The following is a 230,686-nucleotide window of genomic DNA, read 5'->3' as shown; positions in this document are numbered from 1 at the left end:
AGATGCCTATATTCATCAATATTTCTTTGAAAATCGTTTAGACGCTCAAGGACCTTTATTAGTGCTGAAATATATTTTCGGGAAAGAAAATGAAATTAATAATTTAAGACTCGTATTAACTGGTCATGCCAATGGCATAGCCAAAGAAAAGATTCAAGAAAGGATGGGTGCGATTTATGGCGAAACAATATAAAGTAGCGGTCGTTGGAAATCGTGATGCCATTCTACCATTTAAAATGATTGGATTTGAAACTTTTCCAGTCAATACTGCTGATGAAACGAAAAAGACTTTGCGCCAATTAGAAAATGACGAATACGGAATTGTCTATTTAACGGAAGATTTCGCTCAAGAAATTCCGGATATAATTCAATATTATGATACAGTCGTGACACCCGCTGTCATTTTAATTCCAACCCATCGTGGTAACTTTGGCATTGGTGCACAAAAAATTCAAGATAATGTCGAAAAAGCAGTCGGAATGAATATTCTATAAGCGGCTACTTAACAATTTACAATTTATAAAGGAGGAAACAGATTGAGTCAAGGTAAAATTATTAAAGTATCTGGACCATTAGTTGTCGCTTCTGGAATGTCTGAAGCCAATATCCAAGATATTTGTCATGTAGGACATCTTGGATTAATTGGTGAAATCATTGAAATGCGACAAGATAAAGCCTCTATTCAAGTATATGAAGAAACAAGTGGACTTGCACCAGGTGAACCTGTAGTGACAACCGGGGAAGCTTTATCCGTCGAATTAGGCCCAGGTATTATGTCACAAATGTTTGATGGTATTCAACGTCCATTGGATACTTTTATGGAAGAGACTAACAGTGATTATTTAATTCGGGGGTTCAAGTACCCATCTTAAATCGTAATAAAAAATGGGCTTTTGAACCTAAAAAATCCGTTGGCGATTTTGTTACGGCTGGTGATGTGATTGGCGTTGTCCAAGAAACCAAAGCAGTAGAACATCGTATTATGGTACCAGTCGGCGTAGAAGGAACATTAACGTCAGTAGAATCAGGCGAGTTTACGGTAGAAGAGGTTATTTATAAAGTTGACAAAGCAAATGGTGGCGAGTTTGAAGGTACGATGATTCAACGTTGGCCAGTGCGTAAAGGACGTCCATTTGCCCAAAAATTAATTCCAGAAGAACCCATGATTACAGGACAACGTGTGGTCGATACATTCTTCCCGGTAACGAAAGGGGGAGCCGCGGCGGTTCCAGGACCTTTCGGAGCAGGTAAGACAGTTGTACAACACCAAATCGCGAAATATGCGAACGTAGATATTGTTGTTTACGTGGGATGTGGTGAACGTGGTAACGAAATGACGGATGTATTAAACGAATTTCCAGAATTGATTGACCCTAATACAGGCGAATCGATTATGGAAAGAACCATCCTAATTGCGAATACTTCTAATATGCCGGTAGCAGCGCGTGAAGCATCAATTTATACTGGGATTACGATTGCAGAATATTTCCGTGATATGGGTTACTCAGTGGCAATCATGGCGGACTCTACTTCTCGTTGGGCGGAAGCTTTACGTGAAATGTCAGGTCGTTTAGAAGAAATGCCAGGGGACGAAGGATATCCAGCTTATTTAGGTTCACGTATTGCCGAATATTATGAGCGTGCAGGACGTGTTCGTGTATTAGGAAGCGAAGGCATTGAAGGAACGATTACAGCCATCGGTGCAGTATCACCTCCAGGTGGGGATACTTCTGAGCCTGTAACCCAAAATACTTTACGTATCGTGAAGGTTTTCTGGGGATTAGATGCAACCTTAGCGCGTAAACGTCACTTCCCATCTATTAACTGGTTAAGCTCTTATTCATTATATTTATCTGAAATTGGACAATATTTCGAAGAACACGGTCAAGAAGGCTGGTCTAAGAAGGTCACTAAAGCAATGAATTTATTGCAAAAGGAAAGTGAATTAGAAGAAATCGTTCGTTTAGTTGGGTTAGAGTCATTATCTGAACGTGACCGTATTACCATGAATACTGCACGAATGATTCGTGAAGACTACTTACAACAAAATGCGTTTGATGATGTGGATACTTATACTTCATTTGAGAAGCAAGATACCATGTTAACAAATATTTTACACTTTGATGAAAAAGCACATGAGACTTTAAGTTTAGGAGCTTATTTCACCGATATAATGTCCAATACTGTCCAATTACGTGACCGTATCGCTAGAAGTAAATTTATTTCTGAGGAAGATATTGACAAAATTAAAGCTTTATATGACGAAATTGATAAGACAATGCGTCATATTTTAGAACATGGAGGTGAGGCATAATGGCAGTAATTAAAGAGTACCGTTCGGTTGAAGAAGTCGTTGGCCCACTGATGATTGTCGATGGTGTCGATGGCGTTAAATACAATGAATTAGTAGAAGTTGAAATGCAAAACGGTGAAGTTCGCCGTGGACAAGTACTAGAAGTCCAAGAAAGTCGTGCCGTTGTGCAATTGTTTGAAGGATCTTCAGGTATCAACTTAAAGAATACTAAAGTACGTTTTAGTGGTAAACCACTCCATTTACCTGTTTCTGAAGATATGATTGGTCGTATTTTCAATGGGATGGGTGAACCGATTGATGGTGGACCGGCAATTATTCCAGAAAAATCATTAGATATTGATGGACAAGCCATTAATCCAGTGGCTCGTGATTATCCGGATGAGTTTATTCAAACAGGAATTTCAGCGATTGACCACTTAAATACTTTAGTCCGTGGACAAAAATTACCCGTATTCTCTGGTTCTGGTTTACCACATAAAGAATTAGCGGCCCAAATTGCTCGTCAAGCAACCGTATTGAATTCTGATGATAAGTTTGCCGTTGTATTTGCAGCAATGGGGATTACGTTCGAAGAAGCTGAATTCTTTATGAATGACTTGCGCGAAACAGGTGCGATTGATCGTTCCGTATTATTCGTTAACTTAGCGAATGACCCCGCGATTGAACGTATTGCGACGCCAAAAATTGCCTTAACAACAGCTGAGTATTTAGCTTATGAAAAAGGGATGCATGTATTAGTAATTATGACGGACATGACGAACTATTGTGAGGCATTACGTGAAGTTTCGGCAGCTCGTCGTGAAGTTCCGGGTCGTCGTGGTTATCCAGGTTACTTATATACGAACTTATCAACATTATATGAACGCGCAGGACGTTTAGTTGGTAAACCTGGTTCGGTCACCCAAATTCCAATTTTATCGATGCCAGAAGATGATATTACCCATCCAATTCCTGACTTAACAGGTTATATTACCGAAGGACAAATTATTCTTTCGCGTGAATTGGATAACATGGGCTATAAACCACCGATTAACGTATTACCATCATTATCCCGATTGAAAGATAAAGGTTCAGGTGAAGGTAAAACACGTAAAGACCATGCCCCAACCATGAACCAATTATTTGCGGCTTATGCTGAAGGTAAGCAAGCGAAAGAATTAGCAGCTATCCTAGGTGAGTCTGCGTTATCGGAAATAGATAAATTATATGTTGAGTTTACGACACGCTTTGAGCAAGAATATATTAATCAAGGATTTACGACTAACCGTTCTATTCAAGAAACCTTGGATTTAGGTTGGGACTTATTATCTATCTTGCCACGTGAAGAGTTAAAACGTATTAAAGATGATATGATTGATGAATTCTTACCTAAAAAGGGGGAATAATTCATGGCTAGATTGAATGTCAATCCCACTCGGATGGAGTTAAGCATTCTAAAAGAGCGTTTAAAGACGGCCACCCGTGGTCATAAATTATTGAAAGATAAGCAAGACGAATTGATGCGTCAGTTCATTATGAAAATTAAAGAAAATAATGAATTACGAAAAAAGTTGAAGGACAACTGACTTCAGCGATGCAAGATTTTGTTTTAGCGAAATCAATGAAGAGTGATCAAATGGTGCAAGAAATCTTTTCTCTACCAGCCAAAGAAGTTAGTTTACAGGTGCGCTATGACTCTGTAATGAGTGTGAAGGTACCAAAATTTAACTACGAGATAGAAGACCAATCTTTAGATAGTGAATTCCCATATAGTTATGTGGCTACAACTTCTGATATGGACCAAGCGATTGAGTCCGTTAACGAAAGCTTAACTGATATGTTAAGATTGGCCGAGATTGAAAAAGGCTGTCAGTTGATGGCGGATGAGATTGAAAAGACTCGTCGTCGTGTAAATGCATTAGAATTCCGTACCATTCCTCAATTAGAAGAGACGATCTATTTCATTGAAATGAAATTAGAAGAGGCTGAGCGTGCGCAAGTAACGCGTATGATGAAGATTAAGGATATGGGACAAAAATAAAAGTGAAAAGGTCTGGTTAGAAAGAAAGAATTTCTAGCTAGGCTTTTTTGTTTGACAGGCATGTCATACATCTAAGGTGACAGTCCTTTGAGTTCGCCTGCTATCGGTGAATCCAATCATGATTCTTAAGCTTGACCATCGTAAGGTGGTGAGGAGTAGAAGAGATATTGAAATCATACTTGTATTTGTTAATTTAAAAGCAAGCCACTATATTCATTGAAAAGTAAGCCACTTTTGATAGAAAATACCAACCTTTCTATATTTTGTCCTAATTTAACTATATTTAGTCAATAGCTGAATTTAAGCGTTTTCGTTACAATATACTTGTAAGCGGTTAAAAATGGAGGGGTAAAAATGGAACTAACGGAAAAACAAAAAATGCGGAAACAAAAAATGAAACGCTTGAAGAGTAGTTGGCCATTATTGTTTTTTGCTTTACCTGGTTTTATCTGGTTAATTATTTTTTATTACATTCCTGTATTCGGTAATGTGGTAGCTTTTAAAAAGTTTCAATTCTCAGATGATGGAGGCTTTTTTTCCAGTATTTTTAATAGTGAGTGGGTAGGATTCAAAAACTTTGAGTTTTTATTCAGTTCACGTAATGCTTATATTATTACTAGAAACACCGTTTTATATAATTTGTTCTTTATTTTTGTAGGACTGATTATTGCGGTAAGTTTTGCCATTATTTTAAGTCAGATGCGTAATCGTTTTTTAGTTAAAACAATTCAGACATCGATGCTTTTACCTTATTTCTTATCATGGGTGATTGTGAGTTTCTTTGTATCATCTTTTATCAGTGTGGACAAAGGACTAATTCCTAATCTTATTCGAGAAGCAGGTGGCGTTGCCAAAAACTGGTATGTAACGCCTGGTATTTGGCCACCTTTATTAATCTTCCTAGGTATTTGGAAAGGTATCGGTTATAGTTCGATAATTTATTTTGCAGCAATCGTTGGTATTGATAAGACATATTATGAAGCGGCCGAAGTGGATGGGGCTACTAAGTGGCAACAAATTCGTCATGTGATGATACCTCAGATTGTTCCAATGATGGTTGTTTTAACAATCTTAGCTTTAGGTGGTATCTTTAGAGCTGACTTCGGTTTATTTTACCAAATACCACGAAATTCTGGTCTGCTATACAATGTAACAGCCGTATTAGATACACATATCTATAATGCTTTAACAGCGTCCGGAGATATTTCGATGGCCACAGCAGCAGGTCTTTATCAATCATTTGTAGGATTTATTTTACTGTCAGTAGCGAATATGATTGTTAGAAAAATAGATCCAGAATCAGCAGTTATTTAATGAAGGAGTGACACACATGGTGAAGAAAAAATCGAAAGAGTCCAAGTGGATCGCTTCGGTAAAAAAACCAATTTTATCTTTAGTATTTTAATGAGTATCGTAGGATTTTTAGGAGTTTTTCCATTCATCTTTATTATCATTGTATCGTTAACGAGCGAAAATTCCATTATTCAAAATGGTTATAAACTATTCCCATCTGAATGGAGTATAGAAGGTTATCGTTATTTATCCACAATGTCAGGTCAAATTCTTAATGCCTTAATGGTTTCTGTTTTGGTGACTGTCTTAGGAACCATTATTAATGTCACCTTTACGAGTACCTATGCGTATGCTCTATCTCGGCCCAATTTACCTTTTAAGAAATTTTTCTTAGTATTAATTATTATCCCAATGTTGATCGGGGCTGGGTTAGTACCGGGCTATATTGTAGTAACCAATTTATTAAATTTAAAAAATACGATTTGGGCCTTAATATTACCGGCAGCTTTTAGCCCGTTTAATATTATTATTATGCGTACCTTTTTTAAGAAGAGTGTTCCGAATTCAATTATTGAATCAGCTCGTATTGACGGTGCAAGTGAATTGAGAGTCTTTTTACAAATTGTCTTGCCATTATCAGTACCAGGATTAGCGACGATTGGATTATTTGCAGCGATTGGTTATTGGAATGACTGGTTTAATGCGTTACTTTATATTACTAAAACTAATTTATATCCACTCCAATATGTATTGATGAATATTCAAAGTAATATTGACTATATGTTAGATAATGCTGGTTTAGGTATTAATATATCGCAACTCAATATCCCTAAGGAAGCAACTCGAATGGCCCTCGTTGTAATTGCGACATTACCAATTGCAGTGAGTTATCCATTCTTCCAAAAATACTTTATTAGTGGTTTAACGATTGGAGGGGTGAAGGAGTAGGGAAATGAAGTTGGTAGGCGTTGGATAATCAAGAGAGATTTAAAGGAGAGAAGAATATGTTTAAAAAAATTGTAAAATCAGCGGCTGTCGGTGCCTTAGCTTTATCAAGTGTTTTAGCAACATCACCTGTATCTAATGTATTTGCTGAAGAACCTACAACGGTAAAATGGTATCAAATTGGAACGGCTCCAGATAATTTAGATAAGTTATTAGAAATCGTTAATGAGAAATTAGTTGAAAAAGTCAATGCTAAAATTGACATGGAATACATCGGTTGGGGTGAGTACGATCAAAAAATGACCGTTATGACCAATGCAGGTGAAAAGTATGATATTGCCTTTGCGGTTAACTTTTTAGACAATGCTCAAAAAGGTGCTTATGCAGATCTAACAGAATTAATGGAAGAATATGCTCCAGAATCGTTAGAAATGTTAGATGATGCCTATATTAAAGGGAGTACAGTAAATGGAAAATTATATGCATTCCCTGTTAATGGTAACGTGTATGCTGAACAATATTGGGCATTTAACCCAACATTTTTAGAAAAATATGACTTTGACTATACTTCGGTAAAAAGTATGTCCGATTTGGAACCATTATTAAAAGCTGTTAAAGAAGGCGAAAGTGGTGTTGCGGGATTATCAGCAGGTCAAGGATGGCGTGTCGGTCATGACTTCGACTTTGTATTAGGTGATACAGTTCCTCTAGGGATTGATATGTTAGGCGATAAGACTAAAATTATTAACCCTTATGAAGAAGGCGATTCTTTAATTCCTGATTTAAAAGTAATGCATGATTTTTATAATAAAGGTTATTTACCTGCAGATGCTGCAACAAGTGATCAAGGTTATCCATTAGAAGCAGACACATGGGCAGTTCGTCGTGAGACTGTGGGACCGCGTGACTATGGTAATTACTTATTACAAACAGTTTCAGGCAAAGAATTACAAATTCAAGCTTATACACAAGTTCCATTGAAATCAGTCGCCCAAGCGCGTATGGCTAACTTTGTTGTGTCACAAAATTCAGATAATAAAGAAGCAGCAGTCAAAGTATTAAACGAAGTCAATACGAATCCTGAAATTTTAAATACTTTAGTTTATGGACCAGAAGGCGAAAACTGGGAAATGAATGAAGATGGTACGATTAAATTATTACCAGCCTACAATGAAGGTGCAAGCCATATGTCAGCTTGGAATACAGGTAATGCAGATATCTTATATAAAGATGAAAAAATTACTGATGAACAAATCGCAGCATCAGAAGAAGGATTACAAAATGCTGAAGAATCACCATTATTAGGATTTAACTTTGTAACAGATAATGTCAAAACAGAAATTGCGAACGTACAAACAGTAGTCGCTCAATACATTTCAAGCCTACATACAGGTACCGTTAACCCAGATGATGTTTTACCAACATTTAATGAAGAATTAAAAGCAGCAGGATTAGATAAAATCCAAGAAGAAATGCAAAAACAATTCGACGAATACCTAAAAACAAAAGAGTAAAACAAAGTGCGAAAAGTTGCGTTCAGAAATGGAGTCTGGGCATCAATTTTATAAACTCTATAGAGTCATTGCTAAATTTAACTAATTTTGAACCCCCTAAGAGGCAGGTACGATGGTGCCGCCTCTTCTTTTAAATTTTTTGAGTGCGCTTTAGTAATAGCGTATAATAGTTTACGAGGTGATTAGATGAATCATTTACAATTTATTGATACGAGAATGGGTACTCGTAATCAACATTCTATCGGGCATGGTAATACATTGCCATATACTGGTGTCCCTTTTGGGATGAACCATTTTGTAATGCAAACGCGTTTAAATGAAAGTCGTTTTTTCCATCCTGATGATTATACTCAATATGGTGTCAGATTAACTCATCAGCCGAGTCCATGGATGGGGGATTTTTGCCAGGTATTATTTAATCAATTACGATTAACAGAGGAAGAGTATCGACATTTAATGGCTAATCCGACTGAAAACATGGCACTGAATATTTCAATGAGTAGTTATCGTCCTGATGAGGCAATTTTTCAACCTCATTATTTATCTTATAAAAGATTGAGAGATGGATTAAAACAAAGTTGGACGGTTGGTGAGCGGGGTGCTAGATGGCAAGTGCAAGCCACGCGTACTTTTCCCTATCATCTATTAACCATTACTCTTGATGCGGATAGTACGGTTAATTTACAATCGGATTGTCATTCCATCCACCTAGAAACTGCCCAATTGGCGGGTTCAAAATATAACCAATTTCAACAATATTCCATTCTAAAGTCGCAGTGTCGCTTGACGCCTCTAATCCAAATTCCATTGAATTTGAATCAACATGATCATGTAATGTATCTGTTTCAGCTAGAGGTTGAACAAGAAACAATTGAGATGTCGTTAACCACGTCCTACATTTCTTATGAGCAGGCAAAATTCAATCGACTACAAGATGATTTTTTTAAAGGGACATTTTTAGATGGCATACAACATTCAGCCAATAAATGGCTCAATTATTTAGAGCGTATTGATGTTAAACATCGTGATTTTGACCAAGTAAAATTATTTTATCATTGCTTATGGCGTACAGCCACTTTTCCCCAAATGGGACATGAAGTGGATTCGACTAATAAAACGGTTCATTTTTCGCCTTATACCGGTAAAGTAGAAGTGGGTCATTTCTTCACTAATAATGGATACTGGGATACGTTTAGAACGAATTATCCATTGTATACATTAATCATACCGTCTAAAATACCGGAATTTATTGATGGTATTTTATCAGTTGTGAGAGCAGATCGTTATTTACCTAAATGGTTATCGCCTGATGAGCGCGGATTAATGCCGGGTACTTTAGTAGATGGGGTAATTGCTGATGCTGTAACGAAGGGGTTAATTGATAAGGGGACGGCAACCCTATTATTAGAGGCGATGATTGATTCAGCTAATCATGCCGGTGAGCATGCTACAGAAGGTCGTGAAGGAGTAGCAGAATATTTATCATTAGGCTATTTGTCGACAAATTACCATGAATCGATCAATAAGACTTTGGATTTTGCTTATAGTGATTTTTGTATTAGTCAAGTGGCAGCTTATTTAGGAAAAAATGAATTAGCTGAAGAATATCGAGTACGCGCCCGCTCCTATCGTCATTTATTCAATGTGAAAGCTAAGCAAATGGTACCACGTACCGATAGTGGCGAGTGGTTGGAGACAATAGAGGCGCATCGTTGGGGCGAACATTACACTGAAGGAAGTGCTTGGCAAAATAGTTTGGCCGTCTATCATAATATTGCTGATTTGATTGCTTTACATGGTGGCGACGAGGAGTTTTTTAATCATCTCAATCATTTAATCAATCAGGAACCTATTTATGATGTCAATGGTTATGGATACGAAATTCATGAAATGACAGAAATGGCTCGTGTGCAATTCGGTCAATTAGCTTTGTCGAACCAACCTAGCTTTCATATGCCTTACTTATTCATTTATGCGGGGTATCCTCAATTTTCTCATTTACTGATTAAACAATTAATCACTCAATTATTTAGTGACGCATTTGATGGGTATATTGGTGATGAAGATAATGGTAGTTTATCCAGTTGGTATGTGTTGAGTAGTCTCGGTCTGTATCCAATGACACCTGGTGCAAGTCAATGGACCTTAGGGATGATGATTTGGGATGAAGCCACTATTCACTTAGAAAGTGGACAAAAGATTGAGTTGATTTCACGAAATTATCAGACACCGTATTTACAAGTGGTTACCAAGCGTTGGCTAAATGGGAAACCGTATTTACCGCAATATTTAAGTCATCAAGAGTTAATGAGGGGAATTCAATTAGAACAATCACTAGGAGCCGTCCCAAGCATTGAAAAAGTAGCACCCGCTTTACGGCCATTCTCAATGGATGCTAATCAGTAAACTTTAGTGCTCTAAAGAAGAGCGTCTTAAACATTTATCACCTTTATCCAAATGTCTATTTAAAAGGCAACCATATCCAATTAATCGTAACAAAATATAAAGTCAGGAGTCATGAATAATGGAGTCACGTTTTAATGAGGCGATTCATCGCATATACTATTTTTTAAAATTAAATTTAATGCTAGTCTTAGGGTTTCTATTGGGCGGGTGTCTATTGTCATCTTTAACCGTAGGCATTAGTCTGCATTTAGAAGCAAAAAATAATGCTGCTTTATTGACTTTTAAACAATGGTGGAACAAGGTTAAAATCGAATATAAGCAGACGGCTCTTATTTCATGGCTCTATAATCTGTGCATCATTTTGTTATTGTGGGCATTATTTGTGACCAGTCAATTAAAAGGGATTGTCTTTTTAATGTCATGGTTTGTGCAAGTGGCTCTGTTAATTGGAAGTGTCTTAACGATGTTGGCCGAAGCTCAACTTCGACAATATTACGAGGGTGCCAGTTGGCAAATTACTAAATTATCGTTGATGCAGTTGTTTATGTCTCCCAAAGCGAATATTGGTACCTTGTTATTAGGCTTTATTTTAGGGTTAGTGAGTATGCAATTTCCCGCAATTGTCTTTTTAACAGGATGGGCGATTTGGATTAGTTTTATGACGTCAATTTATTATAAAGAATGGACAAGGTTGAAGATAATATGAAGGTAAAAGAGAATCAACTGAATCTGATTTTAAAATATTATACTTTAACGACATTAATCTTAATGTTAGCCCTACCTACCTTGGTCACAGGGGTCATTTATATTCAAAGACGTGATGCCATGGTGATGGAGATGGATCGTATTGCTAAAACAATGGCTTTCACATTAAATAATGCTACCAATGGTATGAATCGTTTCGCTCAAGTTTTGACCTCGTCTAATCGTTGGGAAAAAGAATTGAATCGTTATTTCAATGAGAGTTATTCTGACCACCATACGTATTATTTATTAAATGGCGCTCGTGGCGAGTTTTTACCGAACGAAACATTGCGTCAATATGATTACAATCGACATTTAACGGCAATTCAAATGAGTCTAGTTAATAGTGAGTATTTTTATGAGTCACTAGCGGAAAATCCTAAAGGGCGTAAAGTAGAACAATTAAATTTTAAAGCGGGCGTTCATTTATCGATGCCGTTAAGAAGCCGATTTACTCTGCAGGATTTGGGCCAATTATATTTTACTTATTCTTATGATGATTTATCTAAGGAAATTTTTTCAGAAAAAGAAGGGGAACTGTTAATTTTTGATCCCGTTGTCAACCAATTAGTAGGACGGGGAAACTTCGCTTCAAAACCTGGAGAGACGCTAACTTTAACGGATATCACAGCTAAGATTGATCAATGGCAACAAGATCATTTCGTTAGTCAAGAGATGACGACTACGGGTCATAATGTCATTTATTTAATGCCGAAAAGAATCTTATGGCAACGGATTATCGGGATTATTCTTGGCATCTTTCTATTTGTGATGTTTACTGCTGGTATCATTTTAATTTTTATTTTCAAGCAAATTAGACGTTATGCTGATCAGGTAAATGATATTCTCGTTACAACCCGTAAGATTGAAAAAGGACAAGTTTATTATCGGATTAATGAAAATAATAAAGTCGCAGAACTTGAACAGATTACTAAAGCAATCAATGCGATGTTAGATGGTCAACAAGCCAGTATGCGCGAAGTATTTCATTTACAATTACAAAATAATGAAGCCGTCTTAAAGGCTTTGCAAGCACAAATAAACCCGCATTTTTTATATAATACATTAGAATATATTCGCATGAGTGCCTATGTTGAAGGCGCAGATTCTTTAGCTGAATTTGTCTATGATTTCTCATCTTTACTCCGTAATAATATCAATAATGAGAAAGAAGCGACTATTTATCAAGAAGTTTATTTCATCAAAAAATATGTCGGCCTCTACCAGGCACGTTATCCGGAAAAATTATCTTTTGATATTGAACTGGATGAAAGTTTGAACCGTATTATTTTGCCGAAGTTTACTTTACAACCCTTAATCGAAAATTATTTGGTCCATGGTGTGGATTTTAGTCGACAGGATAATTATTTAAGCTTAACTATTCAACGAGTAGCGAATACTATCGAGATAAAATTAATTGATAATGGTAAGGGAATGACCCGTGAACAAATGGATTTACTGAATACACAGATTAAGCAATATATTAAAAATCCCTATCAAATACAACCAGCGCAGACCAGCATTGGGATAGGGTTGGTGGCGCAAAGGCTGGCTCAAGTATTTGGTAAGGAAATAACAATGGAATATCTGCTTAATACAAAAGGAGGTGTATCGGTTTGGTTGAAACTACCCATCAAAGAAACTATCGAGTTTTAATGGTTGATGATGAATTTATGATTTTAAAGGGCTTGGAACGGATGATTGATTGGGAAGGACTTGGCCTTCAATTAGCCGCAACGGCTAGTCATGGTGAAGAAGCATTGGCGGTGATTAATCAACAGTCTATTGATATTATCATTACCGATATCAACATGCCGCGTTTATCCGGAATCGAATTTATTGAACAAGTAAAAAATCAAGAACATCGGATTGAATTTATTTTTATCTCGGGATATGAAAAATTTGAATATGTCAAAAGTGGTATATCCTTAGGCGCCTCCGATTATTTATTAAAACCAATTGATCGTGATGAATTGCACCAAGCATTGAAAAAAGTAATGCACCGCTTGGATATTCATTATCAATTACAAACACAAAAAGTAAATTTAAAGAAACAAAAATTATTTGAATGGTTAAGAAATCCGCTTCAAGAGAATGTGGAATTAGAAGCCATTAATGAAGCGCCCCAAGTCCTTTTTATTACACCAAATGACGACCAGCTATTTGCGGAATGGCTAAAACACTATCAACAGTCATCAAATTGGTTAATCATTCAAAAATTTGACCAAGCTATCATTGTCATTAAAATCCAAGATGAGGCATTATTAAAAGGTAGAGTGATAGAACAACTTGAACCGTTAAATTTAACAGATTTACATCATTGGTATCAGGTGTTTAGACGTCGCATCGACAATTTAGACTTTTATATCCAAAAAGATTCAGAACAATCATTCGTCAACTATTTATTTGAAGTGCCAACAAAGACTAATGAAGAAACAATTGCCTCTTTAATTGCTTCGATTTATCAGCATTTAGATAAAAACCAATTAGTACAAGTAGGGGAATTATTAACCCAATTGGAAAGAGAATTGACTTATCAAGCAGTCAATCGTGATGAAGTATTACAAATTATGCAAGCATTTATCAATTATCAAACGGTGGAAAAACCATTATTGACTGAAATTGAAACGGTTCATCAAGTGATTCAACAAACGGCTGAACTATTAAGAGTAAATCAAGCGCAAGTAGAATTTGATCGCCTTCATCCGATTGTTCAAGAAGCGATTATCTATATCAATGAAAATTTAGCATCAGAATTGACTTTGAAACATTTAGCTGACCATTTGCATATGAATGTCATGTACTTGGGACAATTAATTAAAAAAGAGTTGAATCAGTCTTTTTCTAAATATTTGAATGAATTACGGATTGAAAAATCCAAGCAGTTGCTAATTAAGACGCAATTGACGATTGCTGAAGTTGGCAATGAAGTCGGTTATCAAAATCAAGGCTATTTTTATCGGATGTTCAAACAGGTCGAGGGGTTAAGTCCCAAAGAATACCGTCAGCATTACTGGGATAATGAGCAAGAACTACTGTAGAGACGGTCTTCTAAAGCTGTGGTGCTTGGCACCCGCTTAATTAGGTCCAGAATTCGTGACCGGACTTTAAAGGCTAACAAGGGGATTAAATGAATAAGAGAGGATTGGCAAAAACTTTAAAAATCTTGTTTCAATCAGGTTATTTTATAAACACAGCGGTGGCATAGTATCAAACTGCTATTTTATAAACGCCGCAGTTGCATAACATCCGACCGCGTCTTAAAGACAAAACTGAAAGCTACTTAATTGGGAGTGGGCAGAAGCAGCAAAATTCATCTAGTTTGCGACTTTTGGCCCATTCCTTTTTGTTCATTTTTCTACCAACTCCTTTAAAGGATATGTTTAACCGAATATGAGGGATGATTGGTAAATTTTCAGTCTATAAATTAGTGGTGTTTTATAATAAAGTATGTATATTCTATTTAACTATTATAATGATAGCGTTTTTATCTTATAATATAATTGACTAAATATATTTAGGAGGTTTAATATGTCATTTCAAATAACACCAACGATTCAATCTTTTATGGATAAGATTATTCAAAAAACACAAAGTGAAAACCCAAAATGGGGTAAAGTGTTTGAGGAATGTTTTTTAAATACTTTAGAAACAACGATTCAACGTAATCCAGACGGTACCTCATTTGTTTTAACAGGTGATATCCCAGCGATGTGGTTACGCGATTCAAGCGCACAATTAAGACCTTATATGTTATTAGCCAAAATGGATGAAGAAGTGTATCAATTAATTAAAGGTTTGGTCACTTTACAATTTAGGAATATTCATCATGATCCCTATGCTAACGCATTTAACCGCGAAGCAAACGGTAAAGGACATCAAGATGATCAGACAGAGATGACCGATTTAATTTGGGAGCGCAAATATGAAATCGACAGCTTATGTTATCCGATTCAGTTAGCATATCTACTTTATTTAAATACCGGTCGTACAGAACATCTTGATGATGAGTTTATCAAAGGATTAAAAGATATCTTACAAGTTTGGCGCACTGAGCAAAACCATGAAAATTCACCATACCATTTTATTCGTGATACGGATCGTGAAGAAGATACTTTAGTCAACGGTGTGGGGACACCCGTTGGATATACCGGGATGACTTGGAGTGGGTTTAGACCAAGTGATGACCGTTGTGAATATCATTATTTAGTGCCATCTAATATGTTTGCGGTCGTGGTATTAGGTTATGTCGAAAAATTATCGTCTGTCATTGACCTACCAGCTGAGATAGTGGCTGAAGCTATTTCATTAAAAGAAGAAATTCAAGCGGGTATTGAAAAATATGCCAAAGTCAAAAATAAAGCGGGCGAAGAAATTTATGCTTATGAAGTTGATGGGTTAGGCAATTATAAAATTATGGATGATGGGAATATTCCAAGTTTATTGTCGATTCCTTATTTAGGTTATGTAAAAAATGATGATGCTATTTATCTCAATACACGCAAAACCATTTTAAGTCCAGAAAATCCGTACTTTTATAAAGGAAAATATGCGGAAGGTATCGGAAGTTCACATACTTGGGAGCATTACATTTGGCCAATGGCTTTAGCAATTCAAGGATTGACCGCACAAACTAAGTCAGAAAAGAAAGAAATATTGGATATTTTGGTCAACACGGATGGCGGCACTAATCGTATGCACGAATCCTTCGATGTTGATAATCCAGAAGCTTTTACGCGTGAATGGTTCTCTTGGTCAAATATGATGTTTTGCGAATTATTATTAGATTACTACGATTATCAAGTAAAAATTTAGGAGGGTACCATGTCGAAGAAAACAGTTCATATTATTTCACATAGTCATTTAGACCGTGAATGGTATTTACCTTTTGAAGCACATCGAATGCGCGTGGTAGAATTATTGGATACCGTTTTGGATTTATTTGATACAGATCCCCAGTTTAAATATTTTCATGTCGATGGTCATACGCTACCTTTAGATGACTATTTAGAGGTGCGCCCAAATCAAAAGCAACGCTTGCAACAGGCGATTGATGACGGTAAATTAAGAATCGGACCGTATTACATTTTACAAGATGCTTTTTTAATTAGTGAAGAAGCCAATGTTCGCAATGCGCTAATTGGGAGTCAAGAACTAGAAAAATGGGGCGTGGAAGGCGAAAAAGTAGGTTATTTTCCTGATACATTTGGCTTATCGGGTCAAATACCACAAATTGTGAAGGAAACGGGAATGGAATTTGCCACCTTTGGTCGTGGGGTTAAACCAACTGGCTTTAATAATGTTGTCATTAATGAAGGCGATTTTCAATCGACTTTTTCAGAAATGTATTGGCAAAGTCCAAATCAAGACGAGATCTTAGGTATTTTGTTTGCTAATTGGTATAGTAATGGCAATGAAATTCCGACAACACCCGAGGCAGCCCAAAAATTTTGGACACAAAAATTAGCGGATGCAGAGTTGTATGCGGCGACTGACCACTTATTGATGATGAATGGATGTGATCATCAACCGGTGCAAACGGATGTTAGCCAAGCAATCGAGCTGGCGAATGAATTATTCCCAGATTATCATTTTATTCATTCTAATTTTACTCAATATTATCAAGCAATTAAGGCGGAGGGCTTACCCGCATTATCAACGGTAAAAGGTGAATTGCGTTCACAAGAAACGGATGGTTGGTATACCTTAGCCAATACAGCCTCCAATCGCATTCACTTAAAACAACGGAGTCATGAGTTATCACAACGATTAGAACAAGTAATTGAACCATTAGCGGTCATGGGTCAAAAATATGGTTATGCTTATCCATACGATAAGATTGATTTTGCTTGGAAACTTTTATTACAAAATTATCCTCATGATAGTATCTGTGCTTGTAGTGTGGACGAAGTCATCCATGGGATGGAAACACGTTTTGATCAATGTGAAGCGGTACTAGATTATTTACAAGCAGAATTGTTAAATCAGTTATCTGGCTATCATTTTTCGTCAAAACCTGAAGGCTCTGCTTATGCTTTTCAAATTTGGAATACGACGACCGTTAAAAAATCAGATATAGCGACGGTTAAGGTGGAAATGGCACGATGTCAATTTAGCGAAACGTCTCCAAGTAATGCTTTTGAAAAGATGGAACAATGGGATTTTGGACAATGGCAAGTGATGGATGCTGAGGGGAATGAATACGAGGCTGAAATCATTGATTTGGGTGTTGAGTATCATTATGATTTACCAAAAGACCGCTTTAGAGTACCTTATATGGCGCGATACGCACAGGTGAAAATTTTGATGAAAGACTTAGCACCAATGTCAGTTAAACAATTATTTTTAGTGCCTACTAAGGAAATGAAGCAACCAACACCATCTCAGCAAGCAAATCAGGATCGAACGATTGAAAATGAGTATTTAGCGGTAACGGTTGAGTCGAATGGTACCGTAACATTACGCGATAAACGTCAACAAAGAACCTATGCGGGTCAATGTATTTTAGAAGACACGGGTGATAGTGGAAATGAATATATTTTCAAAGAATCAGTAGGAGAGCGAATTTTTAGTAAGGATCATCTCACTTCAGTTGAAAAAGAATCCACATTATTCGAAGAACGTTTAATCGTGACTTATCAATGGTCATTGCCCATCTCAGCTGATGAAAAGTTGTTTGAAGAGCAAAGACGGGTAATCGATATTACGAATCGTACGAGTGGCCGTTCAAGTGAAATGAAGCAACAAACCATTCAAGTGATTTATACCTTAAAACCGACAGATAAAAGTATTCTAGTTAAGATTGTAGGTCAAAATGATGTCAAAGATCATCGGATTCGAATGGTTTGGCATTTACCTCAATCTAGTACTCATCATTTAGCAGACAGTCACTATGAAATCGTGACTCGTGCTAATCAAGTAAGTGCAGAATGGCGTAATCCAAGTAATCCTCAAGTTTCAAGACATGCGGTTAGTATTCATAATGAGGATAGTAATCAACGTTTTGGCTTGACGGTTGCTTCCAAGGGTAACTATGAATATGAAGTCAATGCCGATGATTCCGGAACCACTTTAGCCATTACGATCTTACGCTGTACCGGTGAAATGGGCGATTGGGGCTATTTCCCAACACCAGAAGCACAATGTTTACACGATTATCAATCAGATTTAAGCATCACGTTATGGGATTCTGAAGCAGCAGAAACAGATAGTTTAATTGCGGGACGCAATCGATTTGTTCCATTGTTAACTAATGCCCCTTTAAGTCGAGTTCAAGATGAAACGACATTTGAAAAGGAATTTTCGTTTTTAGATAGTATTTTTACCCAACCATTACCAAAACACTTGGTCATCACAGCAGTGAAAATGAGCCGTGACCAACAGCACTTAGCGATACGCTTAGTTAATTTGGGTGAGGAATTAGCAGATATTCGTCAGTTGACGCTAGACAATATCGAACTACAACCAGTAAACTTATTAGAACAACTTTATGAAACCACCGAGGAAGCAAAGCGCTATCGTATTAAAAATCATCAGATTCAAACGTATTTAATTAACTGGGAGTTGATATCATGATAGAATTAAACATTCAAGATCCAGCATTACAAGCAGCCGTCAAATTATTAGCAGATGATTTAAAGGTAAAACAGGATCCTCAAGGACAAGTTTTAAAAATTAATTGGATTAATGAGTTATCCGTAAAAATGTATCAAGAACAAGCAGCGTTGGTGATTGAAGCCAAAGATATTCCTCATGCAGTACAAGCGATTTGGCAATGGCGTCATGGTAAAGCATTACCATTAACAATTGATTATCATTTTGAGCGAAACGGGTTAATGTTAGATAATTCGCGTAATGCGGTTGCGAACGTACAGACGGTTAAACGTTTGTTACGTAAAATGGCTTTAATGGGCCACACTTGGTATATGCTTTATATGGAAGATACTTATGAAATACCTGAACACCCTTATTTTGGTGCTTTTCGTGGACGCTATAGTCAAGCCGATTTAAAAGAATTAAATCTATATGCGGACACATTAGGGATCGAGTTGGTGCCATGTATTCAAACGCTGGCACATTTAAACCAGTTTTTTGAATGGGAGCATGAAAACAGTCAATATGTTGACATTGACGATATTTTAAATGTTGGACGAGACTCTACTAAAAACTTAATTCGTCAAATGTTAACGTCATTAAGATCCTGCTTTACGACGCAAACGATTCATTTAGGAATGGATGAAGCCTATAACTTAGGTCGGGGCAGTTATTTAACAGAATTTGGCTTAAAATCCAAAACACAAATTATGCAAGAACATTTAGAGTTCATGATTGAATTATGTCAAGAAATCGGTTGGAAACCGATGGTTTGGGATGATATGTTTTTTTCTTGGTATAACCAATTAGAAGATGTGACTGAGTTTAAGGTTCCTGATGGAATCGAGTTAATGTATTGGGATTATTATAATGAATCAAAAGAACATTATATTGATCGTATTGAAACGCGTAGTCAAATTACCGAGCAATTGCACTTTGCAGGAGGAATTTGGCGGTGGTGTGGTTATGTGCCACATCATAAGAAGACCCTTTATACATCCATCGCTGCTTTATCTGCGTGTAAAGAAAAACAAGTAGCGAAAGTGATGGCGACAGCATGGGGCGATGATGGGAGTGAGGCACCATTTCAAGTAGTAGAATTTGGATTAGTGTTATATGCTTTATTAGATAGTCAAGAGTATGACGAAGAGGTATTCAACCAATGGCTAATTGATTATACCGGTTTAACTTTAAGTCAATGGTTATGGCAAGGTGAAATTGATTTATTACCTGAGTTTGATGAAATGAAAGCTTTGGATGTGACACCGTCTAAATATTTCCTCTATCAAGATTTACTAATGCCAATGTTTATGGAACAAATTGAGACGATGGAAGTGGATTATAGGGCAAGAATGACAGAATTAGCGAGTCAATTTAGTTCTTTATTAAGAGGCGATGTCTTAATTAATCATTTCTATTCTCAATTAGCCGAAACTTTAGCGGTTAAATGGGATTTACCGTTAAAAATTTGGCAAGCTTATCATCAAGATAATAAAGAGGCTTTGGCTCTTATTGCCCAAAAAGATCTTCCAGCTTTAGAGAGTGCCCTAGATGCTTTATGTGAGGCTCGTAGAAGAGTTTGGTTAGCAGAAGCAAATCCTCAAGGCTTCGAAATTATTGAACACCGCTTTGGTGGGATGATGATGCGTGCTAAGTCCACAGCTAGTCGTTTGATGGATTATGTGAATGGAAACATTGAGGTGATACCAGAACTTGAAGAACCACGCTTAGATGGTGCGCCACAAGCGAGTCGCAATGAAAAACAAGCGATAACCTATAATCGTGCTCTAAAAATTATGTCAAGAAGTCGTTCGACTTGGTAAAAGAAAATATTAGATAGATGATGATCATCAAATCGTCATATCAAAAGTGTTATTGTCTATGAGTCAATATTAAAAAGTAACGGTCCATTTTCTTTTTGTTAGTTTACTACCATTAAAGAGTAATGAGACCGTCTTTTTGTTGTATTTCGCAAGTTAAAATTAAGCCACTGTCAGAACTAAAGTTAAATTGCTATTGTCAGTGGCTGATTAAATATTACGCCGACTTCAAACTTCAGACGAATCTAATTAGGCTACACGCGGGGTGGGTAGACGAAGCGAGCATCACTCTATTTTCTACTTCTGATCACTCTCAACTTTGCGGGGGTGAATAAACGAAACGAATTTTTTTCGATTTTCAACTTCTTGCCCTCTCCTGGTAGTTCGTTTTTAAGTTTAATTTTCTGAAAAACGACAGAGTTTTAAAATTCTAGGTCTTAGGTATGAAATCGAGTTAACTTGTTGATTTCGTATAGTAAAGTGCTGAGGTATTTTGTATAATGGAAAGGCAAGCATCAATAGGGGGTTATCAAATGATTAGAATGTTTATTAGTGATTTAGATGGGACTTTATTAAATAAATATCATATTGCTGATAAAACCATTAATCAAGCGATTGAAGAAGCGGATCGACGTGGCTATCGCTTTGCGGTTGCGACTGGTCGTCATATGCGTAACCACCAACGTTTTGGCTTAGGATTTTTAAAGCATACGCAGTATATTATTGCTATGAATGGAGCACTAGTAATCGATAATAAAGGTAAAATAATTGATACTAGCGCTATCGAACCAAATAAAGTAATTGAAATTCAAGATATGTTTCCTGAAATTAGTTTTGAATTTTTAACAGCGCAACATGCTTATGTAAAGCATAATCGTTTTAAGCATTTTTTAAAGGGGTTTAAAAATACCCCAACCTTTAAAAATTTTGGACGTGCTTTATTAAATCTTTTAGTAGGACAGTTCCACTATGGTGTGGATGATGAATTTTTAAAAACAAAAAGTGTTTTAAAATTAGAATGTATTACGAATTCAGCTGAGGAACATGAACGATTGGTAGAATATTTAGAAGCCAATCAAAATTATTTTAGTTTTGCCTATAATGATGAAGTCCACTTTGAGATTACGGCTCAAAATGTGAATAAACGTCAAGGTATTTTAGCCTTATTGAAAAAAATTAATGTGCATCCTGATCGAGTAGCAGTTTATGGTAATGATTCTAATGACGTGGAGATGCTGGAATATTTTATTCATTCTTATGCACCGTCTTCAGCGAAGGAAATAGCAAAAAAGTAGCTAAAAATCAAATAGGAGATGCTAATGATCATGCGGTGGTCAACCATATGTTAGCAACGATGAAAAAGCAAGATTTATATAAAAAATAGTGCTTTTTAATTAGTCTTTATGTTATACTATTAGTAATAATTTAAGGAGTTGATCGACACAATGATGATTCAATAGTAACTAAGTAAGCTAATAGACTGTGATTGTAATAATGACAGGGGTTAGTATGCACTTAGGCACTATTGGATGGATCATTGTGTCTTTTTGCGTACAAATTTTTCTTACTTAGTCTTTCAGTTGGTAATTGACAGTTAATTGAGAGGAGAATTTGTATGTTACAACTAAATAAATTTACCATTACGCATCGCTATGATTTTAGAGTATTAATTGACAATTTAACGGTGACAATCAATCCGGGAGATAAGTTGGCATTGATTGGTGAAGAAGGCAATGGCAAGTCAACATTGTTAAAGGCTATTTACGATATGAGACTGATTGAAGATTATACAGAAGTGACAGGTCAGTTGATAAATAAAACCATTTTAATGGGCTATTTACCACAAACAATGCCTGAATCTTTAAATGATGTCAGTATTAATAATTATTTGTTTGATATGAGTACCTTAGAGCAAATTGATTTTAATTTACTTTATCAATATGCTTCTCAATTAGGTATAGATAGCGATCGCTTTGATTCTCATCAGTTGTTAGGTAGTTTATCCGGTGGAGAAAAAATAAAACTGCAATTAATTAAAATTTTAGCACGTGATCCACAACTTATTTTGCTCGATGAACCGTCTAATGATTTGGATTTTGAAACGCTTGAATGGTTGACCTATTTTATCAAAAATACAGAAAAAACAATTATTTTCATTTCACATGATGAAACTTTATTAAAACAAACCGCTAATCGCTTGATATTATTTGAGACACAACATCATAAGAAAGTGACCAAAACGACTTTGGTTAATCTTGATTATGATACCTTTATTCAAAATAGAGATAGACAATTTGATAAGGATTTGCAAATCGCTACTAAGCAACGAGAAGAGCATAAGAAGCAAATGCAACGACAACATCAAATTCATCAAGCGGTGGAGCATCAAGTTCGCAATACCCATGATGCAACAGCAGGTAGGTTGATTGCTAAAAAGATGAAAAATGTTTTAGCCACACAAGAACGACTACACAAGTCGACCGAATTATTTAAAGAAATACCTGTAAAAGAAGAAGCTATTTTAGTTAAACTTCGTTGCCACCAACCGTTATCAGCTTCGAAAATAGTCCTTAATTATCAGGATCAATCCTTTAATAATCAGCAGTGTAACATTTCGCAATTAGGATTAGTGATTCAAGGACAAGATAAAATTGGTATTATCGGGGCTAATGGCATTGGGAAAACAACTTTGTTGAAAAAATCTATCAAGATTTAATAAAGCGAACCGATTTAAGAGTCGGTTATATGCCACAAGATTATAGTCAAGTATTACCTTATGATAAGACGCCAATTGAATTTTTAAAACGGAGTGACGAGAAAGATGAAATCACTTTAGTGACCACATTTTTAGGTAGTATTCGGTTTACTTATGATGAAATGCATCATACGATTGGTGAATTATCAGGTGGTCAAAAAGCTAAGTTATTATTATTGAAGATGGATTTGGATCAAGTGAATGTATTGATTGTGGATGAGCCGACGCGTAATTTTTCACCTTTGTCACAAAGAGAGGTTCGGCAAATCTTTCAGAATTTTGAGGGGTGTTTGATAGTTGTGTCGCATGATCGTCTTTTCAATCAAGAGGTCTGTCATCGACGATATCGTTTAACTCATACTTCATTGGAACGATTATCCAATCAAAAACAATAGTCAATTTATTGTTTCCAATAACTAAAGTGTAAAAATAACGAAAATATTACAAGTAGGCAAAAAAGCTTTATAGATAAGGGTTAGAATGCTATAATAAAGTAAACAGACAAAATAGGAGGCGCATAAAGATGACTCATCATGCAAATGATCATCATAGCTATTTATCAAGAACACATAGTGATGATGCGCGTAAGACCGTTGAACGAATTTTAGCAGAATTAAAAGAAAAACATGTTCGGATTACGGAGCCTCGACGCGCGATACTAACTTATATGGTTGAAAGTCATTCTCATCCAACAGTGGAAGAGATTTATGATGATTTATTACCGAACTATCCAGGCATGTCTTTAGCTACGGTGTATAATAATTTAAGTACCTTAGTTGAGCATGGCTATGTTAAAGAAATGAAATTTGCTGGAATTACTAGCCGTTATGATTTTATTGGCAATCAACATTTTCATATCATTTGTGAAAGATGTGGTCGTGTGGAAGATTTTCCATACCGCGATTTAACACCATTTATCGGTGATGCCGAAAAAGCAACAGGCTATCAAGTAAGTAGTGTCAGTATGGAAATGTTTGGCATATGTCCGGAATGTCAAAATGAAAGAGATTAAAGGATAAAAGTTAACTAGGTTTTTACTTGGTTAACTTTTATTTTTTATAGAAAATGGGAGTGGACCAGAAGTTGAAAATTGAATAATTTTCGCTTCGTCGGCCCCCCGCGCACAGTTGAGACCACTCAACCACTGCGTTATTAATTAAGGAACAATAAACTTAACTAAATTTATCAAGTTTATGCCCAGCCGTGCAATTTAATAATGCGCTACAATTTTATCAGTAAGATTAAAAACAAATAAATAACTTTGTGAAAAGATATTGTCTAAGAAAAATATTATGCTATAATTCATTTTGAATGCTGAAATAAAGGAGTGTTGAAATGCAAACAAATCATACAGTCATACTTGAAAATGTCACAAAATCCTATGGTGATACACAGGTTTTGAAGCAAATTGATATGGAACTAGAAAAAGGAAAGTTCTATACACTATTAGGTCCTTCGGGTTGTGGAAAGACCACGATTTTACGAATCATTGCTGGTTTTGCGGAAGCGACTACTGGTAAGGTTTATTTGGAGGGAAAGGAAGTCACTGAGATTCCAGCTAATAAACGCAAAGTAAATACCGTTTTCCAAGATTACGCACTGTTCCCTCATATGAATGTATTTGATAATATTGCATTCGGCCTCACGATGAAAAAAATGGATAAAGCTACCATTGAAACGAAAGTAAAAGAAGCGTTAAAAATGGTACGATTAGAAGGATATGAAAATCGTGACATTCAAGAAATGTCGGGAGGACAAAGACAAAGGGTAGCGATTGCTCGTGCCTTAGTCAATGAACCAGAGGTATTATTATTAGATGAACCTCTTTCTGCTTTAGACTTAAAATTACGTACCGATATGCAGTATGAATTACGTGAATTACAACAACGTTTAAATATTACGTTTGTTTTTGTTACTCATGATCAAGAAGAAGCTTTAGCTATGTCTGATTGGATTTTTGTAATGGATAAAGGTGAAATCGTACAATCAGGCACACCTTCAGATATTTATGATGAGCCAATTAACCGTTATGTAGCGGATTTTATTGGTGAAAGTAATATTATTAATGCTCGAATGATTGAAGACTATCGTGTTGCGTTTGTTGGCAAAGAATTTGACTGTGAAGATGCCGGAATCCCAAGTGGTGAAGCAGTTGAAGTAGTGATTCGTCCTGAGGATATTGATGTGGTAGCTCCTGAAAAAGGAAAGTTAGTGGCCCATGTTGATACGATGTTATTTAGAGGAATGTTTAATGAAGTTATTGCCTATGATGACGCAGGGAATGAATGGATGATTCATACAACAAAGAAAGTAGAACCGGGAGCGGTAATTGGCTTGTTTTTCGAACCAGATCAAATCCATGTTATGCGTTTTAATGAAACAGAAGAAGAATTTGATGCCCGTTTAGAACAATATGAAGATTAGGAGGGAGTAAATGAATCAAAAGAAGAATCATTTATTGGCAATTCCATATTATCTATGGATACTACTCTTTGTCATCGCACCGATTATTTTGTTACTGTTCAAGTCATTTTTTGATATTAATGGCCATTTCACTTTTCAAAATTATATTAATTTCTTTACCTCAGGTAACTATATTCGCATGGCTTTGTCCTCTTTCTTCTATGCGTTTTTAGTGACCTTGGTAACCTTTTTAATGGCGTATCCAATGGCATATTTTTTAACCAAAACTAAAAACAAACAATTGTGGTTATTGTTAATTATTTTGCCGACTTGGATTAATTTATTACTTAAAACGTATGCTTTTATTGGTTTATTAGGTCAAACGGGACCGATTAATCATTGGTTACAGAATTTTGGTTTTGGTCGTCAACAATTACTATTCACTAATGTGGCCTTTTTAATTGTTGCTGCCTATATCGAATTACCGTTTATGATGTTACCGATTTTTAACTCGATTGATGAAATTCCTAATTCATTAATGGAAGCGAGTAATGACTTAGGAGCGACACCTTGGGAGACTTTAAAACGTGTGGTATTCCCTTTATCTATGCGTGGCGTTCGTAGTGGGGTACAAGCAGTCTTTATTCCATCGTTGTCGCTTTTCATGTTAACACGTTTAATTGGAGGCAATCGGGTTATTACATTAGGGACGGCGGTTGAACAACATTTCTTAGTGACTCAAAATTGGGGCATGGGTTCGGCTATTGGGGTTATCTTGTTAATTTCAATGGTCTTGGTAATGTATGTAACACGTGAGCGCCGTGATCAAGGAGGTGCTTTGGGTGAGTAATCGTCGTTTTAAATGGCAAAATTTATATATCGTCGTAATGTTTCTTATTTTATATGCGCCAATCTTTTATTTAATTATGTATTCTTTTAATGAAGGTGGCGATATGACGGGCTTTACCGGCTTTACCTTAGAGCACTATCAGACATTATTTCAAGATACAAGATTGATGACTTTTATTATTAATACCTTTATTGTGGCGATACTTTCTGCCTTAATTGCTACCATTATTGGGACTTTTGGTGCGATTGCTATCTACTTTAATCGTAGTAAAAAGCAACGTAATACGATTTTGAATTTGAATAATGTGTTAATGGTAACACCTGATGTTATGATGGGGGCTAGCTTTTTAATTTTATTCTCTATTTTAATTCCTGTGCAAATGGGCTTTGGAACAGTATTAATTGCACATATTGCATTTAATATTCCAATTGTGGTATTAATGGTGTTACCACGTTTATATGAGATGAATCCTTCAATGCTTACGGCTGCTCAAGACTTAGGTGCTACTCATGGTCAAACCGTGCGTCATATTATATTACCAAGTATTAGTAGTGGTATATTTGCCGGGTTCTTTATGGCTTTTACCTATTCACTAGATGATTTTGCCGTGACCTTCTTCTTAACGGGTAATGGCTTTAGTACCTTATCGGTTGAAGTGTATTCTAGAGCACGTACAGGTATTAGTTTAGAGATTAATGCTTTAAGTGCCTTGATGTTCTTATTAGCGTTGGCATTAGTGGTGGGTTATTATTTCATCCAAATGAGTGAACAAAAACGTCGTAAAGCGAAAGGGGCGAAGTAGATGAAAAAATTACTTAATGCAGTGATAGCCCTATTATTAGCAGTTGGCGTGTTATTTTTCCTTCGTCACCGTTTAGAAGCAAGTAGTGGTATGACGGGTGGTAATACCATTGTCTTTTATAACTGGGGAGATTATATTGATCCAGCATTGATTTCTGAATTTGAAGAGGAAACGGGTTATCGTATTATTTATGAGACTTTCGACTCTAATGAGGCGATGTTTTCTAAAGTTCAACAAGGTGGTACTACTTATGATATTCTGGTGCCAAGTGAATATATGATTGAACAGTTAATGGAAAATGATATGTTACAACCTTTAAATTATGATTTATTGCCTAATATTAAGAATATTGATAGTCGTTTTATGGATTTATCATTCGATCCGGATAATAAATATTCAGTGCCGTATTTCTGGGGTACTTTAGGAATAGTTTATGATCCTAATAAAGTGGGGCGCGAGATTCATCATTGGGATGATTTATGGGCTGATGATTTAAGAAATAAAATTTTATTAATTGATGGGGCTCGTGAAGTGCTAGGCATTGGGTTACAATCGCTTGGTTTTTCACTAAATGATACCGATGAGACGGCGTTAACTGTGGCGACTGCAAAGATGAAAGCTTTAATGCCGAATGTGATTGCTTTAGCGGCTGATGAAATTAAAATGCATTTAGTGCAAGATGAAGCGCCAATTGGTGTGACGTTCTCAGGTGAAGCGGCGATGGCGATGGAGGAAAATGAAGATCTTGTATATGTCGTTCCGGAAGAAGGTTCTAATATTTGGTTCGATAATATTGTGATTCCTAAAAATGCTAAAAATGTAGAAGGAGCACATGCTTTAATTGACTTTTTAAACCGTCCAGAGATTGCGGCTCGTAATGCAGAGTATATTGGTTATTCAACTCCGAATAAGGCTGCGTTTGATTTGTTAGATCCAGAAATCACATCGGATGAAGCTTTCTATCCAAGTGATGATACAATCAGCCATTTAGAAGTCTATGCTAATTTAGGACAAGAAAGTTTAATTCATTTTAATGATTTGTATTTAGAGATTAAAATGGAACCAAGATAGTTTTATTGCAAGAACTTCCTCACTTTATGAGTGGGGAGTTTTTTGATTGATGAGAAATGGCTAAGAATGATTTTTTGTTAGTTTATTATCATTGAAGAGTAATGTCTGAATTTCCTCCTTCGTTAGTGGATTGTTATTAAAGAGCAATGAAATATTTTTTGTTAGTTTATTATCATTGAAGAGTAATGGGACCGTCTTTCGGTTTTCTTCGAAGAACCTACAGACTTGATTTTCTGAGGCGCTGTAAGAACTAAAGTTCAACAGCGCTCATGCGAAAATACATCCTGACCATTACTAATGATAATAAACTAACATTTATCATTCATAAAAAAAGAGAAAGAGAGATTTTTAAGAGGTTGAAATTTTCCTCACGAAAAATTTCTGCTAATGCCTTTCACCTTCGGGAAAGGTATGACGGAGTGAGTAGAGATAGCTGATTTGAAGAGTTTCTATTTTGGTGATTAAATACTTGGCAGTAGCTGATTAGATTGTTGCATTGGTTTGAAACTGAGGAATGTTTCGTGCGATAAATTGGGTAATCTTATTATAATTTTATATAGACGAAATTTAAGCAAATAAAGGGCTTAACTTTTAGGCCTTTTATTCTATCTTGCAGTCAAATATGAAAATCATCATACAAACCTTGTGAATTAGGACGCGAGTTCTTGACATTTTCATAAAAATAAGGGTAAAATAAAAAAGCTTTTAGAAAATAACTTGTAGGAGGATAAAAATAATATTGGATAGCGCCAGGCCTGAAAAGGTGACGAGGATTGAACTTATCGAAAGATTCGGCGGATGGTTCAAGGCTGTGTAGTCTACAGTGTTTCTACAAAGAATAATCGAAAGGTTCTCACAAAAAGAAACACAACACCTAAAAGCAATATAAATTGATATAAAAAGGAGATATTTATATGTGTGGTGTAGTAGGTTTTGTTGGTAATGGTAAAGTACAAGAATTTTTGATTAATGGGTTAGAAAAATTAGAATACCGTGGTTATGATTCAGCTGGTATTTATGTAAAAGATGAAACTCATAATGGTTTATTTAAAGAGGTAGGTCGTATTGCAGATTTAAAAGCAACTGTTGATTTTGATTTGCCGGCTTCAATTGGGATTGGTCATACACGTTGGGCTACTCATGGTCCTGCAACAGTGGAAAATGCCCATCCTCATACTTCACCAAATGGACGTTTTGTTTTAGTTCATAACGGTGTAATTGAAAACTATACTCAAATCAAAGAACAATATTTAGCTGATGTTAATTTTTATTCAGATACTGATACAGAAGTAGCGGTAGCTTTAGTTGAACATTTCTCAAATGAAGGTATGAACACTAAAACAGCTCTCTTAAAAGCTTTATCAGTTATTGAAGGTTCTTATGCGTTCAGTTTAATTGATAATGAAGATCCTGATACTTTATATGCAGCAAAAAATAAAAGTCCATTATTAGTCGGATTAGGAGAAGGATTTAACTTAATCTGTTCTGACGCGATGGCTGCGATTCAAATGACTAACCAGTATTTAGAAATCCATGATAAAGAATTAGTGACTTTAACTGAAAATCATGTGCAAATCGAAAAATATTCTGGTGAAGTGGTTGATCGTCAACCATTTATTGCAGAATTAGATGCGGATGATTTAGAAAAAGGTACTTATCCTTTCTATATGATTAAAGAAATCGATGAGCAGCCAACTGTTATTCGTCGTTTAATTTCTGAGTATACAAATGTAGAAGAACAATTTGAAATTGACCCTGAATTAAAAGCCGATTTATTAAATGCGGACCGTATTCATATTGTGGCATGTGGTACAAGTTACAATGCGGGTTGGGTTGGTAAATCCTTAATTGAAAAATTAACGAAAACACCAGTTGAAGTTCATTTAGCAAGTGAATTTAGTTATGATATTCCATTATTAGGTGACAAACCATTCTTCATTTTCTTAACGCAAAGTGGTGAAACGGCTGATAGTCGTCAAGCCTTAGTTAAAGTCAATGAACTAGGTTATCATTCATTAACGATTACTAATGTTAAAGGTTCTACTCTATCACGTGAAGCAACTTATACCATGTTATTATACGCTGGACCAGAAATTGCGGTGGCTTCAACTAAAGCTTATACTGCCCAAATTGCGGTGATGTCTATTATTGCAGAAGCGATGCGTGTAGAACGTAATTTACCTGCTTTATTTGATATGCATCAAGAATTAAGTAAAATTGCAGCGATTATGGAAGGTGTCTTATCAGAAAAATCGATGTTAGAAGAGTGGGTTCAAAATAATTTAATTGAAAACCGCAATGCTTTCTATATCGGACGTTTATCCGATTTCTATGTTTCGATGGAAGCTGCATTGAAATTAAAAGAGATTTCATACATCCAAACAGAAGCTTTCGCTTCAGGAGAATTAAAACATGGTACCATCGCTTTAATTGAAGAAGGGGTACCTGTCATTGCTTTAATTAGTAATCCAGCTGTGGCGGCTCATACACGTGGTAACGTGGAAGAAGTTAAAGCGCGTGGAGCTAAAGCAATTGTCATTAGTACTGAAGAAGTAGCCAACGAAGATGACTTCTTTATTTTACCAAATATGCCAACATTATTAGCACCTTTAGGTGTTGTGGTAGTTACACAATTATTAGCTTACTATACAGCTTTGCATAGAGGCTTAGATGTTGACAAACCACGTAACTTAGCAAAATCAGTTACCGTTGAATAATCATCTTTTGAATAATTAGTATCAAATCCCATCTTGACTTAAAAAGTCGAGGTGGGATTTTTACGAAGAAACTATAAATCTAGTGAATGAGGATATTTAAATTAAAATACAAAACAATAAAACAATATTTACTTCGATAAATAAAAATAAAATTACCATTAATAAAGCGTTTGCAAAAAACAACTCGGTGGTATAATACTTCTAAGTTAACTGAACAGTAATATTTAATTAGTGATAATATGGGAGCAAGGATAAAAAATGGTAAAATTGGTAAAACGAATGGGAATTTATTTTTCCGTTTTATTGTTAGCCTCTCCGATGATAGTTTATGCTGCTACTCAGTACGTTGATGGTGGTACTTGGAATTATGGTGTCTGTCATACATTGAATTGTGGGTATTCTGATTATCTACATCCAACACGATATCATAGTTCTACTGTAACCCATCCAACTAAAGGTTCAAATTATGATGAAGCCTACGCCGGAAATTGGGCACAAGCCAAGGTGTTCAATATTCCGCCTACGGGTATGTCGTATTATTTTAATGTATATTAGTTGACAGTGATTTACTGTTCTGTGACTTTATTCCGGAGGTATTAAGATGAAACTAACTAAATATTTTATTTTACTATTATGAAAGCCTCCCTCATTCTCAAAAGAGAGTGAAGGAGGCTTTATTGGATTAACATTATACCTTGGAGTTTTTTTAGCTAGTGACAAGATTAGCGTGGCATTTGTTTGATTTCAGTTAATTTAATAATCGGTGCACCATTTTCAGTGTAAACGAAGTCGCGTACTTTTTGGGCATCAGCCATCGTGACAATCAGTCGATCACGATAGGGTTCAGCTAATTCATCGAATAAATATAAATCGTCTCGTAAGTTATTTTGTTTGCGAAGTGAATTGATTTCGCCATCAGTTTTTAGTTTATACTTAAGCGATGGCAGACTACCTGATATTTGGCGTTGTTCAATACGATAATAATAGTTATCATCACCATAATAAATTTCTAAAGCGCCAGTATTGGTACGGACATGTTTGACATCTTTGTACTTTTCTTTATGGATTTCCCACCAAGTTTCAATGCCTTTAATCGCTTGTTCTTCAGTTGGATAACTGCCGTGTTCTTTTTTAATTTATCACGGCGATTAACCCAATAATTTGTATAAACTGTCTGAGTCATAGAATCCTTCCTTCCAATAAGTTTTACTAAATCTATTATAACTTAAATTGCTTTATTTAGAAAACGTTTTACACATTAATTAGAATGAATAGTATGGTATACTGTGATAAGTGATAGAATAAACGAACTAAATTTTTACTTAATAGTGATAGGATGGGAACTAGATGAATTTGGAACAATTAAGGCAAAATCAGCATATGATTGAACGCGTCATTAATAGTCATAAAAATTTAGGTCAAGTGGCAACATTAGTGGCGGTTACAAAAACAGTAGGGACTGAAATGATAGAAGCTTTATATGAAAATGGGATTCGTCATTTTGGTGAGAATCGTCCGAATGTTTTTGTGGAAAAATATCGTCAATTAACACATTTAGATAAGGCGGTATGGCATTATATTGGTAATTTACAGACAAGACAGGTTAAGGATGTCATTAACGAGATCGATTATTTACATTCTTTAGACCGTCCTTCATTAGCCAAAGAAATTGAAAAACGTGCGCAATCTGTCGTCAATTGCTTCGTACAAGTAAACGTTAGTGGGGAAGCTTCTAAAAGTGGCTTTAAACCTGAAGAAGTAGTTGATTGGATTGAGAGCATTGCCGATTATCATCATATCCGTGTCGTAGGGTTAATGACGATGGCACCGATTAATGCCACTGAAGCGGCATTACGTCAGTATTTTAGTGAATTAAAACAATTACAAACTCAAGTCGAAAAAATGGGATGGTTACATGCACCGTGTACGGAATTAAGTATGGGAATGTCTCAAGATTATGAGATTGCAGTCGAAGAAGGCGCTACTTTTGTTAGGGTAGGCACAGCATTTTATGAAGGAGTGTATGATGAGTAAAATTTATTTAGCATATGGTAGTAATATGAGTGTGGAACAAATGGCTCATCGTTGTCCTGAGGCAAAATTGTTAGAGGTAACGATGTTACCTGGATTTCGCTTAGCTTTTACAGGGGCGTCTAATCGTTCCTATGCTACAATTCAAAAAGATGATACGCGCCAAGTTCCCGTTTTATTATGGGAAATTTCACAGTCTGATGAAGTGAGTTTAGACCGATACGAAGATTATCCAAATTTTTATGAAAAGGCTGAAATTGAATTAAATGGTCAAGTGGTCATGTATTATTACATGGTCGATCAATATGGCTTAGGGTTACCTTCTGAAGAATATTACAATATTATCGCAGCGGCCTATGATAAATTTGATTTCGATAAAACAACCTTGGAAATGGCGCTTAAAGAAAGTCAGAATGTTATAAAATCATAATTAATTAAACCTTTTGCCTAAAATAGAGTGAGGTGAAACGACAAAAGTTGGGTTTTAAGCTAACTTTTTAACTCACTACATCGGCGAAAGGTTTTTATTATGACTAGCTGAATATTTTTCTAGTAGACAAGATTTTAGTATATTTAATTTGCATTAATTATGGTACGATATATTTATCATACTTGAAGGAGCGTGCGCACAATGGTGGAGACAATTCAATTTGGTTACGGTAAAGAACCAGCTACACTTAACTTAAAATTATTAAATCGTCATGGTATTATTGCGGGTGCAACGGGTACTGGAAAAACGGTTACGTTAAAGGTTATTACTGAGCAATTAAGTGAAGCAGGTATACCAATCTTTTTAGCTGATATCAAAGGAGATTTAATGAGCCTTGCCCAAGCGGGTAATGGTGAGGTTGATCCTGAACGGTTAGCCGCTACTCATTACGATCATTATGAAACGGCTGAGTATCGTGTGGAATTATGGGATGCTCTATCAAAACAGGGGATACCATTACGGATGACTATCTCTGAAATAGGACCGGTTTTATTAGCGCGTATTTTAGGTTTGAATGAGATTCAAACAGGTATACTGAATATTGTTTTTGCCGTTTCGGATGCGCAAGGTTTATTATTAATTGACTTGATGGACTTACGGGCAATGTTAAACTATGTTTTGGAGAACGCGAGTGAATTAAGTAAACACTATGGTAATATCGCTTCTTCGTCAGTAGGGGCTATTTTACGTTCCATTGTGGTATTGGAACAACAAGGAGCAGGAGCTTTTTTGGTGAGCCAGCATTAGAATTGGAAGATTTAATGCGCGTAGATAGTCAAGGACACGGGATTATTAATGTGTTAAATGCTGTAGCATTGAGCCAACAGCCTACTTTATATGCGACGGTTTTATTAGCAGTTTTAGCAAATCTTTATGAATCATTACCAGAAGTTGGTGATGTAGATAAACCTAAATTAGTCTTTTTCTTTGATGAAGCGCATTTAATGTTTAATAAGACACCGGAAGTTTTATTAGAAAAAATAGAGTTAGTAGTTCGATTAATCCGTTCAAAAGGGGTAGCGGTCTTTTTTGTCACCCAAAATCCATTGGATATCCCAGATCGAGTGGCTGCTCAATTAGGCAATAGAATTCAACATGGGCTACGAGCATTTACGCCAAAAGAGTTAAAAACAGTATCAGCTGTTGCTGATAGTTTCCGTCAAACAGATACGGCCGATATGGCTCGTGCAATCCAAGAGCTAAAAGTGGGTCAAGCAGTTGTCTCAACTTTAGATCAAGATGGTACACCTAAAGTAGCGGATATCGTGACGATTTGGCCACCTAAAAGTCATTTAGGGACAATCGATAGTTCGACATTAAATAGGTTATTGAATAATTCAGAATTAATGTCTAAATATGAAACTCCGATTGATCGCGAAAGTGCCCATGAAATGATTAATGCTCAAATAGCAGCCAAAGAACAAGCTTTATTAGCTGAAGCAGAACGGGTAGCCAATGAAAAAGAAATGGAACGTTTGAAAAAAGAACAAGAACGTTTGATGAAAGAACAAGCTCAAGCTGCTAAAAAACAGGCTGCTAAACCTAATAGTAGTTATCGTCGTAGTGATTCACCAATGGATCGTTTAACCAAAAATTTAATGAGTTCAGTTGGTCGTGAATTAGGACGAGCAATATCACGTGGTTTAACGGGTATCTTAAAAAATAAATAATGCTGGTATGGGCAAGCAGTAGAATAACTCAGGAATTTTCGCTTTGTCTGTTGACTCCGCGCACAGTTGGGCATGGGCAAGCAATAGAAAATGAGAAGATTTTGATTTGCCTGTTCCCCAGCGCACAGTTGGTAGTAGACCAGAAGTAGAAAATTGAATGATTTTCGTTTCGTCTGCGCATGACCACACAGGTGATGGGTAATAAAATGGTTACAAAATGCAAAGGGTTATGACTCAACCACTGCGCTATTAATTAACGAACAATAATCTTAACTAAGTTTATCAAGTTTATGCCCGGCCTTAATGCCTTATTTCTTTGAGACGGAGTTTGATAGCACTTAACCACTGCGCTTATCGTTAATGAATAATACTTGATTGAATTTATAAAGTGTTTGGCCAGTCACAATATACAATTTATTGCGCCTTTTTAGGTCGTTTGTAACGGTCTAATAAGGCGCATTTTAAATGATAATAGTTAATGAAATGATAATCGCTTTAGCTTTAACTAGTTGAAAACACAAAATTTTCCTTGAAACAATTTGCAATATTCCATTGTAATTAAATTAAAACATCGGTATACTACACAGAGTTGAAAAGAGAAAGGGGTAAACAAATGAAAAATGATATGACCAGTGGCAATCCACTTTCAAAAGTTATTTTATTTTCTATTCCACTAATTATTGGGAATGTCTTTCAGTTATTATATAATATGGCCGATACTTTTATCGTTGGTCGAACTATGGGAGTTGAAGCACTGGCTGGAATAGGAGCAGCGGGTAGTGTGTCATTTCTTATTTTAGGATTTACCCAAGGGTTTGCAGCGGGGTTGTCCATTCCGGTTGCGCAAGCGTATGGTGCTAGAGACTATCATAAATTGCAACGCAGTGTGTTCTTGAATTGGGTGCTGTCGGTCTTGGTATCAGCAGTTTTAACGATCATCAGTTTAGTTGTTTTAAGACCCTTATTGGAATTTATGAATACACCAAGTAATATTATTGAACATACTTATGATTATTTAGTGATTGTCTTTGGCTTTATGATTATTACTGTCTTCTACAATATGCTAAATAATATGATGCGTTCCTTAGGAAATAGTCGCACGCCTTTGTACTTTTTAATTGTTGCTGCAATTATTAATATTATTCTGGACTATGTCTTTATCATTTACTTTGGTTTAGGGGTAGGAGGAACCGCGATTGCGACGGTAACCTCTCAATTCGTCTCGGTATTATTATGTTTATGGGCGATTCAACGTAGCATGCCCATTCTTCGTTTACGAGTCAATGTTGGGATTAAGAAGGAAGAATTATGGTATCATGTTCAAATTGCTTTACCAATGGCCTTTCAGTCATCAATTATCGCTTTAGGAACCATTGCTGTTTCAATGGCCTTAAATATATTAGGTGCTGAGGCAGTAGCAAGTTTTGCGGCAGCGGGTAAGATTGACCAAGTCGTGATTTTAATTTTAATGTCATTTGGCGTTTCGATGGCCACTTATGTAGGACAAAACTTTGGTGCGAAAAAATTTGACCGGATTCGTGATGGTGTGCGCTCAGTAGCGATATTATCTGTCATCGTGGCGATTATTTTAGGGGCAGTATTGTTTGTGTTCGGAAAAGATTTTGTTGCGTTCTTTGTTAAAGGTGATGATCTTTCACAAATAATCGCTTATGGTGATACTTACTTTAAAGTGAATGGTCCTTTATATTGGGTCTTAAGTTTACTGTTTATTTACCGCTATACTTTACAAGGATTGGGAGATAGTAGAATCCCGACATTTGCTGGCTTTATGGAGTTAATAATGCGGGTCGCTGCTGCCTTTATGTTAGGAGATTTAATAGGTTTTACAGGTTTAGCATTATCTAGCCCACTAGCTTGGATTGGTTCAGCTGTTCCTTTGATGTACACTTACTTAAAACGTAAAGATCATCTCGATTTAATGAAAGCCATCTAATGCTATCGTTTTGCCCAATTGTCCGACACAATTTTGTCAGTATATATAAAGAAATATAACCTCCGTCAGATTTTAGCCAATGATGGAGGTTTTCGTAATTATTTAACATATTTTCATAAAAATCAAAAAGTAATCATGAAAATTTGTTATACTATGATTATCTATTTTAGGGGAGTCGAAAATATGAAATTAGGGGAACGTACGTTAAAGATTGTCGTTGCAACGATTTTGGCCGTTATTCTTGCCCAATGGTTACAATTGGAAAATAGTTATGCTGCTGGCATTATTGCGATACTGAGTTTATTAGATACACGAACCGATACGTTAAAGATTGCGATTTCGCGACTTTCAGCGACAATGATTGCTTTCGCAATTGCATGGTTATTATTTAGTTTTATGGGCTATAGTATCTGGGTATTTGGTCTATATTTACTATTTTTTATTCCAATTTGTTACACCTTTGGTTTTCAAGCAGGGATTGCACCGGTATCGGTGTTAGTGACACATTTTATCGTTGCCAAAAGTGTGGGGATTGAATGGATGATTAATGGCGGGCTGTTAATGATCATTGGCACCGGGATGTCATTATTACTCAATGTATGGATGCCGTCACAGATGACGAAGTTAAATCAAATGAAACTGAATGTTGATCATGAAATGAAGGAGATTATTAAAGGGATGGCAGTCAGTTTAAAAATGGTTCAATGTGACGTTACAGCCATTCAAAGAAGAAGTAAAGAATTAGAAGGTTGTTTGGAACAAGCCCAACAATTAGCTTTACTTGAATATAATAATCAAATTTTCCAAAAAAATAGTTATCATATTGATTATTTAACAATGCGTAAAACGCAATTAGATATTTTACGCGGATTAATTGAGATGTTGCCAAATATTCCTTTAGCAGTTGACCAAGGGTTTAAATTATCACATTTACTTGCGATTACTGCAGAACATTATGATGAGCAAAATACAGTAATAGAGTTAATTGAAGGCGTGGCCGATTTATATCGTTATTCTCGTCAATCACAATTACCTCAATCAAGAGCGGAATTTGAGGCACGAGCGATGATCTATGCATTCTTAATTGAGTTTAGCCGTTTCTTAGAAGTAAAATATGAGTTTTATCAAATGAATCAAGATAATATCGCGATAGACTCAGCACGAGATTAAAATTTAATAAGTTTTTTGTTAAGAAGACTTAATATTAAATTGATTTTTTAGAGTCTGCTTGTTATAATTCTTTAGGTAAATAGAGAAGAGGTAGAAAGATGTTAAAGAAATTTAGAGCGATTTTATTGTTAATAATATCGATATTTTTAGTAGCTTGTAGTCAGGAAGAAACAATGACTTCCACCAAACCTCCTTTATTAGTAGGGATGGAAGCAGGGTATCCGCCATATAACTGGACCCAATCAAATAATAGTAATGATGCAGTTCGTATTCAAGATTCCCAAGATTATGCCAATGGTTATGATGTACAAATCGCTCGTAAAATTGGTGAAGCATTAGACCGGGAAATAATTATCGTTAAAACAGAATGGGAAGGTTTATTACCAGCAATTCAATCTGAAAAAATTGATTTGATTATTGCTGGGATGTCTCCTACACCTGATCGAAAAGAAGTGATTGATTTCTCAGACTCCTATTATGATGTGCAATTCGCAATGGTAACCAAGAAAGATTCACCTTATGCACAAGCTAAATCAATCGAGGATTTTGGTGGAGCTGTGGTGACAGGTCAATTAGGGACTTTGCATTATGATTTATTAAATCAAATTCCGAATGCAAAGGTTGATCAAGCGATGAAGAGTTTCTCTGCGATGCGAGTAGCTTTACAATCTGGAAAAATTGATGCCTATGTATCTGAAATACCTGAGGCTATTTCAGCCACGGATGCTATTTCCCAATTTACTTATGTAGTGCCAGAACCTTCATTTGAAGTTTCAGCAGAAGATGTGCAAATTGGCATTGGGGTTAAAAAGGGTCGGGAAGAATTATTAACACAAGTTAATGAAGTCTTAGCTGATATTTCCACAGAAGAACGTGCAGAAATTATGAACCAAGCGATTAAAGAACAACCATCCACTGGTGAATCTGACTTTTTTGGTAATGTTTGGAATATCTTTAAAGCGAACTGGCCAGCATATTTACGTGGTACCATTAATACGTTGGTTATTTCTTTAACAGGTACTATTATAGGTTTATTAATTGGATTGTTAGTCGGGATTGTGCGTACGATTCCTAAAGCTAAAACAAAATTACAAGATGGTCTATTAAAATTTGCTAATTGGTTCTTAAATGCTTATATTAGTATTTTCCGTGGAACGCCAATGATTGTTCAAGCGATGGTTGTCTACTACGGAACATCTATTTTATGGAATTGGAATTTAACACCATTGAGTGCTGCCTTCTTTATTGTCTCGATCAATACGGGGGCTTATATTTCTGAAGTCGTACGTGGTGGTATTTTATCGATTGATAAAGGACAATTTGAAGCCGCACGAGCGATTGGGATGAGCCATTGGCAAACAATGAAGGAAGTCGTCATGCCACAAGTAATTCGTAATATTTTACCGTCAGTAGGGAATGAATTTGTGATTAACGTTAAGGATACTTCAGTCTTGAACGTTATTTCAGTCAATGAATTGTATTTTACTTCAAGTACCATTGCTGGTAATAGTTTTCGGTATTTCGAAACATTCGTCATTACGGCCATCATTTATTTTGTCTTAACAGTCACCATCACGGCCATTTTGCGTGCGATTGAAAATAAAATGGATGGGCCAAAAGAGTTTGTCTTAGTTGGTGGTAACCAAGAGCAAGTCAAAACATTAAAAGGAGAATAGCAAATGACAGCAATTTTAAAAGTGAATCATTTAAGTAAATCCTTTGGTGAACGTGAAGTCTTAAAAGACATCCATTTTGAAGTTGAAAAAGGGGAAGTAGTGACCATCATTGGTTCATCTGGTTCTGGTAAGTCGACTTTATTACGCTGTTTAAATTTACTGGAAGAACCAAGTGGTGGCGAAATCATTTATCGTGATGAAAATGTTTTAGGACCGAAATATGATGTGAACGCGTACCGTACGCACTTCGGAATGGTTTTTCAATCATTTAACTTATTTAATAACTTAAATGTATTAGAAAACTGTACGGTAGGACCTTTAAAAGTATTGAAGGAGCATCCTGCTGAGGTAGAAAAACGTGCCAAAGAGTTTTTAAAACAAGTAGGGATGGATAGTTTTATCAATGCGCGTCCAAGTCAATTGTCTGGTGGTCAAAAACAAAGGGTAGCGATTGCTAGAGCATTAACGATGCAACCTGATGTCTTATTATTTGATGAACCGACATCGGCATTAGACCCCGAGATGGTAGGCGAAGTTTTGCGAGTGATGCAAGAATTAGCTCATACTGGCTTAACGATGATTATCGTTACCCATGAGATGGAATTCGCTCGTGAAGTGAGTGACCGAGTCGTCTTTATGGACTCTGGCGTGATTGCCGAAGTCGCTCATCCAGAAGAATTATTCACCAATCCAAAAGAAGAAAGAACTAAACAATTTTTAGAGAGATATTTACGTCATTAAGGGCGAAAGTTTTAACTACATTTTAAGTTGAGGGGCTATATTAATAATATCAAGTGACATCCTCATCTCTCTCCCATAACAATTAATTGTCACTTGAGATACACATAACATTTACCGACAGCTCTCTTCCCATGGGCTGTCGGTTTTTACATATGAGAGTTAAGATTTAGCTTAACTTAAATGTACATTGCTATTTGGTGAAATAAAAAATACTGGCCTATGATGATTCAATTAGCTCATTAAGCTGTTGAACGAATAGGGCAGTATTTTTTATTTTGTATTATAGTTCGTAATGAGGTAAATGTTCTTTTAATTGATCAATATCCTCTTGAGTCGTTGACCAACTAGTAGCAAATCGAATGACGATATGATTTTCATCAAGGGTTTCCCAAAAACCAGTCGTTACAATTTCAGCAATTTTTTGATAATGATCTTTAGTAACAACAACGAATTGTTGATTAGTTGGGGAAGCTAAGTAAAATGGATAATTTTTTTCCCGTAAAACAACTTTTAATTGCTCCGCCATATCGATCGCATGTTCTCCTAATTTGAAGTATAAATCATTCGTAAAGAGTGCATCAAACTGAACACTTAGCAAACGACCTTTAGCAAGCATAGCACCATATTGTTTAACGCGAGTGTTGAAACGTTTTGGCATATTGTTTTTTGTGAAAACAACGGCTTCACCGGCTAAAGCGCCGACTTTGGTACCACCGATATAAAAGACATCGACTAATTTTGCGAGAGTTGCCAAGTCAACGTCAGTATCATTTGAAGCTAAACCATAAGCCAAACGAGCTCCATCGACAAATAGAGGAATGTCAAATTCTTTACAGAGAGCAGATAGTTCTTCTAATTCTGCTTTTGAATATAAAGTACCGTATTCCGTTGGATGTGAAATATATAGCATTCCAGGGTAAACCATGTGTTCTTGATTACTATCAGCATAGAAAAATTCAATTAATTGGCGAACGTCTTGCGCGTTTAATTTTCCTTCATATTGAGGGACAGTTAAGACTTTATGTCCAGAATGTTCAATGGCTCCGGCTTCATGCACGGCAATATGACCGGTATCGGCGGCAATTACCCCTTCATAAGGCATTAACATCGTATCAATCACAATTTTATTAGTTTGAGTCCCGCCTGTTAATAAATAAACTTCCGCATCTTCTAATTGGCAGGCTTGTCTAATTTTATTGCTAGCTGATTCAGTGTAGGGATCTGTCCCATATCCAGCTAATGGTTCGAGATTAGTTTTGACTAATGCCTCTAATACTGTTGGATGTGCTCCTAATATATAATCACTTTGAAAATATAACAATTATATCCCTCATTCCTTAAATTTGGTGTTATTATATCAAGTATTTTTGGTAAATACTAGTTTTTCTCCTTATCATTTATTTCTATTTTTTTTACTTTCGTAATTGCAAATTTACAATTTCGTCATCGCCAAAATGTTATTTAATCTGAGTTTCCAGATAATTAATTGAGGCTGGGTGTAAACTTGATAAATTTAGTCAGGTTATTATTCGTTAATTAAAAGCGCAGTGGTTGAGTGGACTAGAAGTAGAAAATCATTCAATTTTCTACTTCTAGTCCACTCCCAATTTTGATCGACTCCCAATTTTGAAACCTTTACTTAGTCGCCTTATCGTTCGCTTCTTTAGTTTCAATCGCTTCGTTGACTGTAGCAGCTTCAATCGCTTCTTTGGTTTCAATCGTTTCGTTGACTTTAACAGCTTTATTGGCTTCATCTGGATTTAACGTTAAGACAATGCGTTCGGCTGTTTTACTAGGAATCCCTAATGAACGAATTTCTTCTACACTCGCTAGTTTAACTTTATCTAGTGATTTAAAATGTTTTAAAAGTTTAGTGCGGGTCGCAGGACCGACACCTTCAATTTGTTGTAGTTGAGAAGCGATTTGGCTTTTACTACGAACTTGTCGATGATAACTAATGGCGTAGCGGTGAACTTCTTCTTGAACGCGCTGAATAAAATGAAACACTTGACTTCTAGGATCAACATCCAATACTTCTTCCGTGTAGCCATCCATTATCGCTGCTGTCTTATGATGGTCATCTTTGACCATGCCGGCAACGGGAATCGCTAAGCCTAGTTCGTTTTCAATGACGTCACGGGCAGCTCTAATTTGAATTTTTCCTCCATCCATTAACACTAAATCGGGTAGGGGAGCATTTTCTTTTAAGAGTCTGGTGTAACGGCGGCGAATGACTTCTTGTGTCGAAGCAAATTCATTGCTGCCTTCAACGGTTTTAATTTTGTATTTACGATATTGTTTACGGTCGGGTTTACCATCGGTATAAACCACCATACCACTCACCGCATTGGTTCCTAAAATATTCGAATGGTCAAAGGCTTCAATTTTATAAGCTTGTGGAATCTTTAATAATTGAGCTAAATCTTCAACCGCTTTGGTGGTTTTTAATTCTCGCATTTCAATTAAACGGAATTTTTCATCTAAGGCAATTTTACTGTTTTTCTCACATAACTCTAACATACTGCGTTTTTTGCCTCGCAAAGGAGTCGAAACGGGCAGTTCTAATACTTCTTCCAGTAATTCTTTGTCAATGTCACTCGGAACTAATACTGCACGTGGTTTCATTTGCGATTGTTCTTTGTAGAAGCGGGCGATGAAGGTCGTCACTTCTTCTTCAGGTTCAGCGTAGCTTGGAAAAATTGCAGCTTCTCGTTTTAAAATAGAACCTTGTCTTAACATAAAAACTTGAACCGATAGCCATCCCTTATCTAAGGTATAGCCAAAGACATCCATATTATCATAGTCTTGACTCATCACTGTTTGACGTTCGATCGTGGTCTCAATATATTTTAATTGGTCACGGTAATCTGCTGCCACTTCAAATTCTAATTTTTCAGCTGCTTCAGCCATTTTAACTTTTAAGTCTTGTTTAATATCATTCACATTGCCATTAAAAAACTGTTTAATTTTACTAATTTGGGCTGCGTATTCTTCTCTGGACACTTCATGATCACAAGGGCCAATACATTGTCCTAAATGATAATAGAAGCAAGCGCGTTTTTCATTTTTACCGCAGCGACGTAAGGGATAAACCTTGTGTAAAAGTTGTTGAGTGCTTGTGGCCGCACCCACATTAGGAAACGGTCCAAAATAAGTAGCACCATCTTTACCTACAATATTGGTTAGAATTAATTGCGGATGACGCTCATTAGTAATTTTGAGATAGGGATACATCGTCCCTTCTTTCAATTTAATATTATAAATAGGCTGATACTTTTGAATCAGATTGATTTCAAGTAGTAGCGCTTCTTTATTACTATTAGTTACGATAGTCTCAAAGTGGTGAATATCGGCTACTAATTTAGTTGTTTTCGTATCATGAGCGCCTCTAAAATAAGAACGAACTCGATTTTTTAAATTTTTAGCTTTCCCGACATAGATGATTTGGTCATTTTTATCTTTCATTAGATAACAACCAGGCAGGTCAGGCAGTAAAGTTAATTTTTGTTCAATGCGATCACGAATTTCTTTCGCACTTAGTTCTTGTTCACTCAAGATCGTCAACTCCTTTCATTTACAAGCTGTCAGCTAAGGAAACCTAGGTATTGATACCTAGGAGGAATTAGCGAAATAGACAGCTCTTTTTGTTGATTTTACTAGGTTATCGTTTATGTGTTCACTACATAGATGGTATAATGTATTTAAGAGGAAAGAGGTGACAAGATGCTGTTAACGACAACGATTAAAGTGCAATTATACCCAAGTGCTAGTGATATTGAAAAATTCGAAGAAACCCAACAACAGTTTTTAAACGCTTGTAATTTTGTTTCGACATATATCTTTGACCATGACTTTGAATTAGGTCAAACGACTTTGCATAACGCCTTGTATCATCAGATACGTCAGGATTTTGGACTGCAATCGCAAATGGCCCAGTCCGTGATGCGTACGGTAATCGCGAGATATAAGACCGTGAAAACACAGTTTAAACAAAAACCTAAGCGTTATAAAGATATCCATACAGGTAACTATCATACGCTATATAAAGACCTTTACCATTTAACGAAACCCCTAGGGTTTAAGCGACCAGTCGCTGTGTTCGTACGTAATCGTAACTACGCTTATCATCAAGACGACACCTATTCACTGACGACTAATCAAGGACGAATTAAAGTGTCTTGTGATAAGCAACATATCGCTTATCTTCAACAATTTAGCCAGAATGCTTACAAGTTCGGTCAAGCTGAATTACTCTGTCGTAAGGGTAAGTGGTTCTTACACGTGTCCGCAAGTAAAGAGATAGACAACCCAGCTGAAGCTAATATTCAACGGATTGTAGGCATTGACCGTGGTTTAAGACAGATACTAACGATTGCGGATGATACAGCTCATACTACCTTCTATTCGGGTAAAAGCTTGAGGAAGAAAAGACGGCATTTTATGAAATTGCGCCAGTCCTTACAAGCGAAGAACACCAAATCAAGTCGTAGACGCCTTAAAACAATTGAAAGACGAGAGAACCGCTGGATGAATGATGTGAACCATCAATTATCAAAGACACTCGTTGACCGATATGGGGCCAATACCTTATTTGTGGTGGAAGATCTTACGAACGTTACTTTTAACACGACTCACCACCGTAAGCAAGATGCACGGTATGAACACCATTCTTGGCGATTCTTCGATTTTGAAGAAAAGTTAATGTATAAAGCTTTAGAAAGTGGTTCGCAAGTTTTAAAAGTATCCGCACAATTTACGTCCCAACGTTGTCCAAAATGCGAATCAATTGATAAAGCTAATAGACAACAAGATAAGCACTTGTTTACTTGTCAGAATTGTGGGTATCAATCAAATGATGACCGTGTGGCAGCTATCAATATTAAAGAATTAGGTCACCGATATCTGTCGAGTGAGAAAAACCTACGGTTTGAAAAAGTTGTGCCAATACAAAATTATTAAACATCAAACAATATTCAGTAAGTGTCTACAGACCGCTTATTGATGGGGTGCCAGTCAACCATCCCTTAGTGTCTTTAAACGGTTGGAGATATGACATCGTTTGTACAACCACCATGTTTAGGACAAACTCTCTGTTTTAACAGAGAGTAGTTGATGCACTTATTTATTATACTCTATCCCACTTTAAAGCGCTAATTGATTGTTTAATTCCTACCCGAATTTCACTAGAATATGCTATAATTGTTCTATTATCTTAAGAAGAGAGTGATACAATGAAATTTAATGACTATCCATATGAACGTCCTAATTTGGACGAAGTAAAAACAAAGTTTATGCAACTGGTTACTGCTTTAAAAGACAGTGAGACAGCCGAGGATGCATATGAGGCCGTGCGTGAGATTCAAAAAATTCAAAACACAATTGATACCCAATATAACTTAGCTCTTATTCGTAATTCCATTGATACACGTGATAAGTTTTATGAAACAGAAACTAGTTTTTGGGATGAAAATATGCCTGTTATTAGTGAATGGGTCAATGATTTTTATCGTGCGATTTTTGATTCGCAATTTTTAGCTGACTTAAAAAAGAAAGTACCAGCAACTTTTTTCCAATTAGCTGAAAATAGTTTAAAAACATTCGATGTGAAAGTAATTCCTTTATTACAACAAGAGAATAAATTATCAACAGAATATTCTAAATTAATTGCTTCAGCTGAGATTGAATATAAAGGTCAAACTTATAATTTATCGGGTATGAGTCCTTTTACCCAATCAACAAATCGCCAAGAACGTCGTGAAGCAACTGTTTTAGTGAGTGAATTCTTTGAGAAAAATCGTGATGAATTTGATCGCTTATATGATGAATTAGTGAAAACACGTGATGCGATTGCGAAGGCATTAGGATTTAATGATTTTGTTGAATTGGGCTATTTGCGTATGAATCGCTTAGACTACAATCGTAAAGATGTTGAAATCTATCGTCAAGAAGTTTTAAAACATGTCGTGCCATTAGTATCAAAATTATATCAACGTCAACAACAACGATTAGGGTTAGATGCGTTGAAATCCTATGACTTAAATTTTGAGTTTGAAGACGGCAATGCTAAACCTAAAGGAACACCGGAAGAAATTTTAGCCAATGGTGTCAAAATGTACCATGAATTGTCACCAGAAACCGGTGAATTCATTGACTTTATGGTGGAAAAAGAATTATTGGATTTAGTCACTAAACCTGGTAAACAAAGTGGTGGTTATTGTACTTATATTCCAGATTTTGAGTCACCGTTTATTTTTTCTAATTTTAATGGTACTTCAGGCGACGTGGATGTTTTAACGCACGAAGCGGGACATGCTTTTCAAGTCTATTCTTCTCGTTGGATTGAGACGCCAGAAGTGGTATGGCCGACTTATGAGTCGTGTGAGATTCATTCGATGAGTATGGAATTTTTGCCTATCCTTGGATGGAACTATTCTTTGAAGAACAAACCTTGAAATACAAATATAGTCATTTGTTTGGCACTTTATCATTTCTACCATATGGTGTATTAGTCGATCATTATCAACATGAAGTATATGAGCATCCAGAAATGACACCTGCACAAAGACGTGCCACTTGGAGAAAACTAGAAAAAATGTACAATCCTTGGAAAGACTATGATGGCATTGAACTATTAGAAGAAGGTGGCTTCTGGTTCCGTCAAGGCCATATCTTTAATTCGCCATTCTATTATATTGATTATACTCTGGCGCAAGTATGTGCTTTACAATTCTGGAAACGAAGTCAAGTGGATCAAGATCCTAAAGCGTGGGATGATTATTTAGCGATTTGTCGAATCGGTGGTACTCAAAGTTTCAAACAAATTGTGAATAGCGCCAACTTATTGTCACCATTTGAAGCGGGAAGCTTAAGTGGGATTGTTAAGGAAGCGGACCGTTATTTAGAAAATATTGCGGAAGCGGACTTAGTAACGCCATCAGATGATCAATAATTGTGCTTAGCACCTTATTGCTTTCCAGCTACTTACAAAATATTCTTATTATACAATAGTAGACCAGTTAAATGAATTCTTTGCAGAAGAAGTTGACAACAGTGGTTTAAATTTGTGGTTAACAGCTAAATTTTTACGCAAAATAATCCATTAAATAGACATAGGGTCGACGGATGTTAAGCTTATTATATGTTAATTTCACACTGATTATTAAGATTTTTTGGTAAAACACACCGATTTTATTCGAAATTTAAACCATATTATTTTTACCTTCGTCCTTTTTATGTTATATTAAGGATATATGAGGAGGAATTTAACTTATGATTATAGGATTACCAAGAGAATTGAAGGCAAGTGAAGACCGAGTTGGTTTAACGCCAGCGAACGTTAGTGAATTAGTGAATGCTGGACATCAAGTCTTAGTCGAAACCAATGCCGGAGAGGGATCTGGCTTTTCAGATGAGGAATATGCAAAAGCAGGAGCGGAAATTAAAGCGACTGCGGCAGAAGTGTGGAAAGCTGAAATGGTGATTAAGGTAAAAGAGCCTCTTAAAGAAGAATTTGATTATTTCTATGAAGGTTTAATTTTATTTGCTTATTTACATTTAGCACCAGAGCTAGAATTAACACAAGCTCTATTAGACAAAGGTGTTATTGCGGTTGCTTATGAAACAATGGCTCATGAAGGAACATTACCTTTATTAATGCCAATGTCAGAAGTTGCTGGACGTATGGCTGTACAAATTGGAGCTAATTTCCTTGAGAAAAATAATGGTGGACCTGGTATTTTACTAGGTGGTGTTCCAGGCGTTCGTCGTGCGAATGTAACGATTATTGGTGGGGGAGTTGTTGGTCTAAACAGTGCTCAGTTAGCTTATGGTTTAGGTGCAAATGTTACGATTTTAGATGTGAACCCACAGCGTTTGGCAGAATTAGAACAAATTTTAGGCCATGGTGTGCAAACATTAATGTCAAATGAAGCTAATATTCATCGAGCAGTTGTGGACTCAGATGTTGTAATTGGTTCTGTCTTAATTGCCGGTCGTCGTGCACCAGTGTTAGTAAAAGAAGAAACAATTAAACAAATGCGTGAAGGTTCTGTCTTAATTGATATCGCCGTTGACCAAGGTGGTAACTTTGAAACAACGAGCCATGCAACGACACATAAAGATCCAACCTATGTAAAACATGGTGTGATTCACTATGCTGTTGCGAATATCCCAGGTGCTGTTCCAAGAACATCGACCATCGCATTAACGAATGCAACCTTACGTTATGCGAAACAAATTGCTGGTAGTGGAATTGAAGAAGCATCTCTTAAAAATGAAACTATCATGACGGGTATCAATACTTACCGTGGTAAATTAACATCTAAAGCAGTCGCAGACTCACAAGATAAAGAATTTACGAGTATTTTAGACTTAATTAAATAGAGAGCTTTTATCTTAAAGCATGGGGCAAGAAGTATGAAACACTTATGTTTCGACTTCTTGCTCATTTTTTGCATACAAATTATTATAAAAATTATTTATCAACAGAACAGATTATGATAGAATAGAATGGTATTAGTATTTTTTATAAGAGGAGGCAGGGAAATGGTTGAACTGATTGCAACAGTTGAGTCACTCCAACAAGCTGAAAACCTATTAAATGCAGGGGTAGATATTCTCTATTTTGGTGAGGACCAATTTGGATTGAGGTTACCTTACTCCTTTAGTCGTGAAGAGCAACAAGAGTTAGTGGCTTTAGCTCATCTGAAAGGTAAAAAAGTGAGTATTGCGGTGAATGCAATCTTTCATAATGAAGGAATTGAAAAAGTTCCTGAATATTTACAATTTTTAAAATCAATCAATGTGGATACGATTACAGTGGGAGACCCAGGAGTCGTACAAATTATGAAAAATCCTGATTTATTTATACCTTATCGGTATGATGCGCAAGTAATAGTGACAAGTAGTAAATCCATCAATTTCTGGGCTAAAAGAGGAGCGGTCGGTGCAGTTGTAGCTCGTGAGGTACCACGTGATTCTTTAGAAATACTAGCGCGCGAATCGTTGGTTCCGGTGGAATTTTTAGTTTATGGTGCGACTTGTATTCATCAATCTAAACGTCCACTACTGCAAAATTATTATAATTATATCGGCAAAAATGAAGCTGTGACGCGTGATCGTGGCTTATTTTTATCAGAACCACGCAAACCAGACAGTCATTATTCTATCTATCAAGATAGCAATGGCACTCATATATTTGCCAATAATGATGTCTTGTTAGCGAAATATTTACAAGACTTAGTCAATATGGGCGTGTCTCAACTCAAATTAGAAGGTATTTTCTCGCCAGGAACTAATTTTGTCAAGATTGCGCAATTATTTGTTGATGCGCGCGATCAAATTGAAGCTGGAACATTTGATGCGGAAGCCGCACAAAAATTAGAAGAAGATGTACGAACTTTACATCCAGCTAATCGTGGTCTTGATACAGGATTCTTCTTATATGAACCTGGATTTGTGAAGTAGGAGGAATAAGATGCGAACTATTACTAAAAAACCTGAAGTGTTAGCACCAGCTGGTACTTTAGAAAAATTAAAAACAGCTATTCATTATGGAGCGGATGCAGTTTTTATTGGTGGAGAGCAATTTGGATTACGCAGTCGTGCGGGGAACTTTGATTTTGATGAGATGTCAGAAGCGGTGCAATTTGCTCATAAACGCGGAGCGAAAGTATACGTTACAGCCAATATGGTAACCCATGAGGGGGATGAGCAGGGAGCCGATGAATTTTTCCGTCATCTAAGAGATATTGGGATTGATGCAGTGATTGTGTCTGATACCGCTCTAATGCAAATTTGTGTGGATGCAGCGCCTGGTTTACCAATTCATTTATCCACTCAAGCCTCAGCCGCTAATTATCAAAATTTAAATTTTTGGAAAGACGAAGGCTTAGAACGAGTGGTCCTAGCGCGAGAAGTTTCCATGGAAGAAATTAATGAAATGAAAGAACGTGTCGATGTAGAAATTGAGGCCTTTATACATGGGGCAATGTGTATTTCTTATTCTGGTCGTTGTGTTCTTTCGAATCATATGGAAAACCGTGATGCCAACCGTGGTGGCTGTTGTCAGTCTTGTCGTTGGAAATATGGCTTATTTGATATCGCTGTTAATGGTGACCGTCAGATGGTGGGCGCTGGTGAAGAAGGTATTGAAGAAAAATTCTCGATGAGTTCGGTTGATTTAGCGATGATTGAGCATATTCCGGATTTATGTGAAGCAGGCGTTGATAGTTTAAAAATTGAAGGGCGCATGAAATCCATTCATTATGTATCGACTGTCGCAAATGTTTATCGTGCGGCGGTTGATGCTTATTGTGCAGATCCTAATCACTATGAATTAAAACAAGAATGGGTTGATGAATTGTGGAAAGCGGCTCAACGTGAGTTAGCCACTGGCTTTTACTACAGTACTCCTTCAGAAAATGAACAATTATTTGGTAAACGACGTAAAATCCCTCAATATGGTTTTATTGGTCAAGTTTTAGACTATGATCCAACCACTCAAATTGCAACAATTCAACAACGTAATAATTTTAAAGTTGGTGATGATATTGAGTTTTACGGACCGGGTATGCGTCATTTTGAACAACATTTAACGGAATTATGGGATGAAGAGGGAAATGCGATAGAAGTGGCTCCTCATGCCATGATGATTTGTAAAATGAAAGTTAACCAACCAGTTGAAAAATTTGATATGATTCGTAAACGAAAATAAGAGGTCGGGCATAATCTTGATAAATTTAGTTAAGATTATTGTTCCTTCATTAAAAGCGCAGTGGTTGAGTGGCCTCAAACTGGTAAATTCAATCAATTTAGTGCTCGATAATTAAAAGCGCAGTGGTTGAGTGGTCTCAATCTGCGTCTTAATGACTTGCTTGAGACCTACTCAACTTTGCGGGGGTGGACAGACGAAGCGAAAACTATTCAATTTTCTACTTCTGGTCCAATCCCCTAAAAAACTCCCCTAGTAGCAACTTAAAAGTAAACTACTTTAGGGGAGATTTTTTGCGTTCAAATAGAAAATACTCTGTAGTAGTATTAGCTAATCCTATGCAATTCGTTGGAGTCGGACCTCTTTATAGGACAATTTTTGTTGTTTGCTTTATAATCAGGCGTATCAACTCTATCATTCGCCTCTATCTGATAGGCTATGTAGTAAAGTCCCAATAGTACCAGCTGTTTCATTCTTTAATCTACTACACAAACCTAATTTATATGCTATTGTTATTTTTCTACTTATTATTATTTTGTTGGTCTTTAATTTTTAGCTGTAGTTTAGCAAATGTACGGTTAATGTAAGGCATTAAGAAGTTATTTTCTTTAATCTCTGCAATTAACTGTGCTTTATTACAAAATTCAGCTGCTTTAGTAAAATCATCTGCTATGATTGCATTATCAGCCAATAATAAATACAATGAATCGATGCGTTGTAAATCTTTTGTTTGAGCAGATAGATGAACCGCATTTTCTGCATAAAAATTAGATTCCATTATCTTTAATAGATAGGAGTTTGAACGTGCAAGTCCAAATAAAATTTTAATCTGATAGTGTAAAAAATTTGTTTTATTTTCAACTAATTTTAGTGCTTTTTCAAAATATTCAATCGCTTCATTATAGTTTTCAAGCGAAAAATAATAATCAGCAACGGAATTTAATAAAATAATATGAAGTTCAAGGTCACCTAGTTCGGGGCGATTTTTATTTTCTAAGATACTAATCGCCTGTTCACAGTTTGCAATTGCTTCCTCGATAAGATTATAATTATTCGCTAAGATGATGGATTCTATCCATAGTTTATAAGTTGAACTGATTGGAGAAAAGCTTGCATCATTCACCACTTCTTTAAAGTAATGTTCGAGAGCTAAATATCTTTCTTCTTCAATAAAAGTATTTATTTTTTGTTGAAATTTTGGAATAGCAGACGTAATATTTTGCCCGACATCATCTACTTCACCAATCAAATAACCAACCGTTACATTCAGTTTTTGCGCTATTTTATGTAAAATTTTAATATCAGAATCGACTTCGTTTTTTTCGATTTTGGAAATCAGTCCCTGACTACAGATGTCTTTCGCAAGGTCTTTTTGTGTCATGTTTTTTTGGAGACGTAGTTTTTTAATTTTTTCCGCATAATTAATATCCATTTTAATCTACCTCCATTTAGTAATTTCAAATGGATTATATCGAAAAAACGCTTTAAATAGCAAGAAATTAGGTTTTTAATTGGTCATAATGAGATGAAACGAAATACGAGAGGCTGGGCATAAACTTGATAAAGTTAGTTAAGATATTGTTCATTAATTAATAGCGCAGTGGTTGAGTGGCCTCAACCTGCGTCTTTAATGAGGTTAAAGATAAATTTGGTAAACTTAATCAAGTTATTGTTATTAAATTAAAAGCGCAGTGGTTGAGTGGTCTCAATCTGCGTCTTTAATGACTTGCTTGAGACCTACTCAACTTTGCGGGGGTGGACAGACAAAGCGAAAATCATTTGATTTTCTACTTTTGGTCCACTCCCAACTGTGCGGGGGTAGGCCGACGAAGCGAAAATTGTTCAATTTTCTACTTCTGGTCTACGCCCTCGTTTTGCCTGATACAAAATTCGTAGAAAGTACTAGCAACTAGCGTCTTTTGTACCTTATTAATGACTATTGGGAAGGTGAGTAGGCAAGTCAGAGAATATCGCCATAATAAACGGCTTAGATTGGTTTTATTTACCTAAAATCTTCTGGGTATTAGCAAAATGCAATTTAGCTGTTTTATCTAATATTCTAGGGCCAAATTGTTTAACTAAACGTCTTCCAATCTGATCAACATTTAAACCCGCACCGGATGGTAGGATGATGTTGTAAGGTTTACCTAATTCAGTTAGCGATTCTAGAAAGGCAGCCCGTGCAATAATAGAAGCACAAGCAACTGCTAGGTGATGACTCTCGCCTTTTTTTCAAAATAAATTTTACCTTTATATGGATTCGCTTCGTTTTTTAAATATTGATAATAATTTTTTTCGCTAGTGAATTCATCAATTAAAATACCTTGTAATTGATTTTTTCATTGTCTGATAGTTTGGCCATTAATTTTTGTAAAGTAAAATTATGTAATGATACTTTGATGGCATTGGCATTACGTGTTTGATTGGCTTTATTGTATTTTTCAGGAGAACATATGGTTAAATGATAAGGCACACATTCTTTAATTTGCCAAGCCAGCTCAATAATTTGTTTATCAGTCAATAATTTTGAATCTTTAACTCCTAGTTCTTTCATTAACGGCTGCTTTTCTTTCGGTAAATAGACGGCACAAACGGTTAAAGCACCAAAATAACTGCCATTTCCTACTTCATCACTCCCAATGATCGTCCAATCAGCAAAATCATGAGGTAAATGAGTAGTGGCAGCGGTTTTTGACGAGGGTGTTTTTTGACTGGCAGTTCCCCAAATAGCGGCTTCATTTTCGGCTCCATGACCTTGAAAAAGAACTTTACCAGTTTGATACGCGGTAATGACAATGCCGTTTTTTTGGCACGGAAAATACTATAAGGAACTGGAGACTGCATATAATGTTGATAATGTGTGGCCATTTCCTTAATTTTTTCAGGACTTAATACGAGTGTTTGACTAGACAATCGAATCCCTCCTTATTTATAAATGCTCTTTTATTATATCATAGGGTTAGTAAAGATTGAATTATATATGAAACTTCTTAGAAAACGTGCAATAAACGCTGTTTTCTGATAAAATGTAGTGTATATAAAATACTACTATAGCAGAAGGGAAGAAGATTGTGAGCGAGAAACGTCGTTTTAATGTGACGATTGCTGGGCGACCTTATACAATTGTTGGTGAACGTTCAAACGAACACATGGAGGCAGTAGTTGAATTAGTGAATACTCAATTAAGTCAATTATCTGAATTAGCCCCTCAGTTATCTATTATGGATCACAGTATTTTAATGGCAGTCAATGCTGTCAGTGATCAACTCGTAAAAGAAGCTAGAATTATGGAATTAGAAGCAGAGCTTGAACAGTTAAAAGTGGCTTCAACATCATCTAAATTAAATGCTAATATTCCATATCGAAAATAATTTTAAAGAGGAGGCTGTCTGATGTTAACTTTTATAATTTTAATTATCTTAGCTTATAGTTTTTATACCGGATTTAGACGTGGTTTAGTAATGCAATTGATGCAATTATTAGGTTATGTTATTACTTTTATCTTAGCGACCAAATATTTTGAACCCTTATCTCAATATGTTGAGATGATTATTCCATTTCCATCCGTTCAGCAAAATACTAATTTGATATTTTATGATGAAGCACAAAGCTTCCTAGTAGACCAAGCATTTTATCGCGCTGTTACTTTCGTTGTTATTGGATTAATCGGTTGGTTATTGACGAAGTTTTTAGCCGTGTTTTTCACTAGAATTACATATTATAATGTTTTAAGTATTGTTAATTCTATTGGTGGTGGCTTAATCAATCTACTGATTGCTTTTGTCATGATTTATATCTTTTTATTTATTTTATCGTTAATTCCAATTGAGTTTATTCAACAACAGTTTGTTGATAATCCACTCGCTTATCGCATTGTTGCTGATACGCCTTTTCTATCAAAATGGGCGGCAGAAACGTGGTTAACGGTTAATCCTTTTGGATAAACAAATGATAAAGCTGGACAAAACTTTAAAAATTCTATTTAGTTCATCTGTTTATTTTATAGCGCAGTGAAGATGGTCTCAAACTGTGTCTGAAAGAGGCTGGTCATCAACTTAAAAATTCTATTTGGTTCCAGCTGATTATTTTATAGCGTAGTGGTGAGTGGTCAGACGAAGCGAAAATCAATTGATTTTCAACTTCTTGCCCACTCCTTTATTGTCTTTTTGAAGGAGAGTGTCCGATGAGTTCCAATACAAAAATTTATGAAACATTAGAATTTGCTAAAGTACAAGCACAAGTACAACAATATATTCAAACAGAATTAGGAAAAGATAAAGTACAAGCCATGCGGATTAGTGCGGATTTAGATCAACTTGAAGAATGGCAACTAGAAACTGAACAGGCATTAGGCATTTTAACACAACGTAAAGTCATGCCGATACCTCGTTTAAATAATTTAGCACCGGCTTTAAGACGTTTAAAATTAGAAGCCAGTTTAAATGCACTGGAGATTGCACAAGTAGGTCGCCTGTTAAAAACTATCAAACAATTAATTACTTTTTTTGACGAGTTGGCTGAGGATGATAAAGTTTATCCGGCTTTATCAAAGTGGGTCGATCAATGTGTTCATTTGCCTCAAATTGAAAAATTAATTGAACAATCGATTACTGAAGAGGGTAATGTACTGTCGACTGCTTCCACTGAGTTAGCTTCAATTCGTCGTCAACAAACACAAACTGAAGAACAAATCCGTAATCAATTAAATCAATTAGTCAAATCAAAAGCGAGTCAACTATCCGATACATTAGTGACCATGCGTAATGATGTGTATGTTTTACCGGTTAAAGCAGAATACCGTAATCAATTTGGCGGCCGTATTCATGACCAAAGTAGTACGGGGCAAACGCTCTATATTGAACCACAAGCAGTGATGGTATTAAATCAAAAACGTTCTGAATTATTAGTGGCTGAACGTAAAGAGATTGAGCGTATTTTGATGGAAATTTCAGTCGAATTGATGCCGCATTATGAATCTTTAAAACACAATCAATTAATGGTTAGTGAATTAGATTTTATTCAAGCAAGAGCAGAACATGCTCGTGCGTTCGAGGCAGTAAAGCCGAAATTTTCAGTGGATAATCATGTAGCGTTGTGGCAAGCACGGCACCCCTTAATAGATGCTAAAGATATTGTAGCCAATGATATTATTATCGGAGAAGAGTATCGTGCTCTGATTATTACGGGGCCTAATACTGGTGGGAAAACCATTCTCTTAAAAACGCTAGGTTTACTACAAATGATGGCGCAAACGGGATTGCATATTCCAGCTGATCGTGGAAGTCAAGTGGGTGTCTTTGACGATATTTTTGCAGATATTGGAGATGAACAGTCGATCGAGCAAAGTTTATCGACGTTCTCGAGTCACATGACCAATACAGTCCGTATTTTAGAACAAGCGACTTATCAATCGCTAGTACTCTTTGACGAATTAGGTTCAGGTACCGATCCGCAGGAAGGGGCGGCTTTGGCGATGGCGATTTTGAATTATTTCCGTAAAGTCGACGCGACGGTCATGGCGACTACACACTATCCTGAACTCAAATTATATGCACACGATACGCCAAAAACCATCAATGCCAGTATGGAATTTGATGTCACGACATTATCGCCAACTTATCGTCTATTAATTGGTGTGCCAGGCCGTAGTAATGCTTTTGACATATCTCAACGTTTAGGACTACGAGCGGATATTTTAGAAGAAGCACGTGGAGGCATTGACACTGAAACTCAGTCCGTCAATGAAATGGTAGCGAATTTAGAGCGGGAGCGTCGCGAAGCTGAGTTAGCCCATGAAGAAGCTTTAGAACAGCTTGCTTTAGCTGAACAACTTCATAAGGACTTACGAACAGAGTATAATCGTTGGTTAGAACAAAAAAATCAAATCGTTGAAAAAGCTAAACAAGAAGCGAACGAAAAAGTAGAAGACGCTAAAAACCAAGCGGAAAAAATACTTCAAGAAATTCGTGAGTTACAATTAGAACAAGGTAGTCGTGATAATATTAAGGAACATGTCTTAATAGATAAGAAAAAAGCCTTTGATGATTTGAAAATGCCAGAAAACCTTAAGAAAAATAAAGTACTTCGTCGTGCGAAACGTCAACGCCAATTTCATGAAGGCGATGATGTCGAAGTCATTTCTTATGGACAACGAGGTACTATTGTTGAACAGACAGGTGCCGAAGAATATATTGTCCAAATGGGTATCTTGAAGATGAAAGTAAAAGCTGATGAATTAGAACCATTGGATAAAGTGGAATCGAAAGTAAAAGTGAACGTTCAGCGTAGCGCAGGTCCGAAAGTACAAACCACCTTGGACTTACGTGGCGAACGCTATGAAAATGCCTTACATCGCTTAAGTCAATATTTAGATAGTGCCTTATTATCGCATCACCCAATGGTGACCATCATTCATGGAAAAGGCACAGGAGCCCTCAGACAAGGGGTTCGTGAAGCTTTAAAACGCCATCCACAAGTCGATCATTTTGAATATTCAGCGCCGAATGCTGGCGGCAATGGTTCAACCGTGGTCTATTTTAAATAATTTAGCGAAGTCAAAATTATCACTCAATATTAATAAAATAGTTTATCGATCAATCTTGAGAGTCATTTCTCATTAGGTACTCTTTTTCGCTGACGTACATCAATTTTAGAATACAAAAACGAGCAAGCTCTCAGCAATAAAGAGTTTGCTCGTTTATTTTATTGGATTATTTACTTAGTTTAGTACGATTAAATTATGTTCTTTTCAATGACTAAGTTTAAAAGATTAGTATTCGAGTCATTAATAACACTGCAATAATTATATGGTATGCTGATTGAGATAGAACCTTGTTCGAATTCACGTCAAAGTACGAAAATTTGTGATGGAACTAGGTGATTATTCTAAGTACATAAGTTTAGGCTAGAAAAATAGGGTAACTAACTTGAGTAAGCTATTTATGTTAGACAAATAGGTGATTATCCTTCGTAAAACAAATAATCGCTAGCAAATTCAGATTCACTGGTCATCATAATTCCTAAGTTACGATAAGATTCTTCATCAGATTTTGCTGGAATGACCGTACTATGAGCTTGTAATGTTTTTAATTTATCGAGTTGCTTTAAAGCCAAGTCAGCAGTGGGGTTGGTAACGGCTGAAATACTTAATGCAATTAGAATTTCATGGGTATTTAAAACATGATTACGGCGTTTTAAATATGTACTATTTAAATCGTCAATCGCTTTTAAAATCATTGGTGTTAATAAATGTAAATCATCACTGATATTGGCTAAAGCTTTAATCGCATTAAGAACACACGCAGCCGAAGCCGTCATCATTTCACTGCTTTTACCGGTTATAATGGTCTGATTTGGTAACTCAATGGCTACAACCGGAACGCCTTCTTTTTCCGCTTTTTGCAGTGAGGCCGCAACTACTGGACGATCATCAGTTGTCAATGCCATTTCGTCCATAATTAATTTACTTCTTTGAGCAGTTGCGAGGGTAGCAGTCCCTTTTTTATAAGCGGTTTGAGATTCAAAATAGCGTCGAATAATTTCTTGTTTAGCGGCATCTTCCACGACATTTTGGTCAGTAATCGCAAACCCTACTCGGTTGACGCCCATGTCCGTAGGGGAGTGGTATTCAATTTCGGCACCGCCATTAATACGTGTTAAAATTCTTCTTAACAATGGGAAAGCCTCAATATCTCGGTTGTAATTGACCGTTGTTTCGCCATAATGCTGTAGGTGGAAGGTGTCGATCATATTGACATCTTCTAAGTCAACCGTAGCGGCTTCATAAGCGATATTTACTGGATGGTCGAGAGGTAAGTTCCACACAGGGAAAGTTTCGAACTTGGCATAGCCAGCTGAATGACCATGTTGTACTTCATGGTAAAGTTGATTTAAGCAAGTAGCTAATTTACCACTATTTGCTCCTGGTGCAGTTACAACAACTAAAGGTTTAGTGGTTTTGATATATTCATTTTGACCATAGCCTTCTTCTGAAACAATAGTATCAATATCCATCGGATAACCTTGAGTATGCCCATGTGTGTAAACTTTAATTCCGCGACGTTCTAACTTAGTTTTTAATTGTTGTGCAGGTGATTGGCCAGTAAAGCGAGTAATGACAACACTGTTGACACTTAAATCCCAATGACGTAAATCATCAATTAATTTTAATAAATCTTGGTCATAGGTAATTCCATAATCGCCACGAACTTTGTTACTTTCAATGTCTCCGGCATAAATACAAATGATAATTTCAGCTTGTTCACGTAAACGGTATAATAGCTTAATTTTACCGTCTGGATCGAAACCAGGTAAAACTCTAGATGCATGATAATCCCCGATTAATTTTCCACCAAACTCGAGGTATAATTTATCATAATGATTAACACGTTCCATAATGTATTGACTTTGTTCATCAAGATACTTTTCACTATCAAATCCAATTTTCATATTATCATTCCTCTCGCTATAACTCATTTAACCATTGTACCAAAATTAATCTAAAATAAAAGTCCTATAGTTGGGTAAAAACGAAAAAATATTTTTGGTTCCATCTATTTTATGTTAGCACTGTGGTTGAGGGGATCAAACAGATTCTAAAGTCGACTATCATAAACTTGATCAATTCAGCCAAGTTATAGTTCGTTTATTTGATAGCGCTGTGCTAGTGTAGTTATTCGCTATCCTAACACGATGTCAATTAACCTCAAATATTATTTTAAAAAATATAACATAAGGTTCCAATATGAATTTCAACTTTTTCAAAATCATTCGCTACTAATAGTTGAATCATTTACTGTTGGACGTACTTTTTATTTCATGATGGCATTAAGCGAGAATGATCGCTAATACTTGAAGATTGATGAGAGATCAAGCTTGATTAGTGCTTGAAACTATCCGGTTATTTTGTTAAAATGTAAAACATAATATGAATGCGATGAAGAGAAGAGTAGTCAACGCTTTTTCAGAGAGAAAACAGTCGGTGAAAGTTTTCATAGTTGATGAAGGTAGCTTGGAGCTTTAAAGTGTGAACTAATAGTAGTACTTTACGCAGAAGATACTGTGTTAACAACATGGAGAGATACTCGGATTAGTGTCTAAAATTAGGTGGTACCACGTTATTTAAACGTCCTTTGTTCAACAAGGGGCGCTTTTTTATTTTTAAATAATTAGCAACTAACTTAATCAATAAATCGCAATGAATGAAAGAAAGGAAGTTTCTTATGAAAAAAGAAATGTCAACCAAATATAATCCGCAAGCGGTAGAAGCGGGAAAATATCAACAATGGGTTGAATCAGGTGTCTTTAAACCTTCTGAAGACCCGAAGGCGGAACCCTATTCAATTGTCATCCCACCACCAAATGTCACTGGTAAATTACACTTAGGTCATGCTTGGGATGTAACGTTACAAGATATGATTATCCGACAAAAAAGAATGCAAGGCTATGATACTTTATGGTTACCAGGTATGGACCATGCTGGTATTGCGACTCAAGCTAAAGTGGAAGAAAAATTAGCTAAAGAGGGGATTAGTCGTCATGATTTAGGTCGTGAAAAGTTCATCCAACAAGTATGGGACTGGAAAGAAGAATATGCTCAAACTATTCGTCAACAATGGGGTAAAATGGGCGTTTCTTGTTGATTACTCTCGTGAACGTTTTACTTTAGATGAAGGTCTTAATAAGGCTGTCAATCGTGTCTTTGTTGAGTTATACAAAAAAGGCTTAATTTATCGTGGTGAGTATATTATTAACTGGGACCCGAAAGCGATGACTGCTTTGTCAGATATTGAAGTCATTCATAAAGACATTGAAGGAGCATTTTATCATATTAATTATCCGGTTGTGGGTAGTGATGAAGTATTAGAAATTGCGACAACACGTCCAGAAACCATGCTCGGTGATACGGCAGTCGTTGTTCATCCTGAAGATGAGCGTTATCAACATCTAATAGGTAAGACCGTGATGTTACCATTAATGAATCGTGAAATTCCAATTATCGCCGATGATTATGTCGATGTAGAATTTGGAACGGGAGCGATGAAAGTAACACCCGCTCATGATCCAAATGACTTTGAATTAGGCAATCGTCATAACTTGCAACGTCTAAATGTAATGAACTTAGATGGTTCAATGAATGAAAAAGCTGGTCAATATGCTGGAATGGACCGCTTTGTTGCACGTAAACAAATCATTAAAGACCTTGAAGAATTAGGATTAATGGTTAAAATTGTAAGCCATCCACATAGTGTCGGACACTCTGAACGTAGTGGAGCGGTTGTGGAACCAATATTATCGACGCAATGGTTTGTTAAAATGAAGCCATTAGCTGAAAGAACCATTCAAAATCAATCTGAAGAGGATGCGGTGTCATTCTTCCCACCACGCTTTAACCAAACATTCTTAACTTGGATGGAAAATGTTCACGACTGGGTTATCTCTCGTCAATTATGGTGGGGACATCAAATTCCTGCTTGGTATCATAAAGAAACCGGCGAAGTCTATGTAGGAGAAGTTGCTCCTGAGGATGAAGAGAATTGGGAACGTGATAAAGACGTCTTAGATACTTGGTTCTCTAGTGCTTTATGGCCATTTTCTACCATGGGATGGCCAGAAGAAACAGCCGATTTTGACCGTTATTTCCCAACTAGCACATTGGTAACCGGATATGACATTATCTTTTTCTGGGTGAGCCGGATGATTTTCCAATCATTAGAGTTTACTGGTCGCCGACCATTTAATAATGTCTTATTACACGGTTTGATTCGTGATAGCGAAGGGCGTAAAATGTCTAAATCACTTGGTAATGGGATTGATCCAATGGACGTCATTGATGAATTTGGAGTCGATGCTTTACGTTGGTTCTTAGCCAATGGTTCGGCTCCGGGACAAGATGTTCGTTATAGTGAAGAAAAATTAGCAGCGGCTTGGAACTTTATTAATAAGATTTGGAATGCGAGTCGTTTTGCTTTGATGAATGTTGGCGAGATGACCATTGAAGATATTAACATTGGTGAAGATTTAACATTGGCAGACCGTTGGATTATGGCACGTTTACAAAATGTGATTGAAGATGTGACGCGTCTTTTTGATAAATTTGAATTCGGAGAAGCAGGTCGAGTACTTTATCATTTTATTTGGGATGATTTTTGTGACTGGTATATTGAAATGACGAAAGAACAGTTACAAGATGATTCACGTGATAATACTACTACCAAATCGATTTTAGTCCATGTTTTAGATAATATTTTAAAATTATCTCACCCAATTATGCCATTCGTTACAGAGGAAATATGGCAACAAATCGCCCCAGCAGGTGAATCAATTGTGGTGGCTAAGTATCCAATAGTGGATGAAAACTATCGTGATGCTCAATCAGAAAAAGCAATGGAACAAGTTATGGAGATTATCCGCGCAGTGCGCATGATTCGCAATGAAATGAATACGCCATTATCTAAGAAAGTGGACCTATTCATCAAAGCGAATGATGAAGCGACAATGGATTTATTAACAGCCAATAAAGCTTATATTGAACGCTTCTGTAATCCTGAAGCATTAGAAATTGCCTTAGCTCCGAACGCACCAGAAGAAGTGGTGTCTCAAACATTACCATTTGCACAAATTTTAATGCCGCTAGCAGGCTTAATTAAAATCGAAGATGAAATCAAACGTTTAGAACAAGAAGTAGTGAAACTTGAAAAAGAAGTGGATCGCGTTGTTAAAAAATTAAGTAATCAAGGTTTCGTAGCCAAAGCCCCAGCAGCAGTAGTGGAAGCTGAACGTGCAAAACAAGTTGATTATGAACAACAATTAGCAGCAGTCCAAGAAAGAATCGCGCATCTTCGCCAATTATAGACTAGGCATCATTCAATCAAGTTGATAATCGATAATCAAAAGTACAATGGTTGAGTGCCCTCAAACCGCGTCTTAAGATAGCTGAGAATAATCTTGAAAAAATCAGACAAGTTATTGCGCGCTAATTATAAGCGCAGTGGTTGAGTGCCCTCAAACCGCGTCTTAAAGACTTGTTTGAGAGCCACTCTCAACTTCTACAAAGAAGAACAGATGAAGCGAAAATTTATGGATTTTCTAGTTCTGGTTCACTCCTAAAACCGTTTGTTAAACTGTATCAATACTTTTAATAGTATGTTGTATTTTTATGGATACGACATACTATTTTTTATGCCTTAATATAATGGTTTTTTCACAAAGTTTGATTAAATGTTAAATGGCATAAAACCTTGATATTAAAGCGTTATTCTGGTTATTATAGCGAAATATAAAATTATTTTATGCTATTTTGGAATTATTCTTATTTACCTTAAAACACACAAACTTGTGAAATAATGTGTTATAGTTAGAGAGTAAAAACTGATAAGGAGGTCAACATGAAAAAATCAATTCTATATAGTTTGTTTTTGGTAGTCGTGGTGGCCTCTTTAATGATGGGACCTGAAAATTTAAGATTTGAAAGTTTATTTCAAGGGGATGAGCGTTCACATTTAATCTTTTGGCAAGCGCGCGTGCCACGAACCATTAGCATTATTTTAGCGGGGAGTAGTATGAGTTTAGCCGGTTTATTAATGCAAGTCATTTCGCAAAATCGGTTTGCAGCACCTTCTACTGTGGGGACAGTTGAAGCTGCCAAATTAGGCTTGTTATTGAGTTTATGGTTATCGCCAGAGGTAACGATTGGTAGCAAAATGTTAGCTTCATTTACAAGTGCGATAGTGTTTACTTTATTCTTTTTTATGCTGATTGCTAGAATTAAAGTGAAAGAAGCTTGGACCATTCCTTTATTTGGAATGATCTTCGGTCAATTAATTAGTTCATTTGCATCCGCGATTGCTTATCATTTTGATCTAGTGCAAAGTATCAGTTCATGGCAACAAGGCAATTTTGCTTTAATTCAAAAAGGAAGCTATGAATGGTTGTGGTTAACATTGATTGTACTGATGTTCTTACCATTGATAGTTCGCCCTTTAACGATTATGCAATTAGGACGTTCCGCTTCACAAAACGTTGGCATTCATTATGATGCGATGCGTTATTTAGTCATTGCTATTGTCGCTTTAATATCAGCGGTTAATGTAATGACTGTTGGGACTTTACCATTTATTGGGGTCATCATTCCTAATTTAGTACGGCTATTTTATTCGGACAATTTACAAAAATCAGTTCCTATGGTAATGATTAGCGGCAGTCTATTTGTTCTTGTTTGTGATTTAATGGCACGGTCATTGATTCGTCCTTATGAAATCCCAGTTTCGGTTATTATCTCGGTATTGGGTGGTTGTCTCTTCTTATGGATTGTTTTAAGAAGAAGGGAATGGCAATCATGAAAAAGCGCGTAGTGACTTTATTAATTTTAGTATTAGGATTCAGTTTGCTTTATATTGGATTGGATTTCTTTCAATTAACCGCTTATGTTCAAAAAGCAAGATTAACCAAGTTACTGAGCTTTTTAATCGTTATCTTGTTGATTGTGCCTCCAACCATTGTCTTTCAAACAATTGTCAATAGTCGTTATTTATCACCAAGTATCATCGGTATGGATGCTGTGTATGTTTTAATCCAATCCCTTATTTATTTTATGGGGTATCATTATTTAAATCAGTTGATGAATCATTCGCTTATCTTATTTTTAATTCAAATAGGACTAATGCTTAGCATCTGCTACTTATCATTATATCTTGCCAAAATTAACTGGCTATCAACGGTTAATGAATCGATATGGTTAATGATTGGAATGATTTTTGGTACCGTTTTACGAAATTTGAGTACCTTTTTTCAAGTATTAATGGATCCTAATGAATATTTAGCTTTACAAAGCCGTTTGTTTGCTTCTTTCCAATCTGTTTCTAAAGAATTACTTGGGATTGCCTTTATAATTGCGATACTATCGAATGCTTACTTATTTTATAAACGTTATTTATTGGATGTCTATCATTTAGGCAAAACCACTGCTTTAACATTGGGTGTGGATATTCAAAAAGAAACTAAGCGCTTTTTGTTATTGATTGTTTTGATGTTAGGTACCGCTACTGCCTTTGTTGGGCCTCTGACATTTTTAGGTTTTATGGTAGCTAATATTACCTATTATTTAACACCTAAACACCATCATTTAGAACGATTAACGATTGGTATTTTGTTTGGGTTGGTGATGATATTAAGCGGACAGCTATTAATTGAACGTGTTTTAAATTTGCAATTTAATTTAAATATTATGATTGAAGGTATCGGTGGTTTGATGTTTTTCCTATTATTATTTAAGAAAGAGAGGGTTTTAAAATGATTATCACCAATATTACTAAAGGCTATCTTCATGGCGCCAAGAAGCAAGTGGTTTTAGATGATGTCGTCTTAGAAATCCCTAAAGGAAAATTATCTGCCATTATCGGACCCAACGGAGCAGGTAAGACCACCTTACTGAATATTATGAGTCGTTTGGAGCAAGCTGATGCAGGAACCATTACGTTGGATCAAAAAGGCTTAAGTGAATGGTCTCGAGATTCATTTGCTAAAAGAGTGTCAATCTTAAAGCAACAATCACATTTTGACGTTAAGCTGACAGTACGCGAATTTGTTGAATTTGGACGTTATCCCTATAGCAAAGGTAAACTAACAGCTGAAGATAGAACCAAGGTTACTGAATGTTTAAATTACTTGAATCTTTCCGAAATGTCTGAACGCTACATTGATGAATTATCAGGTGGTCAACGTCAACGGGTGTTATTGGCGATGATTATGGCACAAGATACGGAATTTGTATTATTGGATGAGCCACTAAACAATTTAGACATTAGTCAAACCATTAGCTTGATGAGTTTATTAAAAAAACTAGTCGTACAATATCAAAAACGGATTGTGATGATTGTGCATGATATTAACATTGCTGCCCAATTTGCTGACTATGTCATTGCGATGAAAGAGGGCAAAATTTATGCTCAAGGTTGTGTTAATGAGATCATGACTCCAACGATTTTAGAACCATTGTATGGGATAAAAGTTGAACGAATTGAACACTATCCGTATCCCATTATTAATTTTTATGATGATTCAGAACTATAAAGAAAAAGGAGAATATTATGAAAAAAATTGTCATTGTATTATTAGGAATAGTAAGTTTATTAGCAGGTATGGGAAAAGTTCAAGCAGCAGCAGTGAAGGTTACCGATAGTTTGGGAACTGAATTGGTTTTTGAGCAGACACCTGAACGGGTAGTCGTGTTAGGATATTCAGAATACGATACTTTGAAAGCTTTAGGTCTAGAGGAATTAGTCGTGGGTGCACCTAAAAAGAACGTTCCCGCATATTTAGGTGCATTACCCGAAAAAATCACCGATATCGGTTCTTTAAAAGAGCCAAATTTAGAAACTATTGCCGAATTAGCACCGGATTTAATTATTGCAACGGGGAGAACAGCAGCTTTAGCAGAAGAGTTGAAACAAATTGCGCCTGTATTTGTCAATCGTTTAGATAATGTTAATTTTTGGGAATCCTTTAAATCCACAAACTTAAATTTAGCAACCATTTTTAATCAAACTGAAAAAGCTGAAGCGGTGATAACGAGTCTTGAAGAAAAAGTAGAACAAGTTAAACAGACGGTTGCCGATCAAAATCAAACAACTTTAGTGTTAATGTTAAATGAAGGGAATCTCTCTGCCTTTTCAGCTAATTCTCGCTTTGCTTTAATTTACCAAATATTTGGTTTTAAAGCTGTAGATGATAATATTGAAGATGGGACTCATGGCCAAGAAGTGAGTTATGAAGGTATTTTAAGCTTAAATCCTGAACGTATTTTTTACTTGGATCGTACGGCAGCTATTGGCGGTGATAAAACTAAAAATGCTGACTTCCTTACAAATGAATTAATCGCGCAAACAACAGCCAGTCAAAATGATGCGATTAATGCTTTAACGAGTGATTTATGGTACTTAACTGGCGGAGGGTTAGAATCATTATCACTGCAAATAGATGAAATTGAAGCCTTCATTCAATAGTATCGTTTCAACTTTGACACGCAATTCAATATAAAGGAAAATATTTAAAGACAAATAGATTTTTTGAATTGAAAGATAGGTTAAGAAGTGAAAAGTTAAATTTTTGCTTCTTGCCTATTTTCTGTGTTTTGGGAGTGGGCAAGAAGTAGAAAATCAGTTGATTTTCGCTTCGTCTGTCCACCCCCGCACAGTTTGAGGCCACTCAACCACTGAGCTTTGAATTAAGTAGATATGCCTGAACAGAATTTAAAAAGTTTTTTGCCCAGCCTCGTTTATTTTAATGTTCATTTGGTAGTCTAATTTTAACTATAAAATTCTCGAAATATTGATTCGATTTCTGTTTGTAGATGTCGAATTGAATAAAGTAGCAAAACCTTTATCATTTATAACTATTTGGTCATTCGAAATCTACTTTATCGACTTTTTAAATCATTATTGAAGTAATCTTTATCAAGATATGGCATAATATGATTAGGATTTGATTATATCAGCCAGTTATGTAAAAAGTAGCTTAAATAACAGATGCTTCAGTAAAAACTAAATTGCTGATTGTTAATATAGCCTTATGATGGCGTAACTTAATGAATCAGTTCAACCACTTGATGAAATGGGTTAGTGAAAGTTAAGATGCATTTTAAACTTGGAATGTTAATTTGACTATCTAATAACATAACGGGTGGGTTCTTAAAACTAAATCAATAGCCTTAATTTGAAGCTAATGTGTAACTAAGTTTGCTAACGGAGTCAGCGATAGTCAGTATGATAAAACAAAAAGTGTTTAGGCAGATGGCAACGTTAATTAGCGGAGGACATTAGGCGGCATCATTGACATGGTTTTATGTGGCATTTTGATGATTTAGTCACAAGATAATGAGATAATCAACAATAATAGAATCAATAGATGGAGTGAAGTGAATGCAAGAAAGAAATAGACGTTTAGGAACGGCACCGATTGGACAATTGTTAGTACAATTTTCAATTCCAGCAATTATCGGGATGGTCGTGAATGCTTTGTATAATATTATCGATCGAATATTTATTGGTAATGCTCCTGACTTGGGAGCTAATGGGTTAGCAGGAATTACTATCGGTTTTCCTATTATGATTTTACAATTATCAATCGGCTTACTTTTTGGGGTCGGAGGCGCTACTTTATTTTCGATACGATTAGGTGAACGCAATGAAAAAGGGGCAACCCAAGCATTAAATACCGCTTTTGTATTGTTAATTACATCAGGAGCATTATTTATGATGATTGGTACGATGTTTTTAGAGCCATTATTAGTATTATTTGGTGCCAGTGAGACCGTTTTACCTTATTCAACAGCCTATATGCGCGTTATTTATTTTGGATCTATTTTTCAAATTTTAGGATTAGGGATGAATAATTTTTTACGTGCTGATGGACAGCCTAAATTAGCAATGATGACGATGTTTTTTGGAGCAGGTACAAATATTATCTTAGACCCTATTTTTATTTTTGGTTTGAAGATGGGCATGGCTGGTGCTGCTTGGGCAACGATTATTTCTCAGTTTATTTCCATGAGTTGGACCTTATTTTATTTTATGAATCCTAAAAATACTCATCATATTCGTTTAAACCAATTGAAGTGGAATTGGCAAGATGTCTTGAATATTATGGCATTAGGAATGCCAAACTTTTTAACTAATATTGGGAGTTCGATTCTTAATTTAACCCTTAATAAAACATTATTGATATATGGAGGAGATATTGCTGTTTCCGGAATGGGTATCGTCAACAGTATTACAACTTTCTTGGTGATGCCAGTGATTGGGATTAATCAAGGGGTGCAACCGATTGTTAGTTTTAACTTCGGTGCCAAACAATACTCGCGTATCATTACTGCTGAAAAATTAGCCATAATGGCAGCGACAGTGGTTACGACAGGCGGATGGATTCTGACTCGCTTATTCCCAGAGCTTATTATTGGTTTGTTTAATAAGAGTCCTGAATTAATGGCTTTTACTAAACCAGCATTACACGCGTGGTTATTATGTTTACCGGTAGTTGGATTTCAAATATTGGGAGCCAATTTCTTCCAAGCGATTGGTAGTTCAAAAAAGCGATGTTCTTAACATTGACCAGACAATTGATTTTCTTAATTCCTGCAATTATCATCTTTTCTCAATTATGGGGATTACAAGGGATTGTGTATGCTGCACCTTTTGCAGATGCGTTAGCTTTTATTATTACGGGTTATACTTTTTATAATGGTATTCAATATTTAAAGCATCGACCAAATAGTAAATTTGAGGAGGTTCTATAATGGAAATAATAGCGATTAATGCATTAACCGATAATTATATATGGGTGATCAAAGAAGCTAATGGAGCGATTGTCGTTGATCCTGGAGAGGCTCAACCGGTGCTTGATTTTTTAACAGAGCATCAATTACCTTTAACTGCGGTACTCATTACCCATCATCATGACGATCATACAGGTGGGGTGAAAGAGTTGTTATCAAACTATCCTGACGCACCTGTCTATGGGCCAGTTGAAGTAGAAGGAATGACTTATATAGTCGCTGATGGTCAGCAGTTTGAAATCAATCAACATCAATTTAAAGTTAAAAAAACAGCTGGTCACACGGCAGAACATATTAGCTTTTTAATGGATGATCAACACCTATTTTGTGGTGATGCTTTATTTTCGGCAGGTTGTGGACGAGTCTTCACTCAAGATTATCAAGCGCAATATGATGCACTAAAATATTTTGAATCATTAGCTGATGAAGTCAAAGTTTATGCTGGTCATGAATATACCTTGACTAATTTAAGATTTGCGAAAAGCATGGAACCCGATAATTTAGTTTTACAATCAGCTTTACAATTGGTTGAGCAATTGCGGTCGGATAACCTTAAGACCTTACCTTCTACCATTGGTTTAGAGCGAGACATCAATTTATTGATGATGGCGCCTAATTTAGAAAGTTTCATCGAATTAAGAAAGGCAAGAGATAACTTTTAAAGGCGATATTATTTTTTAGCAAAAATGAGGTGATAAATATGGATTTAAAAATGTTTAAGGGACTCGTTAAAGGGCCAGTGATACCGACGATTATTGAAATTGAAGGGCGATTATTTCCTAAAAATGCCATCCAGACCTTACCACTTTATTATCTGGCATTTGAACAAGATAATCTTGAATTGTATCAAATGAACTCGTTCTTTCAAAAAAGAATTCTGAGCCACTCCTTTGCTTGAGGTACGATCAAATCGAATCATTTGAACTCGGTATCTCCCAAAAAATGGAAATTGTCTATTCTTCACCTAGTGAAAATACGTATTTAACAGTTCAAATAGTGTTAAAAGATCAACAAAGCTTAATCTTTGAATGTGAAGATGTCAGTGTTGCAGCTCAACTTCCACCGTTCTTAGAGCAACAACATATCTCTTTAATAGACCCATTAGGCATAGTATTTTATTTTCAGCAAAATGAAAGTTATCATGAGACAGTAGGTAAATTACTTGATACACTCAATGAAAATAGGTAACAATTTTCAAAATTGCGTCTCATACATTTAAAATATTTCATCAACTCATTTATTGTAGTGAATCATTATTAAAACAGCTTTAGTTTGAAAATAATGATTCTTTTTTTACGCTTATATGAGAGAAAACAATGAAAATAGAAAAAGCCATAAACAGATTGTAAACGCTATCAGAAATGTGGTATAATAAGTTATCATCAAATTTTGTAAGTTGGTGAATCCATTATGTAAAAAACACGTAAAACATTATATTTTCATGAGAAAAAAATTAACTTTCGTTTACATGGTCATAATTTAATATTATAATGAAAATATAGTTTTATTTAAGGGGGATGATTTAAATCGACACTACATTAATGGCTAACATGACCAATCATGTTTATTTTTTTAATACCGGCGTTCATCGAGATGCTTATAAATTTCTAGGTAGCAAAAAAACAATGGTTAACGATCAATCAGGCTATTTATTTTCAGTTTGGGCACCTAATGCTTATAATGTTTTTCTCACTGGTGATTTTAACCACTGGGATCGAACGCAAATGGAGCGTTTAGAAGGCGGTGTTTGGAGTGTTTTCGTAGCGAATGCTACTCCAGGGCAGTGTTACAAATATGGTATTGATCACGGTAATGGCTATATTGAATATAAGATGGATCCTTTTGGCTATCGCTTTGAAATTGCACCGAAAGATGCCACTATTATTGAAGATTTGCCAGATTTTAATTGGACTGACGGTCAATGGATGTCTCGTCGGGAACGTGTGAATAAATTTGAACAACCCTTAAATATTTATGAAGTTCATGCAACGAGTTGGAAACAACATCCGGACGGTCGCTATTATACTTTAACTGAGTTAGCTGATAGTTTAATCCCTTATGTAAAAGAGATGGGATATACTCATATCGAATTAATGCCGATTATGGATCATCCACTGGAAGCTTCTTGGGGTTATCAAATTACAGGATATTATGGTCTTTCTGGACGGATGGGGCGTTTCAGTGAATTAAAATATTTTGTTAATTTAGCACATGAAAATGGGATTGGGGTATTTTTAGACTGGGTTCCGGGTCATTTCTGTCGCAATGCCTATGCTTTAGCTTATTTTGATGGGACGCCGACTTTTGAATACCAAGATGTTAATCGAGCAACCAATGTTGGCTGGGGGACTTTAAATTTTGATTTAGGCAAAACACAAGTTCATAGTTTTCTTATTTCGAATGCTATGTTTTGGCTAAAAGAATTTCATATTGATGGTATCAGAGTGGACGCCGTTTCGAATATGATATTTCTTGATTTTGACCAAGGTCCTTGGACACCAAATATTTATGGTGGTAATGAAAACCTTGAAGGGATTGGGTTTTTAAGAAAACTAAATCAAACAGTTCATGAAGAATTTCCAGGCGTTTATATGATGGCTGAGGAAAGTTCTAATCGTGAACATATTACAGGGTCATTGGAAATACCAGATAGTTTAGGTTTTGATTATAAATGGAATATGGGGTGGATGAACGATACCTTGCGTTTCTTCGAATTACCACCATACGAACGACCTAAAAATTTACAGTTAATTACTTTTGTTTTTATGTATCAATATAAAGAACGCTATATTTTGCCTTATTCACATGATGAAGTCGTTCATGGAAAACATTCACTATTAGGAAAAATTCATGGTACTCGTTACGAACAATTTTCAACCTTAAGATTAATGCAAGGCTATATGGCAGCTCAACCTGGGAAAGTCTTAAACTTCATGGGGAATGAATTAGGACAATATCTCGAATGGCGCTATTATTCTGAATTAGAATGGATTGATTTAACGAGAGAATATAATAGTGAGTATCAGCAATTCGTTAAAGATGTGAATCATTTTGTCGTTGAACATAAAGCAATGCATCAATTAGATCATGAAGAAGCCGGATTAAGAGTATTAGAAGCTGACACTTATGACGATGGGTATTTAACGCTCATCCGACAAGGAAAACAACCACGTGATTTTGTCATTGTTGCTTGTAATTTTGAAAATAAATGGCAAAATAACACGTCGATCGGGGTGCCTTATAAGGGACAATATCAAGTAGCATTAGATTCGGATGAAGCTAAATATGGCGGTCAAAGAACCGAAGAACATCCGATTTATAAAACTAAAGAGGGACCACAAAATGGTGAACCTTTCATGATTGAACTCGATTTACCACCGCTATCAGTCATTTATTTGCAACCGAAAAGAGTCTATGGCGTGAATAAATAAGGAAGGAGCAAGATTACAGAATATGTAAGGCGCCTTTACATAGTAATCAGTGATTTGAATGAAACAAGAAATGTTAGCGATGATCTTGGCAGGGGGCCAAGGAACTCGTTTAGGAGTGCTTACTAAGAATATAGCCAAACCTGCTGTGCCTTTTGGCGGTAAGTATCGTATTATTGATTATGCAATGAGTAACTGTATTAACTCTGGCATTAAACGAGTAGGGGTCGTCACTCAGTACCAACCCCTTGAACTAAATGAGCATATTGGCAATGGATCTGCGTGGGGCTTAACTGGGCGTAATGCTGGAGCGACTATTTTACAACCTTATTCTTCTTCCGATGGTGAAAAATGGTTTAAAGGAACAGCCAATGCTATTTATCAAAATATCTCTTATATTGATTCGATTAATCCAGAATATGTTTTGGTCCTTTCAGGCGACCATATTTATAAAATGGATTATTCTGAAATGCTAGAAAATCATAAAGCGAACAATGCAACTTTAACCGTAGGGGTTATCCCAGTACCTATTAAAGAAGCTTCACGTTTTGGAATTATGAATACGGACCATGCGAATCGTATTATTGAATTTGAAGAAAAACCAAAAGAACCAAAAAGCAATTTAGCGTCGATGGGGATTTATATCTTTAATTGGAAAACATTAAGAAGATATTTAGTGGAAGACCAAGCTAAAGCCCGTGAAATGGAAGATTTTGGTAAAAATGTGATTCCAGCTTATCTAGATAATGGGGAAAATTGTTTTGCTTATCCATTTGAAGGATATTGGAAAGATGTTGGAACAATTGAAAGTTTATGGGAAGCTAATATGGAAACATTATCTCCAGATCACCCGTTAAACCTTTCAAAAGATGACTGGCGTATCTATACTAATAATCCTGTGACACCACCACAATTCATTACAGCAGATGCCAAATTAAAGGACTCATTAGTTGTTGACGGTTGTTATGTTGCCGGAGATATCGAACATTCGATTCTTTCATTAAATGTTAAAGTTGGTAAAGGATCTAAAGTAAGTGACTCATTAGTGATGTCAGGTGTAACGATTGGTGAAAATTGTACGATTGAATATGCGATTATTGGTGAGAATGCGGTGATTGCGGATGGTGCTTCAGTGGTAGGTACTAAAGATAAAATTGCTGTTGTAGGGTATGAAGAAGTAATAGGAGGTCCGAAAAACGATGGTGAAGAATAAATTATGTGCGATTGTTAACTTAACAGAAAATGAAGATCAATTAAAACCGTTAACCCATCTTCGTCCGATTGCGGCTCTACCATTTGCCGGTCGTTATCGAGTAGTAGACTTCTCTTTATCAAGTATCGCCCATGCAGAAATTGATTCATGTGCCTTATTTATTTCAGAGTCTGGACGTGCGGTATATGACCATATTCGTTCAGGTGACTCTTGGAATCTTGACTCGCAAATTACCGGTGGAATTTTTACATTTTCTCAACAAAATTGGAAATTACGTCATTTACGCGAACATAGTGGAGATGATTTTTATGATAATCATCGCATTTTTATGAAACGTTCCCATGCAGAATATGTATTTGTTTCCGGTTCAAAAATGATTACCAATGTGGATATTCGAGCGGTTTACAAGCATCATATCGATAGCGAAGCCGATATCACAGCAGTTTATAAACCTGTTATTTTAGATAAAGTTCGGGACTATACGGTTGACATGAATCTTAAATTAGATGAATATGGGCAATTGATAGACGTAGTACCACTAAAAGAAGCGAGTGTGGATGAGAAAGTCAATGTGAACTTAAATATGTATATTTTAAGTGTTGATAAAATGAACGAGATTATTCAACGAGCAGAAGCGGAAGGCAATTATCAAGAAGTTGATAGTTTAATTGAAGAATACTTATTGGATTATACTGTCAATGTATATGAATATACTGGTTATTCAGCTAATGTCGAAACGATGGATCGTTTCTATCAAGCGAATATGGATATGTTAGACCGCTCTAAATTCAATTCATTATTCTATACGAGTCAACCAATATTAACCAAGACTAAAAATGGTGTACCAAGCTACTATGATAATGATTCAAAAGTAACGGAATCGATTATTGGTACAGGGGTTAGAATTGATGGTGAAGTGACGCGTTCAGTTATTAATCGTAAGGTATATGTCCACAAGGATGCTGTAGTGAAAGAAAGTGTGATTTTCCAAGGAACAACAATTGGGGAAGGTGCACAAGTGGAATATGCCATTGTTGATAAAGCATGTACGATTAAACCAGGTGCTAAAGTAATTGGGACGCCGGATAATATTAAAGTGATTGGCAAAAATACAGTAGTAGAAGCGTAGGTGTAGTTCATGACAATGAAAGTATTATTCGCTTCGGGAGAAGCAGCACCGTTTTTTAAAACGGGAGGATTAGGTGATGTTGCCTATGCTTTACCTAAAGAACTAGCTAAGCAAGGTGTCGATATTCGCGTTGTATTACCTAATTATGTGCAAATGCCACAAGAATATAAAGAACAATTAGAAGAAATCCGTCATTTTAGATTTCAATTAGGTGAGAAAAATGTTTATTGCGGAATTAAATCACTGAAATTAGAAGGCGTAACCTATTATTTTATTGATAATTTAAGTTATTTTGATCGTCGTTCATTGTATGGTGAATGGGATGATGGGGAGCGATTTGGCTATTTCTCTACTGCGATTATTGAAATGTTAGAAGTAATTGATTGGATTCCAGATATTGTTCATTGTAATGATTGGCATACAGCAATGGTACCAGTGTTATTAGTGGACCGTTATCATTGGAAAAATCGTTTGCGTCATATTCGTAAAGTTTTCACCATTCATAATTTACGCTTTCAAGGGATATTTGAACCAAGCATTTTACCGAATGTTTTTGGAACAGGTTATAATACCTATACTCATGATGGTTTACAATGGAAAGATCGCGTAAACTTTATGAAAGGAGCGATTAATTTTTCCGATATTGTGACAACGGTAAGTCCCACTTATGCCAAAGAAATTATGACACCAGAATTTGGTGAACAATTAGAAGGCGCCTTACTTTATAATCAATGGAAAGTTCGTGGGATTATTAACGGGATTGATTATGATATTAATAATCCTGAAACAGACCCATTAATTCCTTATCATTTTAATGTTGATGACTTATCAGGTAAAAAAGCAAATAAGCAAGCATTACAAGAAAGTGTTGGTTTACCAGTGCGTGATGATGTTCCGATTATTGGGATGGTTTCACGGTTAACGGATCAAAAAGGGTTCCAATTAATCGAAGAACGTTTAGAAGAATTACTGAGTCAAGCTGAAGTTCAAATCGTTTTATTGGGTACGGGTGAGGATCGCTTTGAACATTCGTTTAGATATTTCGAACAAAAATATCCTGATAAAATGAAAAGTTTAATCAAATTTGACTTAAAAACAGCACAATTAATTTATGCTGGTAGTGATATGTTCTTAATGCCAAGTGCCTTTGAGCCATGTGGTCTGTCACAAATGATGTCGATGCGTTATGGTACTTTGCCAATTGTTCATGAAACAGGCGGATTGAAAGATACGGTCCAGCCATATAATCAATATACAGGAGAAGGCACTGGATTTAGCTTTAATGGCTTTAATAGTTGGAACTTATTATCCACAATTTATCGTGCATTAACCGTGTATTATCAGCGACCTGATCATTGGGCTGGTTTAGTTCGTCAAGCGATGGAAAAAGACTTTAGTTGGCAACAACCAACTCAGCAGTATTTAGATATTTATCGTAGCTTATTGAACGAAGGATGATGAAACCGAAAAGGCTAAATCATCACTCAACTTAGAATGCTTTGTTATTCTTGTGCGAAAGTAAAAGATACAGACATGATGTAAAGATAACCCAGTCGAGTAGTAACGGTAGTTGCTATTCGGCTTTTTTGGCATGAAAATCCTAGTTGTATTGAAGATGGATAAAGTCTACTTGAAGAGATAGAAGGGAAGTGTTGCTAAGAAATCAGCTTTTCTGAAGATTATTTTGTACAAATACCGTACTAGCCTATGTAGATGGAGGTCATTAGATTATTGTGGGATGATAAAGTAAAAAGAGAGGATTAAATTTAATTAAATTTGATATGACAAATCCTACAAGGACTATTAATACTTTTAAAAAAATCGAAAAAGTGAGCAAGAAGTGAAATCCATACGCTTTTCTACTTCTTGCCCACTCAATTACTGAGTTTTTAATTAGCAATCAGTGACTTGACTGCATACCTAACTCATAAAAAAGCAGTAGATACAACTTTCCACTCGCGATATTTTTAGCAGATGCAACCTAACAAATTATGATTATTTTGCTGAGCAACCAGAGGTTAAAAACATTGAGGCTTAAACTAAAATAAAAGTCACAATAAGATTACCCAAGTTGTTGCATGTAATTTTTATACTAAAAGCTTAAATATTATAATATGGGGTTTCTTTTTTGCTTTAATATGATGTTTAGCATCATTGGCACGTTTAACCAAATCAGCAAAAATAGCTAAACTTTGTTCATTATTTTTGAGTGCATTCAATTCAGGATGCCATTGTAACCCTAAAATACTCTGATTGTTTTCAAATAATTCAATCGCTTCAACGACTTTGTCTTGACTCCAAGCCGATATGGTTAATCCGTCGGCGACATCTTTAATGACTTGGTGATGGAAAGAATTTACATAGTCGCCTGTTTGAAAGATTTTAGCAATATGTGATTTCTCTTTTACAGCAATAGAATGAGTTGGATGATGGGGCTTTGTTTTTTGCACATGTTGAATGGTAATGTCTTTGTTTTCAGATAAATCCTGATAAAGTGATCCGCCTAAAACAACGTTAATTAATTGTAAACCACGACAAATGCCTAAAATCGGTTTTTGTTGTTTCATTGCTTCTTTTAACAATAAGATTTCGCTACGATCACGTTCTGGGGACGTAGGGCCAATGACCATTCGCGGTTCTTCATTATATAATTTCGGTGATACGTCTTCACCACCGGTTAATAATAAGCCATCTACAATAGAAATTAACTCTTCAGCATTATCTGTGTCCATGATGGGTAAGATAATAGGTGAGCCACCTACTTTTTCGATAGCTTTGCTAAAACCCAAAGGCGAATAATTTACATTAAAAGGTTGTGCACTGGATAATAATGAAATATTTCCGGTGATACCGATTACTGGTTTCATGAAGTTCCTCCTTGTAATATATATATAAATATAAAATGCTAAAATTATTCTTTCATTATAACGTATTAAAGCTTTTACGCAACCTTTAAAAGATTGTAATGAAAATTTGTGAAATAACGGGCTCAGAATAGCTATTGTTAAATGAAAGTGATGGTTTCATTTCCTAAGTAATAATCGATAAACTTGTATAAATAATCATTATTAATTACAATGAAACTACATTGATAAATTTGAGAGGATGTTACAGATGAAATTAGTTGTTTCGGAAGCAGCTCAGGCATGGTATGCAGAGGAAATGGGGTTAACCCCCACGACTGGTATTCGATTTTTTGGGAAAGTCTATGGCAATTCACCAGTTCATGAGAATTTTTCTTTAGGGATGGAAGTAGCCGAACCAAGCCGACCTTTAGTCATGACTGAAGTAAAGGAAACTAAATTTTTTATTGAAGAAAGTGATGAATGGTATTTTGACGGTTATGATTTTTATGTAGACTATGATGAAAAATTACAAGAACCAACTTATCATTATGAGCCAGCTGCCGGTTCGCATGCACCGTATGCCGATTATATAGTCGATACGACCACTGGCCCTTCTAAAAAAGACTAAGATTAAATAAACCGTCAACTAGTAGTGAGCCAATAGAGGTTGGGGATAAACTTGATAAATTTAGTCAAAATTATTGTTCGTAATTAATAGCGCAGTGGTTGAGTGGCATCAAACTGCGTCTTAATGAGGTTAAAGATAAATTTGGTAAACTCAATCAAGTTATTGTTATTAAAGTAATAGCGCAGTGGTTGAGTGGCATCAAACTGCGTCTTAACGTAGCTGAGAACAAGCTTGGAAGATTCAATCAAGTTATTGTTATTAAGTTAAAAACGCAGTGGTTGAGTGGTCTCAATCTGCGTCTTAAAGAGGTTAAAAATAAATTTGGTAAACTCAATCAAGTATTGTTATTAAATTAAAAACGCAGTGGTTGAGTGGTCTCAATCTGCGTCTTAATGACTTGCTAGAGACCTACTCAACTGTGCGGGGGTGGACAGACAAAGCGAAAATCATTTGATTTTCTACTTTTGGTCCACTCCCAACTGTGCGGGGGTGGACAGACAAAGCGAAAATCATTCGATTTTCTACTTTTGGTCCACTCCCAACTGTGCGGGGGTGAACAGACGAAGCGAAAATCATATGATTTTCTACTTTTGGTCCACTCCCAATATGAACTCAGAAGTACTACCTAGTATTCGTAAAAAATAGGTATAATAATTAATAAAAAAGGAGGTTACTATGAAAGTACAAGAGGCAATTAAACAGATCAAGAAGGGAGAGTTTCAACCTAATTATTTATTATTAGGCTCTGAAAGTTATTTACAATCTACTTTTATGTCAAGTTTGACTGTGGCACTCTCAGCAGCGGATGAGTTAGACGTGATGCATATTGATTTGAATGTTGATACTATACAAGCTGTATTAGACGAAGCCGAGTTATATTCTTTTTTTACAGAATACCGTTTGATTATAGTAGAAAATGTGACCTTCTTAAATGCCCATCCTAATCAAAAATTAAGCGATTCTGAACAAAAACAATTAATCGCTTATCTTGATAATCCTAATCCCAATTCGATTGTAGTTTGGCGAGTAAGTGCTGATGAGTTAGATAAACGTAAAAAGATTACGAAAGCATTTAGTACCAAGTCCACGATTGTTGATGTTGCTGCTATTAAAGAACAGGATGTCAAACACTATTTAAATTCATATATTCAAGAAAATAACTTAAAGATTACCTCTGATGCTTTAAACGAATTATTGAATCGCGTTCAATCCAATTTAAGTACCGCTATGTTGGAAATTGTTAAATTAAAAAGTTATGCCATCAGTGGGAAAGAAGTATCTATCGATGTGGTTCAACAATTAGTACCACGCGTATTGGAATCGGATGTATTTGAACTAACCAATGCTTTATTAAGCCGAAAAGCAGCAAAGGCTAAGCAAATTTATGATGATTTAATATTGATGAAACATGAACCGATTGCGATTTTGGCCTTGTTAATCTCGCAGTTTCGTTTAATGCTTCAAGTAAAGTTATTATCAAGTACCGGACAATTAGAACAGAATATTGCCAGCCAACTAGGGGTTCATCCGTACCGTGTGAAATTAGCAAGTCAGCTAGCAGTTAAATATTCCCTAAAGGACATCCAAAGATTTTATCAACAATTAATTGAAACGGATTATCAAATGAAGACGGGCATCGGGGATAAAGAGATGTATTTTTATTTATTAATGACTCAATTTATGCAAATGAAATGAAAATATATATATAAAATAGCCGTTAATTTCATATTAAAACTTGCATTTAAATTAAAAAACGATTAGAATTTATTTATAAATTTAATAGAGGTGATTTGATGAACAAAATTAAAATAGGTATTATTGGATATGGCAATCTGGGTCGTGGAGTAGAATTAGCTGTCGCACAACAACCAGATATGGAATTAGTAGCGATTTTTACACGTCGTGATCCCCAAACAATTGAGCCGCAAGATCCAGTAGTTAAAGTTCATCAAATAAATGAGGTGCAAGATTTTCAAGATAAAATTGATGTAATGATTTTATGCGGGGGATCCGCAACGGATTTACCTGAACAAACTCCGGAATTTACCCAATGGTTTCATACCGTCGATAGTTTTGATAATCATGCGGAGATTTCACAACATTTAGCAAAGGTTAATCAAGTGGCAACAAACGCTGAAAAAGTAAGTGTTATTTCAACGGGCTGGGATCCGGGTTTATTTTCATTAAATCGGGTACTCTTTTCATCGATATTAAGCAATCCACATTTTGATACATTTTGGGGCAAGGGGGTATCGCAAGGTCATTCGGATGCGATTCGTAGAATCGAAGGTGTTCAAGATGCCAAACAATATACGATACCTGTCACAAGTGCCATTGAACAAGTACGTTCTGGTCAATCTCAGCCCCTTACAGCACGTCAAAAACATCGTCGAGAGTGTTATGTAGTATTAAAAGAAGGGGCGGATGAGCATCTTGTTAGAGAAGCCATCATCACGATGCCAAATTATTTTGAACCTTATGAGACGACCGTTCACTTTGTAACTCAAAGGGAATTAGATGAGAAACACTCTGGATTACCTCATGGTGGTTTTGTGATAGCCAGTGGTCAAACAGGTGTCGATAATCAACAAGTGATGGAGTTTAAATTAGATTTGGATTCTAACCCTGAATTTACAGCTAGTGTCTTAACTGCTTATGCAAGAGCGGCTTATCGATTAGCTAATGAGGGGCAATTTGGTGCTAAAACCGTTCTGGACATTCCAATCGCGTTATTATCGTTTGCCAGTCGTGAGGAATTAATTCAATCATTGTTATAATATGAAAAAAAGATTTCTGTGCTTATAGTCTTCATCAAGTGAATTTGATAGAATAGCACAGAAATCTATTTGTTTATGAATGGATTACCAAGCTTTATTAGTTAATCCTAGTGATTGGACAATAATAGAAGCTGATTCTTCGATACTACGTTCTGCAGTATTCACGACTAAACACCCTAATTTTTGATAGAGTTCACTTGAAAACTTTAACTCTTCATTGACTCGTTCCATAGAGGCATATTTAGTACCTGATGGTAATCCATATTCTTTCATACGATTTTCGCGATGTAAATTGACTACGGTATCTGAAGTTGTCAATCCAACTATTTTTTGGGATCAATTTCAAATAAGACTTTAGGAATAGTATTTTCAGGGATTAGCGGAAGATTGGCGACTTTATAGCCCATGTTGCCGAGATACATACTTAAAGGGGTTTTACTTGTTCTTGAAATGCCCAGTAAGACAATGTCGGCCTCAATTAAACCATTAGGGTCTTTTCCATCATCATAACGCATACAAAACTCCATTGCGCTCACACGTTCAAAATATTCTTCTGATAAATCGTGTTGAGCACCGACTATTTTACTGGGTCCTTTGGATGTTCGCTTAGTAATCTCATTAAGAACAGGTTTCATTATATTGAAGTATGTTAATTTATGTTGTTCGCAATAATTCTCAATATATTCTGCTAACTCGTTATTAACCAAGGTTAATAAGAGGATACCGTTACGCTTTGTCGCTTCTTTTAATATTTCATCTGCAGATTCTTTGTTTGAAATAAACATAAATTTATGCAATACTGTAGTAACAGTAGGAAATTGGGCAATGGCTGCTTTGGCTAATTTACTAGCAGTCTCACCAATCGAATCGGAGATAATATAAAAATCTATTTTGTTATTTGGGTTTTGTTTTTCCATTAGGAACCTCCTGAATGATTATTATTTTAACTATACCATAAATGTGAGGGATTTAAATGAAAAATCATCATCATTGTCGTGATCATGTGCATTATGATGCGCGTGAACAACAATCAGTTAAAGAAATCGTAGCAGATGGCTTAAAAAAATTCAAAGGGGCCGGTTACAAAAAGACCAAAAAACGTGAAGAAATTTTAACTTTTTTCGCAGAAGAAAACCGTTATATTAGTGCACAAGATGTCCATCAACATATGGTCAAAAAATACCCTACGATGAGTTACAATACGACTTATCGTAATCTTTATGATTTTGTTGAAACAGGCTTATTAGAAGGAACAGAATATAATCAAGAACAGATGTTCCGTATCAGTTGTGGAGCGGATCATCATCACCATCATTTTATCTGTACCAATTGTGGTGTTGCGATACCATTAGATGCCTGTCCAATGGATCAAGTAACGACCGATTTATCAGATGTTGAAATTGAATGGCATCGATTCGAAATCTTTGGAAAATGCGAAAAATGTAAACACCTAACCAACTAATATTTTCTTTCAATTAGAACAGTATTCTCACTTGATTTTACACAAAGGTTTCATTATTTTGGGAAATTGTGATATTTTTTCAGGAAATAGTTGTAAAGTTTATGAGATTTGATATAATTATTAAAGGACTTATTAGATAAATAATAATCTAAGAAAGGTTACTCAATGCTTGGAGGGAGGGGAATCATATGTCAAAAACAGTAGTTCGTGATAACGAATCATTGGATGACGCTCTTCGTCGCTTCAAACGTAACGTTTCTAAAACAGGTACTTTAAGAGAAGCTCGTAAACGTGAGTTTTACGAAAAACCATCAGTAAGACGTAAGAAAAAATCAGAAGCAGCTCGTAAACGTAAGTTCTAGAAAACGTCTTGAGCGATATAGACAATTTGATATATCAAAAAGATTTAAACACTACTCAGTAATGGGTGGTGTTTTTCTTTTATTGGGAGTGTTATTTTTATTACGATATTTTTTCTATCGATTAAATTGATACCGCTAACAAACATTATCATTTCACTGTTACCGGTATCATTATGAGATTTTAGCTAGTAAATAAAAGTTTAAATTGATATTATTTAAGTAAACGATTACATCTCATGAGAGGTAAATGGAGGTATTAAGAAATGACCGGTAAGAATAACCTTGAGGTAAGACGGGCGAAGTTATCGCAGAAAGTCGAAAAATTTGGAATTCGTCGTTTTAAAGTTGGGACTGCTTCGGTATTAATTGGTGCAGGCTTATTTTTTAATGCGAATTTTGTTTCTGCTCAGACAGTGACGGATGGCACATTAAGTGATTCAGCTGATAGCGCCTTAGTAGCGGATGCTAATGCCACAGAAGCTGAAGTGCCACTAGTGGATACAGCTGTATCATCAGAAGTTAATGCGGATGCTATAGAGGAAACACCAGTAGTAGAGGAATCGAGTACTGTATCAGTTGAAGAAGAAGCAGCAACAAAGCTAGCAGAGACATCAGATACAGAGGTTTCAGAGATACCAGAAACAGAGCTAGCAGAGACCACAGAAGCAGAAATTGCTGAAAGTATCGAAGAGTCTATTCAATTAGCTGAAACAACTGTAGTAGATACAAACACTGCCGTTGAGGATGAGACAACCAATGATGCAACGACAGTCAATGAACCTGTTACTTTATTAGCAGAATCAGCTGAAACATCCATTTCAGAAGAAGTGACGGAAGAATCAACATCAGTAACATCTAATTCAGATGAAGCAGTCAATACGATTGTTAGCAATGAAAAGCTAAGTGTAGCAGCTGCAACCAACAACACTGCAACGGATGTTGAACCAATTGAAGAAGGCATGATACGCCTACACTTTGAAAACTTACCTGAAGATAAAATAGGTACTTTAGGTATTTGGTATTGGGGTGGTGTAGAAAACGAATCAGGCAATCATCCTGATGGTTGGCCTAAGGGTGCAACGCTATTTGATCCTAATAAAAAAGATGAATACGGCTATTATATTGATATTGCTCAATCTACTAATCCGGCTGATATAGGTTTCTTATTATTAGATACAGCTGGTACTGATGATGCCACTATTAAAATTACGCCAACAGATCAAACCGTTAAATTATTAACCGGTGAAATGAATGAAGCGTGGATTGATGCGAACTTCCAAACGAATAGTTATCAACCACTTAAAGATGAAAATGTTCTTAGAATTAATTATCTTCGTTCAGATAATAATTATGAAAATTTAGGTGTTTGGTCTTGGTTTGACGTAGAAAACCCACCACAAAATTGGCCAACAGACGCTTTAAAATTTGAACAACAAGGTCAATATGGTCGCTACGTTGATTTACCATTATCCCAAGGTCTTGAGTCTAGTATTGGCTTTTTAATCGTAAATACGGCGGATGAATCAAAACCTTTAACAGATTTAGTTTTTTCTGATCGTAAAACGCATAGTCAAATATTCTTGCGTGATAATGATCAAACTGTTTATACCAATCCATACTTTGTTGCTGAAAATAAAGTAGACCCAAGTACAGCAACGCCTGGCGTCCATAATGTTACAGTCGAAGCAAGTGTTAATAGAGAAGTGGAATCCAATCACTTTGCATTATTAGATGTGACGATTACCAATCCAGATAATGCTGAAATTAAGCAAATTATTGCGGATACTTCTGCTTTGGGGACGAGCGCTGAAGTTAAAATTTCTCCTGAATTAAATCGGGTGACGATTACTGCAACACATGATACTAAACCTGGTGAATATCAAATACCGATTCGTGTCTATGATGCTGAAAATGGTTATTATGAAACAATAGCCTCAGTAGTCGTGAAAGAGCATGTCAAAGCTGAAGGTGAATTAGATTGGGATGAACAAGTCATTTATTTTATGTTGACTGACCGCTTTTTTGATGGTGATTCGACTAATAATAATCCGTATGATTTACCTTATGAGTCAGCGAAAAATCAAGGTGGGGTATATCGCGGTGGTGACTTTAAGGGAGTCACAGCTAAATTAGATTACTTGAAAGAATTGGGTGTGACCTCGATTTGGGTAACGCCAATTGTTGAAAATATTAAGTATAATGTAGGCGGCACCGATAATGTTGATGAGTTTTATGCTTACCATGGTTATTGGGCAAGTGATTTTGAAGAATTAAACCCACATTTAGGAAGTTTAGCAGATTTTCATGAATTAATTGATGAAGCAGCTGCTAGAGGCATTAACATCTTAGTCGATGTAGTGTTAAACCATCCGGGATATGGATTAAATAAAGGGGATTCATTACCAGTAGAAGGATTCCCCACAGCTGAAGATCAAGAGCGCTTTGCGGGCTTAATCCGTCAAGAAGAGGGAATGGATCCAGATACTCAACGTAGCTTAAGTGGCCTTCCAGATTTTGAAACGGAACGACATGAAGTAAGAGAACAATTGGTAGCTTGGCAATCGCAATGGTTAGAAAAAGCTACTACAAGTAAAGGTAATAGTATTTATGGTTTCCGAGTTGACACTGTGAAAAATGTGGATAATACAACTTGGCAACACTTCAAGAATGTATTAACAGAATTAGATTCAGATTTCCACTTAATTGGCGAATCATGGGGTGCAAATTATACCAATGATAATGACGATTTAGGTGAAGGAAAAATGGATAGTTTGTTAGACTTCGGTTTTAAAGAACTTGCTAAACAATTAGTCAATGGCGATTTAACTGGAGCTCAACAAGAATTAATTAATCGTAATGGGTTTATTACCAGTGCGGAGTCTCTTGCACAATTTTTAAGTAGCCATGATGAAGATGGTTTTACCTATTCGTTAGATGGTGATTTAAATAAACAAAAGATTGCTGCTACTATTCAATTAACTGCTAAAGGTTTACCTGTTATTTATTACGGGGAAGAGCTTGGTTTAAGTGGTGCTAATAATTGGCCTTATTATGACAATCGTTATCAATTCGATTGGGATAAGGTTGAAGGCAATGAGATGCATGAGCATTATACGAAACTATTAGACTTTAGAAATGAACATTCTGAATTAATGGCGCGAGGAGATCGTACAACTTTAGCCGGAAATAATTCTGAAAAATGGTTAATTGCTAAACGTTCTTATAATGATCAAAGTGCCTATATTGCGACTAACTTAAACGAAACAGCAACACCTTTAACCATTGAAGTGTCAGGAGAAGACGCTGTCTTATTTGATCACTATTCAGGCAACTCTTATAATGCAACACTATCTGAAACAGGTCAGTATGTCGTAAATATTGAAGCCCCAGCCATTACCGAAGGTGGAACTTTACTCTTAACGGTGACGAATGGTGACATTATTAACGCAAAATTAACCTCAGCAGAAGAGCCACCAGTTGAAGAAGGCATGCTACGAATCCACTTTAAACAATTACCGGAGCAAGCACATAATACTTTAGGTTTATGGACCTGGGGTGATGTTGCGACGCCATCTGAACAATTAGGATCATGGCCTACTGGTGCAACTAATTTTGGTGAAGCGAGACAAGATGATTATGGCTACTATCTTGATGTTCGTAAATCAAGTTTAGAAGCCAAGAAAATTAATTACTTAATTAATAACAATAAAGGGGATAACATTACCGGCGATCAAAGCATTGATATCATTTCACCAGCGATGGATGAGGTGTGGATCGATGCGGATTGGGGTGTGAATTATTATAAACCGATTGAAACTCCGAAAACGATACGTGTTAATTATTATCGTACGGATGGTAACTATGATAATTTAGGTCTTTGGACATGGGGATCTGTTGAAAAACCAGGAGAAAACTGGCCAGACGGTATTGATCTTGACCGTGAAGGAAAATATGGATATTATGCCGATGTCACATTAAGTGAATTGGCTGAATTAGGATTTTTAATTGTTGATGAATCAACTGGAGAGAAAGCCACAGAGCAAGATTTTATCTTTAAAGATTTAGAAAATCACACTCAACTATTCATCCGAGATAATGATCCAAAAATTTACACCAATCCATACTATGTAAGCCAAATTCAATTGAATAGCGCGGAACAATTATCAGAAAATACAATTGAACTCCAATTCTCAAATACTGAAGGTTTATCCAATGAGGATTTATTAAATGGCTTAACCATCACGAGTTCAACGCAACAACCCGTTACCCTTGACTCTGTTGCTATCCAAGAGGGTGGCACTACTGTCTTATTAACAGGTGATTTCGCTCTTAAAAATGCACCATTTAGCATTACCTTTGAGGAGAAGACGGTTAACACACGTACAGGATGGCGTTTAACTGACGAAATGTATGGTTATGACGGCGATTTAGGAATGACTTTAAATGAAACAGGTACTGTTGCAGAAATGAATCTTTGGTCGCCAAGTGCCCAAGAAGTGAATGTGGTTGTTTATGATAAAGAGGATAATAATGCTGTTGTTGGACGAGTTGCGATGACCGCTTCAGATAAAGGTGTCTGGAATGTTAAGTTAGACGCAGGTAAAGATTTAGGGTTAGAAACCTTGACAAATTATCTCTATCATTATGAAATTATTCGTGATGGTAAAAAATATTTAGTATTAGATCCATATGCAAAATCAATGGGAGCATGGGATAATACTAATCCAATGCCAGTACCAGAAGATGTGGTGAGCAAACCAGTTGGAAAAGCTGCTTTTGTAGCGCCAGATCAACTAGGACCAAAATTAGATTTTGCCAATATTGAAGGCTATAAAAAACGTGAAGATGCGATTATTTATGAAGCACATGTTCGTGATTTTACCTCTGATCCTAATATCGCAGATGAATTAACGGCGCAATTTGGAACCTTTGCTGCTTTTGTGGAACGTTTAGATTATTTACAAGATTTAGGCGTAACCCATATTCAATTACTACCTGTAATGAATTATTATAATGTCAATGAGTTAATCAATGACGAACGTTTATTAGAGTATGCGTCAAGCAATTCTAATTATAACTGGGGTTATGATCCACAAAACTATTTTGCATTAACAGGCATGTATTCTGAAGATCCAACTAATCCAAGTAAACGGATTGAAGAGTTTAAGAATTTAGTGAATGAAATTCATAAAAGAGGGATGGGTGTGATTTTAGACGTTGTTTATAATCATACAGCTCAAGTTCACATCTTTGAAGATTTAGAACCCAATTATTATCATTTTATGAAAGCTGACGGTACACCTAAAGAATCATTTGGTGGTGGACGTTTAGGAACCACTCATAAGATGGCTAGAAGAGTTTTAGTTGATTCTATTAAATATTTAGTTGATGAATATAAAGTGGATGGATTCCGTTTCGATATGATGGGGGATCATGATGCGGCCTCTATAGAAGAAGCTTATAATGCAGCTAAAGCGTTAAATCCTAATATTTTAATGTTGGGAGAAGGATGGGTCACATATGAAGGGGATGATGGTTTACCAGAACAACCTGCTGACCAAACGTGGATGCAATTGACTGATAGCGTTGCTTCATTCTCTGATGAAATTCGTAATGAATTAAAATCTGGTTTTGGTAGTGAAGGACAACCACGCTTCTTAACCAATGGTGCGCGTAATTTAGAGTTAATCTTTAACAATATTATTGGACGCCCAAGTAACTTTAAAGCGGATGATCCAGGTGACGTGATTCAATATATCGCTGCTCATGATAACTTAACCTTGTTTGATGTCATCGCACAGTCGATTAAGAAAGATCCAAAAGATCATTCTGACGAAATATTAAGACGCGTCCGCTTAGGAAATAGTATTATTTTAACGTCACAAGGAACACCATTTATCCATTCTGGACAAGAATATGGAAGAACAAAACAATACTTACATCCGGATTATCGTACAACCGTAAGTGATGATTTAATTCCGAATAAAGCAACTTATATGGTTGATGCTGATGGTAACCCATTTGAGTATCCATATTTTATTCATGACTCTTATGACTCAAGTGATGCGATTAACCGTTTCGATTGGGAAAAAGCGACCAATGTTGAAAAATATGCAGAAAATGTGTTAACGCATAACTATACAAGAGGTTTAATTGCAATTAGACGTTCTACCGATGCTTTCAGTCATGATTTAGCAAGTGAAATTGATGAATATGTATCGTTAATTACGGTTCCTAACACAGATCCCAACGCTAGAGTAGAAGCCAATGATTTAATTATTGGTTATCAAGCTAAGGCATCTAATGGAGATATTTATGCTGTATTCATTAATGCGGATGATAAAGAAAGAACGGTTAATTTTGGCGAAGCCTTCAAACATTTAGCTGATGCGAAAGTCATTGCGGACGCTAAGCAAGCTGGAACCAGTGTGATTGAAACACCAGAAGGGGTCGTATTAGATAAAGATTCTATCACCTTAGATGGTTTAACAACTGCTATCTTGTTGATCAAGAAAGCAGAAGAGATACCAGGCCAAGAAGAAGAAGCTCCAGGTCAAGAAGGAGAAGCACCAGGTCAAGATGGAGAAGCACCAGGCCAAGAAGAAGAAACACCAGGTCAAGAAGAAGAAACACCAGGTCAAGAAGAAGAAACACCAGGTCAAGAAGGAGAAGCACCAGGCCAAGAAGAAGAAGCACCAGGTCAAGAAGGAGAAGCACCAGGCCAAGAAGAAGCACCAGGCCAAGAAGAAGAAACACCTTCTAAAGAAAAAGAAACTGATGCTAAAGCCAAACCGATTGAAAAAGTGGAATATGCAGCTGTTTTACCAAATACTGGTGAAAAAGTAAACACATCCATTTTCACAGCAGCTGCTTTATCGGTACTAGTCGGACTTGGTTTAATTGTCAAAAAAACCGAAGAAGAACAAGAATAGGTAACGAAATGAGCTAGTCGTAAGCGCAGGAATAGGATTGCGAATCTATGTTTATAGTCACTGAATAAATGAATAAAAATAAAATTAAGTATTAATCGCAACGCAACTAGTAGGAAGTGAGCACTCGAAGGGAAAATCATATGATTTTCTTCTTCTAGTTCACTTCTTTTTTGTTAATAACAATAGTAAAAACATTTCTTCACAAATTATATCGAATTTTAATTATGTCTCACAAAATCCTCTTTGAAAATTTAATAAATCTATGAAAAATATAACAGTTTAAAAGTTGTTTTATAACAGAGCAAACAAAAGCCAATGCTTTATTTATGAAAAAGTAAGAGTTTTTATTTAACATATAATTAAAAAAATTAATATGTGGTTCATATCACAAAGTCGATTGAAAGCCTATTATAACAATGATGTAAGCTATATTATACTTGCATTTACGCAGCGTTAGTGATACATTAAATTATGGAAGTAGAGATAATAACAGAAATTCGGGCTGTTTTATTTCGCATTAAAAAAAGGAAGGAAAGTGTACAAGTATGGCAAATAAGAACACTACTGTTTCAATCGAAAAGTTATTAGATCCAAATAACTTCGATTTTAGCACTGTACAAATCATTGATGAAGAGGGTAACGTTGTAAACGAAAACTTATTACCTGATTTATCTGATGAGCAATTAGTTAAGTTAATGGAGGATATGGTTTGGTCACGTATTTTACATGAACGTTCAACAGCGTTAAACCGTCAAGGACGTTTAGGATTCTACGCTCCAACAGCAGGACAAGAAGCTTCTCAATTAGGTTCTATCAATGCCTTAGAACGTGAAGACTATATTATGCCTGGTTACCGTGATGTTCCTCAATTAATCAAACACGGTTTACCATTACACAAAGCATTCTTATGGTCTCGTGGACACGTTGCGGGATCTACTTTTGATCAAGATTTAAATGCTTATCCACCACAAATCATCATTGGTGCTCAATATATTCAAGCTATGGGTGTAGGATTTGGATTAAAACGCGATGGTAAAAATGCAGTCGTTGCGACTTGGACAGGTGACGGTGGTTCATCTCAAGGTGACTTCTACGAAGGAATTAACTTTGCTGGTTCTTATAAAGTTCCTGCTATCTTCTTCATTCAAAATAATGGTTGGGCAATCTCAACACCACGTTCATTACAAACAGCTGCTCCAACATTAGCTCAAAAAGCTGTTGCAGCAGGTATTCCTGGTATCGTTGTTGACGGTATGGATATTTTAGCTGTTTACGCAGTGACAAAAGCTGCTCGTGAATATGCCTTAGCAGGTAATGGACCAGTCTTAATCGAAACATTATGCTACCGTTTTGGACCTCATACCTTATCTGGAGACGATCCTACTCGTTACCAACCTGAAGGTGTTCAAGATGAATGGCAAGCAAAAGATCCATTAATTCGTTTCCGTAAATATTTAGAAAATAAAGGTTTATGGTCTAAAGAAAAAGAAGACGAAGTAATTGAACGTACTCAAGAAGAAATTAAAGAAGCTGTTAAATTAGCTGACCAAGAACCAAAACAAAAAGTTTCAGACTTCTTAAAAAATATGTTTGAAACTCCAGACGTGTTCTTACAAGAACAAATCGCAAAATACGAAGCAAAGGAGAATAAATAATGGCTCAATTAACAATGATCCAAGCAATTACTCAAGCATTAGCGACAGAATTGCGTAACGATGACCGTACATTAATTTTCGGTGAAGACGTTGGTAAAAACGGTGGGGTTTTCCGTGCCACTGAAGGTTTACAAGATGAATTCGGTGAGGACCGCGTATTCAACACTCCTTTAGCTGAATCAGGAATTGGTGGTTTAGCAGTTGGGTTAGCTTTAACTGGTTTCCGTCCAATCCCAGAAATCCAATTCTTTGGATTCGTATTTGAAGTTATGGACTCTGTTGTGGGTCAAGCAGCACGTACACGTTACCGTTTAGGTAATTCTCGTCAAATGCCAATCACTTTCCGTGCACCATTCGGTGGGGGTGTTCATACTCCAGAAATGCACGCGGATAACTTAGAAGGTTTATTAGCACAATCACCAGGTATTAAAGTGGTAATTCCTTCAAATCCATATGATGCAAAAGGTTTATTAATCTCTGCAATTCGTGATAATGACCCTGTGTTCTTCTTAGAACATATGAAATTATATCGTTCATTCCGTGAAGAAGTGCCTGAAAAAGAATATACCATTCCTTTAGGAAAAGCGAATATTGTTAAAGAAGGTAATGATGTTTCTGTCATTACTTACGGAGCAATGGTTCGTGAAGCAATCAAAGCTGCTGAAAACTTAGAAAAAGACGGAATTTCAGTTGAAGTTATGGACTTGCGTACGGTATCTCCATTAGACTTAGAAGCAATTTTAGCAACTGTACAAAAAACTAACCGCGTTGTTGTGGTTCAAGAAGCTCAACGTCAAGCGGGTGTTGGTGCACGTGTTATTGCTGAAATTTCTGAACGTGCTATCTTAGACTTAGAAGCACCAATCGGATTTGTTGCAGCACCAGATACAATCTTCCCATTTGGTCAAGCTGAAAAAGATTGGTTACCAAATGCAACAGATATCGAAGAACAAGTACGTAAAACTTACGAATTCTAATTGACATTATGCGAATCGATTGACCAGAGGTAAACCTGTTTTACCTCTTTGGTCAATCTCATTATGAAAAATAAAAGGAGACAAAAATCATGGCATTTTTATTCAAATTACCTGAACTTGGCGAAGGTATTGTCGAAGGTGAAGTAGCATCTTGGCCAGTAAAAGAAGGCGACGAGATTAAAGAAGATGACGTTTTAGTTGAAATCCAAAACGACAAATCAGTTGAATCTATTCCTTCTCCAGTATCTGGAAAAATCTTAAAAATTCATGTTCCTGAAGGAACAGTAGCAGTTGTAGGGGATGTATTAGTTGAAATTGATGCGCCAGGTCACGAAGATGAAGCACCAGCAACTTCCCCAGCAGCACCAGCAGCGGCTGAAGTAACCGTGGCAGATACGAAAGCACCAGCAGCAGGAACTTTCCAATTCAAATTACCTGAGTTAGGAGAAGGAATTGTCGAAGGTGAAGTAGCATCTTGGCCAGTAAAAGAAGGCGACCATATCAATGAAGACGATGTTTTAGTGGAAATCCAAAACGATAAGTCTGTTGAATCAATCCCATCTCCAGTATCTGGTACCATTACTAAGATTGTGGTTCCTGAAGGAACTGTAGCAGTAGTAGGTGATGTACTAGTTGAAATTGCAGCTGAAGGACATGTCCCAGAAGCATCAACAGCAACACCAGCAGCAACTCAAGCGACTGCATCAGCACCAGCTTCAACAACTGCAAGTGCTCCAGTTGCAGCAGCAGATCCTAATCGTCGTGTATTAGCAATGCCTTCTGTTCGTAAATTAGCACGTGACAAAGGAATTGACATCTCATTAGTACCTGGTACAGGTGCAAATGGTCGTGTAACAAAAGCAGACGTTGAAAACTTTGATGGTTCAGCAGCAGTGGCTACACCAACAGCTCAAGTTGCTTCAACACCATCAGCCCCGGCTCAAAGTACTGCTGCTCCTGCACAACAAGCAGCACCAGCGAAACCTTATACATCTAATTTATCAGATTTAGAAACTCGTGAACCAATGACACCAATGCGTAAAGCAATTGCTAAAGCAATGGTAACGTCTAAACATACTGCCCCACATGTTACTCATTTTGATGAAGTGGAAGTATCTGCATTATGGGATCACCGTAAGAAATTTAAAGCAGTGGCAGCTGAACGCGATACTAAATTAACATTCTTACCTTATGCTGTTAAAGCATTAGTGGCTGTTGTTAAGAAATATCCAGCTTTAAATGCTTCGATTGATGACGCAACGAATGAAGTTGTATACAAAAACTACTATAATATCGGTATTGCAACCGATACAGATCGTGGTCTATACGTGCCGGTTATTAAAGACGCTAATACTAAGTCAATGTTTGATATTGCGGATTCTATTACTGACTTAGCTGGAAAAGCTCATGAAGGTAAATTAACTGCCGGTGAAATGAACGGTGGCTCAATCACTATTTCTAACTTAGGTTCAGCAGGTGGTAAATGGTTTACACCAATTATCAACTATCCTGAAGTAGCTATTTTAGGATTTGGTGGTATCGTTCAAGAACCAATCGTTAATGCTGAAGGTGAATTAGCTGTCGGCCGTATGTTAAAATTATCATTAAGCTACGACCACCGTATTATCGATGGTGCAACTGCTCAAAAAGCAATGAATGAGTTCAAACGCTTAATTGCTAACCCAGAATTATTATTAATGGAAGGTTAAGGTGTAAATTATGGTAGTTGGAGATTTCGAAATTGAATTAGAAACAGTCGTAATTGGATCTGGCCCTGGTGGATATGTTGCTGCCATTCGTGCTTCTCAATTAGGACAAAAAGTAGCCATCATTGAAAAAGATTACATTGGTGGTACTTGTTTAAACGTAGGATGTATTCCTTCAAAAGCATTAATCAATGCAGGACACACTTATCATAACGCATTACACGGAGATTTCTTCGGAGTAATGGCGAAAGATATTACAGTGGACTTCAAACGTACTCAAGAATGGAAAGACAAAGAAGTTGTTGGTAAATTAACCGGCGGCGTTCGTATGTTATTAAAGAAAAATAAAGTTGAAATCATTGAAGGGGAAGCATTCTTCGTTGATGACCATACTTTACGTGTTATCAAAGGTGATTCAGCACAAACTTATTCATTCAAAAATGCGATTGTTGCAACAGGTAGCCGCCCAATCGAAATCAAAGGATTTAAATTCAGTGAACGTGTGATTGATTCAACAGGTGCGTTAGCATTAACTGAAATTCCTAAAGAAATGGTGGTTATCGGTGGTGGATACATCGGTTCTGAATTAGCAGGTGCCTTCGCAAACTTTGGTACGAAAATTACTATTTTAGAAGGATCAAACCAAATTATTCCGACATTTGAAAAAGACATGGTTCAATTAGTTGAATCAGAGTTCAAGAAAAAAGGTGTTGACGTTATTACCAACGCAATGGCTTTAAACTCTGAAGTTAATGGCGATCGTGTAACGGTTACTTATGAAGTGGGCGGTAAACAACATAAAGTGGAAGCTGACTACTGTTTAGTAACTGTAGGACGTCGTCCAAACACTGATAACTGTGGTTTAGAAGTTGCTGGTGTTGTGATTGGTGAACGTGGTTTAATTAACGTTGATAAACAAGGACGTACCAATAAAGATAATATCTTTGCAATTGGGGACGCTGTTCCTGGTGCGGCTTTAGCGCATAAAGCTTCTTACGAAGCAAAAGTAGCGGCGGAAGCTATTAGTGGACAACCAAGTGCCGTTGATTACGTTGCTATGCCAGCAGTATGTTTCACTGATCCTGAATTAGCTTCAGTGGGTTATACAGTGGAACAAGCTAAAGAAGCTGGTTTAGATGTGAAAGCTTCTAAATTCCCATTAGCAGGTAATGGACGTGCGTTATCATTAAACGCAACTAGCGGATTTGTTCGTTTAGTAACAACTAAAGAAGATAATGTTTTAGTTGGCGCACAAGTAGCAGGGGCTAACGCTTCTGATTTAATTGCTGAATTAACACTTGCGGTTGAAGGTGGATTAAATGCCGAAGATTTAGCATTAACCATTCACTCACATCCATCATTAGCAGAAACTGTTATGGATGCAGCTGAATTAGCTTTAGGTCACCCAATTCATATTTAATTATTTAAATAAGATTGCAAGCCGAGATTTATTCTCGGCTTTTTATATTGTGAATAACATTTGCGGAATAATATTAAACATATTTGTAAAAAATATCGAATAAGCGTTATAATATGAATATTGAGGTGAAAAAACATGAGTCTTAAGCAATATACCAAACCTTATAGTAACACGTATCAACTAACAGAAAAAGATGCCCAGTATCCTGGCTCAAAACAAGCGGATTTGACCAAAGTATTAACGTTAGTGTTAACGACATCGGATGCTCATGATCAAGCAGTCAAACAGACACTAAATGCTGATGATTATATCATTAATGATCAGCAAACATGGGTTATTACCCAAAATCGGATGGTGATTCATCAATGGCCAGAGATTAGTCAAGAAATTAAAATAAGTACGTATGTGATAGAGGCAAATCGCTTTTTCATCACACGAAAATTTGTGGTGGAAGCTGACGATATAGAATTAATGACTTTATTTTTTCAATTTGCAGCTATTGATTTTACCTCACGTAAGATGGTGAGACTAAATTATGAAACATTACCTGAATTGTTAGATTTAAACGCCGAAATTAAAGTGAATTTTAGCCGATTAAAAGTACCTAAAATTGCGCAAAAAGTAAGTGAAAAGGACTTGGATATTCTACCAAACGATATTGATGGCAATCAACACGTGAATAACTTAGTCTATTTACGATGGGCATATAATGCAATAAGAGAGCGTTTATCAGCATCAGGTCATGAATTAACCATTGTAGAGGTTAAATTTGGTAATGAAGTCTTATGGGGACATGAGCCGAAATTGTTAAATTACAAATCAAAACCAAATGAATTTGTACAAACGGATCAAATCATATATAATAAAACATTGGATAAAGAAGCGTGTCACATAAGAATGACATGGAAGAAGGAGAAATAAACATAAATGATTACATTAAAATCAGAACGTGAAATTGAAGCAATGAAAAAATCTGGAGAGTTACTAGCTTCCATTCATGTTGCACTAAGAGATTTCATTAAACCTGGTGTAACGACGGCTGAAATAGATAAGTTTGTTCAAGCAAAAATTGAAGGAGCCGGCGCAGTAGCAGCTCAAATTGGTTATGAAGGGTACGAATTTGCAACTTGTACAAGTGTAAATGATGAAATTTGTCATGGCTTCCCTTCAAATTATAAGTTAAAATCAGGAGATATTGTCAAAGTAGACTTTTGTGTCGATTTGGATGGTGCTATTTCAGATAGTTGTTGGTGTTATGCTGTAGGAGAAATTAGTGATGAACATCAACGCTTAATGGAAGTGACGAAAGAAGCGCTGTATCGTGGGATTGCCCAAGCTAAAGTTGGTAATCGCATTGGCGATATTGGGCATGCTATTCAATCGTATGCGGAAGGCGAAGGCTTTGGGGTCGTGCGTGATTTTATTGGACATGGTATTGGCCCAACGATTCATGAAGATCCACAAGTTCCACATTATGGCTTGCCTGGAAAAGGTCTTCGACTAAAAGAAGGGATGACCATTACCATTGAACCAATGATTACGACCGGTACTTGGAAAATGAAAATGGATAATAATGGTTGGACAGCCCGTACGCGCGATGGCGGTTATTGTGCGCAATATGAACATTCCTTAGTAATTACAGCGGACGGTCCCGTATTATTAACCGAACAACCTGAATAAGACTAAATCAAGTTCAAATAAAATAATATTCTTTAAAAAGAGGTTAGGCATCAACTTAATAATTTAAGTCAAGTTAAGATTGGTTAATTAAAAACACAGTGCTTAAGTGGCATCAATCTGCGTCTTAATGACTTGTTTGAGACCTACTCAACTTTGCGGGGGTAGGCCGACGAAGCGAAAATCATTCGATTTTCTACTTCTGGTCTACTCCCAGAACTAGATTAAAAATATCATTAATAAAATGAAATAATGATAAAATTAGAAAAAACATTGGTTTAATAATCTTTCACTAATAAAAAGATATTGAAAAATACATGTTTTCACATTTTTTTAATTTATTTTTAACTTTATGCTTGATTTTATCGTTTACATGAGTTAATATAACAATATAAAGTTTTATTTATAAATTTTTTGGAGGGAACATTATGAGAAATTCTTTAAGAAAACTTGCCGGTTTAACGTTATCGGCATTAACACTTGGCTCTGTTGTTGCTAATTCTTCACTTACCCTTGTTTCTGCGCAATCGAACGTTGAATTAGAAACAGCCGTAAAAAATGATGCTGAAGAAATTGAAGGTGGTACTTTACGTTATGCATTAGTAGGGGATCCATTTTCAGGTGTGTTAAATAACATGCTATATGAAGGTAACCCAGACGCAACGATTATTGGCCTATTTAACGAAGGCTTGTATGGTTATGATGAAAACTTCACAATTGATGATTCAGGTTTTGCTAAAGTTGATTTTGACGTAGAGAACAAACAAGTTACCATCACTATTCCAGAAGGTCAAAAATGGGACGATGGTGAAGACTTAACAATCGATGATGTTATTTGGCCATATTATGTAGTAGGTCACCCAGACTATCAAGGTATTCGTTATGGCGAAGATTTTGAAAACGTTGTGGGAATGAAAGAGTATCACGAAGGTTCAGCAGAAGAAATTAGTGGTTTGGAACGTGTCGATGATTACACATTAAAGGTAACTTATAACGAATTCCCTAACTCAATGTTACAAGCGGGTGGTGGGGTATCATCTTATATTGAACCAGAACATGTCTTTAAAGACATTCCGGTTGGTGAATTATTAGACTCAGAACCAGTACGTACTAAACCAGTTGGTTTCGGTCCTTTCCGAGTAACCTCAATTACACCAGGTGAAGCCGTTACCTATGAAGCGAACGAATATTATTGGAGAGGTCGCACAAAAATTGATGGTGTTCAATTAGAAGTGGTTAACCAATCAACAGCAATTGCGGAAATGCAAGCAGGTAATTACGATATTGCTTCTTTACCAGCTGACTCTTATGACTCATATAAAGATTCTGAAAACTTTACGGTCTTAGGGGACGTGCAAAATGCTTATACTTATATTGGATTTAAGTTAGGGAAATTAGAAGATGGCGAAAACGTTCCTGATGAATCATTAGTAGTAGCAGATAAAGCAATTCGTCAAGCAATGGCCTATGCAGTTGATAATGATGCTATCGGGGAAAGATTCTACCAAGGTTTACGTTGGAGAGCAAATGCGCCAATTACACCAAACTTTAAAGAGTACTATAATGCTGAATTACCTGGATATACTTATGACCCAGAAAAAGCAAAACAAATCTTAGCTGATGCAGGTTATACTGATGCAGATGGTGATGGATTCATTGAAGATAAAAATGGTGAACCATTCACTTTAGGATTTGCTTCAATGTCTGGTGGCGAAACCGCACAGCCATTAGCAGAATACTACATGCAAGCTTGGGCAGAAGTGGGAATCGATGTTCAATTAGTTGATGGACAATTAATGGAATTTAACTCATTCTATGATGCTCTTAAAGCAGATGATCCAAAAATTCAAGTTTACCAAGGTGCATGGGGAACAGGTGGTGATCCAAACCCAACTGGATTATACGGACGTACTGCAGCATTTAACTACACTCGTTGGGCTACGGAAGAGAATGATAAGTTATTAGCAGCTATCAACTCTGATGATTCATTTGATGATGAATTCCGTAAACAAGCTTTCAATGATTGGCAAGCTTACTTCATGGAAGAATTACCAGCGATCCCAACATTATTCAGATATAGTGTGGTAGGGGTTAACAACCGTGTTAAAAACTACGATATCAAAGTCGGATCAGATTTAACTTGGGTTGACGTAGCTCTTACAGCAGACGCACCATATTAACATAATGTTGCCTCCAACAGGGGACTCGTAAGAGTCCTCTATTTTTTATGAGTTATTTTCTTACTTTCTAAATGTATTGAGTAATTTTTTGAAAAAGGGTACTATTAAAAATAATAATACTATTAAAATGGTTGGAAACCTCTAATTGAGTTTCTTGATTTTATCATAAACTTACGCTATCATGTAACATGTAAGATTATTTTACTTATTTTGGAGGGATAGTATGAAAAAATCTTTAACAAAAACTTTTGCTGTAGGAGCTTCTGCTTTAGCAATTAGTTCAATCGCAGCTAATTCAATGGTTCCGTTTGTTTCTGCTCAAACGAATGTACAATTGAATACGACTTTTGAAAATAATGAGGAGTCAATTGAAGGTGGCGTATTACGTTATGCTTTAGTTTCTGAATCTCCTTTCGCCGGTGTATTAAACTCAATGTTTTATGATGGCGCACCAGATGGATCTATTATCGGATTCTTTGATGAAGGATTATATGGTTATGATGAAAACTTTACCATTGATGATTCTGGTTTTGCTAAAATTGATTTTGATGTTGAAAATAAACAAGTAACGATTACCATTCCTGAAGGACAAAAATGGGATGATGGTGAAGATTTAACGATTGATGATGTTATCTTCCCTTATTATGTAGTCGGTCACCCAGACTATCAAGGTATTCGTTATGGAGAAGATTTTGAAAATGTTGTAGGTATGAAGGATTACCATGAAGGTAAGTCAGAAGAAATCAGTGGTTTAGAACGCGTAGATGATCACACCTTAAAAGTTACTTATGAAAACTTCCCTAATTCAATGCTTCAAGCAGGTGGTGGGATTTCAAGCTACATTCAACCAAAACATGTCTTCGAAGGTATCGAAGTGAAAGATATGTTAGATTCAGAGCCAGTACGCCAAAAACCAGTAGGATATGGTCCATTTAAAGTAACATCAATCATTCCAGGTGAAGCTGTTACTTTAGAAGCGAATGAATATTATTGGAAAGGTCGTCCAAAATTAGACGGAGTTCAGGTTGAAGTGGTTAACTCATCAACTTCAGTCGCTGAAATGCAAGCTGGTAACTATGATATTGCTGAATTACCTGCTGACCAATATGAAACTTATAAAGATGCTGAAAACTTCCAAGTTTTAGGAACAATTGGTAATAGTTATACTTATATTGGCTTTAAATTAGGAACATTTGAAAACGATGAAGTAGTCCCTGATGATTCTGTCGTAGTAGCAGATAAAGCAATTCGTCAAGCAATGGCTTATGCAGTTGATAACGATGCTATCGGTGAAAGATTCTACCATGGTTTACGTTGGAGAGCAACTTCACCAGTAACTCCTAACTTTACTGCTTACTTCAATGATGAAATTGAAGGATACAACTATGACCCAGAAAAAGCAAAACAAATCTTAGCGGATGCAGGCTATGCTGATGCAGACGGTGATGGATTTATCGAAGATAAAAATGGAGAACCATTTACATTAGGATTTGCATCGATGGCAGGTGGCGAAACAGCTCAACCATTAGCTGAGTACTACATGCAAGCTTGGGCTGAAATTGGTATTAATGTCCAATTAGTTGACGGCCAATTAATGGAATTTAATTCATTCTACGATGCTATTAAAGCAGATGATCCAAAAATCCAAATCTTCCAAGGGGCATGGGGTACAGGTGGCGATCCAAACCCAACAGGACTATTTGGACGTAATGCTTCATTTAACTTCCCACGTTGGGCAACAGAAGAAAATGATAAGTTATTAGAAGCAATTAATTCTGATGAATCATTCGATGAAGAATTCCGTAAAAAAGCTTTCAATGATTGGCAAGCATACTTTATGGAGGAATTACCACTTATGCCAACATTATATCGTTATTCAGTAGTAGCAGTTAATAATCGTGTTAAAGGCTATGATATTCAAATTGGTGCAGATACACCATGGTATGATGTGACGTTAACATCAGAAAATCCATATTAAGAGTGAATCAATGAGTTTGAAGACTGGACAGAAAATAAAATTCTGTCTGGTCTTTTGTTTTTTTATCTTATTGCATTGTGATTGAATCGTATAAAATGGTGCCCTTTAGCTTTTATTTTAACCAGGTTATATTCTTACTCCCAAGCAACGACGAATATAGCGGAATTAAGATTATCGGTACTTAATCATAAGATTTATGAAGAAAGAAGTGAAGTTTTTATACGAAATCATGAATAATAATCAGCTTTTTTGTGTAATTTATCGAGTTTAGTTGCAACCAACGAAAAAATTAGTTAAAGTGAAACTAACGATAATGAATGGAGAATGTCTCATGCAATTTGATAAAAATAAAGTAAAAAGCTTGAATGATCCCCGATTAATTTCATCAGAACAAATTTTTGATGGACACATACTACAGCTTTATGTTAATCAATTAAAGTTAGAAAATGGCGCCATTGTTGAACGCGAAATTATTCACCATTTGCCAGCTGTGTGTATTTTGGCAACTGATGAAGATAAAGTGGTCTTAGTGAAACAATTCAGACCAGCGGTTGTAGCAGACATCTATGAAATTCCAGCAGGAATATTAGATTTCCAATCGGAATCTTTAGAACAAGCAATTGATGGAGCGAAAAGAGAATTAGAAGAAGAAACGGGCTATCAAGCAGAGCAGTGGCAAGAAGTTAATTCTTTTTATGTATCACCAGGATATTTAGATGAAAAGATTACTTTATTTCATGCAACAGGTTTAACCAAAGTTGAAAATCCACTGCCACAGGATGAAAATGAAAATGTGACAGTACACGAGTTTACTAAAGCTGAAATTCGTCAAATGATGTCACAAGGCAAAATAGTCGATGTTAAAACACTTTATGCTTTACAATATTGGTTAGTACAATAACAAATGGAAGTGATCAACATGTTTTTTAAACGCAAACAACAACAAAATAGTAACAACGAAGAACATTCATCACCCCGAACTAATGATTATTCTGAACAAAAATATCAACATCAGCATGATGATAACGATTGGATTTATTCTGAAAATAATCATCAAGTTAGGGAAGATGAAAATCAAATATTGTATGACGATTCTTTAAGACAGAACCATTATTATCCAGATAATAATGATGAGGATCGATACATGGGCAATCATTATATGGGACCAGATGATGGCGGAGATAATGAACAGTCTTATAATAATCCTTCGATGGCGCAAGATGATCAGTACCAAGTGTATTATCAGGAAGAAGGTTATGAACCGATTGCCTCATCAACTAACACACATTATTCTGATGAATTGGCGCAAGATAATCCAGAGGTTAGAGGAAAACGAGCGAAGTACCATGCGAAAATCGATCAGTTTTTAACCAATGGTATCATCATAGTTGGTGTATTATTGTTAGCTGTATTATTAATTGCCTTTTTAGGCTAAACTATTTTTGAGGAGTAAACAGATGAAAATTGGAATTATTGGCGCAATGGAAGAAGAAATTCGCCTTATTAAAGCAAATTTATCAAAATTAAAAGAAATTACCCATCATCAAGTAACCTTTTATCAAGGTTATTTGGAAAATCGAGAAGTGATTTTAGTTCAATCAGGTATTGGAAAAGTCAACGCTACCATTACGACAGTCCTCTTGGTTCAACAGTTTAATGTCGATTTAATTATTAATACCGGGACGGCTGGTGGCCTGCATAAAGGCTTGAAGGTTGGGGATATTGTGATAGCAGATAGTTTAACTTATCATGATGTCGATGTTACTGGTTTTGGTTATGAAAAAGGTCAAATGGCTGGTATGCCGGCATTGTATTATCCTGATTTACAATATAGCCAGTTAGCCAAAGGGGTTTGTCGTCAATTAGAAATTGAACCAATCTTTGGTCAAATTGTTTCAGGTGATCAATTTGTTAATAGCCATGAAAAAGTGGACCAAATTGCCATTGATTTTCCTAAAGCAAAAGCTTGTGAAATGGAATCAACTGCTATCGCCCAAACCGCTCATGTAATGAAAGTACCATTTGTCATTATCCGGGCAATTAGTGATGCTGGTGATGATGATGCAGCTGTTTCATTCGACGAATTTGTGGTAGTAGCAGGTAAAGCTTCCGCACAAATTGTAATGAATTTAGTCATTAATATTGAATAAAGTAATGGAAATCTTAATAAATTTAATCAAGTTAGTGAGCCTTAATGAAAAACGCAGGGGTTGAGTGGTCTCAACTTACGTCTTAAAGAGGTTAGGTATCAACTTTTGCCCACTCCCATCTCCACGGGGGAGGAAGATGATGTGAAAACCATTCAATTTTCTACTTCTGTTCCATTCCCAACTGTGCGAGGGTAGGTAGACGAAGCGAAAATCGTTAAATTATTTAAATCTTGCTTTCTCACTTGCAATTAAATTTAAAATAATTGCAGATCAAGCATTGCAATCTAGTCACTATTTATGATACAATAACACTTGTGTAAAATAATGCAGCGTGAAAAAAGAAAGCGCGTCAACAGTTCAACCCTTATTAGGTCAATGAGTAACCGCGGCTGCAAAGGCGAAAATTGAAGTTGAAATGCACGCATTCGATTTTTCAAAAGGATTATTTTACTCCAAAACAACATAATTGGAGGAATTTATAATGTCAAGATATACAGGTCCAACATGGAGATTATCACGTCGTTTAGGTATTTCTTTAACAGAAACTGGTAAAGAAATCGCAAAACGTAACTATGCACCAGGTCAACACGGTAACCAAAGAAAGAAAATTTCTGAATATGGTTTACAATTACAAGAAAAACAAAAATTACGTCATATGTACGGCATGTCTGAACGTCAATTCTACACTTTATTCAAAAAAGCAGGTAAAATTAAAGAAGGTAAACATGGTGAAAACTTCATGTCATTACTTGAAACTCGTTTAGACAACTTAGTTTACCGTTTAGGTTTTGCTAACACTCGTCGTCAAGCTCGTCAATTAGTTAACCATGGTCACGTGACTGTTGATGGCAAACGTGTTGATATTCCATCTTACTTAGTAACACCAGGTCAAGTAATTGGATTAAAAGAATCTTCACAAGATTTAGCTTTAGTTAAAGAAAACTTAGAAAATACTGTTAGCCGTTTAGAATTTGTTTCATTTGATGCAGACAAATTAGAAGGTACTTTAACACGTTTACCACAACGTGCTGAGTTATCGGCTGAAATCGACGAATCATTCGTTGTTGAATACTATAACAAATTAGGTTAATATTATATACCCCGAAAGTCTATTATATCAGGCTTTCAGGGTCTTTTTTTATGCCTTTGATAAAGAAATGATAAAGCAATTGCTAAAAGTTAACGTAATTAGCAAATTTTTGAGCCATATTTTCTTCTTGTTTTTTAGTAAAATGAGCGTATACTTTTGTAGTGATTTCAAGAGAGCTATGCCCAAGTCTATTTTGAATTTCTTGCATATTAAAACCAGCTTCAAACATAAGAGAGCATGCTGTATGACGGAATCCATGTAGTTTAATACATTTAAATTTATTAGCTTCACAAATGGATTTCAAACGATGGTTGATTGTCATTTTAGATAATAACTCATTATTGACTGGGTTAGTAAATAAAAACTGATCTTCATTATTTGAATTGTGACCAAATCTAAATAATTCTTTTCTTTGTTCTAATTGCCAGCGTTTTATAGCCTTGATAGTATTATCATCTAGGCTTATAACTCGCAGGCTTTTTTTAGTTTTAGGTTCTTGAATCAAAACACGCTGTTTAATACCATAAGCAACTGTTTTATTTACTGATAATGTTTTGTTTTTAAAATCAATATCCTTGTACTGTAAGGCCATTAATTCGCCTTTTCTGATGCCTGTGAAAGCCAAAATTCTAAAAATAGCATAATACATTATGTCATCTTCAACTAGCTTCAGGAATTCAATTAATTCCTCTTTTGTATAATACAAATCTTCTTCATTGGTAGTATCTGGTTTCGCTTTAGGCAATTTTACATGCTTGAACGGATTGTCTTTGATTGCACCACTAACCACAGCATAATCGAAAATTTGAGACATATAGCAATAGTATTTGCGATAGGTAGCATATTTATCATACCAATCATTAACTATCTTCTGAGCGCTTCTAATCGTGAATTTCGACAACTTCATTTTACCGTATTTTTCCAATATTCCTTTTTGAATGATTGAAGTAACAACATTCAATGAACTTTCCCTAACTGTAAGTCGATATTGTTCATACCAGCCTTCATAGGCATCCATTACAGTTAGATTGCTATCAGTATTTTTGCCATGTTGCTGATAATTAGCTATGGCTAAGCGTTGAGCTTTTATTGCTTCACGTTGTGTTTTAAAGCCTCTTTTTGTGGCAAATATTTGCTTACCAGTAATTGGATCAGTACCAAGATAACAGGTGTACATGTAGTATGTTTTGCCATCAGACTTTTTCTTATATTCTTTAATCATTTTATGATTCCTTTCTAAACCCACGACCAAGTGAAATTTTGAAAGGTCACCCATTTAGGATTGGCTACCTAGTAGGGTGTAGGTTAAAAATTAATTAAACTAATCTTTTTGAAATTTATCTTTTATTTTATCGATTTCACTTTCGAATTCTGATGGATCTATTGCAGTTAATTTCGTTCTAATTTCTTCAATATGCTTTTCTATCATTTCAACTAAATCAATAGATAATTCAGGATGAATTCTTCTTTGAGTGTAAAACAATTTGGGAAGATAAAATATTCCATCAGAAAAATCAGAATATTTAATATGATTATAGTTTGTAACTATATCATCTTTTTCAGAAATACTTGAATAATCCTCAATAAATTCTATTATTTTTTTTAATTGATCATGCACTAGATTTACAAGGTTTTCATTAGTAACTGGCAAGAAAGCTTTTTTTGTAGCATTTCTTTAGCTTTTCTATTGATAAAATCTTTAACGTTATACTCATTGAAATTTTCTTTTAAAGAGTTTTGTGCGCTTAGATTGGTAAACACATCAAAGCAGAGGTCATTAAAATTGTGAGGATTATAGAAAAATTTATACTCTTGGTCATAATTATTTTTTATATTGTTGTTTATAATTTCATGTGCTAAATTAGTTATTTTTTCTAAATCATCACCGTATAAAAGATAATCAACCGTGACATTACCGATATCAGCAATAGCTTTTAAAGTTAAATCATTAGGTATGTTTTCGCCACGTTCCCATCTAGATACATTACTTTTTCCAGGAGTGATAGATGGAGTATGCTTGTTTATCATATCCGCAAATTTTTGCATACTTATTTTATTTTCCACTCTAATTTTTTTAATCCTGTTCCCTAATCGTTCTTTATCTACATTCATATTAAAACTCCTTTCGAGTTTATTATAACACAATGTGCCTAAAGTTGAAATAATAGCTTGTAATTTTTAAAATAATGTGTTAAGATTAAAGTGTCGAAAGTTGAAAGTGGAGGTGATTATATGAGTGTGGTGAGTAGACTTAGAAAATATAAAGGAATGACACAAACTGATATGGCAAATCATTTAGGGATTTCTCTTCAAGCATATTGGAAAAAAGAGAAAGGCTTAACACCGTTTAGCGATAGGGAAAAAGTTGTTGTTAGAAATTTTTTTAATGATGAATTTCCAGGCATTACAATTGATGATATTTTTTTTAACGACAAAGTGCCTAAAGTTGAATATATTAACAGTGATTAGTTGAACTTTTTTGTATGTTAACCATAACGATTAATGAGGAAAGGGGTGATATTGAATGTTGGAAAGAGTAGAACAGCCACAATTACAGGTGATTTTACCTAAGGAAAATGAAGAACAGATTTATCAAATCTATTTAACTATAGCGAGAAAAGTTGTTGATGATGTTACGAAGAATATAACGGTCAATCGTCGTTATTTAAATAAAAAGCAATTAGCTAAGTATTTTCAATGCAGTCCATTGGTGATTGATGATTGGGTTAAGAATGGCCTTAAATCTTTCAATAAAGGGCGAGAAATTATGTTTGATATGCATGATGTAGAAGAATATTTGGAAACAATAAAAAATTAATTAAACCACGACCAAGTGAATTAAAACGAAGTGAAAAGAGGAAACTGGAATGAAGGATTTAAATATAGATGCTTATGTAATTAAGCAACTATTACTTACAGCAAGAGATTATTGTTCTGATATTGAAACGCAAATGGTAGCAGTTGAAAAGCAGAGAGATGCCGAAAAACGACTAAATGAACTGAATTTATTAATGTTTGAAGTTAGTCGTAGTATTGAAAAAATTAGTACGCTTATTGAAGTTTCGATTGATCATGCAGGGCATATTCAACAGAACTAAAAATAAGTTGCACAAATAAAAAAGCATTCGAAAGACGGCAATCTCTCAAATGCTAGGAATAGTTATTTTTCCACAGATAACTATTCTCATTTTAACACAAAAATATGAAATGAGGAAATATAGATGACAAACAATTATTTGAAATATGAAGAAGTTCATGAGAATACTTTATCAGATGAATTACAATTTAACATAATTAGATCAAAACATTTAACTGAAGCTATATTGGACTATGTAACTGAAATTCAGAATGTAAATGAAAAAGTTTTTTCAAGTGCATCAGATGACACTGAATCAGAAAAACTAATAGCACTTGCATATACAGTTAATCGTGAAATAGATAAAATCAGTACGTTTCTTTCTCTCTTGCGTGATGAGTTGGAACTAATGGAATAGATATTTTAATGGGATTAATTGAGGAAATTTTTCAACGAAATGAGGTGGTGGAGTGGGTAACAGAAGAATGATGAGTAAAACGGTTATTCATACCCAAAAGTTTCTTAAGTTACCGTTAGAAACTCAGGCACTATACTTTCATCTTTTATTAAATGCAGATGATGATGGAATTGTGGAAGCTTTTCCAGTCATGAGAATGATTGGAGCAAATGACGATAATTTAGGTTTATTAGTAGTCAAAGGGTTTGTTGTTCCTCTGAATGATGAAATGGTTTATTTCATAGTTGATTTCAGAGAACAAAACACTCTAAGAAAAGATAGGTATGTACCTAGTATATACAAAAATTTACTTGATGAAATGTACTTGGCAACCAATGTGAAACCAGATGGCAACCAAATGGCAACCACTGGTTGCCCCAATATAATTAAAGATAATATAAGTAAATTAAATACAAATAATAATATGTCGAGTAAACTCGACAAAGTATCTGAAGAAACGAAAAAAACAGATCATGTTGATGATGATTCAGAAATTGATTCAGGAAAAGTAAGTTCAAAACAGAAAAATGATTCAATTCCTTATGACGAAATTGTTGAGTACCTTAATCAAAAGGCTAGTACAAATTTTAGAAGTAGTACACCAGCAACGCAAAGATTAATTAAAGCTAGACTAAGTGAAGGCTTTACAGTTGAGAACTTTAAATCGGTTATAGATATCAAAACTAGTCAATGGCTTAATAATCAGAAAATGAATCAGTATCTTAGACCACAGACTTTATTTGGTACGAAGTTTGAAAGTTATCTTAACGAATGCAGCTTAAACACGGAACCGGAATATTTAACATATTTAGAGGAGGTTGAATATATTGGAGATGATATCGAATTACCTTTCTAATCAATTGACAGAAGAGAGAAAGCAAAGTGCTTATGAAGCACTAGATGAATGTATTAATGATTCTGACATTCAGTATTTTTTTCAACAATACAATTTGACAGATGATGAGGAGTTTATCAAAAGAAATTCTACAACGATTATGGAATATGTCACAAATCGTGATAAGAATCCTTATTATTATCCAACTATGCAATTAATTAATAATACACTACATCTAACTTATATTCCTAAGACAGAAGCACAAAGATTTAGAATGGCAAACGGGGAAAATTCAATACCAAAAGTTTACTATGATGAGATTACTAGAAATTTTAAAAATGCAGAATTAGATACCAAATTACTAACAACGAATGATCTTAGTGTTTTGAAGGAAATGAAAGCATTCTTAGATAATTATCAAAGAAACACTCTAAATAAAGGTATTTGGCTTTATGGCAGCTATGGTGTAGGTAAAACATTTTTAATGAGTTATTTTTCAAAAGAACTTGTTAAACAGGGGATAGAAGTTAGATTTATTAGTTTTAGCAATTTTATGGATAAACTAATGACTAAGATAAAAACTAATGGCGATAATTTAGAAAAAGAGGTAAGCAAACTATCAAAAGTTGAAGTGTTAATCCTAGATGATATGGGTGCTGAATACATTAAATTATTTGGTATTGGAATTTTATACAGAATTTTAGATTATCGGATGAATAACAAAAAAGCAACGTTCTTCACCAGCAACTATAATATTCATGATTATTTGGAATCTCTTAATAATGTTGATGGATTTAATCACCATGAAAAAGGGAGATTGAATGAGCGAATGACAGTTTTATCAAATCAAGTTCAGTTAGTAGGTAAAAACAGAAGAAATAAATAGACCAGATAATCCATCTTTTCGCCAACGCTATAAGGTTGATTGATGATATAGCTAATCATATAAAGATGGTCATCAGGTTTAGATGCACAGACACAATTACATTATGACACTTAAAATTTAAAGGAGTAGTTAAAAATGAGAAAAGAATACGAATTGAAGTTTAAGACGGTAGGAACATATTCAGAAGAAACAACCGAGTTAACGCATTATCAGGAAGTTTATACAGATAAAGATTTGACTGTATTAGAAACAGAAGTGGACTCAATTCATTTTGATGAAGTAATATCAGCAATCGCTCATGATTTTGAATATGATCCAATTTTTGAACATTATCTTTACATGGGTTGTTACGATTTCCCCGATATTTCGTTCGAATTATTGGAAGAAGATGGATTAACGAGAGTGACAATTAAATTTTACGCAATCTAGAATTGTAAATCACAGTAAAAAAGGGGTTCTAATAATGAAACAACCAATGGTGAATCAAGCAAAATTTTGTGTAGTAGCAGCAGATAATTCATTGTCACCAGAAATCAATCAAGGTGATGAAGTGTTTTTCATCGAGGCTACTGAATGGGCAGTTGGCGATATAGTGGCAGTTAGAGATTTAGATAACAATATAATGAAATTGAAGAAATTAGTATCTAAAGATTTATCTGACAACCAGTTATTTAAAGGCAAGGCGATTGGAGTTTACAGACATTTATGAAGTTTTACGCAATCTAGAATTATCAACCTAAATCCATAGTTTATAGGCGGTGTTGGTTTGGAAGAATGGCTAATTTATCAGTTGAAGTATTATCTGTCGCTAGATAAAGAAATTGCCCTTATCGATTCAAAGATAAGGGCGGTTAGTTCAAATTATTATGCGACACATTCGCTTATAGGTTCTTCTGTTTTACTACTTGATTCAGATGATTATATAAGGTCTAAATCAGTTTACTCTCACGTTGAGGAGATAGTTAGTGAAGAAAATGCTTTAATAATTCGAAAAAACAAGCTTATTAGACGAAAGAAAGTATTCAATGAGGAATTATCCCATTTAGAACAAAATCGCCTTAAAATCGATTTATTTGCTGATTTAGAACTGTTAGAAAAAGCTTGCAATTGGATTCAAGAACTAGAGTATTATTTTAATGCGAACGATGAAGAATCTGTTAATGATATTTTTAGACCTACTGATGAAATGTTAAAACAAATAGATCAGCAAGAAGAAGAATTATTTGAAATGTTTGGAGTGTAGTTATGCAGAATGCTTATTCAAAAGACAGAAATTTAGAAGTATGGGTTGGACCTTTAACTTTGAGAAATTTTGGTAACTTTATCAAGCATAAAAATGAGTTAACGGAAGATGATTTGAAAGAGTTCAACCGATTAGCTAAATGTATTAAGAAACTACCAAATGAAGTTGGAAAAATGGTGATGTTAAAGTACGTTAAATTAGCTAAGTTTAAGCCGTATAGAAGTAGAGACGTTAAACCTCATGATTCGGTTTATAAACGATATAGTAGCAGACCAGCACCGAATAAATTGGTTGCTGAAGAAATGCAATTAACCGTTAAAGAAATATCAGAATTAGATAAAAAAGCACGTCACCTATTGGCTGATTATATGCTAGAAGAATTGAAGAATGAACATGATTTGGTGAATGTAAAAAAATCGGATTACTTGTTCGTTGAATTAAATGAAGTTGAATCTATTTTAAATGATTATAGAAAAAAATACAACAAGGTATCCTATAAAATAATTCATAAGTACAAAACTCATTGTGAACTGAATGTTGAATATTCAATTTCTACTTGGAAAAGAAAGGAGTGAATGGTTAGTGGCAAATGAAAATCTCAATTTAAAAAGTGGTCATTCAATATTAACTGAATGGGCAAAGTTTACTAAATTTAATAACAAACTAGATGATGAAGAAGAAAAAGACTTATCTTATACAATCGCTGTTTATTGAAACTACCCGATAACGTAAGGAAAGTATTACAAGCTAAATATCTTCATCTATCAAGATTTTACATATCTCGAGATGCTAATATAAAGTGGTCTGATTCTGCAACTAAAAAATACAACATAACACGAGCAGACGATAAAAAAGTTTCTAATTACTTAGGTCTAGATAAGAATGAAATCAGAGAATTAGCTGAACAAGGTTTGGTACTGGTCGCAAAGCAATATCGAGAAGAAATGTTGAAAGAACATAAAATTGTAAAGGAATTAGTTGAAAAGGAACTTATTACTGATAAAAGCCGAATCGTTGATACAGTTAATAAATTTAAATTGAAGTATGATGATGTTACTTTTACAACAAGCTACATCACAAAAAGTAAGAGATTATTGAAAATTAGATATTATCAAACAGTATGGAAACCACGAGGAGTAGCAGAACATGAAAAAAGCGACAATGCTTTATAGCAATACTCTTTCTGGATTAAACAAGGAGATTGAAACCTTTAAGGTGGAAGAAGATATTAAACCGATAGAAGTTAAGAAAATACTTCAGAAGAACGGCAATTATACAGCAGTAATTATCTACCATGCAAAACCAAGAAGGCCAAATGTGACAACATTATCACATTTCGGATGATAGAAAGAGATATTCCAAAAACGAAAACGTTGTCGCATTTAGGATATGAAACTATTCATAAATTACTCAACGTTTAGTAAATTTCGAAACGTTGCGAAATATGACCACGTGGTCGTATTTATAAATGTATACTCGTATCTACATTTAAGATTAAAAGAACTTCTAAAATTGGGTACGTACACAAATGTTGCAACGTTGAGAGATTTAGGAAGCACAGCCCTGTACCTCATCGCCACACTTCCAGAACAAGCAAAGCAAGAACTTTTATTTTGTAACACTAGCGGTAGAAACAAAAAATAATAATTTAAAGGAGTAAATATTATGACAAACCCATATAAAAATTCAGTTGCAGCATTGAATAAAATTAGAGCTGCTGAAATAGAGATGTTACGTTTTCGAGATCCAAGAGAATCATCGCCAAAGAGCAACGGTATGCCACAAGGTGAATTTGATCAATTAAAAGAAAAAGCATTAGAGTTAGAAACGGATCCACGTAAAAAATTGAATTTAAGTGGTTATTTACAGTTGAATAATTACAAGAGTTACTTTTCTGAAATGTACGAGGAAAAGAAAGAAGAATTTGAAAAAGTAAAAGCAGAAGCTGATTTGGAAAATGTTTTAAATGAGGAAAGAGTAAATGCTGAATTTGAAATTAAACGGTTGAGAAGTATGCTTGAAACCGAGTTGCAAAGTGTAAGAGCAGACATTATGAATTTAATCAATAAACGTTTACAGAGAATAAATCCTATTGTTAAACAACTACAAGATATTGAAGAAGCAGAAGATTTGCTCTATGGTTCATCAAATCCATTTGTTAAATCAGCGTGGGGCGTTTCAGCTTATCTACCTGAAATTAAATCGAATTTACTTAAACCAAAAAAAGTTGGTTATCCAACTTTTAGTAGATTAGGAACAGGTACATACAGTGATTATAAAAATTATCTAATTGTAAAAGACATTTTAGGAGGTTTATACCATGAATAAATTTGATAAATTAGTCGCACAAGCAAATGGTCAATATCACAATATCCCACCAGTAATAGAATATGTTTTATTTTGGAAACCTATTGATACGGAAACTTCTAGAGTTGTAACCGAGAACGGGCAGATGTATGTCTATACAAAAACAAGTGATTACAACGGTGGGCCAGAAAAAGAGTATAAGAAAAAATTAATCCTAATTGGTTAACGTATACATATAACTTCTATTACTATGATCCGGAAGAAACTGAAGAAGAACGTATTGAGATGATGAAGAAACTCGTGATTGACATGCCGGAACTTAAACAACTACAAGGGTTCGTTTGGAACAGTCATAACGCTAGTCAAGGAACAAGAAACTATACTGATATAAAACAAAATCCAGAATACAGACGAGTATACATTAAAGACGACAGTGTATATGCAGAATTAAAATTTGAATTCACTATCACACGAAAGAAAGAATTAGTTGATTTATAATTTGAAAATTAATTAATGATAGTGAAAGGAGGTGAAACACGTATATGACAAATAAAGGAACACTGACTAAAAGCCAAGTGAAAAGCTTAGAGAATGGTATTGATAGAATCAATGAAAAAATTGAAAATTACTCCAAAAATAATATTAACTTAACACAAAGCCAAAGGGATGACTTAGAAAATGACCTTAGAAAACTTTACGGCCAGCTTAACAGTTTTATTGGCGCTGGAAATAACCGTAAGAGAATGAATAAGCCAGCACCAAAAAGAAAGGAAGGTAGTAATACTAATCTACTACTGGGATTCATTGTAAACGCAGATCGAATGGTCACCAGTTTAAATGATATTATCACAGCTAAAGTTGAATCTGATTTCAAGACAAAACAGGCAAAGAAAGCTGAAGCGGAAAGAACAATTAAAGCTATTGAAACTTGTTACGGTAAGCCACAAAGAAGTTGGGATTACTTTCAAAGCGTATAAAATCACTCCCCCTCCCGAAATCAAATGGGTTGATTTTGGGGGTCGCCTAAACGGCAAGGGGGTACTTGGTGTTTAAAAATCGAAAAAACTTATCACGCGCGAGAGTACTCCTTTCTGTTTCAGATAACGTTACACAAAAAAATATAATTAGAAAAGGAGGCAAATAATGGCAACAAACAATCATGAAATTAAAATTGATTACAAAGTCGTCAATTCCCAATTTAATAAAGGCATCAAAGAGATTAACAGTGAAGTCAGTACGTTGAATAAAGAGTTCAGATTGCAACAAGAACAGATGAAGCTAACAGCTAGTGAATCTGAAAAGCTTGAAGCGAAGTTGAATAAGTTAAACAAAGAACATGAGTTGGGTCAAAAGAAAACACGCGAGATTGAAACCGCATATAAGAATGTGGTTGAAATCATGGGCGAGAGTTCTAAAGAAGCTGAAACGTGGAAGAATAAATTACTTGATGCTAAGAAGAACGAAGAATACTTAAAGAACGCGATTCAACTTACGACTGAAGCATTAGACAAATCAAACGAATCTATGTCTGAAGCAGCGAAAGAGAGTGAAGCGAACAGAGAAAAGCTAAAATCATTAGAAGACCAACAAAAGAGTCTAGCGCTTGAAAGCCAAAAGCTAACCAGTGAATTTAAGTTAGAACAATCTGAAATGTCTGCTAATGCGACAGAAGCCGAAAAGCTAGAAAAAGCTAAAGACAGATTGACGAAACAATCTGAATTAGTTCAAAAGCAAATTAAAAACTTAGAAGAGCAATTAGCTGTGGCCAAAGATGAATACGGAGAGAATTCTGATGAAGTCTTAAAGTTAGAAGCGTCTTTAAATGATTCTAAGAAAGCATTCAACGATTTAAACAATGAAATGGGTAGTATTAGTGGGAATGCATCTACTGCAAATGATGGTTTGGTTAGTGTAACGGGCGCCCTTAATTACGAACTAATTATGCAGTTTAGTGAGAAATTAGGACAGCTAAGTGATAAGTTAATCGAATTAGGTAAAGCATCTTTAGAAGCCTTTAGAGAAGTAGATGAAGGTATGGATATTGTCGCTACTAAAACAGGGGCAAGAGGTGATGCTTTAAAGGAACTACAAGATATAGTAGGGGATGTCGCTACTTCTATCCCAACCACTTTCAAAACAGCTGGCGAAGCAGTTGGTGAAATCAATACGCAATTTGGATTGCAGAACGAAGAATTGGAACAAGCAACCGAATTAATGATTAAGTACGCAGAAATTAACGGTACTGATGTGACGAAAGCAACAATTCAATCTAAACGAGCGATTGAAGCTTTCAGGCTAGAAAATAAAGACTTAGGCCATGTGTTGGATGTTACTACACAAGTGGCACAAGATACTGGCCAAACGGTTGATGATCTGATGGATAAAGCTACTAAAGGCGCACCACAGATTAAAGCTTTAGGATTGTCTTTTGATGAGGGTGTAACCTTAATCGGTCAATTCGAACAAGCAGGGGCAGATTCATCTAAAGCATTGTCTTACTTATCTAAAGCAACTATCAAATATGCTAAAGACGGTAAAACACTTGAAGAAGGATTAAATGGCACGATTAAAGCTATTCAAAACGCTAGTTCAGAAACTGAAGCAATGAATATTGCAGCAGAAGTGTTTGGAGACCGTGGGGCAGTGTCAATGTTAGATGCTATTCAACGCGGAGTGCTTGGGTTCGATGAACTTTCTGATACTACTGCAAAAGCAAAAGATTCAGTCGCGTTAACATTTGCAGAAACGCAAGATCCTATTGATGAACTTATCATGGCACAAAATTCACTAACCAGAGTATTAGGGCAATTTGGTGATATGATTGCTAAAACAATTGCACCATTATTGACAATGTTTACTGAAGCAATGAGAGATGTTTTTACATGGATTAATCAACTACCCGAGCCAGTTCAACAAGTGATTATTATGTTTGGTGGTTTAGTAACTGTATTTGGTACTCTATTGCCGATAATAATAGCGATAAAAGGTGCGATAGCAACAGGAGTAATTCCTATTATAATCAGTTTAATCTCAGCATCTTTACCAATTGTAGGTGTTATTATGGCGATTATTGCAGCCGTCGGAGCATTAATATATGCTTATCAAAACTGGGGAGCAATCACCGAGTGGTTAAAAGAAGCTTGGCGATTATTCGTAGAAAATATTAGTGCTTATTGGGAAGGTTTGGAAACAGATGCCAGCACTATTTTTACCGCCATAAAAGATGGTGCAATAGAGAATTTCAATACTTTAAAAGACAGTGCGTATAAGATTTGGGATACTATCATGACTACTATTTCAGATAAAATTGGTGGAGCTCAAACAGCAGTCGGAAATGCGATTAAAAAAATTCAGGAGTTCTTTAACTTTGAATGGAAGTGGCCGAAGATACCATTACCACGTTTTACCTTTAGTGGCTCTCCTAACCCTTTAGATTGGGGCGATAGTAGTAAACGTCCTAATATCGGTGTGGAATGGTACGCAAAAGGCGGTATCATGACCAGTCCAACAATATTTGGTTTTAATGGCCGAAATATCATGGCCGGTGGAGAAGCAGGACCGGAAGCAATCTTACCGTTAAATAAAGAAGTCCTAGCCAATATCGGTGTCGGTATAAGTGCAACGATGAATAATGATGAGATTATCGCATTGTTATATCAAGCGAACGATAGGTTAGCTGATTTGGTAGATAAGAATACCACACTTGAATTAAACGGAAGAATATTAGCAGAAGAAATTAGAAATGATATAAATGATTTGAATGAAATATACACTTCACGAGAATTTAGAACAAGTGGTGGCGCTGCATTTGCATAAATGCATACTTAAATCCACGTTCTAAGGCCATTTCAGAATAGTCGATGTGTGACAACGTGTGAAACGTTTGTAAGAAAATTTTTCAAGGGATTTCCCGAATACCATCTAGTATAACTAGGTGGTTTTTGATATATTGATATATATAAATAATATTTTGGAGTTGATAAAGTGGGAAATGGAGAAAAATGGTATGCAGTAAAGATTGGTCGTGTTCCTGGAATATATAATCAATGGAATGAAGCTGAAAAACAAATAAAAGGATTTAAAGGTGCAATATTTAAGAGCTTTACAAAAGTAGAAGAAGCAGAAAAGTTTATGGATAAGGAAGTACAAATAGATAACCACACACTTTCGTCATCTGAAATAAATGAAAGATTGAATGAAGAATTAAAAAATATTGAAGAAAGAAAAGCAATAGCTTTTGTAGATGGAAGTTACACAAATAAACCAAAAGAAAAATACAGTTATGGAGTAATTATCTTTTATTTAGAAAATGGTGAAGTAGCCAAAAAGAGTTTTTATAAAGCTTTTGTTGGAAAAGAATTTATGCAGTCGAAAAACGTTTCTGGTGAGATTGAAGGCGTAATTGAATCTATCTCTTGGGCATTAGAAAATGGAATTAAAGATATAAAAATATATTATGATTATTCAGGTATTGAAAAATGGGCAAAAGGTGAATGGAAAGCAGAATCATTAATTGCAAAAAAATATACTGGATTCTTATCACAAGTGAAAGCTGAAATAGAAATTAAATTTGAACATCTATCTGCCCACAGTGGAATTAAGTTTAATGAAGAGGCGGATAGACTAGCAAAAAATGCTTTGGTTGAAAATAATTATAAAACATATAGAGATGGTAGTGTATATGTAAGTGGGCTTACAAAAGCCGATTTAGATCAAGTTATTGAAGAGTTTAAAAATGAAGCTTTAGAATTTGATGAAGAAAATGTTATTGAAGTTAGTTCTAATATAGTAAAAGACGGAAAAGAAAAATATCAAATAAACGATTTTAACAAAAATAGAATCTCGATTAATTTTTATGGCAATTCTAAACTATACATTCAAGGAAAAACAGATACTAGTTTTTATCAACGTTTTATTACTTTAGCTATTAACAAATTGCCTTCAAACGAAGCTGTAATTACAGTATTAAACAAGCTTAATGACACAGAAAGGGTAGATGATTTAGAAAAACAATTTAAAGAATTACTACCAAATGTAATAGAGCAAGGCTTAGACATGAAAATGAAAAATAACCTGTTAACTGCGATATTTAATTATGGATTCGAAGCAAATGTTCCAGATTATACATTTTTAGTTACCCCTATTTTTAGGGCATTTGACTATTATTTACATCTAATTTTAAACGGTACATGTGGATTAGATACCTCTAAAGGTTTTGGTTTTTTTAATAAAGATCATGATTCAAATGAATACCACTTTAATGTAACCGATAACCCATTAAATTCATTTCAATTAGAGTACCTAAATAAATTATATAACACATATAAGCAGGTCAGAGATCCATTCAGTCATTGGGCGTTGAATCCTTTGGATGTAAGAGTCATTCCAGATATTCAGACTTCAAAAGATTTTTTATTTGAGGGATTGCAATTAGTGGACGAATATTATAAAGTGTTTTAAGATAATGTTTAATAGTAAAATTATATAGGAGGTGATAAGATGGTGGAGTTTGTCATGAATAAAATTAGTAATGATGAAGTAGATATATTAATAACTATACTTGATTATGAAAAATTATTATCAGAAAATTTAAAAAAAATAGAAATAAAAAACGATAAATTGAAAACTGTGTTGGTGGATACTGCAATATATTCCGGCTTGAACCAATATAGATTTATTAAGTTTAGGATAATTGATAGTAAAATAGATTTCATGAATCCAACCTATCTTACTCCTTCAGATGTAGTATTAGAGTTTTCGAATAAAATACTTAAGTTATACCCAAAATGTATAAACAATTCAGTGATGACTAATAAACAAAAACAATTATTATTAATGTCGTAAGTGATAAATAAACCTCTGGTGAGATCATTAAAGTAATTCACTTGGTCGTGGATTAGTGATAAGCAATTGATAAAGCAATTGCTTATCATTTATTTTTTTATGTTATTTAAAAATTTTCCCATCCTTTATATATACGCTATTTTGCACCAATGTTAATTAGTGTTATTTATCATTACAAACAAATTAGGTTAATATTAATCTTAATATACCACATAGAAATGTTGATATATCAATGTTTCTATGTGGTTATTTTTTGTTTGAATACGTTTTGAATACGTTCTTACTAAAATTGAATGTATTTTTCAAGCTTTTCTGCTGCATTTTCTTGCTGATGTTTCGTGACATGAGCATAAATATCTAGTGTAGTTTTAACACTCGAGTGGCCTAGAATTTTTTGAACATCTTTTACTGAAAGTCCAGCATCAAACATGAGTGAACAAGCAGTATGTCTAAAACCGTGTAGCGTAATCTTTTTAAAATTATTAGATTCGCAAATATACCATAATTTATGAGTTATGGTCATTTTGGATAATAGTTCATTAGTAAATGGATTTGTAAATAAGAATTGTTCTTTATTATTTGAATTAATTCCATTCTTTAATAAAAGAGTTCTTTGTTCAATTCTCCACTTTTGTAATACTGATAAAGTGGTTTTATCTAATTTAATAATTCTATTACTTGCCTGTGTCTTTGTTGGGCCTATTATTTGGCGACTTTTTTCGCCATAGGTGACCGTTTTATTGATTGATAGGGTGTTTACCTTATTATCGATATCAGACCATTGTAGAGCCATTAATTCGCCTTTTCTGATGCCAGAAAAAGCTAGTAATCTGAAAATTGCGTAATACATTGTATCATCTTTAATAAACGCTAAAAATTTTTTTAGTTCATCTTTAGTGTAATATTTTTCAGTATCATCTTCGACAGACTCAATAGATCGTGGTGTTTTTACTTTACTAAATGGATTTGTTTTGATAACACCTTCTTCAAGTGCGTAGTCCATTATCTGAGTAGCGTATACCTTGTACTTTCTAAAAGTTTTATATTTTGAATGCCATTCTTTTACAAGTTGTTGAGCTTTTCTTCGTGAAATACTATTTACATTCAAGTTTCCTATCTCAGGCAAAATGCCACTTTCTATGATTGATTTTACAACATTTAATGAGCTTTCTCGGACGGTTAAAGAGTACTGTTCTAGCCATCCCTCGTATGCTTCTTTAAAGGTCATCTTTTTTGGTGCAACACCGAAACCATTTTCTTCCACTTCAGTTTGAAGTTTTGCTTCAGCGATAGAAGCTTCACGTTTGGTTTTAAACCCTCGTCTAGTTGTTCTTTTTTGTTTTCCAGTGATTGGGTCAACACCAAGGTATGCGACAAACATATATGCTGTTGATCCATCTTTCTTTGTGTATTTTTTTATCATTGTTTTTCTCCTTTCGCCTGCCAGCGTGAGAAAAATGATGGCATCACCTCCTAAAATTTGTTAAAATAGGTATAGAAAATAGGCCTTATAAAGGCTTGTTTTTTCTTCAATCCCACTCCTCAGACCGCCAAGTTAGAGGGAGTGGGATTTTTATTTGAATTGAACTTTATCGAAACTTGAGACTATAGTATTTTTACTGTGAAATAATAATTCAGTTTCTTTTCTAACTCTATTGGCAGAATATCTTATCTGATATCTTAAAGAAGGAAAATCGCTATAAATTTGTTCGATATTTTCTTCATTATCATAGGTTACGATCCACTTAAAATATCCCATTAATTCGATACATTGTTTTAACTCTAAATGATTTTCGTGATTAAAAAAATTAGTATATAAATTTTTACCTTGCTTATAATATGGAGGGTCAAAAAATGTAAATAATTTGTCTTTGTCAATTTTTAGTAAAACTTTTTGAATAAGCTCATTTGCTTCATAATTTAAGAGTATAATTTTAGATTTATGACTATTTATCCATTTTATTTTTTTGATTAAGTTTTCTTTATTATATCTACAATCTATTAAATATTTTGATTTTTGGTTTCTTCCACCAATAGGACCACCTTGAATAATTCCAGAAATGTTGGTTCTATTTAAAAAGAAAGTTGCGAAAGCTAACTCAATGGAGTAAAAGTTAGTATTTATTAACGCATTGTATATTTCTTTTTGGTGGTACCATTCTTCGATAGTTACCGGAACTGTTTTTACAAGATTAATAAATATTTCATAATCATTTAGTATTGCAAACCATACACTATATATACCTAGGTCAATATCATTAATAATTACTTTACTGGCGTGACCAGAGCTAAGTAAGTCAAGTCCAGCACCAAAACCACCAGAAAATGGTTCACAATAAATAACGTCAGTCATATAGTTTAATTCAATTAGATTGGTTAAAAATTTTGATAATTGTGTTTTTCCACCAGGATATCTAAGTGGAGATTTAGTAGTGGCCAAATTTCATCACCTCTATCATATGATATAAAAAAAACACGATTTTGGCCATAGTTAATTTTCTACTGTAAGTATTTCATATATTTTCTCAATTGCTGGTAATGAATTTTCAAATAAACTAATCAAAAATTCGCTAGATGGTATACCATTTTTATCATGTATGTAAGAATTTATAGTTTCCAAATCATCTTTTACGGTCTTAAGTTGTTTAAGTTGGTTTTTTTCAAAACAATTAAATTTTTGATTTAAATTATCTTTTACTGAGTTAAAAGCTCCAGGAAGGTTGTTTTGTAAAATAATGTTTAATTGATATTTTTCTATATATAGAGATATAGTATATTCAATAAAGTTTCTAATTATTGGTGAAGCAATAATTTTATCCTCTTCTAAAGATAAGTTTAGTCGTTCCAATATTGATAGCGATAATAGAATTTTTTTGGTGTCAAATTGAATTTTTTCGATACTTTTAACTAAGGAACTAAATATCTCATACTTCATTAAATTTATATTTTCCACTTGAATGGGGACATTAATTTTTATAGTAAAAGTACCATTTAGTTCTTTGTATTGGTAGTCAACAGAGTATGTACTATTTGGTGTTTGACTCTCTATAATTGAATTATTTAGGAATAGAGTAGAATTAGCTTTGCTTTTAAAAACTATATTTTTAGTTGGTACAATCTTGTCGTTTATATGTATAACAATATTTTCTTTTAAATCGTATGGAAGTTGATTGAGTTCTAAAATTTCATTTTTAGGGTATATTTTTACTATATCTGGTGTTAAAATCTCTTTTCCCTTTTTGGTAATCGGTTCATCAACATAAGTATTAGAAGTGTTTTTTTGAAGATTTGTATTATCAATATTATCCTTTGTGTTTTGTGATTCGTTATTTAGTTGATTTTCATTTAAAGTATAATTATCAGCTTTAGAATTATCCTCAGTATTTAATGATTTGTTAGACGTAATAGAGGTATATTGTTCAATTAATATACCCAATTCTTTTAATTCATTGTTCAATGCTTTTTCAAAATCTTTATTTTTGTTTAATAACCTACTATCCACAACACCATCTATCCACACATTCTTTCCTATAACATATAATATATCATTATAAATTTTTACTTTTTGAGCTGGTATATTGAACTTTAGTTTTTCATTCATCTTAATATTTAATAACGTCTGTAACCTGTTAAATATTCTCCCAGTAATTATATCTGTTCCAAGTTTTGAAAGTGGAGGTAAATTAGGATTATCTTGTTTTACTAAGTCATATATATCTTTAACGAAATAAAAAGAAGAAATATCCTTTTTAATTACACTTTTCTTTTCTTCAGAATTTTCTTCAATCTTATTAAGTGCTTCCTTGGAGTTGAAACCATTTTTTAAATACGTATCAAATTGTTTTTCATAAAAAATTTTTTTATCTATTGCAGACCAATTTTGTATTCCAGATATATGTTTTGCTGAAATTTTATATAATGCGTCATTTCTAGAATCAACAATATCACAACGAATGGTATCTGATAAGTGAATACCTTTGGATTTCAATAGCTTAAGAGCAGCTACTCTACGGTTTCCTTCTAAAACAACAAATTTATCAGATTTATTATTTTTTAAAACAATTAATGGTTCTCCAAGTGATATATAACCATGGTTCTGAATACTTTTCATTAAGGTGTTTAAATTTTCATATTCAGTTAAATAAGATATTATTTCATTTTCGTTTTCAAAGTGAAACATTGAAAATCTAGGGTTGTCTATGTCTAGTTCCAGTTCATTTAAATTTAGATATTTTGTTTCCAATTTAACATTCCTTTCCAAAATTTATCCTTTCATCCATTCAATAGTAATCCTCTAACAACCATTATAAAGTTCAATTTTAATTAATATTTAGCTTTATTGGCTACTAGATTTTGAGTTGGTAATTGCTTTAATCACTCACAGGAGCTTCCGTTCCTAGAGGAGGTAAAATTTCTAATTCAGCGGCGGTTCAGTTACGATAGGTTGCGGACCGCCAAGTTAGAGGGGGATTTTTTAAATTTCTTTCATTTTTTCATCGAACTCTTCTTGTGTTAATAAACCTACCGCTAGTAATCCTTCCAATTTTTTTATGCGAAGATCTTCTTCATCAACTTCTGGTTCTTCAATTTCTTCCACTAACTCATCAACTTTTGGATTTGGATAAAGCAATCCAATAATATAAGTGACTATCAATGCAATTGGAATGGTTGCTGGATAAACCCCTAGCCAATCACAAAAGAAATAAAAGAACGTTCCAAGCATTGCAAATAAAATAAATGATACGACATAATTATTAGCAATATATTGGATGAGTTGGACATATAAACCTACCATACCTGCTAAACTGATAATACCTAGAACAATCGGTATAATTTTCCACCAACCGTCTAAAAATAAATAAAGGATGATTGCAATTAATGCGAGATAGATCATTGCCACCACTGACGAGCCGCTAGCTGTTTTACCAATATCACGAGCGCTAACAGTCGTTTTATTATAGGCTTTATTATAAATAGCTTTTTTAGGGTTATTTATTAAACCCATTCCTTTCTTTCCATAAAGCGGATTAATCGCTTTCTTGGCACTTCGTTTAATTCTTCCAGTGGTTCTTGCTTTAATACTTCGATTTATACTAGGTTTTCTAACGCCATATTTCATTGTTTTACCTCCTATATAAGTGATTATTATTTAGTGCTAAGATAGATACAGATGCAAAAAAATGAGCAGACAAACATTTAGTTCATCTGCTCTAGCCCTTTAGGCAATACAATATGTTTTAGTCCTTAAGACTCTTAAACAATTATAGCAGAGATAATACTAAAAGTATCTAAAGTTTATAATATTATTTTTTCTAATAATTCAAATTAAATTAATAAATCATTCCATCCAACTTGGTAGATGCAAGTAATTAATGATTTGTCCAATTTTATAGTCATAAATCGATATTATTTCCTGCTTTATTAAGTTCTAAAGCCATCTGTATTACAATTTTAAGTTTATCCTTTAAAGGTTCATTCAATGGTTTGCCAAAAAACGAGACATCTTTTGTGCAATACATCATATCTAACAATTCATTAAGAGCTTGACCAATGTAAAATATTACTTTTTACTTTATTCTTTTTTACTAATATAAAAAATTAAAAAATTCCTTTTCTTTGATAATGCATAACTACTTCATTAACATAGTTAACTGGTAAATTAAATTCATCAGCGATGTCATATGTATATACGGTCTCTCTATTATTAATATATTCAAGTAGCTTTTCTCTAGGAACTAATTTTTTATATCCCCATTCACGACCCTTTAGTTCCATTTTTCGATTAAAAAGTATTGATTGATCGGTTATATCAATTCCATTAGCTAAAGTTTTATAGTGTCCAATTTCTTCTGATAAGTAAGTTATAGCCTCGTCATATGGTATTTTTGAATTAATATAAATTGTCTTATTTATAATAATTGCTGGTAGTCCATCAGGCATGTCACAACGAAATTTAAAAGTTAATTCATTTTCAAATTCTGCAATTAACTTTTCAAAATTGTTCATAGAATCACTCCTCTTGATGTTGTGATTTTAAAAATTCAATATATTTAATAATATCCTTCATTTGTTCCTCTGTTACATTATTGTCAATATGAGCAGCGATTCTTTTTGTATTTTCATCAATAGGCTCTTTATCTGTCCAACCCATTAAATATGCTGGAGAAACATCTAAGGCATCTGCAATCATTTCAATAACATCATTCTTGATGTTTTTTATATCTCCACTCTCATATCTTTGTACCGTAGCTTCAGTCTTACCGATTTTTTGACCTAATTCTTTTAATGTCATACCCCTTAATTCCCTAGAGTATTTCAATCGTTCCTCAAAAGACATTATAATAACCTCCTATATTTTATAAACCAATTATAAGGAAAACTTTCGGTATTTGCAATACATTTAGGTATTTTCGACCGATTAACTTACGTAAAATGCTTGACATGTTTGGTATACTATTGTATATTAAACTTACGCAATACGAAAGGTGGTGAAATAATGTCAGTAGTTAATAGTAAATTGTTAAAAGCTAAAATTGCTGAAAATGGATATAATATTGGGACATTAGCACATGAAATTGGTGTTGATAGGGACACTATTAGCAATATTTTGAATGGTAAAACAAAACCATCTTATCCCGTAATGAATGGAATATTTTTTACTCTGAAACTCACATCGGATGAAGCAACTAATATTTTTTTTGCAAAAAACTATCGTAATACGTAAGTTTTTTATTGGATATAATTTTTATGTATAAAATGGGGATTTCAAATGGAAGAAAAATTAGAAACAAGTTTTATTGAAGTATATGTCAAATTAATCGAATGGGCCATTGAGAATGGATTCGACCTAGATGATGTTGAAATGGCTTGCAAGGTTTTCTTGATGCAGCGAGGAGAGAATTGGAAAGGGTAGAGGTGAATGGAAGCAATTTATATTGAAAATCAAATTATTCTACTAACAACAATTATTTTTATTTTCATGATATTAATTTATATTTTGGAATTTGAAAAGCCATTAAAAATCATTTGTTACATTCAATGTATTTTAATCTATCTTTTTCTATTAATTGGACTATTAATGAAATAAAAAATATTGCTGATCTATAAGAACAGCAATAAATATCAAGAGGTGAAAAATGAATTTCTTTGTTTTCTTATTGTTATACATAATGTACTTCGGTGCCCCTATTTTACTAACCCTTTTTATTATTAAACGTCACAAGAAACCTGATGATACTAGGAATGAAAACAACAAAAGGGAATCCGAAGATAGTTGATAATAGCTCAAATTGTTCAGTCGTTAAAATATTTAGCCATGAATAGGTAGTCAAATAAAAAAAGACAATAATCATTATAATTGTTGAAATTTTTATAATTATTGAGTTGTTTATTTTAAAAAGTTTGAGTGCTTCTTCAGTAAATGCACCAAAAAAAGCTGAAAAGAAAAATACAAAAAGAAACGACACCAATAATTTATTAAAATCTACAGAATTAATTACTTTTATTGCTGAAAAATCATTCGGAGTTATTATCCATTCGTTTAATTTAAAAAACATTATCATTACTAAAATTGAGAGCGCGATTGTTATGGTTTTTTCTCAAATTTTTTCAAGGCAATCCTACTTTCATTATTTTTACAATGTTTTGTCAAGATTTAAAGCGAGGTGAAATTTATGTCAAATTTTATAGCCACATATTTGATGCTCGTTAAATGGGCAGAAGAAAATAAGATTAAAGAAGAAGATCTTGCACTGGCATGCAAAATCTTCTTGTTAGGTCAGGTCAATCTGGATACAGATATGCAGGAAGTAGAACCATCAAAAGGTGAAACATTAAAAAATTTAGATGGAATTTACCTAACGTCTGAATTAATTCCTACTAGAATTCGAATTAAAGGCGATAATGTTGAAGTAATCAAGACTACTTCGGATAAAGAGATTTTTCTAAAAGCCTTTAAATCTCATTAAAAACAACGGATAAAGGGGTATATTCGTTTTCAAATGATTTTACAAACTTCAAGTTAATTTCTTTATTTATTAATGATTGATAATTATAAAAGATCTCTGGCATTTCAAATTCGTGATTAATTTCCATTTGCTGGATAAACTCAATCATTTCATTGAAATATATTTCAGGAAAATGAATTACACGATCATTGTTTTGACCATAATTTTTTAAAATTACATTGTAAATATAACGTCTTATTTCATAGAAAGGATTTCCGTCTTCAAAATTTGTATATTTCTCAATATAAGTACTATGGGAATTGGGACTGTATATTTTCCACTCAATGGTGCCATAGTCGTTTTTCGTAAATGTTTTTGCCTCAAATACATCGTCGCTAGATTTTATAACTAATTTATAATCAAATTTTGAGTTTTGTGTGATGGTAAAGAATGCATAATCAAGCAATTGTAATTGTAAATAGTTCATTTAGTCACCTCGCTTTCTTAAGTTATTATTAAAAACTGAACGAGAATAATATTCACACCATAATATTATTCAGAATTTCGTGAGATCAATTCTTAACAATATTATTATACATGAGATTACTTAAAATCACAATATATAGTTGTGCATAACTTTATTTAGCGCTATATATTGTGTATAGAACGGAGATGATCAAAATAAATATTAACAAATTGAAAGAATATGTTGACAATTCTGAAATGACTGTACACGAGATTCAAGTTAAAGCTGATCTCAAGTCTGGTCAACTCTACAGAATCCTGTCAGGAATCACTAAGGACATTACATTAACGACAGCTTTTAAACTATCTGATGCTTTAAATTTTGACATTAATGAATTAAGGGGTGAGTAAGAAATGGAATTAACAAGCTTATTATCAGAATCAGCAAGTTTAGAACTTGTTAATCACATTGTAGACATTATTGAACAAGAGGTTGAGAAACGTATGTTAGCAAAAGAAAAACAATGGTTAATGCAGAAGGAAGTTTATGAGGAATATAACTGCCATGCAAAGATTTTAAGAGAATGGGAAAGATTAGGTTTAAAAAAACGTAGACAGGGAACCAAGTGGTACTACGATCGATATGAAATTGATGAATTACTTCAAACATTAAAAAAATAAAAATATGCCTGCCAGCATGAGGGGAAATTATGAAAGTACATATTCAATGTTTAGTTAAAAGTATTAAAGTTGTGTTTTGCCTATTGACAATATTTTCAATGTTTTACGTTCCTTATAAATGCTTAATTAATCTAAATGAAGAGAGTAATCGGATAAGAGAAGAGCTTAAAGAAGCAATCAAGATAACTGAAAAACAAGTGAGAGAGAGTGAAGAATTGATTGAAAGAATGGAAAAAATCAGAAATCAATAGATCTGTTTCAAATTATCTTGCCACAGGCGATATATCTAATTTAATGGATATACCAAACATTTTAGCCTACACAAGATTTGAAGCATATCGAATAGAGTTTACAACTGTAATCAATAATTTTATTAAAAAGTTAGGAGAGATAGTTATGAAGTTTTGTCAATTAGATTTTGATGTACAGAAAAAAGTGATTGAGAATTGTTATTCGGATTTATGGGAATCTGATTTGCCTGTTACTGAGGAATATGTCCAATTTAGAGTTAGACAATTGAATTATGACGTCAATGGTAACCTAATTGAAGAACATTATGGGACACTAACTTTTGAAGATTGGTTGGCTTCAAATTACGAATTGAGTGCTGATCAATTTGATGTGGAAGATTATGATTTTCAACAGAAAGTATTATCTGAGTATAAGCAGTATTTAAAAAAATATGCATAAAAATAGTCCGTATAGCAGTACGGACTTACAAAATCAAGATACTTTAATTTTACATGTAATTAGGAAGGAAATCAATATGGAACATAAAGGATATTACGCAATACTGCCTGCAAACGTAAGATACGATACTAACTTATCATCAACAGCTAAACTTCTGTATGCAGAGATTACAGCATTATCAAATCTTAATGGCTATTGTTGGGCGACTAATTCATATTTTGCGAAATTATACAATGTGACTTCGGTTACTATTAGTCGAATTATTACTCAGTTGAGCGATAGGGGATATATTCGAACAGAAATCATTTATAAAGAGAACTCAAAAGAGATTGACAAAAGAGTAATTTATATAGCAGAACCTATTAACAATATTGATAATACCTATAATCAAAAAGTTAGTGAGCCTATTAACGAAAATGTTAAGGGGTATCAACAAAAATGTTCAACCCCTATTAACAAAAATGATAAAGAGAATACTAATAATATTAATATTAAAAAGAATAATAATATATATAGATCAAATGAGCAAAAATCACTTAGAAATGACTTTGAAAAGTTATGGAAGTTGTATCCAAATAAAAAAGGAAAAGAAGCAGCTTTTAAGGCATATTGTAAAGCAATTGAAAGTGGTACGTCAAATAAAGAAATACAAAATGGTATTATAGCTTACCAAAAAGAAATTGCATTTAAAAATACAAATCCTAAATATATTAAACATGGAAGCACCTGGTTTAACAACCAATGTTGGAACGATGAATACGAACAGCCACCGTTAGAGAGACAAGCAATTGAAAATAAGGTGATAAAAGAAGAATTATTGTCTGAAGAGCAAATAAAAGAACTGATGGGAGGATTATCCGATGGAATCGATAGGACAGTTGATGAGTAAAATGGCTTTACCTGGTCAACCACCAACCTTAGAACAAATGTTAAGTCATAAGGACGTACGAAAGTTCTTACAAGAGCATCCAGGTATTCCTAACTCTGTAATACAAAATAGTAAGTCGAGATTAAACGAGTATATTAATGCTTTGAATAAAGTACATGAAACTGGGATGGAACCAGTGTTGGTTATGAATTATGGTTTTATTGATTGTGCTTATCGTCCAAGCAGTACTCGATTAAGACTTATTGAAGAGCGTAAAAAGGCATCGCTGTTAATAAACCATTCAATGTCAGAAGCAATTAAAGCAGCAAGCTTTGAAAAAATGCAAATGACCAAAGAACGTTATGAGTTGATTAAGTACATTCGTGAATTTGCCACGGAGTACATAGCGGATTCTGAAGGACTATACCAAGGTGCATTTGTCAGTGGCGGTTATGGTATTGGGAAAACGTATATCCTTAGTGCATTGGCTAATCATTTAGCAAAACACGGAAAGAATGTCAGAATTGAGCATTTTCCAACTTTTGTTAATGAACTTAAACAAAAGATTGCAACAAACGAAGTAATGACAGAAGTTAAAAAATTGATGAAGTCAGAATTTTTAATCATTGATGATTTTGGTGCCGAAAAACTGACCGAGTGGCTAAGAGATGATGTTATTCTTGTGATTTTGGAATATCGTATGAATAATATTTTGCCAACTTTTATCACATCTAATTTAACGATGCAAGAAACGAGAGAATATCTATCTCGAACAAAAGAAGGTGTTGATTACCGCAAGGCTGATCGAATCATGGAACGGATAAAATATTTAACTAAAGAAATTAAATTAGTCGGAACGAATAAAAGAAATCCAGATTAAAGAAAGAAATCAAAGAGATATGTGTGCTAAATATGTTTATCAATACAAAACTTTAATGAAAAACGGAAAAGTCGATACAGATCGTGATGGCCTTGTCAAAGAAACCGAATATATTAACGAATCTCCAGAATGGTGGATTAATTTAATAAAAAAAGCAGAAAAAATTATTCGACATAGATACGCACTATGTATTGTTTACCAAGGTTATGAATATAGCTTGAGAATAAACAACATTAAGTTGACAGAACATGATGATTTAAAACTTTGGATTGAACGACATTGGCTTGGTCATGGACAAATAGAATTATTTTAAAGTGGGTGAATAAATGATTAATCAATTCGAATATGATGTCTTGTGTAATTGGAGAAGAGCAGGCTATCGTTGGATTGCTAGAGATAAAATAAACGGACTATCACTACATCGGGAAAAACCAAAAAATGTTAATGGCTATTGGCAATCGGATAAATTTGGAAATTTTTATATCGGCAAATTTGAAGAATTTGTAATGATTAAAAAGTCTGAATCACCGACTAAAATTTTAGATTTAATCCATGATTACGAGAAACATTTAATCGTAAAAGGAGAGTAAATAATGTTTTTGATTTTAATATTATCTGTGTTAGTTGTCATTATCATACTAGAATCCGATGATAAATATAGCATGTAAAGTCAAAGAGATGGATCAAAATGAACAAGGAGGAAATCAATGCTAATCAGAGTATTTGGAAAGCCAGGATGTCAACAATGTAAGATGACCGTTCAGGTCTTAAAAGAATTAGAAGCTGATTTTGAATACTTGGATATTACAAAGGACCAAGAAGCTAGAGAAGAATTTGATACATATGGCTACAAAAGTTTACCAATAGTTGTTGCACCAGGGCATGAAATATTTTATGGTTTTCGTCCAGATGAATTAAAAGCAATAGTAGCGAGTGGTTCAAAATGGTAGAAATACTGGAAAAATATACGGTAAATGGAATATCAGGTCAACTAATGGGATTCAAGAAAAATAATACCATCGCTGTTATTTATGACGGCAAACAAAATCATGAAGTGGATCTTACAAAAATTAAAAATGGGGAAACTCATAAGAGATGTTCTGATTGCGATAAAATTTTATCGTTAGAAAGTTTTAGCCGTTTAAAAGGTAAAATATTAAGAAATCAATGCAAACAATGTATGGGCCGCAGGATTAGACATGGTCGCAAAAAGAGTCAACTTAGAAAACGAAAAGTTGAAGAAACAGGTCAAACAATACAGGAATATGTTGAAAAACGCTGGGGAATAAAATGTTAGAGGAGAATTTAAAATAAAACCATTAGTTAAAAAAGAAGAACTTCTCAATAATCGTATGTTTCCACTTACGAGAACGTCTAAATATATAATAAAAGATATTTATGAAAATGAAGTCGGAACTTTTGACACAAGAGCTATGGCCAATCAATGGCTAATTGCTAAGTACCCAAACACCAAAGAAGGAAACAGAAAAAATTCATTAGTGACTAGAGTTTTACCAAGACTAATGGTCATTCAAAAGTATAGATAATATCAAGGAGTGGTCTAATGTCGTTTAGTGAAGAATCAACTGAAGTTAAAAAAATTAACTATCGAAAATCAAAAAAGAATGTATCTAAAGTGATTACGAATTACGAGCGCAAATTGATGAGAGTGAAAGCTGGTAGACAACCAAAGATAACCCAATCTTTTAAGCTTGAATTGATTTCAACTAGCAATACAAGCCACTCCTCTACTGAAGATGCTGCAATATATAATCTTGAAGGTTTTAGAGAAGATTTAAATTTTATTGATCATGTCAATGATTGTTTGAATCGATTAGATCTAGAAGATAGACAAATTATTTGGTACTCAATGTTTCAAAATTTACCTAACATACAAGTGGCCGAAATGGTTAATACATCCTATAGCAATTTGTTAATCAAAAAAAGAAATGCTATAGAGCTTTTCGCAATTGCTTTGCAATGCGAAGTATATTTTTCATAGTAGAAACATTTTAGAAACATTTTAGAAAGTTAGTAGAAAATTTTTAGAAAAATAAAAAAACTGAATGTGCTATTATGATATTGTGAGGTAATGAAGGTAGTACCAATTATTCAGAGAAAAGGTATTGAGTTTGGTCGCTCAACTGGTTCGATTCCAGACTCTGAAGTAATTCCATGTAGAACAACTCCTCCTAATTTTCCACCTAGTAAATCTAGGTGGTTTTTATTTTGGTTTGAAAGAGGGCGGTGAAGATTGAATTATGTAGAACCAATTCGTAGTAAAGATGATATTGATATGATGTCCGAGTATTTGAAGGAATGGGATGAGCGAAACTATATACTTTTTTTAATTGGTATTAATACAGGATTAAGAATAGCAGATATTCTACGACTTAGAGTTTGTGATGTCAGAGGTTGGTATATTGTTCTGAAAGAAAAGAAAACTAAAAAAGTAATCAAGCGAAAACTTAATAACAAGCTGAAAAAAGTTTTAGATGCATATTGTTATGGCAAGCGGTCGAATGAGCCACTCATAAAAAGTCGAAACGGGTATAACAAACCGATTACTCGAGAGATGGCTTATTTAATTATTAAAACTGCAGCCACAGATTGTGGCATAGAAAATATTGGTACTCACTCTATGCGAAAAACATTTGGATATCATCACTATCAAAAACATAAAGATATTGGATTACTCATGGAAATGTTTAATCATTCAAGTCCAGCAATAACGAAACGATATATTGGAATTAATCAAGATTCTCAAGATCGTTCGCTTGCTGGATTTAGTTTAGGTCTTTAGTTCAAAATGAACTTAACATAATGAGAATAGGTTAAATTGGTTTTTGCCATGATGGATAAAGATAGATGTATCAAGCGTTTAGATAAAACAGTGAGTTTAACACAATATGTGTTGAAGTAAATTAGGCACCTTTTATTTGGCGAAAATTCATAGATTTTAGAGCGATAAATAATAAATGGGTAATTAATCGATTAATATTTTAAAAGCAAAATGGTGGTGATTTTTATTCGTTCTGAAAAGGCAACAGATCCATTCTATACATCAAAGAGATGGCGAAGAAAAAGGATGGCGATTTTAAAAAGAGATTCATTCATGTGTCGTGAAAGTAAACGATTTGGAAATACAACACCGGCAAATACAGTTCATCATATTTATCCAATTGAACTTTATCCAGAATTAGCATTTCAAAACTGGAATCTAATTTCAATGGCAGGTAACGTTCATAATACTTTCCATGACCGTACTACAAACGAAATTATTAACGGGGGAAAATATTGGCAAAAGAAATTTTCAAAAGAGTTTGAAAAATTTTATGGAACCCCCCGACTTTGTGAAATTATAGCCCTTAGGGGTCACCGAGGTCAGGGGAAACATTTCCCTCTCAACCAGTTTGTGAAATTGAAAGTTGAAAAACTAAGCACTAATGAAAGAAAGGTGGTTTTATATGTGGCAAGGTCTAAAAAGCAACCAACAACTCAGAAGTCCTACTACAATTTGACAAAAAAATCGATGGAAACATTAGGCTTTTATCGAGTAGAGTATGAGCCATTAATCTCAATCTATGGAGGTATGTTACATCAGTACGATCAATATTCTAAGCAATTAGAGAACGAAGGGTTTGACCCTACCGAAGTATTGGTTAATACAAAAGGTGTTGTTTCAGAGAAGAAATCACCACTAGTCAGCACCATGGAAACATTGAGAAAAGATATTTTAGCCTATTCTGATAGATTGTGTTTAAATCCTAAGGCTTTATCTGATGAGAAAAATCGTCAAGATAAAAATCAACCTCAAGGTCTTGAAAATATTTTAGACAGTATTTGGAATGATGATGCATGAGATTAGATCATATTGATTCACCAAATTTTTATCGTGCTGTTAAATATGCGACTTCAATCGTTTCAGGAAAAATCATTGCTGCTAAGAGACGTAGATTAGCATGCGAGAGGTTTTTAAAGGATTTAGAAAGTAGCAAATGGGATTTTAGACAACAAGAATTCGATTTTGTCATTAAATTAATTCAGACAACAATTGTCCATAAGAAAGGTGAGAGCCTAGACGGAGTGCCATTAAGTGGGACTCCTTTTATTTTGCAAGAATGGCAAGTGTTTTTAATCGTGAATCTTTTTGGATTTTACAATAAGGACAGTAGAATTAGACGATTTAATGAGCTACTACTGATGTTACCTCGTAAAAATGGTAAAACACCGTTTGCTACTGCATTAGCGTGGGCCATTTCATTACTAGAAAACAAGTCAGGTGCCACATGTTACGTTCTGGCAAATAACTTGAAACAAACGAAAGAGTCTTTTGAGTTTATGAAGTACAATGTCGAGCGATACAAAGACCCTAAAATCAGAATTCGTGATAATAACAATGAACACTCTATTTCAAAAAGATTTAGTAATGGTGGTTACTTTGAATTTAATGCACTTGCAGCAAAGGAAGATAATCTTGACTCGTTCAACGGTAATGTCATTGTGCTAGATGAGGTACACGGATTTAAAAATGCTAAGAAATATACCTTAATGAAAAATGCCCAAAGAGCATTCAGAAATAAATTATTAATGGCCATAACTACTGCTGGTGATTTACCAAATGGTTTTTTAGCTCAACGTTTAAAGTATTGTGACAAAGTGCTGAATGGAACCGTAGAAGATGATGCGTATCTCATTTTTATCTGTGACTGTGATGTTGATGATAATGGCGAAGTTGTGAATTATACAGATGAAAATGTATTAATTCAGGCTAATCCTAGTATTGGTATTACCGTAGATTTAAATGATTTAAAACGTGATGCAGAGATGGCTGTCGCTGATCCTCAGACTAGAAATGAGTATTTCAACAAGACTTTGAATTTATTTACAAATTCAATAAAAGCCTACTTCAATGTTTTAGACTTTACCAACAGTGATAAGCAGTATGATTGGACTTTAGAAGAGTTAGTGAAACTACCAATTACTTGGTATGGCGGAGCGGACCTTTCTAAATTACATGACTTAACTGCAGCAGCATTATACGGTCGATACAATGATGTCGATATTGCTATTACACATGCATTCTTTCCAATAACCGCCGCTCACAAGAAGGCTAACGAAGATGGAATACCATTATTTGGTTGGAGAGATGATGGATGGCTTACCATGTCAAATACCGAAACTGTTTTATATGACGACATCATAAATTGGTTTGTGTCCATGCGAAAGAAAGGTTTCAAAATTAAAATTGTTGGATTTGATAAGAAATTTGGTCGTGAATTTTACTTAGGAATGCAAAAACAACGATTTAAGATTGTTGACCAACCTCAATATTTCTATCGGAAATCTGAAGGATTTAGGCGGATTGAGGTTAAAGCTAAGAACAGAGAATTTTACTACTTACATTCCGATGCATTTGAGTACTGTGTTCAAAATGTGCGTGCAGTTGAAAAAACGGATGACATGATACAGTATTCGAAAGTCGATGAAGGTGGTAAATATCGTATTGATATCTTTGATGCAACAGTTTTTGCTGCAGTGCAAATGTTAGAAGATTTAGAAAGTGAAAAAGATATTTCAGGCTTTTTCAAAAAGAAAGGAGAGAAGTAATATTTGGGATTATTTGATTTTATTAAACGTCAGTTAACAACTGATGAACAACCTGTAACAAGTGATTCGTCAAGTACACCAGTAATTGGGGTATCAAATCCGTATGAGTTTAATAAATTTATCTTTCAAGATGCCTATGTTCCTTTAAATAAGCATCCTGATGTGATTATTGCAGTTGATCGTATTGCAGATATGGTGTCGAATATGACGATTCACCTCATGCAAAGCACTGAAAAAGGTGATGTGAGAATTAAGAATGCCTTGTCAAGAAAGATTGATATTGAACCTTGTCAATTTATGACTCGTAAGTCATGGATTTATCGAATCGTTAGAGATTTGTTGCTTGATGGAGATGGCAATTCACTCGTGCATATTAGTTATGATGCGAAAAACGATTTGATAAAAAATCTAACTCCTTTACCAATGCAAGATGTTCAATATTTTGCCACAAAAGATGGTTATAAGGTCACAGTGGGTGATGTTACGTATAAACCTGATGAGTTAATACATTTTGTTATAAATCCAGATACTAGATACCACTGGAAAGGTACTGGGTATCGAGTACAATTGGCTGAAATAGTCAATAATCTATCCCAAGCAACCAAAACTAAACGAGATTTTTTAAAATCTAAAAACATGCCGAGTTTAATTATTAAAGTGGATGCGCTGAATGAAGATTTAGCCAGTCCAACTGGACGTCAAAAGGTTTTAGAAAAGTATATCGAAACAGAAAATGCAGGGGAACCTTGGGTAATTCCAGCTGATTTGATGGAAGTCGTTCAAGTTAAACCTCTCTCGCTACAAGATATTGCTATTAATGAATCAGTTGCAATCGATAAGAAAACAGTTGCTGGTATTCTTGGTGTACCACCATTCTTTTTAGGTGTTGGAGACTTTAACAAGGATAGTTTTAACAACTGGGTCAATACAAGAGTGATGTCAATTGCGACTGTAATCGCACAGACACTTACTCGAGATATTCTCATTAGTGAGGAATTATATTTTAAATTCAATCCTAGAAGTTTATATTCATATAGTTTGACAGAATTAGTAAATGCAGGTTCGCAACTAGTGAAAATCAACAGCATGAGACGCAACGAATTACGGGATTGGATTGGCTTGACACCTGATGAAGAAATGGAAGAGTTAATCGTGCTTGAAAACTTTATTCCACAAGACAAATTAGGTGATCAAAATAAATTGAATGGTGGTGAGTACACTGAAAAAACGTAATGCTTATTTAGAAACCCAATTTACGACTCGAGAATCTACAGAAACTAATGATATGGTGCTAGAAGGTTATTTTGTAAAGTTCAATTCAGAGACAGAAATTTTTGAAGGTTATTTTGAAAAAATTGCACCACAGGCAATTAAAGAATTAAATGGTGCGGATATTAGAGCTTTATTTAATCACGATTCAAGCATGGTATTAGGTCGAACAGTCAACGATACACTTAAATTAGTTAAAGATGAGGTTGGTTTAAAAGGCACTATTACAATTAATCAGGAAGACCCTGAAGCAGTGGCAGTATATGCAAGAGTAAAACGTGGCGATATTTCTGGTTGTTCATTTGGTTTTTATGTGACATCGAATGAAATTGAAAAACGTTCAGATGGTACGGTATTGGATACGATTACTGGTTTGGAGTTAATTGAAGTAAGTACTGTCACATTCCCTGCATATCCTCAAACTGAAATTAATGCACGGTCAAAAGATTTGGAAGTATTTAAATCAAAAGAATTAAATTATAGAAAAGCAGAATTAAAGGAGCGATTTAAGAATGAATAAAGCGTTGTTGTTAGGTGCGAAAATTCGTATGAAAACTAAGACTTTGAAAGACTTACAAGATGAGTTATTAGTTCGTGAAGCAGAAATGGCAGATGAATTAGCAAAAGTAGATGAAGCCGAAACAGAAGAAGAAGTGAATACTTTAGAGAACAATTTAAACTCCTTGCAAGAAGGATTAGATAAGTTGAATTCGGACTTATCAGATGTTCAGTCTGAATTGGATATGTTGAATGAAGAACTAGAAAAATTAAATGAGAAATTACCAGAAGATGAAACTACAAATGAAAGAGGGAAAAAGATGCCAAAGAATTTAGAGATGCGTGCTGCTATTAATCGTTATGTTAAAACTAAAGGTCAAGAACGTGCTGGTATTACAACTGTCGATGCAGGAGCGTTAATTCCAGTTGAATTATTACAGCCTGTTGTTAAGAAAACAAATGTCGTGGACTTATCAAAACTTGTCCGAAACGTAAAGGTTTCTAGTGGTTCAGGTAAATACCCAGTTATTAAACGATCTGGCAATAAAATGGTAAGTGTAGGTGAATTAGAAAAAAATCCTGAATTAGAAAACCAACCATTACTCAAGTTGATTTTAGTATTGAAACTTATCGTGGTTACATCCCAGTATCTCAAGAATCAATTGATGATGCAGATTATGACCTAACTGGCTTAATTGCGGATGAAATTGCTGATCAAGAATTGAACACTAAAAACTTTGAAATTAGTGCGGTTTTAAAAACAGCAACTCCTAAATCAGTTGCTGGATTTGATGGCATTAAGGACATTATCAATAAAGATATCAATCCGATTTACAATGTCGAATTAGTAGTATCTCAATCTATGTTTGCTGCATTAGATAAAGTTAAAGATAATGAAGGTCGTTATATGATGCAACCAGATGTTACTTCACCAACAGGTTATAAATTCTCAGGACGTGTCATCTACACATTACCAGACGACATGATTGGTGAAGCAACAGGTGATATGGTTGGATTTATTGGTGATGTTAAGGAATTCGCAACTCTATTTGATCGTTTACAAGCGACAGTTAAATGGACGGACCATAATATTTATGGCCAATTATTAGCAGGGTTCGTACGATTTGATACGAAAGCTGTTGACACTGATGCTGGTGTGTATGTTACTTATACTGATGCAGTCTAATGAGGAATGACTATGAGTTATAAAGTCATTCGAAATTTTAGTGATTTGAATGACCGTTCGGCAAAAGAGCCCAACGGTCATTTTTATACTGTCGGTGAAAAATATCCCAGAGAAGGTTATATTCCGACAAAACAAAGAATTCAATCACTAACAACTACAAAAAATACTTGTGGAGAAGTCTTTATTGAAGAAATAAAAGTCACTAAACCACGAGTTAAAAAGAGTAGAGTAGGTGATGTTGATGGAAGAACAGACGAATAGTTTAACCAATGAAGAAACCATTTTGACTATTTTGAAAGCAAAATTAGGTATCGTTTCAAATACTAGAGATGAGTACTTAAAACTTCTAGTTAAAGGAATCATTGAAGAATTATCGAAACAACAAGGAATAGAATTATATTTAGGTCGTGTAGATCATCAAATTTTTATTGCAGATTATGCGGAATTTCGATATAACAACCGAGAGTATCAAGGATTTCCTAGGCATCTACAATGGCGCTTGCATAATTTGTATGTTAGGGGTGATGAACCATCAACTGGAATCATATCGTAACATTACTTTCCATTTCAATAACAGCAGATGAGTATGGTAATCAAATTGAAGAGTCAACTGCCACAAATGTTTTATGTAAGAAGAAGTCAATTACTCGTCAGGAGTTTTATCAAGCTTCAGTTACTGACTATAAGCCTGCACTCATATTAATTGTGCATACTTTTGAATATTCCGGACAAGAATATATTGAGTTTGGTGGAGTTCGATATCGTGTTATTCGCACATTTGAAAGTAGTTTTGAAGAAACGGAACTTGTATGCGAGGTGATTATGGGTGGCTACTAATTTAACGGATTCGATAATGAAAGAATTAAATAAATATTCAAACGAAGTAAAAAACGAACTTAAAGTAAAAAGTCATGAAGTGGCAAAAAAGACTGCAAAAAAATTAAAGAAAACAAGTCCACATAAAAATAGAGATTATCAAAAAGGTTGGCGAGCCCAAAAAACAAAAACAGGCAGTGTAGTCCACAATGCTACAGATTACCAACTAACACATTTGTTAGAGCATGGTCATGTAAATAGAGATGGAACTTTTACTGAGCCAACACCTCATATTGGCGAGGCTGAGCAAGAGGCAGTCGAAGAATTTTTAAAAGAAGTTGAGGAGGCAATAAAAGGATGAAACTAGAAGAATTGATTGCTTTGTTAAAGACACTAGGGATTCAAGTCGCATATCATCATTTTCATAAGCCTCCCGATTTACCTTTTATTGTAATTTTAGAGACCAAACCTGAAGTCTATAAAGCAGATAACACTCACTATTACACATCTAGAACCTATGATGTTAGTTATTATTTTGAGAAAAAAGAACCAGCTAAAGAACTAGCATTAGAAAATCTATTGTTAGAAAATGATATTGATTTTGATGTAATAGAAGATATTTACATTGAAAAAGAACAAATGTATTACAAAATTTACGAGGTGAAAGTTAATGGCAAATAAAAATAAAGTACAGTACGGATTAAAAAACGTCCACTATGCAATGGTGACTTATGACGAACTGACAGGCGAACCAACTTACGGAACTCCAACAAGATGGAATGGTGCAATTGAAATGGTACTAGATCCTGCTGGTGATTTATATAAATTAAAAGCTGACAATATCGATTATTATGTCAATCAAAATAACCAAGGATATTCAGGAAATTTCAAGAGTGCTCTAATCCCTGATGATTTTAGAATTACGCATCTAGGTGAAACATTAAATAGTGATGGTACTATTTCAGAATATGCAAATTCTCAGTCAACTCCTTATGCATTAATGTTTCAATTTGAAGGAGATGTTAATGCGACACGATATATTTTATACCACTGTGTATCTGGTCGAACAACATTAGGCTCAGTTACAAAGGATGGAGGGGAAGTTAATACTAGTGATTTAACTGTAACTGCTAGTCCACGTCCGCATGATGAATTAATTAAACATAAAGCTGAAAAAGGTTCTACACAATATGATAATTGGTTTACACAAGTACAAGAACCCGTTGGTACTTCAACTGAAGTCACTGGAGGTTAATAAATGAGAAAGACACTACAATTAGGAGAAAAAACTGTGCAGTTTGCGTCTCATGGCGCAACTGCTATTTTTTATCGTAAAGAGTTTGGTGCTGACTTTTTTGCTGATGCCATTAAATTGGCAAAAAATATGGAATCATTTGGAACGGATGGAAGCCTTGACTTAAAAACGATTAGTTATGAGCAGATTGAAGCAATTGATTTAACATTAATTTATCGATTAGCTTATATTTTTGCTATGTCTGCTAACAAAGATATTGAACCTTATATTGAATGGTTATCATCATTAGACGAATTTCCATTATCTGAAGTTACACCATTGGTATTTGATCTGATGTTTACGTTACTAGAGCGAAAAAAAGCAGAAAATGAAAGAAACGCTAGTGAAGAACCTTTAGATATTGATTTTTACATCTATATGGTTAAGCAAATAGGGCTTAGTTTTGATGAATTAGAATTGATGACAGTCGGAAGTGTCATTGATTATGCACATACTTACGTTGAGGAACAGAATCCAGAATCACAAAACGTAAGGAACGCAACTCAAGCAGATTTTGATAGTTTTTAAGAGAGGTGATTTAGATGGCGAATAAATCCATAAAAGGGATTACGATTGAACTCAATGGAGATTCCACAAAGCTAGTTAAAGCATTATCGGGTGTTGAGTCAAAATCAAATAAAGTACAGTCTGAATTAAAAGAGATTGATACTTTATTAAGGTTCAATCCAAAAAATACTGAATTACTTGCTCAAAAACAAACTTTACTGAAAGACAGAGTGGAAGCGACGTCTGAAAAATTAAAAACATTAAAAGATGCACAAGCTGAGGTAACTGAACAGTTCAAGAAAGGCGAAATTGGTGAGGAAGCCTATCGAGGCTTTCAACGTGAATTAATTGAAACAGAATCAAAATTAAAGCATTATTCTAAAACATTAAAAGATGCTACTAGTTTTTCGAAAAAGTTTCAAGATGCAACGAAAGTAGCAGGAGAAAAAGTTAAGCAAGTTGGCGCTAATGTTACTGATATGGGTGGCAAAATAACTGCTGGTGTAACTGCTCCATTAGCAGGTATTGCAGCAGCTTCTTTTGCAGCCTTCAATGAGGTGGATAGTGCAGTTGACAGTATTATTACCAAAACTGGTGCTAGTGGCGAACAACTTGAGGGGTTCGAAACAGTTTTTAAAAACATGTCAGGTACTATTCCAGTTGAAATGCAAAAAATTGGTGATTCAATTGGAGAAGTGAATACTCAATTTGGACTTCAAGGAAAAGAGTTAGAAGATGCTTCACGGTACATGATCCAATATGCTGAAATTAATGGTACTGATGTATCAAAGTCTGCCATAATGTCAAAACAAGCGATGGAAGCCTATGGACTGACCGTAAATGACTTAAATGGCATACTCGATTCTACTACTAAGGTTGCTCAAAATACCGGAGTTTCTGTTGAAGATTTAATGCAAAAAACGATTGATGGTGCTCCTCAGATTAAAGCTTTAGGATTAGGTTTTGATGAAGCCATTACGCTAATGGGTCAATTTGAGCAAGCTGGGGTTGACTCTAGTGCAGCATTGAGTTCGTTAAGTAGAGCATCAGTTGTTTACGCTAAAGATGGCAAAACATTAGAAGAAGGACTACAAGATACGATTAAATCCATTCAAAATGCCTCAAGCGAGACAGAAGCATTGACTATTGCGTCTGAAGTTTTCGGTACGAAAGGTGCATCCAGAATGGTTGATGCTATCAAACGAGGAACATTTAGTTTAGAAGAATTAAAAACAACTGCAGAAACATCAGGTGGAGTCGTTGGTCAAACTTTTGAAGCGACATTAGATCCTGCTGATCAAATGAAAAACGTAATGAATGAACTAAAAGAAGTAGGAAATGAATTAAATTTAGCTTTACAAGATGTTCTTGCCCCAATGTTAGAACGATTAATTGATATTATCAGAAGTGTATCTGAGTGGTTTAATAGTTTAGATGATAGTCAAAAACAAACGATAGTCGTTATTGGTCTAGTTGTGGCTGCAATCGGTCCGCTACTGATGATAATTGGTTCAGTAATTTCGGCATTTGGTACTTTCATTACCATCATGGGGGCTGTCTTATCCCCTGCAGGTCTAGTGGTAGCTGCAATTGCAGCAGTTGTGGCCGCTGGTGTCGCTCTATGGCAAAATTGGGATTCTGTTAAAGCTTGGGCAAACGAATTATGGACATCTGTATCGACTGATTTTAATAACATTGCTACTTCGGTTAAAACTGCTATGGATAACGCTTGGCAATGGGTAAAAGATGGTGTACAAAAGTTAAAAGATGCCTTTAATTTCTCGTGGTCATTACCTAAAATTGATTTACCTAAAATAACAATTAATGGAAAGTTTAGTTTAAATCCACCCCAGGTTCCAACATTTGGAATAAAATGGTTTGCAAAAGGTGGTATTTTGACTAAACCAACCGCCTTTGGTATGAATGGCAATAATTTAATGGTCGGTGGCGAAGCAGGTAAAGAAGCTGTATTGCCATTAAATGAAAAGAACCTAGCCATGATTGGTGCTGGAATTGCTAAAGCGCTTGGCGGTCAACAACAAACACCGCAAAAGACTGGTGACTTAGTCATCCAGATTGATGGAATGGAATTAATGCGGATTTTAAATCCGTATAGCGAAATTGTCGGTGGAGAGAATTACCGATTAGCAGATAGGGGGCTTGCTAGATAATGCTAAATCAAGATTTAATACACAAGGGCATCACGTATTTAGGAAAGCACTCCTATCGTGATTACCGTCTAACAATAGCTAGTCGTGATATTGGCTATCCAGAAAAGATTAAAGTAAAATATCAAGTTCCCTACTCTAATACGGAGCAAGATTTTAGCATGATTAATGGCTCTCAAAATTATAGTCCAAGAGAAGTGACGTACCAATTTAATATCGCTCACCAAAGAATACAGACAAAAGAATCCATGTATAATACTAAGACCTTACTTGTCAATTGGCTTATGAATTCGGTTGGTAAGCAAGACTTATGGGATGACTATATTGATGGCTACCATTTTCATGGCGAAGTAGAATCTGGTCCAGAAGTCCAAGAGAATTGGATTGATGGTACTGTTGATGTGACATTTACTTGCTATCCTTTTATGATTTCAGATTTCTTTGAAGGTGATGATATTTGGGATACTTTTGACTTTGAGTTTGGGGTAAGCCAAGAAACTGTTTTCGGACCAAAGCTAATTCCGTCTAAATCAGAAGTCAAATCGGTAAAAGTTGGTGATCGTGTCGCTTTAGTTCCGTGGATTAATTTTACAGAAAAGTTCCCAACGAAATATATGACAGAATACTACACAGTCAAAAGTATCAAATCAGAAGCTACATCAACAGCTCATCAAATAGTGGAAGTTAAAGAAATTCCAGGACAACTTTTGAGTGCTGATACGATACTGCAAGCATTGCCTCCAATGGAAGTGGAATTGATTAATAGTAATTCAACCGCTGTATTGCCAGAAATTAAAGTTGCCATTGTAAGCACTGGTTGGGCTAAGATTGCGATTGAACTAGATGGGGTCATTCATTATTTAATGGAAAATCAAAAGAACACCACACTTAGATTAAAGCCTGGTGTTAACAAACTAAAGATTTGGGCATATGGAGTGACTGTGTCATTCCTGTGGCGCAAGGAGCTGTTGTAATGTACAAAATCGATATTATTACTGATGATAAAGTAGTCACGATACATGATCCATATGATGAAGATGTGCGTGTTTTATCGGACACTTTCACGGAAGAAATTGGGAAAATCGAATCGTTAACCTTTGATATATCGAAACACAATCCTGGATTTGATGCGATTAAGCCAGTTAAAACAAGGGTCATGGCTTACAATATCAAAACAAGCGAAGTTGTCTTTAACGGACGTGTTTTAACTAGTAAACGTGGAATGGATTCAAGCGGGGATGTTAAAGGCACTTTTACATGTGAGGGTGCTAAAGGTTATCTTCACGATTCAGAACAGAAAGCTTTTAGTTATCAGGGGTATGTTAAAGAGTATGTAGAGCGTGTTTTAAAACACGGAAATTCAAGAGTAGAGCCTTTCAAACAGTTCCAGTTGGGGATTTGTGAGATTGGCTCTACTTTTTCATATAAAACAGTATCTGCAAGCGGAGAACGTGTGAAGCTTGAAGTTGGTGATTCGGCTACGATTATTAACTCGGCTACCACTTACTATGACCATTCAGGTAATGCAGTAAGTATACCATCATTTGTCAAAGGCCGTTTGCATACTGTTAAAGAATACAATGCTACTAATGACCGATACTTGTTGTATTATGGTTCAACACCAATTGCTTGGGTGAACGCTAAAGATATCTACGAAACAGAACCTAAAGAAGTGACGACTGGCGAAACGACTACCGAGAAAGTGGAAGTTCGAACGCAAATTGAACTGGAAGTGACTGATGGTATGTCCACATATGATGCTATTGATTTAGCAATCCAGGAAGTTGGTGGCTATATGATTTGGGAGTGGGTTGAAGGCGTTAATACTCTCCACTTAGTTAAAGATTATGGCGAGGAATCTAAGACAGCCATTGAATTAGGTATCAATATGATGAGAATTGATGAAAGTTTAGACCCAACAAAAGTCATTACAAGACTTAGACCAATCGGAAACGTAAGAAAGGACGGTGCTTAATGGTTACTACTGCGGAGAAACGAGCATTTTTAAATACAATTAAACCATTCGTGATTGCTGCATGGTCAACTTCTAAGGTACTTCCGTCCGTTACTGCAGCACAAGCAGGCTTAGAAAGTGGATGGGGTACTAGTGCACTTGCTAAGGCTCCAAATTACAACTTATTTGGAGTTAAGGCAACTGGTAGTGAACCTTATGTCACCATGCCTACACAAGAGTGGGGTAGTGGTGGCTACTATACAGTTTACGCAAAGTTTCGAACTTATGACAGTTGGGAAGATTGCATTGCTAAACGTGCTGATTTCTTTCTTGGCACCGAGTGGCGGAAGAATAATTACAGATATGTAATCGGAGAAACTAATTACAAGAAAGCAACTCAAGCCTTAAAAGATGCAGGCTATGCGACTGATCCAAATTACGCTACAAGCCTAAATAGAGTGATTGAGCAAATTGGATTGTACTCATGGGATTCAGAAATTGATAAATCAGAATACGAGGAAACAGTCACATCAAATGTTGAAAAGATGATTGAATGGTTTGAATTAAGACGTGGGAAAGTACGGTATTCAATGGCTTATCGTTATGGTCCAAATTACTATGACTGCTCCAGCGCTGTCTTTAATGCCATGATTTATGCAGGCATTAGGCCGAAAGGTAGCTTTATTGGCAATACCGAAACTTTATATTCTTTAGAAGGGAGCTTATTAATCCCTATTAGTTTTAGCGAAGTACGAAGAGGAGATATCTTCGTCGCTGGTGTCAAAGGTGGCTCGGCCAATGAGTTTGGTCATACTGGTGTCTATTATGGTAATAATCAGATTATCCACTGCAACTACGCAGACAATGGCATATCCGTCACTGGTATTGCCGGACGGACTGGTAGCCCGGTCCATTGGTATCGAATTAAAGGGGCAACAGTAAGCAAGCCTAGAGATACTACAAGCACAGTGGAAGAAGTCAAACCGATTGGAATTGAATCTGTTAATGATGGTATTGACTATATCGATAGTGAAGCATTAATTAATTTACTAGGAATTCAAGGTGGCACTCAAGAATTTAGTGTATCTGATGCCAAGGACTTAAAGAAGCAAGCGGAAGAATGGATGGAACAACAGTTACTATCTATTTATCAATTTGATTTAGAAGCTACTGACTTAGCTTTGATTAATCAAGATTATTCAGAATTAAAGCTATTTAACACGTATCTAGTTAGTAATCCATTGCTACCAATCAACGCTAAAATGCGTGTGGTAAGACGAACTTACTCATTAACCAATCCAGCCATCAAGAAACTAACATTTGGTAGTCGTTTCCCAACATCAACTGAATATGCTTTGGATTTAGCAAAGAATCGAAATATTGACTATCGGTTAAATGTATTAAATAGAAATTTACAAAACTTACAAAATGTGGTGACCAATGCCACAGCATCAATCTTAGGGGGTTAAGAATGGGAATAGATGAAATTTTACTACAAATTATAACTGCTAGATATGGTCGTGAAGTCCGTCAAGCTATCCACGATGGAATTAAACAGGCCTACGATGACGCAATCAAAAACGGCAACGCAAACATGGAAGTATCGCAAGCGAGGGGGAGCTATCCGAGTTTAAATAGTAGATTAGATGAAGTAGACAATAAGCAAAGTCAAATTACCGCACAGTTGGCACAAAAGGCGAATCAAGCGTTTGTAGACAGCCAATTTTCTAGTATTGTTTCTGGTGCACCTAAAGGGACTTATACAGATTTAGCGTCCTTGCAAACCGCTTATCCGAGTGGTGCAGAAGGTGTGTTTTTGGTTTTAGAAAGCGGTCACTGGTACTACTGGAATAGCACAACTAATGCTTGGACAGACGGTGGATTGTATCAAAGTGGTGGCGGAGATTGGTTAGCAGCAATGACAGAACAAGACCAAACATGGAGTGTGATTTAATATGACAGATAAAATGATGAGAATTGCTGGACGCGGAAACGACGGACTTGCTAAAGCGCTAATGACGAACAACACAGGCGCTTTGATTAATTCTAGTGTCACATCAGCAGAGTCTGAGTTGAAAAACATAGCGGTCGGAGCAGCAGTCAATTTTGACTTTTACAACTTTACGAAATCGACACTCCAATTCGTGTTAAGAGCCTCACAAGCGACTGATATTAAAATGCAAGTCACTCCTATCGTAGGCGGAACAGCTCGTTATGAAGCGACAGTGACGCTATTTGATAAAAAACGTATTGATAAGATTTTATTTACAAACTTTTTCAAAAACGCTTACGACGCTTTTAGGGTTAGTATCGTTAACGTGGGTGCTTATCCAGCTGATATAACGGTATTTGCATTAGGTTCCGAAACGAATGTTGAAATTGAAAACATTGGCGAGCCGAAATTAATTTCAACGGGAGTTACGGTAAGTCAAAATCAAACAGTAGTTGTGGCAGAAAACGTCAAAGTAAAAGATATTAAAGCTTTCACAATCGGCTTAAATGCTACCAATATGGCGACTGGTAAAGCAAATAGAGCATCTGTCTATATTTATCCAGTAGTTAACGGTCGAGCGATGGAGTCGACAAACTACGGAGCAGTGACTGTCTTAAATTGCGTTAAATTAAATGCAAACAAGGCTTTAACAGATAAGTATATGGTTGAAACCGAAATGGTCAGTATCGCTGTTAAAAATCACGATAGCGACCCATTGCAACTCGATTTAACATTAATTCCAACTCAAAATACAGAGGGCGCAGTTAATGCTACCAAACAAATGGAGTATATAGTACCAACAATCCACCAAAGACCATCCATCTACCAAGTTCCAGTTGGAACTATATGTATGGCAATTGATACACGTGAGATGTGGATTAGCAATGGTCAAGCATGGGAGGTGTATTAAATGAGTTTGATTTTGATGAATATGATTAATGATTTGCGAAAAGATTTAGGCAGAACAGCCTTAAATGAAAACTTTAGTATGACACATGTCACTAGCGACGAAATACGATGCATCACATATAATCCTTATGATGATAACTACTATGGATTTAGAGGTAATTATCTTGTGAAAGCACGAAAAGGCTCACAGTTTTCAAACGTGTGGACAGACCCTATATTTAATTCATATAGACCAGCTGGATTAAAATTTTTATCAAACGGAAATATTTTAGTGTGGGCAATAGGTGGTCGGTTGAAAGTATTAGACAGCAACTTAACGCTTCTGAAAGAACATACTGGTATCTATCAACCTCTTAATAATTTAATCGGAACTAGCGAAGCAAAAGGAATTGTTATGACGAGTGAATACGGTGGTCCGAATGGGATTGACGGATCTAAAATTTGGAAATCTACCGATTATGGCTTAACATGGACAACTGTTAAAGAGTTTAGTGATATCACACACATTCATAGTGTTCAGTATGACCGATACGGTGATTGTTGGTGGGTTTGTACGGGTGACCCTAATTTATCTAGTCAAATTTGGCAATCAACAGATGATGGGTCAACGTGGACACTGAAAGCGAGCGGAACACAAGATTATAGATTATGTGGTATCGGAATCATGCGAGATAAATTAGTCTGGATTCCAGACAATCCAGGTGCGAAAGATAATAACAAACTTTGGGTTATCAATCGTGAAGATATTGATAGCGATTGGACTAACAAACGACAAGAATTAAGCAGTTCAATTCATGGTGCCTGTTACGGGCAAACAGAAACAGCAGATGGGCAAATACTTTTCTTTACATCAGCAGAATCTAGTCCATATAGTGCGTTATATATTTCAGATGGTGTCAAGTCTAAAATGCTTGCTAAAATCCAAAAGAAATTTGGATCAAGTGTCTTACTTGCTGGATTTACGAGTTTAACCGAATTAGATTATCTAAACTCAACTTATGCTTCAGTTGGAGAAGCCGATAAGTTTAAAGGGGTATATCAATTAAATATTCCACTTGATAGCTTAGATTTATAGAAAGGAGAGAATGGATGATAACAGAAAACTTTTTAGAAAAATTAATGTTGGAGATGCTAACCATTCATCAAAATCCATATATTTTAATATTTGGTTGGATGGTAGTAATGGATTTCGTTACGGGGTACTCTAAATCTTTTATTGGCAACGTGGCTAACTCTACTAAAGGATTGCAAGGATTAATTAAACACTTGTTAGTAGTGGTTCTAGTGTTGAGCGTTTGCCCTTTACTGGCAGTATTAGGATTCAGACCGATAGCTACCTCGTTTATTTTATTTTACATAGCAACTTACGGCATCAGCATTATCGAAAACTTAGGGCAAGCAGGTGTACCACTACCTGATTTTGTGAGTAAATATTTTGATAAGTTGAATCGACAACATACCGAGATCGACATTAATAATGTCAAAATGACGATTGATAAAGCGCACTTACAACAAAGAAATGAGGATGAATAGATGGCAAAATTAACAACAACAGAGGTGTTTAAAGTATTAGGATTAACTTTTAAACAGCAACTCTTACCATTAACTAAGACTTACGGACGGGTAAACAAGAAACAAGGTATCGTGCTGCATCAAACTGGTGCGCCACAAGCAGGTGCTAATGCACAAGCAATGGCTAACTATCAAAAGAATATGTCTAATCCTAACAATCCAGAAGAAAAGTCATGGCATTACCAAGTGGATGACCATCTGGCAATTCAGTCGTTTACACACGACGTCGCAACTTGGCAATCAAGTGATGGTACTGGGCCGGGGAATACAGCACATATCAGTATTGAGTCGTGTATTAATGCTGATGGCAACTATGCTAAGACTATCCAAAACACCGCCAAACTTATGGCGGCGATTTGCTATCTCGAAGGCTTTAATCCTCGTACGAAAATTAAGACACACCATGACTTTGCTAGAGATAAAAAATGGTGTCCAGCTCAAATTTTAAACGGTAAAGATGGCTTCACGTTAGCTAAAGTGATTGAGATGACTGTTGGCTATTTAAATCAGTTAAATGGTAAGGTAGCCACACCATCACCTGCAAACAACTCTAAGAAGTACTTTGACTTAGAACCACTTAAAGCAGATGCCAAAGCGTTTGATGCGTTAAAAATAGGGGATAAGGTTACAATTCGTAAAGGTCAAAGCTACTGGTATATTCCACAGACTAATCAAGGGGTTAAACCAACTAATGATTTCACTGGTGACAAAGATATAATAGAACAAGTAAGAGATGTTAAAGTGGGCTATTCACGTAGAGCATACTTACTTAAAAATAAGCGTAGTTGGATTTTGGAGCAAGATTTGGTTGAAGCGAGACGAACCTGGAATGCAGTAAAAGATACAGATGCTATCTTTGATACTGATCCGGAACGTGTGTATGTATATGTTGATGGGAAGTATTATAAATTAGTGGAAAAATAAAAATAAAAAAATAAAAAATAACAAAGAAAGGGATACTATATGTAGTGGTATATATCCTAAAAAAGCCTACTCCGATAATGGGGTAGGCCTATTTTATTTGTATATATAGTAGAAGACTTTTTATCACGCTGGCAAATTGAATACGTAATTGAATACGTTATTTGTTATTTTATGTTGTTTTGTCTAATGTTAATATATACAGAAGTGTTGGTATATGAGCTTATGTAACTTTATTTTACTTATAAGTTAGATGATGAAATATCAAATTAGGTTAATCTTAATCTTAATATACCACATAGAAATGTTGATATATCAATGTTTCTATGTGGTTTTGTTGTTGTTGTTATAAGTTGTGATAAACGGATGGTACAGTACCAATCGAATTTGAGGCTAGGCAAAAACTTTTAAAATTCAGTTCTGGCATATCTATTTAATTCAAAGCGCAGTGGTTGAGTGGTCTCAGCCTAAGTCTTAAAGAGATTGGTCCTCAATTTGGTATATTCAATCAACTTATTGCGCGGTAATTCAAAGCGCAGTGGTTGAGTGGTCTCAGCCTAAGTCTTAAAGAGATTGGTCCTCAATTTGGTAAATTCAATCAACTTATTGCTCGGTAATTAAAAGCGCAGTGGTTGAGTGGCATCAAACTGCGTCTTAATGACTTGTTTGATACCTACTCATCTTTGTGGGGGTAGGCCAACGAAGCGAAAATCATTTGATTTTCTACTTCTTGCCCACTCCCTGAAGGTCCTAATTAGAAAATTAAAATACTCACTTGATTTAAAGTTATTTTACTCTGGACAAATAAGTTGTTATATGTTAGTTTTGTAACTGACACAGGTGAGGTGATAGTATGTATGATTTATATTTTGAGGAGAAAATGATCAATCAAGATAAGTTTGTACACGATTATCTCCGTTTTGCCAAACCGGTAGACTTTTATATTAATTGGGATAATATGTGTGCCATGATTGTGAGAATTATTAATTTAACGGATGACAATTTTTATACTTTATTTCGTCATGAAACAAAAGATGGATTTGAACATAGTTTCGAGTTTCAAAAAATTTACTATAATAATAAAGCTTATACTTATTATATAGGGCATCTCTAAAATTTTGATAATACTGAGTCAAAATCCGACTTTAGTAGCATCTTCTTGACTATGAAAAACTAGTGATTTGTTATATAATTTAATTTGAGCGCATTTAATTCAACATGCGAAGAAAGAAGGTATATTATTGAAAGAATTACCAATTGGATTTATTGATTCCGGATTTGGCGGTTTAACAGTTGTTAAACAAAGTCTCAAACAATTACCAAATGAATCCATTATATACTTAGGGGATAGTGCTAGATGTCCTTATGGACCCCGTTCTTTAGAGGAAGTTAAGGAATTTATTTGGCAACTTACCCGTTTTTTATTAAATAAAGGAATCAAAATGTTAGTCATTGCCTGTAATACAGGAACAGCCGCTGCATTGAGTGAATTAAGAGAACAATTATCTATCCCTGTAATTGGTGTCATTCATGCTGGTAGCCGGGCAGCTATAAAAGAAACTCAAAATCAACGAATTGGCATTATTGGTACTGAAGGTACCATTAAATCCAATTTATATGAGAAAGTCATCTTAGAAAAAGCCGATTCCTTGAAAGTAATGAGTGTGCCAGTACCAGAGTTTGTTGCGATTGTTGAAGAAAATAAAATAAATGATCCTGAAACTGAAATAATTGTTAAAAAGCGTTTGAACATTTTTAAAGAAAAAGATGTTGATACTTTGGTTTTAGGATGTACTCATTATCCGATTATGAAAAAAGTTATTGGAGAATATATGGGTGAAGAGGTTCGCTTAATTGATTCTGGTGTTGAAACTATTAATGAAGTCAGTACCATGTTAGATTATTACAATATTAGCCGTTCAGCACATGACGCTAAAAATAGACCGGCTACGATTGAAGTGTATACGACCGGTGAAGAAGATAAATTTGCTGAGGTGGCAACAACTTGGTTAAATATGCCGAATCTAACAATTAAAAAATGTGAAATAGAAGGTGATCAAGTTGTCGAAACTACTAATCGCGAGTCATAATAAAGGTAAAATAGCAGAGTTTGCAAAATTATTTGAGGCTTTTAATATAGAGGTAACCTCATTATTAGATTATCCAGAAATCGAAGAAGTAGAAGAAACAGGGAGTACTTTTGAAGAGAATGCACGTTTAAAAGCTGAAACCATCGCCAATATGTTAAAAACAATGGTTTTGGCGGATGACTCTGGCTTATCTGTCGATGCATTAGAGGGTCGTCCAGGTGTTTTCAGTGCTCGATATGCTGGCGAACATGGTAATGATGCTTTGAATAATGAAAAGTTACTGAACGATATGAAAGGCAACAGTCATCGTGATGCACATTTTACTTGTTGTCTCGTATTGGCTCATCCAAAGATGCCGTCATTGGTTGTAGAAGGTCAAGCTAACGGTATCATTTTAGAGGAAATAAAAGGAACTGAAGGATTTGGCTATGATCCACTTTTTTATATGGAAAGTGAGCAGAAAACTTTTGCTGAACTGACAGCTGAAAGAAAAAATGAGATTAGTCATCGTGGTAAAGCGATTACAAAATTGATGGCTGCAATGCCAGAATGGTTAGAGGAGTTGAATAGTAAGTGAAATGGTTAATTATAAGTGACAATCATGGTGGATGGTCAAAATTAAATAATTTAATCGAACATTATCGTCCAGAAGTGGAGCTAATTCTTCACTGTGGAGATTCTGAGTTTCCAGCTGACGATCCTATTTGGGACAACGTCGATGTGGTTGTGTCAGGCAATATGGACTTTGATCCACAATACTTTAATCGCCGGATAGTTGAACATTCAGCAGGAAATATACTGGTTGTTCATGGTCATCGAAATGGTGTGAATAGTGGTTATGAAGAATTATTAGCTGAAGCAAAAGATATCAATGCAAAATTTGTTTTTCATGGACATACTCACCAATTATATGCAGAATATGTTGATGAGGTGTTATTGATTAATCCGGGAAGTTTGAATCATTCTCGTGGACCAGTTCCACATAAAACCTATGCGATTTTGGAAATCACGCCAACGCAATATAAAGTGGATTTCTACGATGATTCTATGAATTTATTAACAGATTTAACGAAAGTGTTTGAGCGTCAATGATTGATCCATTATTAGAAAAACAAATTGTGGACCCTATTGAAAAATTATTAATACCAGCTGATAATGTAGCCCATGTGTTAGATACCAATACTTTAAGTCATGGGATGTTAATTCTCTCAACTGTTAAATATTCCATGATTCCAGTATTGTCAACTAAGTCAAAATTAATGGGATTGATTAATATGCCGATGATGATTAATGCGGTAACAACAGTAGAGGCGATTGAAATTGAAAAAATGGACCAAATATTAATACGAGATGTCATGGAAAAAGACCCTGTAACGATTGTTGAGGGTGAACCTTTTGAAAAGATTTTACACCGTTTAGTTGATCAAAACTTTATCTGTATGATTGATCATGAGGGTAATTTCAAAGGGATTATAACCCGACGAGAATTATTGAAACGAATCAATCATTTTTTACATGAAATATCCATTCCTGAAAAATCAAAAGAACTTTTATTGAAGCTAACACTTTCTGAGAGTTTAACTTCTTAATTTTCTATCTTCATACTTTATTCAAGATTTTTTCTTGATAGACTCAATCACATTTTTATTTGATTATGTTATAATGAGTGTATAGAAGAAAAAGAAAAGAGAGGTGGCTAGTGAGCATGCATTTTTTTATTAAAAATATTTTTAAACGTGTGCTTTTTGCTTCCATAATAGGGGGAGTGTTTTCTGTTATACTAACTGGACCGATTGCTGCCCAGGAAAATGGACATGACCCTCAATTAAATCAAACTTCACTACCAGCTATTTCAGGAACGTTTTCTGATTATATACCTTATTCTCAGTTTAATAATTATCAATACGCAGGATTTGGTAATAATTATGAGAGTCAATATACAATCTTAGAATATACTCCAGATGAAAATGGTCTATTTCAAGTGGCCATTTTAATAAATGATCAAGCAATGGCTTATGTTTATCAACAGCGAAGTAATGGCTTATATGAACTTGGTTACGTTGAGAACTATGGAGAAGTTCAAGATTTACGCTATTCTAACCTTGTGAATAGTGGCCAAGAATCACTTATCTTATCCAGTAATATGACAGTTGGTTATCAATATTATTCCGGCTATCACAATGAATATCTTCGAACGGTCAAGAGTATTTTACCAACTTATGAGAAGAATGGAGTCATTTATCAGGAAGTGGTGGCGATTGAAGAAACAGGATATGCTGATGGGAGTGCCACGTGGTATTACTTAGCACCAAAATATGGGATTATCTGTATAGAAAGAGTGGATAGTCAAGGCAATTCTATAGCCGAAACATCATTATATGAAGTTTATAACGATGTATATGCACCATAATATTTTACGATTTTAGATAAAAAGGGGTTAATGGTTTCAAAAAACTATTCCCCTTTTTTAAATAATTTTGAATAACTTTTTATATGGGTGTTTAAAAACGTTTGATAACATCAATTGAAAATTAATCATGATTTTGGTACAATGATTAAGTTCAAGTTGATTGAACATCATGTCGATTACTGTTGAAATTTTTAAGTCAGCATCACAATGGTTCGATTTGATTAAGTAAATAGTAAAGATTTTTTGTAATGTCGCCGTAGTGTAATGGATATCACACAAGATTCCGGTTCTTGTGATGGGGGTTCGATTCCCTCCGGCGATGTATTATTTTTATGTAGATGTGTTTTTTATTATGTCTTTGATTTTATAAAGTCGAGTGATTGAACATTCTCAAGGGTATCTATCTTGAGCCTAACCAATAAGTATCAAATTCAGTTAAAGACAATTATTTCTGTTGGATTAGTAAGCAAAAAGGGGAATCGAGTTTGAAAAGAGGTCAGTATCATCTATTAGTATATATTGCGATGTTAGCAGCACAAGGGGTTGTTATTGGTCTAATTGAACGCTTTATTCCATCACCATTCGCTTTTGCTCCTGGTGCAAAATTAGGATTAGCCAATTTGATTACGATTATTGCTATTTTCACTTTACCTAAAAAATATAGTTTTCAAGTTGTAGCTATTAGAATTTTATTAACTACTTTATTAGGCGGAACGTTGTCTACTTTTATGTATAGTGGTGCTGGAGGTGTGTTGAGTTACCTTGTAATGATATTAATTCAGTATTTAGGGCCTAAAAGAGTGAGTATTGTGGGAATATCGGTTATGGGGGGTATTGCTCATAATGTGGGACAATTAGGCATGGCGGCGATTCTTGCACAATCTTGGGCAGTTTTAAATTATCTTCCAATCTTATCGATTAGCGGTATTCTAGCTGGTTTTGCGGTTGGTTTTGCTGGTAATTTACTTTTGCACAAAATCTCAGTCTTACGCGTTTATCATGATGATTTAATGCAAGCTAAATCACAAATTAATTGGTTAACAATAAACGAATAAAGTGATGATATCAAGCCTGAGATATCATTACTTTTTTTATTCAAAAACATATTTAAATAACAAGTATTTGAATAAGTATGTGAAAAAAACATCAAAACAGATTGAATCGCTATTTTGTTTGTGCTATAATTATCAAGGAATTATTTTGTGTATTAATTTTAGGAGGAAGTAAAATAATGGCTAAAGAGATCGTCATTGTTGGTGCTGGGTATGCTGGGGTAGCTGCTGCTCAACAATTAGGCAAAACGTTTAAAAAAGATGAGTCAATCAATATTACTTTGATTGATAAACATTCTTATTTAACTTACATGACGGAGTTACATGAGGTTGCAGGCGGGAGAGTAGAACCAGATGCAATTAAGTATGACTTACGTCGTTTATTCAAAAAGTATAAAAAAGTGGATTTAGTAACAGATACCATCAAATCTGTAAATTATGACACCAAAGAAGTATTAGGTGAACAACACACTTATAAATATGATTACTTAATCTTAGCGATGGGTGGGGAAGCTAATACATTCGGTATTGAAGGCGTTAAAGAACATGGCTTCACTTTATGGTCAATTGAAGCGGCTGAGCGAATTCGTGCGCATATTTTAAACGCATGTTACCGTGCTGCAAGAGAACATGATGAAGAAAAACGTCGTGCCTTATTATCATTCTTAGTTTGTGGTGCCGGCTTTACTGGTGTTGAAATGGTCGGAGAATTAGTGGATTGGGTTCCTCGTTTAGCTCATGACTACAAATTAAATGAAGATGAGTTTTCAATTCATTTAGTTGAAGCAGCGCCAACAATTTTAAATATGGTGACCGAAACTGAACAAACTAAAGCGCAAAAATATATGGAAAAAGTTGGCGTTAAAATTAGTTTAGGTGACGGAATCGTTAAAGTGGCTGAAGACCATATCCAATTAGCTTCAGGTAAAACAATCCCAACTTATACAACTATTTGGACTGCTGGTGTCCAAGCGAATACTGAAACAGCTGAATTTGGTATTGAAAAAGCACGAGCAGGTCGTTTAGTAGCTAACCAATATATGGAAGCTAAAGACCATGAGAATGTGTATGTTGTAGGTGACTTAGTTTATTATGAAGAAGCAGATAAAGGTAACCGACCTGTTCCACAAATTGTCCAAGCTGCTGAGCAAACAGGACATACTGCTGCTTTAAATGTGATTGCAGCCATTAAAGGTGGCGAAAAACATGAATTCAAAGGAAAATATGATGGATTCATGGTCTCAATCGGTGCTAAATATGGTGTGGCTTACTTGTATGATAAGTACCATATGAGCGGATTTTTCGCTATGTTATTAAAACATATCATCAATATTAAATACTTCTTCGATATTAGAAGTTTATATAATATGGTAACTTATACTCAACATGAGTTCTTTGATATTAAGGATCGTCGTAATATCTTCGGGGGATTCTTGTCTTCAAAAGGTAATAACTTATGGATGATTCCATTACGAATTTTCTATGGTTCAATGTGGTTAATTGAAGGCTTGAAGAAAGTATTCGGATTGTTCGGTGCAAATAGTTGGTTTGGAGATACAACAGTATTCCCGTTTGAATGGTTACAAGTTGCTGATGTAGCATCTGGTGCATCTGAAGCGGCCGACGCAACTTCTGCAGCGTCTGATGTGGCGGCAACAGCAGCTGATGCTTCTCAAGCAGTATTTAGCTTAAACTATGCGTATGGTGAAGAACCAATGTTAGTATTTGATAAAATGCCTGATTGGTTTGCTTCTATCATGAAATTTATGATGCCGAATCTAGAAGTTGCTTTATTTATGCAAAAATTTATGTCAGTAGTGGAGTTATTAATTGGTTTAGCATTAATCGCTGGATTATTCACTTGGTTAGTAAGTGCAGGAACGGTTGTTTTAGTGGCAATGTTCTGTTTATCAGGTATGTTCTACTGGGTTAACATGTGGTTCGTTCCGGTTGCCATTGCTTTAATGAATGGTTCAGGACATGCATTTGGTTTAGATTACTGGGTAATGCCATGGTTAGGTAAACTCTTTGATAAATGGCTCTATGGTAAACCAAATCATATTTATAATGATAAATTTAAATAATTATGTTAAAGTTGAGAAGTAGAGAGTAATCTCGCTTTTCAACTTTTTTTAGAAATGGAGTAAACAGTGTGGTTCATAAAATATGGGAATCATATCCAACGATTGAAAAAGCACTTTATGATGTGAAAAAATTGATGAAAAACTCAATAAAAGTGCCAATGGTTGAAGTTAATAATAAAATTTTGGAGTATATAGACGCCCCCGGAAAATATTTGAGATCAGGGTTAACGATTATGGTTGCCGATAGTTTAGGTTTACCAATCGATCACGACGTTATTTCAGCTGCGGCGGGACTTGAATTAATGCATTTATCAACCTTAATACATGACGATGTGATTGATAATGCGGATACTCGTCGTGGTGTAACCGTTATCCACAAGGATTTTTCAAACAAAATTGCTATTTATGCTGGAGATTATTTGTTATCTCTTTCTGGTCGATTACTTGTTGAATCCAATTTAAAGATTAATCGAAATATGATTGATAATAAAGTAATTGAGCATATATTAATTGGTGAATTACGTCAGTTAATGAATCAAAATCGAGATGACATGACGATGAATGATTATTTAAGACAAATTAAAGGCAAGACCGCCACCTTATTTGGTTTGGCTGTACTGATTGGTGGGATTAAAGCAGAGTTACCAAGACGTGATCTGAAGCGCCTTTATTATGCTGGTCAAATGATTGGGATGGCATTTCAATTAAATGATGATTTAATTGATTACCATCAAGACTCAGCAATTAGTGGTAAGCCAAAATTACAAGATGTACAGAATGGAATTTATACGGCACCGTATTTGATGTTAAAAGAGCGAGTAGACAATATTAAAGACTTAGAATATGACGAATTACCTCGACTAATGAAAGAGTATCAAATATTTGATTCAGTTGAAGCCGTTATTACAAGTTATTTAAATAAGAGTTGGCATTATTTTGAATTAGTCAATATTAACCCAACGAAGATTAAAGAGTTGTTACGAAAATTAGATTACTAAAATATAATAGGAGTGGGTAAAAACTTGATAAATTCAGTCAAGTTTTTGCCCATTTTCTATCAATGTAATGGTTCATCGAAATTAAAATTGCAGCTTAAAAATTAGCTTAATAGCTTTTCAAGTATGTAAGGGAGTAGCCACATGAAGCTGGGCAAAAACTTTTTAAATTCTGTTCAGGCATATCTATTTAATTCAAAGCGCAGTGGTTGAGTGGTATCAAACGGCGTTTTAAAGAGGTTAGAAATCAACTTGCAAATTTTTGTCCAATTATTGCGCTAATAAAAAGCGCAGTGGTTGAGTGGACTCAAACGACGTTTTTCGACTTGTTTGAGGCCTACTCCCTTGCCCATTCCCTTTTTGAATTTAGCGTGCTAGTTGAAGAATGGCAATCGCATCTAACTTCTTGTCCATCACCCGGCTGAATTTAGTCTCATTTTACTTGTTAGATATTAGTTTTATTATAAGCAGATAATAAGTTTAAAGTCTTAATAAAGTCACAAGTTTTTAGTAACTTTATCAAGTGAAGCATTAGTTCAGATAGTTTTTTATTTTTAATATTATGTAAAAATGATGTTATATTAGACATAAATTCCGCTTTATTGTATAATAATGATGCGGTTTCAAATAGAACGCAAAAAAAAGAAAGAGGGAATGATTATATGGAAATGAAAAAATTATTACTTAAGAGCTCTTTATTATTAGGTTCTGTTTTCTTATTAACAGCATGTGGTTCAAATGAAACTACAGAAGAAACAACAGTTGCTGAAACAACTGCAGCAGTAGAAGAAACAACTGTTGCTGAAACTACCGAAGCAGTAGAAGAAACAACCGAAGCTGATTCAGAAGAAGAAACAACCGAAGCTGATTCAGAAGAAGAAACAACCGAAGCTGACTCAGAAGAGGAAACAACCGAAGCTGACTCAGAAGAAGAAACAACCGAAGCTGATTCAGAAGAAGAAACAACCGAAGCTGATTCAGAAGAAGAAACAACCGAAGCTGATTCAGAAGAAGAAACAACCGAAGCTGATTCAGAAGAAGAAACAACCGAAGCTGATTCAGAAGAAGAAACAACCGAAGCTGATTCAGAAGAAGAAACAACCGAAGCTGATTCAGAAGAAGAAACAACCGAAGCTGACTCAGAAGAAGAAACAACCGAAGCTGATTCTGAAGAAGAAACAACTGATGAAGAAACAGAAGTAGCTACTGATGGATTACAAGATGGTACTTATACTGTTGTTGGTAATCCAGACGAACGTGGTTGGGCAGTAAAACATACTATCGAAGTAAAAGATGGTAAAGTGACAACTTCAGATTTCGACTACTACAATGAAGCAGGCGACAGAAAAACTGAAGATGAAGAGTATAACAAAAATATGAAAGACAAAGCGGGCGTATCTTCTAAAGAAGCGATTGAACAATTAAATACAGCTTTAGTAGAAGGGCAAGAAGCTGAAGTAGAAGTGGTTTCAGGTGCAACCCATACTGCAGAAAACTTTGTAAAATCAGCAACAGCTTTATTAGAAAAAGCAGCTAAAGGTGATACTGAAGAAACAAATATTGATGAGGTTGCTTTAGTTGATGGTGAATATACACTTAAATCTGATGAAGATGAACGTGGATGGGCTCATACTTTCACTTTAGTTGTTAAAGATGGAAAAGTTGCAGAATCTAAATACGACATGGTCGATAAAGATGGTAACTTAAAATCTGAGAACGAAGAGTATAACACTTCAATGAAAGAAAAAACAGGTGCTTCATTTGCTGAAGCAGTTGAAGCTTTAAATGCTGGATTAGTAGAAAAACAATCAACTGATTTAGAAGTAGTTTCAGGTGCAACTAGCACTTATGATGCTTTCGTTGAATATGCTAATTTATTATTAGAAGCAGCAGCTAAAGGTGATACTGAAACAATTGAAGTTAAAGTAGCAGCTGAATAATCTTATTTAATAGAATAATATTTTAAAGCTAAAACTTTAAAATAATATGAAAAGTCTCAAACTGATTATCGTGTTTGAGGCTTTTTTATGCATGGCATGATGATGGTTAATATTCTACCAATGTTTAACTTTTAAGTGACAGTATAGTGAAACTTTAGTAAAATGGAGATGTTAATGTTTTTAAAAAAGGTGGAATGTAAAAGAATGTTAAAAAAAGAAAGTTCAAAAGCTTAGCTTATTATTAATGAGTACTTTTCTATTTGTTCCAACGTTTGCAATTCAAGCGGAAGAATCAACTGAAGCAGAAGTCGTCACTGGTGCTTCAATCAAAAATGATCAATTACCACTAAAGGTCGTCAAAACACCTTTGTCGCGCACAGAATCATTATTACATACCGCTGTTCAAATCCAAATCTATCATGAAAATCAAGAAGAGGTAATGGACTTGGCTTTTGATTATATTGAACGTATGGAAAGATTATTTTCAACTAATCTAGAAGGTTCCGATGTTTATCGTATTAATCAAGCAGCAGGAAAAGAGGCTGTTAAAGTAGCTCCAGAAACATTTGAATTAATCCAAAAAGCGTTAGAAGTATCAGAGTTAAGTAAAGGTAAATTTGATATCACCATTGGAGCGGTGACTAATTTGTGGCGTATAGGTGATGAAGCGGCGCGTAAGCCTGAACAAAGTGAAATTGATGCGGGTCTTAAAAAAATTGATTACCATAAAGTGATTTTGGATGAAAAAAATCAAACAGTTAAATTAGCTGAAGAAGGAATGGTAATTGAATTAGGTGGTATTTCCAAAGGGTATATTGGGAGTGGTATCGTTAAATATTTAAAAACAGCAGGTGTTAATACCGCTATTGTCAACCTTGGTGGAAATGTTATTGTGATGGGGACATCTCCATCAAATGAAGAAGGATGGAATGTTGGGGTACAAGATCCGGATGAAGTTCGTGGTGCGGTAGTTGGCACAGTAAGAATGAAAGATTACGCGGTAATCACTTCAGGCGTTTATGAACGCTATTTAGAAGTGGATGGTGTCCGTTATCATCATATTTTAGATCCAAAAACAGGTTATCCATTGGCTAATGAAATTTCAGGGGTGACTGTTTTTGCGCCCGAATCGGTTGATGGAGATGGTCTTTCAACATCATTATTCCTATTTGGTATCGAAAAAGGAATTGAGTTTGTTGAGAGTTTAGAAGGAGTAGAAGCAGCATTTATCGATAAGGAACATCATGTGTATTTAACATCGGGTCTCAAAGATAAATTCAAGTTAACGAATGAGGAGTATAAAGTTGTTGAGTAAAGATAATATCAAAATATTTTTAAAATTTGTTGAGATTCAAACGAAGATTGCCAGCGTATTTCCCATGTTGATTGGGATAATGTGGGCACTTTATCGTTATCAAGCTTTTAATGGGTTCAATACGTTATTATTTATCATTGCAGTATTGTTTTTTGATATGTGTACTACGGCCATCAATAATACAATGGATTATTATAAAGCAAAGTCTGAGCGATATATCAAAGAAGAAAATGTCATTGGTATCTATAATTTATCGCCAAGAAATATGGTCATCATTCTATTCGTCTTATTAGCGATTGCAATCATTTTTTCAATTCTATTGGTCTTTAAAACAGATCCTATATTATTGATTTTAGGTGCGGTTTGTTTCTTTATTGGGGTTATGTATACGTATGGTCCGACGCCTATTTCAAGAACGCCTTATGGTGAATTTTTCTCCGGTTTTACGATGGGGTTTGGTATCTTTTTTCTGGCCGTTTTCATTCAAGACCCTGCACTTTTAATTTCGACTCAGTGGGATGTTCCATTGATGACTTTAAATTGGCATTGGTTAAATACTATCGAAATATTTATGATGTCGTTGCCTTTAGTTTCCTTAATTGCCAATATTATGTTAGCAAATAATATTCGTGATTTAGATACTGACATCGAAAATGAACGTTTTACGCTGGTTTATTATGTCGGTCGTCCTTTTGCAATCATCTTATATCAAGTGCTAAGTGCTTTACCTTGGCTATTTTTCTTATTGTTTTTATTATTAGGTAATTTACCTTGGTGGTGTGCGATTGCTTTTATTGGGGTGGTGCCACATTATCGAAGTGTCATGACTTATCGCCAAAAATATATGGAGAAACCAGCTTTTGGTGAAGCGATAAAAAGTTTTATTTTATTTGCTAGTATTTATTTACTGATATTAATTATCGTGAATATCAGCACTTTATTTTAAAAATTCTAAAATCCTTAAGGGTTGTTCAAGACAATCTTTGAGGATTTTTTTATTTAAATCCTATTATATCAACATTATAAGGCTATTTATTTTGATTCAATAAATTTTTTTGAGTCAATAGTTGACAAAAGATTTAAACTAGGATAAACTTTGACTATCAAATAGTTTGATTATCAAACTAAATGAAAGAGGTGAATTTTACGAATGGATTTTGAGATCATTGATGAGGTTAATTCTTATTTAGTCCGTATTTTTAATGAAATAATGCAAATAGAAGAAGAATCACTAAAATCAAGTGAGTTCAAGGATATTACGATTAAAGAAATGCATACAATAGAAGCCATTGGATTGGTAGATAATCCAACTTCTAGTCAAGTAGCCAATAAGTTAGGCATTACGGTAGGGACATTGTCCGTCTCGATTCAAAATTTAGTCAAGAAGGATTATGTTGAACGTGTTCAATCGGCAGAAGATCGTCGAATTGTTCGCTTAAAACTAACTAAGAAGGGTAAATTATTATATCGTTTGCATCATAAATTTCATACAGATATGGTCGAGAAAACCTTAACAGATCTTGAAATTGATGAAGCACAAGCTCTGATAAAAGGGCTGCGTAACCTTAACCAATTCTTAGATGAGATTAAGGGTAAACTAAATTAAAGGATAAGAATTGATGAGTAGAATAATTAAGATGGGGAGTTATTTGCCCCAAAATAAGTTATCAAATCTTGATTTAATTGAAAAGTTTAAAATTGATTCAAGTGATGAATGGATACAACAGCGGACAGGGATAGCTCAGCGCTACTTTGCAGACCATAATGAAGAAGTAAGTCATTTGGCGATTAAAGCGGCTAAAGATTTAGTGGATCAAATGGATCAATCCATTGCAAGTGAAATTAAAACGATTATCGTGGCTTCAATGTCCTCAAAACAACCGACACCGAGTGTTGCAAATCAAGTGAGTTTGGCTTTAAATTGTGAAGATGCTTTTTGTCTAGATATTAATACTGCTTGTTCAGGTTTTGTGAGTGCTTTAGAGTTAGCAGAGCATTTAAGTAGCAATCAAACGACAGGTTATACTTTAGTAATTGGTGCTGAGAAGATGAGTCAGATATTAGATGCGAACGATCGTTCTACCAATATTTTGTTTGGTGATGGCGCAGGTGCCTTTCTTATCGAACATGATGGCATAGGACTATTAGAGTATCAGAGTGCGATGCATAGTGATGGCGATTTATCTTTATCAATAGAAGTGAGTCAAGCTACCAACTTTTTAATGCAGATGAAAGGACGGGAAGTATTTAATTTTGTTTCACGAAAAGTGATTCCAAGTTTAATTGATTTTATACAAAAAAATGCAATTGAAATGGATTATTTAATTTGTCATCAAGCGAATCAACGTTTTATTGATTTAATAGCCAAAAAATTGAGCCTGGACGAATTAAAATTACCGTCCAATATCAAGGAAGTCGCTAATTTATCAGCCGCAAGTATTCCAGTTTTATGTCATCAGTTAGTAAAAAATAAACAACTTAAACTCGATGGTACGCAAACAATTGTCCTATGTGGGTTTGGTGCGGGACTATCGTGGGGAAATATTAAATTAAAAATTTAAAACATTATTCGGAGGAATTTAACATGGTATTTGAAAAAATTAAAGCAATTATTGTAGAGCAATTAGATATTGAAGAAAAAGATGTGACTTTAGAAACGAACTTTTTAGAAGATTTACAAGCAGACAGTTTAGATGTTTTTCAAATCATTAGCGAAATTGAAGATGAATTAGATATTACGATTGATACTGATCAAAATTTAAAAACAGTTGGCGATTTAGTTAACTATATTGAAGCTTTGTAAAAGCGTAAGTAGTAGATTATGACGTAAATTTAATAATATAGGATGACCGTATAAAACTATATAAAGACTCATATTTGTTTAGAGATTTTATTAGTGCACTATATGGTCATTATTATTTAACCTGATATAAAGGAAGAAAAAAATATGCAAACAGCTATAACAAAATTATTAAATATCAAATATCCTATTATCCAAGGAGCAATGGCTTGGGTAGCTGATGCTGATTTAGCCAGTGCAGTATCCAACGCAGGTGGCTTGGGAATTATTGGAACGGGACATGATCCGGTTGAAGTTGTCCGCGAAAAAGTTGAAACGATGAAAAATAAAACCAATCAACCCTTTGCGGTCAATGTCATGTTATTAAATCCTCATGTAGAAGAGGTAGTGGATTATTTAGTGAATTCAGGGGTAAAAATTATTACGACTGGTGCTGGTAATCCGGGGAAATACATGGAACGTTTTAAAGAAGCGGGAATTGTCGTTATTCCAGTAGTGGCATCAGTTGCATTGGCAAAAAGAATGGAACGAATTGGTGCCGACGCTGTGGTCGTAGAAGGAATGGAAGCTGGTGGACATATTGGTAAACAAACAACATTGGCTTTAGTACCTCAAATTGTAGATGCAGTGGATATTCCAGTAATTGCCGCAGGTGGTTTCGGTGATGGTCGTTCATTAGCAGCTGCTTTGATGTTAGGTGTAGAAGCGATTCAGGTTGGTACAAGATTTGTGGTGGCTAATGAATCAAATGCACATCCAAACTTTAAAGCCGCAATTTTAAAGGCGACTGATATTGATACCGTTGTGACTGGGACCATAACGGGTCATCCTGTGCGAGTTCTCCGCAATCGTTTGACTAAAGAATATTTAGCTTTAGAAAAATCAATCACCAGTCAAGAACAGCCGGATTTATCTGTTTTAGAGGATTTAGGTAAAGGTGCCCTAAGACGTGCCGTAGTAGAAGGCGATGTTAATACTGGATCCATGATGGCGGGACAGATTGCAGGTCTCATCAAAAAGGAGCAATCCTGTCAAGAAATTATTGAAGAGTATGTCAATGAAGCTAAAGCTGTTTTTCAAACAAAACAAAGTTACTTTAATTGAGGTGAAATAGTTGAAATTAGCAGTTATGTTTAATGGACAAGGCGCTCATTTTGAACAGATGGGGCAAGATTTTGTGACTCATTTTGAAGAAGCTAGAGCGGTCTATCAGCGAGCAGAGCAATTGACGCAACTCCCGATTACGAAATGGATCACAGAAGATATCAGTACACTTAATTTTACCAAAAATGCACAATTAGCGATTAGTACTACTAGTCTGGCCATCTTTAATTCAATAAAAAAACATTTACCTGATATTGAGGCAATGGGTGGATTAAGTTTGGGTGAATACAGTGCTTTAATAGCCAGTCAAATATTAAGCGAAGATGATGCGTGGCCTTTACTGAAAAAACGTGGGGAATTAATGAGTGCACAGGCTCAGACTTTAACTCATTCCCAAATGGTAGCTGTTATTCAAGTACCATTAGACGAAATTAAGGCCATTATAAATGAAATGCAAAATGATACTGAAATTTATATTGCTAATTATAATGCGCCCACTCAAATCGTTTTAGGTGGTACTCAACTCGCAATCAAGGAGTTTAAACAATTAGCGAAAGCAAAAGGTTATAAAAAGATTTTACCATTAAAAGTAGAAGGACCTTTTCATACACCATTAATGAAAGAGATACAAGAACCTTTTAAGGAAGCTTTATCAACGATTGGTGAATTAGAAACTAAAGGGAAGGTCCCGGTATGGAGTAATGTAACGGCAGAGCCACACCAAGCGACCACGATCAAATCCTTATTAGTTGACCATTTGGTTATGCCAGTTCAATGGTTGCAAACGATTGATCAATGGCATCAACAAGGGATTACTCATATTATTCAAATCGGACCTGGGAATACATTAGCTAAATTATTAAATCAACAGTATCCTACAATCAATCATTTAGTAGTGAATAAAGTAGAAGATATTGAAAACATTTCAGTATTTTTGAAATCATGAGAATTAGAGGTGGAAAATGAGTTTAGTTTGTTTAATAACTGGAAGTTCTAGAGGCATTGGTTTAGCTATTGCCAAACATTTAGCTAAATTAGATTATCAAGTGATTTTAAACAGTCGTAGACCAATTGATGAAGCTATTTTGGCAGAGTTTGAGGATGCAAGCCATCCTATTGATACGGTCATTGGTGATATTGGTAATTTTGAAGATAGCCAACGCATGGTCAATGAAATTAAAGAAAAATATGACCAAATTGATGTCTTAATCAATAATGCAGGGGTCACCAAAGATGGTTTATTTATAAGAATGAAGGAAGAAGACTATGATCTAGTCTTAGATACTAATTTAAAGGGGACCTTTAATATGTGTCGTCATGTGATTCCTTTGATGATTAAAAAGCGGAGTGGGACGATTATTAATCTTTCAAGTATTGTTGGAATTATTGGTAATGCCGGTCAAGTAAATTATGCAGCGAGTAAGGCGGGAGTCATTGGTTTAACGAAGTCTTTAGCTAGAGAAGTCGCAAGTCGTAACATTACCGTTAATGCGATTGCACCTGGATTTATCGAAACCAAAATGACGCATGATTTATCTGAAAAAGTAAAAAATACAATGCTGAGTCAGATTCCATTAAAAAGATTTGGTCAAGTGGAAGAGATTGCTGATTGTGTGCAATTTTTAATCCATAATCGGTATATGACTGGGCAAGTCTTAGAAGTTAATGGCGGCATGAATATGTAATAAGAAAGGAAAACGATAATGGAAAGAGTTGTGATTACAGGAATCGGTACAGTTTCTCCTATCGGTAATAATACCGTTGAGTTTTGGGAGAGTATTAAAAACGACCGACATGGTATTGCGCCGATTACTAAATTTGATGCCTCAGCAACAGGGATATCGGTTGCTGCTGAAGTTAAAAATTTTAATGGAAAAGAACTATTAGGCAATAAAGAAGTCCGCAGAATGGATTATTTTTCACAGTATGGATTAGTAGCTGCTATGGAAGCTGTTGAAATGAGTGGCTATGATATTGCAGCGAATCCGATGCGTGTTGGAACATTAGTCAGTTCAGGAATCGGTGGATTAGTTGAAATTGAAAATGGCATTCGTAAGATGATTGAAAAAGGACCTAAAAGAATCCCACCACTATTTGTTCCCTTAACAATCGGTAATATGGTAGCTGGTAATATCTCTATGAAATTAGGGGCTAAAGGTATTAGTTTGGATATTGTCTCTGCTTGTGCTAGTGCAACTAACGCGATTGGTGAAGCCTTTTTAAAGATTAAAATGGGACTATTAGATGCGTGTATTGCGGGTGGTTCAGAAGGAACCATTAATGAAATCGGTATTGGTGGATTTGCAGCCTTAACAGCATTATCGACGGAATCCAATCCTGATTTAGCTTCACGTCCCTTTGATAAAGACCGTGATGGTTTTGTCATGGGGGAAGGTGCAGGGATTTTATTTTTAGAATCATTAAGTTCAGCTCAAAAACGAGGTGCCACTATTTTAGGCGAAGTAGTCGGTTATGGCTCCACATCGGATGCTTATCATATGACAGCACCTAGTGAAGATGGCTCTGGAGCAGGAGAAGCAATGAAAATGGCGATCCAACAAGCTGATATTGAAGCGACTCAAATCGATTATATCAATGCTCACGGTACCTCTACACCAACTAATGATTCAGCAGAAACGGTAGCGATTAAATATGCATTAGGCGAACATGCTTACCAAGTACCTATTTCCAGTTCTAAAGGATTTTTTGGCCATTTATTAGGAGCTGCTGGCGGAGTTGAAGCGATTGTAACAGTTAAAGCGTTAGCTGAGGGCTTTATACCAGCAACCCTTGGCCTACAAAATCCAGAAGACGTGTGTGATTTGGACTATGTGCCACATAAAGGACGATCAAAAGTGATTCACTATGCTTTATCCAATTCATTAGGATTTGGTGGACATAATGCGGTCTTATGTTTTAAACGATGGGAGGGTAATGAATGAATTATCAAGAGTTATTAACCTTAATTGATAAACTAGACCAATCAAAAGTAGCTTATTTAGAATTCACTCAAGGTTCTGATAAAGTTGTATTATCCAAAGAGGTTCCATTCGATAAAGGACCCGTATTACAGACCATGGATCACACGACTAAAACGGTACAGGATCAAGCAGAACCTTCACCATCGACGGTTACAGAAGTACCAAGTAAAGAAACGAAGGAAGTATCATCATCTGAAAATTCACAATATGAAGCCATTAATTCGCCAATTGTTGGAGTGGTTTATTTACAACCACAACCAGGCGAACCATCGTATGTGACCGTCGGTGATGAGGTAAAGAAGGGCCAAACAATATGTATTATTGAAGCCATGAAATTAATGAATGAAATTGCTGCACCTTTTGATGGCATCATTCGTGAAGTATTAGTAGAAAATGACAACGTAGTGGAATTTGAACAACCACTATTTAAGATTGAACGTAAATAAGGAGAGTAAATTATGACAATTTTAACTGCCCAACAAGTAATGGATATTATACCGAATCGTTATCCGATTTGTTTTATTGATGCGGTCGATGAATTAGTTCCTGGAGAAAAGATTGTTTGTCGTAAAAATGTCACCATTAACGAACAATTTTTCCAAGGACATTTTCCTGGAGAACCGGTAATGCCAGGCGTATTAATTTGTGAAGCATTGGCTCAAGCAGGGTCAATCCCATTATTGCAGATGCCTGATTTTGAAGGAAAGACAGCCTATCTAGGCGGTTTAAATAAAGTGAAGTTTCGTCAAAAAGTTGTTCCAGGTGATGTGTTAAGACTACAGGTTGATATCGTAAAATTAAAGCGTAATGCTGGAATTGGTATGGGCCAAGCATTTGTTGGGGATAAAAAAGTAGCGGAAGCAGAAATGACTTTTATTATTGGCGTGAAATAAAGTTTATAAGAAAAGTCAAAAAAGTAGGTGAATAGGATTGTTTAGAAAAGTATTGGTAGCCAATCGTGGAGAAATCGCAGTACGAATTATCCGTGCTTTAAGAGAGATGAACATTATCTCCGTAGCCGTATATAGTACAGCTGATAAGGAGGCCATGCATACCCAATTAGCGGATGAAGCTATTTGTATCGGACCAGCTAAAAGTTTAGATAGTTATCAAAATCCGGTAGCGATATTATCTGCTGCGATGGCGACAGGGTGTGATGCTATTCATCCAGGGTATGGATTTTTATCAGAGCGAAGTGATTTTGTTGCCATGTGCGAAGAACTGGGGATTCAATTTATTGGCCCTCAAAGTCAAACGATTGAATTAATGGGCAATAAGCAAAATGCTCGTCAAACAATGATTGCTTCTGGAATACCCGTTACACCAGGCAGTGAAGGTTTAGTTCATACTTGGCAAGAAGCTACAACGATTGCTGATCAAATTGGTTTTCCATTAATGATCAAAGCGGCTGACGGTGGCGGTGGCAAAGGCATGCGTCGTGTTGAAAACGCAGATGACTTTAAAAAACTGTTTGAACAAGCACAGATTGAAACACAAAATGTATATGGTAATCAAGATTTATATATTGAAAAGATCATTTATCCTGCAAGACATATAGAAATCCAATTGATTGCCGATCACTATGGTAAAGTATTACATTTAGGAGAACGCGATTGTTCACTACAAAGGCGTAATCAAAAAGTCATTGAAATTGCACCAGCTGTAACCTTACCTGAAGCAACGAAAGAAGCCTTATGGCAAACAGCGGTCAAGGCAGCTCAAGCAATTGAATACCAAAATGCGGGAACAATTGAATTTTTAGTAGATGATGACTATAATTTTTATTTTATGGAAATGAATACACGTTTACAAGTAGAACATCCGATAACGGAATTAATAACCGGTATTGATATTGTCAAAGAACAAATAAAAATTGCGATGGGGCAACCTTTAGCACTCAATCAACAGGATATTCATTTTACTGGAGTGGCCATCGAGTGTCGCTTAAATGCGGAAGATTCAAATTTTGACTTTCGAGCTTCGAGTGGCCATATTGACCGGCTCATTTTACCAGCAGGACCTCATGTACGAATCGAGTCTGGAATTTACTCCGATTATTTTTTACCGCCTTATTATGATTCAATGGTAGCGAAAATAATTAGTTATGGCCACGATCTAAATGATGCCATGTTAATTATGGAACGGGCTTTAAGTGAAGTGGTAGTAGAAGGGATTACCACTAATATTGATTTATTACAAGCATTGATCATGAATGATGAAGTTCAAACCTTAAATTTCCATACAAAATGGTTAGAAGAAAGTTTTCTGCCTCAGTGGTTAAAACGTGAGGAGGGGTTAAATGGAATTATTTAAAAATAAAAAAATAATTCGTTTAAATGCACAACCACCTACCTATCATGAAAAAAATCAAAGATTCCAGATAATTTTTTAACAACTTGTCCACACTGTAAGCGTAATTTATTACCGTCACAAGTAACGGCGGATTATACTTGCGAAAGATGTCAGGGGAATCTACAGTTTCCTGCTAATGCAAGAATTAATTGGTTACTCGATGAAGGTAGTTTTGAAGAAGTAGCGAGTGACATTAGTAATCAAAACCCTATTGGTTTTCCAGATTATGAGCAAAAGCTAGCCAACTATCAACAAATAACTAACTTAAAAGAAGCAGTGGTAGTAGGTACTGGGTTAATGGATGGTATGAAAGTAGCGCTTGGTGTTATGGATAATCGCTTTATGATGGCGAGTATGGGGACGGCAGTAGGGGAGAAGATTACCCAACTTTTCGAAAGAGCAACACAAAATCAACTGCCAGTCATTTTATTCATTGCTTCTGGTGGTGCCCGTATGCAAGAAGGCATTATGTCATTGATGCAAATGGCTAAAATTAGTCAAGCAGTAAATCGACATCATCAAGCTGGTTTATTTTATCTTGCTATTTTAACGCATCCGACAACGGGTGGGGTAACGGCGAGTTTTGCAATGCAAGCAGATGTTATTTTAGCTGAAGAAAAGGCTACAATTGGTTTTGCTGGAAAACGCGTCATCGAACAGACCATTAAAGCAAAATTACCGAAAGAGTTTCAAACAGCAGAGACTGTTTTAGAAAATGGTTTTATTGATAGTATTGTGAAACGAACTGAACAGAAAAATAGGATCAAATTTTTATTGAAAACCAATCAAAGGGTGATGCCATTATGAAAGCATATCAAAAAGTTCAAGCCGCTCGTGAACTATCCAGAATTTCTAGTTTAGAGATTATTGATAAATTGTGTAGTGAATTTATGGAGTTTCATGGTGATCGCTTAATGCACGATGATCGAGCAATCGTTACAGGAGTTGGTTTAATGGATGAACAAGCGATTACGATTATCGGTATTCAAAAAGGACATAATATGAAAACGAATATTATGCGTAATTTTGGTTCAGTGGGTCCAGCTGGTTATCGTAAAGCTCAGCGTATGATGCGTCAAGCAGAAAAATTTGGTCGACCCGTTTTAACTTTAATTAATACCGCTGGCGCACATTGTGCACCGGAATCTGAAGAAAATGGCATTGGTGAAGCGATAGCGAGCACCTTATTGACCATGAGTCAATTAACGGTTCCCAGCCTAGCGATTATTTTAGGTGAAGGTGGTAGTGGAGGGGCCATTGCCTTGGCGCTTGCTGATGAAGTTTGGATGTTAGAAAATAGTGTCTATTCGATTCTTTCCCCAGAAGGTTTTGCTTCGATATTATGGAAAAATTCCAAATTGGCCTCTAAAGCAGCAGATTATATGAAATTGACTGCTGATGATTTATTCGAGTTAAACGTAATCGATAAAATTATTGAAGAAGTAGACGAATTGGGTCAGCCTATTGACCAAAAACACTTAACCAATCACTTAATCAACGAAATTAAAGCGAAAATAAATGCATTGTTATCAATGAAACCTGAGAACCGTCTAGAAAAGAAATATCAGCGTTTTAGACAGTATTAAAAAAACAGTTAGCTAGATTACAATAAGTAAAACATTAATCCGTAACAGATTGAGTTAATACTTAGTGTTAAGACTAGTTAACTGTTTTTGATTTGGTTGGGATTATAGAAAAAATGAAAATCGAATAGTCAGGTTTTATAGACGTTAATACAACACATAATTTAAATTATCGGCCAGTCCCTCTTAAGTTTGCCAAGAGGACGATCGCTATTTAAGAATCAGTCATCCTCTATTAACAAGCGTTTTGAACCTGAAAAAGTTAGCAAAGACAATTTTCACCCTTGTTTAAAAAGAATCTCTAATGCAAAAGTGGGAGTACACTTGTACAAGAAAATTAGATATTTTTTCTGTCTAATACACCTCAGTTGCTTCGGTATCAAACTAGTCTCCGTGATGCACTATGATGTCCCTCAACCATTCACTTATAATTAACGCACAGTATCTTAACTGAAATTATCTATTTTTTACGTGTCTTATATGATTAATCTTCAGAATAATAACTCCATCCTTGATCATTATGATAAATCATCAGTTTACTCATTCCCCCATCAACTGTAATTGTTTGCCCATTAATAAAACTGGCTTTATTACTAGCAAGGAATAAAATCAGTTCGGCAATATCCTCTGGAACGCCGACTTTTTTACTTGGATGTTGACTGACATCTGAACCACTAAATGAATGGTGGTAGGTATCAATCCATCCGGGAGCAATAGCATTGACTCTAATTTGTTCTTTACTTAAACTAATAGCTAAATTATGAGTAAGGGCTGTAATAGCGCCTTTAGCAGCAGCATAACTTTCAGTCTCTGCTTGACTTTGAAAAGCCCTTGTGGATGACAGATTTATAATGGAGCTACCTGGAGTGAAATGATTTAAGAGCAACTGTGTTAAGTAAAAAGGTGCTACGACTCCCACTTGCAAAGCGTCATTGAATTCGGATAAAGAACCATTGTGAATTCCTACCGATAAAGGCAATGCATTGTTGACCAATACATCAATTTTCGATTCATTCTTTAAGATAGATTCAACAAATTTTTGAAGAACAGCCGGTTGACCGATATCTCCTTGATAAAAAGAACCAGGATTAAGATCAATGCCATAGACACGTGCACCAGCTGCTTCAAAGGCCTTCCGTGTGGCTAAACCGATACCATGTCCATCGCCTGTAACAACAACAACTTTATTTTTATACATCTGAACCCCCACTTCCATAAAATTTATACTTCCAATATAGCAGATTAGTCCAAATTTAACACTAATATTGACATAATCGAAATCTAATAAATCCGTGTGTTTTGGTAACGTAAGTAGTTAAATTAAGAGTACGGAACTTTGTTAATTGGATTGAAGAGATACGCGTAGTCCTCAAGAATCATAAATTTACAACAATAGTTGAGTGCCATAACGAAAAAAGGATACAAAATATATGTTTAATAAAATTTTTTCTAGAAATCATTTTGAAAAAATAATGGCATAATAAAAAAGTCAAAAGATGAAAAAATTCGTCTGTTGACTCTTTAATGATTTTATTAGATGATTAAACTTTTACAGCAGTTCCGCTACCAATGACCATCATCATGCCATTATCTGCCCCTAAAACTTCATAGTCTAATTTCATACCTACAATAGCATTTGCGCCTAAATTCTTAGCTCGACGTTCTAATTCTTCCATTGCTTCTCGTTGAGCTTCTCGAAGTTCTTCTTCATAGCCTGCAGAACGTCCACCAAAAATATTTCGTAAGCCAGCTCCGAAATCTTTCATAAAATTAATCCCTACAACAACTTCACTAAAAACCACGCCAATATATTCTTGTACAGGTTGTCCTTCAATTGTAGGTGTAGTTGTAATAATCATTTAAAACCCTCCTATTATATGATACTATTATTTTAAAATAAAATTTCAAAAAAAGCATGCAACTTAAGTTGTAAAATTTTATTTTAATCATTTTTAGGAGGAAATTATGAAAAAATTATCAACTCAAAAAGCTCCTGCAGCAGTAGGACCTTACTCACAAGGCATTCAAACAGGCAATTTATTCTTTTTATCTGGGCAATTAGGCTTAAATCCTGAAACCGGGAAAATGGTTGAAGGTGGTATTGAGAAGCAGACACATCAAGTTTTCAAAAATATTCAAGCGGTATTAGAATCAGAAGGATTAACTTTAAATAATGTGGTGAAAGTCTTGGTTTTATTAGCTGATATTAACGATTTTTCTGCTGTCAATGCTATTTATGGGGAATATTTTAATGAACCTTATCCAGCTAGAAGTGCTTTCCAAGTCGCTGCTTTGCCATTAGGTGGACAAATTGAAATTGAAGTAATTGCGGAACGCGGTGAATAATTTTCAGAACATTAAACATTTTTCATGAAAATTAAAATAAAATGAGAAAACGATTGACAAACAATTAGATTTTATGTAGAATAGTCTTAATAAATTATTATTAACTTTCTCTAGGGGGACTTCTACTATGAAATTTAAAAAAGCAACTTCTTTATTTTTAGCAACTGTGGCTCTATCTAGTGCATTAGTCACGTCGGTCTCCGCCCAAGAACAGATTGTTATCGGTGGAAACTTTGAAATGAGTGGTGGGGCGGCAGCTTATGGTTCGGTGATGGCCAAAGCATTAGAATTAGCGGTAGAATTACGTAATGCCGAAGGCGATGTTTTGGATGGCTATCAATTATCAACGACAATTCTTGATAATAAATCTGATTTAACTGAGTCTAGCTCTGTTGCTACCCGTTTGACTTCAGATGATAAATTAATCGGAATCATCGGGGCAGCAACGACAGGTGCTTCGCAAGCCGAAATTCCGGTGATTACTGAAGCAGGTGTTCCAGCTATTTTACCAGCGGCGACCGGAGATGGTATTACTTTAGCTAATGATGGTAGTGTATTAGAGTATTTATTCCGGGTTTGTTTTGCTGATGCTTATCAAGGAACAGCGGGTGCATCTTACGCATTTAACGAATTAGGTGCTAAAAAAGTTGCTATTTTATCAGATCAAGCTACTGACTATTCTCAAGGTTTAGCTAAAGCCTTTAAAGAACAATTTGAAGCATTAGGTGGTGAAATTGTAGCCAACGAGTCTTATCAATCAGGTGATTCAGACTTTTCAGCTACTTTAACTACTTTATTAACTCAAGATTTTGACGTTTTATATATTCCAGGTTATTATACTGAAGTTGGTCTAATCATTAAACAAGCACGTGAATTTGGCTTAACACAACCAATCGTTGGTGGCGATGGTTTAGCAAGTGATACTTTAGTTGAATTAGCAGGACAAGCAAATGTTAATGATGTTTATTACACCGCGCATTTCTCTCCTAATTCTGAAGAAGAAGATGTGCAAAACTTCTTAAAGGCATACAAAGAAAAATTCGGTCAAGAAGCGGACTCATTTGCTGCTTTATCATTTGATGCGTCTAACTTATTGATTGATGCCATTGAACGTGCAGGTTCAGCAGATCGTGCGGCTGTAACCAAAGCGATTGCAGAAACTAAAGATTTTGATGGTGTTACAGGAACATTTTCTATTGATGACCAACATAATCCGGTTAAACCTGTAACAATGATCAAATTAACTGCAGGTGAAATCGAATCTGCTGAAGAATATTCAGCTGAATAATTATTAATAATTGCATAGTTAAATAAATAGCCAAGAAGTAGAAATAGGGATGAAGTCGTTTTGACTATCTATCACACTGATTCTTGTATAAGAGGTTAGGATAATTAGTTGAAAAATTTCTTTTTGTCTCTTACAGGTAATGTTGATCAGGTATCATTGTTTGGTGAAAAGCCACTTGATAACTCTCGACTTGGGTTGACCTTTAAAAGTAGATAAAAAATCTAAGCTTTGAAGGTCACTACAACTACTATTTTTATAAACAATACAAATGGGGTTTTGAAAGAAAATATCTTTCTAACCTCATTTTTGTTGATGCAGGATGAAGAAGGGGTACCGTATGAGGGGGCTGACGAAGCAATATCATTCGATTACCTACTTCTGGATCACATACATAAAATTGATGAAAATCTCTATGAAATCAGTTAGCAGTTGCTTTAAAATGACTAGTAAGTCAATTCAATGTTCTAGAATAGGGTTCCATGCTATACTATTTTTAGAGCAAGAGGATTATTCTATCTTCTTAAATATAAAGGGGGATTATCGATGAAACTAAATATATTAGAACAAGTTCCATTGTATAAAGGTAATACAGCTGAAGAGACTTTAAAAGAGTTAACTACTCTGGCGCAATTAGCTGATCAACTTGGATACAAACGTTTTTGGTTAGCAGAGCATCATAACACGCCAGCATTTTTGAGTAGTGCACCGGATATTTTGGCGGGGCATCTATTAGCGAACACCGAGAAAATCAGGGTAGGTACTGGTGGTGTCATGGCAATGCACTATGGATCCTTACAAATTGCTGAACGCTTTAATTTATTAGCGACACTGTATCCTGATCGTGTTGACATGGGATTAGGTAGAGCACCGGGCACTGATTTAGCGGCAGCACGTGCGCTTAATCAGACACATCTACTTTCACCAGCTCAGATTAATCAAATTATTGAAGAAACCTTACACTTCATTCGAGGCGATTTCGAAGAAACACATCCTTATAGACGTTTCAAAGTGACTCCACAACCAGAAATATTACCTGAAGCTTGGCTATTAGGCTCTAGTGGTCAAAGTGCAGCTTGGGCAGGAGAAAAAGAAATGAATTACGCTTATGCTCAATTCTTTACTGGTCATCAAGATGAAGACGTGATGGATCATTATCGTCAATTTTTCCCTACAGATAGCAAGTTAACACCTAATACACTATCAGCGTTGTCTATTGTAGCAGCTGAAACTAAAGAAGAAGCGGATTACTTGGCTTTAACGATGCAAGAATTTCGCTATCGTTTAGAAAATGGCTTTAGTGTCGTCTTTAGAAGTCCGGAAGAAATTATGGCTGATGGTGAAGAGTACGTTGAGAAAATTAGACAATATACTACAGGTAGAAACAATGCGATTATTGGGACGTATCAAGAGGTGGCGGATAAAATTAAACAATTTGCAGAAGAGTTTCATACTGATGAAATTATGCTCATCACCTATATTGCTGATTTTGAAATAAAACAAACGATTTATCGTGAAATGGCAAAGCGTTTAATAAAATAGGGAGTAGGCAAGAAGTAGAAAATTGAATGCTTTTCGCTTCGTCTTTTCACCCCCGCAAGTTGGGAGTAGGCCAGAAGTAGAAAATTGAATAATTTTCGCTTCGTCGGCCTACCCCCGCACAGTTGAGTAGGTATCAAACAAGTCATTAAGACGCAGGTTGATGCCACTCAACCACTGCGCTTTTAGTTATTGAGCAATAACTTGTTTGAATTTATCAAATTAATACCTAACCTCATTAAGACGCAGTTTGAGGCCACTCAACCCCTGCGCTATTTATTAACGAACAATAATTTGACTAAATTTATCAAGCTTATGCCCAGTCTTATTAATGTATTCATTATTAATTTGTAGCGAATTGATTTTCAGTCTACTTTCATAGATTTAATTTAAAAGGCGCTTGAATTAAAATACCACACCCAGTAGCAATTTATTTAAGCTAAACTAAATTGTTATTTTTTTGTGAAAAAAGTATAATAAACCTACACCAACGAAGACTTTATGTTATAATGGATGAGATAATGACGATAAAGAGGGGACTACTATGAGTACACTTGGAAGTAAACTTCGAGATGCCCGTATTGAAAAAGGGTATACATTAAATACATTACAACAAATGACCAAAATTCAAAAAAAATATTTAGTTGCGATTGAAGAAGGTCAATTTTCTGAATTACCAGGTAATTTTTATATACGAGCATTTGTTAAACAATATGCTGATGTTGTAGGATTAAATGGTGATGAATTATTAAAAGAATATAAAGATGAAATTGAAGTCTATCCTGATGAAGACGAAATGGTCGAGATTGAAAATATTGAAACAGAAGAAATAGGTAGTCGTGTTAAATCACGTCAAGAAAATCAGGAAAAAAGTAATCTTGAAATTTTATTAACCTATTTGCCATTAGCCTTTTTAATAGGGTTAATATTAATGATTATTTTTTCACTTTCGATGGCAATTTCACGTATGAATGATGATGGCAAATCAAATAAAAATGATAATGCGAATACTTCATCTATTGTCTCCACCGTTGAACCAGAAAGTCTAGTGACAACGACTAGTGACACTAATGAAGAGACAACACAAGCACCCCAAGATTTAGCTGAAAATCAAATCAAAGTTGGTGATAAGGTATTAACTTTAATTTCAAATGAGGGTGAAGAATCTGTATATGAAATTCAAGGGGATTTCAAAGATTATACCTTTGGTGTTAAAGGAAAAAGCTATGTATGGATTGGGATGTATGAAGACGAAAATATTGTGGTAGATACTTCAATCTCCGAAGGAGAAGAATTTGAATATACTGTTAATGAAGGTGTTACTTCATTTAGAATTCGTTTAGGATATCAAGAAGGTGGTACATTCACAGTTAATGGTCAAGAATTGGAATTGAATAATCCGTACTTTGGAAGTACAGTTGTTTTCCAATTAGCTGATGATGCCGCTTCACAAGAAGTAGTAGAAACGACTGCAATAGAGGAAGTTGTTGAAGAGTCACTGGCCGAAGAAACAATGAGCGAAACAGGTTACCAAGGACCAGCTGTATTACAAGGACAAGACGAAGGGAATAATAACTAATGAATATTGCGAATAAATTAACACTTTCACGAGTGGTGATGATTCCAATCTTTATTTTGTTGATGATATTTGAATTTGGCAGTCTTTCGTTTAATCAGCAAATTATTCCAGTATCACAATTTCTAGCGGGAATTATTTTTATTGTCGCGAGTGTTACGGATTATTTAGATGGATATCTTGCTCGTAAATTAAATTTGGTGACTTCATTTGGAGCATTTTTTGATCCAATGGCTGATAAACTCCTTGTTATTGCTGCTTTTATTTTATTAATTGATAAAGGTGTAGTTCCAAGTTGGGCCGTATTTATTATTATTGCCAGAGAGTTGATGGTTACAGGATTACGTGTTTTATTAGCAACACATGATGGTAAGGTTATGTCTGCCGCATTACCAGGGAAAATAAAAACTTTTACCCAAATGTTTGCCATCGTGTTTTTCCTTTTTAATAATTTTGGATTAACACTCGATATTGCTTCCATCTTCTTTTATATTTGTTTGTTTTTCACCGTTTATTCTGGGGTAGATTATTTTTGGAATGCACGTTTCTTATTTAAAGAACTTTAATTGATGAATGTGGGTAGAAATGAAGGAGTTAACTTTCATTTTAACACCCGCATTTTTTGATTCTTAATTGAAAATTTAAAATTGAAGTGATGTGTAACTTGGATCGAATTTTATAGGAAGTTGGTTAATCTCATTAATTTAATCAAAATTCTGACCAATGCATGATAAAGCTTTGAATTTAGTTGCGTAATCTCACCATGCAATAAAAGTGATAATGCTTTGAACTATGATACCAAATATCACACCGTACGATAAAAATGAGAAAGTTTTGAATTTAGTTGCGTAATCTCATCAATGCGATATAGAAAATAGCCAAGCTAAAAGCTCTGAAATCATGGTTATATGACTTCAGAGCTTATTCTTTGTTTATATGATCATTGTTTTAATTGTTCAACTAAGTTTTCAATATACTCTTTTAACTCAGAGGCGATTTCTGGATGTTTTAATCCATATTCAACACTCATTTGTAAAAAGCCTAACTTACTACCAACATCGTAACGATGACCATCAAAACGTTTGGCGAAAACACGTTGAGTTTTATTTAAGGTATCGATGGCATCGGTTAGCTGAATTTCGCCACCAGCCCCTGGAGTTTGGTTTTCTAAAATATTAAAAATTTCAGGTGTTAGAAGGTAGCGGCCAATGATTGCTAAATTACTTGGAGCATCTTCAGGTTTTGGCTTTTCAACAAAAGCATCGACATAATAAGTACTGTCATCGAATTTTCTAGATGGTGCGATAATACCATATTTAGAAGTTTCTTCTGGATCAACTTCCATTACCGCAATATTTGAGGCATAGGTTTCATCGTATACATCGATTAATTGTTTAGTTAATGGTACGTCACTTTGCATAATGTCATCACCTAACATGACAATAAATGGTTCATTTCCAACAAAGGCTTTGGCTTGTAACACTGCATCGCCTAAACCTTTAGGGTAAGGTTGACGTACAAAGAACAGATTAATACCAGTGGCTTGTTTAACTTTTTCTAGAAGTTCCATCTTGCCTTGTTTTAATAAGTGTTCCTCTAATTCAATATTAGAATCAAAATGATCTTCGATGGAACGTTTACTTTTACCAGTAATAATCAGTATATCTTCGATACCTGAGGCAATCGCTTCTTCAACAATAAATTGAATGGTTGGTTTATCCACAATCGGCAACATTTCTTTGGCCATAGCTTTGGTAGCAGGTAAGAAACGAGTTCCAAGTCCAGCAGCAGGGATAACCGCTTTTCTTACTTTTTTCATATGTATCTAATCATCCTTTATTTTTGGTTGTATTTCGATAAATATTCAGATATTTCTGATTGACTTCATCCCAATTAAATTTGTTAGCATTATTCAGTGCGTTTTTGGATAGTGTTGCATAGTTTTGCTTAATAAAATCAATTGCTTTAGTAAAGCCTAATTCATCAGTTTTTGCAACACTGACACCAATATAGTGATTGTCAAAAAAGGAATCAAATCCTTCATTTTGAGTGTATATAACAGGCAATCCTTGACTCATTGCTTCTGGATAAACTAATCCAAATGTTTCTGGAGAAGAGAGTAGGGCAAAGACATCCATTGTTCGATAAAAGTCTTTTAGCTGCTCTTTACTCTTAGGACCGTGATAGGTGACACAATCAAACGCTTTTAATTGTTCAACTATTTTAGGATTCCAGGTGGGTCCGACAATGTTTAAATGAGCTTGTGCTATATTCTCGGAGTATGACTGGACCATTTTGGCTAATTGAACAAAACGTTTTTCATGAATTGTTTTACCAACAGAAACAATTTGAAGAGGGGAATGAATCGCCGGTTGCTTTTCGGTAAAGCGATTTTGTAACCAATAAGGGTCAATCCCATTGCTAATTACTTGTGTTTTTGCACGCAAAGTTTCTTTCATTCTTGAAGGAATATGATTAGCAAATACTTCATTATAATTATTACGTGAAATGAAGAAAACCTGACTGGCATTGGCTAATATTTTTAATCCCATTGGCTTTAACCATGGCATTTTGTCAAAAAATGTCCGAATATCAGCACTTCTTACTGCCACGACGTAAGGGGTCTTAGTTTCTTTCCATAATTGGTAGGCTAACCATCCATTTGAAAATAATGAATGAGCATGAATTAAATCATATTGTTCAGCTTGATAAGTATTTTTCAAATCTTTTAAAATATTATAATGTTTTAAATGAAAAAGATAGCGTTCAAGCTGATGATGGTTTCGTTGAATTGTTGTATAGTCTCCACTTGCCGCAATGCGTTCTTCAGGAAATTGATGGGAGATAGGAACGTAGACATCAATTTCTAATCCCGAATTTAATTGACGGTCATATAAATGTTTAAAAAGACCTGAGGTCGAAAAATAAGAATTAATATGTAAAACTTTCATTTTTATTCAGCTGCTTCCAATTCAGCCACCCGTGATTCTAACATCTCCACACGTTCGACTAATTCCATTGTTGCTTCATCATTGAAAGTTGTTTGTTCATCATTTAAACTTAAAATTTCAATCATCCAATAGCCAATAATTAGAAAACCAATGACGATAATCATCAATGAAATCATACCACCACGGTCTAATCGCTTGTCGATTTCGTCAATTTGCTTACTAAATGCTTGATCTAATTTAGCATTAGTATTTTTATTGTCTTGCATCATTCTTACCCCCGATTATGATTGGCGAATTAAAATGCCCATTCTCCATTACGGAAAATAGCAAAAGTTTCACCATCTTTTGTAATTCCATCTATATTCATTTCAGCGTTACCAACCATAAAGTCAACATGGACAGTTGAGCGGTTTAAACCGCTTGCTTTTAATTCTTCTTGCGACATTTTGGTACCATTTTGTACGGAAGTGGCATAAGCTTGTCCAATCGCTAAATGGTTTGAGGCATTTTCATCAAATAAGGTATTGAAAAAAGTAATATTTGATTGAGAAATCGGTGAGCTATGTGGTACTAATGCCACTTCACCTAAACTACGAGCACCTTCATTATTTTCAATTAATGTTTTTAGGGTCGCTTCCCCTTCAGCAGCACTTACTTCAATGATTTCGCCATCTTTAAATTTGAAAGTCATGTCACGAATGACGACTCCATTGTAACTTAAAGGTTTTGAACTTTTAATAATACCCTCTGCACGACGGAAATCTGGAGCAGTGAAAACTTCTTCTGTTGGCATATTGGCAATAAAGATTTCACCTTGTTGATTCGTACTGCCAGCACTTTCCCAAACATGATTCAATGGTAAACCAACCGTAAAGTCAACACCAGGAGCGGTATAATGTAAGCTGTCAAATTGTTTTTCGTTTAAGAAATCAGCTTTTTCATTTAAAGTTGCTTCATGTTTTTCCCAAGCTGCAACCGGATCTTCTTCATAAACACGTGTCGTTTTAAAAATTTGATCCCATAAAGCATCAACTTGTGCTTCTGTGTTTTCTAATTCAGGGAAGACTAATGCTGCCCACTCTTGACCAGCGGCGGCACATACGAGCCAACTCATTACATTAGCTTGTGAGGCAATACGTTGTTCAGAAAATGCTAATGAAGCTGCTTTACTTGCTGCTGCTAATTTTTCAGGGGCAATATCTTTTAATGCATTTGGATTTCCCGAACGTAGGGCAATTCTTTTGGCGCGGGTTTCAATATCGTACTTAGATTCAGCCACACGATATTCAGGAATATCTGTTAATGTTTCAACTGATTGATGTTGATAACCTAAAATACTAATGGCAGTATCAGTCCAATTAACTTTAACGTGTTTTGCACCTAATTGATAAGCATGTTGTGTCATTAATCTTACCAATGGCGCTTGTTCTATTTCAGCATTGATTAAAACATAATCATCTGTCGAAACATTTAATCCTTTTGTCATTAATAAATTTGCATATTTATCTAATAAAACATCAAAATTTTCTAATACCATTTTATACCTACTTTCTATGATTCAAAATGACTAGCAATGGCGTCTGCTAGGGCATTCAAGTTTTCAATATCTTCATCTTCAGCGTTTAAATTGACTTTTACACTTTCGCCACCTTTAGTTGCACCCGTTGCAACAAATTGATTTTCAAAGAAATCAACGGCAGCACAGAAATAATCATAAAAATCATCACCAGAACCAAAGACACCAAAGACTTTACCGGTTAAATCAAGTTCACCTAATTCTTCATGGAAATCAATCATTTCATCAGGTAAAACACCATCAACACCATAGGTATAGCTACCTATGATACAAATATCATAATCTAAAAAATCGTGTGCATCGGCTTGCATACAATCAACTATTTCAACATTAATATCATGTTCTTCAAGTCTTTCAGCAACGATATCAGCCATTTCTTCGGTATTACCGGTTAAACTGGCAAATACAATAAGGGCTTCAGCCAAACTAATTCCTCCTTACATTGCACCTTTTTTAAGGTTTTCGTTTCTATTATAACAAAGATTCCCTTCAATATATATATAAATTAAATATAGATTTGAATATTAAAGGTGAAACCACAATAAATAATTTTGATATTCCAATAAATTCGCTATCATTAACTTCTTATCTTGTGTTATAATGAACACTAAGAGTAAATAAGTATAGGAGTGGTATGATGTCAGTATTAGTTACTGGTGGAGCGGGTTATATTGGTAGCCATACAGTGGTTGAGTTATTAAATTTAGGAACCGATGTGGTTATTGTTGATAATTTTTATAATAGTAAGCCAGAAGTATTAGAGCGCATAAAAGAAATTACTGGCAAAGATGTTAAGTTTTATGAAGCGGATATTTTAGACAAAGAAGCAATGACTAAAATTTTTGCTGAAAATGATATTGAATCCGTGATTCATTTTGCCGGTTATAAAGCGGTGGGTGAATCTGTTTCTAAACCTTTAGAATATTATCATAATAATATTGAGGGAACGGTTGCCTTATTAGAAGTGATGCGTGCAGCAAATGTTAAAGATATCGTATTTTCATCTTCAGCAACCGTCTATGGTTCGGAAAATCCTTCTCCATTAGTTGAAAGTATGCCAGCTAATACGGCAAGTAATCCTTATGGTTATACTAAAGTTGTTAATGAACATTTACTAACTGATTTAACCATTGCTGATCCAGAGTGGTCGGTCACCTTATTACGTTATTTTAATCCTATTGGTGCTCATGAATCAGGACGTATTGGTGAAGACCCTCAGGGAATTCCTAATAATTTGATGCCATATATTACACAAGTTGCAATTGGTAAACGGGATCAATTAACCATTTTTGGCAATGACTATGACACTCCAGACGGTACTGGTGTGCGTGATTATATCCACGTAGTTGATTTAGCAAAAGGTCATATTAAAGCCTTAGAAAAGAACAAAGAACAAAAAGGTGTAAAAGTTTATAATCTTGGTACAGGAGTTGGCTATTCAGTGCTTGACTTAGTCAATGCCTTCCAAAACACTAATAATATTGAGATTAAATACGTAATCAGTGAACGTCGTCCAGGCGATGTCGCAACCTGTTATGCAGACGTTACGGCAGCCAATAATGAGTTGAATTGGAAGACTGAAAAGACTTTAGAGGATATGTGCCGTGATTCTTGGAATTGGCAATCAAATAATCCTCAAGGATATGACGAGAAGTAGTGTTCGCAAATGAAAAATAAACGTAGACAAACACCTCAACATATTAGTCCTAAATTTGAGCCAAATACCAAAAATAATCGTTCTAATGGCATGATTACGTTATTTATCAGTATGGCGCTATTTGTCACTTTATTTTTCTTTGGTTACCATTATTATATGGGGATTGAAAAAAGCTACTATCATTCGATTGAAGAGATAAATTGGATTGAAAAAGCGGATCGTTTGTCCAAAAATCAGCCTACGACTTTTTTAGTCGTAGGTCTGTCTTTTCCAGATGGTGGCAGAATTGAATCTCAACAAGCAACGAGTTGGAATCTCATTACTTTAAATCCTAAGACAGGACAAGGGTTATTAAGCCAGGTAAATGCTCATTTAGAAATTGATAATAAGCCTTTATATCAATGGAACCCACGTCATCAAACGGATTTATTATTAAATAAATTAGAAATAATATTGGACCAAAATATAGATCATTTAACGGTTATTTATTTGTCAGAAACAAAAAGTCTTATTGACTTGTTTCCTAATATTACGATTACACCTCAAGCAGACTATACTTATAATGATCTGCACCTACAAAAAAATCAAAACACTTTACTTTCCGGACGATTAGCTTTACAATATATGCTTAATCAAGGAGAAGAGACTATTTCAGAGCGAAATCAACGAGTGAATGAGGTCTTATTAGGTATTTGGAATGAAGTATACGGTTTGAATCAATTACCGCATTGGAAGACTTATTTCGATGAAGCCAGTCAAATTGTATATAGTTCGTTATCTTGGCAAGATTACTTGCGGTTAAATTTTGGTAGTTACCAAAAAGCTATAAAGAATTTAACCATCCTTGAAGTGGATAAAGATAATTTGGAGGAGCTAAGAACAAAAGTCAAAGAAATAATCAATTAGTCGTATTATTAAGGAAGTTAATCAAATGAATCATGAAACAATTAAAAATAAAAAGAAAAAGAGAAATTGGCTGAAAATCCTAATTGCAATCTTTGTGATTTTACTCGCCGTTGGTTTAGGGCTTTTCATTAAAGTGAACTTAGACATTAATGAATTAAAAAAATCAGTGGTGGTTGAAGATATTTCAGTTAATAAATTACGTGACAAAGAAGCCGAAGTAGATGAAGGGGAACCGTTGAATATTTTACTTTTGGGAACTGATGCGAATAATTTAGAACGAACCGAAGATCAAGGCTTTGTGAGTCGATCTGATACTATTATGATTGTCAGTTTAAATCCTCAGACACAAACAACAAAAATGTTAAGTATTCCACGAGATACTTTATCCTTTATTGAAGGCTATGATGAACCTGATAAGATTAACCATGCGTATGCCTACGGTGGCATTGAGACCGCTATTGATACAATTCAAGCCTTTTTAAATATACCAATTGACTATTATGCTGTATTGGATATGTCAGGATTAGAAGAATTGATAGATGCGATTGGTGGCATTGAAGTCACTAGTCCTTTAACTTTTACTTATCGAGGCACCCAATTTAAAAAAGGTGAAACAAGGGAAGTAAATGGAGTCAAAGCGATGAATTTTGCCCGGATGCGTTATGATGATCCTGAAGGCGAAGTTGGACGACAAAATCGCCAAAAAATGGTTGTAAAAGCGATTATGGATAAATTACTCAGTTTGAATGCTGTTACTTATTACCCACAAATTTTACAAGTGGTGGCCAAAAACGTTAAAACAAATTTTGATTTAACAACCATTTTATCGGTATATCCTAAGTATGTGTCAGCTCTCAATAATATTTCAGCTATTGAATTTGATGAAATGCAACCATTATATTTAGATGATATTTTTTACTTTAATATTCCAGTCTCAGCACGTTTGAAAGTTTCCAATGAATTACGAGCTCATACTCAACTTGAAGCGATACTAGCAAGTTCATTGGCTGACCCGATGGCTGATAATGAAAATGAGTTCATTAAGAGTGAATTGATTGTGAAAAATCAATATCCAAGTGGACTAACACAAGAGCAAATTGATGCTATCAATCAACAACAAGCTGAATTAGATAGAGTTCGAGATTTAGAGACTTCGTATAATGAAGGCGATATTTATCAACAACCAACCCAAGGATATGAAGCACCTTCTTATCAACCAAGTTATACTGAAGCGCCGTATTATCCACCACAAACCGACCAACCTAGTGATACTGAGCCTCCGGTCCATACAGAAACGGTAACAGAACCACCAGTTGAGACAGAGCCACCGGTTACTCAACCACCTGCGCAGAGTGAACCTGAGGTGACAGAACCTGTCGTACCCCAGCCACCAGCTGAATAGGTATGGATGGGGTAAGATGACCAGATTGAATAACTTAAATAAACAAAAATAAATAACGAGGTTTGGCGATAAAGATGTTTTCGCTAGACCTCGTTCATTTTGAATGGAAATTAAGATTGTGAAAGAATAGGTGGTGAACAGTTCTTCAATCCATTATTCATTAGCATTGTTACTATCGATAAACATGATTTTTAATAGAATGATGCCTAAATAGAAAAAATCAAACCAATTTACGTTGGATGAACTAAGGGCAATAGCGAGTATTTTTTTATTAAAAGAGTAAGTTTGATATACTAATAACTGAAATAAGCTGAAGTGAGGTGATGCTCAACAATGAAATATGGTTTATTAACTTTTGAAGAACCTAAACCCGATACGACGCGAAAAATTTTGCATGTCGATATGGATGCTTTTTATGCGAGTATTGAAGTGCGAGATAATCCTAGTTTGAAAAATCGACCTGTGGTCATCGCCAAGCATCCTAATTTAACCGGAGGTAGAGGGATAGTTGCTACTTGCAATTATATTGCCCGTCAATATGGCATTCATTCAGCAATGTCTGCTGTAGAAGCTTACAAACTATGTCCGAAAGCCATTTTTATTCAAGGGAATATGGAATATTATCGTGAGGTTTCGCAACAAATCCGCGCAATATTTTTAAAATATACCGATGTTATTGAACCTTTATCATTAGATGAGGCATATTTGGATGTGACCGTCAATAAAATTAATGAAGCCAGTGCGTTGAAAATTGCACATTTAATTCAAAAAGAGATATACGAAACCCTTTCGTTAACTTGTTCTATCGGTGTTTCTTATAATAAATTCATCGCAAAAATTGCATCTGATTATCATAAACCCCACGGTATCACTATTGTGACACCTCAAGAAGCCACTAAGTTCTTACAAGCACTCCCGATTGATAAGTTTTATGGAGTCGGTGTGAAATCCATTCCGCATTTTCATGAATTAGGAATATTTAATGGAAAAGATTTGTATCAACAAGATTTAGATACTTTAATTAAACATTTTGGTAAGATGGGCTATTCCTTATATTTTAAAGTTCGTGGAATTCATAATGCTGCAGTAAATCAACAGCGAGATCGCAAATCTATTGGTAGAGAAAGAACCTTTACTCAATTTTTGAATGATGAAGAAAAAATTATCGTTCAATTTGAAAAACTTACCCATAGTGTTATGAAAAAAGTTAGAGGTTTAGGCTTGCTTACAAACTCTGTTACAATTAAAATAAGATATGGAAACTTTGAAACGATAACGAGACAAATGCAAGCAGAGGATTATTTTGATTCTTATGAAGAGGCTATTTCCATTGTGAAAGAATTATGGCTAAAACATGGGAATTTAGATCAAGAAGTGCGTTTACTGGGCGTGTCTGTTTCAAATTTATTAAATCCAGAGACATCCGCAATCCAATTAACAATTCACGAAGGGAGTGTTGATGAATGGCTTGGTTCATCGAATTAAATCCAGTTTTACAAGCGTTTCTAGCTGGTATTTTTACATGGCTATGTACCTTATTTGGCTCAGCTGTGGTCTTTTTTGTTAAAGATGTAAATGATAAATTTTTAGCAGTAATGCAAGGGTTTGCTGCTGGTATTATGACTGCCGCTTCTTTTTGGTCTTTACTAGCACCGGCACTTGAATATGCTGAGAATAGTGTGTTACCTACCTGGGCACCAGTAACTATTGGCTTTTTAGCCGGAGGAATCTTTTTGCGATTATTAGATAAACTTGTTCCCCACCTACATATCAGTGGCGACCACGGTGACACGGATATCAAAAGTGTTAATATTTCTCGGACTGCCATGTTAGTTTTGGCCGTCACGATTCATAATATTCCAGAAGGGATGGCCTTAGGAGTTGCCTATGCTGCAGCTAGTATGCAAGTCAATGGTGCTACAATAGCGGCTGCCTTGGCATTAACGATAGGGATAGGCATTCAAAATATTCCCGAAGGGTCAGCCTTATCACTACCATTAAGAGCTGAGGGAAAATCAAAATGGCGTGCTTTCAATATGGGGCAATTATCTGCTTTAGTTGAACCATTTGGTGCTTTATTTGGTGCCGCAGCGGTGTTATTAGTTACGACTATTTTACCTTATGGTTTAGCCTTTGCTGCTGGGGCGATGATTTTCGTAGTAGTGGAAGAGTTAATCCCAGAATCACAAGCTTCAAAATATACAGATTTATCAACTTTATGTTTTTTAGGTGGATTTGTTATTATGATGATTTTAGACGTCAGTCTAGGCTAATTATTATGAATGGCCATGTTTGTGTGCAGTAGTACAATCTCTTTATTGTATTGCTATACATGCACAAACATGGTTTTTTTATTGGAACTTTTAAATTTGAGTATTATGACCATTATTGAAAGCCAAACAACGAAACTAATTATTATAATGATGTAAAGGATTTATTGATCAAAATTATTAGTAAAAAAGTATTAATAAGTAATCGGTTTGTACTAGCAACTGTATTATAAAACTGTTATAATGACATCAGATTACTATTAACATTTTTTATAGAAAAGAAGGGGCAATTTTGTATGGCGACGAAACACGAACAGATTTTGCAATATATTAAATCTCTACCAGTTGGCAATAAAATTTCGGTCCGTGGGATAGCCAAGAAATTAAATATGAGTGAAGGAACCGCCTATCGAGCGATTAAAGAAGCTGAAACAAGAGGGTTAGTCTCTACTATTGAGCGTGTAGGAACGATTCGAATAGAACAGAAAGTAAAATATTTAACTGATATGCTAACCTTTAAAGAAGTGGTCAATATTATCGATGGGGATATATTAGGTGGATCAGATGGCTTATCGCGTCATTTAAATAAATTTATTATTGGTGCGATGAAAGAAGATGCAATGGTCCGCTATTTTAGTGAGCAGTCTTTATTAATTGTGGGGAATCGTACGGAAGCTCAATTACTTGCGTTAGAACATGATGTAGCCGTTTTGATAACAGGAGGTTTTAAAGCGAACCCAAGCGTTATCCAATTAGCCAATGAACGTAACTTACCATTAATCTCCACTTCGTATGATACCTTTACAGTGGCAACTATGATCAATCGTTCAATTTCTGATCAATTAATTAAAAAAGAAATTTTAACGATTGAAGACATTTATACTCCGATTGAAAAAACAGTTGCTTTAACAGCACAAGATAACGTTCGAACTTTTCATAAAATGTCTGATAAAACAGGATTATCCAGATTTCCTGTAGTCTATAATAATCGTTTAATTGGTGTCGTGACGGCTAAAGATTTAATTGGTCGCGATGAGACGGTATTGATTGAACGCGTAATGACTAAAGAGACAGTAACCGTTAAATTACATATGAGTATTGCTAGCGTGTCTCATAAAATGATTTGGGAAGATATAGAAATGATTCCCGTTGTTGCTGATAATTTACAGTTATTAGGGGTGGTTTCACGTCAAGATGTGATGAAAGCTATTCATACGATTCAACAACAACCTCAAATCGTCCATACCTTTGAAGATGATTTAGCTGTTCATTTAGATGCAATCAATCATACTAATAAATTTGGTGATTATGATTTTCAAGCAATCGTGCAACCGCAAATGATTAATAATTTAGGTACTATTTCATATGGAGTGTTATGCGAATTAATTACCCAAACGGCACAAAAGAAAGTGGTAGAGTTAACGAATCTCAATAATATTATTGAAAAAATAGAAGTTCATTATTTTAATTTAATTCAAATTGGCAATGAAATCCATTTTAAAGTAGATGTGTTTCATCATAACCGACGAAGCGCTTTAGTTCAAGTAGATGTCTTTCACGAAAATACTTTAGCTGCTCGGGCGATCATTACGAGTCAAATTATTGAAAGGGGTTAGTGAGTTTGAGCTACCTAATAGAATCAGAAGTAGAAGCATTTTTTCAAAAAGTAAAGGCATATGATAAGATTATTATCCATCGTCATCAAAGACCCGATCCAGACGCGTTGGGATCACAATTGGGTTTAAAGTATTTAATTGAGAATGCTTTTCCTAATAAAAAAGTCTTGGCTGCCGGCACCAATTCTAAGGGCTTAAGTTGGTTAGGACAAATGGATAAAGTACCGGTAGAAGAATATCCAGACGCGTTAGTTATCATCACCGATACGGCTAATACCGAAAGAATTGATGGCGACCATTATCAAAAAGGTCAAGACTTAATAAAAATTGACCATCATCCAATTGTGGAAGAATACGGTAGTTTGCAAATTGTGAAGACAGAAGCTAGCTCGTGTAGTGAGATTATTGTCGCAATTAGTGAGCTTTTAGGTGAAAGACTTCCGCTTAATCTTCAAGCAGCTAAATTATTATATGCAGGTATTGTAGGTGATACGGGAAGATTTTTATATAATTCAACGACGGCATTAACATATAAATATACCGCCTTATTGTTAGAACAAGGCATTGACGCTTTTGCGATTAACGATTATTTTCAAGTAATGACGCCAGTAGAGGTTAAATTACAAGGTTTCGGCTACGAGAATTTACAAGTGAATGAAGCCGGTGTAGCAGTATTAAGAATTAACCGCGAAGATTTAGAGCGTTACGGTGCTAGTGAAGAGCAAACCAATGGTCTAGTTAATTTAGCTTCTAGAATTCAAGGTGTTTATTGTTGGGTGACATTTGTACAACAAGAAGGAGCAGACTTTTTCTATCGTTGTCGCATTCGTTCAAAAGGGCCAGTCATTAATGAGATTGCGGCCTTACATGCGGGGGGCGGTCATCCAATGGCGAGTGGTGCCAATGCCTATAGTGAAGAAGAATTGAATGAAATTGTAGAACAACTTTCACAAGCTTCGTTACTATATCAACAACAAATCAAACAATAACAATTTATTTAGAGAAGTCAGATTAGCAGCGGTCATCTATTAAAGATGACGCTTGTATGACTTCTCTTTTTTGTCATTAAATTTGATTCGAAGGTTGGATGTAAGTGCTTATATTTTGTTACCGTTAACCTATATTTTATGTTTGCGTAAGCTAATATAATTCGATAAAGTGAAAGTATCAAAACCAAGGAGGTAAATATTTATGAGTATTCAACCGAATCAAGTAATTTATAGTATTTTTGTACGCAATTTTTCAAAAGAAGGGACATTTCAAGCAGTCATTCCTGAACTGCCAAGAATTAAAAAGCTAGGAGTCGATATTATTTGGTTAATGCCAATTCATCCAATTGGTGAACTCAATCGTAAAGGAAAAGATGGTTCTCCTTATGCCAATTACGATTTTCGCGCTATTAATCCAGAATATGGAACATTAGCAGATTTTGAAGCATTGTGTGATGCTATACATAAAAATGGTATGAAAGTCATGATTGATGTCGTATATAATCACACTTCACCTGATTCAGTATTAGTTCAAGAACATCCCGAATGGTTTTACTATAATGAAGAAGGTAAAAGAGGTAACCGTGTTGGTGATTGGACTGATATTATTGATTTAGATTATCAACACCGTGAATTAAGAGATTATCAAATTGAATCGCTTTGTTATTGGGCAAAATATGTTGATGGTTACCGCTGTGACGTGGCGCCATTAGTACCGATTGATTTTTGGATTGAAGCTCGGGCAGCAGTAGCCGAAGTGAAATCAGATTTCATTTGGCTTTCTGAAAGTGTTGAATTTGGATTTATTAAAACTTTACGTCAAGCGGGTACAGTCGCTCATGCGGATGCTGAGATGTATCAAGCCTTTGATGTATTATATGATTATGATGTACATTATTTATTCCATGGTTACTTAAGAGGTACAAATAAATTAAGTGACTATATTAATCGCTTAAATTTACAAGAAGTGATTTATCCCGTTGATTATATTAAGGCACGTAATTTAGAAAACCATGATAACCCACGTGCAAAATATTTAATTGGCAATGAACAAGACCTTTTACAATGGACAGCTTTCCAATATTTTGAGAAAGGATTTGTCTTATTATATAATGGCCAAGAAGTTCAAGAAACTACCGAACAAACATTATTTGATATCGATCCAGTTAATTGGCAGGCTGGACGAGATATTTCAGCAGAAATCCGTCATTTAAATGATATTAAAAAGCAATATATTCCAACCACTTTAACCACTCGTTATGAATTAACGCCTTATGATGAGTTAGATGCAGTGGTAATTGAACATCAAGATAAAGCACAACATTTTGTGGCGGTTTGTTCCTTCAAAGGAAAAGAAGGTTTTGTTAATGTACCAATGGCTGATGGCGAGTATAGTGATTTAGTAACTGGAAATAAAGTATCGGTTCATAATGGAAAATTAGCACTCGCTTCTCATGCTCAAGCTTTTTCTATTTAATCATAATGACTGATTTTGAAAGTGACAAGTAGTTTAAACATTTTTATTTAGTTTCTTATGTTTAAAGCTGGGCTATAACATAGTAAAATCATTTGATTTTCTAATCCTAATCCACACCCATTTGTTATGACACAATGGGTGTGCTAAACATTATTATTTTGAGACTTGGTAGAAAATTAGACATCTCTACCAAGTCTGTTTTGAAGATTGTAAAAAGCTAAAAATGAATGATTGTTCATATACCCGATAATTTACGCATTAAAATAGCTTATTTAACTAATTAAATATAATCTTCATTATATTTATGATAGTATGAGTAACAATTTATCTGTTTTTCGTTGGTAGCGAGTCTTAATTGTTAATCTAATTCATTATATGTTAGGGACGGATAGTTTTATTAGATGATAATTCTTATTTAAATTACTAATTAGGATTAAATTTCTTTGACTCATTCAAATATGTGTGATAATATTAAACCCATAATCAAATTGGTTTGAATTCGAACTAAGTTCAATCAACTATTGAGAGAGGGGACTATTATGCAACACGAATTATTAGGAATCCATCATGTGACCGCGATGACCGATTCTGCTGAACGTAATTATCAATTTTTTACAAAAATTTTAGGGATGAGATTGGTTAAAAAAACAGTTAATCAAGATGATATCCATACTTACCACACATTTTATGCCGATGATGTCGCGGCTCCGGGAACCGATATGACTTTCTTTGATTTTCCAAATAATCCAAAAGGATTACCAGGAACTAATTTAATTTCAAGAATTGGTTTGAGAGTACCGAATGATCAAGCTTTAAACTACTATCAAAAGCGCTTTGAAAAAATGGGAATAAAACATGATCCGATTACTGAAGTATATGGTGTTAAGGTATTACCTTTTGAAGAAGAGGATGGTCAAAAGTACCAATTATTTTCAGATGAACATAACCAAGGGATTCCCGCGGGGACTCCTTGGAAGAAAGGTCCGGTTCCAGCAGAATTTGCCATTACTGGTTTAGGTCCTATTGAAATTACGATCAGTTATTTTGAAGACTTTCGCATTTTTTTAGAAACAGTTTATGGTATGAAAACAATCGAATTAACCGAGGAACGTGCTTTATTGGAAGTAGGGGAAGGTGGTAATGGTGGTCGTGTTATCTTAATTAATGATAGCGAATCCGGACAAAGTCAGCCAGGCTATGGACAAGTCCATCATGTGTCTTTCCGAGTGAAAGACCATGAGGCATTGATGGCTTGGTTAGATCGTTATAATGAGTTAGGGATTAGAAGTTCTGGATATGTCGATCGTTTTTACTTTGAGGCGCTTTATACGCGTGTAGGTCATATTTTAATTGAGTTATCGACTGATGGACCTGGTTTTATGCAAGACGAACCATATGAAACCTTAGGAGAAAAATTATCTTTACCTCCGTTTTTAGAGCCTAAGAGAGCAGAAATTGAGGCACAAGTTAGACCGTTTGAGACAGTTTGGCGTGGGGAAGAGGAGCAGGATTAAACGTGAAAAAAGTTAAGGGCATTCATCATATAAGTGCGATTGTTGGTGATATTAATGAAAATATTAAATTTTACCAAGATATTTTAGGATTAAGATTAGTAAAACAAACCCTAAATTTTGATGATTCGGCAGTATATCATCTTTACTTTTCAAATGAGCAAGTGAATCCAGGCTTTTTATTAACCTTTTTCCCTTGGCAACATGCGACCCATGGTCGAAAAGGTGGTGGACAAATAGGCAGGATTGCATTTAGAGTACCTAAAGGTTATTTAAAGGAATGGGAGCATTATTTATTTGCTAAAGGCATTGAAACAACACGATCACAGTTATTTGGCCAAGACACTTTAGAATTTAGTGATCCTCATTCTTTAGATTTAGCCATAGTTGAAACGGATGTAGAGCATGAAACGAGAGCTATTTATGATTTTCACGGGGTGGCGATTTTATCTGAAAACCCAACAGCCACTAAATCCTTATTAACCAATGATTTAGGACTTTTAAAGGTTGGACCACATCTTTTTAAAACGGATAGTCCACTAGCACAGCATATTATTGTCAATGAATCTCCTTTACCTAAAGGACGTTGGGGTACGGGAACGGTCCACCATTTAGCTTGGAGTGTACCTTCTCAAACAGAATTATTGGCATGGCAAGACTATTTTTTTGAACAACAATTTGCCATTACCGAAGTTAAAGATCGTAAGTATTTCAAATCGATTTATTTACAAGAAAAAGGGAATGTTATTTTTGAATTTGCTACTGTTGATCCAGGCTTAGAAGTAGATGAGTCTTTTGATAAATTAGGACAAACATTACAAATCCCACCCCATTTTGAGATAGATAGAGACAACATACTAACTCAAATTGAACCCATAACGGCTAGAATTAACAAGTATTCATCTTCTAATCGGCAATTATTATCAAAAAAGGAGGCCATTGATGGAACATCTATATAAAAAAGCTAAAAGGATGGATGCCCCCACTTTTATCTTATTACATGGAACAGGTGGAGATGAGCATTCCTTATTACCAATTGCAGATTTCTTAAATCCTGATTATGGCGTCCTAAGCATTCGAGGAAATGTCAATGAGCACGGGGCTTTACGATTCTTTAAGCGTAAAGCAGAAGGTGTGTATGATGTGCAAGATTTACAGCAAAGAGCATTAATGTTAAGAGAGTTTATTATTGAAGCAAGTGAAAAATATGCGTTTGATTTGAGTAAAGCCATTATTGTGGGGTTTTCCAATGGCGCCAATATCGCGATTGAGCTGTTATTAAAAGACCAATCAATCTTTAACAAAGCTATTTTAATGGCGCCAATGTATCCAGTTCCTATTAATGAAACTCATTCTCTATCACACCAAAAAATTTTTATTTCAATGGGTAAGCAAGACCCTATTGTGCCAATTTCTGAAAGCGAACGGGTGGTAACCCTTTTCGAATCACGAAAGGCCGATGTCACTACCTTTTGGGTACAATCACATGAGATTAATATGCTGTTATTATATCAAGTGAAAGAGTGGCTTGGATAAGTGTTTGGGCAAAGACTTTAATTATTTATTTTTGTACTGGCTATATAGGGTATATCAACAGTATGAGTCACTGTATAAGGCTGGACAAAAATTTTTTTAATTCTGTTCAGGCATATCTATTTAATTCAAAGCGCAGTGGTTGAGTGGCCTCAAACTGCGTCTTAACGAGGTTAAAGATAAATTTGGTAAACTCAATCAAGTTATTGCTCGGTAATTAAAAGCGCAGTGGTTGAGTGACCTCAAACTGCGTCTTAACGAGGTTAAAGATAAATTTGGTAAACTCAATCAAGTTATTGCTCGGTAATTAAAAGCGCAGTGGTTGAGTGGCCTCAAACTGCGTCTTAATGAGGTTAAAGATAAATTTGGTAAACTCAATCAAGTTATTGTTATTAAATTAAAAGCGCAGTGGTTGAGTGGCCTCAAACTGCGTCTTAATGAGGTTAAAGATAAATTTGGTAAACTCAATCAAGTTATTGTTATTAAATTAAAAGCGCAGTGGTTGAGTGGCCTCAAACTGCGTCTTAATGACTTGTTTGAGGCCTACTCAACTTTGCGGGGGTAGGCCGACGAAGCGAAAATTATTCAATTTTCTACTTCTGGTCAACTCCCAACTTTGCGGGGGTAGGCCGACGAAGCGAAAATTATTCAATTTTCTACTTCTGGTCTACTCCCAACTTTGCGGGGGTGGACAGACGAAGCGAAAACCATTTGATTTTCTACTTCTGGTCTACTCCCAACTTTGCGGGGGTGAACAGACGCAGCGAAAATTATTCAATTTTCTACTTCTGGTCTACTCCCAACTTTGCGGGGGTGAACAGACGAAGCGAAAATTATTCGATTTTCTACTTCTTTTCTACTCCCGATCAGTGATGCCTAGTGAGCACATCATAACTTAAATCTTTACATTTTAGATTTATAATCATTCAATATTTTGATAATTATTCCTTTCAATCTTTTATTGAAGGGAATTTTTTTAACTAATTGCCAATAAATTGCAAAAAAACAGTAGAGATTTAAGCATTTAATGTTATATTAAGCAAAAATTTGTTACAATAGATAATAAGAAATTTGATAAGAGGTGTATGAATGATGTCATTAACACAACGAATTAATGAAGATATAAAAGTAGCAATGAAAGCGAAAGATAAAGAAACACTAAAAGTTATTCGCATGTTGAAGGCTGCCTTGCAAAAGGAACAAATTGAACAAACAGAGCCTTTGAGTGAAGAACAAGAAATCACAATTATTGCTAGGGAAATGAAACAGCGTAAAGATTCATTAGCTGAATTTGAAAAAGCAGGTCGTCAAGATTTAGTGGCGCCTTTATTGGACGAAATTAAAATCGTTGAACAATACTTACCTGCGCAATTATCAGAAGATGAAATCAAAGAAGCAATAACCAAAATTATTGCAGCAGTAGGAGCTAAAGATAAATCAGCTTTCGGTGCAGTAATGGGGAAAGCAATGGCTGAATTAAAAGGGCAAGCAGATGGACAAGTTGTTAATCGTATCGTAAAAGAATTATTATCATAAGAAGAAGAGGCGAAAATTTGAATAATCCAAGTACATTTTCTAAACAAGTAATTGTAACTAATGGTGATTGGATGATTGCTCTAATTGGGAATCAAGATCAAAATATTCAATTACTAGAAGAAAGTTATCCCGTTTCGATTGCTGTTCGAGGAGAAGTCATTACCATTAAAGGGGAAGATGAAGCCGACGTGAATGAAGTTAGCGACATTTTCTTTATGTTGATTCATTTATTAGAGCGTAATATTACTCCACGTACAATGGATGTTGTTACGGCAATCAAAATGGCCAAAAACAATACACTAGAATTCTTCGTTAATCTTTATGAGGAAGTGATTGGTCGTGCTGCAGATGGTAAAGCGATTCGAGTGAAAAACTTCGGACAATTACAATATGTTAAAAAAATTAATTCACATGATATTACTTTTGGAGTAGGGCCTGCGGGGACCGGTAAAACATTTTTAGCCGTTGTTTTGGCTGTTCAGGCTTTGCGTGAGGGGAAAGTAAAGAAAATTATTTTAACACGGCCAGCAGTTGAAGCAGGCGAAAGTTTAGGTTTTTTACCTGGAGATTTAAAAGAAAAAGTGGATCCTTATTTACGACCTGTTTATGATGCTTTATACACGATTATGGGAACCGAACAAACGGTACGTTTAATGGAGCGAGGCATTATTGAAATTGCGCCATTAGCTTACATGAGAGGTCGTACATTAGACGATGCTTTTGTCATATTAGATGAGGCTCAAAATACGACGATTGCTCAAATGAAAATGTTCTTAACACGTTTAGGATTCGGGTCAAAAATGATTATTAATGGGGATAAGACACAAATAGACTTACCTCGCGGTGTTAAATCAGGCTTAGTAGATGCGATTGAAAAACTAAATAGCATACCTCGTATTTCATTTGTAACATTTGATGCCTTTGATGTAGTTCGTCATCCAGTTGTTGCTGATATTATTCGTGCTTATGGAACCAAAGCAACACCATCACCAGCGACGACGAATGAGCATGATGCGACCTCAGTATCACAGGAGACTGAAACAGAAACTGTTAAAACTGAAATGGAACGTTTAAATCAACCAGAATAATGATAAAGGAAAGATAGACGCGTTTTATTAGTTAGGAGAATTGATAAACCGTTTTTATCTTTCTTTTATATCCTATTGCAGAAAAAGATTGAATTGGGGTGACATTTTGAATAAAAAATTATATCAATTACAACAAAGATTAGGTAAATGGTATCGACCTATTTTAATTGCACTTTTAACTGTATTACTTTTTTTATTTGGTTTTGCCAGTGTCAAACCAAGACAATATAATATTCAACCTAATCAAGTTGCCGATGTAACTATTCGCGCACCATATACTACGATCGATGAACAGACAACCAATGAGAATAAGCAACGTGCCTATGATGCGGTGGCCGATGTTTATACCTATAGTCCATCTATACGTGAAAATCAATTGACATTAATTGAACAATATTTTAGTTCCATTCGTCAATTAAGAAAAGAAAATTATTCGACTCAACAAATTAAGCAATTATTTAATGAATTAGATGATTTAAATGAATTGGCCAATGAGATTGGGACGGAACAAAGAACCGAAACTCAGGAAGTACCATTTGCACAATTAAATGATGCAGAAAAAACAATCGTTTTAGTGAATCAATTACAAAAGGGTGACCAATCTATTAAAGATTTCGTAGCGGACCTTGATAATGAGATGCAATTAGCGATTGCTAAAATGAATGATGAAGAAATAATTGGTCTTCAAACTTATATTACCAATACTATTTCAGAAACGTTAATGAAAGAAATCTCGGCTGAGAAAGTCAATACCGTTATCGAGAATATCTTTAGTCAAATTAATGCTGATATTATTCGCAATAAAAATCGAGAAATCCTTAAATCTTTAGTGGTTCAGTTAATGGTACCCACAGTGGTTTTTGACGAACCGGCGACGGAGTTAGCGAGAGAAAATGCAGTCAATCAAGTACAGCCAACCTATATATTACAAGGTCAAGTTATCATTCAAGAAGGTTTTGTGGTTGACTCTGAAATGATTCGTTTATTAAACATTTATGGCATTTTAAATAATCAAACCAAGGTTTATAACATCTATGCTTTTGCTGCAGTGTTATTAATTCACGCCATTTTTCTTTATATGGTATTTAATAAATGGGATAACAAACAAAGTAAAACCGTTAATGATGGTAATATGCGTTTAACAGCTTATTCATTGGCTTTTCTCTTTGCTTTTATCTCTCTAACACTTTTACAAGTCTTACAACAAAGTGGGATGTCTGAAGCAATGTTGTTGTTTCCAGCTGGTTTGTTACCATTATTAATTTTACCTAAAACCGATCGACGGACGATTGCATTAGCTATTATTTTCTTTAACTTAATTAGTTTATTTGTTTTAAATAGTCAAACGGACTTAATTGGTGTTTTAATTCCAGCAGTCTTTTATTTCTTTATGATGCTCGTTATTTGGTTAAGAATCGAGCAGGATCCTACGATGCATCAAATGACCTTAAAATCTTCAATATTATGGAATGTAGTCATTACCGTTCCGATTTTATTAGCGATGAATTATGAAATTTTCAATTATGAAACGTTAACCACCACTTTTGCAATGCTAACGAGTGCAGTTATCATGCATACGATATATATTTTAATAAAACCTTATTGGGAACAATTACTCGATGATCAAGCAGCCTTAACACTAAATGAATTAGCTAATCTTAATCATCCATTATTAAAACTCTTAATTGAAGAAGCACCAGGTACTTATCACCATAGTATTTTAGTAGCTAATTTAAGTGCTAACGCTGTGGATGCGATTGGAGGCGACTCACTATTTACGAGAGTGGCAAGTTACTATCATGATGTAGGGAAAGTGAAATATCCAATGTTTTTTGTCGAGAATTTAAGACAAGGGATGGTTTCACCTCATCAAATGATGACAGCTGCAGAAAGTGCTAAAATTATTATTAGTCATGTTACCGAAGGGGCAAAAATACTAGAAGATAATAATATGCCTAAAGGAATAGTCGATGTCTGTTTACAACATCATGGTACCACCCAAGCAGGCTATTTTTACCATCAGGCTAAACAAGAAAAAACGGATATTAATATTGAAGATTTTAGCTATCCAGGTCCAAAACCACAGTCAAAAGAAATTGCAGTGATTATGATTGCAGATTCTGTTGAAGCAGCTTCTCGAACTTTAAAAGAACATTCAGTTGAAGCCATTACCGCCTTAATTACTAAAATCATCGATGGGAAGATTGAAGCAAATCAATTTGAAGATTCAGGATTAACGGTCCAAGAGTTAAAAATTGTTAAACAGTCTCTCATTAATGGTGTGGCGGGAATGTTTCATACGCGCGTAGAATACCCAGAATAGAAGGAGCGAACAAGATGATTATTGATTTAATCGATGATGAACAGTATTTAGAAGCGTCACATACAAAAATAATTGAAGATGTCATCGAATTAACAGCCAAAAAATTAGGACTTTCAGAACAAAGTGAAGTAGACATTTCAATTGTTAATAATGAAACAATCCACCAATTAAACAAACAATACCGTGGTATTGATCGCCCGACAGATGTTTTAAGTTTTGCTTTAACAGAAGGCGATGACGATTTTGACTTTACGATGGAAGCAGATGACGATTTTGCTGCTATCCCAGAACATCTAGGTGATATTATTATCTCATATCAGAAAATCGTTGAACAAGCAGCTGATTATGGTCATTCTTTTGAACGTGAATTAGCTTTTTTAACGGTACATGGCTTTCTTCATTTAAATGGATATGACCATCAAACCGAAGAAGAAGAACAAGCAATGTTTGGCATTCAAAATGAGGTTTTAGAAGAATATGGGCTTACAAGATAAACCAACTAAATACTGGGCGAATCAAAATCGAATTTCGGCTTTTCAAGCAGCTAAAGCTGGACTCATTACCTTATGGAAGGAAGAATTCAACTTTAGAATTCATTTATTGATGACATTGGCTGTAGTAGTGGCTGGTTTTATTTTTCAAATTACGACCACCGAATGGTTAATTATCATCTTACTGATTGGTCATGTAATAGCGTTGGAAATGATTAATTCTGCCATTGAGACGGTGGTCGATTTAGTTGTTGGCACCAAGTGGGATCAGCACGCCAAAAGAAGTAAAGATATTGCGGCTGCTGCCGTGATGATGATGTCGTTGATTGCAGTTGTCGTAGGACTCATTATTTTTGTACCATACTTAGTAAAATTATTTTAGAAAGAGGTCATTATGACAAATAAAGAATTTAAATCAGGCTTTGTTGCGATTATCGGACGACCAAATGTAGGCAAGTCTACCTTATTAAATAGGGTCATCGGACAAAAAATTGCGATAATGTCAGACAAAGCACAAACAACTCGTAATCGAATTCAAGGTGTGTACACTGATGAAGAGGCACAAATTGTATTCATTGATACACCGGGAATTCATAAACCTAAACATGCACTAGGAGATTTTATGGTTAATACCGCATATAGTGCTTTGAAAGGAGTCGACGCTGTACTATTTGTCGTCAGTGCGATTCAAAGTATTGGACCAGGTGATCGATTAATCATCGAGAAATTAAAAAATCTTTCAGTACCTGTGTATCTTTTAATTAATAAAATTGATCTTGTCCATCCAGATAGTTTATTTGAAACGATTGAATCTTATACAAGTGAATTAGAATTTAGTGAAGTCTTTCCAATCAGTGCCTTGGAAGGGAACAATGTTCCAGAAATGATGAATACTTTGAAATCTACCTTACCAGTTGGTCCACAGTATTATCCTGCTGATCAAATCATGGATCATCCGGAATATTTTGTGGTAGCTGAATTTATTCGGGAGAAAATTTTACTTTTAACGAAAGAAGAAATTCCACATTCAGTGGCGGTTCAAGTTCAAAGTATGCAACGGAATGAAAATGATAAAGTGGAAGTACAAGCGACTATTATCGTTGAAAGAAAGAGTCAAAAGGGAATCATTATTGGTGCTCAAGGCTCGATGATTAAAAAGATTGGTCAAATGGCTCGTCGTGACATTGAACGATTATTAGATGATAAAGTTTATCTAGATTTATGGGTCAAAGTGCAAAAGGATTGGCGTAATAAACAGACCTATATCAATGAATTGGGCTATAAGAAAACCGATTATTAATCAATAGTTTGAAAAATGAAATGGAAGTGACGGCATGCAAGAAACATTCGAAGGCATTGTTTTATTTCGTAGGCAATATCGCGAAGAAGACACGATTGTAAAATTACTGACCAAAGAATTTGGAAAGCGGATGTTTTTTATTCGTAGAGGGCAGCAATCCAATCATGCTATGCGAGCTCAGTTAATTCCATTTTCTAAAAATCAATATGTGGGTACCATTAATCCGTCAGGTTTTTCTTTTGTCAAAGAAGCCTCAACATTAGCCTTTCCTCGGAAAGTATTAGAGGATTTAACCTTGCAGTCTTATGCAAGTTATTTCGTGCAATTAATCGATGCGGTATTTGAAGATTTTGACCCACAACCTCATTTGTATCATTTATTAAATGAAACATTATTAAAGTTAAATGAAGGTTTTAACCATGACATCTTAATGGTCTATTTTGAGATTTATTTATTACCTTATTTTGGTACTCAATTAAATTGGCAACATTGTCAAGTATGTGGGCATCGGCAAGAACCTTTTGATTTTAGTATCAATTTAGGTGGCTTGATTTGTCGACAACATTTTAATAATGATCCTTATCGCTTGCATATTAGCCCTAAGGCGATGCATGTCGCTTTTTTATTAGCCAATACCTCTTTAAATAAAATTAATTCAATCAATGTTAGTATTGAAACAATTACTGAATTAAAAAGACTGACAAAAGAACTTTATCAAGAATTTGTTGGAATTAGACTTAAAAGTAAACAGTTTATTAACGAGATAGACCAATTGGATCAAAAGTATCAAAGTATTCTATCAAAAAGAGGCTCAAAAAGAACAACAATCCTTCAATCGCAAGTTGACAATAGCCCGGATAATCGGTAAAATCTAGTTATTAAAAGCAAGAAAAAAGAAGATAGTATAGCGACTCTAGAATGGTGAAAGCTAGGGCAAATCGAAGGCATGCTTTTGGTTATTTTGTATAAAATTAAAAGTGCTAGTCCTTACTAGAATTAGGGTGGAACCGCGAAAATACTTTCGTCCCTATGAGTAGTCTTATTTGGCTATTCATAGGGATTTTTAATATTATTAAGGAGTGATAGTATGGAAAAGAAAACAACCATGCAAGAGATTATTATGACCTTACAACAATTTTGGTCGAAACAAGGCTGTATGATTTTAAATAGTTATGATAATGAAAAAGGTGCCGGCACGATGAGTCCTTATACTTTTTTGAGAGCGATTGGGCCTGAACCTTGGAATGCGGCTTATGTAGAGCCATCTAGAAGACCTGCAGATGGGCGTTATGGTGAAAACCCCAACCGTCTATTTCAACATCATCAGTTTCAAGTGATTATGAAACCCTCTCCTTTAAATATTCAAGAACTCTATTTAGAAAGTTTAGAAGCGATTGGTATTGATCCATTAGAACATGATATTCGTTTTGTTGAGGATAATTGGGAAAATCCTTCATTAGGTTGTGCCGGATTAGGCTGGGAAGTTTGGATTGATGGGATGGAAATTACCCAATTTACCTATTTCCAACAAGTAGGCGGATTAAAATGTAATCCAGTAACTTCTGAGTTAACTTACGGTTTAGAACGATTAGCCATGTATATTTTAGACGTCGAAAATGTTTATGATTTAGAATGGGTAGCTGGCGTTAAATATGGTGAAATTTTCAAGCAACCCGAACGTGAGCATTCGACTTATGCCTTTGAATTAAGTGATAGTGAAATGTTATTCCAACAATTTGATGCCTATGAAAATGAAGCAACTCGCTTAATTGAAGCTGAATTAGTTCATCCAGCCTATGATTATATTTTAAAATGTAGCCATAGTTTCAACTTATTAGATGCACGTGGCATGATTTCCGTTTCTGATCGTGCGGGTTATTTAGCAAGAATCCGTAAAATGGCTCGTTCTGTGGCACAAGCGTTTGTTAATGAACGAGAAAAATTAGGTTATCCTTTATTAAAACAAGTATCTAAGGAGATGAAATAATGAGTAATCAATATTTATTAGAAATTGGTTTAGAAGAAGTACCTGCACGCTTTTTGCTATCATTAAGTGAACAATTAAAAACACGCGTAGCCGATTATTTAACTGAGCAACGTATTGAATTTAGTACGATTAAAACTTATGCTACACCGAGACGACTGGCTGTCATTGTTGATGGATTAGCAGAAGCACAAGCGGATGTTACCGAAGTGGCAAAAGGACCTGCTATGAAAATAGCTAAAGATGAAAATGGTGAATGGACCAAAGCCGCTTTAGGTTTTTTAAGAGGACAACAAGCATCACCAGAAGATAGCTTTGTTGAAGAGATTAAAGGTGTTGAATACTTACATGTTAATAAATTTATCAAAGGCAAAAAGACCACTGATATCTTAAAAAAAATGCCCCAAGTCATTAAAGCAATGACCTTTCCAGTGACGATGCATTGGAATGCAATTGAAACACCTTTTATTCGACCAATTCATTGGTTTGTTTCTTTATTAAATGAAACTGTGGTACCATTTGAATTTGTTGGAGTACAAGCTGATCGCTTGACACGTGGGCACCGCTTCTTAGGTCATGAAGTGTCAATTAAGAGTCCAGCCACTTATGTTGAACAATTAAAAGCAGAATTTGTATTAGCCGATTTTGCAGAACGCCAGGCCATTATAAAAAGCCAAATTGAATCATTAGCTAATGAAAAGAATTGGATTGTGCCAATTGATGAAGATTTACTAGAGGAAGTGACTTCCATAGTGGAATGGCCAACTGTTTTTTATGGTGAGTTTGAAGAAGAGTATTTAAAAGTACCTGAACAAGTATTAATAACTGCGATGAAGGATCACCAACGTTATTTTTATGCTTTAAACCAAGTGAATAAACTTTTACCGATATTTATTTCTGTACGTAATGGTAATAGCGACCATCTAGAAAATGTGATTAAAGGTAATAAAAAAGTCTTACGTGCTCGTTTAGAGGATGCCTTATTCTTCTATGAAGAAGATTTAAAACAAGATTTAGCATTTTATTTAAATAAGTTAACGTCTGTTAATGAACATTTTAAATTAGGTAGTCTTGCTGATAAACAACAACGAGTAGCGGCTTTTATTCCTTTAATTGCTGCGTCAGTACAAGTCGACCAAGCAACAACAAACACTGCTATTGAAGCAGCTAAAATTTATAAGTATGACTTGATGACCCAAACCGTTGGCGAGTTTGATGAGCTCCAAGGAGAAATTGGTTATGTGTATGCACCGCATTACGGTATCAATGAACAAGTTGCCATCGCGATCCGTGAACAATATTTACCAAAATCAAGTGGAGGTCAATTACCAACGACAACTGCCAGCAAATTATTAACATTAGCTGATAAATTAGATACTTTAATTCATTACTTTAGTGTCGATTTAATTCCAACCGGTTCAAACGACCCTTATGCATTAAGACGTCAAGCGATGGGAGTAGTAGAAATATTATTATCGACCGACTGGCAAATCGATTTATTAGCGATATTAGAAAATCATTCAGTTGTTAAAGGTAATAATGAATTACTAAAACATCTTATTGATTTCTTTAATGCTAGAATGTCAGTTGCTTTAGAACGAGAACAAATAGAATTTGATATTATTCAAGCTGTGGTAGCTTCTAAAGGCTTAAACTTTAAATTAATGGTTGAAACGGCTAAAGCATTGCAAGCTAAAAAAGACAATGAGCCAGAGAATTATCGCGCTATCGTTGAAGCAATCAGCCGAGTTGTTAATTTAGGTAGCAAAGCAGAAAATACTCATCTTGATTTAGCTCTAGCTCAAACAGAGTCTGAAAAAACTTTGATTGGCTTAACCCAATCACTAGGACTAGGGAATGTATTAGATACCTTACAACACTTAGTCGCACCGATTAACCATTATTTTGAAGAGAACATGGTCAATGATCAAGATGAAAAAATCAAGGCCAATCGTTATGCGACAATGACAACTTTAACTCAATATGTTTTAGATTATTTAGATCCACGTTTATTAATTAGTAAATTTTAAAAATAGAACTTGATAAAAGAAAGGGAGTGATAATATGTCTACGTTTTTAGATAGAGCAGTTGTGAATGTCAAAGCTGGTAAAGGTGGCGATGGCATGGTTGCTTTTAGAAGGGAAAAGTATGTACCAGATGGAGGACCGGCCGGTGGTGACGGTGGTCGTGGTGGTGACGTGGTTTTTCGAGTGGATGAAGGACTCCATACTTTAATGGATTTCCGTTATAATCGTCATTTTAAAGCAGCCAATGGTGAAAATGGCATGAGTAAAAGTAAATATGGAGCGGGTGCTGAAGATTTGATTGTCAAAGTACCACCCGGAACGATTGTGCGCGATGCGGAAACAGAGCAAATAATTGCGGATTTAGTTGACCATGGGCAAGAAGTTATTGTCGCTAAAGGCGGACGTGGGGGACGCGGAAATATTCGCTTTGCCACTCATAAAAATCCGGCACCTTCAATTGCCGAAAATGGTGAACCAGGTGAAGAACGAGCATTATCGTTGGAATTAAAGGTGATTGCTGATGCGGGGCTGGTAGGCTATCCAAGTGTTGGCAAATCGACTTTATTGTCCGTTGTCAGCAATGCTAAACCTAAGATTGCAGACTATCAATTTACGACTTTAACACCAAATTTAGGCGTCGTTAATTTAGGCATTGGTAAAGAATTTGTCTTAGCGGATATGCCTGGATTAATTGAAGGAGCTTCAGCAGGTGTCGGCTTAGGAATAAATTTTTTACGTCATATTGAACGTACTAAAGTATTAATTCATGTGATTGATATGGCTGGTGTACATGGCCGTGAACCTTATCAAGATTTCTTAGACATTATGCAGGAATTAAAAGCATATAATGCAAAGTTATTAGAACGTCCGATGGTGATTGTAGCTAATAAAATGGATGAAGCAGTTGCTCAAGAAAACATTAAACTCTTTAAAGAAAAAATTGCTAGCTATTATCAACAACAAAAACAAGATTTACCACCTATCTTTGAAGTCAGTACTTGGCAAACAACTGGCATTAAACCTTTATTAAATAAAGTATATGAATTGATTCAAACAACGACCTTCGTACCACTAGAAGAAGAAGTGATCGAAGCGGTTCATTATCAATTAGAAGAAGATGTACCATTCATGATTGAACAAATTGATGAGGGATATTGGCGCTTATACGGTGAAAAAATTGAAAAGCTTTATGCGATGACCAATATGGCTCATGACGAAAGTATTGCCCGTTTTGCTCGCCAACTACGTACCATGGGTGTAGACGAAGCTTTACGCCAACACGGTGCTCAAAATGGTGATATTGTCGATTTAGCTGGTTATCAATTCGAGTTTATGGATTAATGGTGAGCAATATGCAAATAGGTAAGTCGAATCAAAATCGAATAGAAGTGTTAGATGGACTTAAAGGTCTCTCTTTAGTTATTATCATTGCCTATTACTATCTGCAGCATTTGGTTCCCGGTGGCTTTGTTGCCGTTAATTTATTTTTCCTAATAGGTGGCTTCTTAAATTTTCGCATTTTTAAAAAGCGAATCATTTTAGAACAACCAATGGAATATCGCAACTTTTTAAGACGACGGTTTGATAAATTGTTCTTCCCTATGTTATTTATGATGATTTTTATGACCGTTTTCATTATGTTCATATCCCCCAAAAACTATATGAACTTACGAAATATGGGATTGAGCAGTCTTTTATTTGTTAATAATTTTTATCAAATCATAACAGGGAGCTCATTTTTTGCTCAAACAGCTAACCAAAGTGTTTTTGCTCATTTATGGTATAGCTCAATGTACGCACAACTCATATTATTAACTCCGCTCTTAATTGAATCTTGCTATAAATGGCATAAAAGCACCTCAACTGCGATCAATATGCTTTCAATCGTCAGTTTAATTTCAATGGTGTTAATGTGGTATTTACAAACTACGGGACATGAACATTCCAGTATATTTTTTAATACCTTAGCCCGATTATTTGCTTATACATTAGGTGGAGTGCTTAGCTTAGCGATGCCATATAATTTAAAGCCGAAAGCAATCAATTCACAAACGAAAGGGCTGTTAAATGGTTTAGGTATTGCTATTTTATGGCTGATGTGGATGATGATACGTTATATGTATGGTACGCAACCTTTTGCTTTTCGTTTTGGTATAACGCTCTTTACACTCTTATCTTTAATTGTTATTTTTATTACCTTATATCCAGATACTTGGTTAAATAAATTTTTTAGTTTTAAACCATTTGTTTATTTAGGTAAAAAAAGTTATACCTATTATTTATGGTTTTATCCAATTGTATTAGTGATGCCAGAATTATTAAAAAAGGTTAATCGAAGTTATGCGGTTCATATATTTGTTGGCTGTCTTTTATTGGTTGTTTTTGCTGAATTTGCTTACTATCTCATTGAAAGTCGTAAAATTGTCTTACCATTTGGACAAGATTCTAATATGAGAAAAACAAGATTCCAATTAAAATTTTTAAAAAATAATTCGGGTAAATTTAAACAAGTAAAATTTTTCAGTGGTTTTTATGGAATAATACTCTTTATCGGACTATTCGGCATATTATTAGCACCGCAAACAAGAGCAGGAGTCGTGCAAGAATTAGCTGAAACATTCAAACACAATGAAGCGATTGTTGATCAAACGCTTAGTTCAAATGAACGACCTAAAATTGTTATCAACAATATTGAAGGCTTAGAACAAGAAGTGAAGTTATATGCTAATGCCATCGAAGTCACGTTTGTAGGAGATTCAATCTTTTTAGCATCAGCACAACAGATAATCGATGTTTTTCCTAAAGCAGTGATAGATGCTAATGAAGCACGTCAATTATATAACAGTGTTAGTGATATCGAATCCTTAAAAGCCAAAAATAAACTAGCACCAACGGTAATCACATTACTAGGGACTAATGGCGCTTTTACCAAAGGTCAACTCGATGATTATATAGAGGCTATAGGTGAAAATCGAATGATATATTTCGTTTTAATCAGTCCTAATCGTGCTTGGACACAGCAAGTCAACAATGAATTATTTAAAGCAGCTCAACGTTATGGAAATGTGAGATTAATCGATTGGGCGAGTGTTGCTAATACTCATCCGGATTGGTTACTTGATGAATTTCATCCCAATGAGAAGGGAAGTTTAGAGTTAGCAAAATTAATGGCAAATGAACTGTATCGTCAGCAATAAAGTTTGTCATATTAACGATTAGTTAGGAGTTTTAGATGAAGATACAATTTTTAGGTACGGGTTCAGGTGTACCAGCCAAAGCTCGTAATGTTAGTTCATTAGTATTAAAATTATTAGACGAAATCAATGAAATATGGTTATTTGATTGTGGGGAAGCCACTCAACATCAAATATTACAAACTAGTATTAAACCAAGAAAAATAACCAATATTTTTATTACTCATATGCATGGTGATCATATTTTTGGTCTTCCGGGTTTTTTAAGTAGTCGTTCCTTTCAAGGGGGAGGCAATGATCCCTTAACGATATATGGTCCGCAAGGTATTCGCCAATTCGTTCAAAATGCTTTGCGTTTTTCTAAATCCAAATTGTCTTATCCAATTAAATTCGTGGAATTAAACAATGAAGGCGGACAATTAAAGTTTGCTAATGGTTGGAAAATCGATTATTTACCTTTAAATCATGGTGTGATTAGTTTTGGATTTCGAATAGTTGAACCGGATTCACAAGGAGAATTACTCATCGATCGTTTAGCGCCCTATAATATTCCGAATGGACCTATTTTTGGGCAATTAAAACGAGGCGAAACTGTAACTCTTGCCGATGGAACCATTTTAAATGGGAATGATTTTCTTGGCGAAGAAAAGAAAGGGCGAATTGTAACCATTTTAGGTGATACGCGTCCATGTGCTAATTTAGTGACTTTGGCAAAAGGTGCGGATGTCTTAATTCATGAAGCGACTTATGTCGATCAAGAAAAGGATTTAGCTTATGCTCATTTTCACTCAACGAATATACAAGCAGCAAAAGTCGCAAAAGAGGCACAAGTAAAAAAACTGTTAATGAATCATATTAGTGCTCGTTATCTAGGGGCTGATGCTAAGAAATTAGAAAAGCAGGCTAAAACTGTTTTTCCTCAAGCGCAAATTGTCTATGATTTTACTGAGGTTGAAGTGGGCAATCATAAGGAGATGCCAGATGAACAATAAAGTGATGGTCATAACGGGTGCTTCCAGCGGGATTGGTAAAGCGGTCGCGATAAAAGCTGCAAAACAAGGTGCGCATTTAGTTTTAATAGCGCGTAATGTATCAGCTTTAGAAAATTTAGCTCATCAGTTATATCACCAATATCATACGGATAGCTTGGTTGTAAAATGCGATGTCAGTGATAAAACCCAATTAGAATATGCTTATCAAAAAATAAAAAGTAAATATCAAAGGGTAGATTACTTAATAAATTGTGCAGGTTATGGTACATTTAAACTAGCGAATGAATTTAGTTATGAAGAAGTTAACGAGATGTTTAAAGTGAATACTTTTGGTATGATATATTTGACTACTTTAATATCTCAATTAATGGTACAACAACAAAGCGGCCACATTTTCTTTGTGAGTTCGATGGCAGGCAAAATGGCCACACCAATTCCAGTGTCTATTCTAGCACTAAATTTGCGGTTATTGGCTATGCGAATGCCTTGCGCTTAGAACTTAAACAAGCCAATGTTTTTGTCACAACTGTTAATCCAGGACCGGTAGCGACACCATTTTTTAGTTATGATAAAAATTTAAGAGATTATTACGAAAAGGTCAAAAGATTTACAATCACACCAGAATTAGTAGCGGATAAAATGATTAAAGTTGCGACCCAAAAGCCATATACACGCGAAATTAATTTACCTTTATCGATGTCTTTAGCTGCCAATTTATATCAGATATTTCCTTATATAGGAGATTACTTAGCCCTTAATATCTTTAATTTGAAATAGGAGTGAAAATTATGAAAAATCAATGGAAACTTATTGTTTCGATCATTATCTTAATTTTAGTGGTGATTTTTGCTTTACAAAATACAAGTACTGTTCCAATTGACTTGTTTTTTGCTAAATTTACTGTTCCGCTTGTATTAGTTATCTTATTAAGTTTATTAGTGGGAGTCATTGTCGGTTTAATTACTTCATTTTCAGCTATTTCAGGACAGAAAAAATCTAAAAATGCTACAGTAAAAGAATTAAATACTTTAAAAGAAACGAATTTAAGAGAATTAGCAGCAAAAGACAAAGAAATTTCTCATTTACGTAGTCAAATTAATGATTTAAAAGTAAAAAATAATAATACTTTACAAGTAGAGGACACTAAGTTTTCTGAATAATGGAGAGTTAAAATGAATTTAATTGAAAATCATTGGCAAATACCGGTAACAGACGGGAAAATTGATGAACAATTAGATACAATGAAGGCAGCGGGATTAGATTTTTCTCCCGCTTTTCTTCGTCTATGTATTAATCGTGGGCTGGATTCAGTGGATAAGATATTAGAAGCGACAAATCCAGAACCACAACTTTATCATGATCCGTTTTTATTTTATCAAATGGAGCGTGCGATTGAACGATTACATCAAGCAATTGCAGCAGGTGAATTAATTTTAATTTATGGTGATTATGATGCAGACGGTATCACAAGTACGTTAATTTTAATAGAAGCATTAGAAGAATTAGGGGCAAATTTTACCTATTATTTACCCAATCGTTTAATCGATGGCTATGGTCCAAATATCGAGCGGTATCAACATTTTATTGAAGAAGGCGTACGGGTCATTTTAACTTGTGATAATGGAGTGGCTGGTTATGAAGCAATTGAATATGCACAGAGTCAAGGGGTCGATGTGATTGTTTCGGATCACCATGAACTACAAGAAACGTTACCCTCTGCTTATGCCATTATTCATCCACGTCATCCCGAAGGTCACTATCCTTTTGGCGAATTAAGTGGTGCAGGTGTAGCATTAAAATTGGCGCATGCTCTATTAGGAGAGTTGCCGATTAATAGTATAGAATTAGCGGCAATTGGGACAGTCGCTGACTTGGTTTCTCTAACGGATGAGAATCGAACGATTGTAAAGAGTGGCTTAAAACTAATGAGTGAGACCTTGCGGATTGGTCTTGAAAAAATGTTAGTGGAAGAATCAGTTGATTTAAGAAAAATTAATGCTGATACGATTGGATTTGTAGTGGGACCCAGACTCAATGCGGTGGGACGTTTAGGCGATCCAACTCCTGCACTAGAATTACTAAAAACAATCGATGATATTGAAGCTGATCACTTACTTCAAAAAGTGAACGAACAAAATAAAAAAAGACAAGCGATTGTTAATGACATCACCCAACAAGTCATGGAACAAATCGAACAGTATGCTACTTTACCACCGATTATTATCGCGGCTGCGACTAATTGGCCAGCAGGCGTTTTAGGGATTGTCGCGAGTAAGATTACTGAACGCTATCATCGTCCAACAATCATATTTGAATATCAACAAGCTGAACAACGTTTTCGTGGAAGTGGTCGGTCAATTGAAGGAATTAATTTATTTGACTGTTTAACTGAAAATAAAACTTATTTAGCCCAATTCGGAGGACATAGCCAAGCAGCAGGCTTAACTGTTTTAGAAAATGAATGGGAAAATTTTAAAACAGCCATGCTATCAACAATGGCCAATTATCAAGCTGTTTTCGAACAACCTAAAACTTTAAACGTTGATATGGCACTCCCTTTAACAATAGTGACTGAGGAGTTTGTTAAAGAATGTCAATTATTAGCGCCTTTTGGTATGGATAATCCTAAACCAGTATTTGCTTTTAATGATGTGGAACTACAACAAAAAAGAGTCATAGGTAATCAACATCAACATATTAAATTTTCGATTTATAAAGATGATACTAGTATTGAAGGGATAGGTTTTTCCAAAGCGAATTTATTTAGTCCAATTAACTTAGATGAAACTTTCTCATTAATCGGTTATTTAGATATAAATGAATGGCAAGGGAATCGCCAAGTACAAATCCAAGTACTGGATGCTAAAGTCAAAGGGATTATGATTCGTGATTTTCGTTCTAGTAAATTTAATGATGCATTATTAAAAAATCGAAACACGGTATTTTTTTACCAGCAACCTAATTTAAAAAAATGGTTAGCAGACCGAGTTCATCCATCCAATACAATGATTAGTTATGATGAATGGCTGAATAATCAAGCACTAAATTTAGATTTATCGCATATTGCATTAATAGAAGCCCCAAAAAATATTGAACAATTTAATCGATTGATGTTGAATTCTAATATCAAATTAGTCGATTTAGGTGTTTATTTAACAGAATCGAAATGGTTAGCTGGAATGCCTTCAAGAGCAGAATTTGCTGCTGTTTATCGTTGGATTTTAGGTCAAAAAAAGGTTTTGATATATCAAAGGCGATACAGGTTTTAAGTCAACAAATGAATTTACCTGTTACTAAATTAAAATGTATTTTTAAAGTGTTTTTTGAAGTGAAGTTTGTTATAATGAAGGATGGATTGACCGTACCGTTACCCGTAGATAAAACTGTAAAAGTGGATTTAGTAGAATCAAAAGGGTACCAACTGTATGAGCAGTCATTTAAAACTGAAGAATTGTTGAACTATCAAACAATTGAACAGATAAAACAATATATTAATGAATTGAGGAAAAATTGATGGATTTAAAAGAGTATATTGCGCGTGTAGATAATTACCCTACAGAAGGAATTATTTTTAGAGATATTACACCGTTAATGGCAGATGGTAAAGCCTTTGCTTATGCAACCCAACAAATCGTTGATTATGCAAGAAAATTAGAAGTGGATGTCGTGGTTGGACCAGAAGCAAGAGGATTTATTGTAGGCTGTCCAGTAGCCTACGCACTTGAAATTGGCTTTGTGCCGATTCGTAAAAAGGGTAAATTACCTCGTAAAGTGATTGAAGTAGACTACTCACTAGAATATGGAAAAAATGTACTAACGATCCATGAAGACTCGATTAAACCTGGTCAACGTGTTTTAATTACCGATGACTTATTAGCTACAGGTGGGACTATTAAAGCAACCATTGATTTAGTTGAAAAATTAGGTGGTATTGTAGCCGGCTGTGCATTCTTAATTGAATTAGATGAATTAAATGGTAAAGAAAACATTAAAGGTTATGACTATATTACATTAATGAACTTTTAATCATTATGGGACTGAAAACTTAACACTATTCTTAAATCAGATACAATGTCTCATTAAGAATAGGAAAGGGTTTCAGTCTCTTTTTAATTCTTAATTTTTTTGATATTTTCTTTTATACAATGAATTCAAGTAGTTTTTATAGAAAAATTTTGTTATAATGTAACGAGCTAGAAGCCTTGTTGGCAAAGTAGATGAATGGAGGGTTACAATGGCTTTTTTTGGCAAACAACGTCTTGGCATTGATTTAGGAACAGCGAATACGTTAATCTATATTGAAAATAAAGGGATAGCCTTACGTGAGCCTTCTATTGTTGCAATTAAGAAAGATACAAAAGAAGCAGTAGCATTTGGTAAAGAAGCTGAACAATTAGTCGGACGGACCTCGGATAATTATGAAATCATTCGTCCTATGAAGGATGGCGTCATTGCTAATTTTTCTTTAACTAAGCAAATGTTGGCCCATTTCATAAAAAAAGCGATACACCGCTCATTTACAGGACCAGATGTTGTTATTTGTGTTCCAAGTAACATTACTAAAGTAGAACGTCGCGCAGTGATTGATGCGATAAAAGATATTGGAATACGAAAAGCTTTGATAGTGGATGAACCCTTCGCTGCGGCTTTAGGTGCCAATTTAGCTATTTATGAGCCACGAGGTAAAATGGTAGTTGATATTGGTGGAGGCACGACGGATATTGCCGTTATTTCTTATGGCGAAATCGTTAAAGGCAACGCCATTGTCTATGGTGGTCATAAAATGAACGAGGCTATTTTAGATTATGTCCGTGATCGTTACCAATTAGTTATTGGCATGCAGACAGCTGAAGAAATAAAATTAGCCATTGGTAATGCGAATTTTACCAAAGATGATGAAAAAGATCACCGAGTGATTAAAGGTCGCAATATAGCGACCGGTCTACCTGAAGAAAAAATTGTACGCGCGAATGTCATTGCTGAAGCAATCGATGAAGTGATTAATCCTATTATTACTGCAATTAAACAAGTTTTAGAAGAAACGCCACCTGAACTAGCGGTGGATGTATTGGAATCGGGTATTGTGATAACCGGTGGTGGTTCACTTTTACGTCGTTTACCTGAAAGGATACAAAGAGAGATTGGTATTCCGGTTCATTTAGTACAAGTACCATTGGATACAGTAGTCGTAGGTGCGGGAAGACTTCTCAAAGAAATGGAAAATCAAGCTCGATTAGCTGAACGTGATAGACGTTAAACTTGAAAAGAGTAGAGAAAGAGGATCGTAGATGAATAATAAAAAATTAATCGGAATATTATTAAGTACGATTATGATGGTGTCATTAATTGCATATACAATGACCAAAGGAACAAATAATATTTTCACGAGTGCGATAAATGATACGGCATCTTGGACGGGTCGAGTGTTTTCTGAACCGGTCAATGTCGTTGTCAAATTCGTCAATTCTGTTGATAAAGTAATCAATACTTTTGAAGAAAATCAACAATTAAAGTCTAAAATTGATCAAGTATATGAATTACAAGTGCGAGTGGCAGACTTAGAGGCTGAAAATGAAGCAATGCGTAAAGAATTAAAACTAAACGAAAGTTTAGGAGGATTTACGGTTCAAAATGCTACAGTAATTGCTCGTAACCCTGATCAATGGATGGAAACTTTAACGATTGATGTTGGTTCAAGCCAAGGTGTTAAAGAAAATATGGCCGTTATGGCAGGTAATGGATTAGTTGGACGGATTATTGAAGTCAACGCTAATAGTTCCAAAGTCTTATTATTAACCTCTGAAAAATCAAATGCTGGTATGGTATCAGCTAATATTCAATCTAAGAGCGGCTCAGCTAATGGAATTGTTTCATCTTATGATCGCAAAACGAAGCGTTATATTATGACTCAAGTAGATCCTGAAGCAGAGGTGAAAGAAGGAGATATGGTTATTACATCGGGATTGGGCGGTATCATACCGAGAACGCTATTAATAGGTGAAGTGGCCAATGTGCGTATGGATGATTATGGTTTATTCCAGACGGTTGAAATTGTACCGGCTGGTGAAATGACTGATATTCGATTTGTGACCGTCATTATGCGTGAAGGGCAGAGTGATGTAAGTGAAAATTAATCGTGATCGCAGAATAAAGTGGTTTTTACCTTTTTTCTTATTTTTTAGTATCATTATTGATTCAGCTTTACCTGCAATCTTTCCGGTTGCTTTTTTAGGAAATGACCAGACCATAGTTTCGCATATGGCGTTATATATTTTAACACTCTTTGCCTTTTACTTTCGTGATGAATCGATTCTGATTAATGCTTTAATTTTTGGCTTTTTAACAGATAGTTATAATACAACCATTTTGGGTATTTATGCCTCGATTTACTTTATAGTGACTTATTTAATCTTAAAGACTAAAAAGTATTTTCCTAAAAATACTATTTTACATATGATGTTATTTATTGTTGCGATAACTATTACAGAATTTATCGTTTTCGTTTTTTATCGAGAAGTAGGCTATACTATTATCACATTAACTGAATTTTTAGCGACTCAACTTTGGCCAACCTTAATTTTTAATATTGTATTATCATTTTTAATGTATTTTCCTTCTAAAGCGTTACTATCTTGGCTAGGATATGAAAACTACATAATTATTTAATTAATTTTTGGACTAAAACCATTTAGTGATTGCGTAAAGATTGATTAGTATGGTAAGCAAGAGATTGACCTATAATGAAATTTTTAAAATATCTTCCTTTTACACTAAATCGGTAAGGCTTGGAAGGCTGGGCAAAAACTTTTTTAATTCTGTTCAGGTATATCTATTTAATTCAAAGCGCCGTGGTTGAGTGGTCTCAAATGGCGTCTAAATGAGATTGGGTATAAATATGATAAATTCAATCAAGTGATGATTGCTCGATGAGTAAAAGCGCAGTGGTTGAGTGGCCTCAAACTGCGTCTTAATGACTTGTTTGAGGCCTACTCAACTTTGCGGGGGTAGGCCGACGAAGCGAAAATCATTCGATTTTCTACTTCTGGTCTACTCCCAACTTTGCGGGGGTGGGCAGACGAAGCGAAAATTATTTAATTTTCTACTTCTTGCCCACTCCCTTTTTGATGAATGATATAAACAATAAGCAACTGTAAATGTTAGGGTAATGCCACCTTGGGTAATATAGTTTAACAACACCAGAATAATTTACATTTCTTTTTCGAAAAACCTTTGACACTAAAGGCCATATTTGTTATGATACTTATGTTGTATTTGTGTAGCACCACATCTGCAACCGCACAAGTTGAGTTTTAAGACCTGATGGCACTTAACATGGCGAGTCTAAGTGTAGGGGAAACCCGTAAATATAATATAGGAGGTGCTTTAATGTACGCAATTATTAAAACTGGCGGTAAACAAATTAAAGTTGAAGTTGGTCAATCAATCTTTGTTGAAAAATTAGATGTAGAAGCAGGCGACAAAGTTACTTTTGATGAAGTAATCTTAGTAGGTGGCGAAACTACAAAAGTAGGAACTCCATTAGTTGAAGGCGCAACTGTTGAAGCGACTGTTGAAAAACAAGGTCGTGAAAAGAAAGTTGTAACTTTCAGATACAGACGTCGTAAAGATTCACATCGTAAACAAGGTCATCGTCAACCTTATACAAAATTAACAATTGACGCTATCAACGCTTAATTATGATTAAGATAAAAGTAATGGTTGATGAAAAACAATTGATTCAACAAATTATTACAACCGGACATGCAGGTTATGCTGATTCAGGTTATGATATTGTTTGTGCAGCTGTTTCAAGTCAACTGATTTCGGTCGAAAATTCATTACATCAACTAATCCAAGTTCCCGTTCAAACAGAAGTGAACGAAGTTGATGGAGGTTATTTAAAAATAACTTTACCAACTGAATTGACCAAAAAACAAACTGAACAATCACAACTATTATTATCACATTTAGTGTTTGCTTTAGAAGTGATTGCTGAAAGTTATCCTGAATTCGTAAAAATTCAAAATTCAAAATTTATACCATAGGAGGTGCTGTCTCATGTTGAAATTAAATTTACAATTATTCGCTACTAAAAAGGGTGGGGGTTCTACTCAAAACGGTCGTGATTCTATTGCTAAACGTTTAGGTGCTAAAGCAGCTGACGGCGAAACAGTTACTGGTGGTTCTATCCTATACCGTCAACGCGGTACTAAAATCCATCCTGGTAACAATGTAGGTCGCGGTGGCGATGATACATTATACGCTTTAGTTGAAGGTGTTGTACGCTTTGAACGTAAAGGTAAAAAACATAAACAAGTTTCTGTTTATCCAGTTGCTGCAGAAGCTTAATCCATATATATATAAAGGCTCTAGACATTCTTCAAAAATGAATGGGGCAGAAAAGGGGCATGTTAGTCTAAAAAAACTAATATGTCTTTTTTTTACTTAATTTTACCGGAATTAAGTGACAATTTGATGAGAATTTAGTATGATTATTCTTAGAAAGTAGGGATGGTAATGACACAAATTTTATATAATAGTACAAGAAATAATCAGAATAAATTAACGGCCGCCCAAGCCATTGTAAAAGGTATCGCTAATGATGGAGGACTATACTTTCCAGAGACCATGCCAACAATTGACTTAGATTGGGACGACTTAAAAGATGCCTCTTATCAAACAATTGCTAAATTAGTTTTAGGAGCATTTTTTACTGATTTTACGGAAGATGAAATAGCTTATTGTGTGGATCGTGCCTATGATGATAAATTTGATAATGAATTGATTGCCCCTTTAAAAGCTATTAATGAACAAGTATCGATTCTTGAATTATTTCATGGGAATACGATTGCTTTTAAAGATATGGCTTTATCGATTTTACCGTATTTATTAACCACTGCTGCTAAAAAATTAAAGATAGAAGAAGAAATAGTCATTCTAACGGCTACCTCTGGAGACACCGGAAAGGCAGCTCTAGCTGGTTTTAGCGAGGTACCCAATACACGAATAGTGGTATTTTATCCTAAAGATGGCGTTAGTGACATTCAAGAACGCCAAATGGTCACACAGGAGGGGAATAATACTAAGGTAGTGGCAGTTAAAGGGAACTTTGATGACGCTCAAACAAAAGTAAAAGAATTATTTAATGATCAAGCATTAAACAAACAACTTAAAAAACAAGGTTTTTTACTTTCCAGTGCCAATTCCATTAATATTGGTCGATTAGTGCCACAGGTAGTATATTATGTATATTGTTATGCTCAGTTATTAAAAAATGGTGCAATTAAATCAGGTGATCAAATAAATGTCTCGGTGCCGACGGGGAATTTTGGGAACATTTTGGCGGCTTATTTTGCCAAATTGATTGGGGTACCAATTGAAAAACTTATTTGTGCGTCTAATCGCAATAATGTATTAGTCGATTTCTTTAATGAGGGTATCTATGATAGAAGACGTCCTTTCTATTTAACAAGTTCACCATCAATGGACATTCTTGTTTCAAGTAATCTTGAAAGACTGATTTATTTATTGAATCAGCGTCAGGATGAGCCAACCAAAGAATGGATGGAACAATTAATTAAAAAAGGAAGCTATCAAATTACTCAGACGGTTAAAGAACAATTAACTGATTTTTATGCTAATGAAGCAGATGATGTCTTAACTGCTACGACCATTAAAGAGGTTTATCAAGACAATCATTATATTCTTGATCCACATACGGCTGTCGCATATGCAGTATATCAACAATATCTAAAGGAAACTCAATCACAAGATCTACAAAATGTAACGGTCATTGCAGGCACTGCCAGCCCTTATAAATTCCCAGAAAGTGTGTTACATGCATTGGAAGTCAATACTGCTCAATTATCTGGACGTCAATTAATTGAAAAGTTGGCTGAAATCAGTCAAATTGAAGTGCCGTCTGCCATTAAAAATCTTTTTGATGCGCCAATTCGACATCAAGAAGTCGTGGAAATTGAAGAGATGAAAGACACTATTTTACGATTTTTGATAAAATATTGACTTAGTTGTTAATATTTCATGGTTACAACAATATCGGTTTTACTTAAATCAAGTATATATCAGTTAATTTGATCAATATAATGACGTCATGAATTAAAATGAATTTTTTTAGGTCGGTGACTTTGGTTAATTCGGTTAATAATTAAAGTGGCATAATCAATTTTCATTAGAAAAGCCTTAGGGATTCAAAATTAGACTGAATGGGTGACCAATTTATTTTTGTTTAAGGCTGGGCAAAAATTTTTAAAATTCTGTTCAGGCATATCTATTTAATTAAAAGCGCAGTGGTTGAGTGGCCTCAACCTGCGTCTTAACGAGGTTAAAGACAATTTTGATAAATTCTATCAAGTGATTGCTCGATAATTATAAGCGCAGTGGTTGAGTGGTCTCAAACTGCGTCTTAACGACTTGTTTGAGGCCTACTCAACTGTGCGGGGGTAGGCCGACGAATCGAAAATCAACTGATTTTCTACTTCTTGCCCACTCCCTTAACACCTTCAATAGACGTCCTATTTTAACTTTAGTTTAAATGCAATGTATAGTATAATTAATCAATGTGGGAGCTTTCCTATAAATGACATTCAGAGAGGAAGATTATATGTCTAAAATTAAAGAAGCATTTGACAAGATCTTAGCTGAGAAGAAAATACCAGCTAACTATAAAGAAATTGAAAATGGACACCATTTATATCGCTTGCAGTTTAAGGCAAGTGAAACAAAATTATTAATGGTCGAAATTATAATTCAAGAAAGTGAAGATCCATATGTCGATAGTCAAATTATTTATCGCCATGTTCATCTATTAAATGATTACAATAAACGTGGTGAAGCTTTAGACTTAATCAATGAATTAAATGAAATGAAAACCGGTTATTATACTTTACATTTAGCAATGGATGGTGAAATTTTCTTAAGAAATATTATTCGTGTTGGCGAAGATGTCACTCCACTATATGAGACGGTAGTCTATGGAGCACGTATTGCTCGTGGTTTAATTCCTGCTTTAGTTGAGAAATTAGGTAAATCTAGCGAAATCGGGTAAGTTAAATGATAAATAAATATTTAAGTGAGCATCCAGAGGCGAATTTCTTTTTCAAATATTTATTGCTGTTATATCCGCATTAATCTTTGGATTATCAATGAAATTTTTTCTAATTCCTGGCAATATCTTTAGTGCAGGAGCGCCTGGTTTAGCGCAAATAATCAATTATTTTACCCGTGAAACGGCGTTAGCAGCTATCTTTACCACCGGTAATCTTTATTTCATCTTAAATATTCCGTTGATTATCTTAGCATATTTAAAACTAGGAAAAGAATTTACTGTTATGACTTTAATAGTCGTTCTTTTTTCTTCATTGGCCACCAATTTATTTCCCTTAACATACGTTTCTCAAAATCCACTCATTAATGCAGTCATTGGTGGTGTCTTAACGGGTTTAGGAACAGGTATTACGATTAAGTATGGGATGTCAAGTGGGGGGTTCGATATATTATCGCTCTATTTATCGAAAACTTTCGGTTGGGATGTTGGAATGATGACGTTATTAGTTAATTCGATAATTATTATTGGTTCTGGTTTGTTGTATAATTTAGAAACGGCTATCTTTACTTTAATTACTATTTTTGTAACTTCACGTATGATCGATGCGATTCATACTGGAGAACAACGATTAACTGCCTTTATCGTGACCAATGATGCGGCTGCAGTGACTGCTAGTATCCGAACGCGTTTAATTCGAGGTTCAACAGTCATTGAAGCCCGTGGAGGTTATACAGGCGATAAACGTGACTTAATTATGGTAGTCATTAATCGTTATGAATTACATGATTTACAGTTAGCAGTTTTAGAATCTGACAGTAAAGCATTTGTTAATATTATTCAATCAACAAAAGTATTAGGGCAGTTTTTAACTAAAGAACAACAGAAATTAATGAAAAGTCAACCGACTAAATAAATGGAGGAATTTTATGTTGTGGATTATTTTTCTGGGCCTATTGATTGTAATTTTAGTGTTTAATTATAAAATTTATAAACGGGCGCTGGATGCAGAAGTCCATTCAAGTGAACATTGGTTTCGTGAACGATTACCGTTTTCTAGAAAAACAATTAATCAACAATTAATTCAAAAGAAAAAAGAATCGGATGCGCGAACGAAAGCTGAATATGATCCAGAGGCGGATTATGAAAGTGTAGAAATGTTTTACAAGAAAAAGGTAAAGTAAATGATCAGTATCAAATAGTACCTATTTATCATTAATAGCGAAGCGAAACAAATTAATTACAGTTTTAAAGAGGCTGGGCAAAAAGTCTCAAAAATAACCGAGAAACATTTCAAAAAGATGAGATGTTTCTCGGTTTTTATTAATTTTAAGAAAATATAAAAAAAGGAAAGAGAACCCCTTCCTTTTCTTCTTATCATTTCTGCTAACCTAGTTAAATTCATTGCCATTAACAGGATTCCAATATCATTTGAAACCCCAATTTTTCCTCTTACATGAACTCTTCGCACACCAAAATTGCGCTTCATTTGACCAAAAACAGGCTCAACTTCTATTTTACGTTGAGCATATAGTTGGCAACCTGAATCGCTTTCTAAGTATTCTTTGGCTTTACTTTTATAGTAGTCCCAGACTTGATTGACACTTATCATCCGTTGATTACCGGATGGTGTTAAGGCCAATTTATCTAATTCCGGTGTTAATTGCACTTTGTCTGCTTTATAAACCTTAAATTCACGTTCAAAACCTGTTTTATCTTTTCGTTGACTGTAATGGCTAAAGCTGAATTGAACCCCCTGATCGTCTACATAACAATCTAGGTCTTCAAAATAGCGCCACTTATGACGAAGCTTGGGATCATTTTTATATTTTTTAGTTTGTTCTTTTCGATATAGGGTGTACGGTATTAAGGGTATTTTTTTCATATCATCGATAATATGTTGGTAATTCTCTTCACTCCCATAACCTGCGTCAGCCACAATGCAGTTAAACTTATGGAAAAGGTCATTCGAATTTAAGAACGGAATCAGTGTGCGTGTATCGGATGGATTTGGATAAAGGTCATACGCTAAGACAAATTGATTTTGAGTGGCAATTTGAAGATTATAACCCGGTTTTAAGGTACGGTTCTTCATCGCATCTTCTTTCATACACATAAAAGTGGCATCATGATCCGTTTTGGAATAACTGTTTCGACCATCAAATCGATTCTTTGCTTCCTCATATTTATATTTTCTTGGAAGATAATCCTTTGAAAGCTTTCTAAGGTATTTTTTAACCCATCGTCTTTTTCGTTTATTAGAAGAACCCCCCGGTATGCTTTTAGGTTCTTCACTAATTTCCTCATTTAATTGTTCTATTTTTTCTGTTGTTTTCTGAATCATGGCTTCAATACCTACACTCGATTGAAGCTCATCTTCTTATAATGCACAATTGATCTCATGATTTACCAACTCATCGTATAGTGCACCCACTTCTTTATTCAATTTAGCGTCATGTTTTTCAATAGACTTACGCCAAACAAAGGAATAGCGATTCGCATCGGCTTCTAACTTGGTCCCATCTATAAAAATAGCCTCTTCGTCAACATAATGGTGTTCCTTTAAGAGAGAATAAAAATGAACGAAAGCTTTACGAATTAAAGTTGCGGTTGAAGGATGCACTCTGAAATCATTAATGAAATGGTAACCGACATACTGATCATTGGTTAACCATTTCATCGGAATCATTTCCTCATTCATTTGAACGATTTTCCGTCCGCTATAAACGCCTCTAGAATAAGCGAAGAGAATCATTTTTAACATCATCCGTGGATGATGGCCTCGACGCCCTGTGGAAGTAGGTTTAGGCAATTCACTATCAGGGATTGAATCAACGAATAAGCTAATGAAACGAGCATCGTGATTTTTAGAGATATCAAAATCTAGATTTAATACGAAAGACCAATCAGATGTGTTATAATGTTTATACATGAAAGCCACTCCTCGTAATATATATTTAGAAGGTCATTTCACACCCTTCTGATCGTCTCTGTTTCTCTTGATTTACCGAACATTCTGTCATAAATAAGGGGCTATCCGTTGTTAGACTGGACGATTTCGAAGAAATCGAACAGGATGACAATGGCAAGCAAGCGAAGCGCGCTAGCTCAGCCTCATTTCAATTCATAAAATGTTCAATTGTCCCTTTATATTGCTTGGTTACTGTGAGATATTGTAGGATAATAAGTCTTGGAAAGGGACTTACGGGAATATGCTGTTCACTCCTGTGGCTTTGTCTACTTCTTAAGTCTGTAACCCAGACCATTGATGTCACAACCAACACACTAGCTGTTTCCACCCTGGTTCACACCCGCTAGTAGGCGAGTGGCAGCTTGAATCAGCGTGATAAGTATTCTATTAAGCGAGGCTGTTATAGGCAATGGTATCCTGGGATATCCCACAGTAACCAAGCAATTTCCAAATATTATCGAAAGGAGGTCCCTCACATGAACTTATATGTCGGTTTAGATGTTAGTCTAGCTAAGCTAGATGTCTGTTGTTTAACGGATGATGAACAATTTTCTGTTTTGTTAGAACGTTCTTTTAAAAATGATCACGACGGTGCCACTGAACTGAAAGAATGGATTCTTCAAGCTTATCAGGACTATCACTTTGATCGAATCGTCATCGGCATGGAATCCACATCAGCTTATAGCTTTCATCCCGGTTACTTCTTCAAAGAAGACCCGGAGCTGAGTGAGCTGAATGTGGTAGTCACAATTGAAGAACCAAGCAAAATCAAGAAATATCGTGAAGTTTTCTCCGAAAATAAAAACGATGCTTTAGATGCGTTCTATATTGCTGATTACTTGCGAATCCAAAGGTTTAATCTCTCTTTCTTAAAGGAAGACCAATACATCGCCTTACAGCACCTTACACGGTCTCGCTATCAATTAATCAAGCAACTCACCACAGTCAAGCAACACTTCCTAGAAAATCTTTACTATAAATGTAATACGCTTTCGATGAATCTTAAGGAAGATGGGCATTCCACGACTGCCCTCAGTGCTACCGTCATCTCACTCATGACCGAAGACTATTCACTGGATGACCTGGCTAATATGCCTTTAGAAGAACTTGGGCAATTAATTCAAAAACTAGGACGGGGACGCTTCAAAGCACCCGAAGACTTAGCTAAAACAATCCAAAAAGCCATTCGTTCTAGTTATCGTCTCTCTAAGGTCCATGCCCAATCCATTGATATCGTGCTGGCTGTCTTAGTCCGTGAGATTCGATCACTTGAAAAAGCAATCAAAGAGCTCGACAAAGGGATTGAAGATATTGTTCAAACCCTACCAGAATATCAGTGCTTAACTTCTATTCCTGGTATTGGTCCGGTCTATGCTGCTGGAATCATCGCTGAAATCGGACAGATTGAACGCTTTGATTCTCAAGCAAAAATCGCCAAGTATGCCGGGTTATCCTGGAAGGAAAATCAGTCGGGAAAACGTTCGTCCCAAAACACACCGATGATTCATCGGGGCAATCGGTTCTTGCGTTATTACCTAGTTGAAGCTGCCAACTCTGTTAAACGTTATTTACCTGAATATGCCCAGTTCTATCATAAGAAATTCCAAGAAGTACCTAAACATCAGCACAAACGTGCCCTCGTCTTAACCGCAAGAAAATTAGTGCGTCTGGTGGATGTGCTACTACGCAATCACCAACTCTATACGCCACCGGAGGTGTTGCATAGATAAAAGACGAACAAAATAGAGCTAATTATTAATAAAGTTCGTGAAAAAAACGCGATTTCACGAGTGTTTATTTAGTGCGCCCTTAAACATCTAAATGATCAAAAGCCGAGTCTAAAATAATTTATTTTTCTCTTGACTTATTACCAC

General features: G+C 35.0%; 215 protein-coding genes, 1 tRNA gene, 10 pseudogenes and 2 other annotated features (1 of these 228 cut by a window edge). Of the genes and pseudogenes, 199 read left to right on the top strand and 27 right to left on the bottom strand.

The annotated features are described in order from the left end of the window. From LB888_RS01140 to LB888_RS00985, 32 genes and pseudogenes are all read left to right on the top strand, one after another. Nucleotides 1-193 carry the final stretch of a V-type ATPase subunit gene (locus tag LB888_RS01140; protein ID WP_318753270.1) on the top strand. 824 nt of this gene lie to the left of the window's left edge, so only the last 193 of its 1,017 coding nucleotides appear in the window; the start codon falls outside the window, past its left edge; it ends in the stop codon at nt 191-193. Then, nucleotides 177-494: a V-type ATP synthase subunit F gene (locus tag LB888_RS01135; RefSeq protein ID WP_276647470.1), complete on the top strand. Its 318-nt coding sequence runs from the start codon at nt 177-179 to the stop codon at nt 492-494. Before LB888_RS01140 ends, LB888_RS01135 begins: the two co-directional genes overlap by 17 nt. A gap of 42 nt (nt 495-536) precedes the next feature. After that, a pseudogene (locus LB888_RS01130) lies at nt 537-2,314 on the top strand (V-type ATP synthase subunit A). Then, entirely contained in the window at nt 2,314-3,699 is a 1,386-nt protein-coding gene (locus LB888_RS01125; RefSeq protein ID WP_318753269.1) for a V-type ATP synthase subunit B, read from the top strand. Before LB888_RS01130 ends, LB888_RS01125 begins: the two are co-directional and overlap by 1 nt. A 3-nt stretch (nt 3,700-3,702) precedes the next feature. Continuing rightward, nucleotides 3,703-4,334 (top strand): annotated as a pseudogene (locus tag LB888_RS01120) (V-type ATP synthase subunit D). 378 nt (nt 4,335-4,712) lie between these two features. Beyond that, entirely contained in the window at nt 4,713-5,648 is a 936-nt protein-coding gene (locus LB888_RS01115; RefSeq protein WP_412928318.1) for an ABC transporter permease, read from the top strand. A 30-nt stretch (nt 5,649-5,678) separates the two neighbouring features. Beyond that, complete coding sequence (locus LB888_RS01110; RefSeq protein ID WP_318753934.1) at nt 5,679-6,575, top strand: carbohydrate ABC transporter permease; 897 nt, start codon at nt 5,679-5,681, stop codon at nt 6,573-6,575. Between the two features lie 56 nt (nt 6,576-6,631). Then, entirely contained in the window at nt 6,632-8,086 is a 1,455-nt protein-coding gene (locus LB888_RS01105; RefSeq protein ID WP_318753268.1) for an ABC transporter substrate-binding protein, read from the top strand. A 186-nt stretch (nt 8,087-8,272) separates the two neighbouring features. Next, the gene (locus tag LB888_RS01100) at nt 8,273-10,492 is read left to right on the top strand and encodes a GH92 family glycosyl hydrolase (RefSeq protein WP_318753267.1); all 2,220 of its coding nucleotides are present in this window, start codon (nt 8,273-8,275) and stop codon (nt 10,490-10,492) included. Nucleotides 10,493-10,610: 118 nt separating this feature from the next. Further along, a complete protein-coding gene (locus tag LB888_RS01095; protein ID WP_318753266.1) occupies nt 10,611-11,198 on the top strand; it encodes a hypothetical protein in 588 nt (195 codons plus the stop codon). Further along, a complete protein-coding gene (locus tag LB888_RS01090) occupies nt 11,195-12,892 on the top strand; it encodes a sensor histidine kinase (protein WP_318753265.1) in 1,698 nt (565 codons plus the stop codon). The genes LB888_RS01095 and LB888_RS01090 overlap by 4 nt, the downstream gene beginning before the upstream one ends. Continuing rightward, complete coding sequence (locus tag LB888_RS01085; RefSeq protein ID WP_318753264.1) at nt 12,853-14,277, top strand: response regulator transcription factor; 1,425 nt, start codon at nt 12,853-12,855, stop codon at nt 14,275-14,277. Before LB888_RS01090 ends, LB888_RS01085 begins: the two co-directional genes overlap by 40 nt. A 490-nt stretch (nt 14,278-14,767) precedes the next feature. Further along, nucleotides 14,768-16,051: a glycoside hydrolase family 125 protein gene (locus LB888_RS01080; RefSeq protein WP_318753263.1), complete on the top strand. Its 1,284-nt coding sequence runs from the start codon at nt 14,768-14,770 to the stop codon at nt 16,049-16,051. 9 nt (nt 16,052-16,060) lie between these two features. Further along, entirely contained in the window at nt 16,061-18,811 is a 2,751-nt protein-coding gene (locus LB888_RS01075) for an alpha-mannosidase (RefSeq protein ID WP_318753262.1), read from the top strand. After that, the gene (locus tag LB888_RS01070; RefSeq protein ID WP_318753261.1) at nt 18,808-20,652 is read left to right on the top strand and encodes a beta-N-acetylhexosaminidase; all 1,845 of its coding nucleotides are present in this window, start codon (nt 18,808-18,810) and stop codon (nt 20,650-20,652) included. Before LB888_RS01075 ends, LB888_RS01070 begins: the two co-directional genes overlap by 4 nt. 530 nt (nt 20,653-21,182) lie before the next feature. Then, nucleotides 21,183-21,944, top strand: coding sequence for an HAD-IIB family hydrolase (locus LB888_RS01065; RefSeq protein ID WP_318753260.1), 762 nt, complete (start codon nt 21,183-21,185; stop codon nt 21,942-21,944). Nucleotides 21,945-22,264: 320 nt separating this feature from the next. Continuing rightward, nucleotides 22,265-23,365: an ATP-binding cassette domain-containing protein gene (locus LB888_RS01060; protein ID WP_318753259.1), complete on the top strand. Its 1,101-nt coding sequence runs from the start codon at nt 22,265-22,267 to the stop codon at nt 23,363-23,365. Between the two features lie 29 nt (nt 23,366-23,394). Next, nucleotides 23,395-23,799, top strand: coding sequence for an ATP-binding cassette domain-containing protein (locus LB888_RS01055; RefSeq protein WP_318753258.1), 405 nt, complete (start codon nt 23,395-23,397; stop codon nt 23,797-23,799). A 128-nt stretch (nt 23,800-23,927) separates the two neighbouring features. Next, nucleotides 23,928-24,416 (top strand): Fur family transcriptional regulator, encoded by a 489-nt coding sequence (locus LB888_RS01050; RefSeq protein WP_318753257.1) that lies wholly within the window; start codon nt 23,928-23,930, stop codon nt 24,414-24,416. A 323-nt stretch (nt 24,417-24,739) separates the two neighbouring features. After that, a complete protein-coding gene (locus LB888_RS01045) occupies nt 24,740-25,828 on the top strand; it encodes an ABC transporter ATP-binding protein (RefSeq protein ID WP_318753256.1) in 1,089 nt (362 codons plus the stop codon). A 10-nt stretch (nt 25,829-25,838) separates the two neighbouring features. After that, complete coding sequence (locus LB888_RS01040) at nt 25,839-26,657, top strand: ABC transporter permease (RefSeq protein ID WP_066126268.1); 819 nt, start codon at nt 25,839-25,841, stop codon at nt 26,655-26,657. Between the two features lie 37 nt (nt 26,658-26,694). Next, nucleotides 26,695-27,459 carry an ABC transporter permease gene (locus LB888_RS01035; RefSeq protein ID WP_071409348.1) on the top strand — a complete coding sequence of 255 codons (765 nt, stop codon included), beginning with the start codon at nt 26,695-26,697 and terminating at the stop codon, nt 27,457-27,459. Then, a complete protein-coding gene (locus tag LB888_RS01030; protein WP_318753255.1) occupies nt 27,460-28,530 on the top strand; it encodes an ABC transporter substrate-binding protein in 1,071 nt (356 codons plus the stop codon). It begins immediately after the preceding gene. A gap of 914 nt (nt 28,531-29,444) precedes the next feature. After that, a complete protein-coding gene (gene glmS / locus LB888_RS01025) occupies nt 29,445-31,247 on the top strand; it encodes a glutamine--fructose-6-phosphate transaminase (isomerizing) (RefSeq protein ID WP_318753254.1) in 1,803 nt (600 codons plus the stop codon). A 258-nt stretch (nt 31,248-31,505) separates the two neighbouring features. Next, a complete protein-coding gene (locus LB888_RS01020; protein ID WP_318753253.1) occupies nt 31,506-31,802 on the top strand; it encodes a lactococcin 972 family bacteriocin in 297 nt (98 codons plus the stop codon). Between the two features lie 792 nt (nt 31,803-32,594). Further along, nucleotides 32,595-33,281, top strand: coding sequence for a YggS family pyridoxal phosphate-dependent enzyme (locus LB888_RS01015; protein ID WP_318753252.1), 687 nt, complete (start codon nt 32,595-32,597; stop codon nt 33,279-33,281). Beyond that, nucleotides 33,274-33,708 (top strand): gamma-glutamylcyclotransferase family protein, encoded by a 435-nt coding sequence (locus LB888_RS01010; RefSeq protein ID WP_318753251.1) that lies wholly within the window; start codon nt 33,274-33,276, stop codon nt 33,706-33,708. Before LB888_RS01015 ends, LB888_RS01010 begins: the two co-directional genes overlap by 8 nt. Nucleotides 33,709-33,909: 201 nt before the next feature. Continuing rightward, nucleotides 33,910-35,438, top strand: a pseudogene (locus tag LB888_RS01005) (helicase HerA-like domain-containing protein). A 613-nt stretch (nt 35,439-36,051) separates the two neighbouring features. Beyond that, complete coding sequence (locus tag LB888_RS01000) at nt 36,052-37,392, top strand: MATE family efflux transporter (protein WP_078756498.1); 1,341 nt, start codon at nt 36,052-36,054, stop codon at nt 37,390-37,392. A gap of 183 nt (nt 37,393-37,575) precedes the next feature. Continuing rightward, entirely contained in the window at nt 37,576-38,562 is a 987-nt protein-coding gene (locus tag LB888_RS00995) for an aromatic acid exporter family protein (RefSeq protein ID WP_318753250.1), read from the top strand. A 98-nt stretch (nt 38,563-38,660) separates the two neighbouring features. After that, a complete protein-coding gene (locus LB888_RS00990) occupies nt 38,661-40,238 on the top strand; it encodes an ABC transporter substrate-binding protein/permease (protein WP_318753249.1) in 1,578 nt (525 codons plus the stop codon). Between the two features lie 3 nt (nt 40,239-40,241). After that, a complete protein-coding gene (locus LB888_RS00985; RefSeq protein ID WP_066126686.1) occupies nt 40,242-40,979 on the top strand; it encodes an amino acid ABC transporter ATP-binding protein in 738 nt (245 codons plus the stop codon). Between the two features lie 280 nt (nt 40,980-41,259). Here LB888_RS00985 and LB888_RS00980 read toward each other — a convergent pair whose 3' ends face one another. Continuing rightward, nucleotides 41,260-42,300 (bottom strand): threonine aldolase family protein, encoded by a 1,041-nt coding sequence (locus tag LB888_RS00980; protein WP_318753248.1) that lies wholly within the window; start codon nt 42,298-42,300, stop codon nt 41,260-41,262. 314 nt (nt 42,301-42,614) lie between these two features. Next, on the bottom strand, nt 42,615-44,534 hold the full coding sequence (gene uvrC, locus LB888_RS00975; protein WP_318753247.1) for an excinuclease ABC subunit UvrC: 1,920 nt from the start codon (nt 44,532-44,534) through the stop codon (nt 42,615-42,617). Nucleotides 44,535-44,702: 168 nt separating this feature from the next. Between uvrC and LB888_RS00970 the strand changes: the two genes are divergently transcribed. The 5 genes and pseudogenes from LB888_RS00970 to LB888_RS00950 all read left to right on the top strand — a co-directional run bounded on the left by LB888_RS00970 (nt 44,703) and on the right by LB888_RS00950 (nt 51,693). Further along, a complete protein-coding gene (locus LB888_RS00970) occupies nt 44,703-45,938 on the top strand; it encodes a transposase (RefSeq protein ID WP_318753246.1) in 1,236 nt (411 codons plus the stop codon). Between the two features lie 272 nt (nt 45,939-46,210). Beyond that, nucleotides 46,211-47,928, top strand: a pseudogene (locus LB888_RS00965) (M3 family oligoendopeptidase). 320 nt (nt 47,929-48,248) lie between these two features. Then, nucleotides 48,249-49,361 carry an alanine dehydrogenase gene (gene ald / locus LB888_RS00960; protein WP_318753244.1) on the top strand — a complete coding sequence of 371 codons (1,113 nt, stop codon included), beginning with the start codon at nt 48,249-48,251 and terminating at the stop codon, nt 49,359-49,361. Nucleotides 49,362-49,523: 162 nt separating this feature from the next. Further along, the gene (locus LB888_RS00955) at nt 49,524-50,444 is read left to right on the top strand and encodes a peptidase U32 family protein (RefSeq protein ID WP_318753243.1); all 921 of its coding nucleotides are present in this window, start codon (nt 49,524-49,526) and stop codon (nt 50,442-50,444) included. A gap of 10 nt (nt 50,445-50,454) precedes the next feature. Continuing rightward, nucleotides 50,455-51,693 carry a U32 family peptidase gene (locus LB888_RS00950; protein WP_318753242.1) on the top strand — a complete coding sequence of 413 codons (1,239 nt, stop codon included), beginning with the start codon at nt 50,455-50,457 and terminating at the stop codon, nt 51,691-51,693. Nucleotides 51,694-52,210: 517 nt separating this feature from the next. Here LB888_RS00950 and LB888_RS00945 read toward each other — a convergent pair. The 3 genes and pseudogenes from LB888_RS00945 to LB888_RS00935 form a co-directional block, all read right to left on the bottom strand. Beyond that, nucleotides 52,211-53,122 carry a helix-turn-helix transcriptional regulator gene (locus tag LB888_RS00945; RefSeq protein WP_318753241.1) on the bottom strand — a complete coding sequence of 304 codons (912 nt, stop codon included), beginning with the start codon at nt 53,120-53,122 and terminating at the stop codon, nt 52,211-52,213. 566 nt (nt 53,123-53,688) lie between these two features. Next, nucleotides 53,689-53,910 (bottom strand): annotated as a pseudogene (locus LB888_RS00940) (ribonuclease HIII); the annotation flags it as partial. 94 nt (nt 53,911-54,004) lie between these two features. Beyond that, nucleotides 54,005-54,481: a DUF3378 domain-containing protein gene (locus LB888_RS00935; RefSeq protein WP_318753933.1), complete on the bottom strand. Its 477-nt coding sequence runs from the start codon at nt 54,479-54,481 to the stop codon at nt 54,005-54,007. 280 nt (nt 54,482-54,761) lie between these two features. On the opposite strand from LB888_RS00935, the gene LB888_RS00930 reads away from it, so the two are divergent. The 3 genes from LB888_RS00930 to LB888_RS00920 all read left to right on the top strand — a co-directional run bounded on the left by LB888_RS00930 (nt 54,762) and on the right by LB888_RS00920 (nt 58,234). Further along, nucleotides 54,762-55,061, top strand: a complete 300-nt coding sequence (locus LB888_RS00930; protein WP_311919251.1) for a cell division protein ZapA — start codon at nt 54,762-54,764, stop codon at nt 55,059-55,061. A 21-nt stretch (nt 55,062-55,082) separates the two neighbouring features. Beyond that, nucleotides 55,083-55,634 (top strand): CvpA family protein, encoded by a 552-nt coding sequence (locus tag LB888_RS00925; RefSeq protein WP_318753240.1) that lies wholly within the window; start codon nt 55,083-55,085, stop codon nt 55,632-55,634. Between the two features lie 239 nt (nt 55,635-55,873). Next, on the top strand, nt 55,874-58,234 hold the full coding sequence (locus LB888_RS00920) for an endonuclease MutS2 (RefSeq protein ID WP_318753239.1): 2,361 nt from the start codon (nt 55,874-55,876) through the stop codon (nt 58,232-58,234). A 416-nt stretch (nt 58,235-58,650) separates the two neighbouring features. Here the strand turns inward: LB888_RS00920 and LB888_RS00915 are convergent, their stop codons facing one another. After that, nucleotides 58,651-60,138, bottom strand: coding sequence for a DUF1846 domain-containing protein (locus LB888_RS00915; protein ID WP_318753238.1), 1,488 nt, complete (start codon nt 60,136-60,138; stop codon nt 58,651-58,653). Nucleotides 60,139-60,616: 478 nt separating this feature from the next. Then, nucleotides 60,617-60,825, top strand: a binding site (T-box leader). An 86-nt stretch (nt 60,826-60,911) separates the two neighbouring features. On the opposite strand from LB888_RS00915, the pseudogene LB888_RS00910 reads away from it, so the two are divergent. The 14 genes and pseudogenes from LB888_RS00910 (at nt 60,912) to glgA (ending at nt 77,246) form a co-directional block, all read left to right on the top strand. Continuing rightward, nucleotides 60,912-63,543 (top strand): annotated as a pseudogene (locus LB888_RS00910) (valine--tRNA ligase). 533 nt (nt 63,544-64,076) lie between these two features. Beyond that, complete coding sequence (locus LB888_RS00905; RefSeq protein WP_318753237.1) at nt 64,077-65,030, top strand: iron chelate uptake ABC transporter family permease subunit; 954 nt, start codon at nt 64,077-64,079, stop codon at nt 65,028-65,030. Further along, nucleotides 65,027-65,983 (top strand): iron chelate uptake ABC transporter family permease subunit, encoded by a 957-nt coding sequence (locus LB888_RS00900; RefSeq protein ID WP_318753236.1) that lies wholly within the window; start codon nt 65,027-65,029, stop codon nt 65,981-65,983. Before LB888_RS00905 ends, LB888_RS00900 begins: the two co-directional genes overlap by 4 nt. Further along, on the top strand, nt 65,980-66,759 hold the full coding sequence (locus tag LB888_RS00895; protein ID WP_318753235.1) for an ATP-binding cassette domain-containing protein: 780 nt from the start codon (nt 65,980-65,982) through the stop codon (nt 66,757-66,759). The genes LB888_RS00900 and LB888_RS00895 overlap by 4 nt, the downstream gene beginning before the upstream one ends. A gap of 17 nt (nt 66,760-66,776) precedes the next feature. After that, a complete protein-coding gene (locus LB888_RS00890) occupies nt 66,777-67,691 on the top strand; it encodes a siderophore ABC transporter substrate-binding protein (protein ID WP_318753234.1) in 915 nt (304 codons plus the stop codon). A gap of 915 nt (nt 67,692-68,606) precedes the next feature. Further along, nucleotides 68,607-69,788: an MATE family efflux transporter gene (locus tag LB888_RS00885; protein ID WP_318753233.1), complete on the top strand. Its 1,182-nt coding sequence runs from the start codon at nt 68,607-68,609 to the stop codon at nt 69,786-69,788. Further along, nucleotides 69,779-69,979 carry a hypothetical protein gene (locus LB888_RS00880; RefSeq protein ID WP_318753232.1) on the top strand — a complete coding sequence of 67 codons (201 nt, stop codon included), beginning with the start codon at nt 69,779-69,781 and terminating at the stop codon, nt 69,977-69,979. The genes LB888_RS00885 and LB888_RS00880 overlap by 10 nt, the downstream gene beginning before the upstream one ends. Beyond that, nucleotides 69,979-70,680: a hydroxyacylglutathione hydrolase gene (gloB, locus tag LB888_RS00875; protein ID WP_318753231.1), complete on the top strand. Its 702-nt coding sequence runs from the start codon at nt 69,979-69,981 to the stop codon at nt 70,678-70,680. The genes LB888_RS00880 and gloB overlap by 1 nt, the downstream gene beginning before the upstream one ends. 38 nt (nt 70,681-70,718) lie before the next feature. Beyond that, nucleotides 70,719-70,916, top strand: coding sequence for a hypothetical protein (locus LB888_RS00870; RefSeq protein WP_318753230.1), 198 nt, complete (start codon nt 70,719-70,721; stop codon nt 70,914-70,916). Between the two features lie 98 nt (nt 70,917-71,014). Next, nucleotides 71,015-71,206 (top strand): hypothetical protein, encoded by a 192-nt coding sequence (locus tag LB888_RS00865; protein ID WP_318753229.1) that lies wholly within the window; start codon nt 71,015-71,017, stop codon nt 71,204-71,206. A 362-nt stretch (nt 71,207-71,568) separates the two neighbouring features. Beyond that, nucleotides 71,569-73,449, top strand: coding sequence for a 1,4-alpha-glucan branching protein GlgB (gene glgB / locus LB888_RS00860; protein WP_318753228.1), 1,881 nt, complete (start codon nt 71,569-71,571; stop codon nt 73,447-73,449). Nucleotides 73,450-73,507: 58 nt separating this feature from the next. After that, nucleotides 73,508-74,659, top strand: a complete 1,152-nt coding sequence (locus LB888_RS00855) for a glucose-1-phosphate adenylyltransferase (protein ID WP_318753227.1) — start codon at nt 73,508-73,510, stop codon at nt 74,657-74,659. Beyond that, nucleotides 74,646-75,788 carry a glucose-1-phosphate adenylyltransferase subunit GlgD gene (gene glgD / locus LB888_RS00850; RefSeq protein ID WP_318753226.1) on the top strand — a complete coding sequence of 381 codons (1,143 nt, stop codon included), beginning with the start codon at nt 74,646-74,648 and terminating at the stop codon, nt 75,786-75,788. The genes LB888_RS00855 and glgD overlap by 14 nt, the downstream gene beginning before the upstream one ends. Nucleotides 75,789-75,803: 15 nt before the next feature. After that, nucleotides 75,804-77,246 (top strand): glycogen synthase GlgA, encoded by a 1,443-nt coding sequence (gene glgA / locus LB888_RS00845; protein ID WP_318753995.1) that lies wholly within the window; start codon nt 75,804-75,806, stop codon nt 77,244-77,246. A 629-nt stretch (nt 77,247-77,875) separates the two neighbouring features. Here the strand turns inward: glgA and LB888_RS00840 are convergent. Continuing rightward, nucleotides 77,876-78,655, bottom strand: a complete 780-nt coding sequence (locus tag LB888_RS00840) for a gamma-glutamyl-gamma-aminobutyrate hydrolase family protein (protein WP_318753225.1) — start codon at nt 78,653-78,655, stop codon at nt 77,876-77,878. A 247-nt stretch (nt 78,656-78,902) separates the two neighbouring features. Here LB888_RS00840 and LB888_RS00835 point away from each other — a divergent pair, with 247 nt between their 5' ends. Both LB888_RS00835 and LB888_RS00830 read left to right on the top strand, forming a co-directional pair. Then, complete coding sequence (locus tag LB888_RS00835; RefSeq protein WP_318753224.1) at nt 78,903-79,262, top strand: HesB/YadR/YfhF family protein; 360 nt, start codon at nt 78,903-78,905, stop codon at nt 79,260-79,262. A 98-nt stretch (nt 79,263-79,360) separates the two neighbouring features. Further along, nucleotides 79,361-79,618, top strand: a complete 258-nt coding sequence (locus LB888_RS00830) for a hypothetical protein (protein ID WP_318753223.1) — start codon at nt 79,361-79,363, stop codon at nt 79,616-79,618. Nucleotides 79,619-79,670: 52 nt separating this feature from the next. On the opposite strand, the gene LB888_RS00825 is transcribed toward LB888_RS00830, so the two are convergent. Continuing rightward, nucleotides 79,671-79,838, bottom strand: coding sequence for a hypothetical protein (locus LB888_RS00825; protein ID WP_318753222.1), 168 nt, complete (start codon nt 79,836-79,838; stop codon nt 79,671-79,673). Nucleotides 79,839-79,937: 99 nt separating this feature from the next. Here LB888_RS00825 and holA point away from each other — a divergent pair, with 99 nt between their 5' ends. Together holA and LB888_RS00815 are read left to right on the top strand one after the other, a co-directional pair. Then, nucleotides 79,938-80,957, top strand: a complete 1,020-nt coding sequence (holA, locus tag LB888_RS00820; protein ID WP_318753221.1) for a DNA polymerase III subunit delta — start codon at nt 79,938-79,940, stop codon at nt 80,955-80,957. A gap of 98 nt (nt 80,958-81,055) precedes the next feature. Then, on the top strand, nt 81,056-82,039 hold the full coding sequence (locus tag LB888_RS00815; protein ID WP_318753220.1) for a diaminopimelate dehydrogenase: 984 nt from the start codon (nt 81,056-81,058) through the stop codon (nt 82,037-82,039). A gap of 84 nt (nt 82,040-82,123) precedes the next feature. On the opposite strand, the pseudogene LB888_RS00810 reads toward LB888_RS00815, so the two are convergent. After that, a pseudogene (locus LB888_RS00810) lies at nt 82,124-82,956 on the bottom strand (pyruvate, water dikinase regulatory protein). A 56-nt stretch (nt 82,957-83,012) separates the two neighbouring features. Here LB888_RS00810 and LB888_RS00805 point away from each other — a divergent pair. From LB888_RS00805 to rpsD, 15 genes are all read left to right on the top strand, one after another. Next, nucleotides 83,013-83,501 (top strand): transcriptional repressor, encoded by a 489-nt coding sequence (locus tag LB888_RS00805; protein WP_318753219.1) that lies wholly within the window; start codon nt 83,013-83,015, stop codon nt 83,499-83,501. Between the two features lie 188 nt (nt 83,502-83,689). Beyond that, on the top strand, nt 83,690-83,863 hold the full coding sequence (rpsU, locus tag LB888_RS00800; RefSeq protein WP_066126806.1) for a 30S ribosomal protein S21: 174 nt from the start codon (nt 83,690-83,692) through the stop codon (nt 83,861-83,863). A gap of 263 nt (nt 83,864-84,126) precedes the next feature. Next, nucleotides 84,127-90,795, top strand: coding sequence for a pullulanase (locus LB888_RS00795; protein WP_318753218.1), 6,669 nt, complete (start codon nt 84,127-84,129; stop codon nt 90,793-90,795). A gap of 545 nt (nt 90,796-91,340) precedes the next feature. Continuing rightward, nucleotides 91,341-92,450, top strand: coding sequence for a pyruvate dehydrogenase (acetyl-transferring) E1 component subunit alpha (pdhA, locus tag LB888_RS00790; protein WP_078755761.1), 1,110 nt, complete (start codon nt 91,341-91,343; stop codon nt 92,448-92,450). Further along, nucleotides 92,450-93,427 (top strand): alpha-ketoacid dehydrogenase subunit beta, encoded by a 978-nt coding sequence (locus LB888_RS00785; protein ID WP_318753217.1) that lies wholly within the window; start codon nt 92,450-92,452, stop codon nt 93,425-93,427. The genes pdhA and LB888_RS00785 overlap by 1 nt, the downstream gene beginning before the upstream one ends. 89 nt (nt 93,428-93,516) lie before the next feature. Further along, nucleotides 93,517-95,136: a 2-oxo acid dehydrogenase subunit E2 gene (locus tag LB888_RS00780; RefSeq protein WP_318753216.1), complete on the top strand. Its 1,620-nt coding sequence runs from the start codon at nt 93,517-93,519 to the stop codon at nt 95,134-95,136. A gap of 10 nt (nt 95,137-95,146) precedes the next feature. Beyond that, entirely contained in the window at nt 95,147-96,553 is a 1,407-nt protein-coding gene (lpdA, locus tag LB888_RS00775; protein WP_276649142.1) for a dihydrolipoyl dehydrogenase, read from the top strand. 135 nt (nt 96,554-96,688) lie between these two features. Continuing rightward, entirely contained in the window at nt 96,689-97,474 is a 786-nt protein-coding gene (locus LB888_RS00770) for an acyl-ACP thioesterase domain-containing protein (RefSeq protein ID WP_318753215.1), read from the top strand. Nucleotides 97,475-97,480: 6 nt separating this feature from the next. Continuing rightward, entirely contained in the window at nt 97,481-98,233 is a 753-nt protein-coding gene (gene map, locus LB888_RS00765) for a type I methionyl aminopeptidase (protein ID WP_078755766.1), read from the top strand. A gap of 425 nt (nt 98,234-98,658) precedes the next feature. After that, nucleotides 98,659-100,410 carry an oligopeptide ABC transporter substrate-binding protein gene (locus LB888_RS00760; protein WP_318753214.1) on the top strand — a complete coding sequence of 584 codons (1,752 nt, stop codon included), beginning with the start codon at nt 98,659-98,661 and terminating at the stop codon, nt 100,408-100,410. Between the two features lie 223 nt (nt 100,411-100,633). Continuing rightward, the gene (locus tag LB888_RS00755; protein WP_318753213.1) at nt 100,634-102,388 is read left to right on the top strand and encodes an oligopeptide ABC transporter substrate-binding protein; all 1,755 of its coding nucleotides are present in this window, start codon (nt 100,634-100,636) and stop codon (nt 102,386-102,388) included. Nucleotides 102,389-102,719: 331 nt separating this feature from the next. Beyond that, nucleotides 102,720-103,289, top strand: coding sequence for an NUDIX hydrolase (locus LB888_RS00750; RefSeq protein ID WP_318753212.1), 570 nt, complete (start codon nt 102,720-102,722; stop codon nt 103,287-103,289). 18 nt (nt 103,290-103,307) lie between these two features. After that, nucleotides 103,308-103,823 (top strand): hypothetical protein, encoded by a 516-nt coding sequence (locus LB888_RS00745; protein ID WP_318753211.1) that lies wholly within the window; start codon nt 103,308-103,310, stop codon nt 103,821-103,823. A 22-nt stretch (nt 103,824-103,845) separates the two neighbouring features. Further along, nucleotides 103,846-104,538 (top strand): 5'-methylthioadenosine/adenosylhomocysteine nucleosidase, encoded by a 693-nt coding sequence (locus LB888_RS00740; protein ID WP_318753210.1) that lies wholly within the window; start codon nt 103,846-103,848, stop codon nt 104,536-104,538. 481 nt (nt 104,539-105,019) lie between these two features. Beyond that, on the top strand, nt 105,020-105,628 hold the full coding sequence (gene rpsD, locus LB888_RS00735) for a 30S ribosomal protein S4 (RefSeq protein ID WP_066125221.1): 609 nt from the start codon (nt 105,020-105,022) through the stop codon (nt 105,626-105,628). Nucleotides 105,629-105,710: 82 nt separating this feature from the next. On the opposite strand, the gene LB888_RS00730 is transcribed toward rpsD, so the two are convergent. From LB888_RS00730 to LB888_RS00720, 3 genes are all read right to left on the bottom strand, one after another. Next, nucleotides 105,711-106,850, bottom strand: a complete 1,140-nt coding sequence (locus LB888_RS00730; protein ID WP_318753209.1) for a tyrosine-type recombinase/integrase — start codon at nt 106,848-106,850, stop codon at nt 105,711-105,713. Nucleotides 106,851-106,949: 99 nt separating this feature from the next. Then, complete coding sequence (locus LB888_RS00725; protein WP_318753208.1) at nt 106,950-107,279, bottom strand: hypothetical protein; 330 nt, start codon at nt 107,277-107,279, stop codon at nt 106,950-106,952. Further along, complete coding sequence (locus LB888_RS00720; protein ID WP_318753207.1) at nt 107,252-107,740, bottom strand: helix-turn-helix transcriptional regulator; 489 nt, start codon at nt 107,738-107,740, stop codon at nt 107,252-107,254. The genes LB888_RS00725 and LB888_RS00720 overlap by 28 nt, the downstream gene beginning before the upstream one ends. 120 nt (nt 107,741-107,860) lie before the next feature. Here LB888_RS00720 and LB888_RS00715 point away from each other — a divergent pair, with 120 nt between their 5' ends. The 20 genes from LB888_RS00715 (at nt 107,861) to LB888_RS00620 (ending at nt 120,276) form a co-directional block, all read left to right on the top strand. Beyond that, nucleotides 107,861-108,097 carry a hypothetical protein gene (locus LB888_RS00715; RefSeq protein ID WP_318753206.1) on the top strand — a complete coding sequence of 79 codons (237 nt, stop codon included), beginning with the start codon at nt 107,861-107,863 and terminating at the stop codon, nt 108,095-108,097. Nucleotides 108,098-108,152: 55 nt separating this feature from the next. Continuing rightward, nucleotides 108,153-108,446 (top strand): helix-turn-helix domain-containing protein, encoded by a 294-nt coding sequence (locus LB888_RS00710; protein ID WP_318753205.1) that lies wholly within the window; start codon nt 108,153-108,155, stop codon nt 108,444-108,446. Nucleotides 108,447-108,495: 49 nt separating this feature from the next. Beyond that, nucleotides 108,496-108,726 (top strand): hypothetical protein, encoded by a 231-nt coding sequence (locus tag LB888_RS00705; RefSeq protein WP_318753204.1) that lies wholly within the window; start codon nt 108,496-108,498, stop codon nt 108,724-108,726. A 123-nt stretch (nt 108,727-108,849) separates the two neighbouring features. Beyond that, nucleotides 108,850-109,122 carry a hypothetical protein gene (locus tag LB888_RS00700; protein ID WP_318753203.1) on the top strand — a complete coding sequence of 91 codons (273 nt, stop codon included), beginning with the start codon at nt 108,850-108,852 and terminating at the stop codon, nt 109,120-109,122. Nucleotides 109,123-109,174: 52 nt separating this feature from the next. Beyond that, complete coding sequence (locus tag LB888_RS00695) at nt 109,175-110,017, top strand: conserved phage C-terminal domain-containing protein (protein WP_318753202.1); 843 nt, start codon at nt 109,175-109,177, stop codon at nt 110,015-110,017. Then, entirely contained in the window at nt 109,995-110,882 is an 888-nt protein-coding gene (locus tag LB888_RS00690) for an ATP-binding protein (RefSeq protein ID WP_318753994.1), read from the top strand. Before LB888_RS00695 ends, LB888_RS00690 begins: the two co-directional genes overlap by 23 nt. Before the next feature lie 135 nt (nt 110,883-111,017). Next, on the top strand, nt 111,018-111,311 hold the full coding sequence (locus tag LB888_RS00685; RefSeq protein WP_318753201.1) for a hypothetical protein: 294 nt from the start codon (nt 111,018-111,020) through the stop codon (nt 111,309-111,311). A gap of 34 nt (nt 111,312-111,345) precedes the next feature. Then, nucleotides 111,346-111,591 carry a hypothetical protein gene (locus LB888_RS00680; RefSeq protein WP_412928102.1) on the top strand — a complete coding sequence of 82 codons (246 nt, stop codon included), beginning with the start codon at nt 111,346-111,348 and terminating at the stop codon, nt 111,589-111,591. A gap of 57 nt (nt 111,592-111,648) precedes the next feature. Further along, a complete protein-coding gene (locus LB888_RS00675) occupies nt 111,649-112,125 on the top strand; it encodes a hypothetical protein (protein ID WP_318753200.1) in 477 nt (158 codons plus the stop codon). 2 nt (nt 112,126-112,127) lie between these two features. Then, nucleotides 112,128-112,700 carry a hypothetical protein gene (locus tag LB888_RS00670; protein ID WP_318753199.1) on the top strand — a complete coding sequence of 191 codons (573 nt, stop codon included), beginning with the start codon at nt 112,128-112,130 and terminating at the stop codon, nt 112,698-112,700. Between the two features lie 7 nt (nt 112,701-112,707). After that, nucleotides 112,708-112,839, top strand: coding sequence for a hypothetical protein (locus LB888_RS00665; protein ID WP_318753198.1), 132 nt, complete (start codon nt 112,708-112,710; stop codon nt 112,837-112,839). Continuing rightward, nucleotides 112,836-113,297 (top strand): hypothetical protein, encoded by a 462-nt coding sequence (locus LB888_RS00660; protein ID WP_318753197.1) that lies wholly within the window; start codon nt 112,836-112,838, stop codon nt 113,295-113,297. The genes LB888_RS00665 and LB888_RS00660 overlap by 4 nt, the downstream gene beginning before the upstream one ends. Continuing rightward, complete coding sequence (locus tag LB888_RS00655) at nt 113,272-113,469, top strand: hypothetical protein (protein ID WP_318753196.1); 198 nt, start codon at nt 113,272-113,274, stop codon at nt 113,467-113,469. The genes LB888_RS00660 and LB888_RS00655 overlap by 26 nt, the downstream gene beginning before the upstream one ends. Before the next feature lie 321 nt (nt 113,470-113,790). Further along, nucleotides 113,791-114,453: a hypothetical protein gene (locus LB888_RS00650; RefSeq protein WP_318753195.1), complete on the top strand. Its 663-nt coding sequence runs from the start codon at nt 113,791-113,793 to the stop codon at nt 114,451-114,453. Then, entirely contained in the window at nt 114,446-114,658 is a 213-nt protein-coding gene (locus LB888_RS00645) for a hypothetical protein (RefSeq protein WP_318753193.1), read from the top strand. The genes LB888_RS00650 and LB888_RS00645 overlap by 8 nt, the downstream gene beginning before the upstream one ends. Nucleotides 114,659-114,717: 59 nt before the next feature. Then, a complete protein-coding gene (locus LB888_RS00640) occupies nt 114,718-114,930 on the top strand; it encodes a hypothetical protein (RefSeq protein WP_318753192.1) in 213 nt (70 codons plus the stop codon). A 44-nt stretch (nt 114,931-114,974) separates the two neighbouring features. Then, nucleotides 114,975-115,409, top strand: a complete 435-nt coding sequence (locus LB888_RS00635; protein WP_318753191.1) for a hypothetical protein — start codon at nt 114,975-114,977, stop codon at nt 115,407-115,409. 166 nt (nt 115,410-115,575) lie between these two features. After that, on the top strand, nt 115,576-118,248 hold the full coding sequence (locus LB888_RS00630) for a phage tail tape measure protein (RefSeq protein WP_318753190.1): 2,673 nt from the start codon (nt 115,576-115,578) through the stop codon (nt 118,246-118,248). 168 nt (nt 118,249-118,416) lie between these two features. Next, a complete protein-coding gene (locus tag LB888_RS00625) occupies nt 118,417-119,892 on the top strand; it encodes a viroplasmin family protein (RefSeq protein WP_318753189.1) in 1,476 nt (491 codons plus the stop codon). 39 nt (nt 119,893-119,931) lie between these two features. Beyond that, complete coding sequence (locus LB888_RS00620) at nt 119,932-120,276, top strand: type II toxin-antitoxin system RnlB family antitoxin (RefSeq protein WP_318753188.1); 345 nt, start codon at nt 119,932-119,934, stop codon at nt 120,274-120,276. Nucleotides 120,277-120,559: 283 nt separating this feature from the next. Here the strand turns inward: LB888_RS00620 and LB888_RS00615 are convergent, their stop codons facing one another. The 6 genes from LB888_RS00615 to LB888_RS00590 form a co-directional block, all read right to left on the bottom strand. Continuing rightward, on the bottom strand, nt 120,560-121,699 hold the full coding sequence (locus LB888_RS00615; RefSeq protein ID WP_318753187.1) for a site-specific integrase: 1,140 nt from the start codon (nt 121,697-121,699) through the stop codon (nt 120,560-120,562). A gap of 150 nt (nt 121,700-121,849) precedes the next feature. Continuing rightward, nucleotides 121,850-122,716 (bottom strand): DNA adenine methylase, encoded by an 867-nt coding sequence (locus LB888_RS00610; protein WP_318753186.1) that lies wholly within the window; start codon nt 122,714-122,716, stop codon nt 121,850-121,852. A 51-nt stretch (nt 122,717-122,767) separates the two neighbouring features. Then, nucleotides 122,768-124,519 carry a ParB N-terminal domain-containing protein gene (locus tag LB888_RS00605; protein WP_318753185.1) on the bottom strand — a complete coding sequence of 584 codons (1,752 nt, stop codon included), beginning with the start codon at nt 124,517-124,519 and terminating at the stop codon, nt 122,768-122,770. A 231-nt stretch (nt 124,520-124,750) separates the two neighbouring features. Continuing rightward, nucleotides 124,751-125,395, bottom strand: a complete 645-nt coding sequence (locus LB888_RS00600) for an SHOCT domain-containing protein (RefSeq protein ID WP_318753184.1) — start codon at nt 125,393-125,395, stop codon at nt 124,751-124,753. Between the two features lie 479 nt (nt 125,396-125,874). Further along, on the bottom strand, nt 125,875-126,282 hold the full coding sequence (locus tag LB888_RS00595; RefSeq protein WP_318753183.1) for an ImmA/IrrE family metallo-endopeptidase: 408 nt from the start codon (nt 126,280-126,282) through the stop codon (nt 125,875-125,877). Between the two features lie 4 nt (nt 126,283-126,286). Beyond that, nucleotides 126,287-126,613: a helix-turn-helix transcriptional regulator gene (locus LB888_RS00590; protein WP_318753182.1), complete on the bottom strand. Its 327-nt coding sequence runs from the start codon at nt 126,611-126,613 to the stop codon at nt 126,287-126,289. A 159-nt stretch (nt 126,614-126,772) separates the two neighbouring features. Here LB888_RS00590 and LB888_RS00585 point away from each other — a divergent pair, with 159 nt between their 5' ends. The 3 genes from LB888_RS00585 (at nt 126,773) to LB888_RS00575 (ending at nt 128,243) form a co-directional block, all read left to right on the top strand. Further along, nucleotides 126,773-127,000, top strand: a complete 228-nt coding sequence (locus LB888_RS00585) for a helix-turn-helix transcriptional regulator (protein WP_318753181.1) — start codon at nt 126,773-126,775, stop codon at nt 126,998-127,000. Nucleotides 127,001-127,045: 45 nt separating this feature from the next. Further along, nucleotides 127,046-127,189 (top strand): hypothetical protein, encoded by a 144-nt coding sequence (locus LB888_RS00580; RefSeq protein WP_318753180.1) that lies wholly within the window; start codon nt 127,046-127,048, stop codon nt 127,187-127,189. Nucleotides 127,190-127,949: 760 nt separating this feature from the next. Next, nucleotides 127,950-128,243, top strand: a complete 294-nt coding sequence (locus tag LB888_RS00575) for a hypothetical protein (RefSeq protein WP_318753179.1) — start codon at nt 127,950-127,952, stop codon at nt 128,241-128,243. Here the strand turns inward: LB888_RS00575 and LB888_RS00570 are convergent. Further along, complete coding sequence (locus LB888_RS00570; protein WP_318753178.1) at nt 128,230-128,709, bottom strand: hypothetical protein; 480 nt, start codon at nt 128,707-128,709, stop codon at nt 128,230-128,232. The genes LB888_RS00575 and LB888_RS00570 overlap by 14 nt on opposite strands. Nucleotides 128,710-128,894: 185 nt before the next feature. Here LB888_RS00570 and LB888_RS12105 point away from each other — a divergent pair, with 185 nt between their 5' ends. From LB888_RS12105 to accA, 58 genes and pseudogenes are all read left to right on the top strand, one after another. Then, nucleotides 128,895-129,098 carry a helix-turn-helix domain-containing protein gene (locus tag LB888_RS12105; RefSeq protein ID WP_412928095.1) on the top strand — a complete coding sequence of 68 codons (204 nt, stop codon included), beginning with the start codon at nt 128,895-128,897 and terminating at the stop codon, nt 129,096-129,098. Between the two features lie 3 nt (nt 129,099-129,101). Next, nucleotides 129,102-129,368: a DNA-binding protein gene (locus LB888_RS00565; protein ID WP_318753177.1), complete on the top strand. Its 267-nt coding sequence runs from the start codon at nt 129,102-129,104 to the stop codon at nt 129,366-129,368. A 29-nt stretch (nt 129,369-129,397) separates the two neighbouring features. Next, entirely contained in the window at nt 129,398-129,619 is a 222-nt protein-coding gene (locus tag LB888_RS00560) for a hypothetical protein (RefSeq protein ID WP_318753176.1), read from the top strand. A gap of 145 nt (nt 129,620-129,764) precedes the next feature. Continuing rightward, a complete protein-coding gene (locus LB888_RS00555; RefSeq protein ID WP_318753175.1) occupies nt 129,765-130,058 on the top strand; it encodes a hypothetical protein in 294 nt (97 codons plus the stop codon). Nucleotides 130,059-130,134: 76 nt separating this feature from the next. Beyond that, complete coding sequence (locus tag LB888_RS00550) at nt 130,135-130,947, top strand: helix-turn-helix domain-containing protein (protein ID WP_318753174.1); 813 nt, start codon at nt 130,135-130,137, stop codon at nt 130,945-130,947. Continuing rightward, complete coding sequence (gene dnaI / locus LB888_RS00545) at nt 130,919-131,806, top strand: primosomal protein DnaI (protein WP_318753173.1); 888 nt, start codon at nt 130,919-130,921, stop codon at nt 131,804-131,806. The genes LB888_RS00550 and dnaI overlap by 29 nt, the downstream gene beginning before the upstream one ends. Before the next feature lie 19 nt (nt 131,807-131,825). Next, nucleotides 131,826-132,119 (top strand): hypothetical protein, encoded by a 294-nt coding sequence (locus tag LB888_RS00540; protein ID WP_318753172.1) that lies wholly within the window; start codon nt 131,826-131,828, stop codon nt 132,117-132,119. 13 nt (nt 132,120-132,132) lie between these two features. Beyond that, complete coding sequence (locus LB888_RS00535; RefSeq protein ID WP_318753171.1) at nt 132,133-132,396, top strand: hypothetical protein; 264 nt, start codon at nt 132,133-132,135, stop codon at nt 132,394-132,396. 117 nt (nt 132,397-132,513) lie between these two features. Then, on the top strand, nt 132,514-132,756 hold the full coding sequence (locus tag LB888_RS00530; RefSeq protein ID WP_318753170.1) for a glutaredoxin family protein: 243 nt from the start codon (nt 132,514-132,516) through the stop codon (nt 132,754-132,756). Next, entirely contained in the window at nt 132,750-133,103 is a 354-nt protein-coding gene (locus LB888_RS00525; protein ID WP_318753169.1) for a hypothetical protein, read from the top strand. The genes LB888_RS00530 and LB888_RS00525 overlap by 7 nt, the downstream gene beginning before the upstream one ends. Nucleotides 133,104-133,370: 267 nt before the next feature. After that, entirely contained in the window at nt 133,371-133,808 is a 438-nt protein-coding gene (locus tag LB888_RS00520; protein ID WP_318753168.1) for an ArpU family phage packaging/lysis transcriptional regulator, read from the top strand. A 252-nt stretch (nt 133,809-134,060) separates the two neighbouring features. Beyond that, nucleotides 134,061-134,609 carry a tyrosine-type recombinase/integrase gene (locus LB888_RS00515; protein ID WP_318753167.1) on the top strand — a complete coding sequence of 183 codons (549 nt, stop codon included), beginning with the start codon at nt 134,061-134,063 and terminating at the stop codon, nt 134,607-134,609. 285 nt (nt 134,610-134,894) lie between these two features. Continuing rightward, nucleotides 134,895-135,668 (top strand): P27 family phage terminase small subunit, encoded by a 774-nt coding sequence (locus tag LB888_RS00510; protein ID WP_318753166.1) that lies wholly within the window; start codon nt 134,895-134,897, stop codon nt 135,666-135,668. Next, a complete protein-coding gene (locus tag LB888_RS00505) occupies nt 135,665-137,416 on the top strand; it encodes a terminase large subunit (RefSeq protein WP_318753165.1) in 1,752 nt (583 codons plus the stop codon). The genes LB888_RS00510 and LB888_RS00505 overlap by 4 nt, the downstream gene beginning before the upstream one ends. 3 nt (nt 137,417-137,419) lie before the next feature. Beyond that, complete coding sequence (locus tag LB888_RS00500) at nt 137,420-138,649, top strand: phage portal protein (RefSeq protein ID WP_318753164.1); 1,230 nt, start codon at nt 137,420-137,422, stop codon at nt 138,647-138,649. After that, the gene (locus tag LB888_RS00495; protein WP_318753992.1) at nt 138,636-139,205 is read left to right on the top strand and encodes an HK97 family phage prohead protease; all 570 of its coding nucleotides are present in this window, start codon (nt 138,636-138,638) and stop codon (nt 139,203-139,205) included. The genes LB888_RS00500 and LB888_RS00495 overlap by 14 nt, the downstream gene beginning before the upstream one ends. Beyond that, nucleotides 139,198-140,369: pseudogene (locus tag LB888_RS12100) on the top strand (phage major capsid protein). The gene LB888_RS00495 and the pseudogene LB888_RS12100 overlap by 8 nt, the downstream one beginning before the upstream one ends. Nucleotides 140,370-140,381: 12 nt before the next feature. Further along, a complete protein-coding gene (locus tag LB888_RS00480) occupies nt 140,382-140,630 on the top strand; it encodes a hypothetical protein (protein ID WP_318753162.1) in 249 nt (82 codons plus the stop codon). Further along, entirely contained in the window at nt 140,611-140,922 is a 312-nt protein-coding gene (locus tag LB888_RS00475) for a hypothetical protein (protein ID WP_318753161.1), read from the top strand. Before LB888_RS00480 ends, LB888_RS00475 begins: the two co-directional genes overlap by 20 nt. Continuing rightward, nucleotides 140,901-141,206 carry a phage head closure protein gene (locus tag LB888_RS00470; protein ID WP_318753990.1) on the top strand — a complete coding sequence of 102 codons (306 nt, stop codon included), beginning with the start codon at nt 140,901-140,903 and terminating at the stop codon, nt 141,204-141,206. Before LB888_RS00475 ends, LB888_RS00470 begins: the two co-directional genes overlap by 22 nt. Continuing rightward, nucleotides 141,196-141,546 (top strand): HK97 gp10 family phage protein, encoded by a 351-nt coding sequence (locus LB888_RS00465; RefSeq protein WP_318753160.1) that lies wholly within the window; start codon nt 141,196-141,198, stop codon nt 141,544-141,546. Before LB888_RS00470 ends, LB888_RS00465 begins: the two co-directional genes overlap by 11 nt. After that, nucleotides 141,543-141,866: a hypothetical protein gene (locus tag LB888_RS00460; protein WP_318753159.1), complete on the top strand. Its 324-nt coding sequence runs from the start codon at nt 141,543-141,545 to the stop codon at nt 141,864-141,866. The genes LB888_RS00465 and LB888_RS00460 overlap by 4 nt, the downstream gene beginning before the upstream one ends. Beyond that, nucleotides 141,856-142,440 carry a major tail protein gene (locus tag LB888_RS00455; RefSeq protein ID WP_318753158.1) on the top strand — a complete coding sequence of 195 codons (585 nt, stop codon included), beginning with the start codon at nt 141,856-141,858 and terminating at the stop codon, nt 142,438-142,440. The genes LB888_RS00460 and LB888_RS00455 overlap by 11 nt, the downstream gene beginning before the upstream one ends. Before the next feature lie 3 nt (nt 142,441-142,443). After that, nucleotides 142,444-143,007 carry a hypothetical protein gene (locus LB888_RS00450; protein WP_318753157.1) on the top strand — a complete coding sequence of 188 codons (564 nt, stop codon included), beginning with the start codon at nt 142,444-142,446 and terminating at the stop codon, nt 143,005-143,007. Between the two features lie 14 nt (nt 143,008-143,021). Further along, entirely contained in the window at nt 143,022-145,157 is a 2,136-nt protein-coding gene (locus LB888_RS00445) for a phage tail tape measure protein (RefSeq protein ID WP_318753156.1), read from the top strand. Continuing rightward, nucleotides 145,157-146,128 (top strand): hypothetical protein, encoded by a 972-nt coding sequence (locus LB888_RS00440; RefSeq protein WP_318753155.1) that lies wholly within the window; start codon nt 145,157-145,159, stop codon nt 146,126-146,128. Before LB888_RS00445 ends, LB888_RS00440 begins: the two co-directional genes overlap by 1 nt. Beyond that, nucleotides 146,128-147,129 (top strand): hypothetical protein, encoded by a 1,002-nt coding sequence (locus LB888_RS00435; RefSeq protein WP_318753154.1) that lies wholly within the window; start codon nt 146,128-146,130, stop codon nt 147,127-147,129. Before LB888_RS00440 ends, LB888_RS00435 begins: the two co-directional genes overlap by 1 nt. Next, complete coding sequence (locus LB888_RS00430; protein ID WP_318753153.1) at nt 147,129-148,577, top strand: peptidoglycan amidohydrolase family protein; 1,449 nt, start codon at nt 147,129-147,131, stop codon at nt 148,575-148,577. Before LB888_RS00435 ends, LB888_RS00430 begins: the two co-directional genes overlap by 1 nt. Before the next feature lie 2 nt (nt 148,578-148,579). Further along, nucleotides 148,580-149,062 (top strand): hypothetical protein, encoded by a 483-nt coding sequence (locus LB888_RS00425; protein ID WP_318753152.1) that lies wholly within the window; start codon nt 148,580-148,582, stop codon nt 149,060-149,062. Nucleotide 149,063: 1 nt separating this feature from the next. Next, nucleotides 149,064-150,011, top strand: a complete 948-nt coding sequence (locus tag LB888_RS00420; protein ID WP_318753151.1) for a hypothetical protein — start codon at nt 149,064-149,066, stop codon at nt 150,009-150,011. Beyond that, nucleotides 150,012-151,085, top strand: coding sequence for a hypothetical protein (locus LB888_RS00415; RefSeq protein WP_318753150.1), 1,074 nt, complete (start codon nt 150,012-150,014; stop codon nt 151,083-151,085). It abuts the gene before it with no gap. 14 nt (nt 151,086-151,099) lie between these two features. Then, nucleotides 151,100-151,543 carry a phage holin family protein gene (locus LB888_RS00410; RefSeq protein WP_318753149.1) on the top strand — a complete coding sequence of 148 codons (444 nt, stop codon included), beginning with the start codon at nt 151,100-151,102 and terminating at the stop codon, nt 151,541-151,543. Further along, entirely contained in the window at nt 151,544-152,506 is a 963-nt protein-coding gene (locus LB888_RS00405) for a peptidoglycan recognition family protein (protein ID WP_318753148.1), read from the top strand. 850 nt (nt 152,507-153,356) lie between these two features. After that, nucleotides 153,357-153,617, top strand: a complete 261-nt coding sequence (locus LB888_RS00400) for a hypothetical protein (protein ID WP_311919324.1) — start codon at nt 153,357-153,359, stop codon at nt 153,615-153,617. A 127-nt stretch (nt 153,618-153,744) separates the two neighbouring features. After that, a complete protein-coding gene (racE, locus tag LB888_RS00395) occupies nt 153,745-154,593 on the top strand; it encodes a glutamate racemase (protein WP_276649085.1) in 849 nt (282 codons plus the stop codon). Next, nucleotides 154,556-155,170, top strand: coding sequence for an XTP/dITP diphosphatase (locus tag LB888_RS00390; RefSeq protein WP_318753147.1), 615 nt, complete (start codon nt 154,556-154,558; stop codon nt 155,168-155,170). Before racE ends, LB888_RS00390 begins: the two co-directional genes overlap by 38 nt. Next, complete coding sequence (locus tag LB888_RS00385) at nt 155,167-155,685, top strand: YfcE family phosphodiesterase (RefSeq protein ID WP_318753146.1); 519 nt, start codon at nt 155,167-155,169, stop codon at nt 155,683-155,685. The genes LB888_RS00390 and LB888_RS00385 overlap by 4 nt, the downstream gene beginning before the upstream one ends. After that, nucleotides 155,682-156,182, top strand: coding sequence for a cyclic-di-AMP-binding protein CbpB (gene cbpB, locus LB888_RS00380; protein ID WP_078755795.1), 501 nt, complete (start codon nt 155,682-155,684; stop codon nt 156,180-156,182). Before LB888_RS00385 ends, cbpB begins: the two co-directional genes overlap by 4 nt. A gap of 116 nt (nt 156,183-156,298) precedes the next feature. Next, nucleotides 156,299-157,003, top strand: a complete 705-nt coding sequence (locus LB888_RS00375; RefSeq protein ID WP_318753145.1) for a hypothetical protein — start codon at nt 156,299-156,301, stop codon at nt 157,001-157,003. A 250-nt stretch (nt 157,004-157,253) separates the two neighbouring features. Continuing rightward, nucleotides 157,254-157,325 (top strand) — tRNA-Arg (locus LB888_RS00370). A 202-nt stretch (nt 157,326-157,527) separates the two neighbouring features. Beyond that, nucleotides 157,528-158,058 (top strand): Gx transporter family protein, encoded by a 531-nt coding sequence (locus LB888_RS00365; RefSeq protein ID WP_276649094.1) that lies wholly within the window; start codon nt 157,528-157,530, stop codon nt 158,056-158,058. 176 nt (nt 158,059-158,234) lie between these two features. After that, nucleotides 158,235-160,139, top strand: coding sequence for an FAD-dependent oxidoreductase (locus LB888_RS00360; protein WP_078755797.1), 1,905 nt, complete (start codon nt 158,235-158,237; stop codon nt 160,137-160,139). 68 nt (nt 160,140-160,207) lie between these two features. Beyond that, a complete protein-coding gene (locus LB888_RS00355; protein ID WP_318753144.1) occupies nt 160,208-161,137 on the top strand; it encodes a polyprenyl synthetase family protein in 930 nt (309 codons plus the stop codon). Between the two features lie 659 nt (nt 161,138-161,796). Beyond that, nucleotides 161,797-163,074 (top strand): hypothetical protein, encoded by a 1,278-nt coding sequence (locus tag LB888_RS00350; RefSeq protein WP_318753143.1) that lies wholly within the window; start codon nt 161,797-161,799, stop codon nt 163,072-163,074. Nucleotides 163,075-163,318: 244 nt separating this feature from the next. Beyond that, on the top strand, nt 163,319-164,389 hold the full coding sequence (locus LB888_RS00345) for an FAD:protein FMN transferase (RefSeq protein WP_318753142.1): 1,071 nt from the start codon (nt 163,319-163,321) through the stop codon (nt 164,387-164,389). Beyond that, nucleotides 164,364-165,335 carry a UbiA family prenyltransferase gene (locus LB888_RS00340; RefSeq protein ID WP_318753141.1) on the top strand — a complete coding sequence of 324 codons (972 nt, stop codon included), beginning with the start codon at nt 164,364-164,366 and terminating at the stop codon, nt 165,333-165,335. The genes LB888_RS00345 and LB888_RS00340 overlap by 26 nt, the downstream gene beginning before the upstream one ends. Before the next feature lie 204 nt (nt 165,336-165,539). Further along, the gene (locus LB888_RS00335; RefSeq protein ID WP_071408433.1) at nt 165,540-165,995 is read left to right on the top strand and encodes a MarR family winged helix-turn-helix transcriptional regulator; all 456 of its coding nucleotides are present in this window, start codon (nt 165,540-165,542) and stop codon (nt 165,993-165,995) included. Nucleotides 165,996-166,008: 13 nt separating this feature from the next. Then, complete coding sequence (locus LB888_RS00330) at nt 166,009-166,950, top strand: beta-ketoacyl-ACP synthase 3 (protein ID WP_318753140.1); 942 nt, start codon at nt 166,009-166,011, stop codon at nt 166,948-166,950. A gap of 23 nt (nt 166,951-166,973) precedes the next feature. After that, nucleotides 166,974-167,192, top strand: coding sequence for an acyl carrier protein (gene acpP, locus LB888_RS00325; protein ID WP_066125706.1), 219 nt, complete (start codon nt 166,974-166,976; stop codon nt 167,190-167,192). 144 nt (nt 167,193-167,336) lie between these two features. Further along, complete coding sequence (gene fabK / locus LB888_RS00320) at nt 167,337-168,293, top strand: enoyl-[acyl-carrier-protein] reductase FabK (protein ID WP_078755803.1); 957 nt, start codon at nt 167,337-167,339, stop codon at nt 168,291-168,293. Between the two features lie 10 nt (nt 168,294-168,303). Then, complete coding sequence (locus tag LB888_RS00315; RefSeq protein WP_318753139.1) at nt 168,304-169,239, top strand: ACP S-malonyltransferase; 936 nt, start codon at nt 168,304-168,306, stop codon at nt 169,237-169,239. A gap of 16 nt (nt 169,240-169,255) precedes the next feature. Further along, on the top strand, nt 169,256-169,978 hold the full coding sequence (gene fabG, locus LB888_RS00310; RefSeq protein WP_318753138.1) for a 3-oxoacyl-[acyl-carrier-protein] reductase: 723 nt from the start codon (nt 169,256-169,258) through the stop codon (nt 169,976-169,978). 18 nt (nt 169,979-169,996) lie between these two features. Next, nucleotides 169,997-171,235 (top strand): beta-ketoacyl-ACP synthase II, encoded by a 1,239-nt coding sequence (fabF, locus tag LB888_RS00305; RefSeq protein WP_318753137.1) that lies wholly within the window; start codon nt 169,997-169,999, stop codon nt 171,233-171,235. After that, nucleotides 171,232-171,720: an acetyl-CoA carboxylase biotin carboxyl carrier protein gene (gene accB / locus LB888_RS00300; RefSeq protein ID WP_078755807.1), complete on the top strand. Its 489-nt coding sequence runs from the start codon at nt 171,232-171,234 to the stop codon at nt 171,718-171,720. The genes fabF and accB overlap by 4 nt, the downstream gene beginning before the upstream one ends. Before the next feature lie 12 nt (nt 171,721-171,732). Continuing rightward, complete coding sequence (fabZ, locus tag LB888_RS00295; protein WP_066125718.1) at nt 171,733-172,167, top strand: 3-hydroxyacyl-ACP dehydratase FabZ; 435 nt, start codon at nt 171,733-171,735, stop codon at nt 172,165-172,167. Nucleotides 172,168-172,204: 37 nt separating this feature from the next. Beyond that, a complete protein-coding gene (locus LB888_RS00290) occupies nt 172,205-173,587 on the top strand; it encodes an acetyl/propionyl/methylcrotonyl-CoA carboxylase subunit alpha (RefSeq protein WP_276649247.1) in 1,383 nt (460 codons plus the stop codon). Between the two features lie 60 nt (nt 173,588-173,647). Further along, on the top strand, nt 173,648-174,433 hold the full coding sequence (locus LB888_RS00285; RefSeq protein ID WP_412928337.1) for an acetyl-CoA carboxylase carboxyltransferase subunit beta: 786 nt from the start codon (nt 173,648-173,650) through the stop codon (nt 174,431-174,433). Continuing rightward, complete coding sequence (gene accA, locus LB888_RS00280; protein ID WP_078755810.1) at nt 174,430-175,212, top strand: acetyl-CoA carboxylase carboxyltransferase subunit alpha; 783 nt, start codon at nt 174,430-174,432, stop codon at nt 175,210-175,212. Before LB888_RS00285 ends, accA begins: the two co-directional genes overlap by 4 nt. A 481-nt stretch (nt 175,213-175,693) precedes the next feature. Here the strand turns inward: accA and LB888_RS00275 are convergent, their stop codons facing one another. After that, nucleotides 175,694-176,407 (bottom strand): SDR family NAD(P)-dependent oxidoreductase, encoded by a 714-nt coding sequence (locus LB888_RS00275; protein ID WP_318753136.1) that lies wholly within the window; start codon nt 176,405-176,407, stop codon nt 175,694-175,696. A gap of 343 nt (nt 176,408-176,750) precedes the next feature. Further along, the gene (locus LB888_RS00270) at nt 176,751-177,068 is read right to left on the bottom strand and encodes a heavy metal-binding domain-containing protein (protein ID WP_078755811.1); all 318 of its coding nucleotides are present in this window, start codon (nt 177,066-177,068) and stop codon (nt 176,751-176,753) included. A gap of 106 nt (nt 177,069-177,174) precedes the next feature. Between LB888_RS00270 and LB888_RS00265 the strand changes: the two genes are divergently transcribed. The 5 genes from LB888_RS00265 (at nt 177,175) to pgsA (ending at nt 182,521) form a co-directional block, all read left to right on the top strand. Continuing rightward, entirely contained in the window at nt 177,175-177,555 is a 381-nt protein-coding gene (locus tag LB888_RS00265) for a RidA family protein (RefSeq protein WP_412928078.1), read from the top strand. A gap of 127 nt (nt 177,556-177,682) precedes the next feature. After that, on the top strand, nt 177,683-178,843 hold the full coding sequence (locus LB888_RS00260; protein ID WP_318753135.1) for an ABC transporter substrate-binding protein: 1,161 nt from the start codon (nt 177,683-177,685) through the stop codon (nt 178,841-178,843). 543 nt (nt 178,844-179,386) lie between these two features. Next, on the top strand, nt 179,387-180,382 hold the full coding sequence (locus tag LB888_RS00255) for an LLM class flavin-dependent oxidoreductase (RefSeq protein ID WP_078755814.1): 996 nt from the start codon (nt 179,387-179,389) through the stop codon (nt 180,380-180,382). Nucleotides 180,383-180,923: 541 nt separating this feature from the next. Continuing rightward, nucleotides 180,924-181,958, top strand: coding sequence for a helix-turn-helix domain-containing protein (locus LB888_RS00250; protein WP_318753134.1), 1,035 nt, complete (start codon nt 180,924-180,926; stop codon nt 181,956-181,958). Then, nucleotides 181,958-182,521 carry a CDP-diacylglycerol--glycerol-3-phosphate 3-phosphatidyltransferase gene (pgsA, locus tag LB888_RS00245; protein ID WP_276649618.1) on the top strand — a complete coding sequence of 188 codons (564 nt, stop codon included), beginning with the start codon at nt 181,958-181,960 and terminating at the stop codon, nt 182,519-182,521. Before LB888_RS00250 ends, pgsA begins: the two co-directional genes overlap by 1 nt. 374 nt (nt 182,522-182,895) lie before the next feature. Here the strand turns inward: pgsA and galU are convergent, their stop codons facing one another. From galU to LB888_RS00220, 5 genes are read right to left on the bottom strand one after another with little or no spacing between them, the layout of a single operon-like run. After that, nucleotides 182,896-183,774 carry a UTP--glucose-1-phosphate uridylyltransferase GalU gene (gene galU, locus LB888_RS00240; protein WP_318753133.1) on the bottom strand — a complete coding sequence of 293 codons (879 nt, stop codon included), beginning with the start codon at nt 183,772-183,774 and terminating at the stop codon, nt 182,896-182,898. A gap of 10 nt (nt 183,775-183,784) precedes the next feature. Further along, a complete protein-coding gene (locus tag LB888_RS00235; protein ID WP_318753132.1) occupies nt 183,785-184,906 on the bottom strand; it encodes a glycosyltransferase family 4 protein in 1,122 nt (373 codons plus the stop codon). A gap of 2 nt (nt 184,907-184,908) precedes the next feature. Continuing rightward, the gene (locus LB888_RS00230) at nt 184,909-185,175 is read right to left on the bottom strand and encodes a hypothetical protein (RefSeq protein WP_318753131.1); all 267 of its coding nucleotides are present in this window, start codon (nt 185,173-185,175) and stop codon (nt 184,909-184,911) included. Between the two features lie 26 nt (nt 185,176-185,201). Beyond that, nucleotides 185,202-186,443 (bottom strand): aminopeptidase, encoded by a 1,242-nt coding sequence (locus tag LB888_RS00225; RefSeq protein ID WP_318753130.1) that lies wholly within the window; start codon nt 186,441-186,443, stop codon nt 185,202-185,204. 14 nt (nt 186,444-186,457) lie between these two features. Then, nucleotides 186,458-186,907, bottom strand: a complete 450-nt coding sequence (locus LB888_RS00220; RefSeq protein WP_066125817.1) for a flavodoxin — start codon at nt 186,905-186,907, stop codon at nt 186,458-186,460. 212 nt (nt 186,908-187,119) lie between these two features. Between LB888_RS00220 and galE the strand changes: the two genes are divergently transcribed. The 39 genes and pseudogenes from galE to LB888_RS00020 all read left to right on the top strand — a co-directional run bounded on the left by galE (nt 187,120) and on the right by LB888_RS00020 (nt 227,025). Continuing rightward, the gene (gene galE / locus LB888_RS00215; RefSeq protein WP_318753129.1) at nt 187,120-188,139 is read left to right on the top strand and encodes a UDP-glucose 4-epimerase GalE; all 1,020 of its coding nucleotides are present in this window, start codon (nt 187,120-187,122) and stop codon (nt 188,137-188,139) included. 9 nt (nt 188,140-188,148) lie between these two features. Next, entirely contained in the window at nt 188,149-189,045 is an 897-nt protein-coding gene (locus tag LB888_RS00210) for a hypothetical protein (RefSeq protein ID WP_318753128.1), read from the top strand. 25 nt (nt 189,046-189,070) lie between these two features. Continuing rightward, nucleotides 189,071-190,447, top strand: coding sequence for an LCP family protein (locus LB888_RS00205; RefSeq protein ID WP_318753127.1), 1,377 nt, complete (start codon nt 189,071-189,073; stop codon nt 190,445-190,447). A 333-nt stretch (nt 190,448-190,780) separates the two neighbouring features. Beyond that, nucleotides 190,781-191,932 carry a DNA polymerase IV gene (gene dinB / locus LB888_RS00200; RefSeq protein ID WP_318753126.1) on the top strand — a complete coding sequence of 384 codons (1,152 nt, stop codon included), beginning with the start codon at nt 190,781-190,783 and terminating at the stop codon, nt 191,930-191,932. Further along, nucleotides 191,911-192,720 carry a ZIP family metal transporter gene (locus LB888_RS00195; protein WP_318753125.1) on the top strand — a complete coding sequence of 270 codons (810 nt, stop codon included), beginning with the start codon at nt 191,911-191,913 and terminating at the stop codon, nt 192,718-192,720. The genes dinB and LB888_RS00195 overlap by 22 nt, the downstream gene beginning before the upstream one ends. Before the next feature lie 293 nt (nt 192,721-193,013). Then, a complete protein-coding gene (locus LB888_RS00190; protein WP_318753124.1) occupies nt 193,014-194,333 on the top strand; it encodes a DRTGG domain-containing protein in 1,320 nt (439 codons plus the stop codon). A gap of 5 nt (nt 194,334-194,338) precedes the next feature. Beyond that, the gene (locus tag LB888_RS00185; protein WP_318753123.1) at nt 194,339-195,322 is read left to right on the top strand and encodes a bifunctional oligoribonuclease/PAP phosphatase NrnA; all 984 of its coding nucleotides are present in this window, start codon (nt 194,339-194,341) and stop codon (nt 195,320-195,322) included. Between the two features lie 202 nt (nt 195,323-195,524). Further along, nucleotides 195,525-196,799, top strand: a complete 1,275-nt coding sequence (locus LB888_RS00180) for an alpha-amylase family glycosyl hydrolase (protein ID WP_276649637.1) — start codon at nt 195,525-195,527, stop codon at nt 196,797-196,799. 536 nt (nt 196,800-197,335) lie between these two features. Then, nucleotides 197,336-198,313 (top strand): ring-cleaving dioxygenase, encoded by a 978-nt coding sequence (locus LB888_RS00175; RefSeq protein ID WP_412928336.1) that lies wholly within the window; start codon nt 197,336-197,338, stop codon nt 198,311-198,313. Nucleotides 198,314-198,315: 2 nt separating this feature from the next. Further along, nucleotides 198,316-199,269, top strand: coding sequence for a VOC family protein (locus LB888_RS00170; RefSeq protein ID WP_311921364.1), 954 nt, complete (start codon nt 198,316-198,318; stop codon nt 199,267-199,269). Next, on the top strand, nt 199,253-199,846 hold the full coding sequence (locus tag LB888_RS00165; RefSeq protein WP_078755282.1) for an alpha/beta hydrolase: 594 nt from the start codon (nt 199,253-199,255) through the stop codon (nt 199,844-199,846). Before LB888_RS00170 ends, LB888_RS00165 begins: the two co-directional genes overlap by 17 nt. 319 nt (nt 199,847-200,165) lie before the next feature. Next, complete coding sequence (locus LB888_RS00160; protein ID WP_318753122.1) at nt 200,166-200,408, top strand: hypothetical protein; 243 nt, start codon at nt 200,166-200,168, stop codon at nt 200,406-200,408. Between the two features lie 527 nt (nt 200,409-200,935). Next, nucleotides 200,936-201,379: a GatB/YqeY domain-containing protein gene (locus LB888_RS00155; protein ID WP_066124823.1), complete on the top strand. Its 444-nt coding sequence runs from the start codon at nt 200,936-200,938 to the stop codon at nt 201,377-201,379. A 71-nt stretch (nt 201,380-201,450) separates the two neighbouring features. Beyond that, a complete protein-coding gene (locus LB888_RS00150; RefSeq protein WP_078755404.1) occupies nt 201,451-202,467 on the top strand; it encodes a PhoH family protein in 1,017 nt (338 codons plus the stop codon). Nucleotides 202,468-202,573: 106 nt separating this feature from the next. Then, nucleotides 202,574-204,790 carry an HDIG domain-containing metalloprotein gene (locus LB888_RS00145; protein WP_318753121.1) on the top strand — a complete coding sequence of 739 codons (2,217 nt, stop codon included), beginning with the start codon at nt 202,574-202,576 and terminating at the stop codon, nt 204,788-204,790. 14 nt (nt 204,791-204,804) lie between these two features. Beyond that, a complete protein-coding gene (ybeY, locus tag LB888_RS00140; RefSeq protein ID WP_078755284.1) occupies nt 204,805-205,284 on the top strand; it encodes an rRNA maturation RNase YbeY in 480 nt (159 codons plus the stop codon). Next, entirely contained in the window at nt 205,268-205,663 is a 396-nt protein-coding gene (locus tag LB888_RS00135; RefSeq protein ID WP_318753120.1) for a diacylglycerol kinase family protein, read from the top strand. Before ybeY ends, LB888_RS00135 begins: the two co-directional genes overlap by 17 nt. Before the next feature lie 12 nt (nt 205,664-205,675). After that, nucleotides 205,676-206,581 (top strand): GTPase Era, encoded by a 906-nt coding sequence (gene era / locus LB888_RS00130; RefSeq protein WP_066124830.1) that lies wholly within the window; start codon nt 205,676-205,678, stop codon nt 206,579-206,581. Between the two features lie 34 nt (nt 206,582-206,615). Next, nucleotides 206,616-207,449 (top strand): DNA repair protein RecO, encoded by an 834-nt coding sequence (recO, locus tag LB888_RS00125; RefSeq protein ID WP_318753119.1) that lies wholly within the window; start codon nt 206,616-206,618, stop codon nt 207,447-207,449. 219 nt (nt 207,450-207,668) lie between these two features. After that, on the top strand, nt 207,669-208,568 hold the full coding sequence (gene glyQ, locus LB888_RS00120) for a glycine--tRNA ligase subunit alpha (RefSeq protein WP_311921068.1): 900 nt from the start codon (nt 207,669-207,671) through the stop codon (nt 208,566-208,568). After that, the gene (gene glyS, locus LB888_RS00115; protein ID WP_318753118.1) at nt 208,568-210,595 is read left to right on the top strand and encodes a glycine--tRNA ligase subunit beta; all 2,028 of its coding nucleotides are present in this window, start codon (nt 208,568-208,570) and stop codon (nt 210,593-210,595) included. The genes glyQ and glyS overlap by 1 nt, the downstream gene beginning before the upstream one ends. 34 nt (nt 210,596-210,629) lie before the next feature. Continuing rightward, entirely contained in the window at nt 210,630-211,934 is a 1,305-nt protein-coding gene (gene obgE, locus LB888_RS00110) for a GTPase ObgE (RefSeq protein WP_318753117.1), read from the top strand. 11 nt (nt 211,935-211,945) lie between these two features. Further along, the gene (locus LB888_RS00105) at nt 211,946-213,790 is read left to right on the top strand and encodes an acyltransferase family protein (RefSeq protein ID WP_318753116.1); all 1,845 of its coding nucleotides are present in this window, start codon (nt 211,946-211,948) and stop codon (nt 213,788-213,790) included. A gap of 35 nt (nt 213,791-213,825) precedes the next feature. Beyond that, the gene (rnz, locus tag LB888_RS00100; RefSeq protein ID WP_318753115.1) at nt 213,826-214,779 is read left to right on the top strand and encodes a ribonuclease Z; all 954 of its coding nucleotides are present in this window, start codon (nt 213,826-213,828) and stop codon (nt 214,777-214,779) included. Beyond that, nucleotides 214,724-215,556: pseudogene (locus tag LB888_RS12095) on the top strand (SDR family NAD(P)-dependent oxidoreductase). The gene rnz and the pseudogene LB888_RS12095 overlap by 56 nt, the downstream one beginning before the upstream one ends. An 11-nt stretch (nt 215,557-215,567) precedes the next feature. Beyond that, on the top strand, nt 215,568-215,939 hold the full coding sequence (locus LB888_RS00085) for a lipopolysaccharide assembly protein LapA domain-containing protein (RefSeq protein WP_071409144.1): 372 nt from the start codon (nt 215,568-215,570) through the stop codon (nt 215,937-215,939). Between the two features lie 12 nt (nt 215,940-215,951). After that, entirely contained in the window at nt 215,952-218,048 is a 2,097-nt protein-coding gene (gene recJ, locus LB888_RS00080; RefSeq protein WP_318753113.1) for a single-stranded-DNA-specific exonuclease RecJ, read from the top strand. Next, nucleotides 217,946-218,293, top strand: coding sequence for a single-stranded-DNA-specific exonuclease C-terminal domain-containing protein (locus LB888_RS00075; RefSeq protein WP_318753112.1), 348 nt, complete (start codon nt 217,946-217,948; stop codon nt 218,291-218,293). Before recJ ends, LB888_RS00075 begins: the two co-directional genes overlap by 103 nt. Next, on the top strand, nt 218,293-218,805 hold the full coding sequence (locus LB888_RS00070) for an adenine phosphoribosyltransferase (RefSeq protein WP_078755294.1): 513 nt from the start codon (nt 218,293-218,295) through the stop codon (nt 218,803-218,805). The genes LB888_RS00075 and LB888_RS00070 overlap by 1 nt, the downstream gene beginning before the upstream one ends. A gap of 208 nt (nt 218,806-219,013) precedes the next feature. After that, complete coding sequence (locus LB888_RS00065) at nt 219,014-220,036, top strand: rod shape-determining protein (RefSeq protein WP_318753111.1); 1,023 nt, start codon at nt 219,014-219,016, stop codon at nt 220,034-220,036. Between the two features lie 31 nt (nt 220,037-220,067). After that, entirely contained in the window at nt 220,068-220,913 is an 846-nt protein-coding gene (gene mreC / locus LB888_RS00060; RefSeq protein WP_071409140.1) for a rod shape-determining protein MreC, read from the top strand. Beyond that, nucleotides 220,903-221,445: a rod shape-determining protein MreD gene (gene mreD / locus LB888_RS00055; protein ID WP_066124855.1), complete on the top strand. Its 543-nt coding sequence runs from the start codon at nt 220,903-220,905 to the stop codon at nt 221,443-221,445. The genes mreC and mreD overlap by 11 nt, the downstream gene beginning before the upstream one ends. Before the next feature lie 616 nt (nt 221,446-222,061). Further along, nucleotides 222,062-222,132, top strand: a sequence feature (ribosomal protein L21 leader region). Nucleotides 222,133-222,165: 33 nt separating this feature from the next. Then, nucleotides 222,166-222,474 carry a 50S ribosomal protein L21 gene (rplU, locus tag LB888_RS00050; RefSeq protein WP_066127078.1) on the top strand — a complete coding sequence of 103 codons (309 nt, stop codon included), beginning with the start codon at nt 222,166-222,168 and terminating at the stop codon, nt 222,472-222,474. Nucleotides 222,475-222,476: 2 nt separating this feature from the next. After that, nucleotides 222,477-222,824, top strand: a complete 348-nt coding sequence (locus LB888_RS00045) for a ribosomal-processing cysteine protease Prp (RefSeq protein WP_276645556.1) — start codon at nt 222,477-222,479, stop codon at nt 222,822-222,824. A 13-nt stretch (nt 222,825-222,837) separates the two neighbouring features. Continuing rightward, nucleotides 222,838-223,128, top strand: a complete 291-nt coding sequence (rpmA, locus tag LB888_RS00040; RefSeq protein ID WP_066127071.1) for a 50S ribosomal protein L27 — start codon at nt 222,838-222,840, stop codon at nt 223,126-223,128. A 168-nt stretch (nt 223,129-223,296) separates the two neighbouring features. Beyond that, the gene (gene thrC, locus LB888_RS00035; RefSeq protein WP_318753110.1) at nt 223,297-224,802 is read left to right on the top strand and encodes a threonine synthase; all 1,506 of its coding nucleotides are present in this window, start codon (nt 223,297-223,299) and stop codon (nt 224,800-224,802) included. 598 nt (nt 224,803-225,400) lie between these two features. After that, complete coding sequence (locus LB888_RS00030) at nt 225,401-225,844, top strand: hypothetical protein (RefSeq protein WP_078755299.1); 444 nt, start codon at nt 225,401-225,403, stop codon at nt 225,842-225,844. A 97-nt stretch (nt 225,845-225,941) separates the two neighbouring features. After that, on the top strand, nt 225,942-226,757 hold the full coding sequence (locus tag LB888_RS00025) for a YitT family protein (RefSeq protein ID WP_318753109.1): 816 nt from the start codon (nt 225,942-225,944) through the stop codon (nt 226,755-226,757). Nucleotides 226,758-226,770: 13 nt separating this feature from the next. Then, nucleotides 226,771-227,025, top strand: a complete 255-nt coding sequence (locus LB888_RS00020) for a hypothetical protein (protein ID WP_318753108.1) — start codon at nt 226,771-226,773, stop codon at nt 227,023-227,025. A 56-nt stretch (nt 227,026-227,081) separates the two neighbouring features. Here LB888_RS00020 and LB888_RS00015 read toward each other — a convergent pair. Continuing rightward, nucleotides 227,082-228,773, bottom strand: a pseudogene (locus LB888_RS00015) (IS1182 family transposase). A 515-nt stretch (nt 228,774-229,288) separates the two neighbouring features. Here LB888_RS00015 and LB888_RS00005 point away from each other — a divergent pair. After that, entirely contained in the window at nt 229,289-230,542 is a 1,254-nt protein-coding gene (locus tag LB888_RS00005; RefSeq protein ID WP_318752279.1) for an IS110 family transposase, read from the top strand. Nucleotides 230,543-230,686 lie beyond the last annotated feature (144 nt).

This window comes from Globicatella sp. PHS-GS-PNBC-21-1553, from assembly GCF_033564055.1.
In the GTDB taxonomy this organism is placed as follows: domain Bacteria; phylum Bacillota; class Bacilli; order Lactobacillales; family Aerococcaceae; genus Globicatella; species Globicatella sulfidifaciens.
This window is presented reverse-complemented; position numbering and strand designations above follow the sequence as displayed.

Coding starts and splice junctions, on each gene's coding strand:
- LB888_RS00440 (WP_318753155.1), top strand. CDS start 145,157: ATGCTAAATCAAGATTTAATACACAAGGGCATCACGTATTTAGGAAAG.
- LB888_RS00750 (WP_318753212.1), top strand. CDS start 102,720: ATGCAATTTGATAAAAATAAAGTAAAAAGCTTGAATGATCCCCGATTA.
- dinB (WP_318753126.1), top strand. CDS start 190,781: ATGAAATATGGTTTATTAACTTTTGAAGAACCTAAACCCGATACGACG.
- LB888_RS00085 (WP_071409144.1), top strand. CDS start 215,568: ATGAAAAATCAATGGAAACTTATTGTTTCGATCATTATCTTAATTTTA.
- LB888_RS00680 (WP_412928102.1), top strand. CDS start 111,346: ATGAAACAACCAATGGTGAATCAAGCAAAATTTTGTGTAGTAGCAGCA.
- LB888_RS00905 (WP_318753237.1), top strand. CDS start 64,077: ATGAAAAAATCAATTCTATATAGTTTGTTTTTGGTAGTCGTGGTGGCC.
- LB888_RS00430 (WP_318753153.1), top strand. CDS start 147,129: ATGGTTACTACTGCGGAGAAACGAGCATTTTTAAATACAATTAAACCA.
- LB888_RS00895 (WP_318753235.1), top strand. CDS start 65,980: ATGATTATCACCAATATTACTAAAGGCTATCTTCATGGCGCCAAGAAG.
- cbpB (WP_078755795.1), top strand. CDS start 155,682: ATGATTGATCCATTATTAGAAAAACAAATTGTGGACCCTATTGAAAAA.
- LB888_RS00855 (WP_318753227.1), top strand. CDS start 73,508: ATGAAACAAGAAATGTTAGCGATGATCTTGGCAGGGGGCCAAGGAACT.
- LB888_RS00360 (WP_078755797.1), top strand. CDS start 158,235: ATGGCTAAAGAGATCGTCATTGTTGGTGCTGGGTATGCTGGGGTAGCT.
- LB888_RS00405 (WP_318753148.1), top strand. CDS start 151,544: ATGGCAAAATTAACAACAACAGAGGTGTTTAAAGTATTAGGATTAACT.
- LB888_RS00600 (WP_318753184.1), bottom strand. CDS start 125,395: ATGAAATATGGCGTTAGAAAACCTAGTATAAATCGAAGTATTAAAGCA.
- LB888_RS00345 (WP_318753142.1), top strand. CDS start 163,319: ATGAGTACTTTTCTATTTGTTCCAACGTTTGCAATTCAAGCGGAAGAA.
- LB888_RS00840 (WP_318753225.1), bottom strand. CDS start 78,655: ATGAAACCAGTAATCGGTATCACCGGAAATATTTCATTATTATCCAGT.
- LB888_RS01030 (WP_318753255.1), top strand. CDS start 27,460: ATGAAAAAATTACTTAATGCAGTGATAGCCCTATTATTAGCAGTTGGC.
- LB888_RS00745 (WP_318753211.1), top strand. CDS start 103,308: ATGTTTTTTAAACGCAAACAACAACAAAATAGTAACAACGAAGAACAT.
- LB888_RS00425 (WP_318753152.1), top strand. CDS start 148,580: ATGGGAATAGATGAAATTTTACTACAAATTATAACTGCTAGATATGGT.
- LB888_RS01040 (WP_066126268.1), top strand. CDS start 25,839: ATGAATCAAAAGAAGAATCATTTATTGGCAATTCCATATTATCTATGG.
- LB888_RS00400 (WP_311919324.1), top strand. CDS start 153,357: ATGTATGATTTATATTTTGAGGAGAAAATGATCAATCAAGATAAGTTT.
- LB888_RS00020 (WP_318753108.1), top strand. CDS start 226,771: ATGTTGTGGATTATTTTTCTGGGCCTATTGATTGTAATTTTAGTGTTT.
- LB888_RS00945 (WP_318753241.1), bottom strand. CDS start 53,122: ATGGATATTAATTATGCGGAAAAAATTAAAAAACTACGTCTCCAAAAA.
- acpP (WP_066125706.1), top strand. CDS start 166,974: ATGGTATTTGAAAAAATTAAAGCAATTATTGTAGAGCAATTAGATATT.
- LB888_RS00330 (WP_318753140.1), top strand. CDS start 166,009: ATGAGTAGAATAATTAAGATGGGGAGTTATTTGCCCCAAAATAAGTTA.
- LB888_RS01125 (WP_318753269.1), top strand. CDS start 2,314: ATGGCAGTAATTAAAGAGTACCGTTCGGTTGAAGAAGTCGTTGGCCCA.
- LB888_RS00685 (WP_318753201.1), top strand. CDS start 111,018: ATGAGAAAAGAATACGAATTGAAGTTTAAGACGGTAGGAACATATTCA.
- LB888_RS00655 (WP_318753196.1), top strand. CDS start 113,272: ATGAAAAAAGCGACAATGCTTTATAGCAATACTCTTTCTGGATTAAAC.
- LB888_RS00270 (WP_078755811.1), bottom strand. CDS start 177,068: ATGATTATTACAACTACACCTACAATTGAAGGACAACCTGTACAAGAA.
- LB888_RS01065 (WP_318753260.1), top strand. CDS start 21,183: ATGATTAGAATGTTTATTAGTGATTTAGATGGGACTTTATTAAATAAA.
- LB888_RS00705 (WP_318753204.1), top strand. CDS start 108,496: ATGAAGGATTTAAATATAGATGCTTATGTAATTAAGCAACTATTACTT.
- LB888_RS00615 (WP_318753187.1), bottom strand. CDS start 121,699: ATGATAAAAAAATACACAAAGAAAGATGGATCAACAGCATATATGTTT.
- ald (WP_318753244.1), top strand. CDS start 48,249: ATGATTATAGGATTACCAAGAGAATTGAAGGCAAGTGAAGACCGAGTT.
- obgE (WP_318753117.1), top strand. CDS start 210,630: ATGTCTACGTTTTTAGATAGAGCAGTTGTGAATGTCAAAGCTGGTAAA.
- LB888_RS00190 (WP_318753124.1), top strand. CDS start 193,014: ATGGCGACGAAACACGAACAGATTTTGCAATATATTAAATCTCTACCA.
- LB888_RS00880 (WP_318753232.1), top strand. CDS start 69,779: ATGTTCTTAACATTGACCAGACAATTGATTTTCTTAATTCCTGCAATT.
- glyQ (WP_311921068.1), top strand. CDS start 207,669: ATGGAAAAGAAAACAACCATGCAAGAGATTATTATGACCTTACAACAA.
- LB888_RS00795 (WP_318753218.1), top strand. CDS start 84,127: ATGACCGGTAAGAATAACCTTGAGGTAAGACGGGCGAAGTTATCGCAG.
- LB888_RS01135 (WP_276647470.1), top strand. CDS start 177: ATGGCGAAACAATATAAAGTAGCGGTCGTTGGAAATCGTGATGCCATT.
- LB888_RS00195 (WP_318753125.1), top strand. CDS start 191,911: ATGGCTTGGTTCATCGAATTAAATCCAGTTTTACAAGCGTTTCTAGCT.
- LB888_RS00340 (WP_318753141.1), top strand. CDS start 164,364: ATGAGGAGTATAAAGTTGTTGAGTAAAGATAATATCAAAATATTTTTA.
- LB888_RS00700 (WP_318753203.1), top strand. CDS start 108,850: ATGACAAACAATTATTTGAAATATGAAGAAGTTCATGAGAATACTTTA.
- glgA (WP_318753995.1), top strand. CDS start 75,804: ATGAAAGTATTATTCGCTTCGGGAGAAGCAGCACCGTTTTTTAAAACG.
- LB888_RS00410 (WP_318753149.1), top strand. CDS start 151,100: ATGATAACAGAAAACTTTTTAGAAAAATTAATGTTGGAGATGCTAACC.
- dnaI (WP_318753173.1), top strand. CDS start 130,919: ATGGAATCGATAGGACAGTTGATGAGTAAAATGGCTTTACCTGGTCAA.
- LB888_RS01015 (WP_318753252.1), top strand. CDS start 32,595: ATGAATTTGGAACAATTAAGGCAAAATCAGCATATGATTGAACGCGTC.
- LB888_RS00265 (WP_412928078.1), top strand. CDS start 177,175: ATGAAAAAATTATCAACTCAAAAAGCTCCTGCAGCAGTAGGACCTTAC.
- LB888_RS00955 (WP_318753243.1), top strand. CDS start 49,524: ATGGTTGAACTGATTGCAACAGTTGAGTCACTCCAACAAGCTGAAAAC.
- holA (WP_318753221.1), top strand. CDS start 79,938: ATGAAAGTACAAGAGGCAATTAAACAGATCAAGAAGGGAGAGTTTCAA.
- LB888_RS00815 (WP_318753220.1), top strand. CDS start 81,056: ATGAACAAAATTAAAATAGGTATTATTGGATATGGCAATCTGGGTCGT.
- LB888_RS00210 (WP_318753128.1), top strand. CDS start 188,149: ATGAAAAATAAACGTAGACAAACACCTCAACATATTAGTCCTAAATTT.
- LB888_RS00455 (WP_318753158.1), top strand. CDS start 141,856: ATGGCAAATAAAAATAAAGTACAGTACGGATTAAAAAACGTCCACTAT.
- accA (WP_078755810.1), top strand. CDS start 174,430: ATGAAAGCATATCAAAAAGTTCAAGCCGCTCGTGAACTATCCAGAATT.
- LB888_RS00250 (WP_318753134.1), top strand. CDS start 180,924: ATGAGTACACTTGGAAGTAAACTTCGAGATGCCCGTATTGAAAAAGGG.
- LB888_RS00770 (WP_318753215.1), top strand. CDS start 96,689: ATGAGTCTTAAGCAATATACCAAACCTTATAGTAACACGTATCAACTA.
- LB888_RS01075 (WP_318753262.1), top strand. CDS start 16,061: ATGTCGAAGAAAACAGTTCATATTATTTCACATAGTCATTTAGACCGT.
- LB888_RS00650 (WP_318753195.1), top strand. CDS start 113,791: ATGACAAACCCATATAAAAATTCAGTTGCAGCATTGAATAAAATTAGA.
- LB888_RS00870 (WP_318753230.1), top strand. CDS start 70,719: ATGGATTTAAAAATGTTTAAGGGACTCGTTAAAGGGCCAGTGATACCG.
- ybeY (WP_078755284.1), top strand. CDS start 204,805: ATGATTATTGATTTAATCGATGATGAACAGTATTTAGAAGCGTCACAT.
- LB888_RS00375 (WP_318753145.1), top strand. CDS start 156,299: ATGCATTTTTTTATTAAAAATATTTTTAAACGTGTGCTTTTTGCTTCC.
- LB888_RS00070 (WP_078755294.1), top strand. CDS start 218,293: ATGGATTTAAAAGAGTATATTGCGCGTGTAGATAATTACCCTACAGAA.
- fabF (WP_318753137.1), top strand. CDS start 169,997: ATGGAAAGAGTTGTGATTACAGGAATCGGTACAGTTTCTCCTATCGGT.
- LB888_RS00585 (WP_318753181.1), top strand. CDS start 126,773: ATGTCAGTAGTTAATAGTAAATTGTTAAAAGCTAAAATTGCTGAAAAT.
- LB888_RS01070 (WP_318753261.1), top strand. CDS start 18,808: ATGATAGAATTAAACATTCAAGATCCAGCATTACAAGCAGCCGTCAAA.
- LB888_RS01010 (WP_318753251.1), top strand. CDS start 33,274: ATGAGTAAAATTTATTTAGCATATGGTAGTAATATGAGTGTGGAACAA.
- LB888_RS00885 (WP_318753233.1), top strand. CDS start 68,607: ATGCAAGAAAGAAATAGACGTTTAGGAACGGCACCGATTGGACAATTG.
- LB888_RS01045 (WP_318753256.1), top strand. CDS start 24,740: ATGCAAACAAATCATACAGTCATACTTGAAAATGTCACAAAATCCTAT.
- LB888_RS00645 (WP_318753193.1), top strand. CDS start 114,446: ATGAATAAATTTGATAAATTAGTCGCACAAGCAAATGGTCAATATCAC.
- pdhA (WP_078755761.1), top strand. CDS start 91,341: ATGGCAAATAAGAACACTACTGTTTCAATCGAAAAGTTATTAGATCCA.
- pgsA (WP_276649618.1), top strand. CDS start 181,958: ATGAATATTGCGAATAAATTAACACTTTCACGAGTGGTGATGATTCCA.
- galE (WP_318753129.1), top strand. CDS start 187,120: ATGTCAGTATTAGTTACTGGTGGAGCGGGTTATATTGGTAGCCATACA.
- LB888_RS00805 (WP_318753219.1), top strand. CDS start 83,013: ATGAAAAATCATCATCATTGTCGTGATCATGTGCATTATGATGCGCGT.
- LB888_RS00165 (WP_078755282.1), top strand. CDS start 199,253: ATGGAACATCTATATAAAAAAGCTAAAAGGATGGATGCCCCCACTTTT.
- LB888_RS00580 (WP_318753180.1), top strand. CDS start 127,046: ATGGAAGAAAAATTAGAAACAAGTTTTATTGAAGTATATGTCAAATTA.
- LB888_RS00230 (WP_318753131.1), bottom strand. CDS start 185,175: ATGATGCAAGACAATAAAAATACTAATGCTAAATTAGATCAAGCATTT.
- LB888_RS00045 (WP_276645556.1), top strand. CDS start 222,477: ATGATTAAGATAAAAGTAATGGTTGATGAAAAACAATTGATTCAACAA.
- LB888_RS00510 (WP_318753166.1), top strand. CDS start 134,895: ATGGCGATTTTAAAAAGAGATTCATTCATGTGTCGTGAAAGTAAACGA.
- LB888_RS00460 (WP_318753159.1), top strand. CDS start 141,543: ATGAAACTAGAAGAATTGATTGCTTTGTTAAAGACACTAGGGATTCAA.
- LB888_RS00025 (WP_318753109.1), top strand. CDS start 225,942: ATGAAATTTTTTCTAATTCCTGGCAATATCTTTAGTGCAGGAGCGCCT.
- LB888_RS00435 (WP_318753154.1), top strand. CDS start 146,128: ATGTACAAAATCGATATTATTACTGATGATAAAGTAGTCACGATACAT.
- LB888_RS00530 (WP_318753170.1), top strand. CDS start 132,514: ATGCTAATCAGAGTATTTGGAAAGCCAGGATGTCAACAATGTAAGATG.
- LB888_RS01115 (WP_412928318.1), top strand. CDS start 4,713: ATGCGGAAACAAAAAATGAAACGCTTGAAGAGTAGTTGGCCATTATTG.
- LB888_RS00535 (WP_318753171.1), top strand. CDS start 132,133: ATGATTAATCAATTCGAATATGATGTCTTGTGTAATTGGAGAAGAGCA.
- rpsU (WP_066126806.1), top strand. CDS start 83,690: ATGTCAAAAACAGTAGTTCGTGATAACGAATCATTGGATGACGCTCTT.
- LB888_RS00990 (WP_318753249.1), top strand. CDS start 38,661: ATGTTAAAGAAATTTAGAGCGATTTTATTGTTAATAATATCGATATTT.
- LB888_RS00350 (WP_318753143.1), top strand. CDS start 161,797: ATGGAAATGAAAAAATTATTACTTAAGAGCTCTTTATTATTAGGTTCT.
- LB888_RS00835 (WP_318753224.1), top strand. CDS start 78,903: ATGAAATTAGTTGTTTCGGAAGCAGCTCAGGCATGGTATGCAGAGGAA.
- LB888_RS00670 (WP_318753199.1), top strand. CDS start 112,128: ATGCAGAATGCTTATTCAAAAGACAGAAATTTAGAAGTATGGGTTGGA.
- LB888_RS01020 (WP_318753253.1), top strand. CDS start 31,506: ATGGTAAAATTGGTAAAACGAATGGGAATTTATTTTTCCGTTTTATTG.
- LB888_RS00260 (WP_318753135.1), top strand. CDS start 177,683: ATGAAATTTAAAAAAGCAACTTCTTTATTTTTAGCAACTGTGGCTCTA.
- glgD (WP_318753226.1), top strand. CDS start 74,646: ATGGTGAAGAATAAATTATGTGCGATTGTTAACTTAACAGAAAATGAA.
- LB888_RS00630 (WP_318753190.1), top strand. CDS start 115,576: ATGGCAACAAACAATCATGAAATTAAAATTGATTACAAAGTCGTCAAT.
- LB888_RS00900 (WP_318753236.1), top strand. CDS start 65,027: ATGAAAAAGCGCGTAGTGACTTTATTAATTTTAGTATTAGGATTCAGT.
- LB888_RS00690 (WP_318753994.1), top strand. CDS start 109,995: ATGATATCGAATTACCTTTCTAATCAATTGACAGAAGAGAGAAAGCAA.
- LB888_RS00030 (WP_078755299.1), top strand. CDS start 225,401: ATGTCTAAAATTAAAGAAGCATTTGACAAGATCTTAGCTGAGAAGAAA.
- LB888_RS00710 (WP_318753205.1), top strand. CDS start 108,153: ATGTTGGAAAGAGTAGAACAGCCACAATTACAGGTGATTTTACCTAAG.
- LB888_RS00335 (WP_071408433.1), top strand. CDS start 165,540: ATGGATTTTGAGATCATTGATGAGGTTAATTCTTATTTAGTCCGTATT.
- lpdA (WP_276649142.1), top strand. CDS start 95,147: ATGGTAGTTGGAGATTTCGAAATTGAATTAGAAACAGTCGTAATTGGA.
- LB888_RS01090 (WP_318753265.1), top strand. CDS start 11,195: ATGAAGGTAAAAGAGAATCAACTGAATCTGATTTTAAAATATTATACT.
- fabZ (WP_066125718.1), top strand. CDS start 171,733: ATGACAATTTTAACTGCCCAACAAGTAATGGATATTATACCGAATCGT.
- LB888_RS00065 (WP_318753111.1), top strand. CDS start 219,014: ATGGCTTTTTTTGGCAAACAACGTCTTGGCATTGATTTAGGAACAGCG.
- rpsD (WP_066125221.1), top strand. CDS start 105,020: ATGTCAAGATATACAGGTCCAACATGGAGATTATCACGTCGTTTAGGT.
- LB888_RS00595 (WP_318753183.1), bottom strand. CDS start 126,282: ATGAACAATTTTGAAAAGTTAATTGCAGAATTTGAAAATGAATTAACT.
- LB888_RS00565 (WP_318753177.1), top strand. CDS start 129,102: ATGGAATTAACAAGCTTATTATCAGAATCAGCAAGTTTAGAACTTGTT.
- LB888_RS00760 (WP_318753214.1), top strand. CDS start 98,659: ATGAGAAATTCTTTAAGAAAACTTGCCGGTTTAACGTTATCGGCATTA.
- LB888_RS00150 (WP_078755404.1), top strand. CDS start 201,451: ATGATTGCTCTAATTGGGAATCAAGATCAAAATATTCAATTACTAGAA.
- glyS (WP_318753118.1), top strand. CDS start 208,568: ATGAGTAATCAATATTTATTAGAAATTGGTTTAGAAGAAGTACCTGCA.
- LB888_RS00575 (WP_318753179.1), top strand. CDS start 127,950: ATGTCAAATTTTATAGCCACATATTTGATGCTCGTTAAATGGGCAGAA.
- mreC (WP_071409140.1), top strand. CDS start 220,068: ATGAATAATAAAAAATTAATCGGAATATTATTAAGTACGATTATGATG.
- LB888_RS00985 (WP_066126686.1), top strand. CDS start 40,242: ATGACAGCAATTTTAAAAGTGAATCATTTAAGTAAATCCTTTGGTGAA.
- LB888_RS00505 (WP_318753165.1), top strand. CDS start 135,665: ATGAGATTAGATCATATTGATTCACCAAATTTTTATCGTGCTGTTAAA.
- LB888_RS00275 (WP_318753136.1), bottom strand. CDS start 176,407: ATGTATAAAAATAAAGTTGTTGTTGTTACAGGCGATGGACATGGTATC.
- rplU (WP_066127078.1), top strand. CDS start 222,166: ATGTACGCAATTATTAAAACTGGCGGTAAACAAATTAAAGTTGAAGTT.
- fabG (WP_318753138.1), top strand. CDS start 169,256: ATGAGTTTAGTTTGTTTAATAACTGGAAGTTCTAGAGGCATTGGTTTA.
- LB888_RS00005 (WP_318752279.1), top strand. CDS start 229,289: ATGAACTTATATGTCGGTTTAGATGTTAGTCTAGCTAAGCTAGATGTC.
- LB888_RS01060 (WP_318753259.1), top strand. CDS start 22,265: ATGTTACAACTAAATAAATTTACCATTACGCATCGCTATGATTTTAGA.
- LB888_RS00255 (WP_078755814.1), top strand. CDS start 179,387: ATGAAACTAAATATATTAGAACAAGTTCCATTGTATAAAGGTAATACA.
- rnz (WP_318753115.1), top strand. CDS start 213,826: ATGAAGATACAATTTTTAGGTACGGGTTCAGGTGTACCAGCCAAAGCT.
- LB888_RS00635 (WP_318753191.1), top strand. CDS start 114,975: ATGACAAATAAAGGAACACTGACTAAAAGCCAAGTGAAAAGCTTAGAG.
- LB888_RS01050 (WP_318753257.1), top strand. CDS start 23,928: ATGACTCATCATGCAAATGATCATCATAGCTATTTATCAAGAACACAT.
- LB888_RS00555 (WP_318753175.1), top strand. CDS start 129,765: ATGAAGTTTTGTCAATTAGATTTTGATGTACAGAAAAAAGTGATTGAG.
- LB888_RS01055 (WP_318753258.1), top strand. CDS start 23,395: ATGCCACAAGATTATAGTCAAGTATTACCTTATGATAAGACGCCAATT.
- recJ (WP_318753113.1), top strand. CDS start 215,952: ATGAATTTAATTGAAAATCATTGGCAAATACCGGTAACAGACGGGAAA.
- map (WP_078755766.1), top strand. CDS start 97,481: ATGATTACATTAAAATCAGAACGTGAAATTGAAGCAATGAAAAAATCT.
- galU (WP_318753133.1), bottom strand. CDS start 183,774: ATGAAAAAAGTAAGAAAAGCGGTTATCCCTGCTGCTGGACTTGGAACT.
- LB888_RS00785 (WP_318753217.1), top strand. CDS start 92,450: ATGGCTCAATTAACAATGATCCAAGCAATTACTCAAGCATTAGCGACA.
- LB888_RS00550 (WP_318753174.1), top strand. CDS start 130,135: ATGGAACATAAAGGATATTACGCAATACTGCCTGCAAACGTAAGATAC.
- LB888_RS01080 (WP_318753263.1), top strand. CDS start 14,768: ATGTCATTTCAAATAACACCAACGATTCAATCTTTTATGGATAAGATT.
- LB888_RS00205 (WP_318753127.1), top strand. CDS start 189,071: ATGAATCATGAAACAATTAAAAATAAAAAGAAAAAGAGAAATTGGCTG.
- LB888_RS00520 (WP_318753168.1), top strand. CDS start 133,371: ATGTCGTTTAGTGAAGAATCAACTGAAGTTAAAAAAATTAACTATCGA.
- LB888_RS01095 (WP_318753266.1), top strand. CDS start 10,611: ATGGAGTCACGTTTTAATGAGGCGATTCATCGCATATACTATTTTTTA.
- LB888_RS00890 (WP_318753234.1), top strand. CDS start 66,777: ATGAAAAAAATTGTCATTGTATTATTAGGAATAGTAAGTTTATTAGCA.
- fabK (WP_078755803.1), top strand. CDS start 167,337: ATGCAAACAGCTATAACAAAATTATTAAATATCAAATATCCTATTATC.
- LB888_RS00995 (WP_318753250.1), top strand. CDS start 37,576: ATGAAATTAGGGGAACGTACGTTAAAGATTGTCGTTGCAACGATTTTG.
- LB888_RS00075 (WP_318753112.1), top strand. CDS start 217,946: ATGGTTAGCTGGAATGCCTTCAAGAGCAGAATTTGCTGCTGTTTATCG.
- LB888_RS00420 (WP_318753151.1), top strand. CDS start 149,064: ATGACAGATAAAATGATGAGAATTGCTGGACGCGGAAACGACGGACTT.
- LB888_RS00780 (WP_318753216.1), top strand. CDS start 93,517: ATGGCATTTTTATTCAAATTACCTGAACTTGGCGAAGGTATTGTCGAA.
- LB888_RS00720 (WP_318753207.1), bottom strand. CDS start 107,740: ATGAATGTAGATAAAGAACGATTAGGGAACAGGATTAAAAAAATTAGA.
- LB888_RS00570 (WP_318753178.1), bottom strand. CDS start 128,709: ATGAACTATTTACAATTACAATTGCTTGATTATGCATTCTTTACCATC.
- era (WP_066124830.1), top strand. CDS start 205,676: ATGACAAATAAAGAATTTAAATCAGGCTTTGTTGCGATTATCGGACGA.
- rpmA (WP_066127071.1), top strand. CDS start 222,838: ATGTTGAAATTAAATTTACAATTATTCGCTACTAAAAAGGGTGGGGGT.
- LB888_RS00180 (WP_276649637.1), top strand. CDS start 195,525: ATGAGTATTCAACCGAATCAAGTAATTTATAGTATTTTTGTACGCAAT.
- LB888_RS00915 (WP_318753238.1), bottom strand. CDS start 60,138: ATGAAAATTGGATTTGATAGTGAAAAGTATCTTGATGAACAAAGTCAA.
- LB888_RS00920 (WP_318753239.1), top strand. CDS start 55,874: ATGAGTTCCAATACAAAAATTTATGAAACATTAGAATTTGCTAAAGTA.
- thrC (WP_318753110.1), top strand. CDS start 223,297: ATGACACAAATTTTATATAATAGTACAAGAAATAATCAGAATAAATTA.
- LB888_RS00540 (WP_318753172.1), top strand. CDS start 131,826: ATGTGTGCTAAATATGTTTATCAATACAAAACTTTAATGAAAAACGGA.
- LB888_RS00715 (WP_318753206.1), top strand. CDS start 107,861: ATGAGTGTGGTGAGTAGACTTAGAAAATATAAAGGAATGACACAAACT.
- recO (WP_318753119.1), top strand. CDS start 206,616: ATGCAAGAAACATTCGAAGGCATTGTTTTATTTCGTAGGCAATATCGC.
- gloB (WP_318753231.1), top strand. CDS start 69,979: ATGGAAATAATAGCGATTAATGCATTAACCGATAATTATATATGGGTG.
- LB888_RS00730 (WP_318753209.1), bottom strand. CDS start 106,850: ATGATTAAAGAATATAAGAAAAAGTCTGATGGCAAAACATACTACATG.
- LB888_RS00225 (WP_318753130.1), bottom strand. CDS start 186,443: ATGGTATTAGAAAATTTTGATGTTTTATTAGATAAATATGCAAATTTA.
- LB888_RS00590 (WP_318753182.1), bottom strand. CDS start 126,613: ATGTCTTTTGAGGAACGATTGAAATACTCTAGGGAATTAAGGGGTATG.
- LB888_RS01000 (WP_078756498.1), top strand. CDS start 36,052: ATGAAAAATGATATGACCAGTGGCAATCCACTTTCAAAAGTTATTTTA.
- LB888_RS00445 (WP_318753156.1), top strand. CDS start 143,022: ATGGCGAATAAATCCATAAAAGGGATTACGATTGAACTCAATGGAGAT.
- LB888_RS00740 (WP_318753210.1), top strand. CDS start 103,846: ATGAAAATTGGAATTATTGGCGCAATGGAAGAAGAAATTCGCCTTATT.
- LB888_RS00105 (WP_318753116.1), top strand. CDS start 211,946: ATGCAAATAGGTAAGTCGAATCAAAATCGAATAGAAGTGTTAGATGGA.
- LB888_RS01105 (WP_318753268.1), top strand. CDS start 6,632: ATGTTTAAAAAAATTGTAAAATCAGCGGCTGTCGGTGCCTTAGCTTTA.
- LB888_RS00135 (WP_318753120.1), top strand. CDS start 205,268: ATGGGCTTACAAGATAAACCAACTAAATACTGGGCGAATCAAAATCGA.
- LB888_RS00450 (WP_318753157.1), top strand. CDS start 142,444: ATGAGAAAGACACTACAATTAGGAGAAAAAACTGTGCAGTTTGCGTCT.
- LB888_RS01100 (WP_318753267.1), top strand. CDS start 8,273: ATGAATCATTTACAATTTATTGATACGAGAATGGGTACTCGTAATCAA.
- LB888_RS00235 (WP_318753132.1), bottom strand. CDS start 184,906: ATGAAAGTTTTACATATTAATTCTTATTTTTCGACCTCAGGTCTTTTT.
- LB888_RS00415 (WP_318753150.1), top strand. CDS start 150,012: ATGAGTTTGATTTTGATGAATATGATTAATGATTTGCGAAAAGATTTA.
- LB888_RS00640 (WP_318753192.1), top strand. CDS start 114,718: ATGATGAAGAAACTCGTGATTGACATGCCGGAACTTAAACAACTACAA.
- LB888_RS00620 (WP_318753188.1), top strand. CDS start 119,932: ATGGTGGAGTTTGTCATGAATAAAATTAGTAATGATGAAGTAGATATA.
- LB888_RS00755 (WP_318753213.1), top strand. CDS start 100,634: ATGAAAAAATCTTTAACAAAAACTTTTGCTGTAGGAGCTTCTGCTTTA.
- glmS (WP_318753254.1), top strand. CDS start 29,445: ATGTGTGGTGTAGTAGGTTTTGTTGGTAATGGTAAAGTACAAGAATTT.
- LB888_RS00950 (WP_318753242.1), top strand. CDS start 50,455: ATGCGAACTATTACTAAAAAACCTGAAGTGTTAGCACCAGCTGGTACT.
- LB888_RS00825 (WP_318753222.1), bottom strand. CDS start 79,838: ATGATTTTCGCTTCGTCTGTTCACCCCCGCACAGTTGGGAGTGGACCA.
- LB888_RS00525 (WP_318753169.1), top strand. CDS start 132,750: ATGGTAGAAATACTGGAAAAATATACGGTAAATGGAATATCAGGTCAA.
- LB888_RS00475 (WP_318753161.1), top strand. CDS start 140,611: ATGGAAGAACAGACGAATAGTTTAACCAATGAAGAAACCATTTTGACT.
- LB888_RS00925 (WP_318753240.1), top strand. CDS start 55,083: ATGTTAACTTTTATAATTTTAATTATCTTAGCTTATAGTTTTTATACC.
- LB888_RS00365 (WP_276649094.1), top strand. CDS start 157,528: ATGTTAGCAGCACAAGGGGTTGTTATTGGTCTAATTGAACGCTTTATT.
- LB888_RS00970 (WP_318753246.1), top strand. CDS start 44,703: ATGCTGTTAACGACAACGATTAAAGTGCAATTATACCCAAGTGCTAGT.
- LB888_RS00480 (WP_318753162.1), top strand. CDS start 140,382: ATGAGTTATAAAGTCATTCGAAATTTTAGTGATTTGAATGACCGTTCG.
- LB888_RS00155 (WP_066124823.1), top strand. CDS start 200,936: ATGTCATTAACACAACGAATTAATGAAGATATAAAAGTAGCAATGAAA.
- LB888_RS00560 (WP_318753176.1), top strand. CDS start 129,398: ATGAAAGTACATATTCAATGTTTAGTTAAAAGTATTAAAGTTGTGTTT.
- glgB (WP_318753228.1), top strand. CDS start 71,569: ATGACCAATCATGTTTATTTTTTTAATACCGGCGTTCATCGAGATGCT.
- LB888_RS12105 (WP_412928095.1), top strand. CDS start 128,895: ATGATCAAAATAAATATTAACAAATTGAAAGAATATGTTGACAATTCT.
- LB888_RS01035 (WP_071409348.1), top strand. CDS start 26,695: ATGTTTCTTATTTTATATGCGCCAATCTTTTATTTAATTATGTATTCT.
- accB (WP_078755807.1), top strand. CDS start 171,232: ATGAATTATCAAGAGTTATTAACCTTAATTGATAAACTAGACCAATCA.